Below are 165,148 nucleotides of genomic sequence, written 5' to 3'. Positions count from 1 at the left end.
CGTACCAGGCAGGCGCGGTACGCCATCCGCGCCGGCCGGCGAACGGGTCGGGCAGGGCGCGGCGGCGCAGCCCGGCGTCCAGGGGCCCTACCAGGCAGGCGAGTTCGGCGCGGGCGCGGGGCGGCAGGCGTTGCAGGGCTTCGTCCAGTACGTCGCGGGCGTGGCGGACGTCGTCGAAGGAGCACCCGGGGCAGCAGGAGACCATCGACTCCCGTGGGTCGAGCGGGCGGCTGCCGGGCGGGTGCAGGAACGCGCGGTAGCGCCGCAGGGCGCGCTCGGTGGCGCCGGGGTGGAGGTGGAAGCTGTCGCTGCGGTCCTCGATCCGGTGCACGGCCGGGCTCGCGCGGGCGGACAGCCCGTGGATGCGCGGGGGTGGGGCGCAGGCGCGGGTGCGGGCGGCGTGGAGTGCTCGGGTGCGCGGTGCGCGCGGCCGGTTACGCGGCATGGGCCTTTCGGCAGGTGGTCATGGGCGCCGTCCTGCCAGGCCGGGCCGGGCTGTCGTACTCGTCTTAGACTCGGCCCGGCCCCCGTGTCCCTCACATCCGAAGGCAGGAAACGTTTGCTCACGATCGGTCAGCTCGCGGCGACCGCCGGTGTCACCGTGCGCACGGTGCGGCACTACCACCAGGTGGGGTTGCTGCCGGAGCCGGGGCGGGACGCCTCCGGGTACCGGCGGTACGACGCGCAGGCGGCGGTGGACCTGATCCGGGTGCGGACGCTCGCGGAGGCGGGGGTGCCGCTGGCGCGGATCGGGGCGCTGCTGCACGCGCGGCCGGCCCAGTTCGCGGCGGCGGTGGCGGACATCGACGCCGAGTTGCAGCGCAAGGCCGAGCAGCTGGCCGAACACCGGCGCCGGATAGCGGACTTGGCGAGCGGTGAGCGCTTGGCGCTGCCGCCGGAGGTGGTGGCGATCCTGGACCGGATGCGGGCGCTGGGGGTCAGCGAGCGGATGGTGCTGCTGGAACGGGACACCTGGATCCTGCTGCAGGCGCTGGACCCGGAGGCGATGTGGCGGGGCGTGGCGGAGAAGAACGCGAGCTTCGACGACCCGGACACGGTGCGGCTGTTCCTGGTCTGCGACGAGTCGATGGAGTGGGATCCACACGATCCCCGGGTGGACGCCCTGATCGAGGACTTGGACGCGTGGGAGGTCGCGCACGGGCGTGACAGCAGCGAGCCGGGGAACCTGGAGGTGATCTTCTCCCGGATCGCCGAGTCGTCCCCGGCGTGGCAGCGGATACTCCCCGTCCTCGCCCACCGCGCCAGGCAGCGCCGCACGGCGTGAGCCGCGGGCGTGGGAGGGGGAAGTCGGCCGGGCCGACTTCCCCCTCCCCCCGCTTCCTCCCCGCCTACCCGCCTGCCCGCCTGCCCGCCCGCCCGCCCGCCTGCCCGCCTGCCCGCTCGCCTGCCCGCCTGCCCGCCCGCCCGCCCGCCCGCCCGCCCGCCTGCCCGCCGGCGTGCCTGCCCGCCTGCCTGCCTGCCCGCCTGCCCGCCTGCGTGCCTGCGTGCCTGCCCGCCTGCCCGCCTGCCCGCCTGCCCGCCTGCCCGCCTGCCCGCCTGCCCGCCTGCGTGCCTGATCGAGCGTCAGCATCCCGGGCGTCGAGCGGAAATTGTCGCACCCCCGCCCTACCGTGGCGCGCAAGGAGACGCGGTATGGACGAGGCGGGGGCGCACGGGCGGTGCGGGGCGGCTGGTGGTGGCGATGCAGGTACCGGCGGACAGCTTCGTCGACAGTGACGTGCCGGGCGCCGACTGGCAGCTGTGGAACCAGGGGCCGAACCGGCCGTGGAGCGCGGATCTGCGGGCCTCGTCCAACAGGCTGCCGGCGGGCGCCTCGGGGAATCCTGCCGAGCCGGCCGATGACGCACGAGGGGCACCTGGGGCACTGGGAGCGGATGACGGCGCTCCACCCCGAGGACGCGGACTGGCAGTTCAGCCGGGCGATCGGGGCGCCGGCGAAATTCGCGGTGTCCCGCTCGGGGCGCCCGCGGCAGGCGTGGCCGCGGCAGGCGTGGCCGCGCACCGAGGTGCTGAGCGGCGAGCTCGCCCGGACGGTGGCGCGGGCCAAGGAACGGGCGGGCGGGCCACTGGCCTGCTTCGGGGACGCGGGGCCGGTGGCAGCGCTGCTGCGCCAGGGGCCGGCCGAGGAACTGCGCCTGTTCGTCAATCCCGGCTTCGCCGGCGCGGGCAGGCGAGTGTTCGGGCCGTGCCTGGTGGAGCACCGGTACCGGTCGGACGCGGTGGCGGCGCACGGGTGCGGGATCGTGGAAAGCCGCTGGTCACAGGGGTATCCGCCGGTCCCCGGCCGGGTACGGGCTCCTGCTGGGATCCGCCGCGCCGGACAGTGGATCAAGGAGAGCGAGCGGTGGACCAGGAGCGGATGGAGCGGGTGGAGCCGGCGTACGCGCCGACGGCCGAGGACTTCCGCGAGACGGTCGCCGCCCAAGCCCGGCACACCACCGCGAGCCGGCCGACCCGGGTGACACTGCGGGTACCGGCCGCGATCGCCACGCTCGGCTGCGCGCCGAACACGGCGACCGGCGCGGCGGGCGCCTCGCACGCGGTCCTGGCGGCCACGCCGGCGGCACTGGCCCTGCTCGCGCCGCGCTACCAGGTGCTCTCGCCGCAGCGCCGGGCGACCCGACGCGACGGCCGGTACCACGCGGTGGTGCACCCCACCGGGGTAAGCGTCACCCACGCGCGCGGCACCCGCGTCCTGCCCCGGGGCGCGGGTACCGCCCTCGCTGGAGACGGAGCACCAGATCGCGGTACCGAACCGCAGCGGCACCTGCTTCCCCACGCTACCCAAACGCGCCACCCCCTGCCCCGACGCGCCGCACGCCCTGATCGCCCGCCACACCACCCCCACCGGCGGGCCCTGATCGCCCGCCACACCACCCCCACCGGCGGGCCCGCCGGAGGGCCCCCGGCTCAGGCAGCGAGCAGCGAGGCGAACTCGGCAGCCCACCGCGGGTAGAGCGCCACCTCCTCCTCGTGCAGGGCACGGATCCGCTCAGCGAGGCCGGGGGTCATATCGTCGGACAGCTCCGGGCCGATCGCGATCCTGGCCAGGTACGGCATGATCCACGGGTCCCCGGCAAGGTGGACAGGGTCGGGCAGATAGCGACGCAGAGCCGGCAGATCCAGCATGCCCACACAGCAGGCATGAGTGAAGCCATCGGTGAGTGAAGCCGTCGCCCCCCAGGTCCCGGCCGACCGTCACGAAAGCCACCGACTCAACGACGACGATGCAGCGCACCACCGCGAGCACGTGGACGCGGTCCTCACCGGCGGCGGTATCCCTGAACGCGAAACGCAGCATACGGACGATCACGAAGCAACAAGGAAAGCCTCTACCACGCGGCCATCGAGACCGCCCCCGACCGCCTCGCCACCCAGGCGGCAACCGCCGCCGAGCCGCCGCACGAGGCCACCGCCGACCCCGACCCGCACCCCCCACTCACCGCCGCCGCCCGCACCCCGCTGCACGCCTACCACAACGAAGAGACCCGCATCCTACGGCAGTTGACCAGCGCGCAGACGGCACAGCTCCCCGACCTCGCGGCCACGGTGCACGAGCGCACCGGGGTTGACGCATGCTCGACCCCTCAGCCCCGCGATCCGTGACACCGCCCCCGGGTCGCCTCTCGGGCAAGCCGCCGTCAGGCGATGCGGTGGGCCAGGCCCGGGCCGTCCACGACCAGGCCGTCGGCGTCCACCAGCACGTCGGCTCGGTAGTTCGCCCGACGCGTAGCGGACGGTGGCGCGGCCGTCCCCGTGCCGGCACAGGTGGGTACAGGTCTGACGGGAGGGGGACGACCGCCAGGTCGGGCACGCGGATCCAGGCCATCAGGAACTCCCGCTCGCCCGGGCCCCGGTACAGGGCGTGGCGCAGGACGGGCGGGGTATCGGTGAGCGGGGACAAGCCCAGGGCGCCGTCGAGGTCGGGGCGCTGCCGCCCGTCGACGCTCCAGCACCCGGTGGCCTCGTCGCGGCGCGGGTCCAGGGTACGGACGGCCGAGTCGACGATCTCCAACGGGCACCACGTGCTGCCGGTCCTGCTCGGGGCGCAGGCTCCGCAGGGCTTCTGAGGCCCCCTATTCCTCGTGGTTCGTCACCGCCCGGCCGAAGCCGGCGACGAAGGCGGTGAGCAGGCGGGCGAACTCGGTGCGGTCGGCGTCGGGCCAGTCGGTCATCGCGCGGGCGAACACCTCGCGGCGGAAGCGGTGGGCGCGCTCCAGCTGCCCGCGCCCGGCCGCGGTGAGGGCGAGCAGGGTGCGGCGGGCGTCGCGCGGGTCGCTGCCGCGCTCCAGCCAGCCCTCCTCCACCGTGCGCAGCACCAGGCGGCTGGCCCGGGGCTGGTCGACGCCGAGGGCCGCGGCGACGTCGGTGACCGCGCACGGCCCGTCGTGGGCCTCGACGGCGTCGAGCACCGAGAACAGGGTGGGGTCGACGGCCGGTCCGCCGTCGGGCGGCGCGATGCGGCCCAGCGAGCGGCGGGTCTGGCTGCGGCGGATGGCGACCATCGCGCGTTCGACGGCGGCGAGCGCCTCCTCCTGCCCGTCCTGCGTGCTCTTCTGCTGCGTGCCCTGTTCCCGCTTCGACATGCATGCTAGGTTACAACTGTTGTAAAAAGACATGCATCCGAGGGGGATCCCGCCATGACCACCAGCGACACCACCACCGGCACCGCTTCCACCGCTGCCGCCGCCCTGCCCAACGTCCGCGAGCAGCGCCCGCTCGGCTACTGGCTGCGGCACATCGACGGCGCCATCGAGCAGAGCATGGCCCGCCTGTTCGCCGCCGACGCGCTGAGCCGGCGCGAGTGGCAGGTCCTCAACACCGTGGCCGCCGGCCGCCCGCTGCCCGCCGCCGAGGTCGACGCGGTCATGGCGGCCTTCCTCACCGCCGAGGAGCCGACCATGCGCCCGTACCTGGACGCCCTGGCCGCCCGCGGCTGGGTGCGCACCGGCGAGGACGGTGCCGTGGCCCTGACCGGCGAGGGCGCCACCGCGCACCGGCGGGTGTCCGGGCAGGTCGCCGAGCTGCGCGCGCGGATGACGGCGTGCCTGGAGCCGGAGGAGTACCGGGTGCTGATGTCCCTGCTGCAGCGCCTGGGCACCCACCTCGACGCCCTCGCCGACCAGGCCCCGCAGGCCCCGGTCGCCGGCTAGGGCCTCCTCCGCGCGGCGCAGCGCGGCGGGCCGGGGGCGGGCGGGCGTGCTAGCAATGGCCCCGGGAGGGGTGGGGCCGTCCGTACGATGCCGATGCTCAGGAGACCGTCTTGTCGCACCACCTCAGCGGACCGAATCTGCGCTCGCCCGACGGCGACGCGCGCCTGGACCTGACCGACCTGTTCGCCTTCGCCTCGCCGCAGGCGGGCCGGACGGTGCTGATCATGAACGTCAACCCGGTGGCGCCGAGCGGCGGGCAGGCCTTCCACCCGGAGGCGGTGTACCGGATCAACGTCGACACCGACGGCGACAACCGGGCCGACCTCGGTTTCAGTTTCACCTTCTCCGAACCGGTGGACGGCGCGCAGACCATGACGGTGCGGCGTGCCACCGGTGAGGGGGCGCGCGGGCACGAGGCGACGGGCGAGCCGCTGATGTCGGGGGCGCCGGTGAGCTTCACGGGCACCCCGGCGGTGGTCGAGGCGGGCCCGTACCGGGTGAGCGCGGGGCTGCGCAGCGACCCGTTCTTCGCCGACCTGGACGGAATCGTCGACAAGTTCCAGTGGACGGGGGTGGACTGGGGCGCGGACAAGAACGTGTTCGGGATCGTGCTGGAGGCGCCGGACGCGGAGTTCGGCGACGCGCCGCAGATCGGGGTGTGGGCGCGGGTGAGCGTGCGCAGGGACGGCGGGCTGGTGTCGGTGGACCGCGGTGCGCACCCGTCGCTGACGGCGTACTTCAACGCGGAGGACGTCAAGGACGCGTACAACGCCGGGGAGCCGGCCGAGGACTGGCAGACCTACCGCGAGCCGTGGACGGCCGTGCTGCAGCACTTCGGCGACTACACGACGGACGCGGCCGAGGCGCAGCTGCGGGTGGTGCTGCCGGACATCCTGCGCTACGACCGCACCCGTCCGGCGGGCTATCCGAACGGGCGCACGCTGAGCGACGACGTGACGTCGGCGCGGCTGTCGATGCTGACGGACGGCAAGGTGCCCACCGACCACATCGGTCCGCACACCGACCTGCTGCCGGCCTTCCCGTACCTGGGCCACCCGCACTGAGCCGCACCGTGCCGGGCCCCTCGGCCCCGGTACCCGCACCTTCGCCGACATGCGCGAACTGCCCGCCCCGGTGGCCACCGCGGTCGACCAGCCGCTGCCCTGACAGGACCCGGCGGCCCGGCCCGGCCCGCCGCGGGCCGCCGCGGGCTGCGGCGTTGAACGGGTTCGCCGCCCCGGGCCGTTGAGGGGGGTGGCGGGGGCCGGGGCTACATGGCAGGAGGCGATGGCGTGACGGGCGACCACACGGTCATCGAGCGGGTACGACGGCTGGAGCAGGACGCGGACTGGGACCTCGCCCCCGTGTACGGGCCCGTCGCACCGCGGCAGGAGGCCCGGCCGCAGTGGCACCGGCCGCTGGACGCCATGGGCACGGTGCTCGTGCCCCCGGAGGCCCGGCCGGTGCCCGCCGGCCTCGCCCCGCAGACGCCGCCCCCGCCGCAGCTGACTGAGCCCCGGCCCCGGCAGGCCCTCGCCCCCGCCGTACCGCCCGCGCCAGTCGCACCGCCCGCACCGGTCGTACCTCTCGCACCGGTTGTACAACCACCGGTGCAGGCGGCACGACCCGTGCCGGCGGTCGGCGTGCCCGCCGCGCCCACCGCGCCCGCCGCGCGGCGGGGCCTGCGCGGGATCGGCCTCGGCACCGGCCTCGGCCGGGGCGAGCGGGAGCGGCTGGAGGCCGTCATCCGCACGCCGTTGCACCGCTCCTACCGGATCGCCGTCGTCGGCCTCAAAGGCGGTGTGGGCAAGACCTCCGCGACGCTGGCGCTCGGCTCCGTCCTCGCCGAGACCCGGTCCGACAAGGTGATCGCCGTCGACGCCAACCCGGATACCGGCACCCTGAGCCGCAGGGTCCGCCGGGAGACCGCAGCCACCGTCCAGGACCTGCTGGCCGCCGCGCCCTCGATCACCGGCTACATGGACATCCGCCGCTTCACCTCGCTGACCCCCAGCGGGCTGGAGGTCCTGGCCAACGACCCGGATCCGGCGGTCGCCACCTCCTTCGGCGGCGAGGACTACCGGCAGCTGGTCGACCTGCTCGCCCGCCAGTACCCGATCGTCCTCAGCGACTGCGGCACCAGCCTGCTGCACAGCTCCATGCGCGCCGTGCTCGACCTCGCCGACCAGCTGGTCATCGCCGCCACCACCAGCATCGACGGCGCGAGCGGCGCCGGCGCCACCCTGGAGTGGCTGCACGCGAACGGGTACGGCCCGCTGGCCCGGCGCAGCGTGACGCTGATCTCCGGCATCCGCGGCACGGCCCGGGTCGTGAAGGCGGAGAACCTGGTGGCGCACTTCGAGAGCCTCTGCCGGGCCGCCGTCGTCCTGCCCTTCGACGAACACCTGGCCCTCGGCGGGACGTTCGATCCCGCGAAGCTCCGCCACCGCACCCGCCGCGCCCACCTCGAACTCGCCGCCGCGGTCGCCGAGGGGATGAGTCTCTGAGGCACCGCCGCTCCCGGCGGCCGGGCCGGGCGTCGGGCCTGCCGGTGGTGCGGGGATGAGTCCGGTGGCGACGTTGCCGGCTCCGGAAGCCTCGCCCCGAGGACAGGAGCCCCGAGCCGGCCCCGGGGCCGGCTCGGGGCAGGAACGGGCCCGTCAGGCCCGCCGGCTCCTGCGGGGCGGGCGGGGCGGCGTCGGGGTGCGTGCGGCGCGGGCGGAGAACCGGGGCACCCCCGGGCCCGGGACCGGGCCCGGGCCGGGCAGAGCCGTCAGGCCTGCCAGCGTCCGGGGCGCCAGGAGCGGCGGCGGCCGGCCGCGCAGACCAGTGCGGTGCCGGTGACCAGGGCCACGGCGGTGAGGACGGCGCCCGCCGTCATGACGGCCTGGCGGCCGGCGGGGTCCGGGGGCGGCGGCTGGAGTGCGGCCGCGGACGGGACCGGGCGGGAGGACGGGGCGGGGGCGGCCGGGGCCGGGGCGCCGACGGCGGCCGCCGGGTCGACCGTGCCGTAGCCGAGGCGGGGGTCCGGCAGGGCGGTGCCCGGGTGGTAGGCGGTGGAGGTCAGACGGTCCTTCAGCCCGGCCGGGTCGAGGTCCGGCCGGTAGCCGAGGACCAGGGCGGCGGTGCCGGCCACCACGGCGGTGGCGAAGCTGGGCCCCGAGCCGGTGAAGTAGCCCTTGCCGCCGGGACCGACGCTCATCATCGCGTCCCCCGGGGCCACCAGGTCGATCCGCCCGGCCCCGCCGCCCGGGGCGCCGGAGCCCCCCGAGGCGACCGAACCGCCGGAGCCGCCAGGACCGCCCTGGCCGCCCTGGCCGCCCTGGCCGCCGGAGTCCTGGCCGCCGCCGGGCGGGGCGCCGTTCGGGGCCAGGTCGGACACCGTCAGGACCTCCGCGGGGGCCGCGGCGGGCCCGCCCCCGGAGCCGCCGCCCTGGTCGGGGCCGGCCGGGGCGACCACCAGGGCGCCCTTGCCGTCGGCGTGGCGGACCGCGTCCGCCAGGTCCTGGTTGCCCGCCACGACGGGCAGGGCCACCGCGATCACCCGGGCGCCGCCGTCGGCCGCGTCCCGGATGCCCTTGGCCAGCAGGGCGGCGGTGGTGTTCCCGGCGTCGTCGGTCACGGCCACGGCGAGGATCCGCGCCTCGGGGGCGATGCCCGCGAAGCCGACGCCGTCCCGGTGGCGGGCCGCGATCAGCCCGGCGAGGAAGGTGCCGTGGCCGACGCAGTCGCGGGTGGAGCCGCCGTCGCCGTACTCACGCGGTCCCGGCACCAGGCGGTCGCCCAGGACGCCGGAGGCAGGGTCGACGCCGGAGCCGACGACGGCGACGGTCACCCCGGCGCCGCGGCCGAGCTGCCAGGCGGCCTCGGGGCGCAGGAAGGCCTGGGCCCACGGCAGCCGGTCGGTGTCCTTGTCGGAGGGCTTCACGCAGCCGTCTGGGCGGCCCGCGCCGCGGTTCTGACCGATCACGGGCAGCGCCCCCGCCTCGCCGCCGGAGGGGGCCTGCCCCGGACGGGCGGTGCCCGTCGCGGCGGTCTGCGGCGTGCCGGGCGGCTCCGTGCCGGGGGCCGGGGCGCCGGGCGCGGCGCCGGCCGGGGCGGCCGCCGCCAGCAGGACGCCGCAGCACAGCACGGCGGACACCGCCGAGGCGGGCCCCGTGCGGCGCGCCCCCTCGGCGCGGCGCGGACGGGAGCGGCCGCCCGTCACACGCCGCTCCCCTGCAACAGGGCGGGGATGTCCTGCGGCAGCAGCAGGCTCAGCTCGGACACGTCGGCGATGTCGAGCCGGGCCAGGCGCCCGGCCTGCCGGGTGACCATCGCCTCCAGCGTCTGGCGGGCGAAGCGGCCGTTGCCGAAGTTGCGGTCGCGCGGGACGGCTTCGCACAGCTGCGTCAGGGCGGTGAGGGTCTCGGGTGCGCAGACGTAGCCGGCCTGTTCGGCCTGCAGCCGCACGATGGTGACGAGTTCGTCCGCGCTGTAGTGGTCGAAGGCGATCTGCTGGGAGAAGCGGGAGGCCAGGCCGGGGTTGGAGGCGAGGAAGCCCTGCATCTCCTCCTGGTAGCCGGCGACGATCACCACGACTTCGTCGCGGTGGTCCTCCATCAGCTTCATCAGGGTGTCGACCGCTTCCTGCCCGAAGTCGCCCCCGGCGGCGCCGCCGCGCGGGGTGAGGGTGTAGGCCTCGTCGATGAAGAGCACGCCGCCGCGGGCGCGTTCGAAGGCGTCCCGGGTGAGCTGGGCGGTGTGGCCGATGTAGCGGCCGACCAGGTCGGCGCGGGCGGTCTCGACCAGCCGCCCGCCGGGCAGCACGCCGAGCTCGGCGAGGAGTTCGCCGTAGAGGCGGGCGACGGTGGTCTTGCCGGTGCCGGGCGGCCCGGCGAAGACCAGGTGGTGGCTGATCTTCGCGGTGGGCAGGCCGGCCTCCTCCCGGCGGCGCACCTGGGTGATGAGGTTGACCAGGTTCTCGACCTGTTCCTTGGCGGCGGCGAGGCCGACCATCGAGCGCAGCTGGTCCAGCAGTTCGGTGCTCCCGCCGCCGGTGGCGGCCGCGCCGGCGTCCGCGCGGGCCGCGGCGGCGGCCTCGGCGCCGAGGTCCTCGGGCAGCAGCAGCGGCAGGTCCGCGTCGGTGACCTCGGCGAGTTCGGCCAGCCGGGACGCCTGGCGGTCGACCATCTCCTCGAACACCTTGCGGGCGGCGCGGCCGTTGCCGAAGTCGGCGCCCTTGGGCATCCGCGTGAAGTGCGTGCCGAGCGCCTCGACGGCGGCGGCGTCGAGTTCGTAGCCGTGCGCGGTGGCGGCCCGCTCGACGATGGTGACCAGTTCCTCGGGCGCGTAGTTGCGGAACTCCACGGTGCGGCTGAAGCGGGAGGCCAGGCCCGGGTTGGAGGCGAGGAACTCGCGCATCTCCTCCGAGTACCCGGCGACGATCACGACCACGTCGTCGCGGTGGTCCTCCATCAGCTTGACCAGGGTGTCGATCGCCTCGCGGCCGAAGTCCGGCCCGGTGCCCCCCGATCCGGCGGACAGCGCGTACGCCTCGTCGATGAACAGCACGCCGCCGAGCGCCGACTGGAAGACCTCGGTGGTCTTGATCGCCGTGCCGCCGACGATCGAGGCGACCAGGTCGGCGCGGGCGACCTCGACCAGGTGGCCGCTGCGCAGGACGCCGAGTTCGGCGAGGATGGCGCCGTAGAGGCGGGCGACGGTGGTCTTGCCGGTGCCGGGGGGCCCGGCGAAGATCAGGTGGCGGCCCATCGGCAGGGCCGGCATCCCGGCCTGTTCGCGGCGCCGGGCCAGCTTGTTGAGGTTGACCAGGGTGGCCACCTGGTCCTTGACGCCCTCCAGGCCGACCAGTGCCTGCAGGGCGGCCTGCGGTCCCTGCGGCTCGGGCGGCGCCGGGGCGGCGCCCTGGTGCGGCACCGGGCCTGCGGCGGCGCGCTCCCCGGCGTCGGTTCCGGTGCCGTCGGGCGCGCCGGCGGGCCGGACCGCCGCGGGGCCGTCCTGGGCCCCGGCGCTCGCGCTGCCGTGGCTGTCGGCGCGGCCGTTGTCCCGGCTGGTCAGGTCCTGCACGGCCAGCCGGCTGCCGGCCCGGGTCTGGCGCAGCCCCGAGCCGCGGTTGCCGGCGACGGTGCACCCGGTGACCCGCACCGGTTCCTCGGACTCCACGCGCAGGCCGTCGCCGGCGTTGTCGGTCAGTTCGCAGCCGGTCAGCGCGGCCCGGCTGCCCGCTCCCAGCAGGACGCCGTGGCGGCGGTTGCCGTGCACCCGGCCGCGGGCCATGGTGAGTTCGCCGCCGTCCTCGACCAGGACGCCCTCGCCGGTCCATTCGGCGATGTCGCAGTCGCGCAGCGAGACGACGCCGCCGGGGCCGACCTCGACCCCGGCCACCGCGCCGGTCCTGGCGGTGCTGGCGGCCGGGGCGGCGCCGCGCACCGTGGAGCCGCCGACCTGGGTGTTGCCGCCGTCGGTGACCCGCAGCGCGGCCAGCCCGGTGGCGGACAGCAGGCAGGACTCCAGCCGCCCGCGTCCCTCCCGCAACACCTCGACGCCGTGGCCGTGCACCTCGGCGACGTCCAGGCGGCGCAGCAGCGGGTTGGCGCCGTCGCGCACGCTCACCCCGGCGCCGGCCGCGCCGCGTACCTCCAGCCGGTCGAACTCGGCGGCGCTCTCGCCGGTCAGTTCCACTCCCGGACCGGCGCTGTCGGCGACCGCGGTGCGGGTCAGGACGGGGCTGGAGGACTCGTCCACCAGGATCCCGGCCGTCTCCGAGCCGGCCACCTCGCACTCCTCGAGGCGGCCCCGGGAGCGGCCGGTGACGTGGATGCCGTGGCCGCGGGTGCGGACCGTGCGGCAGCGCCGCACCAGCGGGTCGGTGCCGCCGGCCAGGACCAGGCCGTGGCCGCGGGTGGCGCTGACCGTGCAGTCCTCCAGCACCACCTGGGCGGCGGAGCCGACGTAGACGCCGATCGAGGCGTCCCGGACGGTGGTGCGCAGGACCCGGGTGGAGCTGTTCTCCTCCAGGGCGATGCCGGGTTTGTCGGTGGCGGAGATCTCGCAGTCCTCGATCGAGCCGCGTCCCTCGCCGTTGGCGCACACGCCGTTGCCGCGGGCGTCGCGCATGACGCAGTTGCGCACGACGGGGTTGGCGCTCTCGCCGATGACCACGGCGGAGCTGCCGAGGTGTTCGATCACGCAGTCCTCGATGACGCTGGTGCCGGTGGAGGTCTCGACGATGCCGGCGCCGGCGGGGTTGACGACGCGGCAGCCGCGCATCGCGAGCGAGCCCTGTTGGCGGGTCAGGACGGCCGTCCAGGAGTTGCCCGCCACTTCGCAGTCCTGCAGGGCGGCCTGGCCGCGCGGGACGTCGACGGTGGGCAGTTCCTCGTCCTGGCCCTGGAGGACCAGGCCGGTGAGCTGGACGGCCTCGGCGACGACCTGGACCACGGCGCCGCGCCGGGGGCTGACGCGTACGCTGCCGCGGGCTTCCTCGGCGGTGATGGTCACCATCTTGGTGATCACCAGGTTCTCCTCGTAGCGGCCCGGGCGGACGCTGATCACCGCTCCGCTGCGGGCCGCCTCCAGGGCGGCGCCGATCGTGCGGTAGCCACCGTCGCTCGGCTCCGCACAGACCGTCAGCACATGGCGGTTCATGGGGCGTTCTCCTCCGTCGTTCGTGGCTGTGGTGCCGGTGGTGCTGGTGTGCGCGGGGGTGGGGGCTGGGGCGCCGGGGGGTGGGGGCGGGCGGGGTCAGCCGGTGCAGTTGGCCCGGACGGCGGAGGCGGCGTGGTGGGCGTAGGTCTTGGTGCCGCCCTTCCAGTCCTGGCCGCGGCTGTGCAGCACCACGGCGATCCTTCCGCCGCTGAGCGGGAAGGTGCCCGCGGAGACCCACTGGCCCCGGTGGGCGGTCTGGTCCACCTCGAAGGCCTTGTTCTGCACGGTGTAGTAGGTCGGGGCGCCGCCGACGGCCTTGAGGTCCCCGTTGGGCACGTACACCGACAGGTCGCAGGTGCCGGTGGTGAGCGAGCCGGTGGTGAAGGTCCACACCACCGAGTTGCTCTTGTCGTCGTTGGCGTCGCCGGACATCGGCACCGAGGTGAAGCCGCCGCCGCAGCCGTCACCGGTGTAGCCGCCGGAGTTGCTGCGCCAGCCCTCCTGGCCCTTGTCGAACCAGCCGTTCTGCTGCATGGAGGTGGACCCGCCGCAGCCGGGGCCCGCCACGGCGTTGTAGGTGCGCGGCGCGGGCGGGGGCGGGGGCGGCGGGGCCGGCTGGGTGGGCTTGGCCGGGGGCGGGGCGGGCTGCTGGGCGGCCGGGGGCTGCTGGGCGGCGGGCGGCTGCTGGGGCTGGGTCTGCGGTGCGCCGGCGCCCTGGCCGGTGCCCTGCCCGGTGCCCTGGGGTGCCGCGGGTGTGCCCGGAGTGCCGGCGGCGTGGCCGGTGAGCGGCGCGCCCTGGACCGTGTCGGGGGCCTGGAAGGCGCCGGGCAGGGCTGCGGCGGCGATCCCGGCGGCGGGGGCGACGCCCTCGCCGGGCGGGGCGCCGGCCGGCTGACCCGGCTGGCCGGGCTGGCCCGGCTGCAGGGGCTGGTCGCCGGGCGGGTTGCCGGGCGCGTCGGCGCCCGGTACGTAGCCGTCGCCGCCGCCGTCCGGCTGGGAGTACCCGCCGGGCAGCGGGCCGTCGGCGCCGGGCGTGCCGGGGCCGTCCCCGCCGAACCCGGAGACGCCCAGCGGCACGCCGACCAGCACCAGGCCGGCGATCACCGCGGCGGCCACCATCGGCTTGGGGATGCGGCGTTGGCCGCCCTCCTGCTCGGCCGCTCCCGCCGGTGCGGGCGCGGCGCTCACCCCGGCGCGGCCCTGCCGCGCCGCCGGGGCCCGCGTCGCCGCCGCGTTCCCGACCGCGGGCACCGCCCCGGTGGCGCCCACCGCCGCGGGTCCGGTCGCCGCGGTGCGGGCCGTGCCCGTGCCGGACTCCCCGGCCGTCCCCGCCTGCCCGGCCGTCCCCGGAGTCTCCGGTTCCCCGGCCGGCTCGGGCACCGCCCAGGCCACGGCGGGCAGTTGGATACCCCCGCCCGACGGCTGACTGTCCCGTCCGCTGCGCACCTTGCCCACCCAGGTCTCCTGGTCCTCGACGACGACGCCCGACAGGGGCGGGCCCGTCCCGACCTCACCGGTCGCGCGACGGAGCAGCCCCTCTCCTGTCCCACGGACGGCGGGGCGCGTCGGGTTCAGCCGGTGTCCGGGCGCCACACCGGCTCGGCCGGCCGCGGCGGGTTGAGGACGAAGTCGGCCGCCCGCTCCAGGGTCGCCGCGTCCGGCCGGGGGCGTGCGTCCGCCCGCGCGCGCAGGTGCGCCAGCAGCCCGGGCTCGGGCGCGAGGTCGTACTCCTCCAGGTAGTAGGTGACGGTGTCGGTCCAGATCCACTCGCCGTCGGTGCGGTAGTTCAGCGGGACGGCGCCCCGGCGGGAGGAGTCGAAGACGTCGTCCATGAGCATCGGCGTCATCAGCACCGCTGCGCCGGCCCGTAGGTACCCGGCCAGCACGGCCCGTTCCGTCGCGTCCTCCACCAGCTCGCGGTCCGGTGAGAACTCCGGCCCGGTCACCGGGTCGATCACGTCGAACACCGCCGCCAGGCGGAACCCGCCCGCCTGCGCGTGCTCCTGCTGCTGCTCCACGTCCTGCTCCCGGTCGCGTGCCGGCCCCGCGGCCGGGGCGCCCTCACCCGGGTAACGGCGCCCGGCGCGGGCGGCGTTCACCGGGTGGGGCGGGTCCCCGGCCGGCCGGTTCAGCCGGTGCTGCCGGTGAGGTCGGGCCGCGGGTCGCGCTTGAACCAGAGCGGGAGGGCGCTCAGCAGTTCAGGGGTGGGCTTCCACGCCAGGACGCCCTTCTTCATGTGCTTGTTCAGCTGGGTGACGAAGTCCTCCGCCGTTCCGGTGTAGGACGTGGCGAACCTCGTGACCTCCTCCGCCGTCTTCGGCCTGACCGCCCGGTTGACCACGTTCACGGCCTCGGCCTCGGCCGCCCGCGCCGCTTCCTCCGCGGCGCGCTGCGCCGCGGCCGCTTCCTCGGCCGCCCTGGCCTCGAGCCGCTCGGCCCAGGCGGACTCGCCGTCCTTCGAGGGGAAGTACTTGAAGGCGATGTCCTTCCCCTTGGGCACGTACGCGCTGGTGGAGTTGAGCCTGGTCGTCTGCGTCCAGCCGTACTCCAGGGGGCCCTCCACCTCGTCGCCGTTCCTCGTGGTGTACGTCCGGGTCTGGATCGACAGCGTCGACTTCTGCTTGGCGGCGATCGTGTACCCCACGTAGGCGCCGACCCCGGGGAACGCCTCCTGGAAGTCCTTGACGACGGCCTTGCAGCTCTCGCACGTGCCCCGGGAGGAGAGCACGGTGAGCACGCCCTCGGGCTGGGAGGGCGGTTCGGCGCCGGGCCGTGGGGTGGCCTTCTCCGGTGGCTTGCCGTGCGGCCTGCCCGGGGGGCGGGGCACCGGCGCGAAGCCCCAGTCCTGCATCTGCTGGAAGGCCTTCGCCAGCCCCTTCACCTCGGCGTCGTAGCGCTGCGTCCGCAGGCCGTTCTCGTTCGCCCACCGGGTGGCGGCCTCCAGCGACCGGCTGTCGTTGATGGCGTCGTCCCTGCCGTTGGTGACGGCCTCGGTCGTCTGCCAGCTCTTGTCGCCCTTCAGTTCCAGGCCGATGACGGCGTAGGTCTTGGTCACGTCGGTGCCGGCGAAGAGCGGGGCGAGGAGGGAGTCGTCCAGGACCAGCGTCGCCGCCTCCACCGAGTCGGGATCCGGTGCGGGGGTGTCCTGGACGGTCTCGTCGGCGTCGGCCTCGGCCTTCTCCTTGCCCTTCCCCTGCGTCGTCTCCTCCGGCTTCCCCTCCCCCTGCGCGTCGTTCGACTTCTGCTTGCCCGACAGCACCAGGTTGACCAGGTCGGACGTGACGGCCTCGGTGCTCCTGGCGCCGGTGGTGCCGGTGCCCTTGGGGTCGGTCTCTCCGAAGGACTGCGAGTCCTGTATCGGGGTCAGGTCCCCGCGCTTCCACGCGTCGATCTGCGCCCTGGTCGTCTCGTCGATCAGGGCGGCGGACTCGACGTCCGGCCGGCCCTCGCGGTTCGGGGCTCCGAAGAACTCCCACGGCGCGTGGTGCACCAGTGGTGCCCCCTGTCCGGGCACGGAGAGCGCGTCGCGCCAGTCCGCCAGGGTGACCGCGCGGTCGGGGAAGAGCAGCGGATCGATCACCCGGCCGCCTTCCGCCGTCTCGACCAGCACCGCGACGTGGTGGTTCCACCGGTAGTGCGGGTGGAGGCGCTCGTGCCCGGCCGCGGGACGGGCCCAGACCTTGGCGAGGTGTCGGCGGCCGATCCCGGGGTTCGCCGCATTGATGAGTTCGGACAGTGCGTGGGCCCGCAGTTCGCAGTCGTGGACGAGGTTCCCGCCCTCGGGGTCGTAGCGGCTCATCACCTCGGTGTGGAGCGCCTGGAACCGGTCGGCGGAGGGCAGCGCAACGTTCCGGCCGGCCAGGTCGTCGCGCCGCAGGGTCAGATCCTCGCGCCGGTTCTCCGTTGCGGGGTTCAGCAGACCCAGCAGCGCGTCGACCGCCCGCACCGAGTGGACCGGGCCGACGTTCTGGATGGCCGTCAGCACGTCGCGCTCGGCGGTGATCCGGTCGAGGACCGCGTTCGAGGCGTTGCCCGCCTCGGCCCTCCCCCACAACTCCGCGAGCAGGTCGGAACGGGTGTCCACGGTCCGCAGGAAGTCGCGGTAGTCCTCCGACGTGTAGGAGAGGTCACTGTCGGCATCGTCGTCCGAGGCCATCTCCTCGTCCGAGTCGGAGGGGTCGTTCGGCCGGATGCGCTTGCCCGAGCTCGGGCCCTCGCCCGGGTCCGAGCCCGAACCCGACTCCGAGTCGTCGTCGTGGATCCCGCCCTTGCGCCGGCGTCCGGTGAACGCCACCGCCTCGTCGTGTGCCGACAACTCCCGTTCGCGCGGTGGGGATCCGCCCGGGATCACGGCGTATCCCTCGGGCGCCGACGTCGAACGCGGCGGAAGGCTCGCGTCCACCGGCAGGTGGGCGCCGAGGGTGCGCACCACGGGCGGGGCTTCGGGGGACGCGTCCCGCGGAGCGCTCAGGCTCACCCAGCCGCCGCCCTCCACCAGGACGGGACGGCCGGAGCCGTCGAAGGCGACCTGCCGCCCGACCACCAGCGCTCCGGGGCCGTGCGGATCGCTACGGAACGGCCCCGAGACCGGGGGCGCGAACCAGGCCAGGCCGCTGGGGGCGTAGACCTCCAGGTCCAGGCCGGGAAGTCGACGGCGCAGCTCCCGCAGCACGCCAGCGGCGAACGACTGCGCGCCTTCGCGGGCCGACGAACAGGCCACCAGCTGGACGGGCTTGCGGCCGTCCCAGGTCCTTTGTTCGTGCAACGAGACGATCAGGTCGGCGACTTCGCCCTCGGTGACCCGGGTGCCCCGCCAGCGCGGGACGCCGTCGGTGCCGGTGTGCATCGCCACGGTGAGGAAGCGTTCGTCGCCCGGGAAGCGGTCCAGGGTGTCGGCCATCCGCTGCCGGGTCTGCTCGTCGACGCCCGGGTCGTCCAGCCGGTGGGCGCCCGAGGCCTCGTGGTGGACCAGTGCGGCACGCAGCTCGCCGCGGCGGTCGGTGACCGGCGGGCCCGCGGGCGGCGTGTGCTCGGTGGCCGGTCCGAAGTGCCCGGCGTCGGGCACCGGCGTCAGCTCGGACTGCGGCTGCTCGGGCTGCGGATGCTCGGACTGCGGATGCTCGGACTGCGGCTGCTCGGGCTGCGGATGCTCGGGCTGCGGCTGCTCGGGCTGCGGATGCGGCTGCTGCGGGGTGGGGGCGAAGGCGTCGGCCAGGCGGTTGAGCACCGGCGGCGCGTCGGACCGGCGCAGTTCCACCGTGAAGGCGTAGCCCTTCTTCGCCGCGAACGCGCGGAGCCTGTCGGCGATCTCCTCGGCGCGCTCGTGGGTGGGCAGGTGCCCGTCGCGCCTGGAGGGCGGCGCGTCGCCGTTGTCCCGGTGGCTGATGACGACGCGCCGCAGGTCGCCCCAGGACAGCGGGCCGTGGATCTGTGTCTCGAAGTAGCTGTTGGTGTCCATGCCCTTGGTGAGCATCCGCTCGCCGAAGGTCGGGTCGTACCGGAAGCCGGTCGCCTCGCCGAAGACCCGTTCGACCATGTCCCGTTCGCCCCACAGCAGCAGCGGCAGCAGGTGGGAGTCGGAGGTCACCGACAGGGCGCCCTTCTCCCGCGCCGTCCAGGAGTCGTTGGGGGTGTGGGTGACGCGGCCGCGGATGTCGTCGGACCAGTGCAGCGCGAACGCGCCGTAGCGCTGGGCCACGCTGAAGGGCTGCAGTTCGGAGACCAGTGCCCCGTACTTCGGCAGCTGGGCCCGGTCGCCCTTGGTGGGCGCGAACCGGCTGTCCTCGCTGCCGGTGTCCTGGAAGAGGTCGCGGGTGTCGTGGCTGCGGCGCAGGACGGGGGCGTAGCCGAAGTGCTCCTCCACGCCGCCGCGGCGCGAGGGGACGACCGCGGCCTGGGAGGCGCCGGTCTCCCAGGCGTTGCGGAACAGCCCCTGCTTGTCGGCCATCAGCTTGTCGAGCAGGGTCTTCGGCTTCCACCCCCAGCCGCCGAGGATCCCGCCGGACTTGCCGAAGGCGGTCCGGCGGTTGGCGTTGAGCGGCTGGTCGAAGTGGAAGTTGGTGGCGATGTACATGCCGGTGCGCATGTGCTGCTGGACCCGGTCGATCAGTTCGTCGACCGCCTGGGGGGTGTCGCGGGGGTACTTCGCCGCCCACGCCCACTCGCCGGTGGCGGCGGTCAGCTTCTCCGTGAGCAGGGCGCGGTCGCGCTGTTCGAAGGCCATCGCCTTGCGTTCGACCATGACCAGGGCGGCTGCCTGGGCGGGGTGCAGGGAGCTCCAGTCGATGCCGGCGTCGGTGAGGCGAGCGAGGAGTTCCGGCGTGTGCTCCCCCTCGGTCAGCGGGTGCTTGTGCGGGTCCTGCAGGTGCGCCACCAGGGCGAGGTCCCGTGCGCCGGGGACCATCCGCTGCTTGGACCGGGCGTCCAGCGCGTGGCGGTCGAGTTCGGCGTGGAGTTCGCGCACCTCCAGTTCCAGGGTGTCCAGGAGCCGCTGGTGGTGGGTCTCCTGCCACGTGCCCGGGGGCGGCGGCGTCTCGGTGCGCAGCTGGGTGATCCGCTGTTCGCGGGTCTGGGCGGCGGTGGCGAGGTCGCTGCCGTCGTGGTCGAGGAAGGTGGTGAAGTCCGAGCGCAGCTTCGCCTGGGCCCGGTCGATCCGCCGTTGCAGCGCGGCGCGCTCGACGCTGTCCTCGGGCAGGGCGTCGAGCCGCCCGCGCAGTTCGGCCAGCTCGCCCCACCCGGTCGGGAACGGGTCCTCGGCGTCCGGGCCGGGCATGCGCCGCGGGACGTCGAGCGGGTGGTCGGCCACGCGCATCGGCGCGCCGTCCGGCGGCGGGTTCCCGTCGTCGGCGTGCTCCTCGATCCGCACCACGGTGTGGTCGGCCGTCCGGCCCGTGGTGTCCTGCTCCACGGGGGTGATCTCGTCGCCGCCGTCGAGGATGGTGGGGGTGGTCTCGTGGACGGGGGGCTCGAGGACGGAGGGGTGCGGGACGACCCGGTCCAGCACCGGCGGCTGCCCGTGCAGGCGCAGGTCGACGGTGAAGTCGTAGCCGTGGTCCTCCCGGTGGGCGAGGAGGCGGTCGCGCATCCGCCGGGCGGCTTCCGCCGTGGGCAGTGGCCCGGTCCTCCGGTCGGCCGTCCGGCCTTCCGGCAGGTGCACGATGGTGACGCTGTGCAGGTCCTTCCAGTGCAGGTCGCCGTGGATCTGCGTCTCGAAGTACTCGTCGGTCTCCATGCCCTCGCGCAGCAGCCGCCGGCCGAACTCGACGTCGTACCGGAAGCCGGTGGCCTCGCCGAACACCCGCCGCACCATGAAGTCGGTGCCGTAGGTGAGCAGCGGCAGCAGGTGGGAGTCGGGGGTCACCGAGCGGGCGCCCATCGCGCCCGCGGACCAGGAGTCCTTCGGGGTGTGGGTGGCGCGGGCGCGGACGTCGTCCTTCCAGCGCATGACCGCGCTGCCGTAGCGCACCGCCACGCCGCGCGGCTGGAGTTCGGAGACCAGTGCCGCGTACTTCGGCAGCCGGGCCGCCTCCTGCTCGTCCGGGTGGAACGCGCTCTTGTCGGTCCCGGTGTCCTGGAAGTGGTTCCTGGTGGCCGGGTCGCGGCGCAGCGTGGCGGCGTAGCCGAAGTGCTCCTCCACGCCGCCGCGGCGGGAGTCGTCGACGGCCGCCTGGGAGGCGCGGGTCTGCCAGACGTTCTTGAAGGTCTGCGAGGGGTCCTCGATCATCAGGTCGAGGACGGTCTTGGGGGTCGGTTCCGGCTCGGGCCGGGAGGGGCGGGGGGCGCGGGTGGCTCCCGTCGGGCCCAGGGTGGTCCTGCGGTTGTCGTTGAGGGGCTTGTCGAGGAAGAAGTTGGTGGCGACGAACATGCCGGTGTGCATGTGGTCCTGGACGGTGGCGATGAGCTGGTCGAGGGCCTGCTCGCTGTCCCGGGGGTAGTTCCGTGCCCAGGACCAGCTGCCGGTGGCCTCGCGCAGCCGGTCCTTGAGTGCGGCGTGCTCGCGGGCGGCGAACTCCAGGCCCTTGCGTTCGGCCAGCACGAGGGCGGCCGCCTGGTCCTCGCCCAGGTTCCTCCAGAAGCCGAAGGGCCGACGGGGGTCGGTGGCCGTGAGGTGGTCGTACAGCGCGTGGTCCTGGGCGCTCCATTCCTGGGGCCGGTCGGCGTGCAGGACGACGTCGCGGCGCAGGTGTTCGACCATCTCCAGGTCGCGGGCGCCGGGCACCATGTCCTGGCGGGCGGTCGGCGCCGACGGGTCGTGCGGGAGGGTCTCGTCGCGCGGGTTGCGGACCAGTGGCATGGGGGCGCCGGGGATCCGCTCGGGGGTGCCGGTCTCCTGCGGGGCGGGCTGGATCTCGTCGTCGACGGTGTCGAGCAGGTGGGTGTCGTCCTGGTGCGTGAGGACGTGCTGGTCCGGGGTCTCGACGGTGGTGGGGTGGACGTCCTTGCCGGTGGGGTGGACGGTGATGAACTCGGGCCGGGGCCGGCCGGGTTCGTGGAGCAGGACGAGCTTGGTGCTGCCGTCCTGCTCCTTGGCGACGTAGGTCTTGCCGGTCGTCGCGTGGACGGTGCGTCCGGTGGCGTCGGCGATCTGCTGCAGGCCCTGGCGGTTGAGGCCCGCGTCGCAGGACTCCAGGACGATCGGCGCGTCCTCCGGCCGTGCGGACAGGCTCGGCCGGCGGCGCAGGACACCGCCGAAGTTCTCGTACGAGACGGACGTGTGGCCCTCCTTGCCGTCCGGGGTGCGGACGGCGACCTTCAGCCGGTCCGGGGAGCCGTGCAGGTTCGCGAAGTACGGCTTGGTGTTCGGGTCCCAGGGGACCTGCACGTCGGCGTCGTCGCCGTCGCGTTCGCCGGGCTTGTTCTCGCCCCGCCCGTAGGCCTCCCAGTCGAAGCCGCCGTCCGGGCGGACGGCGTTCTTCGGCACGAAGCCCAGGTTGGTGACCTGGTGTTCGGCGGTCGTCCGCTCGGAGGGGAAGTTCAGGTGCGTCTCGCTGCGCAGCGCGAAGTCGGCCGTGGTGTGGAAGGAGCGTCCGACCTTCTCGCCGTTCGCTCCGACGATCGCGTTGGTCACCAACCGGCTGTCGGTGGCGGGCTGGTGCTCGTCGGTGCCGTTGTCGTGGTCGGTGTCGCGGCCGTGGTCGGTGTCGTGGTCGGTGTCGTTGTCGTGGATGGTGGCGTTCGCCAGCGTGAGGCCGAGGCCGCCGACGCCGTCGTCGTCCCCGTGGTCGTCCTGGCCCCAGTGGTCGCCCTGGCCCCGGTCCTGTTCGTACTGGTCGTGCTGCTCCTGGGAGGCGAAGCGGTGGTCCGGGCGGTAGCCGGGGTTGGGGACGAAGGTCACCGGGTGCTCGTACCAGTGGACGCCCGGGTTCTGCTCGTCGTGCAGCAGCGTGACGTCGGCGACGATCTCGACGCCGACGACGAACTCGGGGCGGATGCCGCCGGGGAAGGCGACCTCCTGTTCGGCGTCGGCGAGTTGGCGGTGCGGGAGGGTGGCGCGCACGTCGATCCCGCCGGGGGCGTCGATCAGGTAGCGGTAGGCGGTGCCCCAGCCGGGGCTCTGGTGGGTCGCCGAGCGGGTGGTGCTGACGAACACCGAGGCGGGGTTGTCGACGAGGTACGTCTCCAGCGGCACGTACGTGTCCTCGCCCCGGGGCACGAACCCTTCCGTGAACACGTCGAGGTAGTGCCGGGTGCCGTTCTCCCACCGGTACAGCAGGCTGAAGTCCGTGCGCCAGAGCACCGGGGTCACCGGTGCGGCGCCCCCGGCGTCGGAGTCGGAGTCGGAGGTGTCCGGGGCCTCCTCGGTGGCCAGCTGCGAGTCGAGGTCGGCGAAGATCCGGTCGCGGTCGAACCCCGTGACCGAGGCGTCCCAGGGGGCTCCCTCCTCGGGGTGCCAGGGGCCGACCCCCAGCTCGGGGTGCTCCGGGCGGGGCACGAACGGCTGCCCGGCCCAGCCGGCCTGGTAGTCGACCATGACGTGCTGCGTCCAGAGCGCGTCGACGGTCTGCCGGTCCAGCTCGAACCCCTGTGCCTGCTCGAAGGGTTCGCCGCCGTCCTGCTCGTGCTGCAGCTCCTGCTCGTGCTGTGACTCCGGCACGTGCGCGTGCTCGTGCTGCGGCCAGGAGCCGACCGAGTCGGTGTCGCTGCTGCTGTCACTGTCACTGTCGCTGTCGCTGTCGAGGATGTTCGGGAGGTGCTCCGGCGCCGGGTGCGCGGGTTCCTGCGGCGGCACCTCGTCGGGCTGCGGGGCGGGCTGGAGCGGCGGGGGTTCGGGGGTCGGCTGGGGCGGGGCCTGGGAGGGTTGGTGGACGACCGTGGCCGACCCGCTGTCGCCGCCGGTCTGGGAGTCGGTCTGGGAGTCGGCCTGGGGGTCGGGCTGTTCGAGGAGTCGTTCGACCGCGCTGCGGAACTGGTCGTTGCCGTCGGCGTTCAGGGCGAGGTGCCAGGACTGCAGGTACTGGTGGACGTCGCCGGCCGGGTCGTCCAGGCCGTGCAGGAACGCGGTGAGGGCCGCGGTGTTCCCGGTGCCGAGTGCCTGCGAGGCCGTGCCGATCTGCTGTCCTCCCGATGACGGGGTGCCGTTCGGGGTCAGCGTCCACGGCCGGGTCTCGCTGTCCGGGCGGGCTGAGATGCCGGGGGTGGCGAGGCTGAGGATCTCGTGCCAGGTGTTGGCGCCCTCGGTGACGACGAGTGTCGAGTACTGCTCGAACAGCTCCATCACCGCCGGCTCGACGCGTCCCAGCCGCAGGCGGTGCACGCCCCCGTCGCCGGTCGCGGCGGCGATGCCCTGGAGGCCGGCGAGCAGCTCGGCGTGGGTCTGGCGTTCGTTCGGCTCGGCGCCGAGCAGGACCACGACCGCCGGGCGGGACTGGTCCGGGAGCGCCCGCAGGGCGGCTTCCATCCGGGTGGCCATGTCGCGGTGGCGGACGGTGCCGTCGCCGATCTGCCCGTAGTAGGCGGTGACCAGCCGGATCTCGTCGGCGCGGGCGCGTCGCAGGAGGTCGGCGACCAGGTCCGGGACCTGGTCGTCGGCGCCGGTGACGTCGGGCCAGTGGTCGCGGACGTGGCCCTGGAGGTCCTCCGGTACGGGCTGCGGGCGGAAGGGGTAGGTGACGGTGCCGCCCTGGTCCGGCCAGAGCTCCTCCAGGAGCTCGTCCCCGCGGCGGATCTGCCGGGGGTGGCTCTCCCAGAGGAAGGGCTGCAGGACCAGGGCGTCCGGGTCCTGCTCCCCGGTCATCTCGCGGAGGGAGGGGGCCAGGTGGTCCTTGAAGTAGGTGGTGGTGTCCGCGTGGTGCGGCGCGTCCAGGGCGGCGAAGACGGTCAGGGTCCGGCCCTGTCCGGAGGACTGGGCGCCGGCCGTCAGGAGGTCGGAGGTCAGGTGCTGGGCGGGGTGGATCGGCCGGTCGCGGTTGTCCTCCTTCTTGACGGAGTTCGGGAAGTCGGTCTGGATCTGCGGATGCTCGCCCAGGTAGCGGTTGCGCACGTTCTGGGACGCCCCGCCGGCGGTCAGCCATGCCTCCTCGGGGGTCGCCCCGGTCCAGGCGAAGTACTTCCAGTACGTCTCCAGGTCGGTGACGAGCCGTTGCTCGTTCGCCTTGTACGCGACGTCCAGCCGGCTGCCCGTCGGGTGGGCGGTCACCCGCAGCCCCTGGTAGACGCCCGTCCACGGGGCGTGGAACAGGTCGTGGGAGTGCCGGGGGTGCCCGATATCGGTGGACCGGCCGAGCCGTTCGGCGTAGAACAGCGCCTTGCCGCGGGCGAAGGTCAGGTGGACCTCGCCGGAGTAGCCGATCCTGGCCAGCCCCTCCATCACCCTCAGGAAGGCGACCTGGTGGCCGCTGCCGGGCGAGCCCGGGTCGATCAGGCTGATCCGCGGGTAGCGCTGGGTCAGTCGCTGCCCGAGGACGAGGTCCGTCGGGGAGACGGTGGGCGTCTCGCCGGTGTGCGGCGGCAGGGCGGCGAGGTGCTGTTCGTCCTCGGTGCGGTGCTGCTGCCGGATCTCCTGGGCCGGTCCGTGGGAGGGCACCGGCACGACGGGCGCGACGATGCCGGCGCCCGCACCGCCCGGCGGCGGGGGCGGCGGACCGCCCTGCAGTGGCGGGGGCGGCGGAGGGGGTCCGGGCGAGGCGGCCGGGGAGTGGACCGGCGCCGGGGCGCCGGCGGCGTGCGGGGCGCCGGCGGCGTGCGGGGCGCCGGCGGCGTGCGGGGCGTCGACCGCCTCCGGGTGGGACTGGTGCTGACCGTAGGTCAGGTCGCGCAGGACCGGGCCCGAACGCAGGACCTCCTCGATGCGCTGCAGGTGCCGGGGCAGCACCGTGAAGTCGTCCCGGTGGGCCGAGGCGCCCATCACGCCGTTCTCGCCGGCCCACATGTCGCGGCGGCGCAGCGCGAAGGCGTCGCCCGGCTTCGTCACGGGTTCGACGTACTCGTCGGGGAGGCCGAGGAAGTGCAGCAGTTCGTGGAGCAGCACGCCGGGCGGGCTCTGGTCGTACCAGTGGAGCTGGTCGCTGCGTTCGCCGCCGGGCAGCACGGTGACGGTGCGGTGCGCGCCGGCCGCGTCCGTCGTGCCCTCGACCCGCAGGTGGACCTGGTCCCCGCCGGGCAGGTGGAAGCGTTCGTTGAACCGGTCGCCGACCACGTCCCGGGCCCGGTCGAGCATCCGGGTGGCCTCGTGTGCGGGCAGCGGGCGGCCGTCCGGCCCCTGCAGGTGCAGGCGCAGGGTGAACTCGGTGACCCAGTGCCCGGGGCGGACCTCGAAGCGCCGCGCGTCGTAGCTGATCGTGGTGTCGGCGCCGTGCAGCCCGCCGAGGCTGAGCTGCCGGGCCTCGTACTGGTCGCGCACGCCGGGCCCTGCGATGGATCCCGGACCGGCCTGGCCGCGCACGCGGGGGTCGAAGCGCACCGTCTCCATCCGGGCGGTCGGCGCGAGCGTGCGGATGTCGGCCCAGGACGAGGCGGGCAGCAGCGCGCCCGGGGTGACGGGCGGCACGGCCGGGGCTTCGGCGGCCGGGGCTTCGGCGGCCGGGGGCACGACGGTGGTGAGCGGCGGGGCGTCGCCGGTGTCCCGTTCACCGTCCGGCGGCGGGGACTTCGCGGGCTCGCGCCGCGCCACCGGCTGGTCGGCCTGCGGGGCGGCGGGCCGGGCGGCCGGGGTGAGCGGCCCGGACGCGGGGGCCGGCTCGTCCTCCTGGACGGGCTTGTGCTCGTCCTCGGTGGTCGGCTCGGGCTCGTCCTCGTGTACGGGCTTGGGCCCGTGCTCGGGTTCGGCGGGCTGCTTGTCCGCGGGCGGGCGGCCGAAGACGTTCTCGTTGGCCGCCTCGTGGCCGCGCCAGCGTTCGCCGTCCAGGTCCTGCGGCCCCCAGTGGTCCTTGTAGGCGTCGAAGAACTCGCCGCCGTAGCGGGTCTTGAGTTCCTGGACCGCTTCCTGCGGCACCCGGCGGCCCTCGGCGAGGCGGTCGTAGCCGGCGGCGGCGCGCTCGCGGGCGGGCAGGACGGCGCGTTCGAAGGCCACGTGCTCCTCCAGGCCCTCGGTCAGCCGCTCGCGCTCGCGGCGCCACCGCTCCAGGTGCTGGGGCAGGCCGGTCTTGGGGGCGGCGTCCGCGTCGCGCAGCAGGGTGCGGAAGTTGTCCTCGAACGCGGCGCGGATCCGCTCGGTGTAGCCCTCGCGCACGCGCCGGGCCGCGGCGGAGGCCGGCGGTTCGGAGCCGTCGGTGCGGCCGCCGCGCGCCGGGCGTCCCAGGGCCGTCTCGACGGAAGCCGCCGATTCGGTCCGCTGTCCGGGGGCGTCGGGGCCTGCCAGGTCGTGCGGGACCTTGGCGCGGGCGGTGTCCTCGGCGGCGCGCAGCGCCTCCTCCCGGGCGCCGTGCAGGGCCAGCAGGCGGTTGGCCTCGGCCGGGGAGGTCAGCCGGTCCAGTTCCGTCTTGAGCCGGGCCGGGTCGCGGTCGGCGGCGGTGTGCTCGGTGACCAGGCGGTCGGTGCGGCGGGCGAGGTCGGCGCGGGCGGCGGCCACCGCGCGCGGTGACGGGCCGTCGGCCAGGCCGAGTTCCCGCAGCGCTTCGGGGCCGAACTGCTCGGGAGCACTGGTCTTCCACGCCGCGGCCGCGTCGTCCACGGCGTCGACGGAGCGCTTGAGCACGGTCTCGCGGACCGCCTGGACGGTGAAGTCGTGGGACAGCCCGCTCTTGTGGCTCTCGAAGACGTCCCGGAAGTCGGCTTCGAGCCGGTCCCTTCCCCGGCGGGTGGAGTCGACGGCGGCGAGGTCCTCGCCGTTCTCGTCCTCGATCACCAGGAACGTGTCCTCGTCCCGGCGGCCGGTGCCCGGCTCGGTGTCGTCGACGTGCAGGGCCGTGCGGTCCTGGTAGCCGCCGTGGAACTCGGTGATCCGCTCCCGCAGGGCCTCGGCGACCTGGTCGCGGGCCTCGTCGGACACCCGGGCGTCCTTCGGCACGCCGACGGCGTCCAGCAGCGCGCGGTCCGCCTCGGAGAGGTTCTCCCGCTTCCAGTCGGCGTGGGCGTCGTCCACCGCCCGCTCGATCCGCTCGGTCTGCGTGGCGCGGGCCTGCCGGACGTCCAGGTCTCCGGCGGCGCGGCGCAGCCGGTGTTCCAGCGCCCGGGTGGCCAGGGCGTTGCGTTCGGGGGTGAGGTCGGCGTGGGTGGCGTACAGCTGGGCGATGTCGCGTTCGGCGTCGGAGCGGAAGCGTTCGGAGGCCTCGCGGCGGATTTCCGCGCGGGAGTGGTCGCCGCCGGTGGCCGCCGGGTCGAGGCCGCGTTCGGTCAGCAGGTGGTCGAAGCGGCTGACGGCGATCCCGAGGGCGAGTTCGCGGGCGCCGGCCAGTTCCAGGCGGTCGGCGGCGCCGGCGAGGATCTCCTGCCGCTCGTGCGGGCGGGCCTCGATGTCGCTCTGCAGGTCGGCGACGGTGCGGCGCCACGCCTCGGTGCCCGGGCCGGTGAGGGTGCGCAGCTCCCGGGGCAGGTCGGCGTGGCCCTCGATCAGGTGTTCCTCGATCTCGCCGTGCAGGGCTTCCTTCGCCTCGGCCTCGGCGAGCACGGCGTCGTGCCGCTCGGCGAGGTCCTGCTGCTTGTCCTGCCAGGAGGTGCGCCGCTCGTCGCCGGCGGGCACCTTGGCGTGCTCGGGCGCGTCGACCCGGTGGTAGAGGCGGCCGGAGGGCGTGTGGGAGGTGACGGGGCCGTTCGGGTCGGTGGGGCCGTTCGGGTCGTTCGGGTCGGTGGGGCCGTCGGGCTTCGGGTCGCGGGGCGGGGTGGTGGGCGGCACCGGGAGCTGCGGGTCAGGGCCCTTCGGATCCGGGCCCTTGGAGTCCGGGCCCTTGGAGTCCGGGCCCTCGGAGTCCGGGCCCTTCTGGCCGGGGCCCGGCAGGTCCGGGGTCTTCTGGTCGGGGACCTTCGAGGCCGCGCCCGGCGCGTCCGGGGTCTTCGGGTCCGGGTGGCCGGGGGTGGCCGGCGCGGTGGTGTCGCTGGGGCCGCCGGTGCTGGTGCGCACCGGCGGCGGCACCTGGGCCGTGCTCCGGTCGCCGTCGTTCGCGTGCGGCTGCGGCTGCGGCTGCGGCTGCGGCTTCACGCTGCCGTTCCGGCCGTTCGTGTCGGCGGACGTGGTGGCGGTGTTGCCGCGTTCCCCGCCGTTCGCCGGGTTCCCGGCGCCGTGGTTCCCGCTGCCCTGGTCCCCGGTCCTGGGGGTGCCGGCGCCGTGGTTCTCGGCTCCGGTGTTCTCGGGCCCGCCGCCCGTACGGGGCCTGGGCACGGGCGGGGTGACGGTGGTGTCCGACTTGCCCGGTGTCGTCGTGGACGTCGGCGGGCCTGCGGCGGTGGTCCGCTCGTCGCCCCGGGACTGCGTCTCGACCGGCCGCGTGGGGGCCTTCGGGTCCCATCCGCCGTCGACGGAGGAGTTGAAGCCGGTCTTGCCCTTGGGGTCGGCGAGGACGCCGTCGCCGTTGTCCGCCGGGTGGTGGTTCCAGGCCCCGAGGAGTGACGAGCCGGACGTCGAGGCGCCGTCGGACCTGACCGGGGCGCCGTCGCCGCCCGCCGGTCGCGTCCCGGCGATCTGGTCGATGTGCCCGGGCCGGGGCACCGGGAACGGCGCCGAGTGGCCGCCCATATTGCTGATCACCGACAGGAAGGTCAGCGGGTGGGTCTTGCCGTAGAACCCGCCGTTCTCCTCGGTGATCCGGGAGCTCTGCAGGCCGCGGACGAAGTCCGCGTACCGCAGGGTCAGCGGCGAGGCGAGCCCCGTGATCATGTGCCGCATCCCGGCCATCATGAAGCCGCCGACGAAGCTCATCCCGCTGGCTTGCCACTCGCCGTTGTAGATCGTGTTGTAGATGCCCTCGGTGAGGTACTGGTTGATGCCCGACTCGAACTGGCTGCCCAGGACGTGCCCGAGGTGGAACATCTTGTTCATGTTGTTGACGCCGCCCGCGAGTTCGGGCATCTTCTCGACGAGCAGCTTGAGCTCGGGCGTGAGCGCGACCCGGCCGCCGTCCTTGGCGAGGTTCTCCAGGGTCTCCTTGAGCGCTTCCTTGCTGCTCTCCTTCATCACCGTCTTGAGCGAGTGCTCGGCGAACTGCCGCCCGATGTGCTCGCCCATCTCCCGGGCGAACTTGGCGCCCAGTTCCTGGCCGAGTTCCTTCTCGAAGAGTTCTCCGAGCTGGCGCACGAACTTCTCGCCGGTCGCGGCGCCGACCTTGCGTCCGGCCTTGAAGCCCTTGGACAGGTACTGGGCGTTCTCCTTCAGGAGCGTGGTGATGCCGTTGGCGAACCGTTCGGCCGCCTCGTTGCCGAGCAGGTGGCCCAGGCCCTCGCCGCCCTCCTTGGCGCCCGCCTTGACGGCCCCTTCCCCGAGCTCCTTGACGCCCGACTTGAGGGCTCCGCCCACCACGCCCCCGGCCAGTTCCTTGGCCGTGCCCTTGAGGACGCCCTCCCCGAGGTCCTTGCCCGCCCCCTTGAGGGTTCCCCCGGCCAGCCCCTTGATGACGTCGTTGAGCGCGCTCTCCACGAACAGCTTGCTCAGACGGGGGCCGAGCAGCTTGCCCAGGCCCAGGCCCAGCAGGCTGAGCGGCCCGCCGATCGCGCCGCTGAGCGCGCCGAAGATGGCCGCCTGCTTGGTGAGGTCCTTGTCCCACTCGTGCCGGTCGCCGTGGTCGAACTGGATGCCCTGGATGATCGCGTCCAGCATCAGGCCGCCGACGACGCCGCCGAAGGTGTGCATGGCGATCAGCTGGACGAGCTTCTTCAGCAGCTGGAGGAGGAACTGGCGCGTCAGGAGCTTCTTGATCTCCAGTTCCACCAGGGAGGCGCCGCCGGTGAAGACGGACCAGGCGATGGCGAAGGCGATCTCGACGAGCAACTGGACGAGCTGACCGATCGCCATCCACTTGGTGTACTCGACGGTGTTGGCGACCTTGCCGGCCAACTCGGCCAGCTGGGTGCAGAGTTCGCCGGCCTTGCACAGGGGGTCGTCGGTCGGGTCCTGGCTGATGAACCGCCCCCACTCCCTCCTGAAGGCCTTGGCGGCCTCGCCCTCGATCCGCTTGTCGCAGGTCTGCACCGCGTCGAGGATGTACCCGCTCAGCTTCGGCAGGTCCTCGGCCAGCGCGACGTAGTCGTCCCGGACGTCCCGCAGCAGCCCCTCGTCGGACTCCGGCCAGGGCATGCCGCTGATGATGTGGAAGAACTGCGCCACGCCCGGGGAGACGTGGATGGACGAGTGGGACATGGCGCAGGGGCCTCCGGGGGCGGGGCTGGTGGTACGAGGGGTGCGGGGGCCGGCGGAGCGGGCGGGCGGGACCGGGGTCGGGTCCTACCGGAGGCGGTTCACACCAGAGCGCGGCCGTGGTCGTCGGCGGAGTCGAGGAGGTCGGCGGTGCCCTGGCCGTGGGCGGACATCGCCTTCAGCTTGTTGCGGATCTGCGTGGTCAGCCCGGTGAGGTCCGCGGTGGGCTTGTCGATCTTCTCGTGGTACTGCTTGCCGATGTCGTCGCCGCCGCCGGCCTTGACGTTCTTCTTGTTGATGTCCTCCACCTCGGTGTTGATCTTCTCGACCAGGGCGGCGACGTCGTCGAAGTTGGCGAACGCCTGCTTGAGGCCCTCCTCCTTGCGCAGCGTCCTAGCCATTGAACTCCTCCTGCCTGCGGGACTTGGCGCTCCGGTCGGCGCCGGGGCGCATCGCGGTGAGCGGGGCGAGCAGCGCGTCCAGGTCCAGCCCGCCGCCGGCCCCGAACAGGTCCTCGTCGCCGCGCTCGCCGGTGAAGTCCATCCGCAGCGTCTCGCCGACGCCCTCGAAGGTGCGCATCTCGGCCGCGATCCGCTCGCCCATCCGGGCCTTGGCCTCGTTGAGGACGTCCTTCAGCACGGCGCTCAACTCGGCCGGTGCCATGGACTGGTAGGCGGTGGTGTGGAAGCTCAGCGCGAGCAGCTCGCCCTGGGGGCCGACCTTCGCGGTGACCATCCGGTCCTTGCTCGTCGCCTCGGCGGTCATCGCCTGCATCCTGCGCGTCGACTCGGCCAGCCTCTCCTTCTGCTCCGCCAACGAGGCCAGGGCCCGGTCCAGTTGGTCCTCGAACGAGTACGACATGCCTTCTCCGTGTCCTTTCCCGGGGGCGGCGTCCTTCCCGGGACGCCGCCCCTGCCTGCCGGTGGTGCCCGCCGTTCAGCGGCCGATCACCCCGTTGACCGCACCGGTCTCGGTGCCCCACACCTCTTCGTCCTCGGCCAGCCAGGTGGTCCGCTGACGGTCCTTCTCGCCCTGGCCCGCGCCCATGCCGCCGCCCATCGGCGGCATCATCGGCATCCCGCCGCTGGTGGACACCGACCGGCCGCGCATCGCGGCCTGCTCCTCGGCGGCCATCGCGGCGGCCTTCTGCGTCGCGGCCTTCTCCGCGGCGGCGGCTTCGGCGGCCGCGGCGGCCGCCGTCCTGCCGCCCGGGGCGAGGCCGCCGCTGTTCTTGATGGCCTGCGGGCTCAGTCCGCCGCCGGAGCCGACCAGCTTGGGCAGCGAGCCGCCGGACGGGATGCCGCCGGAGCCGAGCGACCCCCCGGCCCCGCCGAGCAGGCCGGTGTAGGAGCCCAGCCCTGCGGAGCCGGAGTCCGAGCCCCCGCCGGAGCCGTAGTCGCCGAAGGAGGAGCCGAGGTCCAGCTTCCAGTCGGACCCGGTGGACGGCGGGCGGATGCCGCCGCCGGCGCCGCTCCCGCCGCCGCCTGCCCCGCTGCTGCCGATCATCGCGTCGATGGCGTGCTGCCGGTCGGTGTAGCGCTGGGAGATGTCGGAGATCGGGCGGCCGGTGGAGTCCAGCAGCGTTCCGTCGTCGGCGATGGAGCCACCCTTGGGCAGCACCACGGGGTTGCCGTCGCGGTCCAGCACCTCCTTGTCGTCGGGGCCGATGACCGTCCCGTCCTCGCGGACCCTGGAGCCCCGGGGCACCTTGGCGTTCTGCCCGTAGATGCCGCCGCCGGTGCCCGGCGGGACGTCCGAGCCCGGCGGGACGACGACCGGTTTGCCGTCCTTGCCGATCACCTTCTGGCCGTTGGCGTCGTACACCTGGCCGTCCTTGCCGATGTAGCCGCCCGGGGGCAGCAGCACCGGCTTCTTGTTGGCGTCCAGGACGGGCTTGTGGTCCTTGTCGAGGATGGGCGTGCCGGCGCCGTCGCCCCCGATGCCGCTGCCCGCGCCGGGCCCGAGGACCGGGGGCGGCGGCGGCAGGTGGGTCTTGGGGCCGCCTCCCTTGCCGGTGCCACCGCCGGCACCGCCACCGGCGCCGCCGCCGAGGTCGACCTTGTTGCCGGCACCGTCGCCACCGCCACCGCCGCTGCCGCCGCCCAGGTCGATGTTGCCGTCCTTGCCGTCGCCCTTGCCGTCGCCCTTGCCGCCGGTGCCGTCGCCCGCGCCCGGCGGCGCCGCGGTGGGCAGGTCCAGGCTCGCGTTGCGGTACGCGAAGGGGAAGTCGGCGTCCAGCTTGGAGTAGGCCGCCTCCAGGGCGCGCATCGGGTCGGGGTCCGAGATCTGCTGCTCGTTCGCGATGTGGATGTAGTGCCGGTCGTCGAGGTGCCTCTTGACGTTGGCCAGCCAGATGCCCTTGGCCTTGATCTCCAGCTGGTCGTAGAAGCCCTGCTCCCGGGGGTCGCCGAGGGGGGTGCTGATCGACTTGATGCTGTGGGCGTCGGAGTTGAGCTCCGGCACCACTCCGGCCAGGGCCTCCGACAGGGCTTGGTAGATGGCGTGGGAGGGCCACACCGTCCCGCCGTCGTACCACTGCTGGTGGACGTCCTTGAGCCCGCCGACCGTGTGCTCGATCTGGTCGGCGGCCGCATAGAGGTCGGCCTCGTACGGGTTGTTGTCCAGCTGGAGGCGGATCGTCTCCATCTCCAGCGCGTACCGCTTGAGCAGCAGCTTGAACTCCCCGGCCGCGTCCCCCTGCCACGCGCTGTCCGAGCCGTTGATCTTCTCCGCCCAGCCCTGCACCCGCGGGTACCAGGTGTTCAGCCACGCCCGTACGTTCGCGATGCCGCCCGCCCCGTAGCGCAGGCTCGCGGGGTTGACCGTGTCGTTGCCGGGGCCGCCCCGCCCCAGGGGCGCGAAGATCTCCTCGTGCTGGTGGATGAACTGGGACAGCGGCTTGTCCCGGTCGTTGCCCCAGTCCGTGTAGTTGACACTCAGCGTGATCCGGATGTGGTGGTGGATGTTCTGGTGCACGTAGTTCCACGCCCACCACACGTCGGGGGTGCCCATCCCCGAGACCCCGCCCTGGTTCGTCGTGCCGTTGTAGAAGCTGCTCGTGTCGACGACCAGCTTGTCGATCGGGCGCAGCCAGGGCTTGTCCTTGGAGGGCCCCGCGACCTGCTCCCTGGTGACGATCTTGGCGGAGCGCTGCGCCTCGGACGCGAAGAAGCCGAGGACGTCCTCCCAGTTCATGTCCGGCATGGGGGTCCATCTCTCCGTACCTGTAGTGCTGTCAACTCGGGTTCGCGCCGCCGGCCTTGGGAGTGGCGGCCGTCGACACCTTGGTGAGGACGTCCATCATCTCGGCGGCCGTCATGGCCTCCTCGTGGGCGGAGGCCATCAGCGTCAGCGCCAGCCGGATCCTCAGCTGGGCCTCGGTCATCTGGGTGCCGAGGGTCTTGAGGTCGGTGGCGACACCCGTGGCCAGGCTCGTGAAGTCGGTCCTGACCTTGCCCGCGACGGGCATCACCTGGTCGGTGCTGTGGCCCACCAGCAGGGCGGTGAAGTCCCCGCCGCCGTCCCCGCCGAAGGACGACATGGTCTTGAAGCCGGGGTCGTTCTTCAGGACCTTCAGGTAGTTGCCGAGCTGGGTGCCGGCGAAGTACTCGAGGTCGTCGTGCTCGACGCTGAGGGTGTGGTTGTAGTCGACGTTCTCCGGCGGGGTGCTCACCGTGTCCGCCCCTTCCGCCGGCCGACGGCCCGCTGCGGCGTCGTCACGAGCTGACGCCCGCGGCGGCACGGGTGTCGGCGTCGCGCAGCAGGCCGTGCATGGTGCGCAGGGTGTTGGCGGCCGCGGTGATGTCCTTGGTCATCTCCGACTCCTGGAGGTCGAGCATCTTGCGGAACTCGCTGGCGGCGGTGGCGAGCTGGCCCTGGAGCTGGGTCTCGGCGCTCTGGAGCGCGGACCTGAGGTTCTCCATGGCGTCGTGCATGCTGGTGCCGGACGCGGTCAGGGCGTCGGCCGCCTCGTCGATGTTGGCGTGGTTGAGCAAGAGGTGTTCGAGGTTCCCGGCCATCGTCTGCCTTTCGGTCGGTGGTGCGGTCGGTGGTGCGGTCGGGTGGTGCGGTCGGTGTTACTTGGGGTTCAGGCCGTTGCTGATGTCCAGGCTGAGGCTGGACGGGCTCGTGCCGTTGACGATGTCCAGGGCCTCGCTGTGGGCGGTGGTGATGGTCCGGTGCCCGGAGGCGAAGTTCTCCTGGAAGGTGTCGTAGGAGGTCCGGAGCTGCTGGTAGCGCGTCGTCCAGTCGTTGATCTTCTGCTGGTAGGCGGTGCTGCAGGCGGCCTGGAAGTGCTCGTGGACCTCGGTGTTGATGTCCTCGATGTTCGTGCAGGCCCTGAGCATCGTGTCGATGTGGCCTTGCAGGGTCGCCAGGACGCTGCGGACGACCGCGTCCTCCGTCTGCAGGATGTTCACCACAGGGGGGGCTCCTCTCCGTCGGTCCCGGCAGCGGATGCCGGGGGTTCATTCAGGTCAACGGCACCGTGTCGGTGCGCGGTTCACCGCCGGCAGGCCGGTGCGGCCGGGTTCGGCGCGGCGGCGCCGGCGCCGGTGAGTACGGCCGGGTCGAGGCTGGGGCCGGTGGGCAGCAGGGTCAGCAGCGGTTCGGGGACGCCCGCGGGGGCGGCCGTGCCGTAGCCGAGCTGCTTGGCGACGGCGGGTGAGGGCAGCGGGTACTTCACCCCGGTGTCGGTGACCAGGTAGAGGGTGCTGCCGGTGCCGGCGGTGGACAGGGCGCGCACCAGGGCGCCGCCGCCGGGGCGCACCGCGATGGTGTCGGCGGTGGCGCAGGCCGCCTCGACGCCGGGCTGGGCGGTGGGGGCGGGGCCCTGGAGGGCGGTGTCGTCGACGAGGGTGACGGCGGTGGTGGGCGCGCCGTCGCCCGGGCGCAGTTCGGCGCAGACGGCGCGGCCCTGGGGGGCGGTCAGGAGTTCGGGCGCGGTGGTGGGCAGGGCGGTGGCGGGGGTGGTGGCCGGCGCGGGGGGTGCGCTGTGGGCGGCGAGGTCGGCGGCGCCCAGCTTCTCGGGGGTGACGGCGGCGCCCTGGTAGGCGCTCTGCTGGGTGCGGGGGTCGTTGCGCAGCAGTTCGAAGGCCATCGTGGTGAGCGGGGTGAGTCCGGCGGGGGTGAGCAGGTAGGGGTCGCCGCTGGGGCCGGTGAAGAGTTGTCCGATGCGGGTGGGACGGGTGGCGAGGTCGGGGCCGGGGGTGCCGCGCTGGTCGGTGTCGGGGGCGGCGAGGTCGGGGCCGGCGGGCAGGGCGTTGAGGAAGGCCTGGGGGACGGGCTGGGCGGTGGCGGTGCTCTGGCCGAGGGCTTGGCGGGCGCCGTTGCGGGTGTCCAGGCGCAGGCGGCGGCCGTGCCACAGCAGGTGGGTGGTGGCGTCGGGGGCGGTGACCAGGAGGGCCTGGTTGTCGGTGAGGGCGGTGCCGTGGGTGGCGGGGTCGATGGCGAGGGCCAGGTGGGGCTGTCGGGCGCCGGAGGGGCCGGGGCGCAGGGCGGCGCAGGCGAGCCAGGGGGCGGTGGCGAGGCGGTCGGGTTCGGGCAGGCCGTCGGGGGCGCCGAGGATGCCGAGCGGGGTGCCGCGGGGGGTGTCGGCGAGGGAGCGGGCGCTGACCTGGTCGACGGTGAGCTGGTCGCCGGCGATGAGGCGGGCGGTGGCCTCGTTGAGGACGGGGTGGAGGGTGCCGTCGAGGTAGAGGTAGCGGGCGCCGCTCTCCTTGACCAGGACGAGGGTGCCGGGTTTCTTCCAGCCGGTGGCGCCGCCGGGGACGAGGACGCCGTAGACGGCGGCGATCAGGCAGGCGAGGGTGGCGATGAGGATGCCGGTGACGATGCCGCGGGAGGTGCGCCCGGTGGGGGCGTCGGGGGCGTCGGGTTCGCCGCGGAGCATGCCGGTGGCGAGGCGGCCCATCACGAACAGGTGGGCCTGCACCTGGTCGCGCTTCGACTGCATGGCGTGGTTCTCCTCGGTGGCGGGGCGTGGGTCGTGCTGCTGGTGCGGGTTCAGCCGGCGATGGCGCGCAGCCCGTGGTAGGCGCCGGCGGCGGCGAGGGCGAGCGGGAGCACGCTGACGGCGGCGAGGGTGTGCAGCAGGTCGGCGGCGCGGCCCCAGTAGGGCAGCAGGCGACGGCCGGGGATGGTCCAGGAGACGGCGGCCAGGACGGCTGCGGTGGCGAGCAGGGCGGCGAGCAGGCCGGTGCGTGCGGCCGGGGACAGGCCGAGGGCGAGGTGGGTGGCGAGCAGGGCGGGGCCCAGGGCGCCGGGGACGAGGACGGCCAGGCGCTGGGGGACGCTGCCGATGCCGCGGGCGTGCAGCAGGAGCAGGAGGGACAGCGCGCCGGTCAGGGCGGTGGGGGCCCAGCCGTCCTGGCCGGTGAGGGTGGTCAGGCACAGGGCGAGGACGGGGGCGAGGGCGAGGTGGAAGGCCGTCAGGAAGCCGTCGGCGACGGCGCTGCGGGAGCGGACGGAGGCGGCCGGGACGGCTTCGATGCCTTCCTGGAGTTCCTCGGCGTTGCGGGGCAGGGCGGGCAGGCGCAGTCCGGACAGGCGGAAGCACAGGCCGGGCAGGAAGGCGGCGGTGGCGACGGGCAGGACGGCGAGGGCGGCGGCGGTGGCGGGTGCGGTCAGTCCGGCGAGCAGCAGGGCGCCGGCGGTGGTGACGTTGAGGGCCAGCAGGACCAGGCCGAGGAAGAGCGGGGCGCAGCAGCCGACGGCGGCCATCGCGAGGACGGCGGCTCCGGCGCCGGTGCAGCCGCCGGCGAGCAGGCGGGCTCCGGTGGCGGAGGGTCCGGTGTCGGTGGTGAGGAGGGCGGCGGCCAGGGCGAGGTAGGGCACGGCGGTGGCGCCGAGGGCGGTGCCGGCGCCGGCGTCGCCGACGGCGCGGGAGGCGCTGAGGGCGCCCAGGAGCAGGAACAGGCCGGTGGTGGCGGCGGCGCCGGCGCGCAGGTGGGGCGGGCCGGGCAGGAGGAGGAGGGCGATGCCGCCGGCGAGGGCGGTGACGGCCAGGGCGAGGGCGACGTGGTGGGTGAGGGCGGGGCGCCAGGTGTCGGGGCGTTCGCGCATGCCGGTGGCGACGCCGTCGGCGAGGTCGTCGTAGTGGACTTCGGGCAGGGGGTCGCGGCGCGGGCGCAGGTAGAGGTCCTGGCCGTCGTGCAGGTCGAGGGCGTCGGCGCCGAGTTCCTCGTCCAGTGGTGGCTCGCCGAGGCGTTGGAGGATCCAGCCGTCGTGTTCGGCGCCCTGTTCGTCGAGGTCGTTCCCGGCGTGGGCGAGGACGGCCGGCAGCAGGTCGGCCAGTGGCACGTCGGCGGGGACCGCGAGGTCGAACACCGCTTCGGGTGCGTGGAACCTCAGTCGGCACAGTCCGGCGACGGCGGTCCCGTTGGCGCTCCCGTTCAAGGCTCTCCTCATGTCCGTACGGCCTGGGCCGTCCCGCCCCGGCGGGGGCGGTCTGCTTCACCCTGGGCCACGGGCCGCGGGGGTCGCGGGGTTCACCGGCGGGTGGCGGGTTCCGTACGGCGGGTGAACCCGGGGCGGGGCGCCGTCCGTGATCCTGGGCGGACGGCGCCCCGGACCGCGGGGGTTTCGCGGCCGTCCCCCTGGTGCGAGGAGCCCTTTCGTTGAGTGTGGTGCTGGTCGACCGTCCGCCGCGGCGTCCCGGTCCGGCGATGCCCGACGGCGAGATCCAGTTGCAGGAGCCGCCGGTGCTGCCGGAGTCGCAGAGCGGCATGTCAAGCGTGATCTCGATGGCGCCGATGGCGTTGAGTTCGCTGTCGATGGTGTTCGTGTTCCTGCGCCCGGGTGAGGGCGGCGGGGTGCTCGGCTACGTGGCGGTGGGCATGATGGGCCTGTCCGCGGTGGGCATGCTGGTGACCCAGCTGATCCGCGGGTCCAGCGACCGCAAGCGGGAGTTGAGGGCCGAGCGGCGGGACTACCTGCGGTACCTGTCGCAGATGCGCCGGCAGGTGCGCGGGCACATCGTGCGTCAGCAGGAGGCGCTGGCCTGGCGGCATCCGGCGCCGGGTGCGGTGGCGTCGCTGGTGCGCACCTCGCGGCTGTGGGAACGGCGCAGTGCGCACCCGGACTTCGGTGACGTGCGGGTCGGGGTGGGGCACCAGCGGTTGGCGGTGCGGCTGGCGCCGCTGGCGACGAAGCCGGTGGAGGACCTGGAGCCGTTGTGCGCGCACGCGCTGCGGCGGTTCATCCACGCCTACGGCACGGTCGCGGACCAGCCGATCGCGGTGTACGTGCGCGGGTACGCCCAGATGCTGCTGCGCGGTGACGACCGGGAGGCGGCGCGGGCGCTGGCGCGGGCGATGCTGGCGCAGCTGGCGCTGTTCCACGCGCCGGACGAGCTGCGGATCGCGGTGGTGACGCACGCGGAGCACCGGGAGCGGTGGGAGTGGGTGAAGTGGCTGCCGCACGCGCTGCACCCGGTGGACACCGACGCGCTGGGGCCGGTGCGGCTGGTGGCGGGGTCGCTGGCGGAACTGGAGCAGGTACTGGGGGCGGAGTTCGCGGGGCGCGGGCCGTGGGAGCCGGAGGCGCAGCCGGGCCGGGACGAGCCGTTCACGGTGATCGTGCTGGACGGTCCGCAGGCCGGTGCGGGCAGCCGGGCGGCGCTGGCGGGGTGGCGCAACGCGGTGCTGCTGGACCTGGGCGACACGCTGGAGTGGAAGCCGCTGCGGCACCGGTTGCGACTGCGGATCGAGGACGGGCGGCTGGCGATGGTCGGCGCGGACCGCAACCACCGTGACGAGGTCACCGATCTGGGCCGGCCGGACGCGTTGTCGTTGCCGGCGGCGCGGCGGCTGGCGGGGCTGATGGCGCCGTACCGGCTGGGGGACCAGGTGGAGGCCGGGGAGCCGTTGGCGGGCGACTTCGACCTGGCGTCGCTGCTGGGCATCCGGGACCTGCACCGGCACGACGTGGCGCACGGCTGGGCGGGGCGCGGGATCGCCGACCGGCTGCGGGTGCCGTTGGGGATCGCCGCGGACGGCACGCCGGTGGAGCTGGACATCAAGGAGTCGGCGCAGGGCGGCATGGGTCCGCACGGGATGCTGATCGGGGCGACCGGGTCGGGCAAGTCGGAGCTGCTGCGCACCCTGGTGCTGGCGCTGGCGCTGACGCACTCCTCGGAGGTGCTGAACTTCGTGCTGGTCGACTTCAAGGGCGGTGCGACGTTCCTGGGACTGGACCGGCTGCCGCACACCTCGGCGGTGATCACCAACCTGGCCGACGAGGCGGCGCTGGTGGACCGGATGCGCGACGCGCTGCACGGTGAGCTGGTGCGCCGTCAGGAGCTGCTGCGGGCGGCGGGCAACTACAGTTCGCTGCTGGACTACGAGACGGCGCGGGCCGGCGGGGCCGATCTGGAGCCGCTGCCGACGCTGTTCGTGGTGGTCGACGAGTTCTCCGAACTGCTCGCCGCGCACCGCGACTTCATGGAGCTGTTCATCATGATCGGCCGTCTGGGGCGGTCGCTGGGCGTGCACCTGCTGCTGGCCTCGCAGCGTCTGGACGAGGGCCGGATGCACGCGCTGGAGTCGCACCTGTCGTACCGGGTCGGGTTGCGGACGTTCTCGGCGATGGAGAGCCGGGGCGTGCTGGGGGTGCCGGACGCGTACCACCTGCCCTCCCAGCCCGGCAACGGGTTCCTGCGCAGCGACATCGCCACGCTGACCCGCTTCAAGGCCGCGTACGTCTCCGGCCCCTACCGGGCGCCGCGGCCCGCCGCCGTGCGCCGGCGGGCCGCGGCCGGGCAGGTCTCCCCCTACGGCACCGGCTACGTGGCGCCGCGTCAGCCCGTCGTGGTGCCCGAGGAGCCGGAGGTGCGGGAGGAGGAGCAGGAGGGCGGCAGCCTGCTCGCCATCGCGGCGGCGAAGCTGCTGGACGCGGGACCGCCGGCGCACCAGGTGTGGCTGCCGCCGCTGGGGGTGCCGCCCACCCTGGACCAGCTGCTGCCGCCGCTGGCGCCGCACCCGGAGTACGGGCTGACCACCGAGGACGGGAGTGGCCGCGGCACGCTGAGCGTTCCGGTCGGCGTCGTCGACCGGCCCTTCCAGCAGGTGCGCGACCTGCTCACCGCCGACCTGGCGGGGGCCGGCGGCCACGTGGGGATCGCGGGCGGCCCGCAGAGCGGCAAGTCCACCCTGCTGCGGGCCCTGATGACGGCGCTCGCGCTCACCCACACCCCGCGCGAGGTGCAGTTCTACTGCCTGGACTTCGGCGGTGGCACGCTCTCCTCGCTGCGCGGCCTGCCGCACGTGGGCGGGGTCACCGGGCGGCACGACCCCGAGCGGGTGGTGCGCACCGTCGCGGAGGTCAACGCGATCCTCGCGCGGCGCGAGCAGCGCTTCGCCGAGCTCGGCATCGACTCGGTGGCGGCGTTCCGCCGGATGCTGGCGGCCGGTGAGCTGCCGCAGGAGGCGCACGGCGACGTCTTCCTGGTGATCGACGGCTGGAACACCGTGCGCCAGGAGTTCGCCGACCTCGCGCCGGCGCTGACCCTGATCGCCCAGCGCGGCCTCAACTACGGCGTCCATCTGATCGTGGGCACCACCCGCTGGGGCGAGGTCACCGGCGCGCTGCGCGACCTGCTCGGCACCCGTTTCGAGCTGCGCCTGGGCGACCCGGTCGACTCCGCGATCGGGATGCGTGTCGCGGGGACGGTGCCCAAGATCCCCGGCCGCGGTCTGACCACCGAGGAGCTGCACTTCCTCACCGCGCTGCCCCGGATGGACGGCAGCGGCAGCACCGACGACCTCGGCGACGGGGTCGCCGACCTGGTCGACGCCGTGGCGGAGCACTGGACGGGGCCGCGCGCGCCCGAGGTCCGGATGCTGCCGCTGCAGCTGCCCGCCGCCGCGCTGCCCGCTCCCGAGGGTCGGCTGCGCGTGCCGCTGGGCCTGCAGGACGTCTCGATGGACACGCTGTGGCACGACTTCGAGGAGACGCCGCACCTGGTGGTGGTCGGTGACAGCGAGTCGGGCAAGACGAACCTGCTGAAGCTGGTCGCGGCCGGCATCACCGGCGCCTACCGGCCCGACGAGGCGCGCATCATGCTGGTCGACTACCGCCGCGTGCTGCAGGGCGCGGTGCCGGAGGAGTACCGGCTCGGGCACGCGGTCGCGGTCGACGTGCTGCGCCAGATCGTGGACGGCGCGGCACGGGCGATGGCCAACCGGCTGCCCGGCGCGGACATCGCGCCGCAGCGGCTGCGGCTGCGGGACTGGTGGGAGGGCCCGGAGCTGTTCATCCTGGTCGACGACTACGAGCTGGTCGCCGGCTCCCCCGGCGGGATCGCGGCCCACCCGTTCGCGCCGCTGCTGGACTACCTGGCGCAGGGCGTCGAGCTGGGCCTGCACCTGATCGTGGCGCGCAGCGCCAACGGCATCGGGCGGGCCTCCTCGGACCAGCTGCTGCGCAAGCTGGAGGAGGTCAACACCCCGGCGGTGCTGCTGTCCTGCCCGCCGAGCGAGGGCTTCCTGTTCGGCAACACCAAACCCCGTGCCTTCCCGCCCGGGCGGGCCCTGCACATCACCAGGCGCCGCACGGTGCAGGTGCAGACCGCGGTCCTCGACGAGAGCGAAGGGGCGCAGCGATGAGTGCCCGGGAGGCGCCGGTGCGACGCTGGCTGACCCGCCACCGCGACACCCCGGCCCCGGAGCCCGCGGTGCTGCACCAGGCGGGTCCGCACTTCGTCATCGCGCCCGGCGCGGCGGACGGGGCGGCGGACGGGGCGGCGCTGCCGGCCGAGCTCGCCGACGCGCTGGCCGAACTGCCGTGCGTGGTCGGCACCGTGACGGTGCTGGCGGCGGCCGCCGACGCGCAGCCCGTCCTGCTCTCGAGCCTGCAGGAGCTGGCCCGCACCGCGGCCGCCCGCCGGGCCGCCACCCTGGTCCTGGCGGCCTCCGGCCTGGCCGCCGCCCAGCCCGACGGGCGGCGGCCCGCCCAGCGGATCGCCGAACTGGCCGCCACCAGCATCGTCGCCCCGGACGGGGTCGTCACCCTGCGGCCCGACGGGACCCTGCTGACCGACGGGGCCGAGGAGGCGACGCCGGCCTCCTGGTGGCTGTTCACCCCGGCCGGCCGCACCCGCCGGCTCGGGCCGGTGTGGCCGCTGCCGGAGACGGCCGCGGCCGTGGCGGCGGCGGCCGCCCGGGCACGGGCGGCGGACCCGGCGGCGCCTGGGGCCCCGCTGTCCGGGAGCGCCGCGACGGCTCTCCAGGCGGGGCCTGCCGGGCCTGCCGCCGGGCCTGCCCCGGTGTCGGACGCGCCGGTGCCGCCGCCGGCTGCGGTCGCGGGCACGGCGGAGCCGGTCGCGGGCACGACGAAGCCGGTCGCGGGCACGACGGAGACGGTCGCGGGCAGCCCGACCGTGCCTCAGGCACCGCAGGCCGCCCCTGTACCGTCCTCCTCCGACCCGGTGTCGCCCGCGCCGGTGCCGCCCTCCCCCGGGCCGTCCGCTTCCCCCTCCCTTTCCCCCGTTCCCGTGGCGGGTTCCGCCGTTCCCGTGGCGGGCGGCGACCGCGACCCACTCGACGGGGACCCGCTGGTGACCGTGCTGCCGCGGGGCTACTGGTTCCGCAGCGAGCCCGCCCCCGACCTCCCGCCCGGCCCGCTGACCCGCGCCACGGCGGCGCCGGGCACCCTGGTCCTGGTCGTCGGACACCCCGGCGCGCCGCTGCCCGCGGCCGCCGGCATCGCCGAGCGGCTGAGCCGGGTCCACCCCGCCCCGGCCGACCTCCTGGTCAGCGCGCCCTGGGCGGCCACCACGGCGCTCGTCGCGCTGGCCGCCGCCCTCGCGGCCGAGCTGGGCCGTGACGTCCGGGCCGCCGTCGGCCTGCCGATGCGCACCGCGGACGGCTGCTCCTCCCGTGTCCTGGCCGGCGACGGCACCCCCGGCTGGGAGCCGTGGCTGACCGAGCTGACCGCTTCCCCCGGGCGGGGCCGCGTCGTCGCCTCCGCCTGGCGCCACCTGCCGGACGGCACCGTTCCCGACGGCCCCGCGCTCTACCGCGCGCCGGTGACGGGCTGGCGGCTGGAGGCGGTCCCGGCCGGCCTGTGGCTGCGCCCCGAGGACCCGCCGCAGGACCACGGCCCGCGGCTGCTCGACCCCGACCCGGCCCGTCCCCTGCTCATCGCCGGTTCGGGTGACCGTACGGTGCCGGCGGAGGTGCTCGCCGCCCTGGACGGCCTGTTGACGGCACTCACCGTCCCGGGCGCGACGGTACCGGGGCTGCTCCTGCACGCGGGCCCCGCACGGGAGACCGGCCGCCCGGCCGCCCCCGCCCGTACGCCGCTCCCCCACGGACCGGGCACCGGCCCCCGGCCCGCGCCGGAACCCGTGCCCGAGCCGGAGCCCGCGACCACTGCACAGGACCCGGACGGCGCGGACACCCCCGAACCCGACCCCGGCTTCCCGGCCCCGCCCACGCGGACGGCCACGTCCGCCGACCCCACCCCCGCGACCGAACCCGCGACCGAACCCGAACCTTCGACCGAGCCCGAGTCGGAACCCGAACCCGAGCCCGTGGCCGCGGCCCAGGACCCGGACACCCCCGAACCCGCCCCCGGCTTCCCGGCCCCGCCCACGCGGACGGCCACGTCCGCCGGCCCCACCCCCGCAGCCGAACCCGCGACCGAACCCGCGACCGGCGCGCAGGACTTCGGCCTCGCCGTCTCGCCCGCCGCGCGGACCGGACCGGTCGTCGTCCCCGGCGAGGCGGGCCCGGAGTCCGCCGGCTCCCCCGCGCCGGGCACCGAACCCGCCACCGTGGCGCCCGTCGTCACCGAACCCGCCGCCGGCGACAGCGACAGCAACGGCGGCGACGACGGCGACGGGGCCGAGGTCCCCGTCGTGCCCCGGCTCCTCGCGCCGGACGGCGTCCCTGCCGCCGGACGGCCGTCCACCGCCGCCGAGCGGACCGCCTTCCGTGCCCTGCTCGGCCCGCACTTCCACCGCTACGCCAGCCGCGCCGAGCAGGCCGCCCTGCGGCTGCCGGCGCTGCGTTCGCAGGCCCGCGACGACCTGAAGGACGACCTCGCGGCGGTGTACCTGCACCACGCCGACACCGGACTGCCCGCGTCCCGCGCCGAGTTGGTGGCAGCGGCGCGCCGGCCCGGCGGCCCGGGGCCGCTGGAGCCGTACCTGGCGTGCCTGGGTTCCGGGCTGCGCCGGCTGCCCAACCACCGGGGCGCCGTGCTGCTGGGTGCCGACGTGGGCGAGGACGTGCTGCGGCACTACGTGCGGGGCGTGCTGCTGACGGAGCCCGCTCCCGTGGTCGGGACTTCGGAGGCCGACCTCGCGCCGGGGACGTCGGCGGAGTTCCTCGTCTGGTCCGCCACCGGCCGCCGGACGTCCGTGATCGCCGAGGACGGGGACCCGGAGGTGGTCTTCCCGCCCGGCGCGCGCTTCCGTGTCCTTGACGTCCTGTCCGGCGGCGAGGACCGCCCGGCCCGGGTGCTGCTGCGCGAGGCGGACCCCGGCCCGGCCGCGGACGGGGCGGTGGCGGAGCGCGACCAGCAGGCCCGGGTCCGGCTGCTGGCCTGGCAGGCCCGCCGCGACCAGCTGGCGGCCGAGCAGCTGCGCCCGCCGGCCCGTCCGCAGCGGCTGCGCCTGACGCCGGGGGTCGTGGCCGGGTGAGGGTGGGCGGGTGGTTGCGCACGGGGCGGCCCGGGGCAAGGCGGCGCGCCCCTGTCAGGTGTCAGGGACCGCTGCCGGTGGTGCGTTCCTAGGCTGACGGGCAGCGGTCCGGCCGATCGCCGGGCCGCGTACCAGCCCCGTACCAGCCAAGGGAGAACCACCCCATGCGCAGGATCACCCATGCCCTGGCCGCCCTCGGCCTCGCCACCGCCGCCCTGACCGCGCTGGGCACCGGCAACGCCGGCGCCGTCACCGGCTCCTGGGCGAACTGCCCGTCCGGCGCGGTCTGCATCTACCCGCAGAACCAGGACCCGGCGGTCAACCCGACCGACGTGTTCTGGAGCTACGGGGCGCACAACCTGAGCAACCAGTACGGCAACCACTGGGTGCTCAACAACCAGACCGGCGGCGCGCACGCGCACCTGTGCCGCGGCTCGGGCGGCGCGAACTGCGTGTACGACATCGCGGCCCAGAACGGCGTCTACTACGACCTGGGCCCGATCAACTCGATCACCCTCGACCGTCCCTGACGATCCGCCACGGATCGGGTGCCCGCCGCGCCGGGGGGAGCGGCGGGCACCCCCGTTTGCGGGGCGCTGCTGCTCGCCGTCGCCGTCGCCGCTGATCGAGGTGCCGACGAACTCCACTCGCGCCGTGGTGGCGCTGCGCGTGCCGGTGGTGACCGAGCCACCCGTCCGGCGGGCCCGGGCCTCGGGTCTCGACCGAGGCGTTGTGGCCGGCGCCGTCCTCCCAGCCGCAGTGCACGCGGACGGGCATCCCGCTCAAGGGGCAACGCGCGCCGCTTCACACCCTTGCGGGCAATGGGCCGGTCACGACGCCGGGCCGGTCTCCAGCAGGCGGGCGAAGCGTTCCAGGGCCCGGTCGGCGCGGTCGCGGTCCCCGGTGAGGGTGAGGTCGAGCAGCAGGCCCCGCAGGACGGCCATGATCAGGGTGGGGGTGGCGGTGTCGTCCTCCCCTTCGGTGACGTCGGCGAAGACGGCGCCCAGGGTCTCGAACCAGTCGGTGACCGGCCGGGCGCGGTCGGGGTAGTGCTCGGGGTGGGCCAGCAGGTCGGCGTGGACCTCGAAGAACAGCCGGACGAACGGGGCGCGTTGGGGTGCGCTCAGCCACGCCCAGATGCCGCGCAGCCGCTGCGCGGGTGTGCCCGTGCGCAGGGGCGGGCACCCGGCCAGACGGGCCGCGCCGCGGCGGCGGGCCTCGGCGAGGACGGCGGCCACGAGTTCCTGCTTGCTGCCGAAGTCGTAGAGCAGCATGCGCGGGCTGGTGTCGAGGGCGGCGGCCAGCGGGCGCAGGCTCAGTCCGGCCAGTCCGTGGGCGAGCACGTGGTCGGTGGCCCGGGCCAGGGTGCGTTCGCGGCGGGCGGGGTCGGCGGGTCGTCCCACGGCGGTCGGTCCTCTCTCCGGCGGCTCGGTGACGACTGGTCGATATCGGGTCGGCACCGGTGTAGCACTTTATGGTACGACTGTTTCAAGAACGGCAGAGGTCGCCGTGACGGAGGGGGTCACCATGGGGAACGGGGTTGCCGTGACGGACGGTCACGGTCACGGACGGGGTCCCGGGCGCGCGCTCGTGCTCGGGCCGGGGGGCCGGCTGGGCGCCGCCTGGACGGCCGGGCTGGTGAGCGGGCTGCGCGAGGCCGGGGTGGACCTGGGTGCGGCGGACCTGACGGTCGCCACCTCGGCCGGCGCGATCGTGGCCGCACTGCTGGCCGGCGGGCAGGATCCGGCACGCCTGGTGGACCCGGCCCGGCGCCCCGCGGCCCGCTCCCACCGGCCCGATCCGGCCGTCATGGGCGAGGTGTTCGCCGTCCTCGGCCAGGGCCTGGAGCCCGCCGAGGCCCGCCGCCGGGTCGGGCGCATCGCGCTGGCGAGCGCCGACCCCGAGGCCGAACGCGACCTGCTGGCCCACCGCGAGGCCCTGATCGGCGCACCCGCCTGGCCGGCCCGTACCCTGCTGGTCACCGCGGTTGACGCGGTGGACGGCGAGCCCCTGGTGCTCGGCGCCGGCGACGGCGTGCCGCTGCTGCACGCGGTCGCCGCCTCCAGCGCCTTCCCGGGCATCGAGGTGCCCGTCACCCTGCCCGGCGGGCGGCGTGGCATCGACGGCGCGCTGCGCGCCGGCGCCAACGCCGACCTCGCCGCCGGGGCCCGCGCCCTGGTCGTGGTCGAGCCGCTGGCACACCGCCACCCGCCCACCGACCTCACGCCCTGGCCCGCCGCCGTGGCCCTCGCACCCGACGCCGCGGCGCGGGCCCTGCTCGACTCCGAGCGGGCGGACCGGGAGGCCTGGGTAGGCGCGTACCGGGAGGGCGTGCGTCAGGCCGGCGGGGCCGCCGCCCGCGTGCTCGCCCTCTGGTCGGCGCCCTGACGGCCGCTCACCCCCGGGGCCCGATCGCGGCCGGTGCGCCGCCGGGCCGGGCTGCTGATCCCGCCCGGGCTGCCCACGACCTTCACGCGCCCGGACGGGGGCACCCGGCTCTGGACCGATCCGCACTGCCCGGCGGTCCCGGCCGGGCCCTCAGCGCAGCAGGCCGGAGCATGTCGCACACCATCCGGTCCACCGGCGAGACCCGCGCACGATCGCCGTAGCCGAACCAGTCCGACTCCGCGACCTCGTTCGAGGGAACCAGCGGACCGGTGTGCTCGGCGGTGTAGCAGATCATCCGGAACTCGGTGCGTCCGTCGCGATCTCTGCGCGTCTCGAAGGTGCCGACGTGCACCATCGTGGCCGTATCGACCCGGGACCCGAGTTCCTCGTCGATCTCGCGCGCCAAGGTCTCGGCATCGGACTCACCCGGCTCCCTCTTCCCACCGGGGAAGGAGAAGACGTCCACACCGCTGTCGCGCGTAACCGGCACCCGAGCGCCACGCACCAGGACCCATGCCACCTTCTCGGGAACGTCCTCGACCTGCCCGGACCCTACCCGTGCGCACCGGCAACTCCCCCGGGCGGTGCGGGTACGAGCGATCCGTCCCACAATGGGAGGAGAGACAGAACCAAGAGTGACGCAGAGTTAACACGGCCGGCGCGGTTCGCCGTCCCGGGTCCTGTGTCCTCGTGAGCTTCGGCGTGCTGCAGGACTGCTGACAGGTCGGCGGTGCGGCGCGGTCACGGCACCCGGGCGCGCACAGCCCTGCGCGACCGTCGCTGTGGGGCCGTCGCCGCCGTGGCGGCGCAGCAGGAACCGCGCCACAGGACCGTTCCAGTAGCACCCGAGGTTGACATGGCCGACAAGAACTCCGAACCCGGTGGGCCCAGCGGCATCGGCGACCGCCCCCAGGACGACTTCGTGACGAGGAACCTCTCCGGTCCCTCCGAGCGGCCGGCCAGGACGCTGACGCTCAGTGGCCTGCTCGGCGACAGCGACCGCACCGGGTTCCGGCGCCTGTACTTCAACAAGCAGCTCGACTACTACGCCGAGTTCGCCTCCGCCGACGTGCTGTCGGTGGAGACCGTCGACAGCGACCGGCCCCCGTTCGTCGGACTCGAGGCGACGAAGGTCACCCTGCGTCGCGACGCCACCGTGCACTTCACCCGAGTGGCGCAGGCCGCTCCCGTGGACGAGTTCGACCTCGACCTGCGCCTGGGGCAGCCGCGCCGGACCGGGACGGTGCCCCGCGGACCGGACACCCTGCCGGGGCCGACCTTCGACGGCTGCCGCACCGAGTTCGCCTGCGTCACCGACTTCGACTGCCCGACCCAGTTCAACACCGCCTGCAGGCCGCACACCTGCCAGTGCACCGCGGACGCGGGGTGCGTGACGTTCGACAACACGTGCCGCTGCACCGCGAACGCGGGATGCCTCACCGCCGGCGCGGGGTGCTTCACCGCCGACGCCACGTGCCGCTGCACCGCGAACCCGGCCTGCGCGACCGTCGACGACACCTGCCGCTGCACCGCGGGCGTGGTGTGCGGCCCCATCGAGACCTTCCGCTGCACCGCGGGCCCGGTGTGCGCCACCGTCGACACCCTGCGCTGCACCGGCCCGGTGTGCGGCACCCTCCCCACCTTCCCGACCTTCCCCACCGTCACCGAGATCCCCGGCGTCCCCGGCAACGTGCCCCGGTGGGCCACGGGCGCTCCCTGCCGCACCGAGTTCGCCGTCACGTGCCAGACCTGCCCCGGCGCCACCTGCCGCACCTGCGACGACGCCACCTGCGACACCTGCCACGGCCATACCTGCCACACCTGCGACACCTGCAACCCGCACGTGTTCACCTGCGGAAACAACCCGCAATGCCGAGTCTGAGGACACGTATGACGACATCCGGTACGACGCCGTCGCCCGCCTCCGCCACCCCGGCGACGACAGCGACGGCGACAGCGCAAGGCAACGGCGGCTGGGCACCGCGGCTGGGGCCGGCGGCACGGGCGCGCGCGCTCGAGACCGCCCGGCTGATCGCCGACCGGGCCACCAGCCCGCCACGGGTCCGGGCGGCGATCGAACTCGCCGCCCGGCAGACCGCGTTCCCCAACTCGGTGCACTGGGACCCGGTGTCACTGGCCCAGGGCGACACCGGCCAGGCGCTCCTGTGCGCCCAGCTGGACCGCTGCTTCCCCGCCGAGGGCTGGGACCGCACCGGGCACGCGCACCTCGCGAGCGCGGTGAGCGCGCTGGAGCGGCGCGGCGGCGCCGGGCCGAGCCTGTTCGCCGGGCTGAGCGGCGTCGCGTTCTGCGCCGCGGTGCTGGGCGAGGGCCACGGCTACCGGCGCCTGCGCCAGGTGCTCGACGCCCCGATCGCGGCGGCGAGCCTGTCCGGGGCGGCGGCGCTGCGCGGGCGCAGCGGCATGCCGGTGTCGGCCTTCGACCTCATCTCGGGCCTGAGCGGCATCGCCACCCACCTGCTGCCCGCCGGGCCGCAGCGCCCCGCGCACCCGGCGCTGCCGCAGGTGCTGGGCGCACTGGCCGGCCTGGCCCGCCCCGGCGGGCGCCCGCCGGCCTGGCACACCCCGGCGGCGCTGCTGCACGACGAGGAGCAGGCCCGGGCCTATCCGCTGGGCAATCTCAACTGCGGTCTGGCGCACGGCATCCCGGGCCCGCTCGCGCTGCTGGCGCTGGCCATGCGCAGCGGCGTCGCGGGCGCTGGTGTCGGGGGCGGGGGTGTCGGGGGCGGGGGTGTGGAAGCGGCCGTCCGCGAGCTGGCCCGGTGGCTGCTGGCGCACCGGGTAGACGACGCGGCCGGGCCGAACTGGCCGGCCGTCGTCCCGCTGGTCGACGGCGCCGCGGGGCTGCGCGAGGGCCGGGCGGGTTTCGCCACCCGCAGCGCGTGGTGCTACGGCAGCCCGGGGGTCGCCAGGGCGCTGTGGCTGGCGGGCAGCGCGCTGGGTGACGACGGGCTGTGCCAGGCGGCGGTGCGGGCGATGGAGGCGGTCTACCGCCGGCCCGTGTCGGAGCGCCGCATCGACTCCCCGACGTTCTGCCACGGCGTCGCGGGCCTCCTGCAGGTGACGCTGCGCTTCGCCCACGACACCGGGCTGCCCGTGTTCACCGAGGCCGCCGCCGACCTCACCGAGCAGGTCCTGGCGCACGTCGACCGGGCGCGGCCGATGGGGATCGCGGCGCTGGAGCCCGCGGGCAACCGCGTCGACCAGCCCGGCTTCCTCGACGGCGCGGCCGGGGTCGCCCTCGTCCTGCTGGCGGCCGCGACGGACCGCGAGCCGGTGTGGGACCGGGCGGTGGCGCTGTCATGACGCCCGCCCCCGACCGAGCCCCCGGACGAGCCCCGGAGCCCGTCGGCACCACGAGCGCGCCGCGGCGCCGCGGGCGCGGCCCGCTCTACGAGCCGGCGCCCTGGCTGATCGTGCGCACCCCCCTGCTGCCGGCCCGCGGGCCGGGCGCCGCCACCGGCGATGCGCGCGCCGGCCTCGCCGACCCGCGCGTGCTTCGGGCCCTGGCCCTCGCCAGCCCCGACCTGCTCGACGCCCTGCAGCGCCCCGGGGCGAGCGCGCGCGACACCGCGCGGGCCGAGCTGAAACTGGCCCGCTACCTGATCCGGATGAGCACCCGGCCCACCCCGTACGGGGCGTTCGCCGCCGTGTCCCTCGCGAGCTGGGGCGAGCGCACCACGCTGTCCGTGCGCAACGACGCCGACCGCATCCGCACCCGCCCCGACATGGGCTGGCTGACCGAGCTGTGCCTCGCCCTGGAGCAGGACCCCGCCGCCCGCGCCGACAGCCGCTGGGCGGCCGCCGCCCTCGCCGTGGAGCGCCACGGACGACTCGCCCTGGCCGACGGCGCCGCCGTCGGCGGCGGCTCGGTGCGCCTGACCGCCGCCGTCCGCGAGGCGCTGCGCGCCGCCCGCCGGCCCGTCCCGTACGAGGTGCTGCGCCGGGACCTGCTGGAGCACACGGGCGGCAGCGCCGAGCAGGTGGAGCAGCTGCTCGCCGAGCTGTGGCGCCAGCGCCTGCTGGTCACCGACCTGCGGGCCGCGCTCACCACCGCCGACCCGGCCGAGGAGCTGCGCCGGCGCCTGGCCGGGCGCCCCGCCTGCGCGCCCACCGCCGCCCTGCTCGGCGGGCTGCTGGCCGAGATGGCCGACCTCGACGGTGCCCCGGCGGAGGAGGCGCCGAAGCGGGCCCGTGCCATCGCCAGGCGCGCCGAGGCCGTGCACCCGGCGGGCGGGCCGGCGTTCCAGACCGACATGGCGCGCCCGGTGGGCGGCGAGCGGCTCGCCGCCCGTGTCGGCGAGGAGTGCGCCCGGGCCGCCGAGCTGCTCCTGCGCCTGTCGCCGCAGCCGCTCGGCAGTGCCGAACTGGCGGCCCACCGCGCCGCGTTCGTCCAGCGCTACGGCTTCGAGCGGCAGGTGCCCCTGCTGGAGCTGCTGGACGAGCACACCGGGATCGGCCCGCTCTCCCACGCGCACGGCGCCGCGCTGGCGCCCGACACGGCCGCCCGACGCGCGAACGCGCTCACCGACCTGGCCCTGGGAGCCCTGCGGGACGGGCGGCGCACGGTCGAGCTGACCGAGTCCCTGCTCGCCGACCTGCAGACCCTCGACCCCGCGACCGCGGCCACCCGCGCGCCGCTGTCGCTGGAACTGTCCGCGTTCGTCGCCGCCGCCTGCCGCCAGGCCGTGGACCGCGGGGACTTCCTCCTGGTCGTCGGGCCCAACCTGGGCGCCAGCAGCGCCGGCCGCTCGCTGGGACGCTTCGCCGACCTCCTCGCGCCGCAGGGCCCGGCGGCGCTGCGCCACCTGGGCGAGGCCGAGGACCGGGCCCGCCCCGGTGCCGCGCTGCCCGCCGAGGTCGTCTACCTGCCCGCCAACCACCGGATGGCGAACGTCGTCGTGCGCCCCGCCGTGGCCGGGCACGAGATCGTCCTGGACGTGCCCGCCGGGGTGAGCTCCGAGCGGGTCGTGGCGCCGGACGACATCCTGGTCGGCCTCCACCGCGACCGCTACCGGCTGTGGTCGCGGCGCCTGGACGCCGAGCTGCGCCCCACCGCGCGCCACATGCTCAACACCCACCAGGCGCCCGCCGTGTGCCGGTTCCTGGACGAGGTGGCCCGCGACGGCGCGCCCGAGTTCGCGCCCTTCGACTGGGGCCCGGCGGCCGGCTTCCCGTTCCTGCCCAGGGTGCAGTACGGCCGGATCGTGCTCGCCCCCGCCCGGTGGCTGCTGCGCCCCACCACCGAGGGCACCGAACCCGACGGCAACGGCGGCAGCGGCGGCGGGGGTGGCGGGGGTGGCGGGGCCGGGCGGGTGGGCGACGCCGGGGCCTTCGCCGCCCATGTGGCCGCCTGGCGCGCCGAGTGGTCCGTCCCGGCGCGCCTGTACCTGACCATGGCCGACAACCGGCTGCTGCTCGACCTCGACGACCCCGGCCAGGTCGAGCAGCTGCGCGCCGAGGCCCGCAGCAGCCGCGCCGCACTGCTCCTGCTCCAGGAGGCCCTGCCCGACACCGCCGACGCGTGGGTGCCCGGCACGGACGGCGTGTTCATGAGCGAGCTCGTCGCCCCGCTCGTCCTGCGCCCGCAGCCGCCCGCACCGGCCTCACCGGGCGTCCAGGCCGTACAGGCCGTACCGCAGCCTCAGGCGCAGCCCGCCGCCCCGCAGGCCGAGGCCTCGCTCGAGCCCGAGCCCGAGCCCGTACCGGCGCTGGTGCGCGGCGAGGGCCGCCCCGTCCCGGTGCGGGACCGGGTGCGCTTGCCGGGCAGCGACTGGCTGTTCGCCAAGTTCTACGGCGACCGCGACCAGGAGAACGCCCTGCTGGCCGGGCCGCTGAGGCGCCTGTGCGAGATGGCCGAGGTCTCCGGGCTCGCGCATCGGTGGTTCTTCATCCGCTACGCCGACCCCGACCCGCACCTGCGCCTGCGCTTCCAGGGCGACCAGGAGGCCCTGACCCGGCACCTGCTCCCGGAGGTCGCCCGCCTCGCCGCCGAACTCACCGACCAGGGCCTGCTCTCCCGGCTGGTCATCGACACCTACGAACGCGAACTCGAGCGCTACGGCGGCTCGGAGGGCACCGACGCCAGCGAGGAGGTCTTCTGCGCCGACAGCCGGGCCGTGATGCGCCTGCTCGCCGAGGGCGCCGAAGGTGCCGAAAGTGCCGGCCCCGCCGACCTGACCGAGCTGGCCGCCGTGAGCACCGACGACCTGCTCGCCGGGCTCGGCCTGGACACCGGGCAGCGCCTGCACTGGTACACCGAGCAGGCCCGGCAGTTCTACGGCTCCGCCCGCCGCCAGGCGGGCGAGGACTACCGCGTGCGCCAGCGGCGTCTGCGCGCGCTGCTCGGCACCCCGCAGGGGCCGGAGCTGCTGGGCGGCGCGGTGCAGGAGATCCTGGCGCAGCGCCGCGGCGCGCTCGCCGGGGCCGTGGAGCGGCTGTCCGCGCTGGAGGCCGCCGGGGTGCTGTCCACCGACCGTGAGCGGCTGCTCGGCAGCTACGTCCACCTCCACTGCAACCGGCTGCTGGCCGAGCGGCGCCCGGCGGAGGGGCTGCTGGTCCAGCTGCTCCAGCGCACCCGCAAGGGCCTGAGCGTGGAGCCGGCCCCCGCCGGTGCCCGCCGCCCCTGACGGCGGGTCCCACCGCCTCGCCGCTACGGCTTCGGTGCGGAGAAGGTGTCGCACCGGGCGAGGTCGCCGCTGCGGTAGCCGGTGGTGAACCAGGCCTTGCGCTGCTCGGCGGAGCCGTGCGTCCAGGCCTCCGGGTTGATGCGCCCGGTGGCCTGCTGCTGGATGCGGTCGTCGCCGACGGCGGCGGCCGCGTCCAGGCCCTGGGCGATGTCCTGGTCGGTGAGGGAGGCGATCAGCGGGCGCCCGGTGGAGGGCTGCGGGGTGGTGGTGGCGTGGTTGGCCCACACCCCGGCGTAGCAGTCGGCCTGCAGCTCCAGGCGCACCGCGGCGCTGTTCGCGCCCTGGCGGTCGGCGCCGACCTTCTGCATGGCGCCGGTGAGGGTCTGGATGTGGTGGCCGTACTCGTGGGCGACGACGTAGGACTCGGCGAACGGGCCGCCCTTGGCGCCGAAGCGGGCGGAGAGCTCGTCGAAGAAGCCGAGGTCGACGTAGGCCTTCTTGTCGCCCGGGCAGTAGAACGGGCCGACCGCGCTGGTCGCCGGGCCGCAGGCGGTGGAGACCTGGCCGGTGAACAGCACCGTCTCGGCGTTGCGGTAGGGGATGTTGGTGCGGCGCGGCAGTTCGGTGCGCCAGAACTCCTGCAGGCTGTTGGTGACGGCCACGATCCGGCAGTCCTGGCGCCTGTTGGCGTCCGCGCCGCTCTTGCAGGCCTGCTGTGCCTGGCCGGCGGTGCGCACGCCGGAGGAGGAGGCGGGGCCCGTGGAGGAGGACAGGCCCAGCAGGTGGGGGTCGACGCCGAGGAGGACGGCGCACAGCACCGCGATCAGGCCCACGGCACCGCCGCCGATGGCGGCCTTCCCGCCCGGGATGCCGCGCCGGTCGTCCACCTGCGAGGTGTCGAGGTCGCCCTGGTCGTCGAACTGCATGCCCTGCCTGCCCGCTTCTGTCGTGTTCCGCCCCGATGGTGATGGTCTGTTCCGCCGGGGGCCCGCCCAGCCTACGGGCAGCGGCGTGCGGCGCGGCGCGGCGGGGCTTTCAGGCCGGGGCGCCGGTGCCGACGACGCGCAGCAGGTCCAGGCGGGAGGCGCTGTCGCTGCCCGGAGCGGCGGTGTGCACGAGCAGCAGCTGGTCCTCGCCGCCGGCGGCGAGGACTTCGCACTCCAGGTCCAGCGGTCCGACGACCGGGTGCAGGAGGCGTTTGTTGCCGCTGCGCCGGCGGGCGACCTCGTGGCGTTCCCAGTAGGAGGTGAACTCGGCTCCGGTGGCGAGGAGTCGGTCGAGCAGTTCGGTGGCGCGCCGGTCGCCGGGGCGGGCGGTGTGGGCGCAGCGCAGGGCGGCGACGTGGGCGCGGGTGAGGTCGTCGTGGTCCTCGGGCGGGAACAGGGCGCGGACTTGGGGTTCGGTGAACCAGCGCAGCAGCAGGTTGCGGTGCTCGGGCGGCAGCGGGGTGAGATCGCCGAAGACGGCGGCGGCCATGGGGTTCTGGGCGAGGACGTCGCCGAGGTCGGAGACCACCTGGGCGGGTGTGTCGTGGAGGCGGTCCAGGATCAGCAGCAGTCCGGGGCGTACGTGTCCGAGCGGGCCGTGGCGGCGCGGCGGTTCGTGTCCGGCGAGGCGGAACAGGTGGTCGCGTTCGTCCTCGCTGAGGCGAAGTGCCCGGGCCAGTGCGGCGAGCAGCTGCGGTGAGGGCTGCGGTCCGCGCCGCTGTTCCAGGCGTGCGTAGTAGTCCACCGACAGTCCGGCGACCTGTGCCACCTCCTCGCGCCGCAGTCCGGGGGTGCGCCGCCGGGCGCCGGGCGGCAGTCCCAGGTCGGCAGGGGTGAGGCGGGCCCGGGTGCGGGTGAGGAAGTCGGCCAGCGCCGCGCGATCGATCATGCCCCCAGGATGGCCCCGGGGTGCGGGGCGTAGCCAGGGACCGGCGGTCCCTGGCTGCGGGCGACGCGTCTGCCGTCCGTGCCGCGCCTGCCCGGCGCGGGAGCGTCGCGCCCTCCCAGCCAGGGAGCGGGAGTCCCTGGTTCGGGAGGCCTCTGCCGGGTTTCGCGCGCCACGGGCAGGGTGGTGGGTGTCGGAGGACATCAACTTCCTTGGAGGGGACAGACGATGGCAAGGATCCTGGTGACGGGTGCGACGGGTTCGGTGGGTAGCCGGCTGGTGCCGCGGCTGCTGCGGTGGGCGGGGGCGGAAGGCTCCTCGGTGCGGGTGCTGGTGCGCGATGCGGGCAGGGCGGACGCGCTGGCGCGGCTCGGGGCCGAGGTGGTGGTCGGCGACCTGTGCGTGGAGGCGGACCGGGCGCGGGCGCTGGAGGGCGCCGGGGTGGTGGTGAACGTGGCGGCGGCGCCGCGCGGGGTGTCGGAGGAGGCGGCGTGGGCGGTGAACCGGGACGCCGCGGTGGCGCTGGGGCGCCAGGCGGCCCAGGCGGGGGTGGCCCGGTTCGTCCACACCAGTACGAACCTGGTGTACGGGCGGGGGCTGGGGCGCCCCGCGGTGGAGGGCGACCGGTTGGCGCCGGATCCGGCGTGGGGGGTGTACGCGGCGTCCAAGGCGCAGGCGGAGGACGGGCTGCGTGCGCTGGGCGGTGGACTGCCGCTGGTGGTGGTGCGGTTGGCGTTCGTGTACGGGCAGGGCGATCCGCATCTGGCGCAGTCGCTGCGGTGGGCGGCCGGCTGGGCGGCGCACCGGCGCCTGGCGGTGGTGCACCACACGGACGTGGCGCGGGCGCTGTGGCGGGCGGTGTCGGTGCCCGGGATCGAGGGGCGGGCGTACAACGTCGGCGACGACGCGCCGCTGACGGCCTGGGACCTGTACGCGCTCAACGGCCTTGCGCACCCCGGCAGTTCGCCGGATGAGATGTTCGATCCGTGGGAGGGGCAGATGTCGACCGCCGCCGCGCGCCGGGACCTGGGCTGGCGTCCGCTGTACCCGTCGGCGTGGGCGGCGGCCGAGGCCGGGGCACTGTAGGCGGGCCGCCCCTAGCCCGCCCCTCCCTGCCCGCGCGGGGAAGGGGGGACGGGCCCGGGGCACCGGGCCCAGGGCCCAGGGCTCAGCGCTCAGCGCTCAGCGCTCAGGGTCAGTGCCCAGCGCTCAGTGCTCGGGGCTCGGGGCTCGGGGCTCGGGGCTCGGGGCTCAGCCGGCGTCGGCGCCGGCGGGGGCGGGTGCGTAGCCGGCCGGGCGGGTGGTGAAGGTGCCGCGGCCCTGGGTGCGGCCGCGCAGGCGGCCGGCGTAGCCGAACAGTTCGGCCAGCGGTACCAGCGCGCCCACCTGGGCGGTGCCGCCGCGCCCGGCGGTGGTGGAGCGGACGTGGCCGCGCCGGGCGGCGAGGTCGCCCAGGACGGTGCCCAGGGCGTCCTCGGGCACGGTGACCGTCACCTGCGCGACCGGCTCCAGCAGCCGCATCCGCGAGGCCCGCAGCGCCTCGCGCAGCCCGAGGCGGGCGGCGGTGCGGAAGGCGAGCTCGGAGGAGTCCTTGGGGTGGGTGGCCCCGTCGGTGAGGGTGACGGCGACGCCGGTGACCGGGTGGCCGCCGAGCGGGCCCTCGGCGAGGGCGTCGCGGCACCCGGCCTCGACGGCCTGGACGTACTCGCGCGGCACGCGCCCGCCGGTGACGGTGGAGGTGAACGCGAACTCCCCCTCGGCGTCGTCCGGGAGCGGGTGGACGTCGAGGACGAGGTGCGCGAACTGTCCGGCGCCGCCGTCCTGTTTGGCGTGCCGGTACACGAAGCCGCTGACACCCTCGACCAGGGCCTCGCGCAGCGCGACCGTCGGTGCTCCGGTGAGCGCCTCGATGCCGCTGTCGCGCCGTACCTTCTCCACCGCGACCTCCAGGTGCAGCTCGCCCAGCCCGGACAGGGTGCGCTGCCCGGTCTCGGGGTCGGTGGCCAGGCGCAGTGAGGGGTCCTCCTCGGCGAGGCGGGCGAGGGCGGCGGCGAGTTTGTCGGTGTCGGCGGTGCGACGGGCCTCGACGGCGACGGTGACGACCGGTTCGGCGCTCACGGGGGCCTCCAGGAGGACGGGGTGGTCGGGGTCGCACAGGGTGGCGCCGACGCGGGCGGCCTTGGGGCCGATGACGGCGACGATGTCGCCGGCGCGGGCGTGGTCGGTCTCGGTGTGGCGGTCGGCTTGGACGCGCAGGATGCGGGCGACGCGTTCGGTGCGGCCGGTGGCGGTGTCGAGCACGGTTGCTCCCTTGTGCAGGGTGCCGGCGTACAGGCGCAGGTAGGTGAGGCGGCCGGTGGGGGCCGCGACGACCTTGAACGCCAGGGCGGTCAGGGGCTGTTCGGGGTCGGCCTCGCGCTGCTGCGTCGCGTCGGCGGAGCGCACGGGCGGGACGTCGAGCGGGGAGGGCAGGTAGGCGACGGCGGCGTCCAGGAGGGGTTCGATGCCGCGGTTGCGGTAGGCGGAGCCGCACAGGACCACCACGGCCTCGCCGGTGCGGGTGAGTTCGCGTAGGGCGCCTTCGAGGGTGGCGGCGGTGACGGAGCCGTGGGTACAGAACTCCTCCAGGGCCTGGGGGTCCAGTTCGGCGACAGCCTCCTCCAGGGCGCGGCGGCGCGTGGCCGCTTCGTCGGCGAGGTGGTCGGGCACCGGGCCCCGGGCGGCGGGGGTGCCGTCGTCGTGCCAGGTCAGGGCGCGCAGGCGCAGCAGGTCGACGACGCCGGTGAACGACTCCTCGGTGCCGATGGGCAGTTGGACGGCGAGGGGGCGGGGGTGGAGGCGTTCGCGGATGGAGGCGACGGCGGCGTCCAGGTCGGCGCCGGCGCGGTCGAGCTTGTTGACGAACGCGATGCGGGGCACCGCGTGGCGTTCGGCCTGGTGCCAGACGGACTCGCTCTGCGGTTCGACGCCGGCGACCGCGTCGAACACCGCGATGGCGCCGTCCAGGACGCGCAGCGAGCGTTCGACCTCGTCGGCGAAGTCGACGTGGCCGGGGGTGTCGATGAGGTTGATCCGGTGCCCGGCCCAGGCGCAGCTGACGGCGGCGGCGAAGATGGTGATGCCGCGGTCGCGTTCCTGGGGGTCGAAGTCGGTGACGGTGGTGCCGTCGTGGACCTCGCCGCGCTTGTGGGTGGTGCCGGTGAGGTAGAGGATCCGCTCGGTGACGGTGGTCTTGCCGGCGTCGACGTGGGCGAGGATGCCGAGGTTGCGGACGGCGGCGATGGCGGCGGCGGTGGCGGTGCCGGTGGTGGTGGTGGCGTCGGTGCGCATGGCCCGGGTGCCTTTCGAGGCAGTGTCCTACGGGTGGGCGCGCGATTCGGCAGTGCCTTGTGCGTTTGCCGACTGACCGTCGGATGCGTGGCGCCGCAAGGCCCGTGCGGGGCCCGGTCGGGGCCGTTCGGGGCCGGGTTCAGACGGCGGCGGCACTGCTCCGGTGCCGGCCGCGCAGCGGGCACCGGGAGGACGGGGACACCAGGATCACCTCGTACCGCGAGGCGGGAGAGGGGGCGGCGGCGCTCTGCTTCGGCACGGCCGCTCGCCTCCCCTCTCGTCTCGTCCATCGGCACGGTCGGCACACCGCGCGTCGGGGCGCGGCTGCGTGGTGAGTGTAGGGAGGGCGGGCCCGGTGGGGCGAGGGGTTTTCCGGCGCCGGGCCCTACGCCACGGTTCTACGGCTCCGGGCTCTACGGCTGCGGGTTGCGCGGCGCGGTTCTACGGCTCCGGGTTCCGCGGCGCCAGGTCCTTTGCCGGGTTCCGCGGCGCCCTGAGGCGCAGCACCGGCTCGGACCAGCCGTCGTCGGTGATCCCGGCGTCGAGGGCGGCGGAGATGGCGCGTTCCTCGTAGCCGAAGTGGGAGTCCACGATGGCGGCCAGTCCGTCGAGTTCGCGTCCGATGGCCTCGGTGTCGGCGCCCGGGGCCGTGGCGGCCTGTTCGGTGAGGTCGCGGACCCGGGTGAGGATGGCGGCGATGAAGCCGTGGTCCTCGACGAGTTTGGCGACGGTCGGCGCGAGGTCGGGGCGTTCCAGCAGGAGTCGGGCGAAGAGGCCGTCGTCCTCGCCCCGGTGGTGGTCGCTCAAGGCGGTGCAGAAGGCCAGGCAGTGGGTGAGGAGTCGGCCGTCCGCCTCCGGGCGGCGGCCGAGGTTCGCGCGGACGTCGGCGAGTCGGCGGCGCAATTCCTGGTGCGCGCTGGAGAGTTGAAGGCTGAGGGCGGCCGTACGGCCGGTGCTGGGGGAGGCCACGGGGGCGGTCCCTTCGGTTGTGCACCTCCATGCCTGACGCGGTCCGCCACCGGCACGCGATGCCGGCGCCAGCAGATCACGTCGCCCGGTCGGCGGGCAAGCGCGCCTGCTCGGCGGGTACGGGCTGCGCGCCGCGCCCGCGGGGGCGTCCGAGCAGGATCCCGGCCGCGACCAGCGCCAGCCCCGCCCCCTGCCGCACCCCGAACGGGTCCCCGTCCAGCGCGGTGCCCAGCAGCACCCCGGTCAGCGGGTTGAGCAGCCCGAGCAGGCCCACCGTCCCGGCCGGCAGGTGGCGCAGTCCGGCGAACCAGCAGGTGAAGGCGAGGGCGGTGGCGACCAGCGTGCTGTAGCCGAAGGCGAGCAGGGCGGCGGTGTCCGGCGCCGGGGGCGCGCCTTCGACGACGGCGGCGAGCGGCAGCAGCACCAGGGCGCCGGCGGTCAGCTGCCAGGAGGTGGCGGCCGGCGGGTCGGCGCCCTCGCGCCAGCGGGCGGCGAGCACGTAGCCGACGGAGGAGACCAGCATCGCCCCCGCCGAGGCCGCGAGTCCCGTCCAGCCGATCGCGCCGCCCGTGCCGAGCAGGCTCAGCGCGACCCCGGCCAGGCCCACCACCGCCCCCGCCAGGTGGGCGCGGTGCGGGCGCTGCCCGGCCAGCGCCCAGGCGGTGAGCAGCATCGCCAGCGGGGAGGCGGCCATGACGGTGGCGGCGGCGCTGGTGGGCAGCAGCTGGGAGGCGAGGTAGAGCAGGACGAAGAAGACGGCGGTGTTGAGCAGCCCGAGCAGCGCGCTGCGCCACCACCAGGCGCCGTGCGGGCGGCGGCGGGCCAGGGCGAGGAGCAGCAGGCCCGCGGGCAGGGCGCGCATTACGGCGCCCCACAGCGGGCGGTCGGCGGGCAGGTAGGCGTGGGTGACGAAGTAGTTGGCGCCCCAGGCGATCGGGGCGAGGGCGGTCGGCAGCACCCACCGCGCATTGGCTTCCATGGAAGACAATATAGCTTCCCGGGAAGCTACCTGCGCTAGACTGGACGCCATGGAGCACGCGGAGCAGTACCCGGGACGGCAGGCCGGGCAGGCAGGGCAGGCCGGTCGGTTCTCGGGGTGGCACGCCGACCCCGCCGACCACGTCGCGCAGATCCAGGCCGAGTGGCGGCGCGAACGCCCCGACCTCGACGTCTCCCCACAGGCCGTCATCGGCCGCCTGCACCGCCTCGCCGCCCGCCTGACCGCCGAGCTCGCCCTGGTCTACCAGCGCTACGGCCTCGGCGAGGGCGAGTTCGACGTACTCGCCGCACTGCGCCGCGCCGGCGCCCCGTACGAGCGGGCCCCCGGCGAACTCGCCGCGCACACCATGGTGACCACCGGGGCGATGACCAAGCGGATCGACCGCCTGGAACGCGCCGGGCTGGTCACCCGCCGTCCCGCCGAGGACGACCGGCGCGGGCGCGTGGTCGCCCTCACCGACGCCGGACTGCGCCTGATCGACGAGGCGTTCACCGCCCACATGCGCAACGAGCACCGCCTGCTCGCCCACCTGAGCCCCGAGGAGTCCGCCGCCCTGCAGAGCCTGCTCACCGCCTGGCAGGCCCGCCTGGACGGCCCCCGGGAGACGGGCCACGGCCGGCGGGACGGCGCCTCCTGACCACCCCGGGCCCGCGCCGCGCCGCCGACCGCCGACCGCCTACCGTGAACGCATGCACAGCGACGACACCGACGACACCAATCCCGGCACCGGCGGGACCCCCTGGGACGTCCTGCTGATCGGCGGCGCCTCCGGGATCGGCAAGAGCCGTGCCGCCGCCCGCCTCGCCGCCCGGCACGGGGCGTTCACGGTGGAGTTCGACGACGTCGCGGCCGCCCTGCAGGCCGCCACCACCCCGGCCACCCACCCCGCACTGCACCACTTCTGCGCCCCGGACGCCTCCGGGCCGGACGCCTCCCGGGACGCCTCCCCGGACGCCTCCCCCGAGGCCGCCGCCCGGAGCGCCGAGCGCGTCCTGGCACTGCAGATCGCCACCGCCCACGCCCTGGACGACGCCTTGCTCGGCGTCGTGCGCAACCGCCTCACCGTGGACGTGCCCGCCATCGTCGAGGGCGACTACCTCACCCCGGCCGCCGCCGCCCGCGCCGCCGCCGAGGCCGCCGGACAGGGACAGCGGGTCCGGGCGGTCTTCCTCCACGAGGGCGACCCCCGGCGCATCGCCGCCAACTACGCCGCCCGCGAGCCCGGTTGCGGCCCCCAGAGCGAACGCGCCGCCGTCAGCGCCCGCTACTGCGACTGGCTCGCCGAGCGCGCCGCCGCCCACCGCCTGCCCGTCGTCGCCTGCCGCCCCTACGCCACCCTGCCCGAACGCCTCGCCGCCGCCCTCGCCCGACCCGCCGTCACACCCCCGTCGCCACCCCGCAGGCGGGCGTGTGACGCCGGGCCGAGCGTCTGACCCGGCGTCGTCACACCGAGACCCGCGGCCCCCCGAAGCGGCGCCGGTACGCCGACGGCGTGATACCCGTCCCACGGCGCATCAGCGCCCGCAGGTTGGCCGCGGTGCCCAGCCCGCTGCGCCGGGCCACGACCTCGAAGCGCTCCTCGCCCCGTTCGATCAGCCGGCACGCCAGGGCCAGGCGCTCCCCCGTCAGCCACGCCAGCGGCGTCGTCCCCAGCTGCGCCCGGAAGCGGCGGTGCAGCGTCGCCGGGCTGACCGCCGCCCGTCGCGCCAGGTCCGCCACCGTCAGCGGCTCGTCCAGGCGCTCCTGTGCCCAGGCCAGGACGGGCGCCAGCGACCGGTCCGGCACATCGGGCACCGGCCGCTCCACGAACTGGCGCTGCCCGCCGTCGCGGTGCGCCGCGAAGACCAGCCGCCGGCTCACCGCGTTGGCGACCTCCGCGCCGTGGTCGCGGCGCACCACGTGCAGCCCGAGGTCGAGCGCGGCCGCGCTGCCCGCGGCGGTGAGGATGTCGCCGTCGTCCACGAACAGCACGTCCGGCTCCAGGCGCACCCGGGGGAAGCGGGCCCGGAAGGAGTGCGCCCACTGCCAGTGCGCGGTGGCCCGGCGCCCGTCGAGGACCCCGGCCTCGGCCAGGGTGAACGCCCCGCTGCAGAATCCGATCAGACGCGCCCCGCGCGCGTGCGCCCGCCGCACGGCCTCCAGCACCGAACGGCGCCGGGGCACCTCGGTGTCGGGGCGGTTGGGGACGATCAGGGTGTCCGCGGCATCGGCCGCCTCCAGGCCCGCGACTCCCGTGAGGGTGAAGAACCCGTCCCGCATCAGGGTGCGCGGCTCGGGCGAGCACAGCCCGAATTCGTAGAGGTCGCGCCCGAGCTCCGGCCGGCGCAGCCCGAAGACCTCGCTCGCGCAGCCGAGTTCGAAGGGATTGGAGTTCTCGTCGACGATCACGACCACCCGGTGCACGCCCGCCGCGCGGGAGCGGTGCGAGGATTCTTTCGCCATGTGCTATTCCTAGCACTCACCCCGGCCGGCCCGCGCGGCGCAGGATAGGGCCCGTGAACAACCAGCCCATCGCGCTCCACCAGGCCCTGGCCTCCTTCGACGCCCTGTGGAGCCCGCGCATCGTCACGCGCGTCAACGACTACGACGTGCGCATCGCCAAGGTCGACGGCGAGCACATCTGGCACGCCCACGACGACACCGACGAGTTCTTCCTGGTCCTCGACGGGGAGTTGCACATCGCCCTGCGCGAGAGCGGCGGCGAGCGCACGGTCGTGCTGCCGCGCGGGGCGGTGTTCACCGTCCCGCGGGGCACGGAGCACAAGCCGTCCGCCCCCTGCGGCGCCGCGATCCTCATGTTCGAGCCGACCGGCACCCCGACCGTGGGCGACCGCCACGACGCCGTCCCCGACCACGTGGACGCCACGACCGGCCACGCCCTCGACGCCTGAGGACGCGCACGGCGCCCCGCCCGCGCAGACGGCGCCTCAGACCGGTTCGACGGTACCGCCGAGCCGTACCCGGGGGGCCGGGACCGGGACGCCGTCCGGGGCCGGTACTTCGGGCACCCGCGTGAGCGACAGCACAGACCGTAGGCGCACAACCGACCGAACCTCAAGGATCCTGCCCGAATTCGGGCAGGATCCGGGTCGTTCGGGTCGGCGGCGGGTGATTTTCCTGTCCCGACTTGTAGGCTCCCGGCATGCCACAGTCCGGAGAACCCCACCTGCCGGTGAGCGGGGAGCACGTGCGCCAGGCCGTCGCCTACGGCATCGACGTCCTCGAAGGCGTCCCCGCCCCCCGATGGCACGCCCGGGCCGGCGACTTGGAGTGGACGTGCTGGGAGACCCTCGAACACCTTGCGGACGACCTGCTCACGTACGCGCTGCGGTTCGGGCTCGCGCGGCCCGCCGCCGCACCGCGCATCCCGCTGCGCGTCTGCCGTGACCGACCGCACGGCCCGGCCAATGTCGTCTTCGGGGACCACGCGGCAGGGCCCGAGGGGCTCCTGACCGTCGTGGAGGCCTGCGGCGGGCTGCTCGCGACCGCCGTCGACGCCGCCGACGCGACCACCTTGGCCCCCCACGTCTTCGGCGCCTCCGACCCGGAGGGCTTCGCGGCGATGGGCGTCGTCGAGACCCTGGTCCACACCCACGACATCGCCCAGGGCCTGGACCGCTTCCGGGAGCCCCCGCACGACCTGGGCGCGCGGGTCCTCGCGCGGCTGTTCCCCGACGTCCCCGTCGTCGACACCCCCTGGTCGACCCTCCTGTGGGCCACCGGACGCACCGGGACGCCCGAGCGCCCCCGTCGGAGCGACTGGCGCTGGCACGGCGCTCCGCTCGGCCGCGGCTGACCCGCCCCTGCCGCCCCGGCCCGGCCCGGCCACGAGACACCCGAGCCCCCGGCCCCGGCCCGAGGACCGGGGCCCTGACAACGCGACCCCGGGAACGGGGCCGGGGCCGGGGGCCGGGGGCCGGGGGCCGGGGGCCGGGTCTCAGGCGCCGTCCTCGATGTCCGAGATCAGCCCGGTGCCCAGGTCGCTCTGCACCGCCAGCCGGGTGTGCCCGGCGTCGGGGCCGGTGCCCCAGGTCAGCGTGACGGTGGTGAACAGGTGCCCGGCGCCGGAGTCGTGGTGGCGCACCTCCCAGTGCGTGGGCACGTCCTGGGCGCGCAGCACGCCGTCGGCGTGGTTGGCCTCCTCCCACGCCGCCAGGCGCCGGCGCAGGTCCTCGGTGAGGTAGTGGGCGCGCAGTTCGCTGCCCAGGTCGTCGGTGCCGTTGTCGACGGCGTCGATGTAGGCGCCGTAGAAGTCCTCCCCTGCCCGGGGGAGGCGGCCGGCGCCGGGGTCGTCCGCAGGCACCAGCGGTCCTCGGCCCGGGCGTCGATGCGGCGCCCGGCGTTGCGCTGGAACAGTGCGAGGTGGGCGCACGGCGCCCGGCCGCCCCCCCCTGTTCCGAGAGAGGTCCCGTCCATGTCCCAGGTCGATGCCCTTGGTCCCGCCCTCACCGCCGCCGGCGTCCCGGCGCACGCGGTGTGGGCGTCGGGCATCCCGCTGTGGGCGACGAGGACAGGTTCCGCGACTGGTACGCCCTCGGCGGCGGCCCCTACCTGTTCACGCTGAGCGCGATGGCCACGCTGGCCGGCGTCCTGGCGCTGAGCCTGGTCCGGCCGTGGGGCGTGGTGTTCCCGCGGTGGGTGCCGCTGGTGGCCGGACGCCGGGTGCCGTCCCGGGCGCTGGCCGCCACCGCGTGGACGGTCGCGGTGTTCCTGCTGCTGTATACCGCCTGGGCCGCCGTGCTGACCGTCGCGCAGTGGAACGAGCCGGGCGTCTTCAGCCGGTGGACCACCGTCTACGGCATCCCGCAGTTCCTGGTCTGGGGCATCGGCCTGCTCGTCGCCGCGCGCTCCTACCGCCGCCGCACCGCACCGCGGCGCTGAACCGGCGCCGGCGCCCGCCCGGTGCGGCGCCCGCTCAGCCCGGCACGCCGCGCCCCTCGTCGTACGCGCAGCGGGCCCGCAGCACCTGCGGCATGTGGGACTCCGCCCACGCCTTGATGGCGCGCATCAGCGGCAGCAGGTCGCGTCCCAGCACGGTGAGCTCGTAGTCGACGCGGGCCGGGACGCCGCCGGTGACGGTGCGGGTCAGCAGGCCGTCGCGTTCCAGGGCGCGCAGGGTCTGGGTGAGCATCTTCTCGCTCACCCCGGCCAGGCGCCGGCGCAGGTCGCTGTAGCGCTGCGGGCCGTCGGCGAGGGCGTTGACGACCAGGCTGGTCCACTTGTCCCCGATCCGGTCCAGGAGTTGGCGGGCCGGGCACCGGGCGAGGTAGGCGTCGAAGCCGGCCGCGTCGGCGGCGCGGCGCTGGGCGGCGGTCATGGTGGGCACAGGCTCGCTCCCCTTGCCGTGCGGTACGCACCTTCGGGTGCGTGCTTCCCGGTGGAGAGTAACTCTCCTTAGGTTGGGCGCTGTTCCCGAATCTGCTGTTGAGGAGTGTGCGTGGTGCGTGCCGTGGTGGTGCGGGAGTTCGGCGGTCCCGAGGCGCTGGAGCTGGTCGAGGCGGCGCTGCCGCAGCCCGGTCGCGGGCAGGTGCGGGTGCGGGTGGCGGCGGCCGGGGTCAACCCGGTGGACGCGGTCACCCGCGCCGGCGTCCTCGCCGGGGCCGGGCTGATGGCGCCGCGGGCGGTGACGGGCATCGGCTGGGACGCAGCGGGCACGGTCGACGCCGTCGGCGCGGGGGTCCGCGGCTTCACGCTCGGGCAGCGGGTGGTGGGCCTGCGCGACCGCCTGGACGTGGACCTCGGCGCCTACGCCGACTACGCCGTCCTGGACGCCGACGCCCTCGCGGCGCTCCCGGCGGGCGTCACGTTCGAGCAGGCGGCGACCCTGCCCCTGAGCGGCCTCACCGCCCTGCAGGCCCTCGACCTGCTCGACCTGCCCGCCGGCTCCACCGTCCTGGTCACCGGCGCGGCGGGCGCGGTCGGCGGCTTCGCCGTCGAACTCGCCGCCCAGCGCGGCCTTCGCGTGGTCGCCCTGGCCGGGGAGCGCGACGAACCGCTGCTGCGCGACCTGGGCGCCGAGTGGTTCGTGCCGCGCGGCGTGGCCGATGTGGCGGCCGCCGTACGGGAGTCGGTACCCGGCGGCGTCGACGGCGCGGTGGACGCGGCCCTGCTCGGGGTACGGGCGCTGGGCGCGGTGCGCGGCCGCGGCGCGTTCGTCGCGGTGGCCGGCGGCAGCGAACCGGTCGCTCTGCGCGGGATCCGGGTGGCGAACGTGTGGATCACCGCCGACGGCCCCGCCCTGGCCCACCTCGCCGCCCTCGCCGCCGACGGCCGCCTCACCCTGCGTGTGGCGGACACCCTGCCCCTCGACCGGGCCCGCGAGGCCCACGAGCGCCTCGCGGCGGGCAGCCTGCGCGGCCGCCTGGTCCTGGTGCCCTGACGGGTCGACCACATGGGCGAGGTCTACGCCGTCCGCATCCTCGACGCCAGGCACCCCGGACCTCCCCGCATCCGCGCCCACGACGGCCGCCACCTCACCACCCCCGGACACCCCGCATGGGAAGTCGGCCCCGCCGACTTCCCACTCCACCCGCTCGGCTCCCCGGCCGCCCGCCGCAAGAGCACCTACGGCGGCGGGCAGAACGGCTGCGTCCCGGTCCGTGACGCCGAGGACCCGTACGGCCCGGCCCTCCTCGTCCCCTTCGGCAACCTGGCAGTCCTTCATCACCTCGCTGCGCACCGGCGAGTTCGACACCGAGTGATCCGGCCCGGCCTCCTCCGCTCCCGCGTCAAGACCGGGCACGACCACGAGGTCCCGGCCGTCCGGTGTGGGCGCAGCTGATCGCCGAGGCGCGGTCCGAGGTCTTCCTCGCCGGGTTCACCGACTGCTGCCGTGTCGGGCATCGTTCGCCCGCTCGGGACCGGTCGCCCGGGTAGTGCGGACAGCAGCTCGGGGCGGTCGGGACCATCGCGTGGCCGAACGCGTACAGGTCCGCGAGGTCGATGCCGGCGAGGGCGCAGGGGCTGCTGCTGCGGATCGTTAGCCGGGGCACCCGCTCGGTGGTGACCGGCTCGGGCCCGTCGTCGGCGCGGGTGCGGCCTGCGGTCAGGCCGCGGCGCGGAAGACGTAGGCCGTCATCGGAGCGGTGACCGGCCCCGGGCCCAGTCGGGCCGTCATCTCCTCGATGACGGTGGCGTGGACGGCCGGGGTGTCGCCGTGCTCCTCGACACCCGCGCGCACCGGTGTTCCGGTGAGGTACCCGGTGGCGAGGTCGGCGGTCGACGCGGCCCGGCCCTGGAGCGTCAGTTCCTGCGCGTCCTCGACCGCGAACCCGGCGGCCGTCAGGTCGGCGAGGACGACGGCGGGGTCGGCGTAGCCGTGCGGAACCGTCCGCAGGAACCGCGGCGGGTCGTGGGGAAGGGCCCGCTCCAGCCCGGCCTGCAGCGCGACTTCGAAGGCGTGCGTCTCGAGCGGGCCCCAGGTGTTGAACAGGAACCGGCCGCCCGGGGCGAGTACCCGGCGGGCCTCGGTGAAGGCCCGGATGCGGTCGGGAAAGAACATCACGCCGAACTGGCACGCCACCAGGTCGAAGCGTGCGGGCGGGAACGGCAGGCGCTGCGCGTCGGCCTGCCGCCACGCCGCGCCGGGGGCCCGGGTGGAGCCGAACGCGACCATGGCCTGGTTCAGGTCGGTGGCCGTCACCTCGGCCGACGGTGCCGCCGCGAGCAGGTCGGACGTCAACACTCCGGTGCCCGCGGCGAGTTCGAGGATCCTCCGGGGGTGGAGTGCCGCCGCCCGGGCGGCCAGGTCCCTGGCGAAGGGCCGGAAGACCACCGGCACGAGGTGCTGCTCGTAGGCCTCGGGCATGGAGGCGGACCACCGCCGGTCGGCACGGGTTCCCGTCATCCTCGTGACGGTAGCGGCGTGCCTGGGGACCTCGTGCCGCGCCGCGCCGCCGTGGCCGGGGACGTGCCCCGCCCGGCGGCGCGGCGAGAGGTCTTCGGCGCGGTACTGCGCCGTGCGGCCGGGTGCCGCGGGGGGCTGGGCCGCACGGCGTCCCCGGGCGGAGATCAGCGGTGCGAGGGTCAGGTCGAGTTCGCCGGCGTGGACGGCGGCCGGGTGCGCGTCGATCTCGGCGTCGTCGACCAGGCCGGCCTCGCGCGGGGCCCGCGGCAGTGTCCGGCCGTAGCGCAGGTCCGCGCCGCGGCGTGCCGGCAGTTCCCGCACCGCCTCGCGCAGCCGGTCGGCGCGCCGCCGGCGGGGCCGCTGTCGTCCGGGCATGCCAGTGGCTGCAGGGCGGTGTCGGCGTCCTCGACCGGCAGCCGGCCGCCGGGCCGCAGTGCCGACGCCATGGTGGCCAACGCGCGGGCCCGGTCGGGCAGGTGGACCGGTACGAGCCGGACGTGCACCGGGTCGAAGTTCCCCGGCTGCGGGGGCGGGTCGGTGGTGACGTCGTGCCGGCGCACCTCGTACCCGTGGCCTTCCTTCAGCCATGCCGCCGCCTCGCCGCCCCCGCGCGGGAAGTCGGCGGGACCGGCTTGCCGCGTGCGGGACGGCGACCGCTCGCCGTCCCGCAGAGGACCCCACAGGACCCCGCAGGACCCCACAGGACCTCAGTGGAGCCGAGTGGAGCCGAGTGGAGTTCAGTGGGGCCGAGTGGAGTTCAGTGGGGCCGAGTGGAGCTCAGTCGAGGCAGAACTCGTTGCCCTCGATGTCCAGCATCGGGATGCACGACTCGTTGACGCCGTCGGCGACCAGCACCTGCACGCACACCGCGCCGAGTGCTTCCAGTCGGGCGCGTTCGGCCTGGAGGGCGGCCAGGCGCTCCTCGCCGACGAGGCCGGTGCCCACCCGCACGTCCAGGTGCACCCGGTTCTTGACGACCTTGCCCTCGGGAACGCGCTGGAAGTACAGGCGCGGGCCCTTGCCCTCGGGGTCCTTGGCCGCGGCCCACGCGCCCCGCTCCTCGGGCGCCAGCGTGGCGTTGTACTCCTCCCAGGTGGCGAAGCCGGCCGGCGGATCCGGCAAGACGTAGCCCAGCACCTCGCACCAGAAGCGGGCGACGCGCTCGGGCTCCGCACAGTCGAAGGTGACCTGGAATTCCTTGATCGCTGCCATCCGGCCACCCTAGAGCGGGCCCCGGGGGCCCCGCCACCCGAATTCCGGCCACCCGATTCCTGCCCGGAGTCCCCGTGTCGGCGGCTTCGGGCGAGCCCTGCCCGTCACGGTCGCGTGACGGTGACCTGCACGGTGTCCTGCCCGGGACCGGTGGCGAGCAGGAGCGTCCGGGCGCCGGTGCGGGCGGGTACGGGCGGGGACCTGGCAGGATGGGGCGGCATGGAGCGTGTGCTGGGAATCGGCGGGTACTTCCTGCGGGCCGGGGATCCGGCGGCGCTGGGCGCGTGGTACCGGGACTGTCTGGGGCTGGACGCGGACGAGCACGGCCTGTGGCGCCAGGAGGCGGGGCCGACGGTGTTCGCGGCGTTCGAGTCCGACACCGACTACTTCGGGTCCCGGGCGCAGCAGAGCATGCTGAACTTCCGGGTGCGGGACCTGGACGCGATGCTCGCGCAGCTGCGCGCGAAGGGTGCGCAGGTGGCCGGGGAGGTCCAGGAGATGGCGGGGGTGGGCCGGTTCGGCTGGGTGAGCGATCCGGAGGGCAACCGGATCGAGCTGTGGCAGCCGGCCTAAGCCGGCGGAGCGGGGCGGGGCGGGGCGGGAGCGGGCGGGGCGGGTAGGTGCGAACTCCCGTGCCGGGGAGCGCCGTTCACGCCCGTGCGAGGATGGGGCCGTGGAGCCGACCCTGCCGTCACCGTCATCACCGCCGTTACCGCCGTCGCCGCCGTCGCCGCGTTCTGTGCCGTTCGGGCAGGCGCTGCGGGCCGAGCTCGGGGTTCCGGGGCGGGCCGTCGCGCTGGAGAGCAGTCCGCGCTCGCGGGTGTGGCGGGTGGAGCTGTCGGGCGTGCCGGTGGTGGTCAAACAGCTGGTCGGCGGCGCGCAGGCCGGTGAGCGGTACGCGCGCGAGGTGGCGGCGCTGACGCTGGCCTCCCGGGTGGACCCGCCGGTGGTGCCGCGGCTGCTGGGGAGCGATGCGGGCCGGCGGGTGCTGGTGCTGGAGTACCTGGAGCACCGGGCGCCGGGCGAGGACTGGCTGGTCGACTACGCGGCGGCGCTGGCCCGCCTGCACTCCGCCACCGCCGCGGACGGCACGGACGGCACGGGCGACGTGGGCGGCGTAGGGGCGCTGCCGGCCTGGTGCGGGCCGGCCCCGGGTGACGTCGACGCCTTCCTCGCCTTCGCCGCCGCCCTCGGGGTGGTGGCGGCGCCGGCCGTGCGGGGCGAGCTGGAGGCGCTGCTGGGCCGGCTGGACGCGGCGCCGGGCCGCGCACTGCTGCACGGGGACCCGTGTCCGGGCAACGACCTGCACACCGTCGGCGGTGTGCGGTTCGTGGACTTCGAGCAGGCCTCGCTCGGCAGCGGGCTGGTCGAACTCGCCTACCTGCGCATCGGGTTCCCGACATGCTGGTGCTCCACCGCCCCGTCGGCCGCGCTGCTGGACGCGGCGGAGGGCGCCTACCGGGCGGCGTGGCGCGAGGCGACGGGCACCGAGGCCGGCGGCGACCTCGCCGACGCGTGCGCGGGCTGGCTGCTGCGGGGGGATGCGCTGGTGCCGCGGGCCGAGCGCGGCGGGGTGGACCACCTGGCGAGGGCGGTGGAGCGGGACTGGACGTGGGGTACGGCCAGTGCCCGCGGGCGTCTGGTCCACCGTCTGGGCGTGGTCGCCCGGATGAGCGCCGACAGCGGTGAGCTGCGCGGCCTGGGGCGGCTCGCGGCCGCCGTGCGCGCGTCGATGCTCGCCCGGTGGCCGCAGCTGCGGCCGCTGCCCCTGCGGCGGCCGTAGCCGGCCCGCCGGGCGCCCGCGCCGCCGGCCGGACTCGTCCCGCGTGCCTCACTCCCAGGCCAGGTCCTCTTCCGGGAGGTAGACCCAGAGCCCCTGGTATCAGGGGCCGTTGGGCATGCGCTGTTCGGTCAGGTACATCTTGAGCGAGCGGCCCGCTCCGGTGGACGGCAGCTGCAGGTCGTACTCGACGTGGTCGTGGCCCGGACGGATCGTGGCCTTCAGCCGGGCCTGCCGGTAGGTGCCGTGCAGGTGCGGCCCGCCGGACTTCGTGAAGACCTTCTGCCCCTGGTCCAGCCTGCCGGCCCCCACCAGCCCCTCCATGTCGTCGGGGAGGTCCTGCACTGCGCCGCCCTCGGGGATGATCACGATGTCGGCGAAGCTCGGGGGAAGCTTGGAGTGGCCGCGCGAGGGCTCCTTGAGGTACTTGGCGGCCAGTCTCACCCACGCGGTGCACGGGTGCTTGACACGGGCGTTGTGCCGGAGGGCTTCGAGCTTGACGGGGTCGCTCACGATCGGGCTCCTGCCCGAGGGTCACCACGGCGGGCCCGCAGCGCTGTTCGCTCGGGCGGGCCCGCAGCGGATGATGCGCGCGGCACCAGCCCGGGATGCGGCCTGGGCTGGGATCGACCCGAGCGGAGCAGTCGGACCACCCGCCCGCACCCGCCGGGCCACCGCCGGCCCCTCCCCCTCCCCCGTCCCCCGTCCCCCGTCACCGCCGGTCCGCCACCCGGGGCCACCGGCGGCACGTCACCACCGAACCCGGCGACGGCCACCGGCACATCACCCACGACGAACGCACCCGCACCCGCACCCGCACCCGCACCCGCACCCGAAACGCTCGGCGGACCACTCCTCCGAGGCCACCGTCCACCGCAGGACGGCGAGTTCACCACGGCACGGCACCCACCCGGCCGCGCCCTGCGGAGCCCCACCACAGGGCACCGACACCACCGGGCGCGCCACCGCCCTTCACCCGCCCGCCGGCCGCCCCCTCCCCCTCCCCGGTCACCACCGGTCCGCCGCCCGGCCCCTTCCGGCCCCTGCCGGCCGAAAGGGCAGCCGGAGGGCAGGGCCCGGCGCGGGCACGGCGGGCGGGGCCGGACACAATCACGCCGGACATCCGGGGATTCATGGAGTGCCGCACGTGAGGCGCCGGCCTCGGTGCCGACGAGAGGGCCCGGTACGGCGCCGTCGAACTCTCCATGCTCGGTATGACCCGCAACCACCCCGCCTTCGGCCGCCTCTTCGGCGTCCGGGACCCGGGCCGGCACCGGCGGCCGGCCGGCGCCGGGCGGGGCCTGCCCGCCGACGCGTCCGGGCGTGCCCGCGCCGAGCACGCCTCGTGGGGCCCGGCGGCGTTCGGCGCCACCCGGCCGGGCCGCCAGGAGGTCCTCGCCGCGCGGCCGGGACGAGCCGGCCCTGCCCCGGGCGACCACCATCGCCCGCTACCGCCGGCTGCCCGACGCCCCCTGACGCCGATGCGGTCCGGGGCGACGGGAGCCGCGGGTTCGCCTGGGCCGACGGCGTCGACACCCTCGGCGTCGACCCGGACCGCATCGGCGAGCTGTGGGCCGAGGGCACCGCATGGGACGTCGGCACCACCGCGTTGCGGGCCGAACGCGGTGGTGCCGCGACACCGCGCCCGCCGACGGCCCCGGCGGGCGTCGGCGGGGCCGTCATGGACGCCCTCGCCGACGTCCCCGGCGCCCGCCACGTCCGCCTCGTCGTGTGGTTCGAGGAGTAGCCCCAGGCCCTCTCCGGCCCCTCTCCGACGCCTCTCACCCGGTGCCTCTCCCCCGGCTCCCGGCGTCACAAGCCTCCCGGGGTCCTCGCGCGGCGCCGGAAAACCCGCTGCGGTGCGGGGCGCGCCCTGGGCACACTGGCCCGATGCTCATCGACCACTGGCCCCTGACCGGGCTGCGCGTGACCTCGCCCCGCCTGGAGCTGCGACTGCCCACCGAGGCCGAACTGGCCGAGGTCGCCGACCTCGCCGCCCTCGGCATCCACCCGCCCGACACCCGCCCCTTCCTCTTCCCCTGGGGCGAGCTGCCGCCCGCCGAACGCGCCCGCCACGTCCTGCAGATGCACTGGCGACGCCTGGGCCGCTGGACACCACAGGACTGGGCGCTGAACCTGGTCGCCTTCCACCAGGGACACCCGGTGGGCGTCCAGGACGTGCGGGCCAAGGAGTTCGGCGTGCGCCGCGAGGCGGTCTCCGGCTCCTGGATCGGCCTGGGCCACCAGGGCCGCGGCCTGGGCACCGAGATGCGCGCCGCGATGCTGCACCTGCTCTTCGCCGAGCTCGGCGCCCGGTTCGCGACCTCGCTGTCCTTCACCGACAACCACCCCTCCCTCGCCGTCTCCCGCAAGCTCGGCTACCGCGAGGACGGCATCGAACGCGACGTCCTGGACGGGCGGGTCGTGGAATCCCTGCGCCTGCGCCTGTCCCGCGAAAACTGGGCACGCCACGCCCACACCCCGGTCACCGTCACCGGCCTCACCGACGGCTGCCGCGAACAACTCGGCGCCACCGACTGACGAACCGACGAACCGGCGGCTGAACGGCCGGCGGGCCACCCGGCTGACGAACCGACGGCCGGCGGGACCGACGGCGGACGGCCGAGGGCCGACGGCTGACGGCTGACGGCTGACGGCTGACGGGCCGGCGTCCGGCGTCCGTGGAGAGGAGAAGCCGGCCGGGCCCGCTTCCCGCACCAGGCCCCGCCCCGCCCCGCCCGGGACGCTCAGCCCCCGCCCGGGACGGCGCCCAGGGCAGCGGGCAGGGCCGCGAGGGAGTGCAGGACGGCGACGCCCCGCCCCGCCGGGGCGCCCGAGGCGCGGCGGTCGAGCCAGAACGCGTGCAGGCCCGCGTCGCGGGCACCGAGCGCGTCCAGGTCGTACTTGTCCCCCACGTAGGCGACCTCGTGCGGGGCCAGCCCCAGGCGTGCGCAGCCGGCCCGGAAGATGCCGGGGGCGGGCTTGGCCTCGCCGTGCTCGTCGGAGCAGACCAGTACCGCGTCGTCGAAGTGCCCCAGCAGGCCGATGGCTTGGAGCTTGCTCCGCTGGTGGGCGGTCGAGGAGTTGGAGACGATCCCGAGCCGGTAGGCGGGCGCGAGCGCGGCCAGGACGGGCGCGGCGTCCGGGAACGCGGCCCAGGCGGCGTCGCGGTGCGCCGCGTACCCGGCGAACCAGGCCGCCGCCGCCTCGTCCGGCAGCCGCCCGGCGCCGTCCTCGCCCAGGCGGGCGAGGAAGTGGCGGGTGCGCTCGTACTGCTGGCCGAAGAAGGTCAACTCCCCGGCCAGGAACCGCGCGTAGTTCTCCTCCATCACCTCGCGCCACAGCGCCACTGCCGCCCCGGGCGTAGGGAAGCGCCCCAGCAGGCCCAGGTCGCGCAGGTGGGCGAGGATGCCGGCCTCCTCCGACCCCGAGTAGTCGAACAGGGTGTCGTCGACGTCGAAGAGCACGCCCCTGATCGGCACGATCCGTCTCCGTCCTTCCCGCGGTCCGTCCCCCCGGTTGCGTCCCGGGGGCCGTGGGAACCCTACGCGGCGGCCGCGAGGAGGGCGTCGAGCAGGCCGGGGAAGCGGGCGTCGAGGTCGGCGCGGCGCAGGCGCACGAAGCGGTTGCGGCCCGCGACGCGGGTGGTGGTGACGCCGGCTTCGCGTAGCACGCGCATGTGGTGGGAGACGGTCGACTTGTGCAGGTGCTCCAGGCCCAGGCCGCGGGGGTCGCAGGAGTGCTCGGCGTCGTCGGCGTAGCTGAGCAGCAGGGTCAGGCGGACCGGGTCGCCGAGGGCGTGCAGGACGGTGACGAGGTCGATGTCGGCGGCCGCGGGCTGGGGAAGCCGCTCGTCCTCACCCGCGCCGCTGGTGGCGCCCGCGGCGCTAGTAGTCGCGGTGGTGCTCGCGGCGCTGGTGGCGCTGGTGGTGTTCGCGGCGCTGGTGGTGCTCATGGCGCTCGGCCTCCCGGGGGCGCTGGGGGGGTGACGGGGAGATGAATGGTTTGACAATCATCCACCAATCCATGAATGTTTGGCGAGCGTCAAACTGTTGCATGTCCATCCAACCATCTCTTTCCGGGGGGCCCGCCCGTGCCCGTACCTCTGCTCCTGCTCGCCCTCGGCACCTTCGCCGTGGGCACCGACTCGATGGTCGTCGCCGGCATCCTCGGCCCCGTCTCCGCCGACCTGGGGGTCTCGGTGCCGGCCGCCGGCCAGCTGGTCACCGTCTTCGCGCTCGGCTACGCGCTCCTGGCCCCGGTGCTGGCCGCGCTCACCGCCCGCTGGCCGCGCCGGCGCCTGCTGCTGACCGCGCTCACGGTGTTCAGCGCGGCCAACGCGCTCAGCGCGCTCGCCCCCACCTACGGCCTGCTGCTGGCCACCCGCGTCCTCGCCGCCGCCGGCGCCGCCCTCTACACGCCGACCGCCAACGCCGTGGCCGCCACCCTGGTCGCCCCCGAACGGCGCGGACGGGCGCTGGCGACCGTGCTGGGCGGGATGACGGTGGCCACCGCCCTCGGGGTGCCGCTGGGCACCTGGGTCGGACGCGCCGACTGGCGTCTGACGATGTGGCTGGTCACCGCACTCGGCGTGGCCGCCCTCGCCGGCCTCGGCGCCCTGCTGCGCGCCCTGCCCGCCCCCACCGCCGCCCCCACCCTCACAGCCCGTCTGGCACCGCTGGGCCGGCCCCGGGTCCTGGGCGCCGCCGCCACCACCCTGGTGTTCTTCCTCGCCTTCCAGAGCGTCTACATCTACCTGGCCACCGCCGTCTCGGGCGCCACCGGCGGCGACGGCGACCGCCTCAGCCTGATCCTGCTGACCTGCGGCGTGATGTCGGTGGCCGGCAGCTGGCTGGGCGGACGCCTGGTGGACCGCGCCGGGGTGCGACGGGTACTGCTCGCCGGCTCTGCCGCCGCCGCACTCGCCTTCGCCGCACTGCCCTGGCTGGGCCGCAGCATGCCCGGGGCACTGGCGTACGCGGCGGTGGTACCGCTGGCGGGATGGGCGGTGTCGGTCGCCCTGCCGCACCGCCTGGTCTCGATCGACCCGACGGCGGCACCACTGCTGATCTCACTGAACAGCAGCGCACTGTACCTGGGCACGGCGGCCGGAGGCGTGGCAGGATCGACGGCGATCGGGCTGCTGGGCGGACGCTGGTTCCCCCTGGCAGCGGCGGCCTGGGCCCTGGTGGCATGCGCGGTGGCGGCGGCGACCACACACGAGGCCGCACACCCGGCACGGGAACCCGAACCGGCACAGGAACCGGCGGCGGCGGAACCGGCGGCGTCGCGGGAACCGTCGGCGGTGCGGGTCCCGTGAGGCGCGTGCGGCCGCCCCGCGCCCGAGGCGGGGCGGGGCGGGCGCACGGGAGCCGTCAGCCGCCGAGGACCTCGCCGACCAGGGCACGGGCCTCGTCCTGGACACGGGCGAGATGGTCGGGGCCGCGGAAGGACTCGGCGTAGATCTTGTAGACGTCCTCGGTACCCGAAGGGCGGGCGGCGAACCAGGCGTTGTCGGTGCAGACCTTGATACCGCCGATCGGCGCGCCGTTGCCGGGAGCGTGGGCGAGGACGGCGGTGACCTTCTCCCCCGCGAGTTCGCCCGCGCCGACACGCTGCGGCGACAGCCGCGCCAGACGGGCCTTCTGCTCACGGTTGGCCGGCGCATCCACGCGGGCGTAGGCCGGAGCGCCGTGACGCTCGGTCAGCTCCCGGTAGCGGACACTGGGGGTGGCACCGGTGACAGCGGTGATCTCACACGCCAGCAGAGCGAGCAGAATGCCGTCCTTGTCCGTGGTCCACACCCCGCCGTCACGACGCAGGAAGGAAGCACCGGCGCTCTCCTCGCCACCGAAGCCGATCGAGCCCTCCAACAGGCCGTCGACGAACCACTTGAAGCCGACCGGGACCTCCAACAGCCGCCGCCCCAGATCCGCCGCGACCCGGTCGAGCATCGAGGAGGACACCAGCGTCTTGCCCACCGCCGCGTCACCCGGCCAGTCGGCGCGGTGGCGGTAGAGGTAGTCCACGGCCACCGCCAGATAGTGATTGGGATTCATCAGCCCCCCGTCCGGGGTGACGATCCCGTGCCGGTCGGCGTCCGCGTCATTGCCCGTGGCGATCGCGAACTCGCCACGACGAGCGACGAGGGAAGCCATCGCCGACGGCGAGGAGCAATCCATACGGATCTTCCCGTCCCAGTCCAACGTCATGAACCGCCACGTCGGATCGACGAGCGGGTTCACCACCGTCACATCCAGGCGGTGCGCCTCCGCGATGCGCCCCCAATAGGCCACCGACGCCCCACCCAGCGGGTCCGCACCGACACGCAGACCCGCCGCCCGCACCGCATCCAGATCCACCACCGACGGCAAGTCCTGCACGTAGGCACTCAGGAAGTCGTGACGGGCGGTGGTCGCCGCCGCCAACGCCCGCGCATACGGCACCCTCCGCACTCCGCGCAGGCCCTCACGGATCAACTCGTTCGCACGGTCCTGGATCCACCCCGTCGCCTCCGAACCCGCCGGCCCCCCACTGGGCGGGTTGTACTTGAACCCGCCGTCACGCGGCGGATTGTGCGAAGGCGTCACCACGATACCGTCGGCCAACGCCCGCGGACTGCGCCGATTGTGGGCGAGGATCGCGTGCGAAAGCGCCGGAGTGGGCGTGTAACCGCCGGCCGCGTCGACCAGCACCTGCACACCGTTGGCAGCCAACACCTCCAACGCCGTCACCCTCGCCGGCTCCGACAACGCATGAGTGTCCGCACCAAGGAACAACGGCCCACCCACACCCCGCCCCGCACGGTACTCACAAATCGCCTGCGTCGTCGCCGCGATATGGTCCTCGTTGAACGCCCCGTCCAACGACGACCCCCGATGCCCCGACGTCCCGAACGCCACCCGCTGCCCCGGCTCCAACGGATCCGGATGCAACGCGTAATACGCCGTCACCAACCGCGCCACATCCACCAGATCACCGGCCTGCGCCGGCAACCCCGCCCGTACGTGCACCATCCGTCTACTCCCGCCGTCCACGACTCTCAACCCGGTCCGCGCCACTCACCCCGCGCTCACCGATCGTAACCAGAACACAACACCCCCGACCACGACCACACACTCCAGCACAACACGAGACCACAGGACCACGGCGGAGACGGCGAACACAAGGCACGGGGCGCGGCGGGCACGGCGAGCACAGGGCCCGGCGGACACGGGGGGCACAGGGGCACGGCGGCCACGGCGGACACCCCCGTACGGGCTCCACGACGAGGTACTCGCAGAGGTACCCGCACGACGTGCTCACCGACGCGGCCAGCGCGACAACATCCGCGGCCGGGCACCGCGCACTCCCACCGGCGCCCACCCGAGCCCGTACCGAAACCTCCCGGCCCCTGCCGGGATCACCCCCGGCTCAGCCGGGCAACCGCTGGCGGTGCGCCTCCAGGACGGGCGCGGTGGTCGTGGCGAGGAACTCCGTCACCCGGTACGCGCACAACCCGGCGACCACGAACGGGTCGGTGGCCACCAGCGCCTCCATCACACCCCGGTCCTCCCCGACCGCCAGGATCACCCCGCCCTCACGCGGCACCTTGCGCCCCGAGGCGAGGAACGTCCCCGCCGCGTAATGCTCCTGCAGCCACGCGACGTGCTGCGCCAGCGCGGCGTCAATCCGCTCCAGCGGCGCGGTATAGCTCAACTCAAGTACGAACATGACGCCCAGGCTAGTAGGGCTCGGTCAGGTGTGTATCGGGGTGGGGATGTCACGGTGGCAGGCGGGGCAGGCGCCGGCACCGACCACCCCGCCCACAAAGCCCAGGGCAGCATGATCCGCCGCTCCCTCATCCGGCGGAACAAGAACACTGCCGACAACGACCTCAAAGCCCTCACGAGCAGGGCAAACGCCGCCTAGCCTGCTGCGGCAGGCAGCGTCACCGCAGGTGCAGGAAGTTCCGGACATCGTCGTAGCCGTCGACGGCCCCTCCGTCCACGTCCGTCGGGTCGTCCTCGGCCCGCGCCGCCATTCCGCGTCGTCGTCGTTCAACGCGGTCCCGACCAGATGCCCGCCGCCCCACCCTCCGCCGAGCGGTCACGCAGAGCCCGCTCCAACATCTCGACCACCACCGCGTGAGGCAGCGCAAGAGGGTTCTCGAAGCTCAGATCAGAATGCGCCCCGCAAGCCCACGCACGGTGCATCCAATAGACGTCTGCCGCCGCCTCACCCCACGAGACGGGGCTAAGACTGCTTGATGCAGCACCAGTACGGCACCCGCAGCCACAGGCCACCCGCCGTACAGCACCCCCAGTTCAGACACGTCCCGCCGAAGCAGGCCCCGGCACCGCACCACACGCTCCCGCCCGCCGACCGGCACCGGAAGACGGCGAACCCGAACCCGAACCCGCGCCGCCATGCCCGTGCGGTCTTCGTGGCGAAGCACCGGCACGACATGCTCGCCGGAGGAAGACCGGCGCGACGCAGTCCCTCGGCGCCGTTTCCCGGCCCCCGGGAGTGTGCCGACCCCAATCCTGCCAGGTCAGGCAAGCATTCGGTAGGACGCAGCACACCCCTTTTCCGTCTTGCCGCCCAGGGGGTACGAGCCGCAGACTCATGCGACATCCCACCCCCCTTTGTCGCGGCCTGACGTGCCGTCGTCCCCGTCGCGGGCGGCCGGCACGCGGCGCCGCCGTGCCTACGGGCTGCGAAGGGGGCGGGTGGAACGCGGCGCGACGACGAAGAGGGGACACGGAAGATGAGCGTGCACGGGGACCTGGTACTGAAGGCGCGGGTGCGGCTGCTGAGCCACAACGAGCGGGTACTGCACGGAGAGGAGGGCCTGTGGGTATACCGGACACTGTTCGCGGTCAGCCCCCAGGTGTACGCCTACAAGCTCGCCCTCGTCCTACGCGAAGCGGCCCAAAACCCGCAGGTCGCACACCTGCCCGAAACACGAGCCGCGCTGCTGGCCGAAGCCCGGAACGCGGCAGCGTGGATCCCGGAGGGCGCGCCGGCCCACCAGACGCGGGTGTGGGAGCACTCGGTGACGGACCTTCGCCTCGCCGAACAGCACACAGGCCGCACCGCCCAGCCGTAGCGGGCGATGAGTGGGGGCGGGACGGTTGCGATACGACAATCCCTCTGTGACGACCGATCGGTGAAATCGCTGATATGAGCAGGTCAGCACTGTCGCGTCGCGCCCTCCTCGCCGGTGCCGCGGCAGGCGCCACCGCCGTCGCCAGCGTCGCCGGCCGGGACACCGGTGCGCGGGCGTGGGCGGCCGAGCCGAGTGCGAATGTGGCACAACTGCCCTCCCTGGACGGGACGGTGACGCTGCAGGGGGATGCCCTGGAGCGGTTCTCGTCCGACTTCGGGCACCTGGTGTCGGCGCGGGCGGTGCTGCGGCCCGCCTCGGTGCGCGACGTGCAGAAGATGGTGGCCTTCGCGGCCCGCCACCGGATCCCGGTGGCGGTCAACGGGCAGAGCGGGGACGTGCTCATAGGTCGGCGAGACGGGGCTGGAATCACACTCCAGCCACAGGCAGGCCAGTGCACGCGGCGGCATCGCGATCGACGCCCAGGGCCTGTCGAGGATCGTGTCACTCACGCCCGGACATGCGGTGGTGGACGACGAAAGCGAACCGGGCACAGATCGTGGAAACCGGGCTCGCGGTGTGACCCCCCTTGGGCCCGGGGGCTGCCCGCACATGGGCGGACGGCCCCGGCGGGACTCGCCGGCCCCGTCCGGCTCCAGGACCTGGTCGGCCTGCGGGCCGTGGCGTTGCACGCTGCCGCCGATCCTGCCCAGGCTGAGCGTCGCGCCTACCGGCTGGTGCAGGTAGTCCGTCAGGCACGGCGGTACCCAGCCCGCACGAGGCGGTGCACGCAGATCGAGGCGGGCCCGGTGGGCTCGAAGCCGTAGCAGGCGCAAAGGCGGCAGGCCGGACCGCCGGCGATCAGGGACACGCAGGCACCGGGGAGGGCTCCGCCCACCGGGGGCAGGGCGTCGCCGGGCCGGTGCCGCGGCCCTGCGATCATGGACCCCGTCGCCGGATCTTGCAGGGGGAAGCCGCATGGAACTACGGCAGCTGCGCTGCTTCGTCGCCGTCGCCGAGGAGCTGCACTTCGGCCGGGCCGCCGAGAAACTGCTCCTCGGTCAGCCCGCCGTGAGCCAACAAGTACGACGCTTGGAACGCGAGTTGAAAGTCGAGCTGTTCGACCGCTCACCCCGTCACGTCCGCCTGACCGCAGCCGGGACCCGCTTCCTGCCCGCCGCCCGCCACGTCCTGGCCGCCGAGGACGCCGCCCGTGCCCTCGCCGCCGACCTCGCCACCCAGGACACCACACCCCCCGTACTGCGCCTGGGCACCGTCACCGGGCTCGGCGAACGACTCGACCGGATCCTGGACACCTACCACCGCCGCGCCCCCGACGTACGCGTGGAACTGCACGCCGTCCCGGTCCGCGAACGGCTCGCCCGCCTCGCCGACGGCCGCCTCGACGCCGCCTTCGTCCGCGGCACCACCCCCGAACCCGGCACCGACCTGCGCCTACTGCCCCTCTGGCACGACGAACTCGTCCTCGCACTACCCGCCCACCACCCCTTGGCCGAACACGACGAGATCGACCTCGCCGACCTCGCCCACCTGCCCCTACGTCTGACCGAACGCCGCAACCACCCCGCCCTCGTCGACCTGGTCACGGACGCCTGCACCCGGGCCGGCTTCCACCCCGTCCTCGGCCCCGCCCACGGCACCCTCCAGGACACCCTGGCCTCCATCGGCACCGGCACCCCCATGTGGACGGTCGTCTACGCCGCCAACGCCCGAATCCTCAACACCCACCGCATCGCCTTCCGCCCCTGCCGCACCCCACTGACCCTGCCCACCACCCTCGCCCTACGCCGCTCCACCCCCCTGCCCCACCCCCACCTCGAAGCCTGCCGCCCCACACCCCCGCCCCCGAACCCGGCGTAGGCCCCGGGCCCGGGCCCGGGCGATCAGGAACCGTGATCACTGCCAGAGCGATCCGGGTCTGGGTGCGCACGCCCCTCATGGGATGGACTGGACCCCGGCCGCACAACCGGCCGAACAGAACCCGGCAAAGGGAGAACCAGCAATGCCGATCGTCACCATCCAGCAGGGCCCCCGCGACACCGAGCAGAAGCGCGAACTCGTCAAGAAGGTCACCCAAGCCTTCGTGGAAACCCTCGCCGTCCCCGCGGACAGCGTCTCCGTATGGATCCAGGAATACCCGCCCCACAACTGGGCCACCGCCGGCACCCTCACCGCCGACCGCTAAAACCCCACACGGCCCCGGGCCAAGGCCCTGGGGCCCGTCTTCGAACCCCCGCCCGTCGTCCGCCCGGACGGCGGGCGGGGCGGCGTCGGGGTGCATGCATCGCAAGGCGGAGGATGGGGGCACCTCCCGGCCGCCGCGCCGTGAGGACAGTGGATCCGTACGGACCCAGGAATACCGGGCACAGCACCGTGGCGCCGCCGGCACCCTCACCGCAACCGGTAGAACACCGCACACCCCCACACCCACCCCGGGCCAGGACCCGCCCCCCAGTACGGTGCGCCGCGGTCCTGGACAGCAGCGCGCCGTTCCCGGACGAACTGCTCACCGCGATCCTGCGCGATCACCTCCGGAACACCGACCCCCCCCCGCGTTCCTCCTCCACGGACACCCGCTCAACACCGCACAGGCACACGCCCTGGACGCCCTGCTCCACGAACTCGGCACACCCCTGGACCGCGTGGTGCGCCTGCGCCTGCGCGAGGACCAGGCCCAACGCCTCATGCGCCGTCGCGCGGCCCGCCGCCTGTGCCGTGACAACCCGACACATTGCTACGAGCCGCCTGCCGATACCGACGCCATCCGCGGCGCCGACGAGGGCGAGGGCGACGGGACTGTCGAGGGCGTCTGCGGTGCCTGCGGCGGTGAGCTCTACCAACGAAACGACGACAGGGAAGGCAGCATCCGCGCCCGGTTCCACTCCCACGACGCGATGGCCGAGCCCCTCACCCGCACTACGCCCGCCAAGGCCTGCTCGTCACGGTCGACGCCGCCGGCACACCCGAGGAGTCAGCCGCACACGCCCTCGCCGCACTCACCGCACCCGGGCCGCACGGCCACTGACAGGACACCCCGACTCCCCTGCAGGGCCGGGCCGGACGGAAGCCTGGTTGCAGGCCCGGCGGGCGTCTCTGGCAGGATCGCCCGCATGATATTTCGCCGCCTCCACCTGCGCGCGGGCAAGAACGGCGGCCCGCTCGTTGACCCGCCGACGCTCTCACCGGACGAGAAGACCGACGACGCCGCACCCGCCGGACCCGAGGTCGAGCACGACGCCGAAGGACGGATCACCCCCGAATCCCTGACGGCACTGCAGGCGGCAGCACAGCAGGGCCTGCCGGTGGCGATGGCCAACTACGGGACGGCGCTCTTCTCGGCGGGCGACGAGGCCGCGGCACTGCCCTGGCTCACCAGGGCCTGGGAGGCCGGGAACGTCATCGCCGGCTTCAACCTGGGCACCCTGCACCGGGAAGCCGGCAGGCACCACCAGGCCCGGCTCGTCTGGGAACAGGCAGCCGACCAAGGCGACGTCGACGCCATGCTCGGCCTGGTCCGGCTCGCCTTCGAACGCGACGACCGGCCCACCATCCAACGCTGGGTACCGCGGATCTACGCCCAGGACCTGGCCTTCCCGATCACCGCCGTCGGAGTCGCCTTCGACGAGCACGGCTACACCTCGGAGGCACTGCGCGCCTTCACCATCGCCGGGGACCTGGGCGACGCCTACGCCATGGAGTACCGGGCACGGATCCTCCAGGCCCGCGGCGACCACGAACAGGCCCACGCGCTGCGTGCCCGCGCGGCCGAGGCCGAGCGCCTGTACTGACCCGGGAATCAGGAGCGCACGACCCGCCGGCGGTCCCGGAGGGGCGCGGTGGCGGCGGCTACAGGAGGCCGTACTCGACGGTCGTCGCATCCGTCGCGGGCGCGACGCCGTCCTGCATCGCGGGCGCGTCCCGAACGGCCGTAACGGCCTTCGACCCGTCCTGCGCGGCGTGGACCGTGTCGGTGCCGCCGCCCTGGACGCCGGCGCCGAGCAGGATGGCGACGAGCAGACCGCCGCCGAGCACGGCGCGAGTGCGGAGCTTCATCAATTCCCCCGTGGAAAGAGTCGGACTCACCACTACGCGAAGTCTAAGGCCTGACAAGGGAGTTGACCAGCATCACCCGCCGCGCGGCAGCGACCACCGGTCAGGCACCGCAGCCCGTTCCGGGACCGGCGGTGTCGGTGCCGGTTTCTGTGCCGGCGGTTCCCGGGGCCTCGCAGGGCCGCTGCGCCTGCTCCGGGTTCCCCGCGGCGTCCGGGTGGGACGGGTTCCACAGCCGGTCGGCCTCGCCGCGGGCGAGGTGGTCCTCGTAGATCCCCACCTTGAGCCGTATCACGTCCAAGGCCTCCTGCAGCTCCCGGATCTGCCCCTCGACGTGCTCCTGGTGCAGGCGCAGCAGTTCCAGGCGCCGGTGTTCGTTGCCGGTGCCCTCGCGGGCCAGGTCGATGTACTGGCGGATCACCGCCAGCGGCATGCCGGAGGAGCGCAGCTTGGTGCAGACGGCCAGCCATTCCAGGTCTTCGGCGTGGTAGGTGCGGCGGCCGTTGGGCAGGCGGCGCACGGGGTTGGCGAACAGTCCCTGCCGCTCGTAGAAGCGCAGGGCGTGCACGCTCAGCCCGCTGCGCTGCGCGACCTCGCCGATGCTCAGGTCCACAGGTCCCCTTCCGTCACACGGCCCTCGATGCAGTCCGTCGATGCCGTCGATGCTGTTGATCTAGACCCGACTCTAGGGTCTAGCGTCGGGCCGTCGGCCGCTCGGGTCGGCGTAACCAGGGGAGAGAGCAATGGGCGTGTGGTTCGTCACGGGGGCGTCGCGGGGGCTCGGTGCGCAGATCGTCCGTGAGGCGCTGGGCCGCGGGCACCAGGTGGTCGCGGCGGCCAGGGACGCTTCGGCGGTGCTCGCGGCGTACCCGCACCGGCCCGAGGCCCTGCTGGCGGTGGAGGCGGACGTGACCGATCCGGCGCAGCCGGCGGCCGCCGTCGAGGCGGGGCTGGAGCGGTTCGGCCGCATCGACGTCGTGGTCAACAACGCCGGCCACGGTCTGGTGGGCGCGGTGGAGGAGACGTCGGACGAGGCCGTGCGGGCGCTGTTCGACGTCAACGTGTTCGGTGTGCTGAACACGCTGCGGGCGACGCTGCCGGTGCTGCGTGCGCAGCGGTGCGGGCATGTCGTGAACATCGGTTCCGTGGGCGGGTTCGCCACCGCGCCGGCGGTCGGCCTGTACGGGGCGTCGAAGTTCGCCCTCGAGGGGATTTCGGAGGCGCTGCACGCCGAGTTGGCCCCGCTGGGCGTGCGGGTCACGATCGTCGAACCGGGCGGGCTGCGCACGGACTTCCTGAACGCCTCCAGCCTGCGCACCGAGCCGGCCGCCATCGCCGACTACACCGCGGGCGCGGGGCCGGTGCGCGAAGCGCTGGCCCGCGCCGACGGGTACCAGCCGGGTGACCCGGTGAAGGCCGCCAGGGCCATCGTGGACGTCACCGAGGCCGCGCAGCCCCCGCTGCGGCTGCAGTTGGGGTCGGACGCGGTCGAACGCGTCGAGGCGAAACTGGAGCTGGTACGGCGTGAGCTGGAGCAGTGGCGCCACGTGGCGCTGTCCACCTCTCTCTGACCCGCGCCGTCCCGCCCCGTGCCCCACGTCGCACGGACCCGGCGACGAGCCTACCGGCCCCGCACCCCGGCACCCGTCGACACGGCAATCACTGGGCGGGATGGCGACGCTGTTCACCACGCGCCTCGTGCCGGAATTCGCCGCAGTGTCGCTGGACGGACGCATGATGACGAACACCACCGTCTGGGGCAACGGCACCATCAGCAAGCCCCTCCCCCGCACCCGCCGGGCACCGCATGCGGGGGCCCGCTGCTCCCTCCCCGTTCCCTCGGACGTGTTGCGGAGGTGTTGCGGTCGGCGTGGCACGGGCGCCGGGCGTAGTAGCGTCGGGGCGTGAAGTCGCGCGCACGGCGCGGCCTTTGGACATCTAGCGGACGGGGGTCGAGCGGTGGGAAGGGGTGGTGGGCGTGGGACGGGCACGCGTGGCAGCACGGGTGATCGAGCACCCTGGCGTGGAGGACGTGAGCGTCCAGCAGGTACTGGAGGCACTCGCTGACCCGGCACGCAGGTCGGTGGTACGGACCCTCGCACACGCAGTAGACGACCTGAGCTGCGGATCCTTCGACCTGCCCGTCGGACGCTCCACCTCCAGCCACCACTTCAGCGTGCTGCGCGAAGCCGGACTCCTGCGCCAGTACTACGTCGGCACGACCAAGATGAACGCCCTGCGCACCGAGGAACTCGAACGCCGCTTCCCCGGCCTGCTGTCCGCAGTGGTAGCCGCCGCGGACGCGGAAGCCCGAGACACCACGGACACCGCACCGTCCTGACGTCACACCACCCCCGGCCAACAACCCGTCAGCCGTCAGCCGTCGGCCGTCAGTCATCCACGGTGAGCACGATCTTGCCGGTCTGCGTACCGGCCTCCAGGTAGCGGTGGGCCTCGACGACGGTGTCGAGACCCTCGAAGACACGGTCGACAACGGGAACGAAGGTGCCGTCGGCCAGGCCCGCGGTGACGAAGGCACGGGCACGGCGCAGGCGTTCGTCGTCGCGGGTGACGTCGTGCATGGAGTAGAAGCGGCTGGTGACGGGGGCGAAGGTGTCCTGGCCCGGCAGGGGGGTGTCGCGCGCGTCCAGGCGGCCGTAGACGATCAGGCGTCCGCCGGGGGCGAGGGTCTCGGCGAGAGTGAGGACACCGGGTCCGGCGACGGGGTCGAAGACGGTGCGCACGCCCGCTCCGCCGGTGGCGGCCAGGGTGCGTTCGACGAGGTCCTCCTCGCCGGTGACGATCACTTCGGCGGCGCCGGCGTCCAGGAGGGCCGCGGCCTTGGCGCGGGTGCGGGTGGTGGCGATGGGGATCGCGCCCAGCCGCCGGGCGGTGCGGATCGCGGCCAGGCCCACACCGGAGGCCGCGGCGGTGAGCAGGACGTGGTCGCCGGGGCGCAGGTGGCCGTCCTCGGCGAGGGCGCCGTAGGCGGTGAGGTACGGCATCCACACGGCGGCGCCCTGGACCGGCCCCAGGCCCGCAGGACGGTGGACGACGGCACGGGCCGGGACCAGGACGTGCGTGCCGTAGACGCCGTAGTCGTTGAGGTCGAAGGCGGGCACGGTGTCCACCGCGTCGCCGACGGCGAAGCCGGTGACACCCTCGCCGACGGCGTCCACGGTCCCGGAGGCCTCGTAACCGAGGGTGGCGGGGAGCTTCGGCTCCTCGATGTAGGTACCGGCGCGGAAAAGGGCCTCGGCCCGGTTGAGACCGATCGCCGCGACACGCAGACGCAGCTCACCCGGCCCGGGCTCGGGCATCGCGCACCCGGTGACGGTCAATACCTCCGGCCCCCCGGTGGCCTCGAAAACGACGATCCTGGGCATGACGCGACTCCCCTGCTCGTGCTCGGTGAACGGACGTGCGGTGCTCGGTGAACGGACGTACGGACGTACGGACGTACGGACGTACGGACGTGCCGGTGTCCGGGCGTGCCGGTGTGCTGGCACGCAGGCGGCACTGCAGTCGCCTCCCGCCCCTTCGGGCACGCCCGCCCTCCCCACCCAAGCGGGCGCGCCCCGCCCTGTCAAACTTCGACAACCATCGGAATAACGGCCTGCGGGCCGTGATTGCAAGGGAGTTGGGCCACCGTCACGGCCCGCTCCGGGAGGGGCGGGCACGGGCGCGTAGGCTCTGGCCCGTGATCGGACACGACAGTGGTACGGACAGCAGTACGCACGGCAGTACCGACGGCGGGCAGGACTGGGCCGCGACCCTGCGCTTCGTCCAGGAGACACTCGGACCCGGCGACCAGATCACCCGGGTGACCGAGCTCAAGGGCGGCTGGACCTCCCGGATGCGCCGCCTGGACGTCCAACGCCCCGTCAGCCCGGATCCCGACGGCGCGGACCCCGACGGCGTGAGCCCCGACGGGGCGGACCGGGACGGCAACGCGGGCGCGTACGCGCTGGTCCTGCGCTCCTTCGTCAAACCGTTCTACCGCCGCCACGCCCCCGCCATGCTCGCCCGCGAAGCCGCCGTGCTGCGCCTGCTGGAAACGGGCGCCCTCCCGGCCGCACGACTGCACGCCCTCGACGAACACGGCACCGCGTGCGATCACCCGTCACTCGTCATGACGCACCTGCCCGGGACCGTACGGGTGGCCGAAGACCCGGACACCCATCGCCGCGCGGACCTGCTCGCCGCCCAACTCGCCGCGATCCACGCCCTGCACGTCACCGACGAGCAGCGTCCGCGCACCTGGCAGGCATGGACCGCCCCCGACCTCGTCCGAATCCCGACGCACACCACACGCCCCGCCCTATGGGCACGCGCAGTGGAAGCAATCCGCCGTGAGCCACCCCAGGTCACCCGCCCCTGCTTCCTCCACCGCGACTTCCACCCCGGCAACGTCCTGTTCACCGGCACCGGCCCGACACTCGCCATCAGCGGCATCGTCGACTGGGTCGAAACCTCCTGGGGCCCCGCAGACCTCGACGTCGCCCACTGCTCCACCACCCTCGCCCTCCTCCACGGCCCCACCGCCGGCCTCGACTTCGCCGACCGCTACACCGCAACAGGCGCCACCCTCGCCGACAACCACGACCACCTCTACTGGCGACTCCTCGACGCCCTCGCCTTCGCCCCCGACGCAGAAAAGGTCGCCACCCCCTGGCACGAACTCGGCCGCACCGACCTCACCCCCACCGTCCTCACCAACCGCCTCGAGGACTACCTCCAAGCCCTGTTCGACCACTACACCTGACCAGCCCCGACCCGGGAAGAGCCCGGGCTGGGCCGGGCAACTCCCGCTCACAGCCCCGGCCACGGCACCGGCACCGGCACCGGCACCGGCACCGGCAGCCATACAACCCCGGCCGGCCCCGAGGTCTTCAGCAACCACCGGCTCGGCTTCGCGGTGCTGTGGGGCGGGAGGTGCGGACGTTCCCGGCGGCGCGGGTGTGGGCGTACGTGGAGGGGCCGCGGGCACTGTTCGACCGGGCGCGCTCGGCCTGGCGCTCAATGCCGTGGCTGTGTGGAACAGCCTCTGCCTCGACCTCGCGGCCAAGCAGCTCGCGGCCGACGGCTTCCCCGTCACCGACGAACTCCTCGCCCGCCAATCGCCGCTCCAGGTAGCCCACATCAACCTTTATCTGGACGAATTTGCGCGCGTGAGAGTGGCCGGGTCAGTGTTGCCGCCGCTCGCGCTCATCAGCAAGGACGTCGCCGAACGGAGTGAAGCTCATGCTCGCTCCGAACATGTCGTCACCGCACCGGAAGGCGAGCAGGCGTGCTGATGGGACGTCTCCGGCCTCGCCGAAGTGGAAAACAGCGAGCGGAGAGGTCCGATCGCCGGAAGCGTAGCCAAGGGTCTTGGCCGAACGCGGACCTTCCTCGCCGAAGATCGCGGAGGGCCGACCATACGCATCCAGAACATCGTCGAGCGTGCGGTCGGTCTCCGCCCAGCCTTCGGCTGTCTCGACGACGCTCGTGTACTCGTCCGTCCGCAAGGCTCGATCGAGACGGAGCCAGCCACGCTTGTGAGCTGCGGCGCCATACTCCGCGGCCACCACGTGAATCTCCGGCTGGGGAAAGCAGTAGCGCAGCAATGCCGCCATATCCAACCGCGCGTTGTCGTCCACGATCCACCGCGTGCCGTCGGGCCGGTCCTCGTCCTGGGCGAGGGCATCGAGGAAGAGCGGCAAGCACGCGAGCCCGCCGTGCGCGTCGGGGCACCGCACGGCGGCGTTGAACTCGTCGAGCACGAGGACGCGCTCCGCCTTGGTGAGCGGGATCCGGCGGCGAACCGAACTGGGGGTGCCCCGAAGAGACAGCATGCCGACCACCTTGAGCCGTTGCCGTCCGGCTGTCCACCCAGTTCTTCAATCCGATCTGGCCCGGGTCGGTTCAGCAGTGATCGCCAAGGGCGGGTTCGGGACTCTCGCCGAGGTCCGCAAGGAGGCTCCGGATGCGGTCGGCGATGGCGGTGTGACGTTCGACCTCGCGGGGCCAGGCGCGTTCGATGGCGTCTTGGGCGAGCTGTTGCTCTCGGGACAGTCGGGCTCGCAGGCGTGGCGCGTACTCGCTGGTGGTGAGGAACTGCGAGCAGCGGAGGTAGAGGTCGCACTCGCAGGGTCCTTCGGCGGGTGCCCGCAGGCAGTGTCCCAGTTCGAATTCGGTCTTGAAGAAGTTGCTCTTGAGCCAGTTCAGAGTGTCCTCGCCGATTCGGCTGCTGAGCAGCTCCTCCGCGGCGGGGCCCGCGATCCGGCCGCCGGCGGCGATGACCTTCTCGTACTGATCCTTCAGGACGGGGTCGCTGATGTGAGAGTAGGTGGCCGACATCTGCGCGTTGCGGTGCCCGAGGATCGCCACTCCCGCCCGCGACCAGCACGAGCACCCCGACCGAGTGTCACACCAGCCCCTCTGACCAGCACGTTCGAAGATGGCGAAGCCTCTATGTTCTGGCCCGGGAGGACATCGTCCTTCCTGAGGTCGGCCCTCTCCAGACCACCCGCTACGCAGACGACCCGGCCGGTGCCGCCGACCTTGCCACTCTCATCGGGGTGCTCAACCGCCGCCGACACTGAAGCGTTCGGGCGAGAGCGCGGACACCGGACCTGCAGGAACTCCGAGCCTCCGGCCGCGTCCCGAACCACCTCACCGTCGGCGGACTGCTCCCACTACTGGCCGCTCCGATCCTCCCTGCAGGCCAACCCGGGACAGGGCCGGGCCCTGGGTGACCGAGCTGCGGGACCGACGCTCGGGCTTCAAGCACATCGGAATCCCGAAGTTACGTCACAAGGCAGCCGACTACCTGAACGAGGAAGAACCCCCTGGCCACGGGCTCAGGACCTCAGCGGGACTCAGGGGAACTCGAGGGATGTCGCACAGGAGCAACGCGGAGCCCGCGCGCGTCCCGCCACTCGTGGGGCTCAGCTCTCGTCACTGCGCCCAGGCCGGAGTCCGGGTCACCGCCTCCCGGCTCACGGTCCCAGCGGCTTCGCGGCCACCACGCGTCCGCTCATCGGAACGGTCCAGCCTCCGCGCCCGAATCCTCCGACGACCAGACGACCGCGTGCTGGCTTCCTATGGCCCCGGAGCTCCGCCGCCTCCAGCGCTCGTTGTGGGTCACGGCCACATTGAGCAGCATGGTCCGCTCGCCGTCGGAGTCGCTCGCTTCCCTGCAAGCGGCAGCGGCGGCGGTGAGCGCCTCGATCGCCTGATCGAACTGCCCCTGGCGACGCAGGACCGCCCCCAGGTTTCCCAGCGCGCTGCCGACGAGACGGAGGTCACCCGCCTCCGTGTAGACGGCCGCAGCGGTCCTGAAGGCCTCCGCAGCCTCAGTGAACCGCTCGACGCGTACCAGCTCGACCCCGAGGCTGTTCGAAGCGACTCCCCGGCCGGCGTCATCGCCAATCTCCTCGCACATCACGAGTTGGTAGCGCACGGCCTTGATCGCCTCGTCGTACCGGCCCATGCGGGACAAGGCGCGCCCCATGTGGCCCAGCACTTGGACTTCACCGAGGCGGTTGCTGTCCTTTCGGAACATGGCGGCTGCCGCGTTGAGAGCGTTGACGGCGAGGTCGAGCCGGTCCACGTCAATCAGCACGTGTCCGATGTTGCAGAGCGTCCGCGCCTCATCCTGGACCCGGCCGAGTTCCCGGAATATGCCGCCCGCCGAATCCAACGCCCTGAGTGCCTCGTCATAGCGACGGCACAGTGACAGGGCGGTCCCAAGGTTGACCAAGGCCGTGGCCTTCGCCTCGGAGTCTCCGCTCTCCTCGCAGATGGCGACGGCGGCCGTGAAGGCATCGGCCGCGTCCTGGAACCGCCGCCCGTCGGCCAAGGCCGCGCCGAGGTTGCACAGCGCGCGGTGTTCCCCGACCCGGTCGCCTGACGCCCGAAAGCTCTTGACGGCATTGCCGGAGACCGCGAGCGCGTCCTCGGTGTACCGGCGCCTCTTCAGAAACAGGAAGAGAGCGAACGACAGTTCCGTGCCTGCGGGATGCCCCAGCGTCGTGGCCGTGTCCGAGGCCGCCGTCAGGTTCGCCCGCTCAGTCTCCAACCATGCAATCGCGTGTTCCGGGCCGGCGAAGACGTCGTCGCGGGAGTCCGGCTCGACGGCGCCTTCCAGCACCAGGTGGGTGGCGGCTGCCCGGGCGACACCGAGGTAGTGGTCCAACAGCCGGGTCAGCGCGGCTTCCCGTCCGTCCTCCTCGGCATGCCGGCGTCCGCTTTCGTCGCCGTAGAGCCGGATCAGGTCGTGCATGGACCAGCGCTCGCCGGCGCTCTGCAGGAGCTGGGCGCGGGCAAGGTCGGCCAACAGACGTCGGGACCCGGCCTCCCCGAGAAGCACGGCGGCGGATTCCGTCGAGATGTCCGGGCCGGGGGCCGCAGCCAACAGACGGAACGCCTTCTGGTGCTGCCCCGTCAGGTGCCGGTAGGAGAGTTCGAAGGTGGCGCGGACAGCCATCGGCCTGCCGTGTTCGTCGGCGTCGTCGTAGTGCAGGACGTCCAGACGGGTGCGGGCATCGCCGAGCTCCGCGGCCTGGCCGGCGAGGGGGCGCGCCGGCTCGTCGCGCAGCAGCGACGCGCTGATGCGCAGGGCCAGCGGGAGGCCCCCGCAAAGCTCGGCCAGACGGCGGGCGTCGGCGGGCTGGTCGACGACCCTGGTGTCGTCCGGGTTCTCCTCGGACAGCACCCGCTCCAGCAGGGCGACAGCATCGTCCGTGGCCAGTGGAGCGAGATCGACGCGGCGGGCGGACGCCAGCGGCCCGGAAAGCCGGTGCCGGGTGGTCACGATCGCCCGGTGGGGCGGTGGGGGCAGCAGGTGGGAGACCTGACCGCTGGTCCGCACGTTGTCCAGCACCACCAGCAGGGGGCGGCCGTCTCGGGCGAGGCCTTGGAGGGCCATCTGCCAGGCGTCGCACTTGCCGTCGAGGGTGCGCGGCAGGTCCTTGTCCTTGACGCCCAGTGCCCGCAGGAACCGGTCGGCGACCGCTCCCGAGTCCTCCGGTCGGCCCGAAACGTATCCGCGCAGGTCCGCGAAGAGCGCTCCGGCCGTGAACCACTTCCTCGCCCGGTGGGCCACGTGCACAGCGAACCCGGTCTTTCCGACCCCGCCCATCCCGGTGACCACCGAGACCGCGGATACCCGCCGCTCGTCGTCGGCCTGGATCAGGTCGGTGTGGGGGTCGAGCCAACCCAGGGTCTCGCGTAGCTCGGACTCACGCCCGGTGAAGCCGGCGGGCGGCTCCGGGAGCGTGACCGGCGCCGGGATCTCGGGCTCACTCCTGGTCGCGGGGCGTCCTCCGCGAGCGGCTTCGCGATCGGCCCGTGCTCTGATCAGGAGTTCCTCCCAAAGCCCCGGTGGCACAGGCCGGTACCCGGAGCCCCTTTGTTGCGCCCGGGCTTCGATGAACCGCACGACGGCCAGGAAGTGGGTCCTGTACTCGGGCGCCGGTACGGACTTGGCGCTCAGCCAGTCGTGGACCGTGGAGGCCCCGGCGGCGTACTGCCCGGACCGACCGGCCCCCCGTTTCGGGAGCCCGCGCTGGTCGGCCAGGCCGGTGAGCAGGGCCAGCGTCGGCTTGCCCGCCTCGTCGTACGCGTGCCGCAGCTGTTTCCAGAACCGTTCGCTCGCAGTCGTCGCCATCCCGCCCCAGCCTTCTCGCCGTCCGGGCCATGAGGCACTCCGGAACTGTTCTCCCGACCCTGCTGACCAGGCTAGTTGGCCGTTCCGGGCGCGGGTGGGCCTTCGCCGGAAACTCCCCGGAAACGGGGTCATGGCAGCCGACCCGGCCGCACCGGCGGTCGGCACGAGCACCTCGGGAGCTGTCATGACCCGTGATTCCCGCACCAACGACAAGGGCGAGCAGCGCGGCCGGCGGGCCGTCGGCCTCCGTCGCATCGCCACGGCCGTGATCGAGCGCGTCGCCGTGGTGGTCGCCTCGGACCTCGCCCGGGAGCTCATCGGCTGGATCGTCAACTCCCACTGACAGGAGGACGCGGACGGAGCCGGTGCGGGCCCGGGACGGCTCGCACCGGCTCCGTTTCGTGTGACGTGCCCCGCGAAGCTCCGGATGGCTCACACCGGGCCGTCGAGCCGCGCTCGAACGGCGGCCCGCTCGTGCTCCGCCTGCCGCTCGTCCGTGCCCCTGCCCTCCCTCGCCCACGCCCTCGCCCTCGCCCTCAACCGAAGTTCTGGATCACCACGCTGCACGCCAGGCCACACATCACGCTCACAGCGGACGCGACGAAGCGCCAAGGAGCCCACCGCATCCGGCGCGGCAGCATCCAGGCGGCCGCGACGAGCACCACCTGCGCGCACATCAGGCCATGGGCGGCGTCGTATTGCGAGCCCCAGTCTCGCCCGCAGGCACCCCGTGGCACGCACTGGTCGACCGTGACCGCGCGCACGAGTACGAAGTACCAGTAGAGGATCTGGCAGACCGGCAGCAGAACCGTCGCGACGAGCGGAAACTTCCACGCGTCGCGGTCATGTGACCGCGACGCGGATCCGGTGGGAAGGGTGTCCATGGCCCGATTCCACCGTGCCGAACCGGGACCGCGCATCAGCACGGCTACTCAGTCGGGACGGACCAGGTACTCGGGTTTCCTCGGGGCGCAGCTCGGTCGTCCGGGCGGTCTCGAGCGCGACACCGCCCCGGTGTGGTCATCCGTGCGAGAACAGACCGCGAGCCCCGCTGCCGCTGGCGCGATCACCCTCGGCGAAGCGGCTGCCAGTGCGTGACCACTACGACCCCTGTCACCTCGCACTCTCTACCTGCCTGCGAGCGGGTCTTGCCCATGCCCCAGGATCGGACGCCCTGTCCACGCACCATCGGCTCCGAGTCGGCAGCGGCTCTCGCCAAACCGACCATGCCACAATGGACAAACGATCCTTGACACCTCGACAGCTTGCGCGCTTGGCCCCGGCTAGGAAAGAACCGCCCTGCCCCTTGACGTCGGCGGCGTCTCGGCGGCCAATGGCGGTCACCAGCAGGTCGGCGGACCAATCCGAAGCCAGCGGCACCGAGACGGTCCGCTTGCGGCGGGCGGCCGGCATCCGCAGGGTCGACGCCATGCCCATGCGCACCGGCCCCCAGTGGGTGAGGGAAGCCAGGGCAGCGGTGGCCCACGCTCAGCGGGTCCAGATCCTGCAGAGCTGCGGGCACCTGACCCGCCCTCCAGCCCACCGTGCTGCTGGCCGAGCGCGCGACGGCCGCCAAGGCGACCCGAACATGCCTCACCCGCGGCCGTCCCTCGGGATCGGAGTCACTGATAGGGCTGGCTCGTTGAATTCCCCACCCCGTGCTCGGGTACCGGCCAGACCTGCTCTCTCTCGGTTCCCACCTTTCACCTTCGGATCTTGGCCCTTGGGGCTGTGGTCGGAGGCTTGTGGGACGATCACACACATGACGTCCGATCCTCAGTCGCCGACCAGTACCCACATACGCCTCCTGGCTGGTCACGCCGGTTCCGGGCACCAGGTGTTCGAGGTGCTGCCAGCCCGCCTGGTGCAGTCGGACCTGTTCGAACTGGCAGGAAGTCCGGGCATGGTGCTCGGATGTGCGGCAGGTGACGTGCTGCGAGTCGCCGATGACGGCCACTTCGAGGTTGTCGAACAGGGCGAGAACCTGTGCGTTCAGGCAGCTGGGCACGGGCACTTGAGTCCCGAGTCGTTTGCGGTGCTCAGGGAGGCGGTCGGGGAGCTCGCGGGCATAGCCGAGGCGCCGGCAGACCTACGGTTCATCGTCGTAACTGTCGGCCGAGCGGTTGGCCTGCCTGCGATCGAACGCGTCATGGATACCTGGGCCTCAGGCGTCGATGGGGTCGAGTGGTGGTTCGGCAACGGAGCTCACGCAGCCTCCGCCGTCTGAGCAGGTCAAGGGGCGGACCGTCGGAGTCACGTCCTTCCGATCCCCCCACTCCGGGGGCTGCCGAACCTGCTCGCGTGCTCTCCTTACCCATCGCGCGATCTCGACCGGCGCGTCCGGCTGGTTCGCGCACAGCCGGAAAGCCTGCACTCGCAACGAGTTCGGCCTGTTCAGGGGGCCGGGTGCTGACGCGAGACGAAGACGTGGATGCGCACGCACTGCGTCGACAGGGCTGGTCCAGCTCGGCCATCGCCCGGCACCTGGGCGTTGACCCGCAAGACGATCCGCGGTTACCCGAACGGCGAGCGGGTGCCCGAGCACCGGCGCCGGGCCCGGATACGTTCGTGCCGTCCGTGGACTACTGCCGCCAGCGTCTGGCTGACGATCCGCACCTGTGGGCCACCCGCACCTCGGCGGCATACAGACCGGCTCAGCCTGTCCTTCTCACCCTCCGGAGCTGGCCTCCCCTGTCCGCGCCGTCAGTTGGCGTCGCATGCGATCGGCGGCGAGGCACCGTGCATCAGCTGCGGTCCGCCCGCCTGGTCCGCCCGGACGAGTCATGGTCCCGGTCTGCTACGTTCACCCGCACAAACAAATCGCTCATGCGTGCAGCCAAGCGCACCGCAGCGCAGGTGCGGTGGCGCTGTTCTGTGAGCAGACGCAGGACAGCTGACAGGGGGACCGTAGTCCATGAACGCGTACGCCGGCGCGCGCCGCTGTCCTTCGATTCGCACTCCCACTACACGGACGAGCCGAAGAAGGACCCCGCACCGGACGACGCCGCAGTCTGGGTCAACAACATCGGCCAATTCTTGGCCGGCACGTACAACCACGTCACGAGGCAGGGCCAATGATGAGCATCCCCCCAGCCGCTCGTCACCCGTCGGCGCCGTGCCCTCGAACGCCCCGCGACCCGGCAGGCTGCTGACGCGGCGCCTCGCCGCGGCCGCCGTGCCCCTCGCGCTCCTGCTGAGTCTGACGGCCTGCGGCGCCTTCACCGCCGCCGTCAACGACGGCGCCCGCCCGGACCCGACGGCGACGGCCCCGCTCATGGCGCCCGCGCAGGCCCTGCAGAAGCTCAACGCCCTGCTGGACGAGGCGACCTCGAACGTGCAGCCGGCGCTGCGGTACTGGGATGCCTGGCCCGAGACCAGGGAGCAGTACTCCTCCGGCCTGAACGCACACTCCCTCGGCTACGCCAAAGCCTCCCGCAAGCGCCACATCATGACCAAGGTCGGCCCCGCCAAGTACGCCACCCTGCTGGACACGGTGCGGAGCGTGTGGACGGCCAAGGGCTACCGCGTCGAAGCAGGGCCCGCCGGGCAGGCCGTGTCCGCCACCACCGCGGAGGGTCTCACCGTGCGAATCGGCATCGGCTCCGCCGGGGACATCGACATCGAGGCCACTGTCAGCCCGATCCCGGTGCCCGACGGCCGGGACCTGTTCGGCACCCCGACACCCGACCCTGTCGTGGCCAACGGCAATCCGGACGTCTTCGCCACGTACGACGACCCGTACTGGTCTGCCTGACCAGCGGCCGCCCCTGCTCCAAGTTCCGCCTCCTGGGCCGCCGCCGTACGGAGCCCGCAGCTTCATGTGCCGGGCCCGCTCTCCTTGAGACCACTCCGAGCTTCCGGGAGACCGCCATGCGATCCGTACCCCAGGCCCCGCAATGGGACGTTCACCGACTGCCTCATGCCCGCGGAAAGAGCTTCCTGGTCACCGGCGGCAATGCGGGTATCGGGTACTTCGTCGCCGAGCAGCTCGCCGGCACCGGGGCCACGGTCGTCCTCGGGAGCCGCGACCGGGCGAAGGCCGAGGCCGCGATCGCTTCCATCGGCTCGCGCGTGCCCGGTGCCGGGGTGAAGCATGTGCCCCTGGACCTGGCCGACCTCGCTTCGATCAAGGCGTCCGTGGACGCGGTCGTCCGCAACGCCGGCGTGGCGCTCGACCACCCGCCGCGTCGTGAGACCAGGGACGGCCACGAGCTGATGTTCGCGACCAACCACCTGGGGCACTTCGCGCTGACCCACCACCTGGCCCCCTGCTCACGGCGACCCCGGGGAGCCGGATCGTCACCATCGGCAGCTTCGCGGCCAAGTCCGAACGCCTGGACCTCGACGATCTCCAGAACGCGCACGACTACCGGCCGAAGCGTGCCTATGCGCGCTCCAAGCTGGCCCAGATGGTCTTCGCCCTCGAACTGGACCGCCGTCTGCGTGCCATTGCCAGCACGACACTGAGCGTGCTCGTCCACCCCGGCGGCGCACTCGACTCCCTCACCCCCTCGCGCCCGCCGGTCCACGTCCGGACCACCGGCGAGCGGCTGAGCCATCTGCCGCTCGGCCTGGCCGTCCAGGGCAAGGACGCCGCCGCATGGCCCGCCGTCCGGGCCGTACTCGACCCGAGCGTGCGCGGCGGCCAGATGCTGAGTCCGCGGGCGTTCGGGCTGCGCGGTACCCCCAGGACCGAACCCCTCTGGAACCACCTCGCCGATTCCACGACTGCGGCACGCCTCTGGGCGGCCAGCTGCGACCTGACCGGCAGCAACCCGACGTTCACCGCACCGACAAGGTGCGGCGAGACCGGCGGCCCGACAACCGGGCGGGCGAATCAGACACTTTGACCGGATGAGGGATCGGACCTGCGGTCAAGGTCCTTCGGCAAGCGGTCGAGGTCACCTGTCAGGGGAGTGCGCCACGAAGTACCACACGATCGAGTGGAGGTGAAAGACCTTCTCCGCCGGACCGTCGCAGCGGTCTGGTGAAGCAGGGGCAGCCTGATCCGGGGAACGCCGGGGAGGGCAGCAAGCAGCCCCGACAACGGCGGGACGTGCCGGGACTACCGGACGGTGCGGGTCCGTCTAGCGAGGTCAGAAGGTGTAGCGAGAGCAAACCAGTGGTTGAAGCTCCGTAAGCAGGTGGCCGGCTCAAACCTGGTGGATACGGGCCGGTGTGCAGTGCTTGACACGGCCGTCTTCGGACGGGCGGTCAACTCCGAAGCCGGGTCTCTCTTCCGGTGGGGATGCCACGTTGAAAGCCTGCGGCGTAGGCGTGGCGATGCTGCCGGAGTAGAGCTGGATGCCTCCCTGACCGATCGATTTTGTGGTGAACGTGGGAACCATCCCCGGTCGCCCGAGCCGCCGTACAGCCAGTGCGGTGGTGGGCAGGTCCATTGCCGACTGATGGCCGTGGGTGGGGCGGAGGCCCCGTAGTAGTCGCGGGAGTAACGACCCGTCAAGGAGGCCGGGAAAGCCGGTCGCAGGGCCAAGGGGGCCGGCAAGTCAGTGGCTGAAGTACTGGAAGGTCAGGAGGTCATCGCCGGTGAACACCGACGATCTGGAGTCCGCCCTGTTCGGGGCGGAGCTGCGGGTACTGGATATCCAGACCAAGCTGCACCGTTGGGCTCGTGATGATCCTCATCGCAGGTTCGACGACCTGTTCAATCTCGTAGCCGATCCGGGCTTCCTTCTGGTGGTCTGGGATCGTGTGCGGGGAAACAAGGGTGCACCTACGGCCGGGGTGGACGGACGCACGGCGTCGTCAAATCGCGCTGGGAACGGGTGTCGAGGAGTTCCTCGGCATGCTGCGGTCGCAGATCAAGGACCGTAGTTTCCGTCCCTTGCCGGTGCGGGAGCGGATGATCCCCAAGGCGGGCGGCAGGTTGCGTCGCCTGGGGATCGCGACGATCACTGACCGGGTGGTGCAGGCATCCTTGAAGCTGGTTCTGGAGCCGATTTTCGAGGCGGACTTCCTCCCTGTTCCTACGGGTTCCGCCCGAACCGCCGGACCCATGACGCGGTGGCCGAGGTGCGTCATCTCACGTCCAAGAAGTACGAGTGGATCGTTCAAGGCGACATCAAAGCCTGCTTCGGCGAGATCTCGCACACGGCCCTGATGGACCGGATGCGGGCGCGAGTCGGACACAAGCGCGTTCTGGCTCTGGTGAAGGCGTTCCTCAAGGCGGGCATCCTCGGTGAGGACGGCCTGTTGCGGGACAACGACACCGGCACTCCGCAGGGTTCGATCCTCTCGCCGTTGCTCAGCAACGTGGCTCTCTCGGTCCTGGACGAGTTCATCGCCCAGACTCCAGGAGGGCCCGGATCTGATGTCTACGAGCGTCGGAGGCGTCGACGCCGCAGTCTGCCCAACTTCCGGCTGGTCCGGTACGCGGACGACTGGTGCCTGCTGGTGCACGGCACCCAGGCGGACGCCGAAACGCTACGCGAGAAGATCGCAGTGGTCCTCTCCACGATGGGCCTGCGCCTGTCGCAGGAGAAGTGATCAACCTGCCGGCCGGTCAGTACCTGTTCCACGGGGAGGACCTGTCGGCGGTTCCGAGTAGGGGTGCGCGGGCGGCTGACCCCTGCGGGTGCGGGGAGGACTGATCCCACCGCCACAACCACGGAATATCCCCCTTTGGGCTACGTTTCGGTCACTTGCCCCCGATGCCACTCAGGGATGCGCAAGGCTGGCGCGCGTTGTCCACGCACCACCTTCACAGGAAGACCATTCCTCATGACCACCCCCGTCCAGGGCGACCAGTACACCCTGCAGCCGACCGCCCCGGCCAAGCGCCCCGTCTACCGCAAGGTCCGCTTCGTCGCCCCCTCCGCCCTCATCCTCGGCATCGCCCTCGGCGCGGCCGGAGGCGGAAACAAGAAGAACGACACTCCGACCGCCGCACCCACGGCCACAACCACCGTCACCGTTCCGGCCGCTGCGGGCGCCGCGCCCGCACCTCTCCCTGCCGCCACCGTCACCGTGACGGCAGCCGCCCCCGCTGCTCCTACGCCCGACAAGCCCAAGGGCAGCACCATCGGCGGCGACGGCAGCTACGAGGTCGGAACCGACATCCAGCCCGGCACCTACAAGAGCAAGGGCCCCAAGCCCGGCGGCATCGGAATGTGCTACTGGGAGCGCAACAACGGCGGCGACGGCGTCGGATCCATCATCGCCAACGACACCGTCCAGGGCCCCGCCACCGTCACCATCAAGACCGGCGACAAGATCTTCAAGACCACCGCCTGCCAGGAATGGGTCAAGACCAGCTGACCTCGACCCGAAGCATGCCGGTGCCCCCCGAGCTCACAAGACCTCGGGGGCACCGGCATGTCCAGTTGACAGCCTGGAACTCTCCCGCGACCGCGCTGGCCGGCGCCGCAACGGCAGCAGCGAACGAGCCCGTGCTTCGGGAGAGAACGCCCCCCTGCCGACCGGGCACCAGTGGGAGCGGGTGCCTGGCGTGACCCTGCTCGAGGTCGTCCAGGGGATCGACTCGGAGACAACACGGCGCGGGCCATGCTCAGGATGATCACCGGGCAGGGATGACCCCGGCCGGGCCGTCGGTTCGACCGGACCGTCAGGCCGTCGGGCCGGCCGTCAGGCCTCGTCCGTCCAGATCGCCCGGTGGCCGTCCTTCCCTGCTCCGAACCGACAGGCCTGCCCCTGTACTGCCGCGAATCCACCACTCAGGTCCAGGTCGACGCCCCCCAAGGGCCTTGGACGGGCTCTGCCCCACTCATGACGGATCAGCAGGAGCCCGCTGCCTCACCTTGACGTGGCACGGCGCGCCCGGCAGGGCCTCAATACTCCGTGGCTATCGCGCTCTCCTGCTGTGACAATCACCGAGTGAAAGAAGCCCCCACCTCGCCGGTACCCGTCGTCCTCGGCATAGACGACCTCCGCCCCCTTCCCCGGGCCACGCGGATCGCCCGCACCAGCCGCGAAGGTGTCCAGCTTCTGGAAGAGCACCGCGACGGCTTCATCGACGAGCTGTGGCTCGACCACGATCTCGGTGGCGACGACACCATCATGCCGGTAGTGAGTCTCCTGGAAGAAGCCGCCTTCAACGGACAGCCCTTCCGGATCGGAGCTGTCTTCGTCCACAGCGCCAACCCCATCGGTGCCGAAACCATCGTCAGGTCACTCACCCGCTGGAGCTACCGTGTCCAGCGGGCAACAGCCTAGGAAGGCCGGTCTCAGAACACCGGGGGCCGACCCAGCTTGGCCATCCGATGCGGTGGAGCACGGTGCGGCGGACACGGCACCCGGATGCCCTCGACGAACCCGGCCCACCACGCCTTCAGCCCGTCCATCGGCGGGCGGCGCAGCAGGGTGTGGCCGGCGCAGCAGGGTGTAGGCGGCCCAGGAGGTGAGGTGGTCCGGCACCAGCGGGGCGGGCAGGTGGCGCTTGGCCAGCCAGGGCGGTTGCGGGCGGTCATCGGGTAGTTGGCGGCGTGGCGGGCGGGGTCGGGGGCAGCGGCCCCACTCGCCTCGTTCGGTTCAGGCTTGACGCCCACGAGACGGCCGCTCCGCGCAGCCACCCTGGCCGGCACTTCTCCGGACCGGCTCGTTCGGCCGGTCGAGCAGGTCGTGCATGTCCTGGTCAGTGCCCGACAGGGCGTGCAGGAGGAATGGGACGAAGCGCATGTCGTAGCACCGCCACGCCTGCACCGCTCTGCGAGCACGGACGGTCGCCGCGAGCCCGGTGGCGGTCCGATGCCCCCTGTTGCTTCCGGAGCGGCAAGGTCACTCTCGATCGCCGGGAACGGGGATGAGACGGCCGAGCATCGCCATCACGGTGATCCGCGCGTCCTTGTCGTTCGTCACCGCGCAGTGGGCGTCGACGCCTCGCCCGTCGGGTTCCTGGTCCGGGTCGGTCAGGCCCACCCGGACCAGGTCGACGGCGTACTCGTGGTAGCGGGAGTAGTCCGCTGCGGCGCTCACGGCTTCGACGTGGTCGATGCGGCCGGGGTCCGCGGCACGCAGCAGTGCCGGGGTGGGCGGCGGGCCCAGCTCCCGCCCGATCCACTCCGAGACGACGTCCCGGGGGCAGCCCGATTCAAGCTTCGAAGCGGTCGCCGCCGTGAATGCCAGGTGGATCAGGAGCGTCCCGAACCAGGCCGTGGCCTCGGCCGGTGGTGTGTCGGTTCCTGCCGGCGGCATCACGGCCCGGTACAGCGCGGCCACGTCATCGGCGTGCGCGGCGGCGGCAACTGCGCTCACCGCGCGGCCGAGGGCGGCCTGGTCGATGGTCATGTCGACGGTTCTCCCCACAGTCGGCAGCCGCCAACGTAGCGCGCCGGTGCGGTAAGCGGCCGGCGAAACGCGGATTCTCCACGACACACGCGGCAGCGGCAGTCGACGGCGACCCCTGAAAGCGGCCTCCGGGGTGGGGCCGGACAGAGCTGCTCGTGGTCGTTCCCAAGACGGTTGACGGGTTCGGCCGCGGAGGGCAGCGCCCTGCTCACCGCCCAACTCCGCAGCCCCGACGCGGCCACCCGCTACGACGCCATCGCCATCACCTGGGACCTGATCCGCTCCTGGCGCGGCGACCACACCGGACTCGTCCTCCTGCTCGCCGACTGCCTGCTCCCGGACGCCCCTACACCACCGCCGAAGCGGCCGAAACCCTCGGCAAGCTCCCCGCCGCCCTCGCCGAACCCGCACGCGAAGCCCTGGCCGCCCTCGTGGAAGCCCACCGCACCACCCCTGGCCCGGAAGTCTCCACCCGCTCCTCCAGGTCCAGCGGGTACGGCCCCCACAACGGCGGCTCCCAGGCGATGCCCGCCGTACCGAGCGCGGGCAGCAGCCGGCCCACGCACTCCCCGACCCCGGTCCCGATCTCCGCAGGGGTGCAGACCGCTCGCCGCACCGCCAGCCGTCGCTCCGGTTCCCTGCCCAGGGTCACCTCGTAGCCGGGCAGACCGCCCTCTGCCAGCCGCTCCAACATCTCCAGCCTGACCTGGTCCCTGCGGATCCGCTCGGCCAGCCGGTCCCGCTCGGCACGCAGGATCCCCGCCCTGCGCTCGGGCCCGGCAGCCAGTGCCCGGGCGATCACGGCCAGGGGAAGGTCCATCTCGCGCAGCAGGGCGATGGTCAGCGCGTCACGCGCCTGCTCGGGTGCGTAACAGCGGTAGCCGGAGCCGACGTCCACGCGGACGGGAGCCAGCAGCCCCACGTCGTCGTAGTGCCGTAGCTGCTTCACGCTGAGGCGGCACAGGCGGGCGAAGCGCCCGATGGTGAGAAGTTCGTCGCGCACGCCCCTCATGGTGGACTCTCCCCCTGTGGGAGAGTCCAGCGCCGAGTCGATTTACCGGAGCGGCGAGTTCGGCAGGGTGGAGGAGCAACTGGACGCGGTGCTCCCCGGGCGGCCGCATCACGAGCCGACGGGCGGCTCCGGCGGCTGCCGCGGTTGACCCGCGGCCGACCCGCGAACGCCAGCGAGGCCGAGTACCCGGGTGGGTACTCGGCCTCGCCTGAGTGGAGCGCCAGGCCCGGGTCGCACGGACTCTTCCTACTGAAAGTAGGACGTGCTCTGGTAGCACCGCTGACGCCTGACGAGGAATCATCTCCCTCGCGACGAGAAGAATATTAGCAGGTCAGCAGCCTTACAGCGAAGTCGGCCACAGGACCCTCCGCACGCGGGCGATCGCCTGGAATGCACCGGCCGGCGCGGCTACGGCGGCGCTGACCGCCGGTCATGGCTGACGTGCCGCCGAGATGACGATGTCCCGCAGCCGCTCGACGTACAGGCGCATGTTCTTGCCGGCGATCTCGGTGTCCGGGTGGCGGCTGGCGAACCACAGGCCCTCGTGCAGCCGGTTGACCCACGCGCACACCTGGTCGCCGTAGGACACCCTGACCAGTCCGTAGGCGGTCCGCTCGGTCCACAGCTCGGAGTCGGGCAGGTCCCGGGTGTCGATGAAGGAGACGATCGAGTACAGGTCCGGCGAGGTGGGGCGGAAGTCCGTGCCGAGCAGCCGCAGCACCCGGGCCAGGGGCAGCCGGGCGAGCGAACGGTTGGCGCGCAGTTCGTTGCGTACGGCCGCCAAGGCGCCGGGGAAGTCCAGCCCGGGTGTCAGCGGAACCTCGATCGGTGCTCCGCCGACGTACCAGCCCACGGAGTCCGACCAGCGGGACTTCGTCCGGGTGTGGAACGGCACCACCGTGCGGTAGACGGACACACCGCCGATCTCCTGGACGATCAGGCCCGTGGCCGCCAGCACCCCGACCAGGGAACCCCCGTACGGCCGGCAGTACGTCTCGAACGCGGCGGCGGCATCCGCGTCCACGAGCATCTCGCGCGCGAGCCGCTGGGTGGGCAGCCCGGCGCCCGGCTCCAGCCCGAGATCGACGGGGAAGGCGGGCAGCCTCCCGTCGCAGCGGCGGATGAACTCCCGCCAGCGGGACACGATCGCGTGGGTGCCGTCGATCCGGTCCGCGTCCGCCCGCTCCAGCTCGCAGAAGTCGACGTAGCTGCCTGGCGGGGCGCACGCCGCGACGCGGCCCGCCCTCCCCGCCGCGTACAGCTCGCTGATCTCGGCGGGCAGACGCTGGAGGGAGTAGGCATCGACGTTGCTGTGGTCGAAGGCCGTGTACACGCTGGTGGAGTCGGGCCGGACGACCGCCGCGTAGACGAAGTTCGGCCAGCCGAGCGCGTTGGCGCCCGCGTCGAAGCGCTCCCGCAGGCACCGGACCAGGTCCGCCGGATCGGCGAAGTCGCCGAGTTCCGTGCGGTGCAGCGACACCGCGTCGGCGTCGAGCGTGAACCGGCGCAGCTCGTCGCCGCCGGGGCCGGTCCAGCGGAAGCCGCTGCGCAGCGTCTCGTGCCGGAGCGTCCAGGCCTGCAGCGCCCCCTGCAGCAGGTCGAGATCGACCTGCTCCGGGAGGTCGAACGCCGTGCCGAGCCAGGTCGGGACGGACAGGCCGTCGTCCGCCACCGATCGCGCCGTGCGGATGTGTGACTCCTGGATGTACGCCGGGGGCCGGACGTCCTCCGGCAGTGCGGCGGCCGCCGCCACCGTCGCCGGACTGAGCGTGAACTCGACGAGCCGTCCGGGCCGGACCTCGCAGCGTTCGATGTCGGAAATCCGCACGGGAGGCTCCATCATGACTGGAATCGGGTACCCGATCGGGTGCTATCCCGGCCCAACGAGCGAACCCCGCGACAGGAAACGGGCGACAACCGTTCGAGTCCGATCGGGTCTCGATCGAGTCGGTCCTCTTCTCGGATACCTGCGAGTGCCGCCGGAGATCCGCGACAACGTCGCAGGCAGTCGCCCAGGCCACCTTCGGCCAAACCCGCGCCGATCAGCGGCATCCCGCGCAAGGATGTGCTCCGTCGGATGATTGACCGAGGGTCAGATCATGAACGAAGTGATGCCACCGCAGCAGTCTGGGGACGGCGCGGGAGCGGAAAGCGGCATGAACGTCGTGAACGTGATCGCCAACGTCCTCCCCGCGTACGCCGAGGCCGCAGCCGCCGTTCAACTGAGCCGGCGGGGCCGATGCCGGTGCGCCGTGGCGCCGGCGGACGCTCTGCCCGACGGCCGGACGGGACGGGGGGACGTGGCTCCGCCACGGGCGCGGCCGTGAGGCCGTAGAACAGGCCGACGGGCGGGTCGTCGCTGAGCGATTCGTCGATGTCCCCGAGTGCGGCGTTCCACCGTCAGGCGTCGCGCAGCTGCTCGGCGGCCTCCCGGTAGGCGTCGGCGGCGCGGGCGAAGTAGTCGAAGAGGACCTCGCGCTGCTCGGGGGTGTAGCCGGCGATGACGGCGCCGATGCTGCGGCGGGCGGGGGCCAGGACCTCGTCCAGGGCGGCGGGGGCACCCAGCGGCTCGACGACGACCTTGCGTCGGTCGGCGGCGTCGGGGGTGCGGCGCACGTAGCCGGCCTGCTCCAGACGGTCGATCAGGCGCGTGGTGGGGCCGGTGGTCAGCCCGGTGCGGGCGGACAGCTCGCCGGGGGTCATGGCGCCGGAGAGCTCGAGGATGTTCAGCGCGTACAGGTCGGTGGCACCCAGACCCACGGCCCGGGCCCCGGCGTGGCCATGGAACATGACCGCGCTCAGGTAACGCCGATAGACCTCACTCGCCGCCGCCGCGGGCGCTGCGGGCGTTGCGGGTGTCTCGGGCGTTGACACGGGGATCCCCCCTTCCTAATCTCTTCCTCAAGGAAGAGAAATCTTCAAAGAAGCTTCTTTACTGGAGAAGCTACCACGGAGGGGGATCCCCATGCCCGCGACCGACACCGCGAACGACACCACCCGCGACGCCGACGCCGCCGAGGTCCGCGCCCTGCTGGCGCGCAGCGCCGAGGCCTGGGGGCGCGGCGACGGCGCCGCGTACGGCGCACAGTTCACCGCCGACGCCACCGACGTGACCTTCGCCGGCACCCTCTACCGGGGTGCCGCGGAGATCGGGCGGGCACACCAGGCGCTGTTCGACAGCTTCCTCAAGGGCACACAGCTGACAACCGAGGTGGTGGAGCTGCGCTTCCTCGGCCCGGACACGGCAGTGGTCGTGGCACGCGGAGAGGTCCACAAGGGGCACCCGAAGCGCCTGGGCAAGCTCGCCACCTACACGGTGGTACGCGACCCGGACGGGCACTGGCGGATCGCCGCGGTGCAGAAGACCCAGCGCAAGCGCCTGATGGAAGCCCTCTCCTTCCGCCTCCGCCCCGCCACCCGCCCGACCTTTCCCACCCCCTGACACCCCACCCGCCCGGTGCGTCAACCACCAGCACAGGAAGTCGATCCGGCCGACCTCCTGTGCGCGGCGGGAGCGGGTGAGCAGCAGTCGGGCCGGTCCGGGCCGGTGGCCCGGCGGCAGTTGGGGTGACGGCCAGGGAGGCGCACCCGTACCCCTGGACCCCGGGGGCTCCTACAGGGGCAGGTGCAGGTCCTCCTCCGCGGCGATGACGTCGCCTCCGTAGGTGCGGCGGGCCTCGGCGAGGGGGAGGGTGCGGTCGGTGCCGGGCCAGAAGTGGGTGAGCATCAGGCGGGCGGCGCCGGCACGTGCGGCCCAGTGTCCGGCCTGGGCGGCGCTCAGCAGGTACGGGTCGTCCGGATCGGTGCCGCACACGGTGGCGCCGGCGATGAACAGGTCGGCGCCGGCGGCGAGGCCGGCCAGGGCCGGGGAGGGACCCGCGTCGCCGCTGTAGGCGAGCGTGAGGCCCGGGGCGGTGAGGCGCACGCCCGCGTGGGGGACGTGGTGCGGCAGGACGGCGGTCTCCAGGCGCAGCGGGCCGAGCCGGTGCACCGACGCGGCGGCGGTTGCGGGCAGGGTGTGGATGTCGAAGACGTCGCGGAGGTCCTCGGTGGGCTCCATCGCCTGGACGCGTTCCACGACGTCCGGCGGGCAGTACAGGGGCAGACGCGGCGGCCGGGGGGTGGTGAAGTAGCGGGCACGGCACAGGGCGCTGAGGTCGGCGCAGTGGTCGGGGTGCGCGTGGGTGATGACGACGGCGTCCAGGCCGCCGCCGTCGAGTCCGTCGGGGCCGGTGTGGTGGAGCAGGCGGGGGAAGGTGGCGTAACCGAGGTCGAGGACGAGGCGGTAGCCGTCGTACTCGAGGAGGAAGCCGCTGGCGGCGCGGCCCGCTTCGGGGTAGGCGGCACTGGTTCCCAGGACTGTCAGTCGGCGCACCGGGCGATGCTCTCACGACCGGGGTGAGTCCTTTGCCGCCCAGGGCCTCATTCGGACGGAGCCGGCCCCGGGGCGAGGCCGACCGGCCGGGCGGAACCTAGTGGTACTGGGCGATCTGGATGAGGTTGCCGCAGGTGTCGTCCAGGATGGCGGCGGTCACCGGCCCCATGGCGAGCGGCTCCTGGGTGAAGCGCACGCCCAGCGCGCGCAGCCGCTCGTACTCGCCGTGCACGTCGTCCACCGCGAAGGACGTCGCCGGGATTCCGTCGGCGACCAGGGCCGTCACATAGGCCTTCGCCGCGGGATGCCGGTCAGGCTCCAGCACCAGCTCGGTGCCGTCGGGCTGCTCGGGCGAGACCACGGTCAGCCAGCTGTGACCGCCCAAGGGGACCTCGGTCTTCTTCACGAACCCCAGCACCTCGGTATAGAAGCGCAGGGCCTTGTCCTGATCGTCGACGAAGATGCTCGTCAGATTGATCCTCACCAGACCTCCTCGGGTGTGACGACATTCCGATCGCCGGGCGCCCCCTCCGGGAGGACCGGGCGCCGGCCCGACGGCCCGCCGGGACGGGCCCCGGACACGCCCCGCCGACGGGGGTTGGGAGTCACCGCCCCACCATAAGGTCCGGCCCTCGAACCGGACCTCCGAGCAGGACGCGGACCGCGACGCGGAGAAAGGTGCGGACCATGGGCGCAGGAGGCCCGGGCCGGGGTGACGGAGCGGGCGACGCGCCGAAGGTTCACTCGCACGAGTGATTGTGACGCTACGCTCATTGTCGGACACTCATCGTATACGGAGAGCTCGTGGGAGCTCTCCCGGCGCGAGGGGAGCCGTCATGGCCGCAGCCCAGTCTTCCGCCTCCGAGGTGCCGCGGATCGCGGACCGTTCACAGCCCGCCGACCACGAACAGGGCCTCGCGGCGATCGGCGGCAACGTCGGCGCCGTGTGGCGGGGGTGGTGGACGTGGACCCCCGGCAACGGGACCTTCAACCTCCAGATCCCCTGGGCCGTCATCGGGGCCGACTCGACGGTCGTCGTCACGGCCAGCGAGATCAACTCCGCCGGCGCCCGGTTCGTCGGGGCCGCGCCGTTCCAGGTGTCGAGCATCGCTCCCGGCAACGGCGTGGTGACGTTCAAGATCAGCATCGGCTGGGGCAGCCCGCTGCCGATGCGCACCGACGTCGTCGTCCTCAACTGAGCACCCCCCGGCCGCACGGGCCGGTGACGATCGGCACCACCGCCCCGCGGCGACCCTGGCTCCCGGCCGGACCGCCGCGGGGCGGTGGTGTTGACGAGCACGCGGGGCCCGGAGCGCAGAACCGGGGGCAGTCAGGGGGACGGGGTGCCCACGACGGCGTCCAGGGCCGGCGCGATGACGGCGAAGGCGCGGTCCGTCAGCTCCGCGGCATCCACAGCGCCCGCAGCACCCGCAGCGCTCCCGGCGCCCCCGGCAGCATCCCCCGCGCCGCTCCAGCGCTGCAGCACCGCATGGAAGGCCGACAGCGCCATGTCCGCGGCCAGCTGCGGGTAGAGCGCCGCCGGATCCAGCTCCAGGCGCGCGGCGAGTTCCCCGGCGAGCGCGTCGCGCCACTGCGCCTGACGCTCCAGGAAGCGGGCCAGCAGGGCCGGCGTGGCGAGGACCAGCCGCACCACCCGCCGGGCGCGCTCCTCGTACCCGGCACACGCCGCCACGGAGCACCACACCGCGTGCCGCAGCGCCACCGACGGCGGCTCGGCCGCCGGACGGCGCGCCAGCTCCTCGCGCATCGCCGCGCCCAGCCCGGCCAGGAACCGGACGACCACGTCCTCCTTGGACGCGAAGTACCGGAAGAACGTCCGCTTCGACACGCCCGCGGCCGCCGCGATCTCGTCCACCGTCACGGCGTCGAAGCCCCCGTCCGCCAGCAGCTCCAGCGCCACCCGGGTCAGCTCGTCGGCGACGAGCAGGCGCTTGCGCTCGGCCAGCGTGACAGCAGGGGCGGCGGGGGCAGCGGAGGCGGCAGAAGTGGCAGGGGAGGTCACCGGCTCATCCTAACCCCCGCGCCACGCACGCCACAGAAGGACATGCTTGACACTTGGTGACACGAGGGGCACCGTGAGCCGTATGAGTCGAAGCAACTGGACCGCCGACCACATCCCCGACCAGGACGGCCGGGTCATCGTCATCACCGGAGCCACCGGCGGACTGGGCCTGGCCACCGCCCACGCCCTCGCCCGCAAACGCGCCCACCTCGTCCTCGCCGTACGCGACGAGGCCAAAGGCCGCCGCGCCGCAGCCGACCTCGCCGCCCGCCACCCCGACGCCCCGCCCCCGCACGTCCACCGCCTCGACCTCACCGACCCCGCCTCCGTCCGCGCCTTCGCCGCCCACCTGCGCACCCACGGCCCCCGCCCCGACGTCCTCGTCAACAACGCCGGCGTCCTCGCACCCCCGCGGACCCTCACCCCCCGCGGCCACGAACTCCAGCTCGCCTCCAACCACCTCGGCCACTTCGCCCTCACCGCCCACCTGCTCGACCTCCTCGCCCGGGGCCGCGACCCCCGGGTCGTCACCGTCACCTCCGCCAACCACCGCCGCGCCCGCATCCACTTCGACGACCCCGCCGCCGAACGCGCCTACTCCGCCATGGACCGCTACAACCAGTCCAAACTCGCCAACGCCCTCTTCGGCCACGAACTCCACCGCCGCCTCACCCACGCCGGCAGCCCGGTGCGCAGCGTCCTCGCCCACCCCGGCTACACCGCCACCACCCTGCAGACCGCCACCCCCGTCCCCGCCGTACGGCTCCTCTACGGCCGCCTCCTGCGCCCCCTCGCCCAGACCCCCGAACAGGGCGCCCTGCCCCAGCTCTACGCGGCCGCCTCGCCCCACGCCCACGCCGGCCACCTCTACGGCCCCGACGGCGTCGCCGAACTGCGCGGCAACCCCACCCGAGTCCCCCTCGCCCCCCGCGCCACCGACCTCACCACCGCCACCCGCCTGTGGGACCTCTCCGAACACCTCACCGGCGTCCGGTTCCCCCTCCCCCGACCGGCCACCGCCCCGGACACGGACACGGGCACGGGCACGGACACGGGCACGGGCACGTAACCGGGCCCGCCCGAACGAGGAACACGAGCCCGCACGCAGACCCGGATTCCGGGTGCACGAGACCGGCTCGGGCTGCTACGACAGCGGTATGGACGACCTCGTGACGCACCGCCTCATCCTGCGACCCCTCGACCCCGCGCTCGCCCGGCGCATCGCAGCAGCCGCACCCGGAGACGACGACCGCTGGGAGGACGGCTACCCCACGGACGCCGACACCGCCGGTGCCCGCCGCTTCCTGGAGGTGTACGCACAGACCGGCACAACCGGTCCGTTCGGTGCCTACGAGATCCGCCGCCGCACCGACGGCCACGCGATCGGCGGCGCCGGATTCCACGGCCCCGCCGACCCGCACGGCATCGTCACCATCGGCTACGGCCTGATCCCCTCGGTCCGCGGCCACGGCTACGCGGCCGAAGCCCTGCGCGCCCTGCTCACCCTGGCCCGCGACCTCGGCGCCACCCGCGTCCGCGGCGACACCCACCTCGCCAACACCGCCTCCCGGCACGTCATGACCGCCGGCGGCATGCACCTCACCCACCAGGACGCCCACCTCGCGTACTACGAAACCACCTGGCACACCGCCACACCCACCCCCTGACCCACCACCACGCCGCCCTGGACCACGCCCCCGAACAGGGACACTCGACCGCGCCCGGCACCGGAGCCCCCACCGCACGGGGCAGCGCTGTCCAGCCCGTGGTCGGCGGGCTGGCACCGGCAGGGGCGGGCAGTAGGATCGGCGGCGTTGCACACCCGTACACCACTGGTAGGAGGCACTCCATGGCTCAGGTCACGCTGAAGGGGAACCCGATTGAGGTCGGCGGCTCGCTGCCCGCCACCGGCAGCCAGGCGCCCGCGTTCAACCTCGTCGGCGCCGGACTCGCCGACACCACGCTCGATGACTTCGCCGGGGCCCGCAAGGTCCTCAACATCTTCCCCAGCATCGACACCCCCACCTGCGCGACCTCGGTCCGCACCTTCAACACCCAGGCGGCCGCACTCGACAACACCGTCGTCCTGTGCATCTCCGCCGACCTGCCCTTCGCCCAGGCCCGCTTCTGCGGCGCCGAGGGCATCGACAACGTCAAGACCCTCTCCACCCTCCGTGGAAGCGACTTCCACCACACCTACGGCGTCGCCATCAACACCGGTCCCCTGACCGGCCTCACCGCGCGCGCCGTCATCGTCCTCGACGAGAACAACACCGTCCTGCACACCGAGCTCGTCCCCGAGATCGCCGACGAGCCCGACTACAACGCCGCGCTCGCCGCCCTCAACTGACCCGCAGTTCAGAGGGTTGATACACAGTTCGACGGTGGTGGTGCACCGCTTCGGTGCCTCGCTGTCGAGCGCCCGACCGCACAGTGGTCGGGCTCACCGGCCGGGGCCCCTTCGACGGGCCCCGGCCGGCTGCGCATGGTCAGGGCGCCAGCGGACCGCCCGGGGCGAGGGCCAGGTCGGTGAAGCGCTCGGCGATGAGGCGGTGGGCCTGCGGGGAGGGGTGGAGCCCGTCGGGGAGGGGGTGGGTGTCGTGCTCGGACGGGCCGTAGAGGGAGAGGCCGTCCAGGTAGTGCAGGGCGGGGTCGCCCTCGGCGCGGCGTTGGGCGACGATGCCGGACAGTTGCTCGCGGACGGCCGTGAGGGTGAGGCGGCCGGCGGCCCGTTCGGCCGGGTCGCCGGTGGCCCGAAAACGCAGGGTGCCGGTGCTGAAGTCGGGGGCGAGCGGGCCGGGGGTGTCCTCGTGGATCGGGCACAGCAGCGGGGAGACGACGAGCAGCGGCACGGTCGGGTGGCCCTCGCGGACCGTGTCCAGGAAGCCGTGCACCGCCGGGGCGAGGGCGCGCAGCCGCATCGCGTCGGTGTTCACGAGGTTGATGCCGAGCTTGAGGCTGATCAGGTCGGCGGGGGTGTCGCGGATCGCCCGCGCGGTGAAGGGATCGAGCAGGGCGCCGCCGCCGAAGCCCAGGTTCACCAGGTCGAGTCCGGCGCCGGCCGCCACCAGCGCGGGCCAAGTGCCGGTCGGGTGGGCCGCGTTGGAGCCGTGGCTGATCGAACTGCCGTGGTGCACCCAGCGCTTGCGCGCACCCGATGGAACGGCCTGCAGCGGTGCGTCCGTCTCCAGGGCGACCAGCTCGGTGGTCTCGGTGTGCGGGAGCCAGATCTCGACGGTCTTGTCCCGCGCGGGCAGGCCGGTGAACTGCGCGCTGCCGCACGGGCCTTCGACGAGCTCGAAGCGCCCGGTGGCGAGGTCGACGGTGCGCAGGTGGCCGCCGGGCACGGACGCCTGGGCCGCCAGGACGCCGTCCACGAGCAGGTCGTAGACCCCATCCGGGACGTCCGGCACACCCGGGTAGGCGCGCTTGGTGGGGACCGCGTGCAGGGTGACCGCGGTGGCGCGGGTGCGGAAGACCAGGCGCACGCCGGACGGCTGGGACTCGGCCATCGCGAGCTGCTCGTCGGGTATCTGCCGGCGGGCGCGGGCGGGCAGCCGGTGCGGCAGCAGGCCGCGGCGGGTGCGCTCGACGTCCAGGTGGCCGTGCAGGAGGTCTTCGGTGACGGGGGTGGAGATCGTGGTCATGACGCTTCTTCGGGTCGTCGCACGGGGAGGAGAATTGTCCTACTCCGTACGGGAGTTCAGGTGGTGGTACGCGCTCCGCCCGCGCGCAGCAGGGTGTCCAGGGAGTCGATGATCCAGTCCCAGGACTGCCGTGGGTCGACGGCGGTGTGGCTGAAGCCCCCGGCCGTCTCGAGGCTGATGTAGCCGTGGAAGACGCTGCCGAGCATGCGGACCGCGTGGGTCTGCTCGGGCTCGGTGAGGTCATAGCCGCGCAGGATCGCCCTGGCCATCTGGGCGTGCCGGACGCCCGCGCTGGCGGTGGCCGTCTCGGCGTCCAGGCGCAGGCGGGTGGCGTCGTAGCGGCCGGGGTGGCGGAGCGCGTAGTCGCGGTAGGCGTCGGCGAAGGCGCCGAGCGCGTCGCGGCCCGCACGCCCGGCGAGGGCGTCGGCGACGAGGTCGGCGAGCTCCTCGAGGGCGTACAGGGCGATCCGGGTCCTGAGGTCCTGGGAGCTCTTGACGTGGGAGTACAGGCTGGCGGTCTGGACACCCAGACGCCGGGCCAGTGCGGCCGCGGTGACCTGCTCGAACCCGACCTCGTCGGCGAGTTCGGCGCCCGCGACGACCACGCGGTCGACGGTCAGCCCTGCCCGTGCCATGTGCTTCCTCCCATGCCGCTGCCGCAGCGCCGGTGCACTACGGCCGGCGCGCCACAGACCGGTGCGCCGCAGCCGGCGCGCTACAGCCAGTATGGGATCACCTAAATGGTTTAGGCAAACGGGAAAACACTATCGGCGCTGGGCATCACTCGTCGGGCTCAGCCCGCCAGGATCACCGTCTGCGCCGGGTCCGGGAGGCCCACCGCCTGCGGCGGGGTGCCGGTGGCGACGAGGCGGCGGTGCTCCTGCGGGCTGACGCCGCGCACCCGCTTGAAGGCCGCCGAGAGGGCGAAGGCATTGCTGTAGCCGACCTTGCGGGCGGCGTGCGCGATGGTGCACTCGGGCTCGCGCAGCAGGTCCGCGGCGACGGCCAGGCGCCAGCCCGCGAGGTACGCCATCGGCGGCTCGCCGACCAGGGCGGTGAAGCGGCGGGCCAGCCCGGCCCGGGAGACGCCGACCCGCCGGGCCAGTTCGGCGACCGTCCAGCCGGTGGCCGGGTCGTCGTGCATCAACCGCAGGACCGGGCCGACCACCGGGTCGTGCTGGGCGCGGTACCAGGCGGGGGCACCGGAGTCGGGGGCGGCGAGCCAGGAACGCAGGACCGAGACCACCAGCAGGTCGAGGATGCGGTCCAGGACGAGCTCCTGACCGGGCTCGTCGCGCCCCATCTCGGCCGCCAGCAGGTGCACCAGGGTGTCGTCGGCGCCGGTGCCGGCCGGGCGGACCAGCAGGGAGGGCAGGCAGGCGAGCAGGCGCCGGCCGATCTCGTGCTCGCCCTGGTAGGTGCCGGAGAGGATCACCGAGGCGCCCTGGTCGCCCTCGCGGCCCCGCCCCCAGGTCCGCACGCCGAGCGACATCGCCTCGGAGACGTCCGCCCCGCCCTTCGTGCAGACCTGCCCCGGGCCGACGACCACGTCCACCGGTGTGTCCGGGTCGTCCGCGACGGTGTACGGCTCCGGGCCGCGCACGATCGCCACGTCCCCGGGGTGCAGCAGCAGTGGCGTGCCCCGCTCGGGCAGGATCCACGCGTCGCCGCGGACCGTCGTCACCACCGCGAGCGGAGCCCCGTCCTCGATCCGCAGCGACCACGGCGGGGTGAGGATCGACCGCAGCAGGAACGCACCGCGGGCCTTGGGGCCGTCGAGGAGCCCCGTCAGAGTGTCCATGATAGCAAGCGTAGAGGAATGGACATGGTTTGACGTCCAGTCATTTGAGAGGCTCTTGGGGAATCGCGGAACCGACAGCGAGAAGTGAGGGGCTCACGACGATGGAAACGGCACGCACGCTCGTCCTGGTGGCGGCCACCGTCACCTGCGGACTGACCGCCGGACTGTTCTACGCCTACGCCTGCTCGGTCATGCCCGCGCTCGCGAGGGTCGACGACCGAGCCTTCATCGAGGTCATGCAGCGCGTCAACGTGGCGATCCTGAACGGCTGGTTCTTCCTCGGCTTCGTCGGCGCGTTCCTGACCACAGCGGCCGCGGTCGCCCTGCACCTGCCCTCGGACGGGCACCGCGTGCTGCCCACGACCGTCGCCGCGCTGGCGCTGTACGTCGCGATGATCGGGATCACCCGCTGGGTCAACATCCCGCTGAACGACGAACTCGCCGCCGCCGGGCCGCCGCCGCGGATCGCCGATCCGGCGGGCGTGCGCGGCCGCTTCGAAACCCGCTGGGTGCGCTTCAACGTACTGCGCGCCCTGCTCTGCACGGCCGCCCTGGGCTTCCTCGTCTGGGCGCTCGTCCTCAACGGGCAGAGCTGACCGGGGCGTTCGGAGACCGTTCCGCCGACGCCGGCCGGGGCGGGCTCAACCGCAGAGGGTGGCGAAGCCGTACCCGCGCGCCTTCAGGGTGGAGATGATCGCCGGCAGCGCGGCCACCGTCTGGCTGCGGTCGCCCCCGCCGTCGTGCAGCAGGATCACCGAGCCCGGGCGGACGTTGTTCAGGACCCGCGAGCGGATGGCGGCCGTCCCCGGACGCGACCAGTCCGCCGGGTCCACCGACCAGAGCACGACCTGCTTGCCGAGCGCCGCCGCGCGCGAGCGCACCGTGGCGTTGACCGCACCGTACGGCGGGCGCAGGCAGGTCGGGGTGCGGCCGGTCTGGGCACGGATCACCCGATCCGTGTTGCCCACCTGGGAGTCGAGCGCCGAGCCGGAGAGCTTGCGCAGGTCCGGGTGGGACCACGAGTGGTTCTGCACGCTGTGGCCCTGCTTGGCGACCTGCGCGGTGAGCGAGGGGTGAGCCGCGACGTTCTGCCCGATCTCGAAGAAGGTCGCGCGCACCCCGTAGCGGGCGAGGGTCGCGAGGACCTTGGGCGTGTAGGCCGGGCTCGGGCCGTCGTCGAAGGTCAGGTAGACGACCTTGCCGCCCCTGCCGTCGGCCGCCTCCGCGGGTGCGGCGGGCAGGGTGACCGCCGTGCCCGCGGCCAAGGCGACGGCGAGCGTGCCGATCGCGGTCCGGAGCCCTCCAACTGTCCTGCGCCTGACGGGTCGTACGGACATGCCTGCCCCCTGCGGTCGGAACACCGGTGCCACCGGCCAGTCTGCTCCGACAACCCGGCCCCCGCGACCCGCCGGAGGGCGGAAGCGGACGGATCCGGCCAGCCGCCCGGCGGGTTGACCGGGCACGCCGAAGCGCCCCCGACGGGATCGGTCGGGGGCGCCACGTTCGGTGCCTTGCAGATCAGTTCAGCGTCTCGGCGGCGGTTCGTTCGGCGTCCCGGGCGCGGTTCGTTCGGCGTCTCGGCCGCGGTTCGTTCGGCGTCCCGGGCGGCGTCCCGGGCGGCGGCTCGGGCCGCCGGTTCGGTCAGCGCCCGGAGCGTCCGTGCAGCACCAGGGAACGGGTCAGCGCCAGCAGACCACCCGTACACAGCGCGGTGCGCAGCATGTTGACCGGCACCCAGGTGTCGGCGAACTTCGCCCGCACAGCGGCGAAGTCGGTGATCTGCGACGGGTCACCGGCCGCCGCCAGCTGGTTGTTGAGCGGGATGTTCACGCTCATCGTCACCAGCAGCGCCACCACGTACAGCGCCGTCGCCACCGCCGCCCACAGCGCCGCCTGCCGACGACCCGACTTGTGCTGCAGCCAGGCCGCGATGCCCGTCGCGACGAAAGCTCCGACGAAGACCAGGCCGAACATGCCGTTCTGGATCGCCGTGTTGATGTGCTGCATCGCCGTCACGTACGTCCGGTCGTCGCCCGCCGCCAGACCCGGCATCACCGACACGTCGAAGGCGAAGAAGAGCCCTGCCATCAGCCCCATCGCGACGGTGGCGCCCACCAGGAGCGGCCCGGCGGCCTTGCTGCGCGTGGCGGGCACGGCGGAGGGCGAGGCCGAGCCGTCCGGCGTGAGGCCGGTGAAGGTCTGGGGAGCGGTGGCGGAAGCAGGGGTCGCGGTCCGGTTCGAGCGCATGGGTGATCGTGATCCTTCGGGTCTCCCCGGTCCCGAAACTCCGGGCCGGTCAGGGGGCTTGGGGCTGGTCGCGGGGGCTTGGCCGTCGGACGCGCTCCGGATCCCGACCCTTCGCGTCCGTCCTCGTGTCCACCAGTCAACGTCACCGCGGGCCGGCCGACCATGGCCTCCGCACTCAGCTCCATACGCGAGCGTCTACGACCTGCGCGGGCGTCTGCACCTGCGCGGGCATCACCCCCACGCGCGGGGCGTCCGCGGCCCTGGCCCGACGAAACGGTGTGGCAGCGGGCAGCAGCGGGCGCTATGCTCCCCGGCGATGACCACTCACGCTGATCACAGAATGGGGGTCCCGTCCGCGAAGAGTGAGTGCTGATGCTCACTTCCACCGCGAACGGGAACGACTCCCGCCTCTCCTTCTGGCGGCGCGTACGCGAGTACGCCGTGCCGCCCTCCATGATCGAGACCGCCACCGCCCGCCGTCTCGTCGGCGACTGGGCCGGGGCGTGTGCCGCCGCCAACGTCGAGGTCGACTTCCGCCTCGGGGACGTCGCACGCGTCCACGGCCGGGAGCTCGCCGACCGGCTGCGCGCCGATCTCCGGTGCCTCGCACCGGACTTGCTGCGCTGGCACCTGCCGCGATCCGCACCCGACGGGCTGCTGCGCCCCGGGCTCACCATGGCCCTGGCCCGCTATCCGGGTGAGCGACCGGTGCACCTGGTGGTCCGTACGCCTCCTGCCTGGGCGGAGTACGGCCAGCGGATCGCCCTGGCGCTCTGGGACGGGTCCGGCGGCGGCAGCGACAGCCGGTCACGGTCACCGCACCCGCGTCCGCGCCCCAGCCGCCGGTTCCGCTTCGACCTGCACCGGCACCTCTGGGACGCCGGGCGCAGCGGGGAGCTGGCCGAACGCGCCGGGTTCGACCCTTCAACGGCCCTACCGGACACCGGTGTCGGCGGTCCCACGATGCGCTGCGCCGCCGACCGGTGGGCCGCCGAGGCCGCGCTGCTGCTGCGTGCCGAGGGGCGCCCCGACGGACCGGTCATCGTGCGGCTCGGGCGTCGGCGGCGACTGCTCCTCGGGGCGGACGGGTCCGTGGCGGACGCCACCGGGGACACCTCGGCGCTGCCCCTGCTGCCGGATGCGGCGACCTGGCTGCCACCCGACCTCGGCCTACTGAGCCGTGGCGCGATCGAGCTGGACCGCCTGCACCCGCTGGTGGCCGGCGCGTTGGCGCCCGGGCACCTGGCCGGGACGGATCCGCGCGCTCTGCCCGAGTACCGGCGGTTGGTGCACTGCCGAGGGGCGAGGCACCGGATCGGCCTCGTCGACGGGGTACTCGCCCCGCTCGACCACGATCCGGCCGAGCTGCGCCGCGAGGCGCTGCTCACTGCCTTCTCGGGCACCCCGTTGCCCTGCCTGCAGGCCATCGACCTGGCGCACGTCCGTCCGGACGAACTGGACGGTGTCCGCGAGCGGTTGGACCACGGCGACACCGCCGGGGCGCTGGCCGTGGTCGAGGGCCTGCTCGGTCCCGAGGCGGTGCTTCGCCACGGCCTGTTGCGGGACGAGCTGGAGGCGGCCGCGCAGCGGCGGATCGCCTACGGCCTCTACCGGGCCGGCCTGACCCCCTCCGGTCCGCCCGCGCCTCCGTTCCGCCGGTGCCGGCCTCACCCGGGTTGCCCGCGCTCGCACCGCCGCGCCCTCCACCACTGATGCCGCAAGCGGCCACGTGCCGCTGAAAACCCCTCCGTACCAGACCACTTGAGGTGATCACCCATGCCCGGCACCATGACCATGCCCAGCACCATGCCCGCACCGGCACCGGCACCGGCACCGGCACCGGCACCTGCGCCCTGCCCCGCCGCCGAAGCCGCCCGGCTCGACGTCGCCCGCCGGCTGCTCGACCTGCTCGGGGACACCACCACCGAACCCCGCGCCGACACCCAGCTGGAGGCCCTCACCCTGGCCGTCGCCGCCGACCTGCCCGTCCTGCTCTGGGGCGAGCCCGGCATCGGCAAGACCGCCGCGCTCAACCAGCTCGCCGCAGCGCTGGAGCTGCCACTGACCACGGTGATCGCCAGCGTCCACGAGCCCTCCGACTTCTCCGGACTGCCCATCGTCGGCGACGATCCGGCGCAGCAGGGCGTTCCGATGGCCCCGCCGGACTGGGCGGTGCGGCTGGTCCGGGCCGGACGCGGACTGCTCTTCCTGGACGAGCTGTCCACCGCGCCGCCCGCCGTCCAGGCCGCGCTGCTCCGGCTGGTCCTGGAGCGCCGCATCGGCACGCTGCAACTCCCGCCCGGCGTAAGGATCGTGGCCGCCGCCAACCCGCGCTCGTCGGCGGCCGACGGCTGGGAGCTGAGCCCGCCGCTGGCCAACCGGTTCGTCCATCTGCAGTGGGTGCACGACCACGAGGTGGTGGTGCGGGGCCTCGGCGGGGTCTGGCCGGTGGCCACCCTGCCCCGCCTGGACCCGCAGGCGCTGCCGGAGGCCGTCGCGCTCGCCCGGCGCGCGGTGTGCGGGCTGCTGGCCGCCCGCCCGGAGCTGGTGCACCGCCTGCCCACCACCGAGACCCGGCGCGGCGGCGCCTGGCCGTCCCCGCGCAGCTGGGACATGGCGCTGCGGCTGATCGCCTTCGCCACCGCCGCCGGCTCCGCCCGGGAGGTGCTGTCGCTGCTGGTCCGGGGCACCGTCGGGGACGGCCCGGGGCTGGAGCTGATGGCGAGCATGGACCGGATGGACCTGCCCGACCCGGAGGACCTGCTCGCCGACCCGGCGGGCGCCGAGCTGCCCGAGCGCGGGGACCTGCGCCAGGCGGTGCTGGACGGGGTGGTCGCTGCCGTGCGCAACCGACCGTCCCGGCAGCGCTGGGACGCGGCCTGGGCGCTGCTGGCCCGGGCGCTGGAGACCGGCGCGCCGGACCTGCTGGTCGTCCCGGCCACCACGCTGGCCTCGCTGCGCCGGGAGGACTGGGACGTGCCGGAGTCCATCGAACGGCTCGCCCCGGCGCTGGCTCTCTCCCGTCGCGCCGACGACGCCGCCGCCCGTGCTGCCGAACTCGCCGCCCGGTCGGTTCGGCAGGTGGGCCGATGAGCAGCGCGGCCGTCGCGACAGGTGGGCCGATGAGCAGCGCGGCCGTCGCACTCGACCTCGAGAAGCTGTACGCGGCCCGGCTGCAGGCCGCCCGGGCCCGGCCGTACCTGGCGACCGCCCTGTTCGCGCTCCACCTGGTGGAGTCCCGGCAGGTGCCGACCATGGCGGTGGACCGGTACTGGCGCTGCTACGCCTCGCCGGTCTTCGTCGACCGCACCCCGGTGGAGGAGCTCGCCGGAGTCTGGGTCCACGAGGTCTCGCACCTGCTGCGCGACCACCACGGGCGCAGCGAGCGCATCGCCCGCGAACTCGGCCTGGAGGGGCCGGCCGCACAGCTGCGGACGAACATCGCCGCCGACTGCGAGATCAACGACGACGCGTACGGGGACGGCCTGCTCCGCCCCGCGGGGGCCCTGACGCCCGACAGCCTGCTGCTGCCGCAGGGGCTGCTGATGGAGGAGTACCTGCGCGGCTACCGGTTCCACCCGCGCAGCCTGGACGCGGCCTGGCTGGACTGCGGCAGCGGCGCCGACGGCACGGACCGCCCATGGGAGCTGGGCCCCGACGACGCCCACGGGCTGACCGCGCAGGAGCGCGACGCCGTCCGCTTCCGGGTCGCCGAGGGGATCCGGGGCCGCCCCGGCCACGCCCCGGCGGGCTGGCAGCGCTGGGCCGAGGAGGCCTTCCACCCGCCGCAGCCCTGGCGGCAGTTGCTGGGTGCGGCGATGCGCTCGGCGGTCTCCGGCCCCGGCGCGGGCGAGGACTACAGCTACGGCCGCCCGGCCCGCCGCTCGGCCGGGGTGCCGGGCGTGCTGCTGCCGAGCCTGCGGCGGCGGCCGCCGCGGGTCGCGGTGGTCATCGACACCTCCGGGTCGGTCTCGGACGACGAGCTGGGCAGTGCGCTGCTGGAGGTCGCGGCCATCGGCCGGGCGGTCGGCGGCCGCCGGGACCAGGTCCGCGTGGTCCCGTGCGACGCGGCCGCCCCGACCGTCCACTCCCTGTGCCGGACGGCGGGCATCCCCCTGCTCGGCGGCGGTGGCACGGACCTGCGCTCCGGCTTCCGTACCGCCCTGCGCTCCACCCCCCGACCGGACGTCCTGGTGGTCCTGACCGACGGCCAGACCCCTTGGCCCTCCGCCGCCCCGCCCTGCCGCACGGTCGTCGGCCTCTTCCCCCGCCCCAGCGGCTACGACGAGGACGACCCCGACTACCGGCCGGAGACCCCGCCGGAGTGGGCCCGGGTCGTCACCATCGGGTGAGCGGGCAGCCGGAGGCCGCTGCCCGTCAGGGGGAGGTGGGAGAGCCCGGAGAGCCGGGAGCCCCGGAGGAGGCTGGGGATCCGGGGACCCCGGAGGAGGCGGGAGATCCGGGGACCCCGGAGGAGGCCGACTTCGAGGCGCTGCCGGGAGCGGACGGCGAGGGCGAGGCGGGCTTCGGTGCGACCTGGAGGCCGGTGACGTGGCCGTCCGCGCTGAGGAAGTACTGGAGCGCGCCGTAGCCGGGCGTGACCAGGATCCCCTGGGTCATCTTGGGCAGCTGGCTGGACCGGGCGAGCTCGGCGCCGTTCTGGGCGTTGCGCCAGACGACCTGTTCGGTGGTGTACTTCTTGAGCCCCTGGAAGAACTTCACCGGGATGTCGGTTCCGATCAGGACGCGCTGGTCCTTGGGGCCGATCAGGGTCGTGAAGCTGAGTGTCGTCTGGTCCTGGGTCCAGGCCACGTTCAGAGCGCCGTTCGACAGGTCGATCCCGGCCAGCTTGCCCGCTCCCGCGTCCATCGCGTAGACGCGGTTGTTCTCGGGGTCGACCGAGACCATCGACGGGATGAAGCTGTTCTTGCTGCCGCTGTCGGCGAAGGGCTGGACGTTCGCCACCTTGGTCGAGTCGCTCTGGGAGACGGCGACGACGCTCATCGGGGTCGGGGTCGGCTTCCCGCCGTTGGTCAATGCGACGACGTAGTCGTTGATGACGGCCATGGCGGACGCGGCGGTCTGCCCGTCCTTGAGGTAGGGAACCGGCCCCCACGAGGGGTCGGGGGCGAAGGCGCTGTTCTGGTAGGTGTAGCGGTAGAGCTTGGTCGCTCCGGGCAGGTAGACATCCTGCGCGCCGTTGAACGCCGACGTGGTGATGCGGCCGCCCATCATCTCGGGCAGGGTGACCTGGGAGACCACCTGGAGGCTCTTCGGGTCGATCGCCACCATGATCGAGGGCGGCACGGCCGCCGGGTCTGGGCAGTTGAGGAAGGCGCTGAAACCCTGCTCCGTGCAACCGGGTTGGCGGTTGACGGTCTTGGCGACGATGGTCCCGTCGGTGAGCGCGTCGTAGCCGTTGTACGCGGTGTCGCGCGGAGCCGACTGTCCGGTGGGGAGCGTCGTCCGGGCGAGGACCTTGCCCGTCTGCGGGTCGATCCGGGCGATGTGGTAGCCGTAGATGACCACCAGGCTGCCGTCCGACAGGACGTTCAGGACACCGGGGTAGTCCCATTCGTCGGTCGCGTGGGTGTTGATGAGCACCTGGCGCCAGAGCTCGTTGTAGGTGCCGGGTTCCACCCGTGAGACGAAGGAGCCGGAGGCCCCCGGGTCGTCGCCGTAGCCGCCGCCGTAGACGTAGAGCTCGTCGGGGCCGCGGTCCACGATGTTGTACGGCGTCGCGTAGACCTCCTGCGAGCTGTAGGCGTAGACCTGGTTGTTCGACGGGGCGCCCTGGAAGTGCGCGCACGCGTACAGGTGCGTCCGGTTCGAGTCGTGGACCTCGAAGGCGGCGATGGTCGGGAACCACGGAGCGTTGCCCTCGGCGGCCGCGCAGGACTGTTCGTCGGCGACGAGGGCGGGGTTGCCGACCAGCGGTCCGCCCGCGGCCACCACGTCGGCCGGCGGGGAGCTCCCGTGCGAGTCGGCCGGGCGCGTTCCGGAGCCGGAGCTGGAGCAGGCGCAGAGCCCGAGGAGCAGGGCGACGACGACCGCCGTCAGCCGGAGAACGGGCATCCGGTGGGGCAAGGGGGCTCCTCGGGTCTGATCAACGGGTCGGCGTGCGGCTCGTCCGACAGCGGGCCGTGGAACACGGTCGCAGAGCGGTCACGGTCGGCCCGGCTGACACGCAGGGCGTCCGGCCCCCGCCGGCAGGCCGATCACCCACGCGGCCCTGCCGCCGTCGCAACCCGCCCCGGGGTGGGGCCCCAGGGCGATGGGCCCGGGCACGCGAACCCGTCGCCCTGCCGCCGCCCCGGCGGGCACCGCCCCGCCGGCTGCGCCGCGCACAGGCGCAGCCGGCCGTCAACTGCCGGGCAGGCTCCCCTCGGTGGGGCCACCGATGTCAGTGCCGTGGCCTACCGTGCAGGCTCCGCGATGCACGGGCACCGCGCCCGGACAGGAGGGAGGTCGAGGCCCAGCCCCGGCCCCTGCCCCGGGCCCGACCTGGAGCGATGTCAGTCGCTCCTTGTACTGTCGATCACACCTCATGGCGACTACCACACGGGGGCGTGACAGATGATCAGGACCGATCCGGAGACACCCGACCACTTCCTCACTCCGGTCGACGGCGTCTTCATCCGCAACCACCTCGGACCGCACCCGCGGCTCGACGCCGCGACCTGGTCGCTCACCGTCGAGGGCCTGGTGGAGCGGCCCCTGCGGCTGGACTTCCCCGCCGTCCTGGGCCTGCCGCAGACCCGCTTCACCGCCGTCCACGAGTGCTTCGGCAACCCGACGCGCCCCACCGAGCCGACCCGTGCCGTCGCCAACCTGGAATGGGCCGGTGTCCCGCTCGCCGCCGTGCTGGAGCTCGCCGGCCCGCGGCCGCAGGCCCGGCACGTCTGGCTGGAGGGCGCCGACCGGGGCGACTTCGCGGGAGAGAGCGGTCTGAACTACCTCAAGGACCTCCCCCTCGACCAGGCGATCTCCGAGGTCGTCCTCGCGCACACCATGAACGGCGAACCGCTGCGCCCCGACCACGGCTACCCGCTGCGGGCGGTGGCGCCCCGGATGTTCGGCACCAACTCGGTCAAGTGGCTGAGCCGGATCGTGCTGGCCGCCGACCGCCCCGACCACCTCTTCACCACCCGCCTCTACACCCGCGTCCTGCCCGGCGAGCACGAGATCCGGCCGGTCCGCGAGAAGGACGTCTGCAGCAAGCTGCTCACCCCGGGCGACGGGCGCACCGTCCCGGCCGGAAGCTGCGAACTGGCCGGCTACGCCTGGAGCTCCACCGAGGTGACGTCCGTCGAGATCGCCGTGGACGACGCCGACTGGCAGCCCGCCGCACTGGACCAGCGCGGCCCGGATCCGACCTGGCAGCGCTTCCGGCTCCGCCACGACCTCGCCCCGGGACCGCACCGCATCCGCTGCCGGGCCACTGACTCCGCCGGGCGCGTCCAGCCGCTCACCGGCGACCGCAACGCCGTCCACGAGATACGCGTCGTCGCCGAGACGGGCGTGTGACCGGCCGGGCGGCCTGATCAGCCTCGACGGACCGGGTCACCGCGCAACGCGGCCGGCCCGCCCCGCCCGCAGGTGAACCGACGCGGTGGGCCGACGCGGGATCAGCCGGCGGCGGACGCGGCGGCGGGCTCGTGCGGGCTGAAGGTTCGGCGGTAGGCGGCCGGGGAGACGCCGAAAGTCGACCTCATGTGCGCGCGCAGGGAGTTGGCGGAGCCGAAGCCGGCCCGGTGGGCGACCAGGTCGATCGACAGGTCGGTGGTCTCCAGCAACTGCTTGGCCAGTTCCAGGCGTTGTGCGGTGAGCCACCGCACCGGGGTCATCCCGGCCTCGTCGCGGAAGCGCCGGGTGAAGGAGCGCAGACTCATCCGGGCGTGCTCGGCGAGCCGGGTGAGGGGCAGTTCCTCGCCGAGGTGTTCCAGTGCCCAGGCGCGGGTGGCGGTGGTGCTCGCGACGGTGGGTTCGGGGACCGGCCGGTCGATGTACTGGGCCTGTCCGCCATCCCGCCAGGGCGGCACGACGCACATGCGGGCGGCTCGGTTGGCGACCGCGGCACCGTGGTCGCGGCGGATCACGTGCAAACACAGGTCGACGCCGGCGGCCACACCGGCGGAGGTGAGCACGTCCCCGTCGTCGACGAAGAGGACCTCCTCGTCGACCTTGACCGCCGGGTAGGCCCGGCGGAACTCCGGGGCCAGGTTCCAGTGCGTGGTGGCCGGCCGACCGTCGAGCAGCCCGGCCGCGGCGAGCACGTAGGAGCCGGAGCAGATGGACACCAGCCGGGTGCCGGGCCGGATGCCGGCGATCGCCGCGCCCACCTCGGGGGGCAGCGGCCCGCCGCGGCCCAGCTCGGGCATGGCGTGCGTGGGCGGGACGATCACGGTGTCCGCCGCGGCCAGCGCCTCGGGGCCGGCGGCCGGCTGCACGGTGAAGCCGGCGTCGCTGAGGACGGGGGCGCCGTCGGCGGTGCAGACGACGACCTCGTAGAGCGGGCGGCCCTCGGCGTCCAGCGCGCTGCCGAACACCCGGGAGGGGATCCCGAGCTCGAAGGGCGGGACGCCGGGCAGGGCCAACACGGCGATCCGGTGCCCCCCGGGCGGTGCTCCCGCCGTCCGCTCCCGCTCGTCCGCGCTTCCTGCCCTCGCCGTACCCATGGCCGGATCCTGTCACATAGTGGCCAGACGGCCAACACCGCGACGGACGGCCGTACCGGATCGTGGACTGCGTCGCCGGGACCCGGCGGCGAACGGAACGCAACGAAGAACGAGGCGGGACAGCATGCGAGCGGTGGTCGTGGAGCAGTGGGGCGGGCCGGAGAACCTGGTCGAGCGCGAGGTCGAGCGCCCCGAGCCGGGCTTGAACGAGGTCCTGGTGCGCGTGCACGCGGCCGGTGTGAACCCGGTGGACTGGAAGACCCGGGCCGGCGGCGCCTTCATCGAGTGGGGCGACGTACCGGCGGTCGGCTGGGACGTCTCCGGCACGGTCGAGGCCGTCGGCCCCGGCGTGGGGCTGTTCCGCCCCGGCGACGAGGTCTACGGAATGCCGCTGTTCCCGCGCCAGGCGGGCGGGTACGCCGAGTACGTGGTGGCACCGGCCCGCCACCTCGCCCCCAAGCCGGCGGGCCTGACCCACGTGGAGGCCGCGGCGCTGCCCCTGGCCGCACTCACCGCCTGGCAGGCCCTGGTGGACGCGGCGGACGTGCGCCCCGGGGAGCGGGTGCTGGTGCACGCGGCGGCGGGCGGGGTCGGCCACTTCGCGGTGCAGATCGCCAAGGCCCGCGGCGCGTACGTCATCGGCACCGCCAGCGCGGGCAAGCACGACCTGGTGCGGGAGCTGGGCGCGGACGAGGTGGTCGACTACCGGGCCGTGCGCTTCGAGGACGCCGTGTCCGACGTCGACGTGGTGCTGGACGGGCTCGGCGGCGAGACCGCGGAGCGCTCCCTGCGGGTGCTCCGGCCCGGCGGCCGGCTGATCACCCTGCCCGGGCCGGACGACGTGCCCGCCGCCCCGGACGGGGTACGGGCACTGTGGGTCCTGGTCGAGCCGGACCACCTGGGCCTGCGCGAGATCGCCGCACTGGTGGAGCGGGGCGCCCTGCGGCCCGTGGTGGACGCGGTCCTGCCGTTGTCGCAGGCCGCGAAGGCCCACGAGCTCGGCGAGCAGGGCCGAACCACCGGCAAGATCGTCCTGACGGTCGCCTGACGCCACGTCGCTCGATGCCCTGTCGCTCGACGCGCCGTCGCTCGACGCCGGGCGCGGCCCGCCGGGGACCCTCAGGTCCCCGGCGGCACTCGGATGACGCACGGTCAGGCAGTACCGAACTGGTGCCGCAGCCGGATCATCATGCGGCAGGTGGCGGGACTGCGGCGGATCACCTGCCGGATCTTCCACCGGCACCGCCACCGCCAGCACCCCACTCGTGGACCAGGTGGGGGGTGTCGAGCAGCGACGTCGCGCCATGACCCGCAGCCTCCGGCTCAACCGCACGGGCGGCGGCCACCGGACCACGCCCCGCGTCGGGTCACGGGCCCAGGCGGTCCAGCTCGTCCCCGATCGCCGCGCGCAGTGGGTCGTGCCGAGGGCCGAGGGCGAACTGCTCATCGGACCACCGATCCCGGGGGTAGAGCCACACCGGCCTGCCCACCAGGTCGGCCGGCTCCCACGCGAACCGCGGCCAGACGTGCGCATGCAGGAAGCCGTCCGTATTGCCGAGGATCTCCAGGTTGACCCGCCGGAAAGCCGGATCCAGGCGGCGGGACGCCCGCTCGACTGCCTCCCCGAGACGGTCCATGTCGGCGAGGAAGGCCAGCCGCTTGTCCCTGGGCAGGTCCGAGAGTCGCTCCACCCGGGGGTCGTCCGCCAGGAGCACCGAGTAGCCGGGCAGGAACTGCACATCGCCGATGACGGCGAACCCCGCCGTCAAACTCCGTAGCACCGTGGGGTTCTCGCCCCGCAGCGCGCTCCCGATCCGATCCGCCCGCCAGTCGTCACCCATGGCCGGAACCTACCCGCTCGCGAACCGCTCAGCCCTGGCAGGGTTTCGGCCGAGTCAGCGCCGCGAGGGGGTGACGCACGGGCAGCGCCGTGATTGCAGCCAGGACAATGTCGTGCTTCGTGTCCGCTCGACGCGGTACGGTTCGTGCACTCGCAACTGGAGGTGGGGCATGGGCCGTTGGGGAAGCGGGGCGGGTAACGCCGGACTGCGGCGGCGCCGGGAGGAGCGGCAGCGTCTGGCGGCCGAACAGGGCTGGGAGTTCCGTGAGGAGGCCCCGGAGCTGGTCGAGCGCTGGCGCGAGGCGGTGGTCACCGGCGGCGGTGACGCCGCGCCCCGCGCCCGGTTCGCCGCCACCGGCACGCTCGACGGCCACCGGGTCACCGTCTTCGATTGGGTCAGCGGTCGGCCCGACCCGGCCGTCTGCACCGTCCACCTGGTCGAACTCCCCTGCCCGCTCCCCCTGGTGGTCGTCTCCCGCCACCTGTTGGCCGTCGAGACCATGTTGCCGTTGCTGCGCCGTCGCGTCCGGGAGACGCCCGGGCGGTACCTGTACGAGAGCGGCGACGCCCAGTACGACGCCGTCCACCTCGTCGAGACCACCGACCCGGACCTCGCCGGGCGGCTGCTGACCCCCGCCGTCCGGGCGTACGGTGACGACCGCCGCTGGCTGGAGTGGCGGGTGGACGACCGCTGGCTCTGCCACGTCGGGCGCCCGATACCCACGGCACCGGGCGAAGAGCCCCTGTCGATCCTGCGCTCCCTGATCCAGCTCGTCGAACTCGCCGACCCTGACCTGTGGGGGGAGCACCGCCCCACGCGGACCCGCACCACCACCGCCCCTGCCGCCCCCGGTGCCGCCGAGGCGCCGGGCAACGGCAACGGCAACGGCAACGGCAACGAGTCCACGCTCGCCGGCCCGACCGCCATGCACCTCGGCGGCCCCGACCACACCGGCGTCTACCCCGAGGCCCCGGCGCCGGCCGGTTTCCGGCCCTGGAGCGTCCGCCTGCCCGACCTCCCCCGCGCGGCACCCACCGTCTGCGCCGGGACCCTGTACCAGACCGCCGACCGCTGCTGCTACGCCCTGGACGCGCTCACCGGCGAGCTGCGCTGGCGCCACCGGGCGCAGGACCGGCTGACCGGTACCCCCGCCGTCGCGGGCGACTCCGTCTACGTGATCGGCACGGACGGCGTGCTCCGCGCGCTGGACACCGCCGACGGCACGGAGCGCTGGAGCACCCGCGTCGGCGCCTCGTCCTCGCCCACCGTCGCCGACGGCGTGGTCTACACCGTGACCACGGCGGTGTTCTCGCTGCGCCGGACGGACTCCAGCCGGCTGGTCGCGACGGACGCGCGCACCGGCCGGAAGCGGTGGGAGCAGTACCTGCGGGACGGCTCCTGCTCCGAGGCCGCGGTGGCCGGGGGCATGGTCTACGTGACGGGCCTCAAGGGGCAGTTGGGCGCCTACCGGGCGGCGGACGGCGAGCGGGTCTGGTACGACGACAACGCCGAGCGGTACCTGGCCGCCTGCGCGCCGAGCGTCGCCGACGGCACCGTCTACATCGGCACCGGCGCGGGCCTGGTGCACGCCTTCGACGCGGTGACCGGCAAGCAGCGCTGGGGCGCCGAGGCGGGTGGCAGCGCGATCGACCACAGCCCGGCGATCGCGGACGACCTGCTCCTGATCGGCGACTTCCTCACCGGTGTCCACGCCCTGGACATCACCACCGGCATGCGTCGCTGGCACCTCGCCGGCCCGAACGGGGCCTCCTCCGTCACGGTCAGCGGCACCGACGCCTGGGTGGTCAGCTCGGCCCGCAACCGCGCGCTGCTGCGGATCGACCCCGCCACCGGCGCGGTGCGCTGGCGACGCGCCCTGGACGCCCCAGGCAGCACCCCGGTCTACGCGGGCGGCGTGGTGTACGTGACCACCGCCAAGGGCACTGTCCTGGCCCTCGACGCACTGACCGGCCGCCGCCCCGCCCTGCGGGACCGCAGGCGGCGGATCGCCTGACGGCCGGCGGGCGACAGGCGACGGCTCACGCCTGACGGCCGACTGGCCGTACCCCGCGTGCGGGCGTCACTCCAGGGCGGCCGCCTTGCGCAGCAGCACGGACCGCTCCCGGGTGTTGCGGCACAGGCGGGCGGCGAGTTCCAGCTCGACCCGGGCCTCGCCGGTGCGGCCGAGGCGCGCCAGCAGCTCGCCGCGCACGGTCGGGAGCAGGTGCGAGCCCGACAGACGGCCGGAGGCGACCAGGTCGTCGACCATGGAGAGCGCCTCCCTCGGCGCGCCCGCCATCGCGACGGCCACGGCCCGGTTGAGGTCGACGACCGGCGACGGGGCCACCCGGCCGAGCGCCTCGTACAGGAGCACGATGCGCTCCCAGTCGGTCTCCCCCGCCGAGGGCGCCGTCGCGTGGCAGGCGGCAATCGAGGCCTGCAGACCGTACGGTCCGAGGCCCCGCCCGAGGGTCGCGGCGCGGCCGAGCGCGGCCAGGCCCCGGTGGATCGCCGAGCGGTCCCACCGGCGCCGGTCCTGGTCCTCGAGGAGCACCGGCTCGCCGTCGGGCCCGGTGCGTGCCGGGAAGCGTGCGGCGGTGAGCTCGAACAGCGCGAGCTGGCCGTGCACCTCCGGCTCGGCGGGCAGCAGGGCGGCCAGCGTCCGGGCCAGCCGTACGGCCTCGTAGGCGAGGTCGGGGCGCAGCAGGTCGTCGCCGGTCGTCGCCGTGGAGCCCTCCGTGAAGATCACGTACAGGACGCTCAGGACGGCACCGAGCCGCGCGCGCCGGTCCTCGGGCGGCGGCAGCTCGAACGGCACGTGGGCGGCGGCGATCGTCTTCTTCGCCCGGGTGATCCGGGCCTGGACGGTCGGGATGGGCACGAGGAAGGCGCGGGCGATCTCCTCGCTGGACAGGCCGCCCACCACGCGCAGGGTGAGGGCCACCCGGGCCTCGGGCGGCAGCACGGGGTGGCAGGCGGTGAACATGAGCGCGAGGACGTCGTCGTCGACCCGGTCCGGGTCCCACGGGAGATCGTCGGGCCGCTCGGGCGCGGCCGCGCCGGAGCTGAGTTCGCCGTCGGCCAGTGGACCCGCGAGCACGGCGTACCGCTCGTCGAGCGCCGACCTGCGGCGGAAGGCGTCGATGGCCCGCCGCCGGGCCGTCGCCAGCAGCCAGCCCACCGGGCTGGCTGGTGCCCCGTCGCGCGACCAGGCGACCAGCGCTTCCGCCAGTGCCTCCTGCGCGACGTCCTCGGCGAGCGCGAAGTCCCCGGTGTAGCGGGCCAGCGCGCCGACGATCCGTGCGGACTCGATCCGCCAGACGGCCTCGACGGCCCGCCGCGCCGACTCGGCGACCGGCGGACCGTCGACGGCCTCGGGCGTCACAGCTGGCCGGTCCGCTCGCGCCACGCCCGCTCCTTGATGATCCACTCGTTGTCCTGCGGGAACTCCTCGATGCCGGGCACGCGGCGGACCTCGCACTTCGAGCCGGGGAACGCCGGGAGCCGCTTGGCCCACTCGACCGCTTCCTCCTTGGAGGCGACGTCGATCAGGTAGAAGCCGCCGAACAGCTCCTTCGTCTCACCGTACGGGCCGTCGGTGACCACCGGTGTCTCCCCGGCGAAGTCGACCACCACGCCCTGGGACGGATCGTCCAGCCCCTCGGCCGCGACGAGCACACCCGCCCGGATCAGCTCCTCGTTGAAGCGGCCCACCGTTTCGAGCATCTCCTCGAAGGGCGTCTCCATCGTCTTGGCGACGGACTCGTCCGTGCCTCGCATGATCAGCATGTACTTCGCCATGGCCGGTCTCCTTGCTCGGGGGTCGGCTCTCGACCCTCTCAGTCCCAGGTCGAACGGCGCGGTCGCGGATCGACACCGGTGGACGGACACGGGCCATTTTCTTTCCGATTGCCTCCGACGTCCTCCCGACGCCCGTGCTGTCCTCCCGATGGGCACCCGACGGCCCCCGGTGCGCTGTCCTGTCAGGGCCGGGCGGGGGCCGGATCCTGCACGCGCCCCTGCAGCTGCTTGGACAGCTCCGCGACGCAGGCCGCGAGCTGTCCGGTCGTCAACTGCCCCGGATCGCCGCCGCAGCCGCCCACCGGCGCGGTCGGCGGGGCGGTCGGCGGAACGGTCGGTGGGGCGCTCGGCACCGGTGTGCCGGTTGCCGGGGCAGGCTGTCCGCCGCCCGGCGGGGTGATGCTGCCGTTCAGGGACACCAGGTTGGGCGTCACCGTGGCATCACCCGACAGGTCGATGTAGTCCTGGGTCTGCCCGTTGAAGTCCACGAAGCCGCGCCACATGTCCCGGCCGAACGGGATGATCTCCTGCAGCGCGCCGCCCTGCCCGGCGCTGATGCCGATCCCGGTCTGCTGCGCCATGTACGACACCATCCGGCCGGCCAGCACGTCCAGGTTCACCGGCGGGCTGTCGTCGCCGCGCACGTACACGTGCAGGTCGTTGAGGCCGCCGCCGGCCCGGTCGGCCTGCAGGACGGCGAACGCCACCACCAGTTGGGAGGAGCTCTCCCGGGGCACCAGCGGCGTCACGTAGTACAGGTGGCCGTCCGCCTTGGAGCGCAGCAGGAACTCTCCCGGGTTGCCGGCGTTGGTCGCCGCCGAGGTGTGCGCGTAGCCGAAGCCGCGGTCGTCCTTGGCGCCGCGCCCGCCGAGCCACTGCACCTCGTGGATCTGGTCCCGGACCACCGAGGCCGGGTACACGGCCCCGGGCAGCTCACCCGGCGCCACCTCGGGCCGGTACGTCGTGCTCGGACGGCCGTCCGGCGAGCCGCGCAGGACCAGCACCCCGGCCGGCTCCAGTACCGTGCGCTGCCGCCAGCCGGTCTGCCGTGCCACCGAGATCACCACCACCGGCTGGGCGGTGCGGGGGTCGGTGCCGTCGCAGTAGCCCCAGATGTCCTGGTCGCTGTAGACCAGGCTCGGGAACCGCTCGGAGAGCAGGTTGCGCAGGCTGACGGCCCCGGTGCCGGCGAAGGCCCGGCCGAACGCGTGGTCGCCCCGGAACGCGCAGGTGACCACGGAGTTCGAGCGGCCGTCCCAGACGGCGATGCCCTCCATCGGCTGTTCGCCGGAGCCGTCCAGCACGGCGGTCCACACCCCGCCGCCCTGGGAGGCGTCGGGCAGGTAGTGCAGGCTGTGCCCCATCAGGTGGACTCCGGAGGTCAGACCGGCGCTGTCGGTGAGCGCCTTGGTCGCCGCCGCGTAGGAGGCGGTGCGGGCCTCGAAGTCGAAGTCCGGCATCGGCGCGGTCTTCACGCAGGCCGGCACGTCCGCGGTGCCCACCAGGTCGCAGCGGCCGCCGTCGCCCGCGCGGGTGTGCTCGGTGACCGGCAGCACCGAACGCGGCGTGCCCGCCCCGCCGGCCGGGATGTCGAGCACGGTCGACGCCGCGTAGAAGCGGCCCGCGTCCTTGTCGTCGTCCCACAGTCCGGTGCCCACCCGCACCAGCGAGGCGACCACCGCCAGGACCGTCACCGCCAGGGTCAGCCGTACCCGCCACCCGAGGAACCCGGCCCCGGATTCCTCGGCGACGTAGGCGACGGCGCCCACCGTGCCGCACAGCCCCACCGCGACCCAGATCCAGAACAGCGGCGTCGCGTCCGGCACACCGCCGTGCGGGAACAACTCCTGCTGGAGCAACAGCACATAGCTCTGGTCCTGCTGCCCGAACCCGCCGAACACGAGGTGCTTGACCAGCCACACCAGGACCGCGACCAGCGGCATCCACAGCCACCAGACGGCCAGCGCCACCGCCCCGCGCCGCGCCGCACCCCGTCGGACATCACGCTCCGTCACACGTCCCCCCTTTTCCCGCGCCCCTCTGCCGGTCCGGCCACTCTAGGGCCCGTCTTCACACCCCCGCAGCGCTCGAAGCCGTAGCGCTCGCAGTGGATGTGCACGGTCCCCCCCCTCAGGAATCCACCCGGTCGTGCCCGGGAGACGACCATAGGGGCCGCGTCCGCGGACCGGAACGCGAATCGGGGGCTCCGGTCCGGTGGACGGACGCCAGGGGGTGCGCGCCCAGACCGGAGCGTACAACAGGCTTACCGTGGTGGTGAATTGGGAGCCGCAGCCGAGCGGAGGGTCCGGCCGAGAGAGGGCTCCGGCCGGGCGGAGGGTCCGGTGTGCGGGAGGACCCTCCGCCCGCGGGGGCGGCTCAGGCGGTCATGGCTGCGAGGACGGTGCGCCAGTCCTCGCCCGGTTCGGGGGCGAGGGGGGCGGCCAGGGTTTCGGCCCGGTACTGCCAGGGGCGGCGCAGTTCCTCCTCGGCGTCGGGGCCGGTGAGGAGGGGGCTGGTGGAGCCGAGCAGCCGGACCAGTTCGGCGGTGAAGTCGCTCCAGGAGACGTGTCCGCTCACGGCGTTGACGACCCGCCCGGCTGCCGGGTGCTCGGGGGCGGCGCAGGCGGCGAGGGCGCGGGCCAGCGCGGCGGCGTGCACCCAGGAGGCGCCGTACCAGTCGTCGGACGGCGGCAGGGTGATCGGTCGACCGGCCAGGGCGGCCTGGTAGAGGGGGCCGGTGGAGCCCCAGCGGAGCTGGTCGCGCAGGCGGTGGTGCGGGCCCCAGACGATCGGGGCGCGGACGGCGGTGACCGGGCCGCGACCGGGGCCGGCGGCTTCGAACAGGATCCGCTCGCAGTCCAGCTTGGCCTGCCCGTAGGCCGTGACCAGCGGGCCGCTCGGGCTGCCCTCGGGGACCTCGGTGCCCGCCGGGCGGCCGTACGCGTCGATGCTGCTGACGAAGACGAACGGGCCGCCGCGCCAGCCGTCCACCAGGGCGCGCATCGCGGCGACGTCGGTGGCGTGGTCGGTGAAGGTGCAGGCGGAGTGGATCACCGCGTCCACGCCCTCGACGGCGCGCCGCAGGCTGTCCTGGTCGGCGAGGTCGCCCTCCGCCACCTCGGCGCCGTGCAGGGCGGGCAGGTGCGCGGACTCGGGCCGGACCAGTACGCGGACCGGCCTGCCCTGGGCCATCAGCTCCTGCAGCACCGCCGCGCCGACCCCGCCGGTGGCGCCGGTGAGCAGGACGGTTCCGGTGCGGGGGCGGGTCTGCGGGCGGGCGCCGGTCCGGGCGAGGACGGCGCGGCGCTCGTCCTCGCGGGTGGCGAGCAGGGCGGCGAGCGCGCGCGGGGTGCGCTGCTCGAGGATGTCGAGGCCGGTGAGCGGCAGCCCGGTGCGGGTGCGCAGGCGTTCGGCGAGTTGGACGGCGACCAGGGAGTGGCCGCCGTGGGCGAAGAAGTCCCCGTCGGCGGGCGGGGTGGTGCCCAGCAGTTCGCCGAAGGCCTCCCGGACGGTGCCGACCGGGCCCTCGCCGACCGGTTCGCCCCCGAGTGGCCCCGCTCCGAGCGGGCCTTCCCCGGACGGCACGGCGCCGGGCAGTCGGCCGCGGTCGAGGGTGCCGTCGGGGTGCCGGGGGATCCGGTCCACCAGGGTGACCGCGAGCGGGAGTTCGGCTGCGGGAAGGCGTCCGCGCAGGGCGGCCCGCAGTTGGGCGCCGTTCGGGGCGACCGGTCCGCGGACCACCGCGTAGGCGAGCGGCGGGAGCGGCGGCCCGTCGCCCGCCGGGGCGGCGCGTTCCACCACGGCCGCGTCGACCACCCTCGGGTCGGCCAACAGCAGTTCCACCACCGGGTGTTCGGCGGCGACCAGGAGCCTGCCGGGCAGCTCGGACAGGCGCGGGTCCGCTTCCCCCGCCACGGCCGTGAGCACGGCGGCGAAGGCGTCGAGCAGCCGTGCGGCGGTGGCCTCGTCCAGGGCGTCCCGGTCGTGCTGGACCAGGCAGCGCGGCGCCGGGCCGTCCTCCACGAGCAGCGCCAGGCCGAACTTGGCGAGCCCGAGGTCGAGTTCCACGTTCTCGGAGGCGAGGCCCGGCAGCGTCAGCGGTGCGACGGGCTGGACGAGGTCGCAGGTGACGGAGAGCAGCGGGGTGCCGTCCGCGTTGCGGGCCGCCGCGCCGAGCCGCTCGACCACGAGGTCGAACGGCACGTCGTGGTGCTGCTGGGCGGCGAGCAGTTCGCCGCGTACCGCCGCCAGCAGCTCCGCGAACGACCGGTCGCCGGCCGGATCGACCCGCACCGCAAGGGTGTTGACCGCGAGGCCGACGGTGCGCCGCAGCTCGGGTCGGGCCCGGTGACCGCTGGCGCAGCCGAGAACGAGGTCGCCCTGTCCGGAGGCCGTGCGCAGCGTGGCGAACGCGGCGGCCAGGACGACGGTGAACAGCGTGGCGCCGTGCCGGGCGCCGAGGCTGCGCAGGCCGTCCACGACGGCCGGCGCCAGCGGAGCGGCGTGCAGCACGGCCCGGCGCTCCCGGACGCCGGGCGGGACGGGCCGCAGCAGGGCCGGCGGGCGGGCTCCGGCCAGCCGGGCGGCGAGGGTGTCGGCGGCGGCGGTGAGTTCGGCGTCCCGGGCGCGCTCCTGCCGGGCGTACTCGGCGTACGACGGTCCGGGCGGCGGGAGTTGGGGCGCCACGCCGTCGCGCGCGGCGGCGTAGAGGGCGGCCAGGTCGTCGGCCAGGACGGGCAGCGAGCCTCCGTCGACGGCGATGTGATGGATCGTCAGGACGAGTGTGTGGTCCTGCGGTCCGTGCCGCAGGAGCAGGGCGCGCAGCACCGGTCCGGTGGCGAGGTCGAACGGGCGGACGGCCTCCGCGGCGAGCTGTTCCGCGGCTGCCGCCTCCGTCGTGGCGTCCACGACCGGCAGCGACACCGGGGCCGGCGGGTCGATCTGCTGGTAGGGCTGTCCGGCCCGGCGCGGGTAGCGGGTGCGCAGGACGGCGTGCCGCTCGGTGAGGCCGGTCATCGCGGCGGCGAGGGCGACCCGGTCGAGCGGGCCGCGCAGCCGGGTGGCGATCGGGACGTTGTAGAGGGCGCCGCCCTGGCCGAGGTGGTCCATCAGCCACATCCGCTGCTGGGCGTGCGAGAGCGGGGCCGGGCCGTCGGGCACGCCGGGGCGCCGGGGTGCGGGAGCGGCGGCGCTGCGGCGGTTGCGGGCGCGGCGCAGCAGGTCGGCCTGGTCCACGGCGGTCATCGGGCTTCTCCCTGGGTCTCGTCCGAACCGTCGGAGTCGCCGGAGTCGCCGGAGTGGTCCGGTCCGTCGGCGGCCAGCAGCGCCCGTTCGAGCAGCTCCGCCTGCCTGGCGACGGTCGGGTGGCCGAGGAAGTCGGCGAGCGAGAGCTCGACCCCGAGGTCCTCGCGCAGGTCGTCGACGACCCACATGGCGAGCAGCGAGTGCCCGCCCTCGGCGAGGAAGTCGGCCGCCGGGTCGGTGATCGGGCGCTCCAGGGCGCGGCTCCAGGCCTCGGCGACGACCTGCTGGATCGGGGTGAGCGCGCCGCCCTCGGCCGAGGGCTGCCGGAGCACGTCGTCGGCGGCCAGCGCCCGCCGGTCCACCTTGCCGGAGCCGGTCAGCGGCAGCGCGTCGAGCACGGTCCAGGCGGTGGGCACCAGGTGGGCGGGCAGCCGCTCGGCGAGCCGGGTGCGCAGCGTGTCGGTGGCCTGTCCGGCGCCCTCGGCGAGCACGAGGCAGGCGGTGAGGGCCGCGTCGTCCTGACCGGCCCGTCGGACCACCACCGCGGCCTCGGCGACCTCGGGGAGCTGCAGCAGCGCGTGCTCGACCTCGCCCGGTTCGATCCGGAAGCCGCGCACCTTGACCTGCTCGTCCGTCCGGCCGTGGAACTCCAGAGTGCCGTCCGGCAGTTGGCGCACCAGGTCGCCGCTGCGGTAGGCCCGTCCGAGGTCCGGTAGCTCGCGGAAGCGCTCGGCGGTCAGCTCGGGCCGGTTGAGGTAGCCGAGGGCGAGGCGGTCGCCGGCGATCCACAGTTCGCCGACCGTGCCGGGCCGTACGGGAGCCAGCTGCTCGTCCAGCACCAGGGCGCGGGCGCCGCCGAAGGGCCGTCCGATCGGGACGGGGCCGGCGCAGTCCGCCGGGGTGACCCGGTGCAGGGTGGTGAAGGTGGTCGCCTCGGTCGGCCCGTACACGTTGACCAGTTCGAGCCAGGGGAAGGCGCGCAACACCGCGCCGGCGTGCTCGGGCGAGAGCACCTCGCCGCCGACCGCCAGGGTGCGCAGCACCCCGAAGATCCGCGACTGGCGGGCGGCCAGGTGGTGGAAGAGCGCGCTGGTGAGCATCAGGGTGGTGACGCCGAACCGTTCGACGTCGCGGCCGAGTTCCTCGGCGGTGGGCCGGTCGGCCGGGGAGACGGCGACGGCGGCGCCGCGGGCCAGCGGGGCCCACAGCTCGAAGGTGGAGGCGTCGAAGGTGACGGCGGAGTGGAACAGCACCCGGTCGCGCGGGCCGAGCGCGATGGCGTCCGGGGCGGTGACCAGGTCGGCGACGGCACTGTGCGGGACGAGCACGCCCTTGGCCCGCCCGGTGGAGCCGGAGGTGTAGAAGACCAGGGCGGGTGCGGTCGGGTCGGAGGCGTCGGGAGCCACCGTGCCGTCGGCGTCGGTGCCGTGCTCGGTCAGGACGAGGGTGTGTTCCTCGGCCAGTCCGGTCTCGGCGAGCAGCGCCTTGTCGCCGAGGACGAGCCCGGCCCCGGCGTCGGCGGTCATCTCGGCGATGCGCGGACGCGGGTAGGCCGGGTCCAGCGGGAGGACGTGGCCGCCGGCGCGCCAGATGGCGAGCTGGGCGACGACCAGGCGGGTGGAGCGGGCGCAGAGCAGGCCGACGGCGCTGCCGGGGCCGATGCCCCGGGCGGCCAGCACGGCGGCCAATCGGCCTGCGGCGTCGACGAGTTCGCGGTAGGTGAGGACGGTGGTGCCATCGGTCACGGCGAGCGCGTCGGGCTGCCGTTCGGCCTGCCGGGCGATCAGCGCGGGCAGGGTCGCGGAGTGCATGGGAATCCCTTCCGGGCGCCCCGGCGGTACGGGTTCGGGGCGCCCTGCTGAGGAGACGGAGAAGACGGAGGAGGCTGAGGAAGGTGCGGGAGGCCGAGAAGGGGCGGGACGGCCAGGCGGCCGCGGTCAGGCGGTCGCAGTCAGGGCGGCCACCCGTTCCTCGACCAGCCGGGCGACGGCCCGCAGGTCCGGCTGGCGCAGCACCAGGGGCGCGCGCAGCCGGATCCCGTACTCGCTCTCCAGGGCCTCCAGCAGTCGTGCGGCGGCGAGCGAATTGCCGCCCGAGGCCAGGAAGTTGTCGGCCGGGCCGAGGTCGGCGCGGCCGATCAGCTCACGGCAGAGCTTCAGCACGGTGCGCTCGACGGGAGTATCCCCCTCCTCCCCCGCGGGCTCCGCCGGCACGGCGGCCAGCAGGGCCTGGCGGTCCACCTTGCCGTTGGCGTCCAGCGGGAAGCGGTCCACCAGCCGGACGGCTGCGGGTACGGCCTGCTCGGGCAGCCAGGGCCGGACGGCGTCGAGCAGCCGCGCCGGGTCGGCGTCCGTCGTGTGCGCGCCCTCCTCGAGCTGGACGAAGGCGAGCAGCCGGACGCCGCCGGCCGGGGCCTGCTCGGCGGCGACCACCGCCCGGCGCACCTGCGGGTCGCGCTCGAACGCCGCCTCGACCTCGGCGGGCTCGATCCGCACGCCGCTGACCTTGACCTGGTCGTCCAGGCGGCCCTGGAACTCCAGCGCCCCGTCGGGGCGCATGACCACCCGGTCGCCGGTGCGGTAGACCCGGTCGGTGCCGTCCACGCCCTCGGGCGCGCCGACGAAGCGGCGGGCGGTCAGCTCGGGGTCGAGGTAGCCGGCGGCCAGTCCACGACCGCCGATCCGCAGCTCGCCGGCCACACCGCGCGGCACCGGCCGGCCGTCCTCGTCGGTGACCAGGACGACCGCGCCCGCGATCGGCAGCCCGATCGGCGGGGCACCGGCGCCGTGGTCGCCGCCGGGCGCCATGGTGTGAACGGTGGTGGTGACGGTGGCCTCGGCGGGGCCGTAGGCGTTGTGGACGGTCGCGGTGACCTCGGGCCCGGGGGCGCGGCGCAGCCGGTCGCCGCCGACGATGAGGTGGCGCAGCGCGAGCCCGGCGGGCCAGGGACGGGCGAGGACGGGCTCGGCCAGCGGGGTGGGCAGCACGCTCACGGTGATGCCGGCCTCGCGCCACCAGTCGGTGAGCGCGCTCGGGTCCCAGCGGACCGCCTCGGGGGCGACGACCAGGGTGCCGCCGGAGGTGAGGCCGGCCCAGAGCTCCATCACGTGCGGGTCGAAGGCGACGCCGATCAGCAGGCTGTGCCGCTCGCCGGGGCCGAGGCCGGTCAGCTCGCGGTACCAGTGCAGCAGCGCGCCGAGCGCGGGCTCGGTGACGGCGACGGCCTTCGGGGTGCCGGTGGAACCGGAGGTGAGCACCGCGTAGTGGGTGCCGACCGGGACGGGCACCTGACCGCCGGGGGTCAGGGCGGCCACCACGCCCTCGGTGGGCAGGTCCAGCGGCAGCTGCTCGCCGCCGGGCGGCAGCAGGGCCGGCTCGCCGACCAGGCAGGCCGGGCGCAGCTGCTCGGCGACGGCCCGCAGCCGGCGCTCGCCGGGGCGCGGGCCGATCGGCAGGTGGACGGCGCCGAGCTTGGCGGCGGCCAGGGTGACGGCCACCAGCGACACCGAGTGGCCGAGGCAGACGCCGAGCAGGTCGCCCGAGCCGACCTTGCCCCGCAGCGCCGCGGCGGTTCTGTCGGCGAGGCGGTCGAGCTCGGCGTAGCTGTAGGTGCGCTCGCCGTCGATCAGGGCGGGGGCGTCGGGGGTGCGGCGCACCCAGGTGGTGAACAGGTCGAGGACCGCGTCGTCCTGGTGCGGACGGCCGTACCCGATGCTCGGGATACCCGCACTCGTGGTGTCCGTGTCGGGGGATTCCATCGTGGTCTCCAAAGTATCGTGACGGATCGTCAGTTCAGGCCCATGGAACGGGCGATGATCACCTTCTGGACTTCGGAGGTCCCCTCGATGATCGTGGTCATCCGCACGTAGCGGTACAGGAACTCCAGCGGGTGGCCGCGCACCCAGCCGGTGGCGCCGTGCACCTGGAGCGAGCGGTCCACCGCGCGGACGGCGGTCTCGGAGGCGGTGAGCTTGGCGAGCGCGGCGTTCTCGGGCGATTCGGTGCCCTCGTCGACCAGTCGGGCGCAGGCGAGGGTGAGCAGCTTGGAGGCCTCGACCTCGGCCCGGGTGGCGACCAGGTGCTCCTGGACGTGCTGGTACTCGCCGATCACCCGGCCGAAGGCGCGCCGGTCCTTGGCGTACTCGACGCCGATGCGCAGCGCGTACTCGGCGATGCCGTTGCACATCGCGGCGACCACCAGACGGCCGCGGGAGAGGCTGTCGATGGCGAGGGCGGTGGCCGCGCCGACGCCCTCCTCGCCGCCGATCACGGCCTCCGGTCCGACGGTGACCCGGTCCAGCAGCAGCTCGAACAGCGGCTCGCCGGACATCCCCTCGTAGCGCTGGCCGATCCGCAGCCCGGGCTGGTCCATCGGCACCACGAAGGCGGTGGCCCCGCCGGTGGGCCCGGCGCCGTCGCCGAGGTCGGTGGCGGCGACGACCAGTGCGATCCCGGCGTGCTCGGCGTTGCTGACGAAGGTCTTGCGCCCGTTCAGCACCCACCGCTCGCCCTCGAGCACGGCGGTGGTGGTGAGGCGGAAGGCGTCGGAGCCGGCGTGCGGTTCGGTGAGCGCGAGGCAGCGGGTCTGCTCGCCGCGCACCAGCGGGACGAGGTGGCGCTCCACCTGCTCGGGGGTGCCGTTGCGCAGCAGCGGGCTGGGGCCGTCGGAGCCGGCCAGCGCGTACGGCGCGAGGACGCAGCCGCTGCGCCCGGCGGCGTGGTGCAGCAGGACGACGGCGGTGAAGGGCATGTCGGAGCCGCCGAGCTCCTCGGGGTAGTCGCCGGCGTAGAAGCCGAGTGCGGCGGAGCGCTTGCGGACGTAGGTGCGCAGGTCGCCCGGCACCTGGTCGGCGGTCTCGGGCAACTCCGCCGCCAGTGGCACGAGTTCGCGGCGGATGAAGCTCTCGAAGGCCTCGACGAGTTCGCGGTGGCCGTCTTCCAGGACGGCGGAGGGGGCGGTCATTTCGGCTCTGCCCTTCACTTCTGGCCGACGAGGGCGCGGGCCTGGTCGGCCAGCACGGCGTGGCGGAACAGGGTGCGCAGCGGCGGGCGGCTGCCGAGGTGCGGTTCCAGGTAGGCGGCGAGCTGGGCGGCGAGCAGCGAGTGGCCGCCGACCTCGAAGAAGTGCGAGTCCGCAGTGAAGCGGTCGTGGCCGAGCACCTCGCGCCAGGCGGCGGCGATCAGCTCCTGGCCGGGGTCGGCGAAGGCGCTCGGCGCGCTCGGCTCCTCGGCGGCGGACGCGGCGGCCTCGGTGGCCTCGTCGGCCAGTCGAGCCAGGGCGGCGCGGTCGGGCTTGCCGCCGGGCAGGGTCGGCATCGCGGCGACGGCGGTCCAGCTCGCCGGGACGAGTCCACCGGGCAGCCGGCGGGCGAGCGCGTCGTGCAGGGCGGCCTGGTCCGGGCGGTCGGCACCCTCCAGGAAGCCGACCAGGCGGGGGCCGGTCCGCGGGTCGGTGTGCAGCAGCACCGCGCAGGATCGGCCGCCGAGTTCGGCGGAGGCCGCGGCCTCGATCTCCTCCAGCTCGATCCGGTGGCCGCGCAGCTTGACCTGGTTGTCGGCGCGGCCGAGGAAGCACAGCCGGCCGTCCAGGTCGCGGTAACCGCGGTCGCCGGTGCGGTAGACGCGGGCGCCGTCGAGCGCGGGGACGGTGACGAAGCGGGCGGCGGTCGGCTCGGGCAGTCCGAGGTAGCCGTCGGCCACCATCGTTCCGCCGACGACGAGTTCGCCGACACAGCCGGCCGGGAGCGGGCGCAGCGTGTCGTCCAGGACGTGCATCCGGGCGCCGTCCAGCTCGGTGCCGAGCGGGATCTCGCCGTCCGCGGCGACGTCGGCGGCGGTCACCCGGTACACGGTGGAAGTGACGGTCGCCTCGGTGACGCCGTAGGCGTTCAGGACGGTGGTGGCCTCGGTCAGGTCGGCGAGGGCCCGGGCGGGCAGGCGCTCGCCGCCGAGCACGAGCAGCCGCGGCGTCCAGCGGCCGTCGCGCAGTGCCTCGCGCAGGTCCTCGCGGACGGCGAGCAGGTAGCTGGTCGGCAGGTTGGCGACGGTGACGCCGCGGGCGGCCAGGACGGCGACCAGCTCGGGCCCGGTGGGCACCTCGCGCTGCGGCACGACCAGCGCGGCGCCGACGGCGAGGGCGGGCAGCACCTCCTCCAGGGCGACGTCGAAGGACGGCCGGGCGAACAGCAACACCCGATCGGCGGAGGTGAGTTCGTAGCGGGCGGCGATCGCGGCGACGTACCAGGCGAGCGCCGCGCGGCCGACCCGGACGGGCTTGGGCACGCCGGTGGAGCCGGAGGTGTGGATCAGGTACGCGGCGCCCTCCAGGACGGCGGCGGGCTCGGCCTTCGGGAAGGCCGGACCGTCCAGCAGCGCCGGGGTGACGCCCTCGACGGGCAGCGCGAGGGCGCTCTGCCGGGTGGCCAGGACCAGCGCCGGGCTCAGCCGCTCCAGCAGCAGGCCGAGCCGGGCGGCCGGGTCCTCGGTGGACAGCGGCGCGTAGACGGCGCCGTGGCGCAGGCAGGCGAGCAGGGCGACCACGCTGTCCGCGCCGCGCGGCAGCACGGTGGCCACCGGCTGGCCGGGCGCGACCCCGGCGGCGCGCAGCCGCTCGACCAACTCGGTGACTCGGCGGTCGAGTTCGCCGTAGCTGATCCGCTCGGTGCCCGCCAGCAGGGCGAGCGCGGTCGGGTCGTGGGTGGCGGCCGAGTCGAGCAACTCCGGCGCCTCGGCGGGCATGTCGACGACCGGCCCAGGGGAATCCGAGTCGGCCTCGGGCGCGGGGGCCAGTTCGGCGATCGGTGCCTGCGGGCGGTCCAGGTAGCAGCGCAGCAGCTCCAGCAGCCGCTCGGACAGCAGCACGGCCTCGGACTCGCGGAACAGGTCCGCGTCGTAGTCCCAGACCAGCGTCATCCCGGCGGCGCCGTGCTTCTCGCCGACCACCCGGCGGTCATCGGGCAGCAGCACCAGGTCGAGGTCGAAGCGGGTGGTGCCGGTGTTGAAGCCCTCGTACAGCGAGACCTCCAACCCGGGCGCCTGGACGTCCGGCAGCGCCGCGTCGTGCGCGCTGAACATCACGTTGAACAGCGGGTTGTCGGCGCCGCTGGTGTGCAGACCGAGCCGGCGGGTCAGCTCCTGCACCGGCAGGTCCTGGTACGGCAGCGCGCGCATCAGGACGTCGGTGACCTCGTCCACGGCCTCGGTGCCGGGGGCGGCGGGGTCGAGCCGCAGGCGCAGCGGCACGGTGTTCACGAACATGCCGACGGTGCCCTCGAAGCCCTCCGGGCGGTTGCCGACGGCGGTACCGACCACGAGTTCGCGGTGCCCGCTGTGCCGGCGCAGCATCTCGGCGAACAGGGCGAGCAGGGTGCTGAACGGGGTGTGGCCGTCGGCCTTGCTGCGCTCGCGCAGCCGCTCGGCGAGGTCGGCGCCGATCGCCTGGCGCAGCTGCCCGCCGCGGTGGCGGCGCTCGGTGCCCGGCCGGGCCAGCCCGGGCAGCGTGACCTCGCGCGGGGCGTCGGCCAACTCCCTGGTCCAGAAGTCGAGTGCGCGGTCGCGGGCGATGTCGGCGGCGGCGCGCGCGTGCTCCTCGTACGAGGGGGCGGCGGGCAGGTCGTACGGCTCGCCGAGGACCCTGGCGCGGTAGACGGTGAACAGGTCGCGCAGCAGGATCGCGAAGGAGTGGCCGTCGTGGACGAGGTGGTGCTCGACGTGGATCAGCCGGTGGTGGCCCTCGGCGAGCCGGACCAGGTGCCAGCGCAGCAGCGGCGCCCGCTCGGTGTCCACCGGCTCCTCGGCCTCGGCGGCGAGCAGCCGCCGGAAGGCGGCCTCCGGGTCTTCCTCGGACCCGAAGTCGCTGTAGCGCAGCTCCGGTTGGCATCCCTCGGCGACCCGCTGGCCGGGCAGTCCCTCCGACCGGGGCACCAACTCCAGCCGCAGGCCCGGGTGGTGGTCCAGGACGGCGGCGAGACCGGCGTGCAACGCGTCCCGGTCCAGGGCGCCCCACAGGTCGAGGACGGCGGTGAAGTTGTAGGCGCGGCTACCCGGCAGCATCTGCTCGTGCAGCCAGACGATCTCCTGCGACGGAGAGAGTGCGAACATTGGGCGGTTCCCTTGTGTGGTGGGCTTGTCGGCGCTGCGGTGGCCGGCAGCGGGTGCGGGGTGGTCCCGCTCCGGCCGGTGGACCGGGCCGCGCCGAAGTGAGGGCGCGGCTCGGGATCCGGGTTCCGGGGCGCCTGTGCGGCGCGTCCGTTCGGGCGGCGCGTGCGTCCAGGCGCGGTGGATCACGGTGGATCGCGGTGGATCGCGGTGAGGCGGATCCGGCGCGGGAGTTCAGGCCGCGGGCTGGGGCGCGGGCGCGGACACAGGAAGGATCACGTCCCCTGTGAGACGGTCCTGTTCAGGTGACGAGGTGCGGGCACGGATGCTCAGGCGTGGGCGTCCAGCCCCGCCCGGGCGTGCAGGTGGTGCCGTAGCACGGCGAGCAGGTCGCCGAAGGCGGCGTGGGCGTCGGCCTCGGGGAAGCGGTCGCTGTCCCAGGCCAGCCGGACCAGCAGGTCGTCGCCGTGCGAGGCGGAGACGGCGAGCGGGGCCGCGAGCGGCCGTCCGGCGAGGTGGGTCTCTCTGCCGGGCGTGCCGCCGAGCACGAGCGGTGGGCGGCGGTGCAGGTCCTCCAGGGTGAGCATGGCGTCCAGGGCGCCCGACCACGGAGCGCCGGCGGTGCGGGCGGCGCGGATCACCTCGTCGAACGGGGTGTCGGCGTGGTCCAGGTCGTCCCACCATGCGTCGGCGAGTGCGTCCAGGTCGCTCGTGGCCTCCGAAGTGGCGGGGTGCACCAGGGTGTTGAGGAAGCAGCCGAGTGCGGTGGGCGCACCGGGCGGCCGGCCGCCCCACGGGTAGCCGAGCGCGAGCGGACCTCCCCCAGCCTCCGGCCGGAGGGACCCCGGCGCCCGGTGCAGCCGGTGCGCGGCGACCCCGACGGCGTCCAGCAGGGCGGGGAAGACGGCGCTGCGGGCGGCACCCTCGGCGGCGGGCAGCCGCTCGGTGAGCATCCCGGTGGCGGTGGCCGCGCCGCCGCCCGCCCCGCTGAGGCCGCCGAGCCGGCGTCCCCAGTGGGCCTGTGCGGCGGGCCCGCCGGCGGCGTCCTCGGCGGCCAGCTGGAGTTCCACGGCCTGCCGGTAGTCGGCCAGCGCCTGCGGACCGGGCCCGGCGGCCGACGGTTCGTCCGTCTCGTGCCTGTCGTCCGTCTCGTGCGTGTCGTCCGACTCGTACACCTGGCTCAGTTCGGCGATCAGCACGCCGATGGACTGCTCGTCGCAGGCCGCGTGGTCCAGCGCGACGGCGAGCAGTTCCTCCTCGCCGTCCGGGTCCTGGGCGATCAGCAGGCGCAGCGCAGGCCCGTCGAGGGGCCAGTCCAGCAGGGCTCCGCGCAGTGCCTCGCGGGCCGTCCCGCCGGGGGCGACGGCGATCCGGGTGGTCTCGACGGAGGGGCCGCCGACCCGCAGGACGGGCGTGCCACGCAAGGTGGCGAAGCCACCGCACAGCGCCGGGTGGCGGGCGGCGACCGCGGCGGCGGAGCGGGCCAGCCGGTCCCGGTCGAGGGTGCCGCGCGGGTAGGCGAAGACCAGCGGGACGACGTCGGAGCGGCTCTGGGGCGCGAGTCGGCGGGTGATCAGGAAGCGCCGCTGGGCGCCGGTCAGCGGGAGCAGCTCCACCGGGGAGTCGGCGGCGGCGGAGCGGTACCGGGCGAGGTAGGCGGCGGTGATGCTGGCGTGCACGGGAACGGTCTCCGGTTTCCGGTCGCGGCTCGGCAGGTCTGGGGTCGGTCAGCGGGTGGTGGTGCTCGCGGCCGCCGTCTCGGCGGCGGGCTCCTCCGCGGTGGCGGGCTCCTCGGCGGTGGCAGGCTCCTCGTCGGCGGCGGGCTCTCCGGTGGCGGGCGCTGCTGCCGTAGCCGGCGCGGCGCCGCTCGGCAGCTCACGCATCCGTCGCAGCGGCGACAGCAGCAGCGGCACCGGCACGAGCAGGAACCCGATCGCGCAGAGCCAGAGCGCGGTGCGCGGCCCGGCGGCGTCGGCGACGATCCCGCCGCCCAGCGCGCCGATCGGCATCGTGCCCCACACCAGGAAGCGCATGGTGGCGTTCATCCGGCCGAGCAGTTCGGGCGGGCAGACGCTCTGTCGGAAGCTGACCTGGGCGACGTTGTAGACGACCGCGCCGAACAGCACCACCCCGGAGGCGAGGCCGAACAGCACCACGCCCGCGTCGCCGCCGGACAGCGGCCACAGCACCGCGAACGGCGCCGTCACCACCGTGGACAGCCAGATCAGCCGAGCCTGTCCGACCCGGCGCGCCAGGTACCCGGCGCACAGCGCACCTGCCAGCCCACCGATGGCGGAGGTCGACAGCAGCACGCCGATCGCTCCCGGCGGCAGGTCGAGCACCCGCACCCAGAAGACCGTCTGCACGGCCATCAGGACGGCGGCGAACAGGTTGGACACGGCGGTGGCGGTCGCGATCGCCCGCAGCAGCGGGTGCCCGAGCACGAACCGGACGCCCTCCCCCACCTCGGCGCGCAGCGAACGCCCGGGCTCCGGCTCCGGCCGCGGCTCCTCGACCCGGATCCGGGCGAGCAGCAGCGCGGACGCCAGGTAGCCGCAGGCGTCGGCGACGATGGCGAGCGGCGCGCCGAGCAACTGGACCAGTCCGCCGCCGAGCCCGGGCCCGGCGATCTGCGCCGAGGAGCGGACCGTCTCCAACGCCCCGTTTCCGCCGACCAGTTGCTCGCGCGGCAGGACGGCGGGCAGGAAGGACTGGTGGGCGACGTCGAAGAACACCGTCGCCACCCCGGTGACCAGCGCCACCAGGTAGAGCTGCGGCATGGTCAGCACCCCGAGCGCCGCCGCGGGCGGGATCGACCCCACGGCCAGGCAGCGCACGATGTCCGCGCGGATCAGCACCGGCAGTTTGCGCATCCGGTCCAGCCAGGCGCCGGCCGGCAGACCGACCAGCAGGAAGGCCGCGGTCTCGGCGGCGGTCAGCAGACCCACCTCGAACGGAGTGGCGTCCAGCACCACCACCGCCACCAGGGGCAGTGCGACCAGGGTGACCTGACTGCCCGTCTGGGCTGCCGCGGCTCCGGTCAGCAGGAGCCGGAAGTCGCGGTGGCCGAGCAGACGGGCCTGGCGGGGGTGAGGCTTCTCATTCATCGGTTCGACTTTCGGTCAGCCCTTCGATTCAGGGCAAGCACCGCGTCCGTTTCCGGACGAACCGAAGGTCGGCATGATCCCGCCACTCCCCCGGCCACCCCTTGCGCCTTTCTTACGGCCGGTTATGGACCGACCGCGCCGCCCGAACCGCCGGTCGGCCTAGGCGGCACGGCCCGAGGGGCGCCTGCGACAGCGGCGGAGACCCCGGTCCATTTCGCCGTCCGGTATCCGGACGTATTCTTTCCGGCCACCGGACGGCGCTGCGCAATTTGGCCGGATCCCGTGGACTGCTACCGCACCGTCACCTCATCGTGATATCGGCGTGACCGACGGTGGCCGTCGAACTAAGCCGGGATTCGTCTCTCATCCGCCTCAGCCGCCCGGCGGGTGATCGCGAGCACCGCCATATCGTCGTCCCGCGGCCCGCCGACCCACCGCTCCACATCGGCCACCAGCGCGTCCAGCACCTCCTCCGGCCCGGCGAACGGTCCCAGCGGGGCGAGCCCGAGCACCGGGTCGTAGAACTCCCCCGCCTCACCCCGGGCCTCGGTCACCCCGTCGGTCACCAGCAGCAGCGTGTACCCGGGCGGGAACGGCCGGCTCTCCGGCGCGGGCCGCGCGATCCCCAGCACGCCCATCCCGAGCGGCAGCCCCGGGTCGGCCGCGTCCAACCGCCGCACCTCCGGCTCACCGCTCCGCGGGTACGGTCCCGAGCCCGGCACGTACGGTCCGGAGCCCGGCACGTACGGTCCGGAGCCCGGCACGTACGGTCCGGAGCCCGGCACCCGCGGGCCGGGGCTCAGCAGGTACGGGCCGGGGTGCCCGCAGTCCAGGAGGCGCACCGCCCCCTCCCCCGGCGGGAACTCCACCAGCAGCGCCGTGATGAACCCCTCCAGCCGCAGCTCCTCGCTCAGCTGGTCGGCCTCCCGGAGCAGCGATTCCTCCAGCGCGTCCGCGAGCGCCGCCAGGTCCGGCACCCGGTGCGACTCCTCCCGGAAGGCGCCCAGCAGCACCGAGACCGCCCCCACCGCGTGCAGCCCCTTGCCCCGCACGTCCGCGATCAGCGCGCGCACGCCGTACGGAGTGACCTGCAGCGCGTACGCGTCCCCGCCGATCAGCGCCTCGTCGTGGGCGGCCCGGTAACAGGCCGCGACCGACAGTGCACCCACCCGCCCCGGCGGCTCCGGCAGCACCGCCCGCTGCGCCGCCTCCGCGACCGACCGCACCCGCTCCAGCCGCCGCCCGTGCCGGGCCACCACGCGGTTCACCCCGACCCCGAGCAGCGCGGCGAAGGCCGTGTTCGCCAGCTCCAGGTAGCCGTCCCCCGTCCCGATCGACGCGTCCTGGGTGGACAGCACCAGGATCCCGGCCACGTTGGCCACCCCGACCGCCACGGTGTCCCGCAGCGACAGCAGTGCGCCCGCCAGTACGGCGGCCGCCGCCAGCAGCGGATCACCCCAGTAGTCCTTCGGATCCAGCGAGTTCCACACCAGCCCGCCGACGATCAACAACCACGGCGCGACCCGCACGTACGGCGGCCACTGCTCGGACCTCTCGACGGACCTCGGGGGCATCGGCGACCTGGCTTCCGTCTCGCCACCATCCGGAAGGGCTTCTTCCGATCGTAGGCACGGCCTCCCGCACCTCGCAGGACGGCCGCCGCGCGCTCAAACTCACCCGCCCCGGGCGAACCGCCCCGCGCCCCGCCCCGCCAGCAGCCCCTCCGGCACCCGGCGCCCGTAGGCCACCAGCAGCAGGTGCTCCGCGCGCCCCTCGACGGTGAGCGGGCCCCGCCCGTACGACCAGTCGGTGTCCGTCGCCTCCAGCCGGACCCCGTCCACCCGCGCCCCGAAGAACCGCAGGGTGCGGGGGGAGACCCCGGACAGCAGAGCTGTCGTGCGCGCCACCGGCAGCCGGGGCGGCAGGCCGAGCGCGACGGTGATGTCGAGGCCGTGGACGGCGTCGTGCGCGAGGGCCGCGATCCGGCCGCCGACGGGCGGGCGCCAGGGATGGCCGGCGTGGTCGGCCATGGCGGCGACGAGTTCGCGTTCCGTCAGCGCGGCGGCGTCGCGGCGGGCGATCCGGTCGGCCATGCGGTGGATGTTGCCGCCGGAACGGGCGAGCTCGAGGACCGTACGCGCCGTGGAGTGCCGGAAGCCGGTGCTCATGTGTGCGGCGACCTCGCGGACCCGCCAGCCCCCGCACAGTGACGGCGCGTTCCACTGCTCTCCGGTGAAGGCGGCGAACACCTCGGCGAGTTCGCGGCGCTCGGCCGCGATCTGCTCGCGGAGCCACTGGAGCTGCCCGGTGTCCTGGTTCTGCGGCACGGTTTCCATGCGTTCAGCCTGCGGCTGGAACCGTACACCTGTCCAAGAGCAGGAAGTTCTGCCGCCTATGATCAGCAGTTATGGAACTGCGGCAGCTCCAGTACTTCGTCACCGTCGCCCAGCACGGCAGCTTCACCCGGGCCGCGCAGCTGCTGCACCTGACCCAGCCCGGCGTCAGCTCCCAGATCCGGCAGCTGGAGCGCGAGCTGGGCCACCGGCTGCTCGACCGCTCGGGCCGCACCGTGCGCCTCACCCCAGCCGGTGAGGCGGTGCTGCCGCACGCCCGGGCGGCGCTCGCCTCCGCCGCGGCGGCCCGGCGGACGGCGCAGGAGTTCGGCGGGCTGCGGCGCGGTCACGTGCGCCTGGGCATGGTCGCCGGGGCGGCGCTGACCCCGCCGTCCGAGCTGGGCACCTTCCCGGGGCTGGCCACCACGCTCGCCGCGTTCCGCCAGGAGCACCCCGGCATCGACTTCTCGCTGGCCGAGGACACCACCGCGGGGATGCTCGCCGCCCTGCGCGACGGACGGCTGGACCTCGCCGTGATCGGCCTGCCCACCGCCGCGAGCGGCCGCGAGAGCGACGACGGCTGGACCACCCTGGCCGGGCTCGCCCTGCACACCGTGCTGGAGGTCCCGCTGGTCGCGGCCTGCCCCGAGCACCACCCACTCGCGGCCGCCCCGGTCTCCCCGCTCTCCCCGGCCGCCCCGGTCGGCACCACGGAGGCTGCCGACCGGGACGACGCCCGCGGCGACGCCCGGGACGGCGCGCTCCACCCGGTCTCCGCGCTCCCGGTCGCCGCCCTGGCCGGGCACGCGCTGGTGAGCACCCCGCCCGGCACCGGCATGCGCACCGCGCTGGAGCGCGCCCTGGCCACGGCCGGGGCGAGCGCGGCGGTCGGCGTCGAGGCCGCCGCACCGCCCCAGCTGGCCGAGCTCGCCGCGCACGGACTGGGCGTCGCCGTCCTGCCGCACCCGGGTGCCGTCGCCGGACTGCGGGTCCGCCCGCTGGTCGACCCCGTTCCGCTGGTGCGGATCGCCCTGGCCTGGCCGGGCGAGCGGCCGGCCGAGCCGGCGACCGCCGCCCTGCTGTCCCACCTGCGGACGGCCTACCCGGGCCCGGCCGCCGCCCGTCAGGCTTGAGGTCGGGCTTCCGGTCGGGCTTCCGGTCCCGCCGACGCCGCCGCTGCCGCCGCGCCGTCAGCGATGTGCAGGAGCGCGGCCGCGCCGTCCAGGACCTCCCGGTCGAGCGGGAAGTAGCCCTGCTGCGGCGTGGTGTCGGTGCGCGTACGACCTGCGGCCGGCAACTCCGCCTTCCTCAACTCCCAGGCGGTGCCGGGGCGTTGCAGGGCCGCCTCGTACGTGTCCGGCGCCGGTTCGCCCAGCCCGATCGTCTCGCTGCGCCCCAGGCTCCCGGCGATGAAGGCGTACCGCTCGCCCAGCAGCGCGCCGACGATGCGACCGGCACTGTTCCACCCGCAGTCCAGCTCCCCCAGTGCCCAGGCGCTCGGGTTCCGCTGCAGGTGCTGGTTGTGCGAGAAGACCAACGTCGGCCCGCGCCGCGCCTCGAGCTCGCGGATGTCGAGGAGGTTCTGCGCCATGAGTGCGTCCCGCAGGCCGATCAAGCCGCTCAACCGGTCGCTCGGGCTGAGGCCTCGGACCGCCGACTGCGCGTGGTAGCGCAGCAGCCCGATGCCCGCGGTCAGCCACGTCCGGGCCCGGAACCACTCCTCCCGGGAGGTCGCCGCGATCGACTCGGGTGCCCGCGCGTGGAGCCGGACGAGCAGGTCGTCGGCGATGCACCGCAGCCTCCCGGCCTCGGCGTCGGCACCGGGCGACTGCGCTGGGTCCAGCACCGCCTCGGCCCGGCTCCAGCGCTCGTCCTCGCCGGCCGGGCCGGCGATGTCGATGCCGGTGTCGGTGTCGGTGTCGGTGTCGGTGTCGGTGTCGGTGTCGGTGTCGGTGTGAGTGTCGGGTCGCAGGTAGTCGCGGGCGTACTCGAGGTAGCGGCGCGGGCTGGGGGCGCTGTAGTTCTCGGTCGGGGCGTCGAAGCCATGGAAGGACAGCCGCTCACCGGGCGGCCGGTTCCGGTTGAACTCGCTCATCCAGGCGACGAGTTCGCGATTGGCGTCGTGCTCCCCGAAGCCGTGCGAGAAGCCCTCGCGCAGCACCGCCTCCAGGGTGCCCGTGCCCGCCCGGACGTAGTCGTCCACGGCGAGCGCGGCCACGCGGTCGGTTTCCAGGGCGATCGACCGGAAACCCCGGTCGACCAGCCGGGCGAACAGTTCGTTGCGGACCCACCCGAAGGCCGGCTCCTGGTGCGTGGGCTCACCGAGCCCCAGCAGCTCGCACGACGGGGTGACGAAGTCGTGAATGTCCTGACTCATGGACCTCAAGCGTATCCTTGAAAGATCGGTTGAGACTTTGTCTGAAGCAGCCCGCCGATTACCCGCAGCACGGCCGCGCGAAGTCTCAAACGGGCCCGAACGGAAGACGACCATGCGCCCCTCCGACCTCGCCCGCGAGCACGGCATCTCGACCCAGGCCGTCCGCAACTACGAGCGCGACGGCTGCCTCCCGCCCGCCGCCCGCACCCCCACCGGCTACCGGATCTACACCGAGCTGCACGCGGCCGCCCTGCGCGCCTTCCTCGCCCTCGTCACGGCGTACGGACACCCGACCGCCGGCCCGGTCATGACCGCCGTCCACGCGGACCGCATCGACGAGGCCCTGACCGCCCTCGACCGCGGCCACGCCCAACTGCTGCGCGACCGGGAGACCTTGGCCACCGTCCGGGAGGCCGTCGGCCACCTCACCGCCGCACCGATCACCACACACCCGGCTCCACGCTCCACCGCACCGGACCGACCGACACCGTCCGGCCCGCTCACCATCGGCGACCTCGCGCACCGGCTCGGCGTCACCCCCGCGACCCTGCGGACCTGGGAGACCGCCGACGTCCTCACCCCCTCCCGCGATCGTGCCACCGGCCACCGCGTCTACCTCCCGGCCGACGTCCGCGACGCCGAACTCACCCACCTGCTCCGGCGGGGCGGCTACCTGCTGCACCACATCGCCGCCGTGGTCCGGCAGATCCGCTCGGCGGGCGGCACCGACGAACTCGCCGCCGCCCTCGACGGCTGGCAGCAGCGCCTCACGGCCCGGGGTCTCGCCATGCTCACCGCCGCCGCCCGCCTCGGCGACTACCTGACCCTGCGGTCCACCCCGACCTCCCAGGGACTTGACCTCAAGCTGACTTGAGGTACCAGAGTGATCCGCATGAACACCGAAGCAGCCAGCACCGAAGCCGTGCCCACCGAAGCTGTGACCCCTGAAGCCGCGAGCACCGAAGCCGCAGACGTCCGAGCCATCGAACAGGTCGTGGCAGCCGTCGAGCGCACCCAACGCGCCAAGGACCCCGACGCCTTCCTCGCACTGTTCCACCCGCAGGCCCTCTGGACCACCGCCCACGGCAAGGTACTCATCGGCCTCGACGCCATCGCCGAGTTCACCCGTGCCGTCCTGCCCGCCGCGACCTGGGACGGCGAGGTCACCTACGAGCCGGTACACATCCGATTCCTGCGCCCCGACGTGGCCGCCGTCAAGGTGCGCCAGGTCTACCACGCAGCGGACGGCGACTCCGAGGGCGCCCCGCTCTACGTCATGACCAAGCAGGACGACGGACGGTGGCTGCTGCACGCCTGCCAGAACACCGAGGTGAAGACCGACTGACGACGAGCGGTCGAACACCCGCGCCCATCCAGAAACAGGACGGGCGGTTTGTCAGCGGGAAACCGTACGCGCTGTTTGTTCCCGGGTGGAGAAGTCGTCCGGGAGCGGAGCGGCGGGACGGTCGGCGGGCTTCCGCGCCGCTTCCAGCTCGGCCGCCACCCGGGCGCCGCGGTCCGTCCCGAGGTCGAGCGTGGCCAGCACTCCGGGCATGGCGATGCTCGGCATCAGGTGCTGGTACAGCACGGCGATCCGGCGCTCCAGGTCCGCCCGGGCGGACATCTTCTGGGACTGGATCTGCACACCCGTCCAGGCACCGGTCACCAGCCACGCGGTCTCGGCGGGCACCACCTGCGGCAGCAGCTCGCCGCGCTCGCCGGCCGCCGCCAGCACACTCTCGGCCCGCTGGATCCACCCGGGCGCGGCACCGCCGCTGACGTCGCCGAACACGTCGTGGCCGAGGGAGAGCCGCGCGCCCGCGCTCAGCAGCGGATCACGCGGCATGAGATGGGCGACCACCATCCCGAGGTCCACGAACTCCTGGAGCTTGCAGTGGCGTTCGGGCATCTCGTCCTGGCCGAACTGCTCCTCCACGACCCCCTGGGCGAGCTCCCGCTTCGAGGCGAAGTGGAAGTACACCGCGCCGCGGGTCACCCCCGCGCGGGCCACGACCTCCCCGATCGTCGCCCCGTCGTACCCGTGCTCATCGAAGACCGACGCCGCTGCCTCCAGGATCAACCGCCGCGTCCGGACCGCCCGCTCCTGCCGCACCACCGCAACCACCCGCCCGCAACGCTCGGCAAACAAAACCAAACACCCCGTATCTTACCCGTCGGGTACGGCGGGGATCTCGCCGTTCCAAGCCACATAGAGCGGTCTTCGAGCGAGGGAAAACCGCGTGGACGGTACGAGTCGCCCGGGTGACCGAAGCCCTCTACGGAAAGCCACCGAACCGGATCGGCGGCTCCCACTTGCCACTGCCGCCGCCCCGCGGAGCCCCCTCGCGACAGGGGGACCGCCAGGGGCGGGTGAGTAAATCAGCGCAGGTCAAGGAAGATCCACCGATCCGCCGCAACCCGCACGAGGCTTTCCGGCCCCTGCGGGAGTGACCGAACGGCCACACTTGGCCGCTGACGAAGATTCGCCCCGCCGCCTTGAAAAGCAAACCGGCAGGTACGTATCTTACGAGCCCTGAGCACCCCACCCCGCCCGTCACGGCCCTTCGGAGCGCTCCCGATGACCCTGCTTGCCTTCCGCACGTCCGCCACCCCCCTCGACACCGCGCTCGACACTGCGCTCGACACCGCGCTCGACGCCGCACCCGTCGTCGCCGAGGACCTCGGAGCCGGTTCCGACCAGACCCTCATAGCCGCCCCGGCACCCCGTCTGACCAGCACCGTCGCCAAGGAGTACGTCCACCGGGCCTGCCACGCCGAGGTCTTCCTGACCGGCAGCGAGTGGCTGGACGAGACCACCTTCGCGGTCTCCGCGCAATGGCCCCGGGCGCACACCTTCTTCAGCACCACGGACGGCACGCGGCACGACCCGATCCAGGCTGCGGAAACGATCCGCCAGGCCGGTCTCTACCTCGCCCACACCCGGTTCGGCGTCCCGCTCGACCACAAGTTCATGATGTGGAACCTCGACTACTCCACCCACCCGGGCCGCCTGCTGATCGACACGACGCCCACCGACCTCACGATCGAGGCACGGCTCGTCGCCCGGCCGCGCCGTACCCGGAGCACGGTCGACTTCACGCTCAGCACGGTCGTCCGGCGCGGCTCGCACCTGGCCGCCACCGGGTACGCCCGTTTCACCACCGTCCCGGACTCGACCTACCGACGGCTCCGCCGGGGACGCCACGACGCCACTGCACTGCCGGTGCCCGGCACGAACGGCGAGCCGCTCCCGCCGGCCCGGGTCGGCCGGCTCCGCCCGTGCGACGTCGTCCTGACCCCGGCCGACGCACCGGACACCTGGTACCTCACCCCCGACTTCTGGCACCCGATCCTCTTCGACCACGCCAACGACCACATCCCCGGCATGGTCCTGATCGAGGCGGCCCGCCAGGCGACCAACGCGCTGACCAGCCCCGTCACCGTCACGCCGACCGCCGCGGCCACCACCTTCCACCGGTACGCCGAGCACGACGCGCCCACCATCATCACCGCGCGGCACACGCCCGCCGGGGACCGGGACGCCCTCACCACCACCGTGACCGGCCATCAGCACGGCGAGCCGGTCTTCACCACGGTCCTCACCGGCCACCCCGACCAGCGCTGACGAGGGGCGCCACCGTGACGGCGCACGATTCCCGGGCCAGGTCACTGAATCATCGTCAATCTGGGCTACCGGCAGTGGAATTCACCCGGCGGAGCGAGCGGTCCGGCAGGGTGACGAGGAACAGCAGGGCCGCGCCGCCGAGCATGAACAACGCGAGCCGGTGCAGCCCACCCGTGGTGGCGCCGTGCGGGAAGAAGGCGGCGTTCGCGGCGGAGGCGGCCATCGCGCCGAGGTACATGAAGGTGCGCAGCAGCCCGGCCGCGGAGGCGATGGCCGCCGGGTCGGCCTGGTGGTAGAGGGCGGTCTGGGTGCCGAGCCCGATCAGGCCCTGCGGGATGCCCGCCACCACACCGACCGCGATCAACAGGACGGCCGGACTGTCGGCGTGCACCAGCAACAGGCCGGCGCAGGCGGCCACCTGGCAGGCGGAGCCGACCAGCAGCTTGCCGCGGACGGCCGGACTGCGGCCGGTGAGACCGGAGACGGCGAGGGCGGCGAGCGAGAGCGGCAGCAGGACCAGCCCGGCGCCGGCGGCGGACAGGCCGCGCCCCTCCTCCAGCCACTGGGTGTAGCCGTAGAGGAAGGCGTAGATGGCGGTGTAGCCGAGGAGTTGGCGCAGGTACGTGGCGACCAGCGGCCGGTTGCGGGCGAGCGCCCGCAGGTCGATGAAGGGGGTGCGGGCCCGCGCCTCGCGGACGGCGAGGGCGACCGCCGCCAGGACGGCCAGCACCGGCAGGTACCAGAACGCCGGGCGGGGATTCATCAGGAACAGCATCAGCGAGAGCAACAGGACCGCGAACAGCGCGATCCCGGCGTGGTCGAGGCGGTCGGGCCCGCCAGGCCGGCGCTGTCGTACGGCGGTCGGCAGGCGGGCTGCCCCGAGCAGTAGACAGACCAGTGAGAGCGGGACGTTGACGGCGAAGACCGTCCGCCAGCCGCCCGCGCCGATCAGCAGTCCGCCGAGGGTCGGGCCGACGACCGCGACGGTCTGGTTGGCGACGGCGAGCACGGTCAGTACCCCGGTGGGGCTGGACCGGCCGGTCCGCTCGGCCTCGCTGCGGGTGAGGTGCATCGCCGCCGGGTACGCCGCCGAGGTGCCGATCCCGAGCAGGACCCGGGCGACGATCAGCAGCCCGAGCGTCGGGGCGAGCGCGCCGAGCAGCCCCGCCAGGCCGACCAGGGCCGTTCCGGCGAGGTAGAGGCGGCGCGGCCCGTGTTTGTCCACCAGCCGTCCGATCGCCGGCTGACCGACGGCGGTGGCGAGGTAGAGCCCGGTGACCAGCCAGGCGGTCTCGGCGGGCGGTGCGCCGAAGGCCGCACCCACCGGCACCAGCGCCACCGCGATCATCGAGGAGTTGACCGGGTTGAGCACCGAGCCGAGCACCATCGGGGCGATGAGCCGTCGGTCGAACCCGCCGTCCGCGGCGGGCTGTCGGCGTCCGGTCCGGAGGCGGCCTGCGCGCCGGCGGTCGAGCCGGAGGCGGTCAGGCCGGAGGCGGTCAGGCCGGAGGTCGGAGGCTCGGAGGCGGGTTGCCCGCAGGCGGTCGAGCCGGGTAGGCCGGGCAGCCGGGCCGGTCATCGCCGGTTCAGCCGGTCGAGAAGGGCCAGCGCGTCCAGCAGGGTGGCGCGTTCGGCCTCGCTGTACTGCTCCTCCATCGCCCGGCCCAGCCATTCCTCGCGCGCCTGACGGCTGTCCGCGATCCGGGCCAGACCCGCCTCGGTGAGGCTGACCAGCTGGCGGCGCCCGTCGTCGGGGTCGGGGCGGCGACCGACCAGGCCGTGCTGTTCGAGCGCGGCGAGAGTGGCGGCCATGGACTGCGGGCGGACCCGCTCGGCGGCAGCCAGCGCGCTGGCGGAGGCCGGGCCGTCGCTGATCAGCCGACTGAGCACGGCGGTCTGGGAGGGGGTGAGGTCGCTGATGTCGCTCGCCTCCCGGAGGGTGCGGCGCAGTCGGCTGAAGACGGCGCGCAGCTCGCGGGCGGCCAGCGCCGCGGAGCCGGCGGGGGCAGCGGAGCCGGCGGCAGCGGGACGGGCGGTTCGCTTCTCGGTCACGGTTCCACGGTACTTTCATCAGTCTGAACTGTCCAGTCTGGACTGAAGACTTTCCCGGGGTCGGCTGCCGCCGCTGCCAACCGCCCGGGATAATGGCGACATGACAGACAAGCAGCTCCGCGTCGTCCTCGCCGAGGACTCGGTGATCCTCCGGGACGGGATGGTCGAACTCCTCACCGCGCGCGACTGCGAGGTGGTCGCCACCGCGGGTACGGCGCCCGAGCTGGTCTCCGCCGTCGCCGAGCACCGGCCCGACGTGGCCGTGGTGGACATCCGGATGCCGCCCACCCACACCGACGAGGGGATCCGGGCAGCCGTCGAGATCCGCGCCGCGATGCCGGAAGTCGGGATCCTGGTCTTCTCCCAGCACGTCGAGACCGTCTGGGCCGCCCGGCTGCTGGCTGACGGCGCCGCCGGCATCGGCTACCTGCTCAAGGAACGGGTGGCCCGCACCTCCCAGTTCGTGGACGCGCTGCACCGGGTCGCCACGGGAGGCACCGCGCTCGACCCGGAGATCGTCAACGGGTTGATCGGCGGCCGACGGCGCAGCCTGGTGGACGCGCTCACCCCGCGCGAGCGGGAGGTGCTGGAACTGATGGCGCAGGGCCACTCCAACCGCTCGATCGCGGCGCAGCTCGTGGTGTCGGAGCGGGCGGTGGAGAAGCACGTGGCCGCCGTGTTCGCCAAGTTCGAGCTGCCCGCGACCGACGCCGACAACCGGCGGGTCAAGGCCGTGCTCGCCTACCTCGCGGAGAGCGGCGCGTCCTGAGCCGGGCAGAAGCCGCGAGGGCGGCCGGGCAGGGCGGTCGGGCAGGGCGCGAGGCTCATGACCGACGCATCGCCCCCGCCGACCGAGCACCCCCGCCGTCCGTCCGTCCGTCACAGCCTGCCCGGTAGCTCGGCGCTGACCACCGTCGGCCCGCCCGGCGGACTGTCCACCCGCAGCACCCCGTCCACCGCCGCGAGCCGCTCGGCCAGACCCGCCAGCCCGGTGCCCGCGCCGATCGCGGCTCCGCCGCGCCCGTCGTCGCGTACGGTCAGCCGGACCCTCCCGTCGGCGGCGCTCGCCGTCAGTTCGGCCGACCGCGCGCCGCTGTGCTTGGCCACGTTGGTGAGCAGTTCGGCGGCGCAGAAGTAGACGGCCCGCTCGATCACCTCCTCCGGCCGCTCCCGGAGGTCCAGCCGGACGGTGACCGGCACCGGCGAGGTGGAGGTGAGCCCGGGCAGTGCCTCGGTCAGCCCGCCGTCCAGCGCCACCGGGTGGATGCCGCGGGTCAGCCGGCGCAGGCCCGCGATGGTGTCGTCGGTCTGCCCGCGGGCCCGGTCGACCAGGGTGCGCAGCCGCCCGAGGTCGGGCTCGCCCGGGCCGTCGAGGGCGTCGTCGGCCAGCGAGAGGGTGATGGCGAGCGCGACCAGCTGAGCCTGGGTGCCGTCGTGCAGGTCGCGTTCCAGGCGCCGCAGCCGTCCGGTGTTCTCGGCCAGCAACGTGGCCCGGGCGTTCTCCAGCTCGCGCACCCGCTGCTGCGAGCGCACCGGGCCGAGCAGGGTCCGGGCGAGGGCCCGGTTCGCCCGACTCAGGGCCCGCAGTACAGCGGGTACGACGGCCAGCAGGGCAAGGCCGATCGGGATCGCGGCCACGTCCGACCAGCCGACCGGTCTCGGGCCCTGTTCCAGCAGCCGCACCCAGAGCGGGAAGCCCAGCAGCCAGAGGGCGCCGAGCGGCAGCCCGATGGCGGCCACGAAGCCGAGCACCCCGACGGGCAGCCTTAGGAGGAGGTAGAGCAGCACCCTCCAGGCCACCGGATCGGTCAGCACCGCCCGACCCCGGGCGAACACCCCGGGTGGGCGCGACAGCGGCGGGGGCTCTGTCACCGTCTCGTCGAGCAGCCGCCCGACCAGCCACCGGTGCAACCGGCCGATCCGCCGCGCCCCGAGCAGTGCGGCCACCACGAACGGCAGGCCCAGTACGGTGAGCGAGAGCAGCGCCCCCGCGTAGAGGACGGCGACCGCGTAGACGCTGCCGAGCACCCCGAGCGGCAGCCCGAGGACGGCGAACGCCACCTCGCCACCCCGCACCGCCGGGAACCGCCGCCGCTCGGCCGCGCCCCGCGTCAGCACCGTCCACCGCATCGCCCGTCCACCTCACCAACGTCCGCCTCGGCGCACACCCGCCGACCGACCCTCAGCATCCACCAGGCGCGACCGGACCCCCGCGCGCCCCTGCCCTCGCCCGAGCCCCGTCATCTCAGGCCCGGCCCCCGCCCACTCACCCCCGGTCCCCGCCCACCGACTCCACCGCCGATCGGCCGCTCGCCCACAGCCCCGTGCCGACGATCCCGGGAACCGTCAGGACGGCCGCGCCCAGCACCACCCAGGCGCACCCCGCCCCCGGCACCACGGGCACCACCGACCCCCGCACGGCCCAGCTGAACGCCCCCGAGGCCGCGGCCGCCACCGCCCCGCCGAGCAGCACGCCGATCGCCGTGGTCAGGAGCGCCTCCACGGAGAGCATCCGCAGCAGCTGCCGCCGCGTCGCCCCGACCAGGCGCAGCAGCGCGAACTCGCGGCGCCGGTCGGCGGTCAGCGCGGCCAGGGTGTTGACCGTGGAGACCGCCGCGAAGCAGACCAGCAGGCCGAGCTCCGCCTGGCGCAGCCAGATGTCGCTCGCCTTGGTGACGCTGGTGGCGGCGCCGGTCGCCCGGGCCACGCGCTCGGCGGTGCTGGTCATGATCAACATCGTGCCGGAAAGCCCGACCAGCAGCGCGACCGGGACCACCGCCGAGGAGAGTCTGGCCGCGTAGCCGCGCAGGTTGGCGTCGGCCAGCCAGCCGGCCCGCGGCACGAGCACCCGGACCGGCGCGCCGAGCACGGCGGCCAATACCCGGGCCGCCACCGGCCCCAGCAGGGCGACCGCCACCAGCAGCACCACCGAACCGAGCAGGGCGGCCTGCCCCGCCTTGTCCAGCTCCCCGGCCGGCCTGGTCGCGGCCAGCCGCAGCAGCAGCGCACCGCCCGCCAGCACCGCCGCACCGGCGACCAGCCGCAGCACCCCCGTGCGCCGCGGCCCTCCCGTCCCCTCGATCAGGGCGACGGCCGGTGCCGGCCGGGTGATCCGCCGTGCCGCGGCGGCGGTGGCCGCCAGCCCGACCAGCAGCGCCACCGTGAGTGCGACCAGCATCGGCACCGGTGTCCCGGGTATCCGCAGACCGGGCGGGGCCATCCCGCGCCGCTGCAGGGCGTCGAGGAAGGCGTGGGCGGCGAGGAAACCCGCCGCGCAGCCCGGGACGGAGGCCGACAGGACGGTCGCCACCACCTGGGCGCGCACCACCCGCCGTACCTGACGGGGCGTCGCCGCGACGGTGCGCAGCAGGGCCAGGTCGCGGTGCTGCTGGCGCAGGGTGAAGCCGAGCGCGTTGACCACGACGAACATCGCGACCAGCACAGCGATCTCGCCGAACGCCGCAGCGATCACCGTTACGCCCGGCCCGGCCACCGGTGCCCGCGCCACCGACGCGGGGGCCGTCAGCTGCGCGGCGACCAGCGAGCCGAACAGCGTCACCGCCGCCGTCGCGAGGAACAGCGCCGCGCCCAGCCCGGCGAACGCCGCGGGCCGGCGCCGGATCTGCCCGACGGACAGTGTCAGCACGGGGTTGCTCACCGCACTCACCCGCCCAACCGGCTCAGCCGCTCGCCGACCTGCGCGGCGGTCGGCCTGACCAGCTCGTCCACCAGCAGACCGTCCGCCAGCAGCAGCACCCGGTCCGCGTACCCGGCGGCCACCGGGTCGTGGGTGACCATCACACAGGTCTGCCCGTCGACGTCGACGCCCGAGCGCAGCAGGTCGAGGATGTCGTGCCCGGTCGCCCGGTCGAGCGCGCCCGTCGGCTCGTCGGCGAACAGCACCTCCGGCCGGGAGACCAGCGCCCGCGCGATCGCCACCCGTTGCTGCTGGCCGCCCGACAGCTCCCCCGGCCGGTGCCGCTCGCGCCCGGCCAACCCCACCCTGGCCAGCGCCTCCCGCACCCGGGACCGCTCCGGCGGCCGCCCGGCCAGCCGCCCGGGCAGCTCGACGTTCTGCGCGACGGTCATCGCCGGCATCAGGTTGAAGGCCTGGAAGACGAAGCCCACCCGGGTGCGGCGCAGCTCGGCCAGCCGTCGCTCGGGCAGCCCGGACACCTCCGTGTCGCCCCACCGCACGGCGCCCCGGGTCGGGCGGTCCATCCCGGCCAGACAGTGCAGCAGGGTGGTCTTGCCCGAGCCCGAGGGCCCCATCACCGCCGTGAACGTCCCCGGCGCGAACGCCACGGACACCCCGCGCAGCGCCCGGACCGCCGCGCCGCCGCGCCCGTACTCGCGGTGCAGCCCGTCCCCGCGCAGGGCCGCGCCCGTCACCCCGTCATGTGCCGCCGCAGCTGCGGCTGTCGTCATCCCGTTCATGCCCTCCATCGTGGGCGTCGGGGGCCGGGAGATCGATTGTGCTGGCCCCCGAATCCGGGGTTCGGAAAACCGAACCCCGCAGGTGGTGGTAGGTACCGGTACCCGGGACGGGCAGCGGTCCCGAGCGGACCGAGCCACCGTT

The 165,148-nt window shown here is 74.3% G+C and carries 131 protein-coding genes and 1 pseudogene; 56 read left to right on the top strand and 76 right to left on the bottom strand.

Annotated elements, in window-relative coordinates; translation table 11 throughout:
- Nucleotides 1-445 (bottom strand): hypothetical protein (locus ACZ3TI_RS08110; RefSeq protein ID WP_465724649.1); only part of this gene is annotated, 445 nt, incomplete at its 3' end.
- 114 nt (nt 446-559) lie between these two features.
- Here ACZ3TI_RS08110 and ACZ3TI_RS08105 point away from each other — a divergent pair.
- Entirely contained in the window at nt 560-1,285 is a 726-nt protein-coding gene (locus tag ACZ3TI_RS08105; protein ID WP_465724648.1) for a MerR family transcriptional regulator, read from the top strand.
- 1,064 nt (nt 1,286-2,349) lie between these two features.
- Here the strand turns inward: ACZ3TI_RS08105 and ACZ3TI_RS08100 are convergent.
- From ACZ3TI_RS08100 to ACZ3TI_RS08085, 4 genes are all read right to left on the bottom strand, one after another.
- A complete protein-coding gene (locus tag ACZ3TI_RS08100) occupies nt 2,350-2,577 on the bottom strand; it encodes a hypothetical protein (RefSeq protein ID WP_465724646.1) in 228 nt (75 codons plus the stop codon).
- A gap of 354 nt (nt 2,578-2,931) precedes the next feature.
- Nucleotides 2,932-3,150 carry a hypothetical protein gene (locus ACZ3TI_RS08095; RefSeq protein ID WP_465724644.1) on the bottom strand — a complete coding sequence of 73 codons (219 nt, stop codon included), beginning with the start codon at nt 3,148-3,150 and terminating at the stop codon, nt 2,932-2,934.
- Nucleotides 3,151-3,460: 310 nt separating this feature from the next.
- Nucleotides 3,461-4,036 (bottom strand): putative glycolipid-binding domain-containing protein, encoded by a 576-nt coding sequence (locus tag ACZ3TI_RS08090; protein ID WP_465724642.1) that lies wholly within the window; start codon nt 4,034-4,036, stop codon nt 3,461-3,463.
- Nucleotides 4,037-4,097: 61 nt separating this feature from the next.
- Entirely contained in the window at nt 4,098-4,607 is a 510-nt protein-coding gene (locus ACZ3TI_RS08085) for a MarR family winged helix-turn-helix transcriptional regulator (RefSeq protein WP_465724640.1), read from the bottom strand.
- A gap of 54 nt (nt 4,608-4,661) precedes the next feature.
- Between ACZ3TI_RS08085 and ACZ3TI_RS08080 the strand changes: the two genes are divergently transcribed.
- The 3 genes from ACZ3TI_RS08080 to ACZ3TI_RS08070 all read left to right on the top strand — a co-directional run bounded on the left by ACZ3TI_RS08080 (nt 4,662) and on the right by ACZ3TI_RS08070 (nt 7,681).
- Nucleotides 4,662-5,174, top strand: coding sequence for a MarR family winged helix-turn-helix transcriptional regulator (locus ACZ3TI_RS08080; RefSeq protein ID WP_465724638.1), 513 nt, complete (start codon nt 4,662-4,664; stop codon nt 5,172-5,174).
- A gap of 110 nt (nt 5,175-5,284) precedes the next feature.
- Nucleotides 5,285-6,238 carry a DUF4331 family protein gene (locus tag ACZ3TI_RS08075; protein WP_465724636.1) on the top strand — a complete coding sequence of 318 codons (954 nt, stop codon included), beginning with the start codon at nt 5,285-5,287 and terminating at the stop codon, nt 6,236-6,238.
- Between the two features lie 228 nt (nt 6,239-6,466).
- Nucleotides 6,467-7,681 carry a MinD/ParA family ATP-binding protein gene (locus ACZ3TI_RS08070; RefSeq protein WP_465724635.1) on the top strand — a complete coding sequence of 405 codons (1,215 nt, stop codon included), beginning with the start codon at nt 6,467-6,469 and terminating at the stop codon, nt 7,679-7,681.
- Between the two features lie 266 nt (nt 7,682-7,947).
- On the opposite strand, the gene ACZ3TI_RS08065 is transcribed toward ACZ3TI_RS08070, so the two are convergent.
- From ACZ3TI_RS08065 to eccD, 13 genes are all read right to left on the bottom strand, one after another.
- Nucleotides 7,948-9,381: a S8 family serine peptidase gene (locus tag ACZ3TI_RS08065; protein WP_465724634.1), complete on the bottom strand. Its 1,434-nt coding sequence runs from the start codon at nt 9,379-9,381 to the stop codon at nt 7,948-7,950.
- Entirely contained in the window at nt 9,378-12,824 is a 3,447-nt protein-coding gene (locus ACZ3TI_RS08060; protein WP_465724632.1) for a right-handed parallel beta-helix repeat-containing protein, read from the bottom strand. Before ACZ3TI_RS08060 ends, ACZ3TI_RS08065 begins: the two co-directional genes overlap by 4 nt.
- A gap of 96 nt (nt 12,825-12,920) precedes the next feature.
- Nucleotides 12,921-14,279 carry a hypothetical protein gene (locus ACZ3TI_RS08055; protein ID WP_465724630.1) on the bottom strand — a complete coding sequence of 453 codons (1,359 nt, stop codon included), beginning with the start codon at nt 14,277-14,279 and terminating at the stop codon, nt 12,921-12,923.
- A gap of 116 nt (nt 14,280-14,395) precedes the next feature.
- Entirely contained in the window at nt 14,396-14,842 is a 447-nt protein-coding gene (locus tag ACZ3TI_RS08050) for a hypothetical protein (protein WP_465724628.1), read from the bottom strand.
- 110 nt (nt 14,843-14,952) lie between these two features.
- Nucleotides 14,953-30,546, bottom strand: a complete 15,594-nt coding sequence (locus ACZ3TI_RS08045; protein WP_465724626.1) for a scabin-related ADP-ribosyltransferase — start codon at nt 30,544-30,546, stop codon at nt 14,953-14,955.
- A 98-nt stretch (nt 30,547-30,644) separates the two neighbouring features.
- Nucleotides 30,645-30,944, bottom strand: a complete 300-nt coding sequence (locus ACZ3TI_RS08040; RefSeq protein WP_465724624.1) for a hypothetical protein — start codon at nt 30,942-30,944, stop codon at nt 30,645-30,647.
- The gene (locus tag ACZ3TI_RS08035; RefSeq protein WP_465724622.1) at nt 30,937-31,404 is read right to left on the bottom strand and encodes a YbaB/EbfC family nucleoid-associated protein; all 468 of its coding nucleotides are present in this window, start codon (nt 31,402-31,404) and stop codon (nt 30,937-30,939) included. The genes ACZ3TI_RS08040 and ACZ3TI_RS08035 overlap by 8 nt, the downstream gene beginning before the upstream one ends.
- A gap of 75 nt (nt 31,405-31,479) precedes the next feature.
- Nucleotides 31,480-33,747: a hypothetical protein gene (locus ACZ3TI_RS08030; RefSeq protein ID WP_465724620.1), complete on the bottom strand. Its 2,268-nt coding sequence runs from the start codon at nt 33,745-33,747 to the stop codon at nt 31,480-31,482.
- Between the two features lie 31 nt (nt 33,748-33,778).
- Nucleotides 33,779-34,216, bottom strand: a complete 438-nt coding sequence (locus ACZ3TI_RS08025) for a hypothetical protein (RefSeq protein WP_465724618.1) — start codon at nt 34,214-34,216, stop codon at nt 33,779-33,781.
- Between the two features lie 43 nt (nt 34,217-34,259).
- Nucleotides 34,260-34,562 (bottom strand): hypothetical protein, encoded by a 303-nt coding sequence (locus tag ACZ3TI_RS08020; RefSeq protein ID WP_465724616.1) that lies wholly within the window; start codon nt 34,560-34,562, stop codon nt 34,260-34,262.
- A gap of 57 nt (nt 34,563-34,619) precedes the next feature.
- Nucleotides 34,620-34,961, bottom strand: a complete 342-nt coding sequence (locus tag ACZ3TI_RS08015; protein ID WP_465724615.1) for a hypothetical protein — start codon at nt 34,959-34,961, stop codon at nt 34,620-34,622.
- 83 nt (nt 34,962-35,044) lie between these two features.
- Nucleotides 35,045-36,496: a type VII secretion protein EccB gene (gene eccB / locus ACZ3TI_RS08010; protein WP_465724613.1), complete on the bottom strand. Its 1,452-nt coding sequence runs from the start codon at nt 36,494-36,496 to the stop codon at nt 35,045-35,047.
- Between the two features lie 50 nt (nt 36,497-36,546).
- A complete protein-coding gene (gene eccD, locus ACZ3TI_RS08005) occupies nt 36,547-37,938 on the bottom strand; it encodes a type VII secretion integral membrane protein EccD (RefSeq protein WP_465724611.1) in 1,392 nt (463 codons plus the stop codon).
- Between the two features lie 269 nt (nt 37,939-38,207).
- Here eccD and eccCa point away from each other — a divergent pair, with 269 nt between their 5' ends.
- The 3 genes from eccCa (at nt 38,208) to ACZ3TI_RS07990 (ending at nt 45,717) form a co-directional block, all read left to right on the top strand.
- Nucleotides 38,208-42,146, top strand: coding sequence for a type VII secretion protein EccCa (gene eccCa / locus ACZ3TI_RS08000; protein WP_465724915.1), 3,939 nt, complete (start codon nt 38,208-38,210; stop codon nt 42,144-42,146).
- On the top strand, nt 42,143-45,187 hold the full coding sequence (locus tag ACZ3TI_RS07995) for a hypothetical protein (protein ID WP_465724609.1): 3,045 nt from the start codon (nt 42,143-42,145) through the stop codon (nt 45,185-45,187). The genes eccCa and ACZ3TI_RS07995 overlap by 4 nt, the downstream gene beginning before the upstream one ends.
- Before the next feature lie 164 nt (nt 45,188-45,351).
- Nucleotides 45,352-45,717, top strand: a complete 366-nt coding sequence (locus tag ACZ3TI_RS07990) for a hypothetical protein (protein ID WP_465724607.1) — start codon at nt 45,352-45,354, stop codon at nt 45,715-45,717.
- Between the two features lie 300 nt (nt 45,718-46,017).
- Here the strand turns inward: ACZ3TI_RS07990 and ACZ3TI_RS07985 are convergent, their stop codons facing one another.
- Entirely contained in the window at nt 46,018-46,590 is a 573-nt protein-coding gene (locus tag ACZ3TI_RS07985; protein ID WP_465724606.1) for a TetR/AcrR family transcriptional regulator, read from the bottom strand.
- A gap of 187 nt (nt 46,591-46,777) precedes the next feature.
- On the opposite strand from ACZ3TI_RS07985, the gene ACZ3TI_RS07980 reads away from it, so the two are divergent.
- On the top strand, nt 46,778-47,575 hold the full coding sequence (locus ACZ3TI_RS07980) for a patatin-like phospholipase family protein (RefSeq protein WP_465724604.1): 798 nt from the start codon (nt 46,778-46,780) through the stop codon (nt 47,573-47,575).
- A gap of 82 nt (nt 47,576-47,657) precedes the next feature.
- Here ACZ3TI_RS07980 and ACZ3TI_RS07975 read toward each other — a convergent pair whose 3' ends face one another.
- Nucleotides 47,658-48,095, bottom strand: a complete 438-nt coding sequence (locus tag ACZ3TI_RS07975) for an NUDIX hydrolase (RefSeq protein ID WP_465724602.1) — start codon at nt 48,093-48,095, stop codon at nt 47,658-47,660.
- Between the two features lie 336 nt (nt 48,096-48,431).
- On the opposite strand from ACZ3TI_RS07975, the gene ACZ3TI_RS07970 reads away from it, so the two are divergent.
- The 3 genes from ACZ3TI_RS07970 to ACZ3TI_RS07960 are packed head-to-tail and all read left to right on the top strand — an operon-like array spanning nt 48,432 to nt 54,222.
- Nucleotides 48,432-49,457, top strand: coding sequence for a hypothetical protein (locus tag ACZ3TI_RS07970; protein ID WP_465724600.1), 1,026 nt, complete (start codon nt 48,432-48,434; stop codon nt 49,455-49,457).
- An 8-nt stretch (nt 49,458-49,465) separates the two neighbouring features.
- Nucleotides 49,466-50,899 (top strand): lanthionine synthetase C family protein, encoded by a 1,434-nt coding sequence (locus tag ACZ3TI_RS07965; protein ID WP_465724598.1) that lies wholly within the window; start codon nt 49,466-49,468, stop codon nt 50,897-50,899.
- Nucleotides 50,896-54,222: a lantibiotic dehydratase gene (locus ACZ3TI_RS07960; protein ID WP_465724596.1), complete on the top strand. Its 3,327-nt coding sequence runs from the start codon at nt 50,896-50,898 to the stop codon at nt 54,220-54,222. The genes ACZ3TI_RS07965 and ACZ3TI_RS07960 overlap by 4 nt, the downstream gene beginning before the upstream one ends.
- A gap of 23 nt (nt 54,223-54,245) precedes the next feature.
- Here ACZ3TI_RS07960 and ypfJ read toward each other — a convergent pair whose 3' ends face one another.
- Together ypfJ and ACZ3TI_RS07950 are read right to left on the bottom strand one after the other, a co-directional pair.
- Nucleotides 54,246-55,148, bottom strand: coding sequence for a KPN_02809 family neutral zinc metallopeptidase (gene ypfJ / locus ACZ3TI_RS07955; RefSeq protein WP_465724594.1), 903 nt, complete (start codon nt 55,146-55,148; stop codon nt 54,246-54,248).
- Between the two features lie 109 nt (nt 55,149-55,257).
- Entirely contained in the window at nt 55,258-56,094 is an 837-nt protein-coding gene (locus tag ACZ3TI_RS07950) for a helix-turn-helix transcriptional regulator (protein WP_465724913.1), read from the bottom strand.
- A 228-nt stretch (nt 56,095-56,322) separates the two neighbouring features.
- On the opposite strand from ACZ3TI_RS07950, the gene ACZ3TI_RS07945 reads away from it, so the two are divergent.
- Complete coding sequence (locus ACZ3TI_RS07945; RefSeq protein WP_465724592.1) at nt 56,323-57,180, top strand: NAD-dependent epimerase/dehydratase family protein; 858 nt, start codon at nt 56,323-56,325, stop codon at nt 57,178-57,180.
- 165 nt (nt 57,181-57,345) lie between these two features.
- Here ACZ3TI_RS07945 and fusA read toward each other — a convergent pair whose 3' ends face one another.
- The 3 genes from fusA to ACZ3TI_RS07930 all read right to left on the bottom strand — a co-directional run bounded on the left by fusA (nt 57,346) and on the right by ACZ3TI_RS07930 (nt 61,372).
- Nucleotides 57,346-59,424, bottom strand: coding sequence for an elongation factor G (gene fusA, locus ACZ3TI_RS07940; RefSeq protein ID WP_465724590.1), 2,079 nt, complete (start codon nt 59,422-59,424; stop codon nt 57,346-57,348).
- Between the two features lie 441 nt (nt 59,425-59,865).
- Nucleotides 59,866-60,393, bottom strand: coding sequence for a hemerythrin domain-containing protein (locus ACZ3TI_RS07935; RefSeq protein WP_465724588.1), 528 nt, complete (start codon nt 60,391-60,393; stop codon nt 59,866-59,868).
- 76 nt (nt 60,394-60,469) lie between these two features.
- Nucleotides 60,470-61,372, bottom strand: coding sequence for a DMT family transporter (locus ACZ3TI_RS07930; protein WP_465724586.1), 903 nt, complete (start codon nt 61,370-61,372; stop codon nt 60,470-60,472).
- Between the two features lie 49 nt (nt 61,373-61,421).
- Between ACZ3TI_RS07930 and ACZ3TI_RS07925 the strand changes: the two genes are divergently transcribed.
- Together ACZ3TI_RS07925 and ACZ3TI_RS07920 are read left to right on the top strand one after the other, a co-directional pair.
- Nucleotides 61,422-62,030: a MarR family winged helix-turn-helix transcriptional regulator gene (locus ACZ3TI_RS07925; protein ID WP_465724584.1), complete on the top strand. Its 609-nt coding sequence runs from the start codon at nt 61,422-61,424 to the stop codon at nt 62,028-62,030.
- Nucleotides 62,031-62,082: 52 nt separating this feature from the next.
- Nucleotides 62,083-62,826, top strand: a complete 744-nt coding sequence (locus tag ACZ3TI_RS07920; RefSeq protein WP_465724582.1) for an AAA family ATPase — start codon at nt 62,083-62,085, stop codon at nt 62,824-62,826.
- Nucleotides 62,827-62,836: 10 nt separating this feature from the next.
- Here ACZ3TI_RS07920 and ACZ3TI_RS07915 read toward each other — a convergent pair whose 3' ends face one another.
- Nucleotides 62,837-63,835 (bottom strand): GlxA family transcriptional regulator, encoded by a 999-nt coding sequence (locus tag ACZ3TI_RS07915; RefSeq protein ID WP_465724580.1) that lies wholly within the window; start codon nt 63,833-63,835, stop codon nt 62,837-62,839.
- A gap of 53 nt (nt 63,836-63,888) precedes the next feature.
- On the opposite strand from ACZ3TI_RS07915, the gene ACZ3TI_RS07910 reads away from it, so the two are divergent.
- On the top strand, nt 63,889-64,284 hold the full coding sequence (locus tag ACZ3TI_RS07910) for a cupin domain-containing protein (protein ID WP_465724578.1): 396 nt from the start codon (nt 63,889-63,891) through the stop codon (nt 64,282-64,284).
- Nucleotides 64,285-64,535: 251 nt separating this feature from the next.
- Entirely contained in the window at nt 64,536-65,189 is a 654-nt protein-coding gene (locus ACZ3TI_RS07905) for a hypothetical protein (RefSeq protein ID WP_465724576.1), read from the top strand.
- A 141-nt stretch (nt 65,190-65,330) separates the two neighbouring features.
- Here the strand turns inward: ACZ3TI_RS07905 and ACZ3TI_RS07900 are convergent, their stop codons facing one another.
- Complete coding sequence (locus tag ACZ3TI_RS07900; protein ID WP_465724574.1) at nt 65,331-65,696, bottom strand: hypothetical protein; 366 nt, start codon at nt 65,694-65,696, stop codon at nt 65,331-65,333.
- 194 nt (nt 65,697-65,890) lie between these two features.
- Between ACZ3TI_RS07900 and ACZ3TI_RS07895 the strand changes: the two genes are divergently transcribed.
- Nucleotides 65,891-66,274: a hypothetical protein gene (locus tag ACZ3TI_RS07895; protein ID WP_465724573.1), complete on the top strand. Its 384-nt coding sequence runs from the start codon at nt 65,891-65,893 to the stop codon at nt 66,272-66,274.
- A gap of 34 nt (nt 66,275-66,308) precedes the next feature.
- On the opposite strand, the gene ACZ3TI_RS07890 is transcribed toward ACZ3TI_RS07895, so the two are convergent.
- Nucleotides 66,309-66,719, bottom strand: coding sequence for a winged helix-turn-helix transcriptional regulator (locus tag ACZ3TI_RS07890; protein ID WP_465724571.1), 411 nt, complete (start codon nt 66,717-66,719; stop codon nt 66,309-66,311).
- A 114-nt stretch (nt 66,720-66,833) separates the two neighbouring features.
- Here ACZ3TI_RS07890 and ACZ3TI_RS07885 point away from each other — a divergent pair, with 114 nt between their 5' ends.
- Together ACZ3TI_RS07885 and ACZ3TI_RS07880 are read left to right on the top strand one after the other, a co-directional pair.
- On the top strand, nt 66,834-67,772 hold the full coding sequence (locus ACZ3TI_RS07885; RefSeq protein ID WP_465724911.1) for an NADP-dependent oxidoreductase: 939 nt from the start codon (nt 66,834-66,836) through the stop codon (nt 67,770-67,772).
- Nucleotides 67,773-67,784: 12 nt separating this feature from the next.
- A complete protein-coding gene (locus ACZ3TI_RS07880; RefSeq protein ID WP_465724569.1) occupies nt 67,785-68,174 on the top strand; it encodes a DUF397 domain-containing protein in 390 nt (129 codons plus the stop codon).
- Between the two features lie 264 nt (nt 68,175-68,438).
- Here the strand turns inward: ACZ3TI_RS07880 and ACZ3TI_RS07875 are convergent, their stop codons facing one another.
- On the bottom strand, nt 68,439-69,200 hold the full coding sequence (locus ACZ3TI_RS07875; RefSeq protein WP_465724909.1) for a class I SAM-dependent methyltransferase: 762 nt from the start codon (nt 69,198-69,200) through the stop codon (nt 68,439-68,441).
- Nucleotides 69,201-70,016: 816 nt separating this feature from the next.
- Nucleotides 70,017-70,451 carry a VOC family protein gene (locus ACZ3TI_RS07870; RefSeq protein WP_465724567.1) on the bottom strand — a complete coding sequence of 145 codons (435 nt, stop codon included), beginning with the start codon at nt 70,449-70,451 and terminating at the stop codon, nt 70,017-70,019.
- Nucleotides 70,452-70,670: 219 nt separating this feature from the next.
- Between ACZ3TI_RS07870 and ACZ3TI_RS07865 the strand changes: the two genes are divergently transcribed.
- Nucleotides 70,671-71,024, top strand: a complete 354-nt coding sequence (locus tag ACZ3TI_RS07865; protein WP_465724565.1) for a VOC family protein — start codon at nt 70,671-70,673, stop codon at nt 71,022-71,024.
- Between the two features lie 166 nt (nt 71,025-71,190).
- Nucleotides 71,191-72,234 (top strand): aminoglycoside phosphotransferase family protein, encoded by a 1,044-nt coding sequence (locus tag ACZ3TI_RS07860; protein ID WP_465724563.1) that lies wholly within the window; start codon nt 71,191-71,193, stop codon nt 72,232-72,234.
- Between the two features lie 99 nt (nt 72,235-72,333).
- On the opposite strand, the gene ACZ3TI_RS07855 is transcribed toward ACZ3TI_RS07860, so the two are convergent.
- Entirely contained in the window at nt 72,334-72,744 is a 411-nt protein-coding gene (locus ACZ3TI_RS07855) for a hypothetical protein (protein ID WP_465724561.1), read from the bottom strand.
- Nucleotides 72,745-73,576: 832 nt separating this feature from the next.
- Here ACZ3TI_RS07855 and ACZ3TI_RS07850 point away from each other — a divergent pair.
- Both ACZ3TI_RS07850 and ACZ3TI_RS07845 read left to right on the top strand, forming a co-directional pair.
- A complete protein-coding gene (locus ACZ3TI_RS07850) occupies nt 73,577-73,978 on the top strand; it encodes a hypothetical protein (protein ID WP_465724559.1) in 402 nt (133 codons plus the stop codon).
- 143 nt (nt 73,979-74,121) lie between these two features.
- A complete protein-coding gene (locus ACZ3TI_RS07845; RefSeq protein WP_465724557.1) occupies nt 74,122-74,772 on the top strand; it encodes a GNAT family N-acetyltransferase in 651 nt (216 codons plus the stop codon).
- 206 nt (nt 74,773-74,978) lie between these two features.
- On the opposite strand, the gene ACZ3TI_RS07840 is transcribed toward ACZ3TI_RS07845, so the two are convergent.
- Together ACZ3TI_RS07840 and ACZ3TI_RS07835 are read right to left on the bottom strand one after the other, a co-directional pair.
- The gene (locus tag ACZ3TI_RS07840; protein ID WP_465724555.1) at nt 74,979-75,713 is read right to left on the bottom strand and encodes an HAD family hydrolase; all 735 of its coding nucleotides are present in this window, start codon (nt 75,711-75,713) and stop codon (nt 74,979-74,981) included.
- 62 nt (nt 75,714-75,775) lie between these two features.
- Entirely contained in the window at nt 75,776-76,186 is a 411-nt protein-coding gene (locus ACZ3TI_RS07835; RefSeq protein ID WP_465724553.1) for an ArsR/SmtB family transcription factor, read from the bottom strand.
- Between the two features lie 138 nt (nt 76,187-76,324).
- On the opposite strand from ACZ3TI_RS07835, the gene ACZ3TI_RS07830 reads away from it, so the two are divergent.
- Nucleotides 76,325-77,551: an MFS transporter gene (locus ACZ3TI_RS07830; RefSeq protein WP_465724551.1), complete on the top strand. Its 1,227-nt coding sequence runs from the start codon at nt 76,325-76,327 to the stop codon at nt 77,549-77,551.
- Nucleotides 77,552-77,606: 55 nt separating this feature from the next.
- On the opposite strand, the gene pgm is transcribed toward ACZ3TI_RS07830, so the two are convergent.
- Together pgm and ACZ3TI_RS07820 are read right to left on the bottom strand one after the other, a co-directional pair.
- Nucleotides 77,607-79,247 (bottom strand): phosphoglucomutase (alpha-D-glucose-1,6-bisphosphate-dependent), encoded by a 1,641-nt coding sequence (gene pgm / locus ACZ3TI_RS07825; RefSeq protein WP_465724549.1) that lies wholly within the window; start codon nt 79,245-79,247, stop codon nt 77,607-77,609.
- Nucleotides 79,248-79,644: 397 nt separating this feature from the next.
- On the bottom strand, nt 79,645-79,944 hold the full coding sequence (locus tag ACZ3TI_RS07820) for a YciI family protein (protein WP_465724548.1): 300 nt from the start codon (nt 79,942-79,944) through the stop codon (nt 79,645-79,647).
- Between the two features lie 1,036 nt (nt 79,945-80,980).
- On the opposite strand from ACZ3TI_RS07820, the gene ACZ3TI_RS07815 reads away from it, so the two are divergent.
- The 4 genes from ACZ3TI_RS07815 (at nt 80,981) to ACZ3TI_RS07800 (ending at nt 85,128) form a co-directional block, all read left to right on the top strand.
- On the top strand, nt 80,981-81,322 hold the full coding sequence (locus ACZ3TI_RS07815; protein WP_465724546.1) for a hypothetical protein: 342 nt from the start codon (nt 80,981-80,983) through the stop codon (nt 81,320-81,322).
- 975 nt (nt 81,323-82,297) lie between these two features.
- Complete coding sequence (locus ACZ3TI_RS07810; protein ID WP_465724544.1) at nt 82,298-83,200, top strand: LysR family transcriptional regulator; 903 nt, start codon at nt 82,298-82,300, stop codon at nt 83,198-83,200.
- Nucleotides 83,201-83,342: 142 nt separating this feature from the next.
- Entirely contained in the window at nt 83,343-83,525 is a 183-nt protein-coding gene (gene dmpI / locus ACZ3TI_RS07805) for a 4-oxalocrotonate tautomerase DmpI (RefSeq protein WP_465724542.1), read from the top strand.
- Nucleotides 83,526-84,450: 925 nt separating this feature from the next.
- Entirely contained in the window at nt 84,451-85,128 is a 678-nt protein-coding gene (locus ACZ3TI_RS07800; protein ID WP_465724540.1) for a hypothetical protein, read from the top strand.
- 58 nt (nt 85,129-85,186) lie between these two features.
- Here the strand turns inward: ACZ3TI_RS07800 and ACZ3TI_RS07795 are convergent, their stop codons facing one another.
- Both ACZ3TI_RS07795 and ACZ3TI_RS07790 read right to left on the bottom strand, forming a co-directional pair.
- On the bottom strand, nt 85,187-85,393 hold the full coding sequence (locus ACZ3TI_RS07795) for a hypothetical protein (RefSeq protein WP_465724538.1): 207 nt from the start codon (nt 85,391-85,393) through the stop codon (nt 85,187-85,189).
- 100 nt (nt 85,394-85,493) lie between these two features.
- Nucleotides 85,494-86,003 carry a MerR family transcriptional regulator gene (locus ACZ3TI_RS07790; protein WP_465724536.1) on the bottom strand — a complete coding sequence of 170 codons (510 nt, stop codon included), beginning with the start codon at nt 86,001-86,003 and terminating at the stop codon, nt 85,494-85,496.
- Between the two features lie 130 nt (nt 86,004-86,133).
- Here ACZ3TI_RS07790 and ACZ3TI_RS07785 point away from each other — a divergent pair, with 130 nt between their 5' ends.
- Both ACZ3TI_RS07785 and ACZ3TI_RS07780 read left to right on the top strand, forming a co-directional pair.
- A complete protein-coding gene (locus ACZ3TI_RS07785; protein WP_465724534.1) occupies nt 86,134-86,961 on the top strand; it encodes an oxidoreductase in 828 nt (275 codons plus the stop codon).
- 422 nt (nt 86,962-87,383) lie between these two features.
- Nucleotides 87,384-87,731, top strand: coding sequence for an ArsR/SmtB family transcription factor (locus ACZ3TI_RS07780; protein WP_465724532.1), 348 nt, complete (start codon nt 87,384-87,386; stop codon nt 87,729-87,731).
- Between the two features lie 49 nt (nt 87,732-87,780).
- Here ACZ3TI_RS07780 and ACZ3TI_RS07775 read toward each other — a convergent pair whose 3' ends face one another.
- Nucleotides 87,781-88,776, bottom strand: coding sequence for a zinc-dependent alcohol dehydrogenase family protein (locus ACZ3TI_RS07775; protein WP_465724530.1), 996 nt, complete (start codon nt 88,774-88,776; stop codon nt 87,781-87,783).
- A gap of 317 nt (nt 88,777-89,093) precedes the next feature.
- Between ACZ3TI_RS07775 and ACZ3TI_RS07770 the strand changes: the two genes are divergently transcribed.
- Nucleotides 89,094-90,155, top strand: coding sequence for a phosphotransferase family protein (locus ACZ3TI_RS07770; protein WP_465724907.1), 1,062 nt, complete (start codon nt 89,094-89,096; stop codon nt 90,153-90,155).
- Between the two features lie 196 nt (nt 90,156-90,351).
- Nucleotides 90,352-90,687 carry a Tn3 family transposase gene (locus tag ACZ3TI_RS07765; RefSeq protein WP_465724528.1) on the top strand — a complete coding sequence of 112 codons (336 nt, stop codon included), beginning with the start codon at nt 90,352-90,354 and terminating at the stop codon, nt 90,685-90,687.
- Here the strand turns inward: ACZ3TI_RS07765 and ACZ3TI_RS07760 are convergent.
- The 3 genes from ACZ3TI_RS07760 to ACZ3TI_RS07750 all read right to left on the bottom strand — a co-directional run bounded on the left by ACZ3TI_RS07760 (nt 90,577) and on the right by ACZ3TI_RS07750 (nt 95,045).
- Nucleotides 90,577-91,227: a hypothetical protein gene (locus ACZ3TI_RS07760; RefSeq protein WP_465724526.1), complete on the bottom strand. Its 651-nt coding sequence runs from the start codon at nt 91,225-91,227 to the stop codon at nt 90,577-90,579. The genes ACZ3TI_RS07765 and ACZ3TI_RS07760 overlap by 111 nt on opposite strands.
- 70 nt (nt 91,228-91,297) lie before the next feature.
- Nucleotides 91,298-91,762 carry a hypothetical protein gene (locus ACZ3TI_RS07755; RefSeq protein ID WP_465724524.1) on the bottom strand — a complete coding sequence of 155 codons (465 nt, stop codon included), beginning with the start codon at nt 91,760-91,762 and terminating at the stop codon, nt 91,298-91,300.
- Nucleotides 91,763-92,411: 649 nt separating this feature from the next.
- Complete coding sequence (locus ACZ3TI_RS07750) at nt 92,412-95,045, bottom strand: ATP-binding protein (RefSeq protein WP_465724522.1); 2,634 nt, start codon at nt 95,043-95,045, stop codon at nt 92,412-92,414.
- 184 nt (nt 95,046-95,229) lie between these two features.
- Here ACZ3TI_RS07750 and ACZ3TI_RS07745 point away from each other — a divergent pair, with 184 nt between their 5' ends.
- Nucleotides 95,230-95,388 (top strand): hypothetical protein, encoded by a 159-nt coding sequence (locus ACZ3TI_RS07745; RefSeq protein ID WP_465724520.1) that lies wholly within the window; start codon nt 95,230-95,232, stop codon nt 95,386-95,388.
- 193 nt (nt 95,389-95,581) lie between these two features.
- Here the strand turns inward: ACZ3TI_RS07745 and ACZ3TI_RS07740 are convergent, their stop codons facing one another.
- Nucleotides 95,582-95,929, bottom strand: a complete 348-nt coding sequence (locus tag ACZ3TI_RS07740) for a hypothetical protein (protein WP_465724518.1) — start codon at nt 95,927-95,929, stop codon at nt 95,582-95,584.
- A gap of 878 nt (nt 95,930-96,807) precedes the next feature.
- Between ACZ3TI_RS07740 and ACZ3TI_RS07735 the strand changes: the two genes are divergently transcribed.
- From ACZ3TI_RS07735 to ACZ3TI_RS07710, 6 genes and pseudogenes are all read left to right on the top strand, one after another.
- The gene (locus ACZ3TI_RS07735; protein WP_465724516.1) at nt 96,808-97,272 is read left to right on the top strand and encodes a DUF4265 domain-containing protein; all 465 of its coding nucleotides are present in this window, start codon (nt 96,808-96,810) and stop codon (nt 97,270-97,272) included.
- Between the two features lie 888 nt (nt 97,273-98,160).
- Nucleotides 98,161-98,799, top strand: coding sequence for a hypothetical protein (locus tag ACZ3TI_RS07730; RefSeq protein ID WP_465724514.1), 639 nt, complete (start codon nt 98,161-98,163; stop codon nt 98,797-98,799).
- A 116-nt stretch (nt 98,800-98,915) separates the two neighbouring features.
- Nucleotides 98,916-99,895: pseudogene (locus ACZ3TI_RS07725) on the top strand (SDR family NAD(P)-dependent oxidoreductase).
- Nucleotides 99,896-100,979: 1,084 nt separating this feature from the next.
- Nucleotides 100,980-101,552, top strand: a complete 573-nt coding sequence (locus tag ACZ3TI_RS07720; protein WP_465724905.1) for a reverse transcriptase domain-containing protein — start codon at nt 100,980-100,982, stop codon at nt 101,550-101,552.
- Between the two features lie 234 nt (nt 101,553-101,786).
- The gene (locus ACZ3TI_RS07715; protein WP_465724512.1) at nt 101,787-102,323 is read left to right on the top strand and encodes a hypothetical protein; all 537 of its coding nucleotides are present in this window, start codon (nt 101,787-101,789) and stop codon (nt 102,321-102,323) included.
- Between the two features lie 576 nt (nt 102,324-102,899).
- Complete coding sequence (locus ACZ3TI_RS07710) at nt 102,900-103,238, top strand: cyclic-phosphate processing receiver domain-containing protein (RefSeq protein WP_465724511.1); 339 nt, start codon at nt 102,900-102,902, stop codon at nt 103,236-103,238.
- 561 nt (nt 103,239-103,799) lie between these two features.
- Here the strand turns inward: ACZ3TI_RS07710 and ACZ3TI_RS07705 are convergent.
- The 4 genes from ACZ3TI_RS07705 to ACZ3TI_RS07690 form a co-directional block, all read right to left on the bottom strand.
- Nucleotides 103,800-104,309, bottom strand: a complete 510-nt coding sequence (locus tag ACZ3TI_RS07705; protein ID WP_465724509.1) for a hypothetical protein — start codon at nt 104,307-104,309, stop codon at nt 103,800-103,802.
- Nucleotides 104,310-104,655: 346 nt separating this feature from the next.
- Complete coding sequence (locus tag ACZ3TI_RS07700; protein ID WP_465724505.1) at nt 104,656-105,312, bottom strand: MerR family transcriptional regulator; 657 nt, start codon at nt 105,310-105,312, stop codon at nt 104,656-104,658.
- A 439-nt stretch (nt 105,313-105,751) separates the two neighbouring features.
- Nucleotides 105,752-107,149 (bottom strand): condensation domain-containing protein, encoded by a 1,398-nt coding sequence (locus ACZ3TI_RS07695; protein ID WP_465724502.1) that lies wholly within the window; start codon nt 107,147-107,149, stop codon nt 105,752-105,754.
- Nucleotides 107,150-107,721: 572 nt separating this feature from the next.
- On the bottom strand, nt 107,722-108,111 hold the full coding sequence (locus tag ACZ3TI_RS07690; RefSeq protein ID WP_465724500.1) for a MarR family winged helix-turn-helix transcriptional regulator: 390 nt from the start codon (nt 108,109-108,111) through the stop codon (nt 107,722-107,724).
- Between the two features lie 175 nt (nt 108,112-108,286).
- On the opposite strand from ACZ3TI_RS07690, the gene ACZ3TI_RS07685 reads away from it, so the two are divergent.
- The gene (locus tag ACZ3TI_RS07685; protein WP_465724498.1) at nt 108,287-108,763 is read left to right on the top strand and encodes an SgcJ/EcaC family oxidoreductase; all 477 of its coding nucleotides are present in this window, start codon (nt 108,287-108,289) and stop codon (nt 108,761-108,763) included.
- Nucleotides 108,764-108,934: 171 nt separating this feature from the next.
- On the opposite strand, the gene ACZ3TI_RS07680 is transcribed toward ACZ3TI_RS07685, so the two are convergent.
- Nucleotides 108,935-109,696, bottom strand: a complete 762-nt coding sequence (locus ACZ3TI_RS07680) for an MBL fold metallo-hydrolase (RefSeq protein WP_465724496.1) — start codon at nt 109,694-109,696, stop codon at nt 108,935-108,937.
- A gap of 97 nt (nt 109,697-109,793) precedes the next feature.
- The gene (locus tag ACZ3TI_RS07675) at nt 109,794-110,180 is read right to left on the bottom strand and encodes a VOC family protein (RefSeq protein WP_465724494.1); all 387 of its coding nucleotides are present in this window, start codon (nt 110,178-110,180) and stop codon (nt 109,794-109,796) included.
- A 352-nt stretch (nt 110,181-110,532) separates the two neighbouring features.
- Between ACZ3TI_RS07675 and ACZ3TI_RS07670 the strand changes: the two genes are divergently transcribed.
- On the top strand, nt 110,533-110,895 hold the full coding sequence (locus ACZ3TI_RS07670; protein ID WP_465724492.1) for a hypothetical protein: 363 nt from the start codon (nt 110,533-110,535) through the stop codon (nt 110,893-110,895).
- A 131-nt stretch (nt 110,896-111,026) separates the two neighbouring features.
- On the opposite strand, the gene ACZ3TI_RS07665 is transcribed toward ACZ3TI_RS07670, so the two are convergent.
- Nucleotides 111,027-111,719 carry a TetR family transcriptional regulator gene (locus tag ACZ3TI_RS07665; RefSeq protein WP_465724490.1) on the bottom strand — a complete coding sequence of 231 codons (693 nt, stop codon included), beginning with the start codon at nt 111,717-111,719 and terminating at the stop codon, nt 111,027-111,029.
- A gap of 82 nt (nt 111,720-111,801) precedes the next feature.
- On the opposite strand from ACZ3TI_RS07665, the gene ACZ3TI_RS07660 reads away from it, so the two are divergent.
- The 3 genes from ACZ3TI_RS07660 (at nt 111,802) to tpx (ending at nt 114,069) form a co-directional block, all read left to right on the top strand.
- On the top strand, nt 111,802-112,788 hold the full coding sequence (locus ACZ3TI_RS07660; RefSeq protein WP_465724488.1) for an oxidoreductase: 987 nt from the start codon (nt 111,802-111,804) through the stop codon (nt 112,786-112,788).
- An 88-nt stretch (nt 112,789-112,876) separates the two neighbouring features.
- Nucleotides 112,877-113,386, top strand: a complete 510-nt coding sequence (locus ACZ3TI_RS07655) for a GNAT family N-acetyltransferase (RefSeq protein ID WP_465724486.1) — start codon at nt 112,877-112,879, stop codon at nt 113,384-113,386.
- Nucleotides 113,387-113,568: 182 nt separating this feature from the next.
- Entirely contained in the window at nt 113,569-114,069 is a 501-nt protein-coding gene (tpx, locus tag ACZ3TI_RS07650) for a thiol peroxidase (protein WP_465724484.1), read from the top strand.
- 139 nt (nt 114,070-114,208) lie between these two features.
- On the opposite strand, the gene ACZ3TI_RS07645 is transcribed toward tpx, so the two are convergent.
- The 3 genes from ACZ3TI_RS07645 to ACZ3TI_RS07635 form a co-directional block, all read right to left on the bottom strand.
- Nucleotides 114,209-115,366 carry a GDSL-type esterase/lipase family protein gene (locus ACZ3TI_RS07645; protein WP_465724482.1) on the bottom strand — a complete coding sequence of 386 codons (1,158 nt, stop codon included), beginning with the start codon at nt 115,364-115,366 and terminating at the stop codon, nt 114,209-114,211.
- A gap of 56 nt (nt 115,367-115,422) precedes the next feature.
- Nucleotides 115,423-116,001, bottom strand: coding sequence for a TetR/AcrR family transcriptional regulator (locus tag ACZ3TI_RS07640; RefSeq protein WP_465724480.1), 579 nt, complete (start codon nt 115,999-116,001; stop codon nt 115,423-115,425).
- Nucleotides 116,002-116,159: 158 nt separating this feature from the next.
- Nucleotides 116,160-117,167 (bottom strand): AraC family transcriptional regulator, encoded by a 1,008-nt coding sequence (locus tag ACZ3TI_RS07635; RefSeq protein WP_465724478.1) that lies wholly within the window; start codon nt 117,165-117,167, stop codon nt 116,160-116,162.
- 101 nt (nt 117,168-117,268) lie between these two features.
- Here ACZ3TI_RS07635 and ACZ3TI_RS07630 point away from each other — a divergent pair, with 101 nt between their 5' ends.
- A complete protein-coding gene (locus tag ACZ3TI_RS07630) occupies nt 117,269-117,763 on the top strand; it encodes an anthrone oxygenase family protein (RefSeq protein ID WP_465724476.1) in 495 nt (164 codons plus the stop codon).
- A 45-nt stretch (nt 117,764-117,808) separates the two neighbouring features.
- On the opposite strand, the gene ACZ3TI_RS07625 is transcribed toward ACZ3TI_RS07630, so the two are convergent.
- Together ACZ3TI_RS07625 and ACZ3TI_RS07620 are read right to left on the bottom strand one after the other, a co-directional pair.
- Nucleotides 117,809-118,504, bottom strand: a complete 696-nt coding sequence (locus ACZ3TI_RS07625; RefSeq protein ID WP_465724474.1) for a polysaccharide deacetylase family protein — start codon at nt 118,502-118,504, stop codon at nt 117,809-117,811.
- Between the two features lie 304 nt (nt 118,505-118,808).
- Entirely contained in the window at nt 118,809-119,414 is a 606-nt protein-coding gene (locus ACZ3TI_RS07620; protein WP_465724472.1) for an anthrone oxygenase family protein, read from the bottom strand.
- A 372-nt stretch (nt 119,415-119,786) separates the two neighbouring features.
- Between ACZ3TI_RS07620 and ACZ3TI_RS07615 the strand changes: the two genes are divergently transcribed.
- The 3 genes from ACZ3TI_RS07615 to ACZ3TI_RS07605 all read left to right on the top strand — a co-directional run bounded on the left by ACZ3TI_RS07615 (nt 119,787) and on the right by ACZ3TI_RS07605 (nt 123,766).
- Complete coding sequence (locus ACZ3TI_RS07615; RefSeq protein WP_465724470.1) at nt 119,787-121,127, top strand: hypothetical protein; 1,341 nt, start codon at nt 119,787-119,789, stop codon at nt 121,125-121,127.
- Nucleotides 121,128-121,208: 81 nt separating this feature from the next.
- Nucleotides 121,209-122,507, top strand: a complete 1,299-nt coding sequence (locus tag ACZ3TI_RS07610) for an AAA family ATPase (protein WP_465724903.1) — start codon at nt 121,209-121,211, stop codon at nt 122,505-122,507.
- Between the two features lie 29 nt (nt 122,508-122,536).
- Nucleotides 122,537-123,766, top strand: coding sequence for a vWA domain-containing protein (locus ACZ3TI_RS07605; protein WP_465724468.1), 1,230 nt, complete (start codon nt 122,537-122,539; stop codon nt 123,764-123,766).
- 25 nt (nt 123,767-123,791) lie between these two features.
- On the opposite strand, the gene ACZ3TI_RS07600 is transcribed toward ACZ3TI_RS07605, so the two are convergent.
- A complete protein-coding gene (locus ACZ3TI_RS07600; RefSeq protein ID WP_465724467.1) occupies nt 123,792-125,501 on the bottom strand; it encodes a hypothetical protein in 1,710 nt (569 codons plus the stop codon).
- A 489-nt stretch (nt 125,502-125,990) separates the two neighbouring features.
- Here ACZ3TI_RS07600 and ACZ3TI_RS07595 point away from each other — a divergent pair, with 489 nt between their 5' ends.
- On the top strand, nt 125,991-126,941 hold the full coding sequence (locus tag ACZ3TI_RS07595; RefSeq protein WP_465724465.1) for a molybdopterin-dependent oxidoreductase: 951 nt from the start codon (nt 125,991-125,993) through the stop codon (nt 126,939-126,941).
- 101 nt (nt 126,942-127,042) lie between these two features.
- Here the strand turns inward: ACZ3TI_RS07595 and ACZ3TI_RS07590 are convergent, their stop codons facing one another.
- The gene (locus ACZ3TI_RS07590; RefSeq protein WP_465724462.1) at nt 127,043-128,092 is read right to left on the bottom strand and encodes a GlxA family transcriptional regulator; all 1,050 of its coding nucleotides are present in this window, start codon (nt 128,090-128,092) and stop codon (nt 127,043-127,045) included.
- A 124-nt stretch (nt 128,093-128,216) separates the two neighbouring features.
- Here ACZ3TI_RS07590 and ACZ3TI_RS07585 point away from each other — a divergent pair, with 124 nt between their 5' ends.
- Nucleotides 128,217-129,140 (top strand): NADP-dependent oxidoreductase, encoded by a 924-nt coding sequence (locus tag ACZ3TI_RS07585; RefSeq protein ID WP_465724460.1) that lies wholly within the window; start codon nt 128,217-128,219, stop codon nt 129,138-129,140.
- Between the two features lie 319 nt (nt 129,141-129,459).
- On the opposite strand, the gene ACZ3TI_RS07580 is transcribed toward ACZ3TI_RS07585, so the two are convergent.
- A complete protein-coding gene (locus ACZ3TI_RS07580; RefSeq protein WP_465724458.1) occupies nt 129,460-129,933 on the bottom strand; it encodes a diadenosine tetraphosphate hydrolase in 474 nt (157 codons plus the stop codon).
- Between the two features lie 169 nt (nt 129,934-130,102).
- On the opposite strand from ACZ3TI_RS07580, the gene ACZ3TI_RS07575 reads away from it, so the two are divergent.
- The gene (locus ACZ3TI_RS07575) at nt 130,103-131,947 is read left to right on the top strand and encodes an outer membrane protein assembly factor BamB family protein (RefSeq protein ID WP_465724456.1); all 1,845 of its coding nucleotides are present in this window, start codon (nt 130,103-130,105) and stop codon (nt 131,945-131,947) included.
- A 66-nt stretch (nt 131,948-132,013) separates the two neighbouring features.
- Here ACZ3TI_RS07575 and ACZ3TI_RS07570 read toward each other — a convergent pair whose 3' ends face one another.
- The 12 genes from ACZ3TI_RS07570 to ACZ3TI_RS07515 form a co-directional block, all read right to left on the bottom strand.
- Complete coding sequence (locus ACZ3TI_RS07570) at nt 132,014-133,342, bottom strand: RNA polymerase sigma factor (protein WP_465724454.1); 1,329 nt, start codon at nt 133,340-133,342, stop codon at nt 132,014-132,016.
- The gene (locus ACZ3TI_RS07565; protein ID WP_465724452.1) at nt 133,315-133,734 is read right to left on the bottom strand and encodes a YciI family protein; all 420 of its coding nucleotides are present in this window, start codon (nt 133,732-133,734) and stop codon (nt 133,315-133,317) included. The genes ACZ3TI_RS07570 and ACZ3TI_RS07565 overlap by 28 nt, the downstream gene beginning before the upstream one ends.
- A gap of 182 nt (nt 133,735-133,916) precedes the next feature.
- A complete protein-coding gene (locus ACZ3TI_RS07560) occupies nt 133,917-135,749 on the bottom strand; it encodes a hypothetical protein (RefSeq protein WP_465724450.1) in 1,833 nt (610 codons plus the stop codon).
- Between the two features lie 361 nt (nt 135,750-136,110).
- On the bottom strand, nt 136,111-138,978 hold the full coding sequence (locus tag ACZ3TI_RS07555) for a condensation domain-containing protein (RefSeq protein WP_465724448.1): 2,868 nt from the start codon (nt 138,976-138,978) through the stop codon (nt 136,111-136,113).
- Nucleotides 138,975-140,789: a non-ribosomal peptide synthetase gene (locus tag ACZ3TI_RS07550; protein WP_465724446.1), complete on the bottom strand. Its 1,815-nt coding sequence runs from the start codon at nt 140,787-140,789 to the stop codon at nt 138,975-138,977. The genes ACZ3TI_RS07555 and ACZ3TI_RS07550 overlap by 4 nt, the downstream gene beginning before the upstream one ends.
- Before the next feature lie 126 nt (nt 140,790-140,915).
- Nucleotides 140,916-142,736 carry an amino acid adenylation domain-containing protein gene (locus ACZ3TI_RS07545; protein WP_465724444.1) on the bottom strand — a complete coding sequence of 607 codons (1,821 nt, stop codon included), beginning with the start codon at nt 142,734-142,736 and terminating at the stop codon, nt 140,916-140,918.
- 29 nt (nt 142,737-142,765) lie between these two features.
- Complete coding sequence (locus ACZ3TI_RS07540; RefSeq protein WP_465724442.1) at nt 142,766-143,941, bottom strand: acyl-CoA dehydrogenase family protein; 1,176 nt, start codon at nt 143,939-143,941, stop codon at nt 142,766-142,768.
- A gap of 14 nt (nt 143,942-143,955) precedes the next feature.
- Nucleotides 143,956-147,078, bottom strand: a complete 3,123-nt coding sequence (locus ACZ3TI_RS07535; protein ID WP_465724440.1) for a non-ribosomal peptide synthetase — start codon at nt 147,076-147,078, stop codon at nt 143,956-143,958.
- Between the two features lie 326 nt (nt 147,079-147,404).
- Nucleotides 147,405-148,754, bottom strand: coding sequence for a condensation domain-containing protein (locus tag ACZ3TI_RS07530; protein WP_465724438.1), 1,350 nt, complete (start codon nt 148,752-148,754; stop codon nt 147,405-147,407).
- A gap of 48 nt (nt 148,755-148,802) precedes the next feature.
- On the bottom strand, nt 148,803-150,182 hold the full coding sequence (locus ACZ3TI_RS07525; protein WP_465724436.1) for an MFS transporter: 1,380 nt from the start codon (nt 150,180-150,182) through the stop codon (nt 148,803-148,805).
- A gap of 344 nt (nt 150,183-150,526) precedes the next feature.
- Entirely contained in the window at nt 150,527-151,756 is a 1,230-nt protein-coding gene (locus tag ACZ3TI_RS07520) for a PP2C family protein-serine/threonine phosphatase (protein WP_465724434.1), read from the bottom strand.
- A 99-nt stretch (nt 151,757-151,855) separates the two neighbouring features.
- Nucleotides 151,856-152,518 carry a maleylpyruvate isomerase family mycothiol-dependent enzyme gene (locus ACZ3TI_RS07515; protein WP_465724432.1) on the bottom strand — a complete coding sequence of 221 codons (663 nt, stop codon included), beginning with the start codon at nt 152,516-152,518 and terminating at the stop codon, nt 151,856-151,858.
- A gap of 71 nt (nt 152,519-152,589) precedes the next feature.
- Between ACZ3TI_RS07515 and ACZ3TI_RS07510 the strand changes: the two genes are divergently transcribed.
- On the top strand, nt 152,590-153,648 hold the full coding sequence (locus ACZ3TI_RS07510; RefSeq protein ID WP_465724430.1) for a LysR family transcriptional regulator: 1,059 nt from the start codon (nt 152,590-152,592) through the stop codon (nt 153,646-153,648).
- Here the strand turns inward: ACZ3TI_RS07510 and ACZ3TI_RS07505 are convergent.
- Nucleotides 153,639-154,892, bottom strand: a complete 1,254-nt coding sequence (locus ACZ3TI_RS07505) for an erythromycin esterase family protein (RefSeq protein ID WP_465724428.1) — start codon at nt 154,890-154,892, stop codon at nt 153,639-153,641. The two genes, ACZ3TI_RS07510 and ACZ3TI_RS07505, sit on opposite strands and share 10 nt — an antisense overlap.
- Nucleotides 154,893-155,004: 112 nt before the next feature.
- Between ACZ3TI_RS07505 and ACZ3TI_RS07500 the strand changes: the two genes are divergently transcribed.
- Both ACZ3TI_RS07500 and ACZ3TI_RS07495 read left to right on the top strand, forming a co-directional pair.
- Nucleotides 155,005-155,766 carry a TioE family transcriptional regulator gene (locus tag ACZ3TI_RS07500; protein ID WP_465724426.1) on the top strand — a complete coding sequence of 254 codons (762 nt, stop codon included), beginning with the start codon at nt 155,005-155,007 and terminating at the stop codon, nt 155,764-155,766.
- Nucleotides 155,767-155,784: 18 nt separating this feature from the next.
- Entirely contained in the window at nt 155,785-156,237 is a 453-nt protein-coding gene (locus ACZ3TI_RS07495; protein WP_465724424.1) for an SgcJ/EcaC family oxidoreductase, read from the top strand.
- Between the two features lie 51 nt (nt 156,238-156,288).
- On the opposite strand, the gene ACZ3TI_RS07490 is transcribed toward ACZ3TI_RS07495, so the two are convergent.
- Nucleotides 156,289-157,008, bottom strand: a complete 720-nt coding sequence (locus ACZ3TI_RS07490) for a ScbR family autoregulator-binding transcription factor (protein WP_465724422.1) — start codon at nt 157,006-157,008, stop codon at nt 156,289-156,291.
- Between the two features lie 462 nt (nt 157,009-157,470).
- On the opposite strand from ACZ3TI_RS07490, the gene ACZ3TI_RS07485 reads away from it, so the two are divergent.
- On the top strand, nt 157,471-158,517 hold the full coding sequence (locus ACZ3TI_RS07485; RefSeq protein ID WP_465724420.1) for a ScbA/BarX family gamma-butyrolactone biosynthesis protein: 1,047 nt from the start codon (nt 157,471-157,473) through the stop codon (nt 158,515-158,517).
- Between the two features lie 55 nt (nt 158,518-158,572).
- Here ACZ3TI_RS07485 and ACZ3TI_RS07480 read toward each other — a convergent pair whose 3' ends face one another.
- The gene (locus ACZ3TI_RS07480) at nt 158,573-159,904 is read right to left on the bottom strand and encodes an MFS transporter (RefSeq protein WP_465724418.1); all 1,332 of its coding nucleotides are present in this window, start codon (nt 159,902-159,904) and stop codon (nt 158,573-158,575) included.
- A gap of 188 nt (nt 159,905-160,092) precedes the next feature.
- Nucleotides 160,093-160,569, bottom strand: coding sequence for a MarR family winged helix-turn-helix transcriptional regulator (locus ACZ3TI_RS07475; protein WP_465724416.1), 477 nt, complete (start codon nt 160,567-160,569; stop codon nt 160,093-160,095).
- A 100-nt stretch (nt 160,570-160,669) separates the two neighbouring features.
- On the opposite strand from ACZ3TI_RS07475, the gene ACZ3TI_RS07470 reads away from it, so the two are divergent.
- Nucleotides 160,670-161,338 carry a LuxR C-terminal-related transcriptional regulator gene (locus ACZ3TI_RS07470; protein ID WP_465724414.1) on the top strand — a complete coding sequence of 223 codons (669 nt, stop codon included), beginning with the start codon at nt 160,670-160,672 and terminating at the stop codon, nt 161,336-161,338.
- Between the two features lie 110 nt (nt 161,339-161,448).
- Here the strand turns inward: ACZ3TI_RS07470 and ACZ3TI_RS07465 are convergent, their stop codons facing one another.
- From ACZ3TI_RS07465 to ACZ3TI_RS07455, 3 genes are all read right to left on the bottom strand, one after another.
- Nucleotides 161,449-162,699: a sensor histidine kinase gene (locus tag ACZ3TI_RS07465; RefSeq protein WP_465724412.1), complete on the bottom strand. Its 1,251-nt coding sequence runs from the start codon at nt 162,697-162,699 to the stop codon at nt 161,449-161,451.
- 136 nt (nt 162,700-162,835) lie between these two features.
- Complete coding sequence (locus ACZ3TI_RS07460; RefSeq protein ID WP_465724410.1) at nt 162,836-164,227, bottom strand: FtsX-like permease family protein; 1,392 nt, start codon at nt 164,225-164,227, stop codon at nt 162,836-162,838.
- Between the two features lie 5 nt (nt 164,228-164,232).
- On the bottom strand, nt 164,233-164,997 hold the full coding sequence (locus ACZ3TI_RS07455; RefSeq protein ID WP_465724901.1) for an ABC transporter ATP-binding protein: 765 nt from the start codon (nt 164,995-164,997) through the stop codon (nt 164,233-164,235).
- Nucleotides 164,998-165,148 lie beyond the last annotated feature (151 nt).

Source organism: Kitasatospora sp. NPDC023120, assembly GCF_055560835.1.
Note: the sequence above shows the minus strand (reverse complement) of the source record. Positions and strands in the feature narration are given on the sequence as shown.

What these genes read in the sequence shown, in the direction of transcription:
- ACZ3TI_RS07835 (WP_465724553.1), bottom strand. Translation starts at nt 76,186, where the DNA reads ATGAGCACCACCAGCGCCGCGAACACCACCAGCGCCACCAGCGCCGCG.
- ACZ3TI_RS08080 (WP_465724638.1), top strand. Translation starts at nt 4,662, where the DNA reads ATGACCACCAGCGACACCACCACCGGCACCGCTTCCACCGCTGCCGCC.
- ACZ3TI_RS07510 (WP_465724430.1), top strand. Translation starts at nt 152,590, where the DNA reads ATGGAACTGCGGCAGCTCCAGTACTTCGTCACCGTCGCCCAGCACGGC.
- ACZ3TI_RS07785 (WP_465724534.1), top strand. Translation starts at nt 86,134, where the DNA reads ATGGGCGTGTGGTTCGTCACGGGGGCGTCGCGGGGGCTCGGTGCGCAG.
- ACZ3TI_RS07640 (WP_465724480.1), bottom strand. Translation starts at nt 116,001, where the DNA reads ATGGCACGGGCAGGGCTGACCGTCGACCGCGTGGTCGTCGCGGGCGCC.
- ypfJ (WP_465724594.1), bottom strand. Translation starts at nt 55,148, where the DNA reads ATGCAGTTCGACGACCAGGGCGACCTCGACACCTCGCAGGTGGACGAC.
- ACZ3TI_RS07535 (WP_465724440.1), bottom strand. Translation starts at nt 147,078, where the DNA reads ATGTTCGCACTCTCTCCGTCGCAGGAGATCGTCTGGCTGCACGAGCAG.
- ACZ3TI_RS07875 (WP_465724909.1), bottom strand. Translation starts at nt 69,200, where the DNA reads ATGCCCGAGGCCTACGAGCAGCACCTCGTGCCGGTGGTCTTCCGGCCC.
- ACZ3TI_RS07610 (WP_465724903.1), top strand. Translation starts at nt 121,209, where the DNA reads ATGCCCAGCACCATGCCCGCACCGGCACCGGCACCGGCACCGGCACCG.
- ACZ3TI_RS08085 (WP_465724640.1), bottom strand. Translation starts at nt 4,607, where the DNA reads ATGTCGAAGCGGGAACAGGGCACGCAGCAGAAGAGCACGCAGGACGGG.
- ACZ3TI_RS07690 (WP_465724500.1), bottom strand. Translation starts at nt 108,111, where the DNA reads ATGTTCCATGGCCACGCCGGGGCCCGGGCCGTGGGTCTGGGTGCCACC.
- ACZ3TI_RS07685 (WP_465724498.1), top strand. Translation starts at nt 108,287, where the DNA reads ATGCCCGCGACCGACACCGCGAACGACACCACCCGCGACGCCGACGCC.
- ACZ3TI_RS07750 (WP_465724522.1), bottom strand. Translation starts at nt 95,045, where the DNA reads ATGGCGACGACTGCGAGCGAACGGTTCTGGAAACAGCTGCGGCACGCG.
- ACZ3TI_RS07990 (WP_465724607.1), top strand. Translation starts at nt 45,352, where the DNA reads ATGCGCAGGATCACCCATGCCCTGGCCGCCCTCGGCCTCGCCACCGCC.
- ACZ3TI_RS07775 (WP_465724530.1), bottom strand. Translation starts at nt 88,776, where the DNA reads ATGCCCAGGATCGTCGTTTTCGAGGCCACCGGGGGGCCGGAGGTATTG.
- ACZ3TI_RS07815 (WP_465724546.1), top strand. Translation starts at nt 80,981, where the DNA reads ATGAGCGTGCACGGGGACCTGGTACTGAAGGCGCGGGTGCGGCTGCTG.
- ACZ3TI_RS07660 (WP_465724488.1), top strand. Translation starts at nt 111,802, where the DNA reads ATGAGTCGAAGCAACTGGACCGCCGACCACATCCCCGACCAGGACGGC.
- ACZ3TI_RS07800 (WP_465724540.1), top strand. Translation starts at nt 84,451, where the DNA reads ATGATATTTCGCCGCCTCCACCTGCGCGCGGGCAAGAACGGCGGCCCG.
- ACZ3TI_RS07590 (WP_465724462.1), bottom strand. Translation starts at nt 128,092, where the DNA reads ATGGGTACGGCGAGGGCAGGAAGCGCGGACGAGCGGGAGCGGACGGCG.
- ACZ3TI_RS07505 (WP_465724428.1), bottom strand. Translation starts at nt 154,892, where the DNA reads ATGAGTCAGGACATTCACGACTTCGTCACCCCGTCGTGCGAGCTGCTG.
- ACZ3TI_RS07880 (WP_465724569.1), top strand. Translation starts at nt 67,785, where the DNA reads ATGGGCGAGGTCTACGCCGTCCGCATCCTCGACGCCAGGCACCCCGGA.
- ACZ3TI_RS07865 (WP_465724565.1), top strand. Translation starts at nt 70,671, where the DNA reads ATGGAGCGTGTGCTGGGAATCGGCGGGTACTTCCTGCGGGCCGGGGAT.
- ACZ3TI_RS07820 (WP_465724548.1), bottom strand. Translation starts at nt 79,944, where the DNA reads ATGTTCGTACTTGAGTTGAGCTATACCGCGCCGCTGGAGCGGATTGAC.
- ACZ3TI_RS08020 (WP_465724616.1), bottom strand. Translation starts at nt 34,562, where the DNA reads ATGGCCGGGAACCTCGAACACCTCTTGCTCAACCACGCCAACATCGAC.
- ACZ3TI_RS08045 (WP_465724626.1), bottom strand. Translation starts at nt 30,546, where the DNA reads ATGTCCCACTCGTCCATCCACGTCTCCCCGGGCGTGGCGCAGTTCTTC.
- ACZ3TI_RS08030 (WP_465724620.1), bottom strand. Translation starts at nt 33,747, where the DNA reads ATGCCGGACATGAACTGGGAGGACGTCCTCGGCTTCTTCGCGTCCGAG.
- ACZ3TI_RS07575 (WP_465724456.1), top strand. Translation starts at nt 130,103, where the DNA reads ATGGGCCGTTGGGGAAGCGGGGCGGGTAACGCCGGACTGCGGCGGCGC.
- ACZ3TI_RS07655 (WP_465724486.1), top strand. Translation starts at nt 112,877, where the DNA reads ATGGACGACCTCGTGACGCACCGCCTCATCCTGCGACCCCTCGACCCC.
- ACZ3TI_RS07810 (WP_465724544.1), top strand. Translation starts at nt 82,298, where the DNA reads ATGGAACTACGGCAGCTGCGCTGCTTCGTCGCCGTCGCCGAGGAGCTG.
- ACZ3TI_RS07960 (WP_465724596.1), top strand. Translation starts at nt 50,896, where the DNA reads ATGACGCCCGCCCCCGACCGAGCCCCCGGACGAGCCCCGGAGCCCGTC.
- eccCa (WP_465724915.1), top strand. Translation starts at nt 38,208, where the DNA reads ATGCCCGACGGCGAGATCCAGTTGCAGGAGCCGCCGGTGCTGCCGGAG.
- ACZ3TI_RS07565 (WP_465724452.1), bottom strand. Translation starts at nt 133,734, where the DNA reads ATGGCGAAGTACATGCTGATCATGCGAGGCACGGACGAGTCCGTCGCC.
- ACZ3TI_RS07970 (WP_465724600.1), top strand. Translation starts at nt 48,432, where the DNA reads ATGGCCGACAAGAACTCCGAACCCGGTGGGCCCAGCGGCATCGGCGAC.
- ACZ3TI_RS07580 (WP_465724458.1), bottom strand. Translation starts at nt 129,933, where the DNA reads ATGGGTGACGACTGGCGGGCGGATCGGATCGGGAGCGCGCTGCGGGGC.
- ACZ3TI_RS07905 (WP_465724576.1), top strand. Translation starts at nt 64,536, where the DNA reads ATGCCACAGTCCGGAGAACCCCACCTGCCGGTGAGCGGGGAGCACGTG.
- ACZ3TI_RS07645 (WP_465724482.1), bottom strand. Translation starts at nt 115,366, where the DNA reads ATGACCACGATCTCCACCCCCGTCACCGAAGACCTCCTGCACGGCCAC.
- ACZ3TI_RS07540 (WP_465724442.1), bottom strand. Translation starts at nt 143,941, where the DNA reads ATGACCGCCCCCTCCGCCGTCCTGGAAGACGGCCACCGCGAACTCGTC.
- ACZ3TI_RS07930 (WP_465724586.1), bottom strand. Translation starts at nt 61,372, where the DNA reads ATGGAAGCCAATGCGCGGTGGGTGCTGCCGACCGCCCTCGCCCCGATC.
- ACZ3TI_RS07480 (WP_465724418.1), bottom strand. Translation starts at nt 159,904, where the DNA reads ATGGTGCTCGGCTCGGTGCTCAACCCGGTCAACTCCTCGATGATCGCG.
- ACZ3TI_RS07625 (WP_465724474.1), bottom strand. Translation starts at nt 118,504, where the DNA reads ATGTCCGTACGACCCGTCAGGCGCAGGACAGTTGGAGGGCTCCGGACC.
- ACZ3TI_RS07795 (WP_465724538.1), bottom strand. Translation starts at nt 85,393, where the DNA reads ATGAAGCTCCGCACTCGCGCCGTGCTCGGCGGCGGTCTGCTCGTCGCC.
- ACZ3TI_RS07745 (WP_465724520.1), top strand. Translation starts at nt 95,230, where the DNA reads ATGACCCGTGATTCCCGCACCAACGACAAGGGCGAGCAGCGCGGCCGG.
- ACZ3TI_RS07465 (WP_465724412.1), bottom strand. Translation starts at nt 162,699, where the DNA reads ATGCGGTGGACGGTGCTGACGCGGGGCGCGGCCGAGCGGCGGCGGTTC.
- ACZ3TI_RS07925 (WP_465724584.1), top strand. Translation starts at nt 61,422, where the DNA reads ATGGAGCACGCGGAGCAGTACCCGGGACGGCAGGCCGGGCAGGCAGGG.
- ACZ3TI_RS07635 (WP_465724478.1), bottom strand. Translation starts at nt 117,167, where the DNA reads ATGGACACTCTGACGGGGCTCCTCGACGGCCCCAAGGCCCGCGGTGCG.
- ACZ3TI_RS07915 (WP_465724580.1), bottom strand. Translation starts at nt 63,835, where the DNA reads ATGGCGAAAGAATCCTCGCACCGCTCCCGCGCGGCGGGCGTGCACCGG.
- ACZ3TI_RS07945 (WP_465724592.1), top strand. Translation starts at nt 56,323, where the DNA reads ATGGCAAGGATCCTGGTGACGGGTGCGACGGGTTCGGTGGGTAGCCGG.
- ACZ3TI_RS07455 (WP_465724901.1), bottom strand. Translation starts at nt 164,997, where the DNA reads ATGACGACAGCCGCAGCTGCGGCGGCACATGACGGGGTGACGGGCGCG.
- ACZ3TI_RS07495 (WP_465724424.1), top strand. Translation starts at nt 155,785, where the DNA reads ATGAACACCGAAGCAGCCAGCACCGAAGCCGTGCCCACCGAAGCTGTG.
- dmpI (WP_465724542.1), top strand. Translation starts at nt 83,343, where the DNA reads ATGCCGATCGTCACCATCCAGCAGGGCCCCCGCGACACCGAGCAGAAG.
- ACZ3TI_RS07585 (WP_465724460.1), top strand. Translation starts at nt 128,217, where the DNA reads ATGCGAGCGGTGGTCGTGGAGCAGTGGGGCGGGCCGGAGAACCTGGTC.
- ACZ3TI_RS07615 (WP_465724470.1), top strand. Translation starts at nt 119,787, where the DNA reads ATGCTCACTTCCACCGCGAACGGGAACGACTCCCGCCTCTCCTTCTGG.
- ACZ3TI_RS07670 (WP_465724492.1), top strand. Translation starts at nt 110,533, where the DNA reads ATGGCCGCAGCCCAGTCTTCCGCCTCCGAGGTGCCGCGGATCGCGGAC.
- eccB (WP_465724613.1), bottom strand. Translation starts at nt 36,496, where the DNA reads ATGCAGTCGAAGCGCGACCAGGTGCAGGCCCACCTGTTCGTGATGGGC.
- ACZ3TI_RS07995 (WP_465724609.1), top strand. Translation starts at nt 42,143, where the DNA reads ATGAGTGCCCGGGAGGCGCCGGTGCGACGCTGGCTGACCCGCCACCGC.
- ACZ3TI_RS07520 (WP_465724434.1), bottom strand. Translation starts at nt 151,756, where the DNA reads ATGCCCCCGAGGTCCGTCGAGAGGTCCGAGCAGTGGCCGCCGTACGTG.
- tpx (WP_465724484.1), top strand. Translation starts at nt 113,569, where the DNA reads ATGGCTCAGGTCACGCTGAAGGGGAACCCGATTGAGGTCGGCGGCTCG.
- fusA (WP_465724590.1), bottom strand. Translation starts at nt 59,424, where the DNA reads ATGCGCACCGACGCCACCACCACCACCGGCACCGCCACCGCCGCCGCC.
- ACZ3TI_RS08095 (WP_465724644.1), bottom strand. Translation starts at nt 3,150, where the DNA reads ATGCTGGATCTGCCGGCTCTGCGTCGCTATCTGCCCGACCCTGTCCAC.
- ACZ3TI_RS07525 (WP_465724436.1), bottom strand. Translation starts at nt 150,182, where the DNA reads ATGAATGAGAAGCCTCACCCCCGCCAGGCCCGTCTGCTCGGCCACCGC.
- ACZ3TI_RS07845 (WP_465724557.1), top strand. Translation starts at nt 74,122, where the DNA reads ATGCTCATCGACCACTGGCCCCTGACCGGGCTGCGCGTGACCTCGCCC.
- ACZ3TI_RS07715 (WP_465724512.1), top strand. Translation starts at nt 101,787, where the DNA reads ATGACCACCCCCGTCCAGGGCGACCAGTACACCCTGCAGCCGACCGCC.
- ACZ3TI_RS07470 (WP_465724414.1), top strand. Translation starts at nt 160,670, where the DNA reads ATGACAGACAAGCAGCTCCGCGTCGTCCTCGCCGAGGACTCGGTGATC.
- ACZ3TI_RS07620 (WP_465724472.1), bottom strand. Translation starts at nt 119,414, where the DNA reads ATGCGCTCGAACCGGACCGCGACCCCTGCTTCCGCCACCGCTCCCCAG.
- ACZ3TI_RS07740 (WP_465724518.1), bottom strand. Translation starts at nt 95,929, where the DNA reads ATGGACACCCTTCCCACCGGATCCGCGTCGCGGTCACATGACCGCGAC.
- ACZ3TI_RS07485 (WP_465724420.1), top strand. Translation starts at nt 157,471, where the DNA reads ATGACCCTGCTTGCCTTCCGCACGTCCGCCACCCCCCTCGACACCGCG.
- ACZ3TI_RS07605 (WP_465724468.1), top strand. Translation starts at nt 122,537, where the DNA reads ATGAGCAGCGCGGCCGTCGCACTCGACCTCGAGAAGCTGTACGCGGCC.
- ACZ3TI_RS07515 (WP_465724432.1), bottom strand. Translation starts at nt 152,518, where the DNA reads ATGGAAACCGTGCCGCAGAACCAGGACACCGGGCAGCTCCAGTGGCTC.
- ACZ3TI_RS07595 (WP_465724465.1), top strand. Translation starts at nt 125,991, where the DNA reads ATGATCAGGACCGATCCGGAGACACCCGACCACTTCCTCACTCCGGTC.
- ACZ3TI_RS07545 (WP_465724444.1), bottom strand. Translation starts at nt 142,736, where the DNA reads ATGGAATCCCCCGACACGGACACCACGAGTGCGGGTATCCCGAGCATC.
- ACZ3TI_RS07870 (WP_465724567.1), bottom strand. Translation starts at nt 70,451, where the DNA reads ATGGCAGCGATCAAGGAATTCCAGGTCACCTTCGACTGTGCGGAGCCC.
- ACZ3TI_RS07965 (WP_465724598.1), top strand. Translation starts at nt 49,466, where the DNA reads ATGACGACATCCGGTACGACGCCGTCGCCCGCCTCCGCCACCCCGGCG.
- ACZ3TI_RS07555 (WP_465724448.1), bottom strand. Translation starts at nt 138,978, where the DNA reads ATGACCGCCGTGGACCAGGCCGACCTGCTGCGCCGCGCCCGCAACCGC.
- ACZ3TI_RS07735 (WP_465724516.1), top strand. Translation starts at nt 96,808, where the DNA reads ATGACGTCCGATCCTCAGTCGCCGACCAGTACCCACATACGCCTCCTG.
- ACZ3TI_RS08035 (WP_465724622.1), bottom strand. Translation starts at nt 31,404, where the DNA reads ATGTCGTACTCGTTCGAGGACCAACTGGACCGGGCCCTGGCCTCGTTG.
- ACZ3TI_RS07630 (WP_465724476.1), top strand. Translation starts at nt 117,269, where the DNA reads ATGGAAACGGCACGCACGCTCGTCCTGGTGGCGGCCACCGTCACCTGC.
- ACZ3TI_RS07705 (WP_465724509.1), bottom strand. Translation starts at nt 104,309, where the DNA reads ATGACCATCGACCAGGCCGCCCTCGGCCGCGCGGTGAGCGCAGTTGCC.
- ACZ3TI_RS07550 (WP_465724446.1), bottom strand. Translation starts at nt 140,789, where the DNA reads ATGCACTCCGCGACCCTGCCCGCGCTGATCGCCCGGCAGGCCGAACGG.
- ACZ3TI_RS07760 (WP_465724526.1), bottom strand. Translation starts at nt 91,227, where the DNA reads ATGCTGTCTCTTCGGGGCACCCCCAGTTCGGTTCGCCGCCGGATCCCG.
- ACZ3TI_RS07500 (WP_465724426.1), top strand. Translation starts at nt 155,005, where the DNA reads ATGCGCCCCTCCGACCTCGCCCGCGAGCACGGCATCTCGACCCAGGCC.
- ACZ3TI_RS08060 (WP_465724632.1), bottom strand. Translation starts at nt 12,824, where the DNA reads ATGAACCGCCATGTGCTGACGGTCTGTGCGGAGCCGAGCGACGGTGGC.
- pgm (WP_465724549.1), bottom strand. Translation starts at nt 79,247, where the DNA reads ATGGTGCACGTACGGGCGGGGTTGCCGGCGCAGGCCGGTGATCTGGTG.
- ACZ3TI_RS07920 (WP_465724582.1), top strand. Translation starts at nt 62,083, where the DNA reads ATGCACAGCGACGACACCGACGACACCAATCCCGGCACCGGCGGGACC.
- ACZ3TI_RS08040 (WP_465724624.1), bottom strand. Translation starts at nt 30,944, where the DNA reads ATGGCTAGGACGCTGCGCAAGGAGGAGGGCCTCAAGCAGGCGTTCGCC.